Below are 230,686 nucleotides of genomic sequence, written 5' to 3' on the forward strand. Positions count from 1 at the left end.
CATCGACTGGTACAACACCACCCGTATCTCGACCACGCTCAAGGGCCTGAGCCCGGTCGAATACCGAGCCCAGGCCCTCGCGGCCTAACCTTCAGCTAGCCAGTCCAACTTCCGGGGACCAGTTCACAAACGTGACCGCCCTCCGCACAGCGCGTTGACTCAGCCTCCGACGCGGAACCGCGGATCCGTCGCCAGCTCGGCCAGTTGCTGCTCGGTGAAAACCGGCCCGTCGAGCGCCGGGTAGCCAGTGCCCGCGTACTTGTCGTCCTGCGCGATCGTCACCGTCGAACCGTCCTGGGCCTTGTAGCTCGCCCACTTGTCGAACTGGTCGCGACCGCTCGGGTTGTTCTGCACGACGCCGACCTTGAGACCCTTGACGTCGTACACCTTGCACTCACCACCCATGCCCCAGAACGACTTCGCCAGTGCGCACGGGTCGTCCGGCAGTCGGGGGTTGGGTGTGGACACCTCGGCGAGCAGCCAGCCCACCTTGCCGTCCTTGCGCACCGGTGTCTGGGCCATGTACTCCCAGACCTCGACCTCGTCGCCTTTGTTGGACGACACCTGGCCCTGGGTCCGCTGCATGTCACCGCTGTAGCCCTTGGGGTCGTCGGGGTCCCTGGAGTCCTCGTATCGGAGCTGCGGTGCGTCGTACCCGGCCGGCACGATCCCCTTGAGCTCGTCGAGCACCTTCTGCGCCCGGTCCGCCTGAGGGCCGTTGTGAGCCGTGCGGTCGGTCTGCCCGTCCGGCCATTTGCCCGTCCAGGGGCTGCTACTGCTGCTGCTCGGTCCGGCCCCCATCATGTACTCCTTCGCGCCTGTGGGGTTGAGCGCGAACGCCGAGCCGAGGCCGGCACCGACGACGAGCACCGCGACCAGTGCACCGACGATCGACGACCGCCGCTTCGACCTGGCCTTGCGCGCCACGTCGAGCGCGAGGACCGGATCCATCGACGGCGGCGGGCTGCTCGCCACCACGGCATTTTCGAAAACTCGTTTGAGGTCCTGTTCGTTCATCGAACCCTCTCCTGCTGTGAGAGCAGACCGCGCAGCGTCTGCAGCCCCCGCGCGGCCTGACTCTTTACCGTTCCTTCCGAACACTTGAGGACGACTGCCGTCTGTTCGACGGACATGTCCTCCCAGTACCGCAGGACGAGGCACGCACGTTGTTTGGGAGGCACCTTCGCCAGCGCCTCCAGCAACACCATTCGTTCCTCGGGGTAGGTGCCCGGTGGAGCTGCCGTGTCGGTGAGCTCGTCGCTCGCCGACTCGAACCGGAACCACCCGCGCCGTCGCTCGGAGAGGAACGTCCGCACCAGAATCTGCCTGGTGTAGGCGTCCAACGCCTCGTGCCGTTCGATCCGGCGCCACGCCAGGTAGAGCTTCGTGAACGCCTGTTGCACAAGATCCTCCGCGCGATGCCAGTCGCCGCACAGCAGGTAAGCCGTGCCACGCATGGCGTCGGAACGGGCCGCGAAGTACTCCTGGAACGCGGCGTCCCGATCACTCATCAGGTCTCCCCCTATCTGCGGTACCGGGTTACTCACGCCACCTGCGGCCCGGCGGGTTGCATGAACCTCGCGACGAATTCTTCGAGCCTCCGCAGGGGTGAGGGTCCCACCGCCGGTGACGGTCCACGTGCCGAAAGTGATCGGACGGCCTCGTGGGCACCTCCGACGATCACGCCCGGGAAGACGAAAAGCATACTGATGTCGTGATTTTCCTGTTGATCCTCGGAGTTCCGGTCGCGCTGGGCCATCTGTACCTGTGGCGCCGGCTGGTCGTGGACACCACCCGCCCGCGCACGCTCGGGCGCCGCATCGGAACGCTGGCCGTCGCCGGGGCGTTCTTGATGCTGATGAGCGCGCTGGTCGTGACGCGCAGGGTGCCGCCGGAGTACGGGAAGTTCTTCGCCTGGCCGGGGTTCGTGTGGCTCGCCGTGCTCTTCTACCTGGCCATCGCGCTGGGCATCGCGGAGATCCCCCGCCGGGTCCTGCTCAGGCGGGCGACCCTCGTGCCGGCCGCGGTGGGCGCGGGTCCTGATCCGGTCGAGCCGGTCGAGGTCGTGCCGGACCCGTCGCGGCGGCTGTTCATCTCGCGCTCGGTCGCGATCGGCTCGGGCATCGCGGCCGGCGGCGTGGTCGGGTACGGCATGACGCAGGCGCTGGGCGCGCCGCAGCTGCTGAACGTGCCGGTGACGCTGGACAAGCTCCAGGCGTCGTTGTCGGGCTTCCGGATCGCGGTCGTGAGCGACATCCACCTCGGGCCGCTGCTCGGCCGTTCGCACACCGAGCGGATCGTGCGGATGATCAACGAGCAGGAGGCCGACCTCGTCGCGATCGTCGGTGACCTGGTGGACGGCACCGTCGCCGAGCTGGGCGAGGCCGCGGCCCCGTTGCGGGACCTGGTGTCGAAGCACGGCAGCTTCTTCGTGACGGGCAACCACGAGTACTTCTCGGGTCACGAGCAGTGGCTAGCGGAGCTGGACCGGCTCGGCGTGAACCCGTTGCGCAACGAGGGTCTGACGGTCGCCGGTGGCATCGAGCTCGTGGGTGTGAACGACGTGATCGGCGAGTCTTACAACGACGGACCGGATTTCGAGCGCGCACTGGCAGGCCGTGACAAGAAGAACCCGCTCGTCCTGCTGGCACACCAGCCCGTGCAGGTCAGCGACGCGTCTTCACACGGCGTCGACCTCCAGTTGTCCGGCCATACGCACGGCGGACAGATGGTGCCGTTCAACTTCGTTGTGCCAGTGCAGCAACCCAGCGTGGCGGGGCTGTCGAAGGTGGACGACACGTGGCTGTACGTCAGTCGTGGCGCGGGTTTCTGGGGGCCACCGGTGCGCGTGGGCGCGCCTCCGGACATCACGATGATCGAGCTGAAGTCTGCCGGGTAGATCACACTCGGCCCTCGGGATTGCGCACTTGCGGCGTCCAGGCCGTAGAGTGGATGGCCGTGCCCGCGTACGGACCGCGAGGCGGATGAAGGGGGAACCCTGGGGAAATGACCGAGAGCTTCGCCGTCGACCGGCGTTACGAGGCAGAGGCTCGTATTCGGCGTTTCCTGGATCAGGAGAACCCGTCGACACCATGTCTGGTGATCGACCTCGAGACGATCCGTGCGCGCTACCAGGCAATTCACACCGCGATGCCGTCCATCGACATCTTCTACGCGGTCAAGTCGAATCCCGAGTCCGACGTGGTGGGCACGTTGGTCGCCGAGGGTTCGCAGTTCGACGTGGCCTCACCCGCGGAGATCGACCTGTGCCTGGCGCGCGGCGCCGCACCGTCGTCGATCTCCTACAGCAACCCGATCAAGAAGGCCGCTGACATCGCGTACGCCTACTCGCGTGGCGTGCGACTGTTCGTGTCGGACAGCGAGCAGGACGTGCGGTTCGTCGCCACGCACGCGCCCGGTTCGTCCGTCCTGGTGCGAATTCTTGTACACAGCAAGGGTTCCACGTACCCGTTCGGCAACAAGTTCGGTTGCGATCCGGAGATGGCAACGGATCTCTTGCGGCTCGCACACGAGTTGGGACTCGTTCCTCTTGGCGTCGCGTTCCACGCGGGCTCGCAACAGCTGTCCGTGCAGGGCTGGGACTCCGGCATCGCCGACGCCGCTCTGATCGCGTCGAAACTGCGTGTCGAAGGCATCGAGACCAGCACGGTGAACCTGGGCGGCGGCCTGCCCGCGGTGTACCAGGAAGACACGCCCACCCTGGAGGCTTTCGCCTCCGCCATCGAAGCTTCCATCGCACGACACTTCGGTGCCGTGCGACCTCGTGTGATGATCGAGCCCGGCCGCGCGATCTCCGCCGAGGCCGGCCTGATCCGCTCCTCCGTCGTGCTGGTGTCGCGGAAGTCCTATTCGGACGAACGCCGCTGGGTCTACGTCGACATCGGCCGCTACCAGGGACTCGCCGAGACCGAGGGCGAGGCGATCGCCTACCGGCTGCGGACTTCGCGCGACGGCGGGCCGGTGGGCCCGATCGTGCTGGCCGGTCCGACGTGCGACGCGGACGACGTGATCTACCAGCACACGCGCTACGACCTGCCGCTGGACCTCGAGGCGGGCGACCACGTGGACATCCTCCACTCCGGCGCCTACACCTCCTCATATTCGTCCGTGTGCTTCAACGGCTTCCCGCCGTTGGCCACGTACTGCATCTAAGTCCGTCGTAATTCACATAGTTTGGAGTGATTGATGTCCGAAGCGCCCTGTCAGACCGAGGAAACCGTCGGTTTGTTCGCGGGACAGCACGTACTTGCAGAGCTCTCGGGTGTGAGTGCCGTTCTGCTCGATGACGAGCAGTTCCTGAAGCACGCCCTTGGTGAGGTTCTCACGCAGGCCGACGCAACGGTGCTGGAGGTGATCTCCAAGAAGTTCGAGCCTCAAGGAGTCACCGTGCTGGCTCTGCTGTCGGAGTCCCATGCGTCGATCCACACTTATCCCGAAGTGGGTTCGGTGTTCGTCGACGTGTTCACCTGCGGTACTCGTGCGAAACCCGCGCTGGCCGTCCAGCTCCTCGCTGACGCCCTGGGCGCCGCTCACGTGAGCACGGACGTCGTCACTCGTGGCATCAAGGAGCACGCCGCGTGAACACCATCAACGAGCCGCTCGCCGAGGGCATGACCCGCCACTGGCGCGTGGACGAGGTGCTGGTCGACACCAAGACCGACTTCCAGCACCTGGTGATCGCCCGCACGGCCCAGGGCGTGTCGTTGTTCTGCGACAACGACCGTCAGTCGACGGAGTTCAGCCAGCTGACCTACCACGAGGCCCTGATGGTGCCGGCGCTGCTGCTGGCCGACACCGTCGAGCGCGTCCTGGTCATCGGCTCCTCCGAGGGCGTCGTGTGCCAGATGGCCGTTCAGCATGGTGCTGCGGTGGTCGACCACATCGACATCGACGAGCAGGCGGTTCGGCTGTGCGCCGAGCACCTGCCGTACGGCTACACGCTGGACGAGCTGGCCGCGGCCGAACGCGGTGACGGCCCGATCCGCGTGCAGTTCATCGACGGGTTCGAGTACATCCGCACGACGTCGGAGAAGTACGACATCGTGCTGGTCGACCTGCCCGACGAGCGCGAGGAGGAGGCGCAGCACAACCGCTTGTACGGCGCCGACTTCCTGCGCATGTGCAAGGCGCTGCTGCGTCCGGGCGGCGTCGTCGTCAACCAGTCCGGCTGCCAGACGATGTGGCGCAACACCACGCTGATCCGCTCCTGGCAGCGGTTCAACGAGGTGTTCGACACCGTCGCCTACTACGGCTCGGACGAGCACGAGTGGGCGTACCTGTTCGGCCGCGCGGACGTGGTCGAGGACCCGACCGCGCTCATGGTCGAGCGGCTCAAGACGGCGGGGTACCAGCCGGAGTCGATCGACGACCTGGCGCTGCTGGGCAACAGCATCCCGCCCTACCGGGTGCGGCAGTCGCTGGCCTGAGGTTCGCGGTGAGAGGGGCGCTTCCCGGTTCGGGAAGCGCCCCTCTTCCGTTTCTCAGGCTCGGGCGAGCGACTGCTTGAGGAAGTCGACCTGCAGGAGGAGCAGGTTCTCGGCGACCTGTTCCTGCGGGGTCATGTGGGTGACGCCGGAGAGCGGCAGCACGGTGTGCGGCCGACCGGCGGCGAGCAGGGCGTTGGACAGCCGCAGGGTGTGGGCGGCCACGACGTTGTCGTCGGCCAGGCCGTGGATGATCATCAGCGGACGGGAGAGCTTGTCCGCGTCGGCGATCAGGGAGTTCGAGTCGTAGACCTCGGGCTTGTCGTCCGGGTGGCCGAGGTAGCGCTCGGTGTAGTGGGTGTCGTACAGGCGCCAGTCGGTGACCGGGGCGCCGGCGATGCCCGCGTGGAAGACGTCCGGGCGGCGCAGGACGGCCAGGGCGCTGAGGTAGCCGCCGTAGGACCAGCCGCGGATCGCGACGCGGGTGAGGTCGAGGTCCGGTTCGACGGCCGCGGCCGCCTGCAGGGCGTCGACCTGGTCTTCCAGGGTGGCGCCGGCGAAGTCGAACGCGATCGCGCGCTCCCAGGCGAGGCCGCGCCCGGGGGTGCCGCGGCCGTCGGCGACGATGACCGCGAAGCCCTGGTCAGCCAGCCACTGGGAGGCGAGAAAGGCGTTCTGGGCCGAGACGACGCGCTGCGCGTGCGGACCGCCGTACGGGTCCATCAGCACGGGGAGCTTGGTTCCCGGGGTGTGGCCGGTCGGGAGCAGGATCGCGGCGCGGATGCCGCGTTCGCCCAGGGTCAGCAGCCTCGGGGACGCCTTGATCACCGGGGTCTCGGCCCACGACTCGATCACGTGGTCGCCGACGGTGACCTTCGTGCCGAACCTGTCCAAAGTGGCCGAGACGAACACCACCGTGTCGCCGCCCCGAATCGCGGCGTTCACACCGTCCTCAGTGGACAGCTTCTCGGTGGTCTTGCCGACCTCGTAGACGTGCGTCTGGGTGGGGTCGTCCGCCGACGCGGCGACCAGGATCGAGTCGTCGGCGATGTCGAGCACGCGACGCACCTGCAGGCCCGTGGTCAGGACGTCGTCGCCGACCTGCAGCGCGTACTCGTCGCCGTTGCCGACGATCCGGACGAGCCGGCCGTCCGGGGTCCACGCCGGAGCGCCGTCGGTGACTTCGAGCCACGTCGGGTCGGTCTCGACGGCGAGCTCGGAGACCGCGCCGGTTTCAGGGGTCAGCTCGTAGATCTTCCTGGTGCGCTGGTCACGGGTCTGCGTGGTGATCAGCGGGGCGCCACCCGACGACCAGTGCACGTCGTTGAGGTAGTCGAACTCGAGCAGCACCGGGACGAAGGTGCCGTCCAGCGACACCACGTGCAGCGACACCGCGGCGTTGGTCGTGCCCGCCGCCGGGTAGGCGATCTCGGTGGCCGTGGTCGCGGGGTTCGCCGGGTCGGCGATGTACCAGCGCTGCACCGACGCGTTGTTCACGCGCGCGGCGATGAGGCGGGTGCCGTTCGGCTCCCACCAGTAACCGCGATAACGCGACATCTCCTCGGCCGCGATGAACTCGGCCAGGCCGAACGTCACGTCCTCGCCGTCGGGCACGGCGACCGCGACGTCCTCGCCCGAGTCCAGCTCGACCACCCTGAGCGTGCCGCGCGTGACGTAGGCCACACGCTTGCCCGTCGGGTCGACGCGCGGGTCGATGACGCCGCCCTCCGTCGGCAGTTCGCGGACGGCACCGGTCGTCAGGTCGGCCACGAACAGCCGGCCCGACAGCGCGAACGAGGCCACACCCGCGTCCTTCGAGAGGGCGTACCCCACGATGCCCGCGCCGGACTCACGCGTGCGCTCGCGGCGCGCCTTCTCCTCGGCCGGTAGGTCCTCCGGGTCGGTCAGCAGCGTCGCCGGGTCGGCGAGCAGCTTTTCGACGCCGGTGGCCGTGTTCAGCTCCCAGAGCCCGTTCGCACGGCTCGTGGCCGTGGCCGGACGCAGGAAGAAGACACGTGCCCCGTCCGCCGACACCGCGAAGGTCCTCGGTGCGCCGACGGTGAACCGCTGGGTGCGCGCCTGTTGGCGCGGGAAGGAGATGTCGTTGCCCACCCGCCAACACTAACCCGCGCACGCGTGCGGCACGGGTGCTGTGACGTGCGCTGCGGCAAAGGAACGCTGCCTGGCGCGATGCAGACCCGATGCAGGTTGCGCACACCGCTTCAGCCAGCACGGCCCACGCGGCTCTTCGGAGGCAGCGGCACGAAGCCGCTGGTGCGCCGGACGTACACGGCGTACCCAGGGCGGCGCGACACGATGTCCTTCTCCAGCAACGGTTTGCCGGTGCCCTTCGCGAGCAGCAACGTCATGATCACCGGACTGGCGATCGTGAGCGCGGCCGACCACGAGTGCAGGGCGAACAGGTAGAGGCCCCACCACACGACAGCGTCGCCGAAGTAGTTCGGATGCCTTGTGCAGCGCCACAACCCGCGGTCCATCACGGCGCCCTTGTTCGCCGGGTCCGCACGGAACCTGGAGAGCTGCCAGTCACCCACGGCCTCGAACGCGAAGCCCCATCAGCATGGCCTGGATCAGGTAGACCCGGTAGATCCGCCAACGCGGGTTTCCCTTGGCACGCCTCAAAATGTCCTGGTATCGCGGATCTTCGTCCTTACCCGAGTTGCGCACGAGGATGTGGACTCCCAGGCGTACGCCCCAGATCACCGTGGGGGCGGTGACGAACCACTGCCGAGTTGGTTCGCCCTCCGCGAACAGCAGCGTGATCACCGCGATGAACGCGAAACCCGGCCACCAGCTCGCGGCGCACCCGAGGCATGCCGCTGCGGCCGTTCTCGCTCCTGCGCACCGCCAGGATCTGGTCCGCGCCCATCCGTCCTTCCTCGAACGGCTCGTCGCGGATCTCGCGGTAGTTCCGCAGCCGCACCTCGACGTCGAGCTCCCCACTCACGTAGGCGCGCGAGGCCGAGCTCGTTCGGACTCCAGACGAGCCGGCGCAGCGCGTCGCGCGACCCGATCACGAGGACGGTGCCGTCCTGCGGTCCGGCCACGCTGCCGTCCCACGCCCGAAATCCGATCGGCGAAGTTGTGCCCGGCATCCGTTCGGCCATTCCTGCCAGCTGACCAGCGACGACCACCCCGCACCTCCTGCGGAACCTGGCTCCGCCAGACGTTCGAGTCGGCAAGAGGTTCGGTTCGTTTCTGAACCGAGACGCAACCACGCCCGTATGGCCTCGATAGAGCGAACGGATGGACAAGGAGGACATGAGTGTGATCCGACGTAACCGCATTGCCATCGGGCTCGCCGCGGGACTGGCAGTTGTGCTGGGTCTGGGTGTCTGGAGCGCCACGGGAAGTGGCACGAACTCCAAGCCGGTGGCACAAACCGAAACCGACCTGGGCGTCCTCGGTGACTACGGCGACGTGGGTCAGCAGCCGGTACTCCAGGAGCCCGCCCAGGCGCCCGAGACCCCTGTTCAGCAGCAGGCTCCGGAAACGCCGGCCGCGCAGCCCCCGGCCGCGCAGCCCCCGGCGGCGCAGCCTCCCGCTGCGGCCCCGGCCACCAACTTGAAGCTCGTCGGCAAGGCAGTCGACAAGATGGGCATGGTCGTCCAGGACAGCGACGGCCGCACCCTCTACCGCTTCGACAAGGACACCCCGAAGCCCGAAGGCAAGTCGAACTGCAACGGCCAGTGCGCCCTCACGTGGCCGCCGGTCCTGTCGGACGCGATCCCGCAGGTCGAGGGCATCGACCCGAAGCTGGTCTCGCTGATCACCCGCGCTGACGGCAAGAAGCAGGTCGCGATCGACGGCTGGGCCCTGTACCAGTACTCGAAGGACCCGGGACCGGGCAAGTGGGCCGGCCAGGGCGTTGGTGGCACCTGGTTCGTGATCCAGCCCAATGGCGCGCGCAACGTCGAGTGCCTCCCGCCCGGTGTGGTGGCTCCTGCGGCGTAACCCCATAAACGTTCCGTTAGGACGGTCCATCTGAGACACACAACACCCTGACACGGTGTAACCCCGGCCCTGGGGAAGGGGCCGGGGTTCCCGTCGTTTCGCTCTCGGGTCACAAAACGAAGGGGCGCCACCGGAATTCCGGTGGCGCCCCTTCAGTTCCGAGAACGATCAGAGCGTCGAGTACAGCGGGTGCTTGGCCGCGAGCACCTCGACGCGGGCACGCAGCTCGTCGATCGCCGCACCCGGCTTCAGCGCCTCGGCGATCACGTCGGCGACCTCGATGAAGTCCACCTCGCCGAACCCGCGGGTGGCGAGCGCCGGCGTGCCGATCCGCAGACCCGACGTCACCATCGGCGGACGCGGGTCGTTCGGGACGGCGTTGCGGTTGACCGTGATGCCGATCTGGTGCAGCACGTCCTCGGCCTGCTTGCCGTCCAGTTCGGACGAAACCAGGTCGACGAGCACCAGGTGCACGTCGGTGCCACCGGTCAGCACCTTCACGCCCGCGGCGGCCACGTCCGGCTGGGACAGCCGGTCGGCCAGGATCCGCGACCCTTCGAGGGTGCGCCGCTGACGGTCGGCGAACTCCGGCGAAGCGGCGTGCTTGAACGCCACGGCCTTGGCCGCGATCACGTGCTCCAGCGGGCCGCCCTGCTGGCCGGGGAACACCGCCGAGTTGATCTTCTTCGCGATGTCCGCGTCGTTGGACAGGATCACGCCACCACGAGGCCCGCCCAGGGTCTTGTGGGTCGTGGTCGTCGTGACGTGCGCGTGCGGAACGGGCGACGGGTGCAGCCCCGCGGCCACCAGGCCGGCGAAGTGCGCCATGTCGACCATCAGGTAGGCCTCGACCGAGTCGGCGATGCGGCGGAACTCGGCGAAGTCCAGCTGGCGCGGGTAGGCCGACCAACCGGCGACGATCAGCTTGGGCCGGTGCTCGGCAGCCAGGCGCTCGACCTCGGCCATGTCGACCCGGCCGTCGTCGTCGGAGACGTGGTACGGCACGACGTTGTAGAGCTTGCCGGAGAAGTTGATGCGCATGCCGTGGGTCAGGTGGCCGCCGTGCGCGAGGTCCAGGCCCAGGATCGTGTCGCCGGGCTGCAGCAACGCGAACATCGCGGCCGCGTTGGCCTGCGCGCCCGAGTGCGGCTGGACGTTGGCGAAGCCGGCGCCGAAGAGCGACTTGATGCGCTCGATGGCCAGGCGCTCCACGACGTCCACGTGCTCGCAGCCGCCGTAGTAGCGGCGGCCGGGGTAGCCCTCGGCGTACTTGTTGGTCAGCACCGAACCCTGGGCCTGCAGCACGGAGACGGGCGTGAAGTTCTCCGAGGCGATCATCTCGAGCGTGCCCTGCTGGCGCGCCAGCTCGGCCGCGACGGCCTCGGCAACCTCGGGGTCGTACTCCGCGAGGGAAGCGTTGAACTGGTCGGACATCTGGAAGAACTCCCTACTTGGCGCGCTTGTAGAACGGAAGTGCGACGACCTCGACCGGCTGCTTCTTGCCGCGGACGTCCACCAGCAGTTGGGTGCCCGGCTCGGCGCTCGCCTTCGCGACGTAAGCCATGGCGACCGAGTAACCGAGCGTCGGGGACAGGGCGCCCGAGGTCACCTCGCCGACGACCTCCTCGCCGCTCAGCACCGCGTAACCGTGCCGCGGGGCACGACGTTCGGGGGTCTTCAGTCCGACCAGAACCGAGTCCACACCGGACTCCGCGACCTTCGCCAGCGCGTCGCGGCCCACGAAGTCGCCCGGCTTGTCGAGCTTCACGACCCGGCCGAGGTTCGCGTTGTACGGCGTGAGGGAGGTGGTGAGCTCGTTGCCGTACAACGGCATTCCGGCTTCAAGGCGCAACGTGTCCCGGCAGCCGAGACCGCACGGCTTGAGCTCGTGCGCCTCGCCCGCGGACAGCAGCGCCGCCCAGACCGCGGACGCGTCGGCCGGCGCGACGAAGAGCTCGAAGCCCTCCTCGCCCGTGTAACCGGTGCGTGCCAGCAGCGCGTCCACACCGGCGACCGTGGACGGGTACGAGGCGTAGTACTTGACCGTGGACAGGTCCGTGTCGGTCAGCCCGGACAGGATCTCGACGGACTTCGGCCCCTGGATCGCGATCAACGCGTAGTCGGTTGACTTGTCGGCGACGACCGTGTCGAACCCGGCGGCGCGCTCCACCAGTGCCTCGGCGACCACCAGTGCGTTCGAGGCGTTCGCGACGACCATGAACTCCTCGTCGCCCAGCCGGTACACGATCAGGTCGTCGATCACGCCGCCGTCGGCCTGGGTGATCATCGTGTAGCGCGCCTTGCCGACGGCCAGCGCCGAGATGTGGCCGACCAGCGCGTAGTCGAGCGCCTCACCTGCCTGCGGACCGGTCAGGACGATCTCACCCATGTGTGTGAGGTCGAACAGGCCCGCGGTGGTGCGCACCGCGTGGTGCTCGGCGAGCTCGCTGGAGTAGCGCAGCGGCATCCGCCAGCCCGCGAAGTCGGTGAACATCGCGCCGAGCTGCTCGTGCTCGGCGTTCAGAGGCGTGAGGCGGGACATCAGAACGCTCCTCCAGGGTGCGCCGAAGAGCCGGACCAGGCCGGCTGAGGCAACAGAAGAATGACACGGTCCATCGGAGACTCCTCACCAGAGCGAGCCTCCCCCTCTGTCATGAGCCTGAGAGCTTCGCCGCGCAAAGCGCGACTTGCACCGTGGGCGAGGCCGATGGGCCTGCTTTCCAGAGTTGCCTTCGTCGTGCGGTATCTGTGCCTGAGAGATTCCGGGGAGGAGTTGCTCCTTCGGCGCCCACACTCAAGTGGGCTCTCCCGCGCGACATCGACGGCCGTGTTCAGTTGGTAGCCCCAGACGCTAGCAGGCCGAACGTCACAGCGGCACGCCCTGCGCAGTCTTCTCGACCACCTTGCGCTCCGCCCAGAACGACAGGAACGGCACGGTGCCGGCGAGCAGCACGAGCGCGGTGCCCTTGATCGACCAGCGCAGCTTCAGCGCCAGGTCGACGGAAATCACCAGGTAGATGGCGTAGAGGAAGCCGTGAACAGGTCCGACGACCTTCATGAACCCGCCCATGTCCGCGGCGTACTTGAGCACCATGGCCACGACCAGGAGCAGCAGGAAGACTCCGACCACGTAAGCCATGACCCTGAACCGGGTCAACGCACCCTTCATCTGCCCGCCTTCGCTCAACGACCGTCCCGCGCGTTGAGGTCCGCGAGCATGCGGTTGTAGGCCGCGAGCTCCGCGTCTTCTTCGTCGTCGAAGTGCTCGACAGGCGCGGGTTTGACGGCGTCAACGGTAGTCACCGGCTTCGCGGCGGGCGCAACCGGCTCCGGTGCGGAGAGAGCCTCGTCACTGCGCTGACGCGACAGGCGACGGAAGCGCCACACCATGAAGAGGGGGAAGAGGCCGAAGAGCGGCCACTGGAGCACGTAACCCAGGTTCTGGAACGTGCCGCTGGCGGACTCGAAGCGCTGCCACTGCCACCACGCGAGTCCGCAACAAGCGATCAGTGCGACCAGGCAGCCGAGCCCGATCAACACTCGCTGGGGAGTAAGGAGGCCGCGCACGGCCTCCACACTACTTGGGTGAGGCCCCCAGTCAGGAGGCCGCCCGTCAGAGATGTGGATACGGGGCTGCCGCCTCCGACAGCCCGTTCCTCACTTACGCCACACCATCCCGGCGCTGCCTCTGCAGACGTGCAACACACCAGGCTGCGGCGGAACCGCGGCGAAGGTGCTGGAGAACCGTCATCGGTCCCAGGCGCCGCCCGAGGTCGGCAGGGGTCAGGCCCGCCGCGCGGTAGTCGAGCGCGCGCTGGTCCAACGGGCTGATGCCCGCGTCCCACCACTGCTCGGCTTCGGCGACGTCGCCCACCAGCTGCCAGTAGCTCGCCGCGGCGGCGAGCAGTGCCTCGGGTGCCTCCGGCGCCCGCTTGCGCATCGCGGCCACGTAGGCCGGATCCGCCGAGTCGACCTTGACCAAGCCACGCGACCCGCTCCTGCCTCCCCGCTGCACGGGGATGCCTGGCGCCGAGGGGGGAGCCTCCGCGAGCCACGCGTTCTTGATCCGGTTCACCTCCTGCATCTCTGCGTCATCAGACCGTTCAGCCGCCCACTGCTGCAACAGCTCGTGGACCCCGGAGTCCTCGACCATATGTGCCTCCTCGTCGGTCGGGGATCGGCCATTGCAGCGGAAGGTATTCGGTAGGTCTGACAATCGCCAGACCCTGAATCCCCAGAACACCCGTTACCAGTGCGTGATTGGCCTCATTCCACCCATCCGGCTCAACGTGGACGGCCGAAGATCACCCAGTGTCACTAGCTGATCGGGGTGGCCGTGCCGAAGAGGCTCCTGACGAAGGTGATGATCGACTCCGCGCCCTGCCTCAGCCACCCGAGCACCTGCTGGACCGCGGCCGCGGACTGCTCGGGCTGGGTGATCAGGAGGAACAGCACCAGCGCGACCGCCGCCAGCACTAGCACCTTCTTGAGGTTCACAGGTACCTCTCCGTCCATGTCGCTCACAGGTGAGGCGGCGGACCGCCCGTGTCACCCGACATGGTCCCTCATTCACCCTTGCGATGAACAACGACCACGCCCAACTGGTACCGGGATCCGCCAGCACCGCACGCCTACATGACGGGGAATGTCACCCGAATGGCGGCTAAAGAGGTCTCTGTCCAGCGCCGATGTCCTGGGCACGAGGTGAACACGGACTCCCTCGCATCCCACAGCTTGGACGGACACTGTTGCACCGGGCCTCACCCGGATGCCGAACGCCCAGCATCACGCTCTGTCACGTCGTCATGTCGTCATTAATACGCACGCGAGCATTCATCCAATTACTCCTGACCGCCGCAGTTCCATAATCCGGTCCTCCGCCACACCCATGTCGGCAAGCACTTCCCCGGTGTCCGCTCCGGTCGAAACCGGGGGTGTCGGAACCGCCGTCGGAGTCCGGTCGAAGCGGGGAGCCGGCGCCGGGTGCACCGCCCCGGAGACGTCCACGAACGAGGCACGCGCCGTGTTGTACGGGTGCCGCGCCGCCTCGGCAGGTGTCAGGACCGGTGCCAGGCAGGCGTCCGTGTCCTTCGCGAGGTCCGCCCACTCGTCCCTGGTCCGGGTCTTCAGCGCCGCCGCGATGCGTTCGCGCAGCTCAGGCCAGTTCGCCGGGTCGTTGCGGGACGGCGCGTCCTCCAGGCCCAGCACGCGCACCAGGTCGGCGTAGAACTTCTCCTCCAACGCGCCCACGGCCACGAACCTGCCGTCCGCGGCCTCGTAGACGTCGTAGAACGGCACGCCGCCGTCGAGCATGTTCTCGCCGCGTCCGCCCTGCCACATGCCCGCGTTGCGCATGCCGTGCAGGAACGTCGTCAGCAACGCCGCCCCGTCGACCATCGCCGCGTCGACGACCTGGCCACGTCCGGAACGCTCCCTTTCGTACAGCGCGGCGAGCACGCCGACGGCGAGCAGCAGCCCTCCCCCGCCGAAGTCGCCGAGCAGGTTGATCGGGAACGAAGGCGGCCCGCCGGCCCGTCCGAGGGGCTCCAACGCGCCCGCCACCGCGATGTAGTTGATGTCGTGCCCGGCCCGGTCGGCGAGCGGGCCGTCCTGGCCCCAGCCGGTCATGCGTCCGTAGACGAGGCGCGGGTTGCGGGCGAGGCACTGTGCCGGGCCGATGCCCAGCCGCTCGGTCACGCCCGGCCGGAAGCCCTCCACCAGCACGTCCGACTGCTCCACCAGCCGCAACACCAGTTCGGCGCCCTCGGGCTTGCGGGTGTCGATCGCGACCGAGCGCCGGTTGCGGGTCAGGAAGTCGCCGGGAACCGTCGAGCGGCTGCCCGGCTTGTGCACCTGGATCACGTCCGCGCCGAGGTCGGCGAGCACCATGCAGCCGAACGGCGCGGGCGCGAGGCCGGCGAGCTCGACGACGCGAAGTCCTGCCAGCGGGCCTGTTCTTGAAGTAGCGGTCACAGGGACCTCGCGATGATTTCCTTCATGATCTCGTTCGTGCCGCCGAAGATCCGCTGCACGCGGGCGTCGGACCAGGCACGTGCGATCGGGTACTCGTTCATGTAGCCGTAGCCGCCGAAGAGCTGCACGCACTCGTCGACGACCTTGCCCAGCCGGTCGCTGGCCCACCACTTCGCCATCGCCGCGGTCGGCACGTCGAGCTCACCGCGCAGGTGCTTCTCGATGCACTCGTCGATGAACGCCCTGGTCACGGCCGCCTCGGTGGCGCACTCGGCGAGCTTGAACCGCGTGTTCTGGAACTTCATCAGCTCCTTGCCGAACGCCGTGCGCTCCTTCACGTACTTCAGCGTCACGTCGACGGCCGCCTCGATGCCCGCGATGCAGCAGACACCGATGATCAGCCGTTCCTGCGGCAGCTGCTGCATGAGCTGGACGAACCCGAGACCCTCCTGGTCGCCCAGCAGGTTCGCGGCGGGCACCCGGACGTCGTCGAAGAACAGCTCGGCGGTGTCCTGCCCCTTCATCCCGACCTTGTCGAGCACGCGGCCGCGCCGGATGTCGTTCTCCACGACGATCAGCGAGATGCCGGTGGCGCCCTGGGCCGGGTCGGTCTTGGCCACGACGATCACCAGGTCGGCGTGCAGGCCGTTCGTGATGAACGTCTTCGAGCCGTTGATGACGTACTCGTCGCCGTCCCTGATGGCCTTCGTGCGGATGCCCTGCAGATCGGAGCCCGCGCCGGGTTCGGTCATCGCGATCGCGCCGACGTACTCGCCGGACGCGAGCTTGGGCAGCCAGCGCTGCTTCTGGTCCTCGGAGCCGTAGGAGTTGAGGTAGTGGGCGACGATGCCGCTGTGCACGCTGTTGCCCCACGCACTGTCGCCCGCGCGTGCCTGTTCCTCCAACAACACGGCCTCGTGTGCGAACGTGCCGCCGCCACCCCCGTACTCCTCGGGGATGCTCAGGCACAGCAGCCCGACGTCACCCGCGCGGCGCCACAGGTCGCGGTCGACCTGCTTCTGCTCGGCGAAGCGTTCCTGGTGCGGCGCGACCTCCTTCTCCATGAACGTGCGGGCGAGCTGGCGCAACTGGTCCAGGTCGCTGTCCATCCACCGCGATCGACGCTCTGCCATGCGGTCCACGAAACCACCGGGCGGTGGTCCACGCCATGACCGGCGCGCCAGGCCGTCACCCGAAAAACTGAGCGAAATTCCCACCCCTGTCGGACAGACTGGACGGCATGCAGATCCAGCAGGTCACGCCGGACGAGTGGCGGCTGTGGCGCGACATCCGGTTGGAAGCGCTGGCCAGCGACCCCGACGACTTCGGGTCGACGCTCGCCCGCGAGGAGGAGTACAGCGAGTCGGACTGGCGGGAGCGGCTGGTCGGGGGCGTGAAGCTGGTCGCCCTGGACGACGGGCCGGTCGGGCTCGTGGCGGGTGCGCCGGAGCCGCAGGGCCTCTACCTCTACTCGATGTGGGTGAGCTCGGCGCACCGCGGCCGCGGGGTCGGGGAGGCGCTGGTTCGCGAGGTGCTGGCGTGGGCGGCGGAGGAGGGCTGGAAGCTCGTCCGGCTGCGCGTCTACGACCACAACCTGCCTGCCCGGCGGCTCTACGAGCGACTCGGCTTCGTAGATGCCTTCGAACCGGAGCACATGGAGCTGAAGGTGAGCTAATCGGTCACCCTCCACGGTCATGGCCAGCTCCTTCGAGCGGGCTTAGCGTGGGTGCCATGAGCGAAGCCTTGATCTTCGACGCGGTGCGCACGCCGCGCGGCAAGGGGAAGCGCGGGTCGCTGCACAGCGTCAAGCCCGTCGCTCTCGCCGCCGGGGTGCTGCGCGCGCTGTCCGAACGCAACTCCCTCGACACCTCCGCGGTGGACGACGTCGTGTTCGGTGTCGTGTCACCGCTCGGCGAGCAGGGCGGTGACATCGCCCGCACCGCCGTTCTGGCCGCGGGCTGGGACCAGCGGCCTGCCGGGGTGCAGCTCAACCGGTTCTGCGCGTCCGGCCTGGAGTCGGTGAACCTCGCCGCGGCCAAGGTCGCGTCCGGGTTCGAGGACCTGGTGGTCGCCGGTGGCGTCGAGTCGATGTCGCGCGTGCCGATGGGCTCCGACGGTGGCGCGTGGGCGATCGACCCCGCGACGAACTTCGACCTGTCGTTCGTGCCGCAGGGCGTTTCGGCCGACCTGATCGCGACGCTGGAGGGCTTCTCGCGCACCGACGTCGACGCGTGGGCCGCCCGGTCGCACGCCCGCGCGTTCGAGGCGCAGAAGGACGGCCGGTTCGAGCGTTCCGTGGTGCCGGTGATCGACCAGAACGGCACGGTGGTGCTCAAGGAGGACGAGACGATCCGTCCCGAGTCCACTGTGGAGTCACTGGGCCGGCTGAAGCCGAGCTTCCAGTTCCACGGCGACCTCGGCTACGACACGGTGGCGATCGACCGCTACCCCACCGTCGAGCGCATCAACCACGTGCACACGCCGGGCAACTCGTCGCAGATCGTCGACGGCGCCGCAGCGATGCTGATCGGGTCGGAAGCCGCCGGTCGCGCGCTCGGACTGACCGCACGTGCCCGGATCGTCTCCGTCGCGGTGGTCGGCACCGAGCCGACGATCATGCTCACCGGACCGGCGCCGTCCGCGCGCAAGGCGTTGGACAAGGCGGGGCTCTCGGTCGAGGACATCGACCTGTTCGAGGTCAACGAGGCCTTCTCGTCGGTCGTGCTGAAGTTCCTGCGGGACATGGACATCCCCGAGGACAAGGTCAACGTCAACGGTGGCGCGATCGCCCTCGGCCACCCGCTGGGCGCGACCGGCTGCATGATCCTCGGCACGCTGCTGGACGAGCTGGAGCGCCGGGACCTGCGCCGCGGGCTGGCCACGTTGTGCGTGGGCGGCGGCATGGGTATCGCGACGATCATCGAGAGGGTCTGAGATGCCTTTCCACTACGACAAGGACTCAGACGGCATCGTCACGCTGACGATGGACATGTCCGGCTCCGCGAACGTCATGAACCTCGAGTACCGGGACCTGATGGGCGAAGCGGTCTCCCGCCTCGAAGGCGACGAGATCACCGGTGTGATCATCACGTCCGCCAAGAAGACGTTCTTCGCGGGCGGCGACCTGAACGTGCTGATCGCGATCACCCCGGAGAACGCCTCCCAGGCCCTGGAAGGCGTCGAGGAGCTCAAGTCCCAGCTGCGCCGCCTGGAGAAGCTCGGCAAGCCGGTCGTGGCCGCGATCAACGGGTCCGCGCTCGGTGGCGGGTTCGAGATCGCACTGGCCTCGCACCGCCGGATCGTGTTGAACGACAACAGCATCCGCGTCGGCCTGCCCGAGGCCACGCTGGGCCTGCTGCCCGGTGGTGGTGGCGTCACGCGCATGGTGCGGCTGCTCGGCGTGCAGAAGGCGTTGCCGTTGCTCATGGAGGGCAAGCAGCTGCGGCCCGAGCGGGCGCTGCAGGCCGGAGTCGTGCACCAGCTCGTGGAGACGCGCGAGGAGCTGATCTCCGAGGCCCGTGCGTGGATCCTGGCGAACCCGGCGCCCGTGCAGCCGTGGGACGTGCAGGGCGCGGGTGTGCCGGACCTGAAGTTCGGTGACCCCAACAGTTACGGCCTGCTGGGCGCGGCTCCTGCCGTGCTGCGCAAGAAGTCGCACGGCGCGTACCCGGCGCCGGAGAAGATCATGGCGACCGCGGTCGAGGGTGCCTACGTCGACTTCGACACGGCGCTGAAGATCGAGGGCCGCTACTTCCTGGAACTGGCCTCGGGTCAGGTTTCCAAGAACATGATCACCGCGTTCTGGTTCAACCTCAACGAGGTCAACGGCCGCGCGTCGTCGACGGGCAAGCGCGTGGCGAAGCTCGGCGTGCTGGGCGCGGGCATGATGGGCGCTGGTATCGCCGAGGTGTCAGCGAAAGCCGGGATCGAGGTCGTCCTGAAGGACGTGACGCTCGAAGCGGCCCAGAAGGGCGCTGGGGGCCTGGAAGGCGTCAAGCCGACCGACTCCGACGACGACCTCGCGGGCTGCGACCTGATCATCGAGGCGGTGTTCGAGAACCGCGAGCTGAAGAACAAGGTGCTGGGCGCGGCAGAAGCCCAGGCGCTGCCGGACGCGGTGATCGCGTCCAACACCTCGACGCTGCCGATCACCGGGCTCGCCACGGCGGTTCCGGACGCCGAGCGGTTCATCGGCCTGCACTTCTTCTCGCCCGTGCCGAAGATGCGGCTGGTGGAGATCATCCGCGGCGAGCGGACGTCCGAGGAGACGCTGCAGCGGGCGCTCGACTACGTGCGGCAGATCGGGAAGACGCCGATCGTGGTCAACGACTCGCGCGGCTTCTACACCTCGCGGACGTTCGGCACGTACGTGGTCGAGGCGATCTCGATGCTGGCCGAGGGCGTCGCACCGGCGTTGATCGAGAACGTCGCGCGCAAGGCGGGCATGGCCGTCGGGCCGTTGGCGGTGTCCGACGAGGTGACCCTGTCACTGCAGCTGAAGATCCACGACCAGACGGTCGCCGACGACCCGTCGCTGGTGTCGGACAGCGCGGCCTACGACCTGATCCGCGAGATGGTCGGCCTGGGGCGCGCCGGGAAGTCCACGGGCGCGGGCTTCTACGAGTACCCGTCCGACGGCTCGAAGAAGTTCCTGTGGCCGGAGCTCACGACCCGGTACGTGAAGGCCGACGCCGGTGTGTCCGAGCAGGACGTGCGGGACCGGCTGCTGTTCGTGCAGGCGCTGGAAAGCGTGCGGTGCCTGGACGAGGGCGTGCTGACGTCGGTGGCGGACGCGAACATCGGCTCGATCTTCGGGTTCGGCTTCGCGCCGTGGAGCGGCGGCACCTTGCAGTTCATCAACTCCTACGGCGTGCAGGCGTTCGTCGAGCGCGCGGACTACCTCGCCGACACGTACGGGGAGCGGTTCCGCCCGCCCGCCTCGCTGCGGGAGCGCGACAAGTTCTAGGCGCGGTAGGAGCCGGGTGAGGACCCGGTCCACCGCTTGAAAGCCCGGTGGAAGGCGCTCGCCTCGGAGAACCCGAGGCGCAGCGCCAACTCCTCCACCGACTCCCCGCCCCGCACCAGCGACGCCACCGCCTGGTCCCGCAGCAGCTGCTCGCGCACCTCGCGGAACGACGTCCCCTCCGCGGCGAGCCTCCTGCGCAACGTCGGCGCCGACACCCCCAACTGGCCCGCCACGGCCTCCAGCCCGGTCACCCCGCGCCCGAGCAACCGCCGCACGTGCCCCGCCGTGTCCGCACCGTGGTCCCGGCGCGACAACAACTCCGCCGGCGAGTGCCGCAAGAAGCGCTTGAGCGCCGCCTCGTCCTGCACGACCGGCATGCGCAGGAACTTCGGGTCGAACGCGATCGCGGTGGCGCGCGCGTCGAACTTCAGCGGACAGCCGAAGATCAGGTGGTACTCGGCGGCGTGAGCCGGTTCGGGATAAGCGAACTCGGCTTCCCGCAACGGAATGCGGCGACCGATGAGCCACGACGAGAACCGGTGCCACAGCACGAGAAGCGACTCGGTCAGGAAGTGGTCGGGATCGCCCGGCACTTCGAGCTCGAACCGGCCGGCGTCGAGCTGGAGGTGCAACGGTTCGTCGAAAAGCGAGTAGAAGGCGAGACCACGCCGGAGCGCCGACTCGAGGTCCGGACAATGAACCGCCAGCAGGCACATCATCGCGAACGTGCCGCGTTTCGACGGCCGCGGCCCGAACCCCATGAACTCGTCGTCGAGAACTTCCCAAAGCGTCTGAATGAGCTTGGTGTACTGCGCGGGCGTGACCCGCGCACGGTCGTCGGCGAGCAAACTGGCCGGAATGCCCGCACCGCCAAGCACGTCGGACGGCGCCGGGCACGCGCGGAGAGCCGCGCGCACGTAGTGAATCGCCACGGTCCGGGTGTGCACGAACCACAGTAAACGCCACCGGCGGTGACGCGGCTCCGGGGAGAGTTGGAGTCGCGTCACCGCCGATGAAGGCCCACCCCAGTGAGCCGTACTCCTCGCCAACGGGGCTTCCGCACGCCCATCGGCAAGGGACGATGTTGTGTCCGTGACAGATAACGCTATGTGGTCTAGACCAGGAAAGTCAATAGCGCGAAGAGAGCAAGCGCGCCGCGATGTTTCAGGCTTGTTCCAACGGTGCTACAGCGAAGCCCGCGGAGAACCGCTGACACCAGATCACCACACTCCGAATGGCGGACACGTCCACTCCGGCAGGAATTTCGTACACCTGGTCGCCACGATTTCCCTTCAACTTGCCAAGGCTGGTGAATCCTTGACCAAAGGTCTTCTCCGGCGAGCTGGAAGCGTGCGGCGAGAGGTAAACGTACAGGTCAGGGCCATCGCTCGTGTCCAGCGAGGCAAACTGGACCGAGTAGCCGTTGTTCGGCAGTTTGATGAGGCTCGCCTTACCGGTCGTGGCGTGCTCGAGTGAGCGCCACTCACCCGCGGCAACCTCTTTGGCCGTTTCGGCAACGGGCGCGGAAGCACTGGAAGTCTCCGACTGAGCCGTGGACGTCGGCACGAGCAGCGCTTCGTGCGTTTCGCGCACCGTGAGCAGCCGCCACGGCTGGAACAGGTACAACCCGACCCCGAGCGCAACGACCAGCACGGCTGCGACGGGAATCAGAAATCGGCGATGCGGCATACCGAAAATACTGGCCCAATCCAGACCAAAAAGAGCTTACGGAGTTGTTAGGGTCCCTGCCGTGGCGACACAGGCGAGGATCGGCCAGGCCGTGCTCGGAGTCCTGATGGTCGGCTGCGCGCTGACCGGTCTCTTCCCCAGACCGGTCCCCCTCCTCTTCGCCATCGCGGCAGTAGGCACAGCCAACGCCGCGTTCCCGCTCATGCGCACGTTCGGCTCCGCCCTGCTGGGCGGCGTGGCAGCCTCCTCGATCGCCCTCTCGTCCGTCCCGTTCGTCACCTGCTCCTCGCAACGCTTCACCGAAGTGTTCACCTGCACGGGTGACGCTCCGACGTGGCATCTGACCGGAACCGTGCTGGTAGCAGGCCTGTCCGGGGCCAGTTTGGTACTCGCCCGGATAACAGATCAGTGACGGCGATCACTCAACCGGGGCCATCAAGAAGCCGATAAGGCAAGCAGGCGAGCGTTCTCCTGCGACTGGTCCACCCGGTAATCTCAGCGTGATCGCCCGACTTCCAACCGTGAGCATGTGAGGAGTACTGCTGTGCGCGCACTGTGGGCCGCGGGTGGTTCCGCCGTGCTCGGGTCCGCGTTGCTCGGAGTGCTGGTGGGAATGGCGATCCACGGCATGGCCGACGACGATCCGTTGAGCAGAACACCCGAGTCCAGCTGGATCAGATCCACCTCCAGCACCCCGCCGAGCACAACCGAGAGCTCCACCCCGAACAGCAGTCCCCAGTCGAGCGCCTCCAGCAGCTCACCCCCGAGCACCCCACAAGCCCCGAAGAAAACCACCCCACCGCCGGCGATCACGAACCCGGCCCCGCCGCCCCCACCGCCAGCGGCCACCACCACGGCCCCGTCATCATCCGGCTGGCCCTGCAGCCCCCTGAACCCGCTGCCGCCGCCCACCTGCAAAAACCTGGAAAACGGCCAGTAGCCGAGGCAAAGGCGGAGCCGAACTGCTCTTCCCGTGCGGTCCGGGTGGGGCCGCAAGGCGACCACCCGCATGAGTCGCGACCACCCCGGCAATCAAGCAGACTCGCGCCGAACCAACACAGTAGGCAGCATCTGCTTCTTGCTCTTCACAGTCTCATCCCGAAGCAGCTTCATCAGGTGCTCGACCATGTGCTTGACCTGTTCATCGGAATCCTGCCGCACCGAAGTGAGCGGCGGCGAAGTGTGCTCGGCAATAGTCGCGTGATCGTCAAACCCGACCACCGCAACGTCCTCAGGCACCCGCCGCCCAGCCTCCTGCAACGTCTCCAACGCTCCAGCAGCCATCAAGTCCGAAGCCACGAAAACAGCATCCAGCGAAGGAATCCGAGACAACAACACGGACATGGCCTTGCGCCCACCCTCGCGAGTGAACCCACCGTCCTCAGTGACCCGAGCAGCCCCCTTGTCGTCCAACGACAAGGCCGACTTGAACCCGTTCAACCGATCAATGGCGGACAGCTCGTCCAGCGGCCCGGAAACGTGCACGATCTTCCGGCGCCCGAGCGACTTCAGGTGCTCGGTCGCCAACACCGCGCCACCCTCGTTGTCGTTGTCCACGAGGTGCATCCCCCGCAACGACCCCCACGGCTTACCGGCGTACACGACCGGCAGCGGGAGCTTCTTCACGATCGACACGAGTTCGTCGTTGCGGTGCGGCGCGAACACCAGGGCGCCGTCGACGTGTCCGCCGGCGAGGAACCGGTGTGCGCGCGCCTGGTCGTCCGGTGAGTGCACCAGCATCAGGACCATCTGCACGTCGGCGTCGGCCAGCGCGCGGGCGCCTGCTCGGATCAGGCGCGCGAAGTGCGGGTCGTCGAAGATCTTGGGTTCCGGCTCGGAGAACACCACCGCGACGGCGCCGGTGCGGCGTGTGACGAGGGCTCGAGCGGCGCGGTTCGGCTGGTAGCCAAGAGCGTGCACGGCGGCGTTGACGGCCTCCAGTGCCTCGGGGCTGACGCGCGGCGACGCGTTCAGCACTCGGGACGCCGTGGCGCGACTGACCCCAGCCCTCGCGGCAACGTCCTCCAGCGTCGGACGCGCGTGGTTGGACACGACCACCACCAACTCCTCGATGAAAACCTTTGAGTCGGCGGTCAGCTTAGCCGCAAGCGATCTCCGCGGAGGGTTTCCGCGCTGTTCATCGTGTTTTTTCAGCTACAACAGTTGCGATTGGCGTCTTCAGAGCACGCCCTCGGGGCGCGATCGACACCCGGAGCAGGCCGTCCTCCCGGCGTGTCGTGGTCTCCAGGCCCGCCCGCGCGGCCGTGCGGACCAGCGCGTCCTCCGACGGCAGGCACCACGCCACCAGCTCGGTGTACCCGGCGGCGCGGGCGTCGGAGGCGAGTGCGCCGAGCAGTGCCGCGCCCACGCCCCGGCGCTGCCACGCGTCCTCGACCAACAGCGAGACCTCGGCGCAGTCCGGTGTGCCGGTGTGGATGAGCTGGCCCAGCGCGACCACCTGGTCCGCGCACTGGACGAGGATCGTGGTGCCGCGCGGCGGGTTGAGCAACCGGTGCAGCCAGCGGCGCGGCACGGTGCGCATGCCGGAGTGGTAGCGGTTGAACAACGTCCTCATGGAACACCGGGTGTGCAGGCCGGCGACGGCGTCCTCGTCCTCACCGGTGCCGGGGCGCAGCACCAAGGCCACGCCGTCATCGCTGAGCATTCCCCGCACCGCCGGCGCCGGGGCCTCCACGAGGTCGAGCAACGCCTGCGCACGCGCGAGTTCCACCTGGGTGAACCTGGCCCAGCCGCGCCTGGCCACCATGTCTCCCAACTGGACCTGACCGTCCGCGGCCTCGCCGTGGGTCACGGAGTCGGCGGCCAGCACCTGTCGCAACGCCTCCGCGGTCTGGTCCGGGTCGGCGAGTGCCATCTTGGCCGCGCGCAACGCCGCCGTCGGCTGGTCGACGAGGTCCCGCACGTGGGCGCCGGTGATCCCGACGCGTTTGCCGCCCTCGCTGCGCACCGCCTCGACGAGGTCGGCGGGCAGCACGCCCTCTCCCGCCCGCACGACGATCTCGTCGAGCACTCCGCCGGGAACGGGGATCACCTGCAGCGCGAGCACGTTGCAGTCGGCGGCGGCCAGCCGGACCGTGACGCGGGCGAGCGCGCCGGGGCTGTCGCTGAGTTCGAAGCGCATGCGCCAGGTCGTCGTCATGCGTCAAGAGTTCACCGGGCTTGTTGCCGCGAGACGAACCACGGGTAAAACGATCGACATAGGGTTCGCTCATGAGGAGAACTCTGGCCGCAGGCCTCACCCTGCTCACCGTCACCGCGCTGGCCACGCCCACTGCCGCCGCCCCCGAAGCGGCTGGTCAGAAGACCCCTGGGCAGGCCACCCTGACGAACTTCGCCTTTCTCCCGGCGGAGACCTACCTTCCCGGCAGCGAACCGAGCGGCGCGGCACTGGGGACGGCCCCGATCAACGGGGTCACGCCGCCGTTCGCCGACCAGCCGATCCAGGGCTTCAGCGGGCTCGTCCGCAACAGCGACGGCACCTTCGACGCCATCTCCGACAACGGCTACGGCACCAAGGCCAACAGCGCGGACTTCCTGCTCCGCATCAACCGCATCGCGCCGAACTTCAAGACCGGCGTCGTCGACGTCGTCGGCGGCATCACGCTCACCGACCCGAACGGCCACATCCCGTTCCCGCTGACCAGGCCGGACCGGGTGATCACCGGCGCGGACATCGACATCGAGTCGGTCACCAGGGGCGCCGACGGCACCTACTGGATGGGTGACGAGTTCGGCCCCTACCTGCTGCACTTCGACCGGGCCGGCCGCCTGATGGCACCGCCGGTCCCGCTGCCGGGCGTGCGCGCTCCGGAGAACCCCGCAGGCAACCCGAACCTGGGCGGCAGCAAGGGGTTCGAGGGCATCACGCTGTCCCCCGACGGCAAGACGATCAACGCGCTGCTGGAGGGCACCGTCGCCGGTGACACGCCGGGCACGCTGCGCCTCAACGAGTTCGACATCGCCGGCAACGCGTTCACCGGCAAGACCTGGCAGTACCAGCTGGAGAGCCCGAACTTCGCGATCGGTGACGCCATCGCCGTCGACAACAACCGGCTGCTGATCGTCGAACGCGACAGCGCCCAGGGCGTCGACGCGATCGTCAAGCGCGTCTACCTCGCGGACAAGCGGGACAAGAACTCCGACGGCAAGCTCGACAAGACCATGGTCGCTGACCTGCTGAACCTCGCGAACCCTAAGCACGTCGGCGGGTTCGCGGACCCGTTCAAGTTCCCGTTCGTCACCATCGAGGACGTCACGATCCTCGACGACCGCACGCTCGCGGTGCTCAACGACAACAACTTCCCGTCGTCGTCTGGCCGCACCCCGGGCAAGCCGGACAACAACGAGTTCATCACCATCAGGCTCGCCGAGAACCTGCACGCCGACCCGAGGGTCCTGCGCAGGCGATAGTCAGGAGAGCGCTCTCACCCGCGGCACAGAAGTGTCCGCGGGTGAGAGCGCCAAGCCCCCCTCGGCCCGCCTGCTGGGCTAAACGGTGTAGCCGTGCGCGGGAAGCCCGTTCTGCCCGATGATCCGGGACAACGTGACCGCGCTTTCCTTCACCGTGCGCTGCTGGGTCTCGAAGTCGACGTGCACGATCCCGAACCGCTGCGAGTACCCGGCCGCCCACTCGAAGTTGTCGAGCAGCGACCACGCCAGATACCCGCGCACGTCGGCGCCTTCGGAGATCGCCCGGTGCACCGCGCGCACGTGGTCCACCAGATAGCGAGTCCGCTCGACGTCGACCACCCGGCCCATCGCGTCCACGACGTCGGGGAACGCGGACCCGTTCTCGGTGACCACCAGCGGCACCCCGCCGGCGTCACGCGACAACCGGACCAGCAACTCGGTGAACGCGTCGGCGTTCTGCTCCCACCCGAACCCGGTCAGCTCGCCCTGCGGCGGCTCGATGGACGCACCGCGCAGCCCCGCGTGCGGCCCGGCCGGCACGAACTCGGGGTGAGCGGGCGCGACGCGGGTCGGGTTGTAGTAGTTCACGCCGATCCAGTCGATCGGGGTCGCGATGATCTCCATGTCCCCGTCGCGGACCACGTTCGTCCAGTCACCCAGCCACGTCGTGTCCTGCAGGACGTCGAGCGGGTAGCCGCGGCCGCAGATCGGGTCGAACAGGATGCGGTTCTGCAGCCCGTCGACCTTCCTGACCGCTTCCGCGTCATCGCCCCAGACGGTGCTGAAGTTGAGCACGATCGACAACCGGTGCGAGTCCGGTGCCTGCGCGCGCAACGCCTGGGTGGCGAGTCCGTGGGCCAGCAGCAGGTGGTGCGCCGCCTCCAGGGACGCCACCGCGTCGGTGATGCCCGGCGCGTGGATTCCGTTGCCGTAGCCCAGGAACGCGGACACCCACGGCTCGTTCAGCGTGGTCCAGGCCTGCACCCGGTCCCCGAGCCGGTCGTGCACGACGGCGGCGTAGTCGGCGAACCGGTAGGCGGTGTCGCGGTTGCGCCAGCCGCCGAAGTCCTCCAGCACCTGCGGCAGGTCCCAGTGGTACAGCGTGACCAACGGCTGGATGTCCTTCTCCAGCAACGAGTCCACCAGCCGGTCGTAGAACGCGAGCCCGCGCTCCTCGACCGGACCGCTGCCGCTGGGCTGGATCCGGGGCCACGCGACGGAGAACCGGTAGGCCGCCATTCCCAGCGAGGCCATCAGGTCCACATCGGACTCATACCGGTTGTAGTGGTCGCAAGCCGGGTCACCCGTGTCGCCGGCCAGCACCTTGCCAGGCGTCGCCGCGAACGTGTCCCAGATAGAGGCGCCACGACCGTCCACTGTGGTCGAGCCCTCGATCTGGAACGCCGCGGTGGCTGCTCCCCACAGGAAGTCCGGTGGGAAGGTCAGCACCTCCCGCCCGACCTCGACGTCCGAGTCGGTCGTCATACATTCACATCCTCGTGGCTTGATCCCTGCTGTGTTTCACCCTTTTACGGCGCCCTGCATGATGCCGCCGACGATCTGGCGCGACAGCAGGACGAAGATCGCGATCACCGGCAGCACCGCGAGTGAGGCGCCGGCGAGCATCAACGAGTAGTCGGTGTAGTACCCGCTGGCCAGCGTCGACAGCGCCACCTGGACCGTCGGGCTGTCGTTGGGGTCCAATACGATCAACGGCCAGAAGAAGTCGTTCCACGCGGTCATGAACGTGAACATGCCGAGCACCGCCGCCTGGGGCCGCACCGCCGGGAAGCCGACATGCCAGAACGTCCGCAGCACCGAACACCCGTCGACGCGGGCCGCCTCGATCAGCTCGTGCGGCACCGTCTCCTCGCACGCCTGGCGCATCCAGAACACCGCGAACGACCCGATCAGCACCGGCACGATGACCGCCTGCAGCGTGCCGTACCAGTCGAGGTCGGACATCAGCATGTACAGCGGGATCACACCGAGCTGCGTCGGCACCATCGCGGTGCCGAGCACCACGAGGAACAGCGAGTCGCGGCCCCTGAACCGAAGGCGCGCGAACGCGAAGCCCGCGAGCGTGCCCAGCACGACGTTCGAGATCGCCACGGACGCCGCCACGATGAACGAGTTCTGCATGGCGAGCCAGAAGTCCACGCTGTCGAACACGCGGGTGACGTTCTCGACCAGGTTGCCGCCGGGAAACAGCGGCGGCACCTTCTCACCGAGGACCGAGTTGTCCTTCGACGCCACGATGAACGAGTAGTAGAGCGGGAACACCGAAGCCGCGAGCACGGCGACCAGGAACCCGTACAGCAGAGGACCTGCCTTGGCGTTCTTCATCGCTTGATCACCCCTTGCCCGCGATGCGCCGCGTCAGCGAGAAGTTGACGACCGCGACCAGCAGGACGACCAGGAACAGCATCCACGCGATGGTGGCCGAGTACCCGGCGTCGAACAACCGGAAGCCCTTCTCGTACATGTACATCACGAGCGTCTGGAACTGCCGGTCCGAGCCACCGCTCGCGTTGTTGGCGGCGAAACCGGGATCGAACAGCGCGGGCTCGGCGAACAGCTGCAGGCCGCCGATCGTGGACGTCACCACGGTGAACAGGATCGTCGGCCGGATCGACGGCACGGTGATCGACCAGAACATCCGCCAGCGCGACGCACCGTCCAAAGTGGCCGACTCGTACATGTCCTTGGGCACCGACTGCATCGCCGCCAGGTAGAGCAGCGCGTTGTACCCGGTCCAGCGCCACATGACCATTGTGGACACCGCGAGATGGGAGGCCCACGTCTCGGCGCGCCAGTCGATCGGGTCGATCCCGACGAAACCGAGCAGGAAGTTCACGATGCCGAAGTCGCGGCCGAAGAACTGCGCGAACACCAGCGCCACCGCGGCGACCGAGATGACGTTGGGCAGCAACACACCTGCGCGCCAGAACGCTCGTCCGCGCAGTCCCCGGTCGAGCAGGGCGGCCAGGCCGAGCGCGGCCAGCAGCTGCGGGACGGTGGAGAGGACGAACAGGCTGATCGTGTTGAACAGCGCGTTCCAGAACTTGGCGTCGGAGAACAGCTCGACGTAGTTGGCGAGCCCGACGAAGCCCTGGTTGCCGTCGATCAGCTGCCAGTCGTGCAGCGACACCCACGCCGTGTACACCAGCGGGTAGAGCCCGAAGATCCCGAACACCAGGAAGAACGGCGCGATGATCAGGTACGGCGTGTACTTGGCGTCCCAGTTGTTCAGCCGCAGGCGCTTCGGTTCCGGGGAAGAAGGAACCGAGGCGGCCGGAACCGCCTCGGTCTCCGTGCGCAGCGCCGTCACTTGACGGCGTCCTGCGCTTCCTTCAGCGCCTGCGTCCAGGCTTCAGCGGCGGACTGCTTGCCCTGCTCCACGCGCTGCAGCGCACTGTTGAAGACGGGCGTGACCTTCGAGTCCTTCGTGCCGCGGTAGGTCGGCTTCAGCGACTCGGCCGAGTTGCCGAAGATCTGCCCCACCGGCGCCTTGTTGAAGTACTCGTTGACCGTCGCCTGCACCTCGGCGTCCTTGTAGACGGCGGGCTGGCTCGGCAGGTTGCCGGTCTCTTTGAAGATCCGCTTCTGCTGCTCGGGGGCCGTCAGCCACTTGGCCAGCTCGTAGGCCTCCTTGGGGTGCTTGCCCTGCTTCGGGATCGCGAGGAACGAGCCACCCCAGTTGCCGCCGCCACCGGGCGCCGTCGTCACGTCCCACTTCCCGGCCGCCGCGTCGCCCGCACCCGCCTTGATCAGCGCGAGCGCCCAGGCCGGGCACGTGGTCGTGGCGAACGAACCCTGCTTCAGGGCGACGTTCCACTCCTGGCTGAACGGCTCGAGGGCACCGGTCTGCTGCTTGGTGCCGAGCGCCGCCGCCGTGTCGAACGCCGTCTTGACCTTGTCGTTCTTGTCCGCGATGTAGGAGTCGTCCTTCGCGAAGTAGCCCTCCTCGGTCTGGTCGAGGATGGCCTTGTAGGGGTTGCGGCCGGTGTCGACGAACTTCACGTTCGGCGTCTTGGCGGTGAACTGGTCCGCGACCTTCGCGTAGTCGGCCCAGGTCGGCCACAGCTTCGCGACGGCCTCGCGGTCCGTCGGCAGGCCCGCCGCCTCGAACAGGTCGCGGCGGTAGCAAAGACCGAGGCTGCCCATGTCCGTGCCCAGCCCCAGCACGAACTCACCGCCGTCCGCGGTGCCCTGGTTCCACTTCCAGCCGGCCCACTGGTCCTTGAGGTCCTTGGCGCCGTACTCCGCGAGGTTCACGAACTTGTCCTTGGAGGCGCGGAACTGCGAGACCACACCCTCCTCGAGCGCGACGATGTCCGCAGCGCCACGCCCACCCGCGAGCTGCGTCGCGAGCTGCGTGTTGTGCTGCTCCATCTTGACCTTGCGCTGCTCGACCTTGATGTTCGGATGCGAGGCCTGGTACTCCTCGATCAGCTTGTCGTAACCGAAGTCGGAGAACAGGCCCAGCGACAGCTCTACCTTGCCGTCGGCCTCGGAACTCCCGCCGCAGCCAGCGGCCAGAACCATCACGAGGGTCGCAGCGACGCTGCCGACCAGCCTTCTGTTCATCCGTCCTCCTCGACGGGCGGCGCCACCGGCGCTGCTGACAGGTTGTGAGAGCGCTCTCACACTCAACCGGAGAAGCTCGGGTGTCAAGCGGTCGACATCGTTCCGTAACTTTGTGGAGGTCGGCAACAAAAACCTGTGCCGGGATCTGAACGCGTCTCAGCCTGGTCGGCCGGAGGCCCCCGGAAACGACGAAGAGGGACGACCGGGCCCTCGCTCCGGTCGTCCCTCACCCCAGGTAGAGGGGGTTGCGGGCCAAAAGTGACGCGCGCTCCCGAACTTTTTTCGCCAACCCCCGCTCGCCCCCGCCGGCGCGGGAACGCGGGGCCCTCACGTTCCCCATGAGGTAACGCGGGGCCCCCGCGTTACTTTCAGGATGCGGAAAGACAGCGGAGGCCCGGTGCCCCGACAGCACCGGACCTCCACCGATCCCCCGGCAGTGCGGCCCCTGTTTCCGCACCACCGAACCCGCCTGGTTCGGCCCCCGACCGCCGCAGCCAGGCAGGGTGTCTCCTACGCCTCCGCCATCCCCGCGACCACGGAGTTCTTCGCCGCGCGCCGAGCAGGCAGGGCGGCGGCGATCACAGCCGCCACCACAGCGAGCCCGAGCATGATCCCGATCTGGCCGAACGGGACGGAGAAGCTGATCTGGAACTCCGCGTTGGAGATCGCCTCGACCAGCAGCCAGCCGAACCCGGCACCGAGCACGACACCCACGACCGCGCCGATCAGCGCCATCAGGATCGACTCGACCACCAGCATCTGCCGCAGCTGGCCCCTGGTCAGGCCCAGTGCCCGCAGCAGGGCCGACTCGCGGGTCCGCTCCAGCACCGACAGCGTCAGCGTGTTCGCGATGCCGAACAGGGCGATGATCAGCGCCAGGCCGACGAGGGCCCAGATGAACAGCAGGACCTGGTCGATCTGCGAGTTCAGCTCCGCCTTGGTCTCCGCCGCGGAGTTCAGCACCGCGACCGGCGAGGTGGCGATGGCGCGTTCCAGGTCGGCGCGGGCGGCCGTGATGTCGGTGCCCGGCGCGAGCTTGACCAGCAGTTTCTGGTAGCCCTTCGGGGCTTCCTTCAACACGCTCTGCGCCGAGGCCAGCGTCACGAGGCCGGCGCCGTAGCTGTTGTCCTTGATCAACGCGACGACCTTGAAGTCCTTGTCGTTGATCTTCAACGAAGACCCGATCGACAGGCCCGAGTCCTTCGCGTCCCGCTCACGCAGGGCGATCTCGCCGTCCTTGAGGCCGGTCAGCGTTCCGCTGGCCACCTCCGGGCGCACCAGCGAACCGATCGCGTCGGACGGGTAGCCGGTGACGTCGCCGTACTTGAGCTTGTCGGACTCGCCGAAGACCTGGAGCTCCGGCGCGACCTTGGCGACGTTGCGCACCTTCGTCAGCTCGTCGGCGAACTTCTGCGTGAGCGGCTGGCTGTAGACGTTCGAGCTGACCTCGTAGTCGGCCGGGAACCGCTTGTCGACCTGCTCGTTCATGGTCTGGCGGCCACTGCCGGCCACGACCGTCACCATCGCGACGATGGTCACGCCGATCATCAACGCCGCCGTCGTGGCGGCGGTGCGCTTCGGGTTGCGGCCCGCGTTGGCCGAGGCCAGCTTGGCCGGGACACCGCGCAGCGCCTTGCCGAACAGCCGGTTCACCAGCGGCACGTACAGCGGGCCGAGCAGCAGCACCGCCAGCAGCAACACCATCGTGGCGCCGCCGGTGATGAACATCGCCGGCTCTTCCTTCTCCTGCTGCAGTCCGAAGTAGACGGCCGTGCCGCCGATCAGCGCGATCAGCGTCGCGATGATGATCCGGACCTTGCCGGTGCGGGCGACGTCGTCGTGGCTGTCCGGCTGCGAACGCAGGGCGGCGACCGGGGCGACCTTCGTGGCGCGGCGGGCCGGCAGCACGGCCGACAGCACGGTCACGACGACACCGACGCCGAAGCCGGCGGCGATGGTCACCCACGAGATCGGCAAACGGATCTCGACGTCGTCACCGCTGGGGCCGCCGACCGAACCGACCAGTGCCTGCAGGCCGGCCGAGACGCCGAGACCGCCGAGGATGCCCAGCACCGATGCCGCGAGGCCCATGAAGACCGCCTCGGCGAGCACGCTGCGGAACACCTGCCCGCGTTCCGCACCGACGCAGCGCAGCAGTGCGAGTTCCTTCGTGCGCTGGGCGACGAGGATCGTGAAGGTGTTGTAGATGACCATGCCCGCGACGATGAGCGAGATCGCGGCGAACGCGAGCAGAAAGGTCCTGATCTCGCCGGCGGCGTCACCTACCTGGGCCAGCGTCTCCTGGGTCAGCTGCTCGCCGGTCTGCACCTTGTAGCCGGCACCGACGGCCTTGTTGATGTTGTCGACGAGCTGCTGCTGCGTCACGCCGTCCTTGGCGACGGCCACGATCTCGTAGATGCGCTGGTCCGGGATGACCGTGCGCAGCCCTTCCGGCGACACCACGACGTGGTCGCTGCCGGACATCGACATGCTGCTGGCGCCCTGCTGGTAGGTGCCGACGATGGTGAACGAGTGCTCGGCGTTGTTCTCGTCGAGCAGCTTGAGCTTGTCGCCGACCTTGAGCTTCGCCGTCTGCGCGGTCTTGACGTCGATCGCGGCCTCGTCGGCCTTGACCGGGAACTTGCCGTCCTTGAGGTTGAAGTCGCGCAGCTTCTCGGTGGTCGGCAGCGGCTGGACCGCCGCGTTGCGCGCCTTGCCGTCGCTGCCGAGCAGTGCGGCGCTGGCGAACTCGCGGGAGTCCGCACCGGCCACGCCCTGGGTGGAGCGGACCTTCTGCAGGACGTCCGCCGGGATGCCGTTCCTCATGACGGTGCTGTCGCTGTTGTCCGCGAGGTGCACGGCGGCGTCCACGTTGCGGGCGCTGCGGGCGAAGTTGTCCCTGGTCTGAGCCTCGACGGCGTCGCCGAGCACGAGCGTGCCCGTCACGAACGCGACGCCGAGCGCGATGGCGATGCTGGACAGCACCAGCCGCGCCGTGCGGGCGCGCAGGCCCGCGAGGATGGTCTTCAGCATCTACCTCACGCCCCCAGGTGCGTGAGAGCGTTGACGACGGACTCGGTGGTGGGCTGGAGGATCTCGCCGGCGAGGCGGCCGTCGGCCAGCAGCACCACGCGGTCCGCGTAGCTCGCGGCCACCGGGTCGTGCGTCACCATGATCACGGTCTGGCCCAGCTTGCGGACCGACATGCGCAGGAAGTCGAGGACCTCGGCACCGCTGCGGGAGTCCAGGTTGCCGGTCGGCTCGTCGGCGAAGATGACCTCGGGACGGGCGACGAGCGCACGGGCACACGCCACGCGCTGCTGCTGGCCACCGGACAGCTCGGTCGGACGGTGGGTGAGGCGGTCGCGCAGGCCGAGGACGTTGACGATCGTGTCGAACCACTGCTTGTCGGGCTTGCGGCCGGCGAGCTCCAGGCCCAGCAGGATGTTCTGCTCGGCGGTCAGCGTCGGCAGCAGGTTGAAGGCCTGGAACACGAAGCCGACGCGGTCGCGGCGCAGCTTGGTCAGGTCCTTGTCGTTGAGCTTGGTGATCTCGGTCTGTCCGATGTGGATCGCGCCGCTGTCCACCGTGTCCAGTCCCGCGAGGCAGTGCATCAGCGTGGACTTGCCGGAACCGGACGGGCCCATGATCGCGGTGAACCGGCCGGCCTCGAACGCCACGTTGATGCCGTCGAGCGCCCGCACCGCGGTGTCACCCTTGCCGTAGACCTTCACCAGCTGGTGAGCCGCCGCGGCGGTAGTGCCGACTGCGCCCACTTCGGACACCAGTGCAGACATGTCGCTTGCCTTTCCTCACAGGGGGTGTTCCTTGATGAGGAAGAAGCTATGAGTTCGCTGAGTACGCGGACATCAACTCGGCGACGCGTTGAGCATCAGCCTGAGGTATGACAACCGGGGCTATTCCAGCAGACCTCGGTCGTACGCGATGGCCACGGCCTCCGCGCGCCGGGACGCCCCCAGCTTGGCCATGATCCGGGAGAGGTGCACGGACACCGTCTTCTCGCTGATGTACAGCTCCTCGCCGACCTCGCGGTTCGTGCGTCCGGCGGCCACCAGCCCGAGCACGTCGCGTTCGCGCGGGGTGAAGAGGTCGATCTGCTCCCTCGCGGGTTCGTCCGCCCTCAGGGTGATGCGGGCCCGCTTCGCGCACGCCGCCACGGCCTCTGCCAGCGGCGTGGCCTTGAGCCTGGTCGCGACCTCGTCGGCGCGGCGGAGCTGCTCACCGGCCTCGTCGCGGCGATCGGCGCCCAGCAACGCCTCCGCGAGCCGCCACCGGCACAGCGCCTGCTCGAACACGAGCCCGTACCCGAACTCGTCGACCGCGGCCTGCCACAGTTCCGGGTCGCCCGAACCGTCCAGCCTGGACTCCTCGGCGAGCGCGCGAGCCAGCCACGCACGTCCTTCCGGACCGAGAACTCCGGCCCGCGGCTTGCCGTTCCGCGCGGTCAGCCGCACGTGCTCGGCGAGCTTGTGCCCGTCCTCCACCGCCTGCTTCTCGGCCTCGGCGTCCCGCTTGCGACGCGCCTTGGCGGCGATCTCCGCGTGCGCCGCGATGCCGATCGCACCGATCCGGATGCCGGCGAGCATCCACGGACCGCCGAGCTTGCGCGCCCACTCCAACGCGTCCGTGACCCGCTCCACGGCCAGTTCCGGACGGCCGCGCCACAACGCCAGCTCCGCGCCCGTACCGCCGTTGATCAGGGCGATCTGGATGTCGCGGTGCCAGTCGCTGCGCAGTTTGGTGATCATCCGCTCGGACTCGGCCAGGTCGCCGCGCGAGACGGTGAGGTGGGTGCTCGCCGACGCGAGCCGGGCCAGCACCGTCGACGACACGGACATGCCGGGTGGTTCACTGGCCCACGCCGCGTAGTCCCAGTCGCCGATGTAGTAGTGCACGAGCACCTGGAGGATGCGGATCTCCAGCCCGAACATGCTCCACGTCAGGCCGGTCTCCTTGGCCCGGTCGCCCGCCTCGTTGTAGACGCGCGCCGCCTCGGCCAGTTCGCCCCGGTCGTAGTGCATGAGGCCGTAGTAGTACCAAGCCCTCAGCTCGTTGTTGAACGCTCCGACCTCGCGCGCACTCCTGATCGCGCGCTCGAAGCTGACCTTCGCCTCCGCCGGCCGGCCCGCGTGGTCGTCGAGGATCGCCAGGGTGCCCAGTGCGTCCGCGACCGCCCCCGGCGCGTTCGCCGTCTGGCCGTCCGCGAGCGCCAGCTCGGCGGTCTCCCGCGCGGCGGCGTCCTCGCGTTGCTGGCGCAGGGACGACGCCTTGCCGGCCAGCACGCGGGCGCGGGTCGGGCTCGGGTCGCGCCCGTACACGAGGTCGAGCGCCTTCCCCAGGACCGCGGAGTGCTCCTCCTCGTTGCCGTCCAGGATCGCCAGCGCCTGGGAGAGCCGCAGCCACACCTCGGCGGCCTCTTCCGGCGACTGCTGGTCGGTGATCGCCTTGGTGGCGCTGCGGGCGAACGCCACGGCGCGTTCCGGCTGCCCGGCCGTGCCCGCGACCCAGGAGGCCCGGCGCAGCAGCACCGATTCGTCCACATCGGACGGACGGTCCCGCTCCGGGACCGCGTTCCACAGGTTGAGCGCCTTTTCCAGGTAGCGCAACGACTCCGCGGGCGCACCGGCGCGTTCGGCCTCCCTGGACGCCGCGATCGAGGCCTTGAGCGCCTGCGGGAGATCGTGGCTCTGGAAGGCGTGGTGGGCCAGCGCGGCGGCCGCGCCACGTTCGTCGAGGTGCTGGGCCAGGTGATGGGCGTACGAGGCGTGCAGCCGGACCCGTTCGCCCGGCAGGAGGTCGCCGTACACGGCTTCCCTGAGCAGCGCGTGGCGGAACGTGTAGACCTCGTCGTCGTTCACGACCAGCAGGTGGTGCTGCACCAGTTCCCTGAGCGTGGTGTCGAGCTCGACGTCCGACATGCCCGCGACCTCGCGCAGGCGGTCGTGCCGGACCCGGCGGCCGCGCACGGACGCGACGCGGACCACGTGCTGTGCCTCGGGGCTGAGCCGTTCGACGCGGCTGAGCAGCACGTCGGCCAGCGCGGACGGCAGCGACCGGTCGTCGCAGGTGGCCACCGCGATGAGTTCCTCGGCGAAGAACGCGTTGCCCTCACTTCGTTCCGCGACCTGCCGGACGACGTCCTCCGGGAGGTCGTCGGACAGCGCCTCGACGAACCTGCGGGCGTCCGCCGCGTTGAACGGCGAGAGGTCGAGACGTTCCACCGCGGGCAGCCGGACCAGCTCGGACAGCAAGGGGCGCAACGGATGGCTGCGATGCAGGTCGTCCGCGCGGTAGGTGCAGACGACGAGCAGGCGCTGGGAACGCAAGCGGGACAACAGGAACGACAACAGGTACCGCGTGGACGCATCGGCCCAGTGCAGGTCCTCGACGACCAGCAGCACCCGCTGCCGTTCGGAGAGATCACCGAGCAGCCCGAGCACGGCGTCGAACAACTGGAGCTGTCCGACGTCCTGCTCGGGCCTGCGGCCGGGGATCAAGCTAGGTGCGATCATGCCTTCGGTGCCGGGCTCGCGTTCGGCCGGCAACGCCAGCTGCGGCAGCAACATCGCGAGCGCGGGCCGGTTCGCGGTGTCCTTGAGCGCGCTGAGCGCCTCGGCGAACGGCAGGTAGGGCAGCCCTGTCTCGCCGGCGTCCAGACACCGTCCCACGAGGACGAGCGTGTCGTCGGCACCGGCGGCCAGTTCGTCCATCAGCCGCGTCTTGCCGACGCCCGCGTCACCGGCGAGCAACACCGCCCCCGCGGTGCCCTCACCCGCCTGCGCCAACATGGCGCGCAACCGGTCCAGCTCGCGGTCGCGCGCGACCAACGGAATTCCGGAACCGAGACGCGCCACGAGTGGCATGCTCGCACAGCTCATGCTTTGACGCCGCTGTGTTTCGCAGAGGTGCGGTGGATCACTCGCCTGATCCACGACGGCGCGCCGCCGTTCGACCGCTGCCAGTTGCACACGGCGTTGCCACGTCGGTAGTCGATTTCCGCCTTGATCGCCTCAGGGGTCCATTCGGTCATGGCCATGAGGTTCGTCCTGAGGCCGCACCTCAGGCATCGGACGATCACGCAGTCCTCGGCCGTGAACCCCTTACCCGACCGACACCGCGCGGGCCCGGGCCAGCCGGGCCCGGATGTCGTCCGCCTCAGACGCGCCGAGCTCGGTGAACAGGGCCAACGCCCGCTGCCAGTGCGCCGCCGCCCCCGCCGCCCCGAGCCGGTCGAACACCGCCGCCAGCCGGTCGTGCGCCAGCGCCTGGTGGTAAGGCGACACCGCGTCGCAGGCCACCGCCAGTGCAATGCGGGCCGCCGACAGCGCGCCCTCGGTGTCGCCGGTCTCCAGCAGCGCCGTGGAGACGTCCGTGTGGCACGCCGCCTCACCGCACTGCTCGCCGACCTCGTGGTACATCCGCAGCGCCACCCGCAGCCACGGCAACGCGTCGTCGAACCGTTGTGTGTGCAGGTAGAGCAGGCCCAGATGGTGGTGCGCGTTGGCCTCGGCCCACTTCGAGCCGGCGACCCGCGAGATCTCCATGGCCTCGCGGTAGTGGGCCTCGGCCTCCGCGGCGCGGCCCAGGTCCTGCAGCAGTCCCGCGACCGTGGTCAGCGCGCGGGCCTGCTGGTGCACGTCTCCCTTGCGGCGGGCCACTTCCAGGGCGCCGCGCTGGGCGTTCAGGGCCTCGTCGAAGCGTTCGAACTGCAGCAGGGCCACGCCGAGGTTGAACTGCATGACGAACCGGGCGTCGTCGTCGTTCAGGGCGATCGCGGCCTGCAAGGCGGCTTCGGTGAGACGCAAGGAGGTCTCGCGCTCGGTCCGCAGCCACAGGTAGCGCGACAACGTGTACGGCAGCTGCCAGGCGTGCACGTGCCAGCCGGACGCCGACGCGTGTTCGGTGGCGGCGATCAGGTTCGCGCGCTCGGCGTCGAACCAGGCCATCGCGTCCGCGGCACCGGACAACGCCGGCACGTGCACGGGACGGTGTTCGGGCGCCACCAGGACGCTGCCGCGGTTGATCGGCAGCATGCCGTCGGCCAGGTCGGAGCAGTGCAGGTAGTAGTCCAGCATGCGGCCCGTGGCGGCACGGCGTTCCGGCTCGGACAGTTCGCCCGCGAGGGTCTTGGTGTAGACGCGGACGATGTCGTGCGCGACGTGCCGGCCGGGTTCGCTGACGGACAGCAGGTTCGCGGCGGTCAACGCGTCCAGCGCACGCTGGGCCTCGACCAGAGACACGTCGCCCATCGCCGCGACCACGTGCGCGGTCAGGTCCGCGCCGGGGTGCAGGCCGACGATCGCCAGCAGGCGCGAAGGCACCGCGGGCAACGCACGGCGTGAGGCGTCCAAAGCGGCCCGTACGGTGCCCTCACCGTCCTCCAGACCGAGTGCGGCCAGCCGGCCCTGCTCGTCCTGCAGTTCCTCGACCAGTTCGGCCACACCGAGCTTCGGGGACACGGCGAGCCGGGCCGCAGCGATCCGCAACGCCAGCGGCAGGCCGTCGCACAGCTCGGCCAGCTCGCGCAGGGCGTGGGCCTCGATGTCCGACCGGCCGGCGATGCGGCCCAGCACGTCGACGGCGGCGTCCTGGTCGAGCATGTCCAGCTCGATCAGCTTCGCCTCGACCTGCGCGACAAGTCCGACCAACCGGCGCCGCGACGTCACCACGACGCACGACGGCGCGCCCGGCAGCAGCGGCAGCAGGTCCGCGGAGCTGCGGACGTTGTCGAGCATCACCAGCATGCGGCGATCGGCCAGCAGGGTCCGGAGCACGGCCGAGCGTTCGTCGACCGAGACGGGCGTGTCCCCGGCCGGGACGCCGAGGGCGCGCAGGAACCGGTTGAGCACCTCGCCGATCTCCAGCGGCTCCCGGTTCGGGTCGTAGCCGTGCACGTCGACGTAGAGCTGGCCGTCCGGGAACTCCTCGCGGACCCGATGCGACCAGTGCAGTGCCAGCGCGGTCTTGCCGACCCCCGCCGGGCCGGTCACCAGCAACACCGGTCCGTCGTGATCACGCAGCAGCACGTCCATCAACGCCAGCTCGGGGTCCCGGCCGACCAACGCGACGGGTGCGCGCGGAAGCTGCGCGGGGATCGTCATCGGCGGGGGTTCCGACGGGGAGGCCTGCGCGGGCAGGCGGACCGGCGCGCGTTCCGGCTCGGGGCTGTCCCCGGCCAGCACGGCCTGGTGCACGCGCCGCAGTTCCGGGCCCGGCTCGACGCCGAGCTCCTCGATCAGCACGCGCCGGGCTTCCCGGTACGCCGCCAGCGCCTCGGCCTGACGGCCCGCCTGGACCAGTGCCCGCATCAGCAGCCCGTGGCCGCGTTCGCGCAACGGGTGCTCGGCGACCATCGAGGTCAGCTGCGAGACCAGCGCGGGTCCCTGCCCGATCGCGAGCCCCAGCTCGGCCCGTTCCTCCAGCACCGCCAGCCGGCGTTCGACGAGCCGGCCGCGTTCGACGTCGCAGAAGAGCCCGGACACGCCACCGAGCGGTTCGGCGCGGAACAACGCCAGCGCGTCGTCCAGCTCGACCGCGGCCCCGGCGAGGTCACCGGCGGCGCGCATGCGGTTCGCGAGCAGGACCTGACGTTCGAACACGTCGAGGTCCAGCGCACCGGGCTCGACGCGCAGCAGGTATCCGTCGCCGACGGACGTCAGCAACTCGGCCGGAGCCCGCCGGGCACGGGTCGGTTCGAGCGCGCGTCTCAATCCGGCGACGTACGTCTGGACGAGGTTCACCGCACTCGAGGGCACGTTGTCGCCCCAGACGGCCTCGATGATCTGCCCCCGGCTGACCGGGGTGTTGCGCGCCAGCAGGAGCACCGCGAGAACGGCGCGCTGCTTCGCCGCCCCGAGATCAACCTCGTGACCTGCGCGAACGACCCGGAGAAGGCCGAGAACCTCGAACCGCAGGGGCTCCTCGCCGTTCGTCACCGACCTGTCCTTCGCCTGGTGGCCACCTGGAGCTTGAAGATCACTTCAGTCGGGCTCCAGTCGTGCTGTAGAAGGCATTCTTACGCTTAGCGTGTCCAACCAACCACAGACGGCAAGATCAACGGAAACGAGGATCGGGCAGTCGGGACAGGTTGGACCGGACAGCGGAACACCCGCTGCTCCCCATGATCGACGTGGGTCGGCCGGCGTGCAAGGGGCATCCAGCCCGCGGCGGCGGAACGCCGGCCGGCCCACGTCCCCCTTTGCGCACGAAGGCCCGGCTGGACCACCAGCCGGGCCTTCGTCGTAGGTGTACCTGTCAATCAGCTGACAAAAGAGCCGGTCTTCGCAGCGGCGAGGAAGGTCTCCCACCCGGCGTCGCCGAACCTCAACCGCGCTCCGTCCGCGTTCTTGCTGTCACGGACCGCGGCACCGGCCCGGACGAGCGCGATCTCCACGCACTCGGGCCCACCGGCCGACGATCGGCTGCTCTTGCGCCAACGCAAGCTTTCCACTGTCTGTTCACTCCCGGTCGCAGTCACGCGAGAGTGCGAGCGATCCCCGTGATCAGGGCGGCCGAATCCCTGGAGTTCAGGGCGGATTTCACAAGACGCTCGAACATCTCGGCGTACCAATGGACGTCTGATTGTTGCTCCAGGTAGACGCCACTTCTAGTGCTTTCGATGTACACAACCTCGGGGTCGAGCTGCTCGGGAAAGCTCAGGATGACGAACGGGCCGTCCATCGCAGCATGACCACCGGCGCTGAACGGCACGACCTGCATCGTGACGTTCGGCAGTGCACCGACCTCGAGCAGACGCGCCATCTGCGCGCGCATCACCTCGATGCCGCCGACGAGCCGGCGCAGGGCGGCTTCGTCGATCACGACGTGCAGGCGCAACGGGTCGTCTTCGCTCAGCAAGGCCTGCCGTGCCTTGCGCAACCGGACTCGCCGGTCGATCTCGGCGGTGCTCGAGTCCGGCAGCACCTGGGAGATCAACGCCCTCGTGTACGCCTCGCACTGCAGCAAGCCCGGGATCATCAGCCCCTGGTAGGTCCTGATCGAGTCCGCGTCGGCCTCGTAGCCCACGTAACGACCGGGCACGATGTCGCCGAACTCGTCCCACCACGCCTTGCGACGGGCTTCCCTGGCGAGCTGGACCAGTTCTTCGAGGGTGGCGTTGTCCGCACCGTAGGCCGCGAGCATGTCCCGCACGTCGCGTGGGCTCACCCCCACGCGTCCGGTCTCGATGCGGCTGATCTTGGAGGCCGAGCACTCCAGGCGCTCGCCCACCTCCTCGATCGTCAGCTCGGCCGCTTCGCGCAGGCGCCGGAGCTCGCTGACGAGCCGCCGCTTGCGCAGGGTCGGGCTGCTACCCCGTGGCATCCACACCTCCTGGTCACTCTCAGTTTGAGAGCAAAGGAGCAGTCCGCAAAGGGACGTCATCCATTCGTGTACTGCAACTTGCAGATCGCAGGGAGGGCAGGCCAGTCTGCATGGGTTGCTCACGTAGGGACTGGAGCTCTGAGCCTGATGGCCGTCACGGTGTTCAGCCAACTGGACAAGTCGCTGCACTCCCACCTGGCCACACTCTCCGAGCTCGCCCAGCGCGGCGACGACCAGACCGCCCTCGTGCTCGCCAGGGTTGAGCTGCCGAGGGTGGTCGCGGTGGTCAAGGCGTTGCTGGACGAACACCAGCCCGACGAACACGGCCGATGCGCCACCTGCAAGCGCGGCTGGTTCACCCGCAGGATGCCCGCACCGTGCCGCGCCTACCTGTCCGCGCAGCTGATCCTGACCGTGGTCGGCCAGGAGACTTCACACGGCAAGCACCTGCGCTCGGTAGGCTGAATTTCGAAACTCGATAGTTCTTCAGAACTGTCGTGACTTGGGCCGGCTCCGCACCCCCCGACCGGAGCCGGCCCATCTTTCTGCTCACCTCGCGTGACGGCGTCTAGTCAAGATCAACACGGTTGGCTGAAAGATCTGTCACAGCACCGTTTCCGGCCCCATCATTGGTGGCGACGCGGCCTGATCCCGCCCCACGATGCCTGTGCCGACACGGAGGTGTTCCCGTGCCGACCCCGCATGACCGCGCCGACGCGCTCGCTGCCGTCCGGCCGCGCCGCTTGCTGCCCTTAGAGCGCCTCTAGAGCGCTCCCTCTCAGCTCACTCCCCTCCCCGCCTTGTGCCCACGCCGCACAGGGCCATGCCGCCATTTCCAGGAAAGGGAACGTCTGTCGTGAACCATCCGCAGAAGTCCGACGCCGGCGACCACACCCCGCACGGTCCACCGCTGATCCTCAAGCACGACCTGCCCGCGAGCTTCGTGCTGTTCCTCATCTCGATCCCGCTGTCGCTGGGCATCGCGCACGCCACCGGCGCGCCGCTGATGGCCGGGATCATCTCCGCGGTCGTCGGCGGTGTGGTCGTCGGCGCGATCAGCGGGGCGCCGTTGCAGATCAGCGGGCCGGGAACCGGGCTCGTGGTGATCGTGGCCGGACTGGTGGCGCAGTTCGGATGGGCCGCCACCGCGGCGATCACGCTGGCCGCCGGGGTGTTGCAGCTGGCCTTGGGACTCACCGGCATCAGCCGCGTGGTGATGTCGCTGTCCCCGGCCGTGGTGCACGGAATGCTCGCCGGCATCGGGATTTCCATCGCCGCCGGGCAGCTCGTGGTGGTGCTGGGCGGCACAGCGGCGTCGTCCGTGCCCGCGAACCTCGCACTGCTTCCGGGACAACTGGCCGGCGTCGCGCTCGGGCCAGTGGTGGCAGGCGTGGTGGCGATCGCGGTCCTGCTGCTGTGGCCCAGGGTTCCGCGCGCCTCGCTGGTGCCCGCACCGCTGGTCGCCGTGGCCGCCGCGACCGCGCTGGCGTTCGCGCTGCGCCTCGACGTGGCCAAGGTCGACCTGCCGGACAGCCACGCGCTGGTGTTCCCCGAAATACCGCAGGGCAGCATCGGCGCGGTGGCCGCGGCCGTCGTCACGGTCGCGCTGGTGGCGAGCATGGAGTCGTTGCTGTCGGCCGTCGCCACGGACCGGCTGCACGACGGGCCGCGCGCCCGGCTGGACAAGGAGCTCATCGCGCAGGGCACCGGCAACGTGGTCGCGGGCGCGCTCGGAGGGTTTCCGATCAGCGGTGGCCTGGCGCGCAGCTCCACGAACGTCGCGGCGGGCGCGAAGACCCGTTACGCCGCCATCTTCCAGGGCGTGTGGATCGCGGTGGCGGTGCTGGCGTTCGCGCCCGCCCTGGAGCTGATCCCGTTGGCGGCGCTGGCCGGCGTGCTGTTCGTCGTCGGGCTCAAGCTCGTGTCGATCAGCCGGATGCGCAACCTGATGCGGCACCGGGAGTTCCTGGTCTACGCGGCGACCGCGCTGGGCGTCGTCCTGTTCGGACTGCTCGAAGGCGTGGTCGCGGGCCTGGCGATCGCGTTGCTGCGCGCGTTGTACCGGTTGACGCACTGCTCGGTGCGCGTCGAGGGCAACCGGGTGTGCGTGCGCGGATCGTTGGTGTTCCTCGGGATCGGACGGCTCGTGCGCGAGCTGCGCCGCCTGCCGCCGGCGCAGACCGTGGTGCTGGAACTGCACATCGACTACCTCGACCACGCGTCATACGAGGCGATCAACGACTGGCGCGAGAACTACGAACGGCTCGGCGGCCGGGTGCACGTCGACGAGGTGCACGACACCTGGTACGACCGCGCGAACCAGGGCAAACCGGGGCAGCGCAAAACGTTGCCCGGTCCGCTGCCCCGCTGGTTCGCGCCGTGGTCGCACTGGCAGGGCCCGGCGGACGCGGTGACGCTGCCCGCTCAGCGGTCGTCCGCGGAACAGTCCCCTTCGGCGAGCGATCCCATGATCCTGGGCATGCACGAGTTCGAACGGCGTTCGGCGCCGTTGGTGCGGCCGTTCCTGCACGAGCTGGCAGTGCGCGGGCAAAGTCCGCAGCAGTTGTTCATCACGTGCGCCGACTCCCGCGTGGTGCCGAACCTGATCACCACGTCCGGTCCGGGCGACCTGTTCTGCGTGCGCAACATCGGCAACCTGGTGCCGATGGCCTCCGCCGACGACAGGTCGGTCGGCGCGGCGATCGAGTTCGCCGTCGAGATCCTCAACGTCAGCACGATCGTCGTTTGTGGACACTCCGACTGCGGCGCGATGAAGGCACTGGTGAACGGATCTGCTTCGCGCGGCTCACACCTGCACTCGTGGCTGCGCAACGCCGAGCCGTCGTTGATCCGGTTCCACGCGCCGACGTCGCCCGGCTGCGCGGAACTGCCGGTGGCGGACCGGTTGGCGGTCGCGAACGTCGCCCAGCAGCTGGACAACCTGCTCGGCTACCCGAGCGTCCGCGAAGCCATCAACGCGGGCACATTGACGTTGAAGGGCATGTACTTCGACATCTCGAACGCCCGCGTCTACCTGGTCGACCCGGACCGCAACGGCCTGGAACCCGTGCCGGCGCCAGCCTGAGCACAGGCAAGGAGCCGCCCCGCGCTGTGGAGCGCGGGGCGGCTCCGGGATTCAGTTGTCGGCTAGCAGACGTCCCTGCCGGTGCAGCGACCGCCGAGCCCTAGTGGCACCGGAATACGGCCCGCGAAGTTGTTGACGCCCCGGCCGATGCCATCCAACAGGGTCTTCGTACCCCGCACCCCATACCAGATCACTGGTGTCCCAACCTCGTTGAGCGTCCACCGCATGCCCATCTTCGGGAAGTGCTGCAGGTGCTCCAGTACCGACTTGTCACCAACGTCCCACATGTCGGCCATCGCGGCGCCCGCGATGATCTGCGCGCTGCCCGGCCCCTGGAGGACAGTCGCTCCCGCGAACTCCCGCACGACCAGGTAGCTGCCCAGCGTGTCTCCGAACCAGTCGTTGATACCCTTCATCCTCTTCTTGAACTCTTTGTATTCCTCATCAGCTGTGAGCGGCTGCGGAGGCACCACCGGTGTGGGGATGGCTTCCGGGCGTTCCTCCTCACGCACCCGTTCCGCCGAGGACTTCCCGTTGTTCCTCGACCCACCCGATCCGAACGGGTTCGACCAATCGGTACCACCGTCGCCGAACGGGTTCGACCAGTCGGTACCACTGTCATCGGACAGGCCCCAGTCCCACTCGTCGTCGCTCCAGCCGCCACCGAGCCCGTCCTCGAAGAACAGCCCGGTGGGATCGGCGAGAGTGATCGGGCTGTTGTTGGCGTAGGCATACGCATTCATCTGCTGAGGCGTTTCCTTGTCCATCAACGGGTCGACCGACGTGAACCGCCCCGAATCGGCGTCGTACTGCCGCACACCGACGTTGGTCAGCCCACCCGGCTCCTCCGCTCCGAAGAGGAACCCGTGCTTGTTCGGCCACGCCGCCGACTGGCTGCGGACCTCACCGAAAGGCGTCTGCCGCCGTTGCGCCACAACCTGGTCGGACTCGGTGATCGCGAGGTTCGCGGTGCCCTGCTCATCTGCCACCAGCCAGGTCACGCCCTGGGACGTGCGCTGGGCAACGACCTTGTTCTGGTAGCTGTAGAACCGGGTGGTGTCCACCGCGCCGGAGGCCTTGTCCAGCCGGACCTGCATGTTAGACAGGAACAACGTGGTCCCGGAGGCGTCCGAGCGAACGAGCCGGTTGCCCTCCGCGTCGTCCACAAAGGACGACACGCCGCCACCGTCGGACGACGACGCGAGGTTGCCCTCCACGTCCCAGGTCAGCTTCTGCTCACCGGCGGAACCCGGCCGCGAGGTCGTGTTGCCGATTTCGTCATAGGTGTAGGACGTCGTACGGGTGCCGGAGTTGTCGGTGACAGTGGTGCCGGACAGCGCGTGCGGCTTGGGAGCGCGCGCTTCGGGATATGCGTACGTGGTGGTCACGTCCCCCTTGGGAGTCGCGTGCTGCACGCGTGACTTGCGGTTTCCGATGGCGTCGTAGCCGAACGACTGCCAGTACGCGGCCGGGCCGCCCAGTGCCCCGGCGTCGGGAGAACCGGCACAGTCACCCGAGGAAGGTGTCCACGCCTCGGTCAGCCGCTGGAGGTAGTCGTAACCGAAGCACTGCGTGTCGGTTCCGTCGGCCACCTTCACGACGTTGCCCGCCGTGTCGAAGTGATTGCGCACGTCGGCGACCGTGCGGGTGCCGGTCTCCTTCGTCGTCTTCGTGGCGAAGAGCTTGCCGTCGTCGAGGTAGCTGTAACCGGTCTCGAGGAGCTTGCCGGTGTTGCTGACAGCCAGTGACACCACACCCGGTTTGTTCAGGTTGGTGTACTGCGTGCCGGCCACGTAGGTGCCCTCGGGGGTGAGACCGACCTTGTGCTTCAGCACGCTCGGCCGGGCCTGGTCGTCGTAGCGGTACTCGATGACCTCGGTGGCCAGTGCGCCTGCCTTGGGGTAGGAGCTGGTGGCCAGGTCGCCGTTGGCTTTGTAGGTGTTCTTGAACTCGTAGGTGCCCGCGAGCTTGCCCGCCGGGGTGGCCGTGGTGTCCGGGACGGTGATCTTCGTGGCGGTCTGCTGGTACTGGCCGTCATAGCCGGTGACCTCGCTGACGAACGCCTTGCCGTCCTGGAACCGGGTGCTGGCGGCCGGGTACCCCTTCTCCACGAAGTCGTAGGTCCATGCCGCGCGCTTCACACCGGACTCACTTCCCTCGTACAGCCCCGTTTTGCGGCCGAGCACGTCGTAGGTGTAGACGAGCTTGCGATTCTTGGGGTCGGTGACCGAGGTCTTGTCGCCCGCGTTGTTGTACTCCGTCCTCGTGACTCCCGCGTCCGGGTCGGACTCGGAGACGCGCCGGCCACGCACGTCGTAGCCGTACGTCCACGTGTTGCCGGCCGGGTCGACGACCGTCTCCTCCTGGTTCTTCTTGGTGTAGGTGTACTTCGTGCTCTGGTGATCGCCGATCGGCTGGCCCGACCGGTACTCCCGCAGCTCGATCTTGCGGTCGCGGCCGTCCTTGATCGTCGTGCTGGCCGTGCCTCCGGGTGGCGGCGTCACGTCGACGCGGTCACCGCCGTACCGAGTGGTGGTGACCTCTTTGACCGTGTTGTAGGCCTTCACGGTCTCGGTCACCGGACGATCGGCCGCGTCGAACGTCGTCAGCTTCTGGTTCAGGATGCCGTTGTCGTTCAACGCCACGAACAAATTCGTGTTCGGGGCACCGCTGACCGGGTAGCCGGGGTTCTCCTTGGCCTTGCGCCCCACCGGGTCGTAGATGGTGTCGCTGATGACGCGCGCCCCGTTCGGAGCGGGCTTCTGCGTCTGCCGCACCCGCAGGAAACCGTCGTACAGCATGGTGCTCACGACGTACCGAACGTCGTCGGGGTGCAGTTCCTCCGTGGTCACCGTGGTCGGTGCGGTCGTGCGGAACTGATAGCTGTGTTTGATGTGCGGCTCGGATGCGCCCTTCGTGCGGCCGGGCTTCCAGACGCCCGTCAGCCTGCCCAGCGCGTCGTAGCCCCGGCCGGTCACCTTGCCGTTCGGGTCGGTGGCCGACAGGACCGCGTCCGCCCACGCCGGCTCCAGCGTGGTCGCGGTGCGGTGGTTGAGCGCGTTGGTGGACGTCTTGCCTGTGACCGGACCACCGGTGGCGGGCGTGTACGCGGTGGCCGTGCGGGCGTCGCGGCTGTCCCACTTCTCGATCTCACGGCCGTGCACGTCGTAGTTCTTGCGCTCGGTGACGGCATAGCTCGCCTTGCCGTCGAACCCGGAGATCTCCTCGACCCGCGTCACGTCGCCCTTCACCGGCGCGACACCGTTCGCCTTGCCGTCGTAGGAGGTCAGCCTGTCGCTGACGATTTCCTCCTGCCTGGTGGGCGTCTTGTCACAGGACAACGCGTAGACGTGCTCGCGCGACTCGAGCCCGATCAGCCACTTGCCGGTGTCCTGCACGTAGGACGTACGGGTGCACTGGTCGTCCTCGGCCGTCTTGATGTCGCCGAGGTCGTTCTTCACCAGCGGCTTGCCGGTCTTCTGGTCGAAGTCCGTGGTGATCTGGGTGCGCATGTGGCCGCGCCCGGCATCCAGTGCGATGCGATGTTTGGTGGTCCTGTCGTCCACGAACCGCGCCTGCACCACGGAGCCGGCCGCGTCGCGCGTGGAGGTCGGCTCGGACAGCCACGGCTCGATGATCTCGCCGGAGATCTCCGCGCCACCGGGGCCTGCGAACGTGCGCTTCTCCCGCTCCCTGCCTTCCAGACCCGGAGAGTCGGCGACCTTGCCGCCCTCGGAGTCGGGCACCTGAACCGACCGCTTGCCACCACCGGGCAGCCGATCGCCGTCCATGCCGCGGAAGTAGGTCGTCTCGCCGTAGCGGGTGCCCTCGCCCGTGCCCTCGGTCACGCGGACCTTCTGGTAGCCGCGCCACGAGTTCCAGGTCTTGACCTTGTCCAGGACGAGACCGTCGTCGTCCGCGAAGTGCCATGCGGCCCCGTCGACGTACTCGTAGCTCGACGTCTTCACCGGCGCGCCACCGGTGTGGTCCACTTCGGACACGGCGGTGACGACGTACTTGTGGAAGTAGTCGAGCGTCGGGTCTGTCGCACCTGTCCTGGTCCAGTACGCGGGATGACAACGCAACGTGTTCGCCTCAGGCGCGCCCGGCATCACCTTGCCCGCGACGCACTCCGGACCGGAGTAGGAGATGGCGATCTCGCCACCGGTCTCGTTGCGGATGCGTTCGACGCGGCGCCAGCTCATCGGCGGGGTGTCCGGTCCGAAGCCGTGCACGCGGTTGGGCTTCGAAACACCCGCGAACGTCACTTCTGGCAGGCTTGCGGTGCCACCGACGTGGCCGGTGTGGATGATGCCGTCGAGCCACAAGCCCGCCCTGGTGTTGTCACCGGGGTCCGGGTAGCTGTGCCGCAACGTCCACGAGTCGACCGCGCGGCCGCCGGTGCTCGTCGTGATCTTGGCCAGGCGCTTGGTGTTCCAGAACGTGGGCGAGCCCACCAGGCACGGCGTGCCAGTGCACTCGAGGTCCCACGGAACGTCCTTCCACGTGGTGGCGTTCTTGGTGCCGCAGTTGGCCTCACAGCGGTCGGCCTCGCCGAACACCACCTGCGCGGGCACACCCGCGTACTCGGCGTCCGTGCGGGTGCCGTAGTCGATCCGCGTGAGCCTGCCGCCGCGGACGTACTCGACCAGCTTTTGCGCGTCGAGGTTGAACGCGTACTTGTTCGTCTCTTTGGCGTACCACAGCGACATGGAGTTGCCGTGCGCATCGACCACGTAGTCGAGGCCCCATCGCCACGCCTGAGTGCAGGACGACGCCGCGTAGGTCGCGGCCTTGCACGGCTCGTTCGCGTGGTTGCCGAGCACCGGCGCGGTGAAGACCGACTGGGTTTCCCCCTTGCCCGCCGCCCAGCCGGGCAGGCGCTGCAGCCCGAACCAGTACTGGGTGCCCTTCTGGTCGGTCACGACCCAGTGCTCGCCGTCGTTGTCACCGTTGGCAGCGCCGGTCCGCTTCTCGATCCGCATGCCTGACTCGGTGCGGGCGCGGAACGTGCCGGAGGCGTCCCGGATCAGCTCGACGGTCTGACCACCCAATGACATCACCGCGTTGTCCGAGAACCAGCACAGATCGCCGGTCTTGGTGGTGTTCACCGCGCCGTTGCCCATGTCGTCGGAACAGCCGCGATAGCCGCGCTCGATGTAGCCGGGTGACAGCGAGAAGCCCTCACCTACCCACGACGGCTGGTTGTTGGTCGCGGCGGTCTGCCCGTCCACCGACTGCGAGGAGTAGTCCAGCGCGAGGTCGGGTGCCGGACCACCGATCGACGGCGGGAAGCGCAGCGGATAGTTCCAGAAGAAGCCGCCCGACGAGCCGCTGTGTTCCCAAGTGTTCGACGCTTTCAGGTCGGTCGCCTTGAAGTCGCCCGTGCTGCCTTCCGGAGCCGGTTCCACGGCGACCAGGCTTCCGGCGGGCGCGTCACCGGTGATCCGCGTGCCGTCGTTGGTGGAGGGAACCGGCTTGCCCGCGCACTCCGCCTTGCCGGGAGTGGACAGCGCGCACTCGGGCAGCACCACGAGCCGCAGCCGGTTGCCGTAGTCGGCGCCGAAGGCGGTGCGGAACTTCGAGTAGTCGACGGACACCTTCGCGGTCTTCTCCCGCGACTCCCCGACCTTGAGCACCATCGGCCGGGTTTCTTTGCGGCCGAGCACCTCGACGGGCACTGCCGCCGCGCCCGCGAGCGCCGTCGCGAAACCCGCCGTCTTGGCGGCCTGTGGCCACTCCGGTGCGGGCACCGGGCGCTTGGCCGCCTCGTCGTCGGCATCAGGCGCGAACGGCAATGCCACCGCGTCCTTGCCCTGTACGACCGGATGTTGTTGCGCTTGCTGTCTTTCGTAACCCGCCGCCCCGGCCACCGCGGTGCCCGCGAGCAGCCCGGCCACGACGATCGGCACCAGGCCGATCGTCAGGCCGGCTGTCGTCCTGCGCATCGAGTCCCCCATCTTCTCGGATTGCTACTGGTGGTAAAGGGCAACGACGTCGAGGTCCGTCGGCACACCGGCGAACACTTGGACGTTGTCGATGCCACCGCTCCAGAAGTCGAAATTCACGCCGTTCCACTTGCCGCGCCCGATGGTGAGCGGACCGCCCGTGGCCCACGTGGTGGGTGCGGTGACCGTGGCCTCGAGCTGACCGTTGACGTACAGGCGCACCTGGTTCGCGCCTGGGTCGTACACGCCGACCAGGTGGGTCCACTGTCCTGCGACCGCGTCCTTTTGAGACTGTGCGCGGAACTTGCCCGGCGCATCGGTGTCCGCGTCGGTCAGGCGCAGCGCCCACTTCTTGGTCTCGGCCACGTACTGCAACGCGAACGGGCTGTTCTTCTGGCCGTCCGCGGCCACCGCGGTCTGCACCATGTGGTCGGGCCGCTCGAGCCGCAGCCACGCCGAGATCGCGTACCCCGTCGTGCTGTTCACGACCGGCCCGGACGCGGTGCCGAAGTCGTCGTTCGCGGTCAGCGAGGTACCGTCGCCTCGAACGCCCAGGTCGCGTTTCCACACGCCGCCGGTGAACTTGACGTCACGGCGGAACTCCGAGGTGTCGGTCATGACGGCGCCGGACGGCTCGTCGAACTTCCATTCACCGACGAGCGTCATCTGGTTCGCGACCTCGGTGACCTCGCTGAGGTAGATCCGCCGGTCCCAGACCCGCACGTCGGCGACATCGCCCGTCCACGGCTCCGCTTCACCGCCGTTCACCTTGCCCCGGCCGATGACAAGTGGTCCGGTCGCCGCCCACGCGTCGGTGGGCGCGATCTTCTCCGCCGCCTTGCGGCCGTCCACGTACAGCGTGAGCCTGCGTGTCGCGGCGTCGTAGGTGCCGGCCAGGTGGGTCCACGTATTGCGCGCCGCGACTGGTGCCGTGGCGCTGTTGATGGAGGTGATGTGGGTGTCCATCGCGGGCATCCCGAACGACCACCTGTCCTGGTCGCCCAGGTACTGCAAGGCGAAGCCGCCGCGGCTGCGACCCTCCTGCGTGATCACCGTGCGGGTGGCGCCGCGCAGCATCGGACGAACCCAGGCGGCCACGCTGAAGCTCTGCGTCGTGTCGACGGCGGAGGTGGCTGTGGCAGCCCACTGGGACGCGTTCGAGTCGAGCAGGTTGAGCGCGGTGGGACCGGCGGGGATGCGGCCCGGCTGGCCGAGCTTGCCGCCCTGCAACGTAGCTGTGCGGCCGTTGCCGGAAGAATCGGCGAGTGCGGTACCTGACCTCTCGGCGAGACTCCACGCGCCGGTCGCGGGTTTGCCTGAGCCAACACGGAAGTCGTATTCGGCGATCGGGGACAGGTTCCCCGCGCGGTCGACCGAACTGACGTACAACTTGTTGCTGCCACGCCATTCCGGAGTCACGCCGGCAACCGCCTGGCCGCCGACCACAGTGGCGGCCACAAAGTCCGTCGGAGGTGTGGAAATGCCGTAGTAGTAGCCCGCGACATCGTTGACGTTGCCAGAGGTGAAGGTGAAGTCACCGCTGATGCCGACACCGCCGTGGATGTCTCCATCGGAGGGATACCGCCCGTCCGTGGTCTTGATGCCCGGCGCAGCGTGTGGCGGGGTGACGTCGACGACGAATTCGCAGTAGTTCGACTTGGCTCCGGCGTCGATGCCGTCGTTGGACTGGCTGTGGAATCCGTACAGCTTGCCGTCGCCCAGTTCCTGCGGCACCTTGTACTGCGCCACCGCGCCTTCGGGGATGTTGTCGACGTGCGTCGACTGCCAGTTGATGAACTCGCCACCGGAGCCACGTCGTTCCCCGTACGCGAACCAGACCTCGTGCATCTGACCGTCCGGGTCACGCGGCCGTGCGCGCAAGACGGGCTTCTTCGTGCCGACGTAGAGCGGACTTCCGTTGCACGCCTTGCCCTCGACGCTGAGCAGGTCGGGGGCGCCCGGGTAGGAGTTGTACTCAACGGACAGCGCTGTCCGGGTCTCGTCGAACTTCTTCCAGCCCTCGTTGATCACGTCCTCGTCGGCCGCTTTCAATCCGAGCGTGAGCGTGCCCCAGCCCGCGCCGTCCTGTGCGGCCTTGGTGACGGCGTCACCTGCCCATTCGCTGTAGACCCCGGCGTCCTTGCAGTCGTTGTTCGTGGCGCCGGCGAGGTACCTCGCCCAGGTGCCCGCGTGACCGGACCAGTCGGTCTCGGCGTTCACCGCGGGCACGACGAAGAGGTCGGTCCGGGTGTTCGAGCACGAGTAGCTGTGGTTGAGGTAGCTGCTGAACCAGGCGCGCAGCACGTGCTTGCCCGTCAACGCTCCCATCGGGATCGCGAAGATCGACCGGTACCGCTCCCAGCCGTCGCGCGCGTCCTCGACGTAGCCGACCTTGGCGCCCTGATCGCGGTCGTGGGACCAGTACGACTGGTCGGGGTGTCGTTGGTTGATCATGGTCCAGGCCGACCACGCGAACTTCGTCGTGATCGGGGCGACAGCCATCGGGAACACCGCGCCGTCCGGTGCGGGCACCTTCTCGGCACTGGTCGAGCGAAACTCGCCGCTGTCCGCCGGCTTGAGCGAAAAGTCGTGGGAGAGCAGTGCTTTCTCCGCTTCGCGGGACTTCACGACGAACGCGGTGGTGACGGCGTCGACGTCGAGCCGCACGGTCAGGTCGACGCCGGGCAGCACCTCCCGGTAGGTGGCGACGGCGTCGTCGAGCACTGGCTCGGGCAGCTTGCCCGGCCACTTCACCGACGCCGAACCGAGTGTGTACAGCGGCCCGTCGCCGCCGCCGGACAGCCGTGCGGGCAACGGGGATGAGGTAGCCTCGATCTCGCCGTCGGACCTTCTCCGCAACACGGTGTCAACTGGCTTCCAGCCACCGCCTGTCCGCACTCTCACCGGACGTGGGCTCATCGTGGCGGTCAGCGTGCCGGCTGGGTTCGCGACCACTGTGGTGGTCTCCGACCGCAGCCCGGCCACCTCGACAGGTTCGCCGAACCTCTTCGCCGCCGCCAAAGCCGCCGTCTCCGTCGGCAGTTCGTCCGGCGCCGCCTGCGCGGGCGACATCGGCGACACCACCCCAGTCAGCACGGCGAGCACCGTCACCGGCAGCCATCTCGATCTCGGCACGTCTCCCCCATTTCGACACGCAACAGCCGAATCGTGGGAGCGCGAGGCCGACAAAGCATCGCAAAAACGTTGATTCCGCTGGCCAAACCAGCTAGACAGCAATAACTGGGGGTTCGAATGCGAGTGAGTTTCGCAGTACTGGGGGAAGTCGTCGCACAGGTTGACGGCACCGTGATCGATCTCGGCCCGGCGCGGCAGCGGACCGCCCTGGCCGCGTTGCTGCTGGACGTGAACGAGGTGGTGCCGACCGCACAGCTGCGCTGGCGGATCTGGGGTGAGCGGCCGCCGCTGCGGGCGGCGAACACACTGCGGACCTACCTCGCACGGCTGCGCTCCGCGTTGCGGCACGCGGACGGCTGGGCTCTCGAGCACCGCGGCGGCGGGTACGTGCTGCGAACCGACCCGTCCGCGGTCGACCTGCACAGGTTTCGGCAGTTGGTGACCGCCGCCCGCACGGCGCCGGACGAGGAGGCGGCCCAACTCTTCGGAACGGCCCTGGCGCTCTGGCGGGGCGATCCACTGTCCACGCTGGACACGGAGTGGGGCGCGGACGTGCGAACCGTGTTGCGCGCCGAGCACCTGGCCGTCCGGCTCGACCACCACGACGTGCAGCTGCGCCGAGGCAGGCACACCGAGGTCGTCACGGCCACGACGTCATTGCTCGACGAACACCTGCTCGACGAACGGCTGGCCGGGCAACACGTGCTCGCGCTGTACCGGTGCGGCAGGCAGGCGGAGGCCTTGCGTGCCTACGAACGGATCCGGCGGATGCTCGCCGACGAGCTCGGCGTCGGTCCTGGGCCTGAACTGGCCGAGGTTTACCAGCGGATCCTGCGCACCGAGACCTCACCGGAGCCTCGCCATTCGGTGCCGCGGCAGCTGCCGCCCGCGCCGAACGGGTTCGTCGGCCGAGATCGCGAACTCGCCTCGGTGACCAAAGTGTTCGACCGGCACACAGGTGGCGTGTTCATCGGCGCGGTCATCGGTCCCGGCGGGGTGGGCAAAACGTGGCTGGCGTTGCAGTGGGCACACGTCAACCTGGCGCATTTCCCGGACGGGCAGCTCTACGCCAACCTGCGCGGCTACACAAAGGGCGAGCAGCCGGCCACTCCGTCGTCGGTGCTGCGCGCGCTCGTGCAGGGCCTCGGCGTCCCCGGCAGCGCGATCCCCTCCGACCTGGACGGGCTGGTGGCGTTGTACCGATCGACGATCGCCGACCGGCGGATGCTGCTCGTGCTCGACAACGCCCGTGACTCCGCGCAGGTGGCCGACCTGCTGCCAGGCACACCGTCGACGGCGGTGCTGATCACCAGCCGCGACCGGCTGACCGGACTCGTGACGACGCACCGGGCACGGCCGGTTCCGCTCGGGCTGCTCAACAGCGACGAGTCGAAAGCCCTGCTGACGGAGGCACTCGGCCGTGATCAGGTGGCGGCCGAACCCGAGGCGGCCGCCGTCGTGGCAACCCACGCGGCTGGGCTCCCGCTGGCGATGAGCATCCTCGCGGCCCGTGTGCTGACCGGTTCCTCCCACAGCCTCACCGAACTGGCCGGTGAGCTGCGGGACACCAGCACCCGGCTGGACGTCATGGAGACCGGGGACATGACAGCCGACCTGCGCACCGTGTTCGAATCCTCGTACCACGCGCTGTCCACCGAGGCGGCGTTCGTGTTCCGGCTGCTCGGCGTCTCACCAGGCCCTGATCTCGCACTCGACGCCGCCGCGAACCTCACCGGGCTGCCGTTGCGCGAGGTGCGTGCCCGGCTGCGAGTCGTGGAGTCGGCGCACCTGACCAGCCAAGAGGTGCAGGGACGCTACCGGCTGCACGACCTGATCCGGTTGTACTGCCGGGAAGCGGTGGACGGTCACGAGGCGGGCGAGGCATTGGGCCGCCTCGCCGACTTCTACCTGCACACGGCGTTGGGTGCGGACCACTTGCTCGACCCGCACCGGCCGAAGATCACCACCGCCGCGCCCCGAGCCGGCTGCGTGCCGACCGTGCTGAGCGACGAGGCGGCCGCGACGCGGTGGTTCACCGCGGAGCTGCCGAACCTGGTGGCGATCCAGCGCGCTGCCGCAGAGCACGGCCTGCACGAGCACGCCTGGCAGCTCGCGTGGGCCATGCACAACTTCCACCGCAAGAACGGCAACTTCCACGAGAACCACGACACCTGGCAGGTGGGACTGGCGGCCGCGACGGCGTCCGGCAGCTTGCCCGCGCGGTCGTTGGCGCACCGCTACCTCGGGCTGACGCTCGCCCAGCTGAGATCGCACCGGGAAGCCGTCGAACACCTGCACCGATCGCTCGCGCTCGCGACCGAAGCCGTGGACACGCTCGGTACCGCGCACTCGCACTACGCGCTGACTCAAAGCTATGAGCTGCTGGGCGACTCGGCCACGGCGCTGCGGCACGCTCGCGAGACCCACCGGATCTACCAGGACCTGGATCTGCCCGTGGAACGAGCGCACGCGACGAACGCGCTGGGCTGGTGTCTCGCGCGGACCGGCGACCTCGTGGCCGCACGCGCGCACTGCGAACAGGCGCTGGCCGAACACCGCACCATCGACTGTCAGTCCGGTATCGCGTCCGCTTGGGACAGTCTCGGGTACATCGCGATGAAGCAGGGCGACACCGCGGCCAGTGTGCGCTACTACGAAGAAGCCGTTGGGCAGTACGAAAAAATCGGTTCACCGGGATTGAGCACCGAGTCCCGGCGGCAGCTGGGCAACGCGTACGCCGCCGCCGGTGACCTGGACGCGGCACGGAAGGCGTGGCTGACGGCGTTGGAGCTGTATCGCTCACAGCGCCGCACAGCCGACGCCGACCGCGTCGAGGAACTGCTTAACAGGCGTTGATCCAGGAGCACTCCACGTCGAAACGTTCCTTCGTGGGCACCTGGGTGCGCTCCTCGGTCTGAGCAGTGCGTTGCTGCGGCACCGACTGGGTCCGCTGCGTCGCCACCTGCGTACCGCCGTCCGAGGCCAGGCGCACGGCGATCCTGTCCTCGATGTTCCTGGGGTTGTTGAACAACAGGACGTTGTTCTGCACCACCGAGAACACCAGCTCCCGGCCGGCCTGCGTGGTGACGTAACCGCTCAGGCCCGACACACCGCTGAACGATCCGGACTTGGCCCGCACGTTGTTCGCGGCCGGAGTGTTCTTCATGCGGTTGACCAGGGTGCCGTCGACACCGGCGATCGGCAGCGCGTCCCGCCACGTGGCGAACCACGGCTTCGTCTTGGCCTTGATCAGGATCGCCGCCAGGAAGTCCGGCGAGAACTGGTCCATCCGGGACATGCCGGAGCCGTCGAAGACCTCGACCCCGTTCGGGTCGACGCCCAGACCGCTCCACTTGGTGCTGAGCTGGTTGATGCCGTTGCCGAACGACTTGCCGGCGGACTTCACCAGCACCTCGGCCAGCATGTTGTTGCTGTCCTTGAGCAACGGCCTGATCAGCTGGCTCAGCGACATCGACTGGTCGGACGCGAGCACCGCGGCACCGGCGGGCGCAGCCGCCCGGCGGACGTCACCGGTGAACTCGATCCCGTTGTCCCGCAACGCGTTGCGGAACACGGACGTGACCACCCCGGTCGGGTCCTTCACCGAGGACAGGGCCGTCGTCTCGACGTTCGTCGAGCCGGTGACCCTGATGATGTTCGAGCCGTGGTCGCGTTGGATGCTGACACCACCGTTGCCGGTGGTCGCCGTGCTGATCACCTTCACGACGTCGTTCTCCGGCTCGACCGTGGCGACGACCGGGGCACCCGCCGCGGCGCCCGGCTTGACGCGCACGACCACCGTGCCGGCGCTGAACTTCGCGTCCGGCGACAGCGTCAACGCGGAGGTCTCCGCGTTGTAGGCGAACGGTTCGTCGTCCCAGGCCCAGCCGAGGCCGTACGGCTGCGCGTCGAACGCCGTGCCGTCGACGATCAGCGAACCGCTGATCTTCGTGACACCGCTGTTCTTCAGCGTCGTCGCCAGCGCCGCGTACCTGGTCCGGCTCATCGTCGGGTCACCGGTGCCGCGCAGGACGAGATCGCCCTGCAACGTCGACCCGTTGCGAGTACCGGAGGAGAGCAGCTCGGTCTTCCACTTGTAGTCCGGACCGAGCAGCTCGAGGGCGGCGGTCGTCGTGAGCACCTTCATGTTCGAGGCGATCTGCTGACGACGTGCACTTGTTCGCGTGTACACGACGTCACCTGTGTTCGCGTCCCGCACGACCAGGCCGACGTCGGCGCCGGTGAGCGCCGGGTCGGCCAGAATCGCGTCGAGATCGCGGGTCAGCGCCTCGTTGTCGACGGCCACCGCGCCGCCGCTCGACGTCAGGGTCAACCCTGCCGTCGCAGCGACGACCGCCCCCAGAATTCGAAATTTCACGCTTCCACCTCTGATCGATCACCCGACCACAACGTGTGGAAGCTACCCGGACGGTCGATGCGCCTGTACGTGTGTGCACCAAAAAAGTCCCGTTGTCCCTGAACGAGCGCGGCAGGCAACCTTTCGGAGCGAAGCGCGTCGTAGTAGGCCAAAGCGGACACGAAACCAGGCGTGGGCACGCCGGATTCCACCGCTCGCACCACAACCCTGCGCCAAGCGGCCTCAGCGTTCTGGACGGCGTCGCGGAAGTAGTTGTCCACCAACAGAGACGCAAGATCGGCGTTCGCGTCGTACGCCTCGCGGATGCGGTTGAGGAACTGCGCGCGGATGATGCAGCCACCACGCCAGATCGTCGCCATCGCACCGAGGTCGATGTTCCAGTCGAAGTTCTTCGACGCCTCGCGGATCATGTCGAAGCCCTGCGCGTACGCGACGACCTTCGACGCGTAGAGCGCCTGGCGCACGTCGTCGACCAGTTCGGCGTCCGGCTTCGCCACGACCTCGCTGGCACCGAACGCGTCGCGCACGGCCTTGCGCTGGTCGGTGTGCCCGCTCAGGCTGCGCGCGAACACGGCCTCGCCGATGCCGGTGACCGGGACGCCCAGTTCCAGCGCCTCCTGCACGGTCCAGCGGCCGGTGCCCTTCTGCTCGGCGGCGTCCTCGATGACCTGCACGAGCGGCGTGCCGTCCGCGTCGACGTGCTTGAGCACCTCGGCGGTGATCTCGACCAGGTACGACTCCAGGTCGCCCGAGTTCCACTGCGTGAAGACCTCGGAGATCTCCGCCGGCGTCTGCCCGCCGATGCGGCTCAGCAGGTCGTACGCCTCGGCGATCAGCTGCATGTCGGCGTATTCGATGCCGTTGTGCACCATCTTCACGAAATGTCCGGCGCCGTCCGGTCCGACGTGCACGCAGCACGGCTGACCGTCCACCTTGGCCGCGATCTCCTCGAAGACCGGCCCGACGTGCTTGTAGGACTCGGCGGGACCGCCCGGCATGATGCTCGGGCCGTTGAGCGCGCCCTCCTCGCCGCCGGAGATGCCGGCGCCGACGAACAGCAGCCCCTTCTCCTTCAACGCGGCCTCACGCCGGCGCGTGTCGGCGTAGTGGGCGTTGCCGCCGTCGATGACCATGTCGCCGGGCTCCAGCAGCCCGCTCAGCTCGTCGATGACGGCGTCGGTCGGGCCACCCGCCTTGACCATGATGATGATCTGGCGCGGCGTCTGCAGGCTGTCGACCAGGTCCTGCAACGTCTCGGCGCCGACGAAGTCACCCTCGTGGCCGTGCTCTTCGAGCAGGGCCTTCATCTTCGCGGGCGTCCGGTTGTGCACAGCGACTTTGAAGCCGTGCCGCGCGAGGTTGCGCGCGAGGTTGCTGCCCATGGTGGCGAGACCGGTGACCGCGATACGTGCTTTGCCTTCCGTCATAGCGGACAGCCTGCCGTGTTCCGGTTGTTTACGCGAGACGTCACAGGGTGTTCTCAGACTCCGTTTTGCCAGGTGAACCGCGTCACGTGCCGGTACGTATTGCTAGGCGTAAGTTGGCTTCATGACGGAATTCACGAGCGTGGGACGCTCGGCGACCGACCGTGCCTCCAGGTACGGCTCACAGCTGGTCAAGCACTTCACGCACAAGGACCTCGAAGGGTCCTGGGAGGACGGACGCGGTTTCGTCCGGTTCTCGCTCGGCCTGGCCGAGTTCGAGGCGCTGGACGACGCTCTGGTGATGCGCGTGGCGTCGTCGTCGTCGGAGGAGGACGTGGCCCGGCTGCGGGACGTCGTGGAACGGCACCTGGTCCGGTTCGGAAACCGGGACGAGCTGACCGTCACCTGGTCCTAGGCGGCCAGAACTGACGCCGCCATCCCGATGAGAGCGGTACCACAGACCCGCTCGAACGTGGTGCGGATCTTGGGCCTGCTCAGCAGCGAGCCCAGCTGACGCGCCAGCGGCACGACGATCACCCAGAACAGCGCGAAGACCCCGACCGTCACGGCGCTCAGCAGTGCGGCCTGCGGGAGCGGCTCGCCGTTCGGGTCCATCGCCTGCGGGATGAGGCTCAGGAACGTGAGCATCACCTTGGGGTTCAACAGATCGCACAGCAGGCCGCGCAGGAACACGCTCCCGCCGGCCCGCTGTTCGTTCACCGGCTTGTTCGCGGTCCGCAGGGTCATGAACCCGAGGTAGGCCAGGTACAGCGCGCCGATAACCTTGACCACGAGCAACGCCGTCGGCACCGCGGCCACGAGCGCGCTCAGCCCGATCGTCGCCAGCGTCGCATGGACCAGCAGCCCGGTCACGACGCCCAGCGCGGCCTCGGTGCCTCGCTTGAGGCTGCGCACCGCGTTCCCCATGATCAGCACGAAGTCCGGCCCCGGCACGATCATGATGATCAACAGGGCAACCAGGAACGACGTCCACGCGATGTGCATGCCGCTGATCGTCGGCCGCTTGTTCGTTCGAGTTCCACCTGGTCAGTACGATGTTCGCTTATGCGCGAACAAGCCGAATTGGATTCGGTCGACTGGCACATCCTGGAGGAGTTGCAGAACGACGCCACCCTGCCGAACCGCGCCTTGGCGGAGATCGTCGGCCTGGCGCCGTCGTCGTGCCTACAACGGGTGCGCCGGCTGCGCGAACTCGGCGTGATCACGGGCTGCCACGCCGTCGTCGACCCGGCCACCACCGGCCTGCCGCTGGAAGCCGTCGTGGCGGTGAACGTGCGGCCGCACACCCGGCCGGTGGTCGCCGCTTTCCGGGCGTTCGTGATGGCTCAGCCGGAGACCCGGTCGGTGTTCCACGTCTCCGGGCAGGCCGACTTCCTGATCCACATCGCCGTGGCCGACTCCACGCACCTGCAGGCGTTCCTGATGGACAAGATCGCGTCACGGACCGAGGTGCGGAACCTGACCAGCTCGGTGGTGCTGGAGCGGGTGGAGACGCGGGCGCTGACGCCGCCGGCGAACCTGCGACCGACTCACCGGCGGCGTCGCACGGACTAACGCCTGCGCAGCAAGGCGTCGAGGTCGAACGTCAGCGGTACCGGCCTGGTCAGTTCAACCGTGCCCGTACCACCCTCGACGTGCTTGTAGACGTCATCGACGAGTTCGAACGCAGTCAGACTGAACGGATCACCGAGCTCGACGAGCCAATAGTGTGCGATCCCGGCCCTCGCGTACTCCGCCGGTTTCACCACCCGATCCGTTCGCTCCGAACCTGGCGACACGACCTCGACCACGAGCAGAACGTCTGCAGCATCGAGATGACGGTCTCCGTCGCCGTAGTTCTCGACGGACAGAACCACGACATCCGGCCTGCGCACCGTCGCTCGCATGCCGGACTTGAGCGCGACGTCCACGTCGATCACCGCGGTCAGATGATCCGGCAGTTGCTCATCCAGACAGTAGGCGAGCTTCGTAGCGGCACGTTGATGCCGTGGGAAGGGTGAAGCGATCACTTGCAAGACTCCATCAACGAGTTCATGGCGACGACACATGTCCTCTGGCATTGCGTCCCACTCGTTCAGGCTCATCAGGTGATTTCGCCGCACTTCCGCGGTCATGTGACACCCTTCTTCCGCCTTGGAGTCTCTCGCCACCAGCTCTACCAGCATCGCGCTTGGAGGAACTCCACGCGATCACTCACAAGCGTGGTTCTTCGAACTGGCGTGCTAGGTATTGTCGGATTACGGCTTGAGCATCATTCCCACCGCATGCGGTCGACCTTCCACACCCCGCTCGGTGGCCGTTCCTGGAGCAGCGGCGTGATGAAGGCGTCAGCCAGGGGCAGGACACCGTCGAGAGTCCGATGTTCGGCGGACAGTTCCGTGGTCTTGCCCGCCGCCGCCCGATAACCGGCGGTCCAGGAAGCATCCGGCACGGCGAACTCCGCGGGGAGGAGCAGATGCGTCCCCGCCGAGGTCCGGCGGCGCACTTCGGCGTGCAGTGCCCGATGAGTGGTCGCACCGTCCAGTGTGGAGTGGCACGCGATCAGCACCAGGTCGACGAGATCCTTGAACCTCGTCGACGGCAGCAGTCGTTCGCGATGCCGCTCGTACATCGCCGCGATCTTGTCCGCGACGTGGTCCTCGAGCGGCCACATCCGGATCTCCGGCCACGGGCTCGAGTCGATGGCGAACGGCGCCGTGAGCTGCTCGACGGTGAGCCGCCCGACGGGGTGCAGTTCAGCCGCCACGACGTCGACGCTGACCGTGGCCAGCTGCCGGAGACCGAACATGACCTTGAACCGCACTTTGCGCGAGGGACGGTTGGCCGCCGTTTCGTGCGACGTGTCGTGATGGTCGAACCGGAGGTGATCGTCCAGCTCGATCGACGCCGCCGCGAGCAGCGCTTCGACCGCGCCGTCCACGGTGGCGTCCTCGCTCACCCGCAGAAGATCGACGTCGGTCGAGTACCTGGCTCTCGGCCAGCGAACCAGCAGCGCCTGACCTCCCTTGAGCACCCAGCCGTCGGAGTCGGAGTGGAACACCCGCGCCAGCAGCCGACGGTGGTAGTAGCGCTCGATGAGCTCGCCGGTGGGGACTCCGGTGAGCCGCGAACTGTTCGCCGCGCGACTCTTGAGCGAACTCATGAAGGCCTGCGGACTGGGAAGTCGTTCTGAGGTCATGTCTTTTCAGTTGGTTCCGCGTTGTCGGGAACGACCGTCCGCAGCAGGCGTCGCAGGGCCTCGGGAGACATCTCCGCGAGCTGCCCCCACGTGACGTTCATGTTCTTGAGCTGGCCCGGGGAGAGCCCTTGCAGCTGAGCCCGGGTGACCGCCGGTGCGGGCCGGTTGACCAGGTCCTGGACGGACTGACCGATCTGGGCGAGCAACAGGTCCAGCAGCGCCGCACCGGTCGCGGGTGCCGCGCCGTAAGCCCGCGCGTGCGGCTGGATCCGCTCTGCCAGCTCGTCGAGCCGAACCTGCCCCGCTTCGACCGCCTGACGCACGATGGTCGCGACGTGGCCGGCATCCGTGTGTTGCCCGAGCAGGTCGTAGATCGTGCGCGTGGGAGTGGTGACCGGCAGGCCGTTGAGCACCGCCACGTCGGCTTCGGTCAGCTCTCCTCTGCGCAGCCGCACCCCCGGATCGCGGGTGGTGCGCCTGCGGGGCGTGGTGATCTCCACCCGGTTGTTCACCAGATCGCCGAGGTTGTGCAGCCGCGCCGCGGATTCGTGGGAGACGACACCACCATCGGGGTCCAGCTTGGACCTCGTCCAACCCGCGACTTCGGGACGTAGCGCGAGCCAGGCCGCTTGTTCGGCCCGGGCATCGGACACCTCGGCGGATGTCACCGCGTAGACGCCACGACGCACGGACTCCAGGAGGCCCGCGGACTTCAGCCGATGCAGCGTGACGTCGTCGACCCCGCTGCGCAGGGCCTGCTGCGTCGTGACCATGCCCCACTGCCCAGCGGTGTACTCGCCGAGCAGCTCAAGAGCACGAATCGCCTCCATGCAGCAAATCCTACATCGGTGTGCAGCGTTTCCTACACTCTAGATGCAGGAAACGCTGCACACCTGACCTCTGCTCTGCTCACCGGCGACGCACCGGTCACTGCTCGTCCAGGTCGAACGGTTCGTCGTGCCACCGCCACCCGGCCGTGCCGTCTCCGTGGATGTGGAGCCAGAACTCGGCCACCGGTTCCCCGTCCGGGAACGTCATGGTCAACGACTTCCGGATCTGCTCGTAGCAGGCGTCGGACCGCTCGTGGTCCTCGTCGTCGATCGCCTGCTCTTGCTCGGCGAACACCGACCGGAACTCCTCGAAGCCGGGCAGGGTCTCGACGTCGGCGTGCATCCACGGGAAGTCCCCGCCGGTCACCGTCAGCCGGGCGATCTCCTGGCCCGCGTGGTGCAGCCGCCAGACCGCACCGTTCTCCATCTTCGGGTTGCTCATTGGTTGAGGACCCGGATCAGGCCCTCCTGCACGACCGTCGCCACCAGCTGCCCGTCCCGCGTGAAGAACTGGCCGGTGGCCAGCCCGCGATTCCCCGAGGCCGACGGCGAAGCGGTGTCGTACAACAGCCACTCGTCGGCCCGGAACGGCCGGTGGAACCACATCGCGTGGTCCAGCGAAGCCCCGAGAACCTTGTCCAGGCCCCAATAAACGCCGTGCTTCGCCAGCACACCGTCCAAAAGGGTCATGTCCGAGGCGTAGGTCATGATGCAGATGTGCAGCATCGGGTCGTCCGGCAGCTTGCCGTCCGCCTTCATCCACACCCGTGACGCGGCCTCGCCCGGACCGTCCTCACGCGACTCCCACGGCGGCTCGGTGACGTAACGCACGTCGATCGGGCGCGGGAACTTCGACGTGTGCAGCCCGTACCCCTCGGCCTGCTCGCTCCACGTCGGCAGCGACTCCGGGTCCGGCACGGCGGGCATCCCCGCCGCGTGCTCGACGCCCTGTTCCTCCAGCTGGAACGAAGCGGACAGGGCGAAGATCGCCTTGCCGTGCTGCACGGCGACGACGCGGCGGGTCGTGAACGAGCGGCCGTCGCGGATGCGGTCCACCTCGTACACGATCGGCACGCGCGGGTCGCCGGGCCGGATGAAGTACGAGTGCAGCGAGTGCACCCGCCGCTCGACCGGCACGGTCCTGCCGGCGGCGACCAGCGCCTGACCTGCGACCTGCCCACCGAACACGCGCACCGGCGACTCGGCGGGCGACACGCCTCGGAAGATGTTCTCCTCGATGCGTTCCAGGTCGAGCAACGCGACCAGGTCGTCCACTGCGGATTGTCCGCTCAAGCCCGACGGGCTCGTCGCAGCGGCACGGGCGGCCTCAGTCACGGCAGAACTCTCCCTAGCGGCACGGTCGTCTTCCAGGTCTCAGCAAGGCAGCGGCCCCGCTCCCCCACACGACCAGTATGAGGGGGCGGGGCCGCCACGACGGACCTGCGTGAGAGGCGGAACACGCTCTACGCGTGGTCGTCCTCCCCCAGCCGGTGCACCCGGATGAGGTTCGTCGACCCGATGGTGCCAGGAGGCGAACCGGCGACGACCACCATGAGGTCACCGGCCTGGTAGCGGCCGATCTCGATCATGGCCACGTCGACCTGGCGCACCATCTCGTCGGTGGACTCCACCTTCGGCACCAGGAACGTCTCGGTGCCCCACGTCAGCGACAGCTGCGAGCGCACGGACGGCTCCGGCGTGAAGGCCAGCAGCGGCAGGTGCGTGTGCAGACGGGCCAACCGGCGCACGGTGTCACCGGACTGCGTGAAGGCGACCAGGGCCTTGGCGTTGAGGCGCTCGCCGATGTCGCGGGCCGCGTAGGAGATCACGCCGCGCTTGGTGCGCGGGACGTGGGTCAGCGGTGGCACGACGACCGACTCGGTCTCGACGGCCTCGATGATGCGGCCCATGGTCTGCACGGACTCGATGGCGTAGCGGCCGACCGAGGTCTCACCGGACAGCATCAGGGCGTCCGCGCCGTCGAGCACCGCGTTCGCGACGTCGGACGTCTCGGCGCGGGTCGGACGGGAGTTGGTGATCATCGAGTCGAGCATCTGGGTCGCGACGATCACCGGCTTGGCGTTCTCGCGGGCGATCTGGATCGCGCGCTTCTGCACCAGCGGGACGTGCTCCAGCGGCAGCTCGACGCCCAGGTCACCGCGGGCGACCATGACGCCGTCGAAGGCAAGCACGATGGCCTCGAGGTTGTCGACGGCCTCCGGCTTCTCGATCTTCGCGATCACCGGGAGGCGGCGGCTGCCCGAGCGGTCCATGACCTGGTGGACCAGGTCGATGTCCGCGGGCGAGCGCACGAACGACAGAGCGATGAAGTCCACGCCCAGCGAGAGCGCGAACTCGAGGTCCTCGATGTCCTTCTCGGACAACGCGGGCACGGAGACGTCCATGCCGGGCAGCGAAAGGCCCTTGTTGTTGCTGACGGGTCCGCCCTCGGTGACCTCGCACACGACGTCGGAACCTTCGACGTCGACGACCACGAGGCCGACCTTGCCGTCGTCCACGAGCAGGCGGTCGCCGACCTTGGCGTCCTTCGCGAGCTCCTTGTACGTCGTCGACACGCGGTCGTGCGTGCCCTCGACGTCCTCGACGGTGACGCGGACCACGTCGCCGGTGTTCCAGTCGACCGGACCCGCGGCGAAACGGCCGAGGCGGATCTTGGGGCCCTGGAGGTCGGCGAGGATGCCCACGGCGCGGCCGGACTCGTCGGCTGCCGCCCGAACCATGTCGTAGACCTGCTTGTGGTCGGCATGGCTGCCGTGGCTGAAGTTCATCCTGGCCACGTCCATACCGGCCGCTACCAGGTCGCGGACCTTGTCCGGCGTGCCGGTGGCTGGTCCGAGCGTACAGACGATCTTTGCGCGTCGACTCACGTCAGTAGAGAGTAGTCCTCCTTCCTGGACCGATCCCGAACTACCACTCAGTAATGTTCTGACCATGGGTCGAGTACTCCCTTTTGTGATCGCGGCGTTGCTCAGCGTCGTCGTGTTGTTCACCCCGGAGTCAGGTGTGCCGACCGCACCACCCGGCACGGACAAGGTGATTCACACGCTGTTGTTCGCGCTGCTCGCGTTCACCGGCCTGTACGCGAATATTTCTCGCATTTTGCCGTTGCTCGTCGTCTACGCGGGCGTCTCGGAGGTTCTCCAGCAACTCATCACGCCACTTCACCGCAGCGGAGACGTGCTCGACGCGCTGGTGGACGTGCTGGGCATCGGCCTCGGCTGGGCTATCGCCTCGGCGATTCGCTCACGCCGACGTGGTCCTCGCACCACGCGTTGAAGTCCTTGAGCTGCCGCCACGACTTGCGCACCCGGTCGAGGCACGCCGGCTCGTGCAGCACGTCGTCCGGTTCCCAAACCTTGCGCACCCAGATCGACCGGTGCTTGAGCAGGTCGAGGTGCGGGTGGTCGTCGGCGAACCCGCGCGGCTTGGACTTCATCACGTCGCCGTGCAGGTCCCAGCCCTGCTTGAGCAGCTTGTCGATGATCTTGCGCAGCAGCACGCCGTGCGCGTCGACCGAGGCGCGGTAACGAGCGAGCTGGTCAGGGGCCATGTGGTACGAACCGCCGCCGGTCGCGAGGCCCTCCGAGCTGATCTGCGTGTAGTACGCACCGCCGCCGCGGCCCTTTTCGATGACGCCACCGCAGTGCGTCTTGTACGGCGTCTTGTCCTTGGCGAACCGCACGTCCCGGTACGGCCGGAAGACCTTGCCCGGCCCGAACTCCTTCTCCAGGTCGGCGAGCAGCGCCTCCATCGGCGCCTTCACGTCCCGCAGGTAGGTCTCCTTGTTGTCTTCCCAGTACGCCTTCGAGTTGTCCAGTTCGAGGCCGTCGTAGAAGTCGATGGCGTACTCGCCGAAACCGCTGAACGTCACCGGGACAGCCTAGGCTGATCGCCCAAGCGCGTGAAATTCGTTTGAGCGCACACAATCAAGGCCATAATCAGATGAATGGCCCGCCGTATCAACGCGCTCGCGACCTGGCTTCACCAACTCGAGGCGGACGAGGTGGCCGCGATCCTCGTGCACCGCCGCGACGTGGCGGACCGCTTCGTCCGCACGCTGAAGGACCTCGCGACACAGCTCACCGACTCCGACTCGGTCCACGCCTCCGAGGACACACTGGACCAGGGCGCGCTCGACCTGCTCGGCGCGATCGTGGCGCAGGGCAACGCGGGCACGATCGACACCGTGTGCAGCGAGCTGCGGTGTTCGATCGGCGACTTCGAACGGGCCTTCGGGCAGCTCAAGGAACGGGCGCTCGCGTGGCCCGCCGGACCGAAGCTGATCGCGGTGAACTCGGTGCGGACGAACGGCGCGGTGCGCGGCCAGTTGACGCCACGGCCGAAGACGCCGTTACGACGCAAGGCGTCGGCGATCTCGCCGATCGTCGCCGCAATGTCCACTGTGGACGGCGTGGCCCGGCTGCTGGCGCACTGCGAGCAGGACAGCTTCGACGCCCGTTACACCGGTGGCGTGGCGACGGTGGAGATCAGGCGGGTCGCGCGGGCTCTGCGGGTCGCGGACGGCGTGCTGCGGTTGTGGCTCGAACTCGCCGCCGAGGCCCAGCTGGTCGGGGTCGAACGCGCGCGGCTGCTGCCGACCAAGCAGTCCGACGACTGGCTCGACTCGCAGCCGGGGGTCAGGCTCGCGGCGCTGGTCAAGGCGTGGCAGCGGATGGACTGGCGGCCGGAACCGGACCAGGCGCGGGCGGCTTTGCGCGACTACACCGGCGCGGCCGGTCTCGCGCTCAGGCGCACGACCCTGGAGCGGTTCTCGGCCGAGCAGGCCTTCATGGACACGGACGATCTGGTCGCCGACCTCGTGTGGTCACGGCCGGCGGTGCACGACGAGCGGGCGACGGCGGCGGTGATCAGCGAGATGGAGTCGCTGGGACTGGTGGCGGGCGGCGCGCTCACGCCGTTGGGTGTGGCGGTGCGGGAGGACGGCGACATCGACGGTGCCGCCGCCGACCTGATGCCCCCGGCCGCGGAGAAGGCCGCGTTCCAGACGGACATGACCGCGGTAGTGAACGGGCTGCCGTCGCCCGCGCTGAGCTCGACGCTGAACCTGGTGGCGGACCTGGAGGACAACGACGCCGCACGGGTGTGGCGCTTGTCCGCCGGGTCGGTGCGGCGCGCGTTGGACACGGGGCTCTCCGCCGACGAGGTGCTCTGGCAGCTCGCCGCCGTGTCGGAGGCGCCGCTGCCGCAGGTCATCGAGTACCAGGTGCAGGACGTGGCACGACGGCACGGGCACCTGACGGTCAGCGAGGTGACGAGCTGCGTGCGAGCCGAGGATCCGGCGTTGCTGCAGGAGATCGCCAAGTCGAAGCGGCTGGCGTCGTTGCGGCTGCGGTTCCTGGCGCCGACCGTGCTGGCCTCCGCGCGGCCGATGACGGAGACGCTGGCGGCGTTGCGCCGGGCCGGGTACGCGCCGACCGGGGTGGACGCGGGCGAGAAGTCCATTGTGGAGCGAGTGGAACGGCAACGGGCGTCGGCACGCGGTGAGCGCCGGCCGGACAGGTGGTGGCGGACCGAACTGGACGACCTGGAGCTGACCCAGCTCGCGATCAGGCTGGTGGAGCAGGAACGGCCGACCGTCGGCCGGGGCACACCGCGGGCCAGCGCGGCGCGGTTGCTGCGCGACCAGAACGTCTTCCTGCGCGACGAGGAGGTGATGCTCCTGGCGTCGGCGCTGGTCTCCGGCGATCGCGTCGAGATCGGCTATGCGAGCGGTCCGCGCAAGATCGACACCTACGTGATCCTCCCGACCAAGCACCTCGAAGGCGTGCTGACCGCGGAGTGCGAGGACGGCTCGACCCGCGAGTTCGACATCGGGCACGTCCGCAAGGTCGCCATCCCCGCATGAACAGCCGGTGAAGTCCGGCCGACTCCGGTGATCACGTGCTGATACTGGAAGTGTGGCCGACCCGTTTTCCGCCGGACTGCTGATGGTGCTGGAGACCGTGCTGGAGCGCGTGCTGCTCGGTCTCTTCGACGTGGTGCACAAAGGTGCCCGGAACAAGAAGCGCCGGCGCGAGCTGACCAGACCGGGACCGCTGGTCGAACGGGTCAGCGCCGAGCTGGCCCGCGGTGAGCTGAGCACGGTCGAGCAGCACGAGTGGCAGGCCGCCGTGGACGCCGTGCGCGAGTCCATCGAGGCGTCGCTGCCGTTGCGCGACGACGAGGCACTGCGGGTGATGCTGACGCCCGAGTCGTTGCGGGCGTACGTGGTGTCCAGGTCGGAGAGGATCCGGCGGGCGGCGGGGTTGTCCGACCACGCGTCGGCGGTCTACGACGCGTTGCTGATGCGGGTGTGCGTCGCCGTCGTGGAACTGGTGTGGTCGCAACCGGAGTACGCGCGCAGGCTCGCCGTGGAGATGTTCCGGATCGGCCGGGCGACCGCGGACGCCGTGGCACGCCTCGCCGACCAGCAGCAACTGGCGCTGACCACGGCACACCGGGACTTCGAGGACCGGTACGCCGATCAGGTCGCGCATTCGCTGGGCGGACTGGAGCTGTTCGGTGTCTCACGCGGACGAGCACCGCGCAGACATTCGTTCGACACCTCGTACGTATCGCTGGCGGTGGCGAAGGTCGGTGACACGGACGAGCTGACCGGTGCCGGTCTGCCGGTGGCGGCTGCGCTGGCGGACACACCGCGGGTGTTGATCAGGGGTGGCGCGGGGGCGGGCAAGACCACGTTCCTGCGCTGGCTCGCGATGAACGCGCTGGGCGAGACGCGAACCTCGGGCAACGAGTGGCTAGGGCTGGTGCCGTTCTTCGTGCCGCTGCGGCAGTACCCGACGCTGCCGAAGCCGGAGGAGCTCATCTCCTCGACCGCCGCGATGATCGAGGAGGAGAAACCCGCCGGGTGGGTCACCGCGCGGCTCAAGGAGGGTCGCGCGCTCGTTCTGATCGACGGCGTGGACGAACTGGTGTGGGAGCGGCGGGAGGAAGCGCGCCAGTGGCTCTGCCGGCTGGTGAACGCCTACCCGGAGGCGCGGTACGCGATCACGACCCGCCCGGCGGCCGTGCCGGAGAACTGGCTGGAGGAGTGCGGCTTCGCGGCGTTCGACCTGTTGCCGTTGAGCGACAAGGGTGTGCGCGACTTCGTGGAGGCCTGGCACACCGCCGCCCGTGACGAACCGGGGCTGACGCGGGACGCGCGGGTGTGGCTGACCGAGTGCGAGGCACGGCTGGTGGGAACGCTGGCGAAACGTCCCGACCTGCGGCGGCTGGCGTCGAGTCCGTTGCTGGCCGGGTTGTTGTGCGCGTTGCACCAGGACCGGAACATGCACCTGCCGCGCGATCGGAGGTCGCTGTACGAGGCGGCGCTGGACCTGTTGCTGGTGCGGTGGGACGAGGACCGCGGCCTCGCGCTGCCGTCGTTCTCGAAGGAGGAGCAGCTCGTTCTGCTGCAGCGGTTCGCGTACTCGTTGGTGCGCAACCGGGAGCTGATGGTGCCGCGCTCCGAAGCGGTGCACCGGCTCGGCAACGCGATGCGCGGGTTGCGGTCGCACGACATCGACGCGGATGACGCGATGCAGCGGTTGCTCGAACGGGCGGGGCTGCTGCGGGAGGTGTCGTCCGAACGCGTGCAGTTCGTGCATCGGACGTTCCGGGACTACCTGGCAGCCAAGGAGGTCGTCGACGCCGGTGACCTGAACCTGCTGGTGGACAGGGCACATCTGGACGAGTGGCACGACGTCGTGGTGATGGCCGTCGCGCACGCCCGGCCCCGCGAACGCGCTCGCGTGTTGATGGAACTGCTGGCGGGCAACGATGACACGCGCAAGGACGAACGCGGGCGGGACAAGCTGCGGTTGCTCGCGCTGGCCTGCCTCGACCAGGCCGACGTGATCGAACCGGAGACGGCACGGGCGCAGGTCACCCAGGCCGCCGCCGCGCTGATCCCGCCGAAGAGCTTCGCGCACGCGGATGCCTTGTCCGAGGCCGGTTCGTTCGTGGTCGACCTGCTGCCGGGTCCGGAAGCCGCCGACGAGGCCGCGTACGTCGTGCGGACGCTGGCCAACATCGGCGGGGAGGCCGCCTGGGAACGGATCGCGGAGTTCGTGGCGGTGGATCACGCGATGGTCATCGACGAGCTGCTGCGGGCGTGGCGGAACACTCCCGACGCGGAGAAGTACGCCAAGACCGTGCTGTCCAAGGTGGATTTCGGCGACCGGCGGGTCGACGTGCGGGGCTGGCACCGGATCCAGTTCATCATGCACCTGGAGAAGCTGCGGTACGTGCGGTGCATCGGCAACATCAACCCGCTCGACCCGCTGGGCGTCATGCCGTCGCTGCACCGGCTGGAGCTGTGGCAGAACGAGGTCCTGCGCGACCTCGCACCGCTGGCCGGTTCGAGGTCGTTGCGGGAGCTGCACCTGAGCCGGTGCCGTCCGCTCGGGCGGATCGACCTCACGCCGGTGAAGGACCTCGACGAGCTGCACCTGCACTTCAGCCGGGTCGACCTGGCGTCACTGGCCGGCGGTCTGGTGCGGCGGCTGCAGATTCGCGACTCCGCGCTCGACGACGGGCTGGCCGCGTTGCCGCAGCTGCCCGCGTTGCGCGAGCTGGCGATCGACCACCGCCCGCCCCACTCGCTTGCGGGGCTCGAGCGGTGGCCGACCATCGTCGCTCTGGAGGTGTTCGGTGTGCCGGTCGCGGACGACCTGCGGGCGTTGCCGAAGCTGGAGCACCTCGTCGTGCACCAGCCGGAATCACTTGCCCGGCTGGAGGAACTGCGTCAGGAACTCCCTGCGATCCGCGTCACCACCTGATGTCGGACAGGCTGCCCAACGGCTTGCGCTCGGACTCGTCGAGCAGCTGGACGGCAGCCGTGTCGGCGGCGTGCAGCTCGGCCGGGAAGGTGAAGTTCACCCGCTTCTCCAGCTCGGCCACCGACACCTGGAACACGCGGAACTCGTCCAGGTCGAGCGCCTCGGCCAGGACGAGGTTCTGCGTGAGCAGGAACGCGCTGCAGCGCAGCTCGCCGTTCACCACGAACGCGATCGCCTTGTAGAACTCGCGCGGGATCGCGACGCTGCGGAACACCCGGTCGTCGGCGTTGAAGACGGGCCCGCCGTAGACGCTGACCTTGAGGTTGTCGACGTCGACGTCCGCGAGCACCGCGTCCTCGAGCCGCCCCCAGAGCCCTTCCTTCGTGCTCTGGTTGAAGTCGTCCATCTGCGGCGTGATGTTCGTGAAGAAGAACGAGTCCCTGTTCGCCTTCTGCGCCTCGGCCTTCGGGCCCCAGCACAGGTCGGCGCGGCGCGCGAGGTGGCCGCGGTCGAGCCTGTTGTCGCGGTAGAGCTCGTCACCGGTCTGGAACTGCGCCGGGAGCCGAGGGTCCTTGATGAACGGGATGTTGCTGCGGCTCAAGGCCTTCATCTCGCCACCGTCGATGTTCCACGCCACCCAGATCGCGAACTTGCGCGACTTGCTCAACGCGAGCGAGAAGTGCGTGTAGTCGATCGTCGTCGAGCCGTCGAGCTCGACCGCGTCGTCGGCTCCCGACTCGGTCAGCACCGGGATCCCAGCGGTGGTGCCGAGGAACTTCGCGTCAAAACCTGCGCTGGTCATGTGTCTCCCCCTACTGGTTCACCTGCAGGGTCGACACATCCCACAGAGCCGTTAGCCGGATACACCCGAACGGCCCAGTGTTCATCAGTTCTTCTTGACCAGTTTGCCGTCCGGGGCGATCGCGAACCACTCGTCGTCGACGCCCTGACCGTTCAGGTCGCCGGCCACCTGGTCTCCCACGTAGTAGTACAGCGGCCACTTTCCGTACACGGCCTGTGAGCTCTCGTCGATCTGCGAGACCAGGTTCGTGTCGGCGCCGTCCTTCGCCTCCACTGTGGACTGTGCGGTGAGTGCGGGCCAGACGGCGATGCAGTCGGCGTCACACGCGCTGGACTTGTTCTCGTCCTTGGTGAACGCGTAGAGCGTCCGTCCCGTTTGGTCTACCAGGATCGGGCCGAGGTCGGACTGCGCGATCTTCACTTCGGCCTTCGCCGGCACCTCCTGTTGCGGAGTTGCTTGCGGCGCCCCGTTTCCGCAGGCAGCGAGGCCCGCCAGCAGTGTCGGCAGCAGGAGAATTCCCATACGTGCGCGCATCTTCGTCTCCAAAGTGGTCGTTCCTGTTCCGCCACCAACACGTATTGAGACGTCGTTCGGTTCACTAACGAACTTCTTTGAACCGGATCTGGGCCGCGTCCGTGTTGGTGGCGTCGGGTCCGCCAGACCCCCCGACTCCCACCGCGGAGCCTTGGAGTAAACCCCATGTATGTCAACAAAACTGTCGCTGCCGCATGCCTTCTGGGCACCACGGCGGCACTGGGTGTCGTGACACCCGCGTCCGCTGCCCAGGACGCCGTCACGGTGAAGATCACGAACCAGGCCGGTTACGAGGCCACCTTCTGCGCCGCCGACGTTCTCGAGGGCCGTTGTCTGGACGGCGCCAAGAAGGGCGAGTCGCGCACCTTCACCGTGAAGCCGGGCAGCGGCCCGATCGAGGTCCGGGTCGTCGTCAAGAACGGCGGCTCGGTCTTCCAGAACTTCACCGCGGACGGCCCCGCGCTGAACATCGACGCCGGCGGCTCGGCGCAGAACCCGACCGCGACCAAAGCCGGCGGTCACGGTGAGCACGGCGGTCAGGCCCCGGCGCCGACCACCCCGGCACCTGCCCCGGTCAAGGGCAAGCCGATGTTCTTCTCCGCCGACCTGGACGGCGAGCAGGAGGTTCCCACCCCTGGTGGCCCGGCCGTGGGCGACGCGGACGGGTCAGCGAAGGCGCTGGTCGAGGTCCGCGGCGACCGCGTGACGTTCGCGGTCGAGTGGAAGAAGACGGCCCAGCTCACCCTCGGCCACATCCACCAGGGCGTGGCCGGCCAGAACGGCCCGGTGAAGGTCAACCTCTTCACCACCCCGATGCCGGAGACGCTGTCCGCGGCCGCGGGCCAGACCGTGATCGCCCCGTTGCTCGCCGACGACATCCGGAAGAACCCGGCGGGCTTCTACGTGAACCTGCACAGCACCGACCGGCCAGGCGGCGCCGTCCGCGCCCAGCTCAAGCCGCTCGGCAAGCAGGTCAACCCGCTCGACATCATCAAGGGCGGCAAGCTCCGCGCGTTCTCCAACGGCGCGCAGGAGGTGCCCGTCGCGGGCGGTCCGAAGGTCGGCGACCCGGACGGCCAGGCCGTCACCTTCGTGCAGCCCAACGGCACCGGCGTCGACTTCTCGCTGGCCTGGGTGAACATCGACGCGCCGACCCTCGGCCACGTGCACCAGGGCGCCAAGGGCACCAACGGCCCGGTGAAGATCACGTTCTTCGGCACGGCCGTCCCGAACGGCGTCTTCGCGGTGTCCGGCACGGCCGGCGCTGACAAGACGACCCTGGACGCGCTGAAGAAGTCGCCGAAGGACTTCTACTCGAACCTCCACACGGGACCGTTCCCCGGCGGCGCGGTGCGCGGCCAGTTCACCACCCACCAGTGACCACCTGAATAGAGGCGCCGCGGCCGCGACCCCCACGGCCGCGGCGCCGTCCCGCACGAGGAGTAGGTTGCTCCGAATGGACGCTGCGGACGAGGCCCGTCTCCTCGAAGAGGAGCTCGAGGAGAACCCGAACGACCGGGAGGCCCTGCTGCTGGGGGTCGCGAAGGCGTGGCGCGAGGCCGGAGACCACGGCCGGGCGATCGAGCTGCTGACCGAGGCGGTCGAGCTCGACGTCGAGGACGGCGACTGCCCGAGGGTCCTGCTGGCCGAGGTGCTGTTCGACGCCGGCCGGGACGACGAGGCACGGGCCCAGCTGCACGCCCTGAGGCTGAGCCGGCCGGACTCCCCGGAGCCGTACCACCAGGCCGCCGACCTGATGCGCAAACGCGGCGAGTTCGCCGAAGCGCTGACCTGGTTCGACCTCGCGGTCGCCCGGCTGGACCCCGACGAACGGGCTCGCAGCTACCTCACCGTGGGCCGGCTCCAGGTGCGCCGGAGGCTCGGCCTGCCTCCGGACGACCTGGACACGTCGGTCGAACATCTGGACCGGCACCTGGACGAGGTCGTGCGGAAGCTGCGCTCGTAGCCGGCCGCCCCGGTGACGTTCCTATCTCCCGACCAGTTCGACGGTCCTGCCTGCCCGGCGCGACTCGTCCACCCACTGGTCGATGGCCTGCCCGCAGGCCTGGTCGAGGTGCCGGACCCCGCTCAGATCCATCCGGACGTGCTCCCGGTCGACCCGGTCCAGCGCGTCCAGCAACCGGGGCAGCCGCAGGAAGGTCGCGTTGCCCTTGAGCGCGACTCCCTCCGGCGTCTCGACCACCGACAACCTGGACACGTCCCAGGCGGTCTTGATCACGGCGGCCAGCAGGCCGACCACCGTGCCGGTCAGCAGGTCGGTGGCGACGATCAGCCCGGCGGTCAGGACGAGGACGAAACCCTCCGCCTTGTCGGTGCGCCACAACCTGGCCACCTCGCGCAGGCCGAGCAGCTTCCACCCCGCGTGCACCAGCACGGCGGCCAGCACCGCGACCGGGATCAACGTCAGCAACCCCGGCAGCAGCACCACGAACAACAGCAACCAGACACCGTGCAACACCCGTGAAGCCCGAGTGCGCGCGCCGGCTGACACGTTGGCCGCGCTGCGCACGATCACCGCCGTCATCGGCAGAGCGCCGAGCAGACCGCAGATCGTGTTGCCCACGCCCTGCGCGACCAGTTCGCGGTTGTAGCGCGTGCGCGGGCCGTCGTGCATGCGGTCGACGGCGGCGGCGCTGAACATGCTCTCCGCGGACGCGACCAGTGCGAACACGATCGCCGTGCCGACGACTCCGGTGTCCAGCAACGAGAAGTCCGGCAGGTGGACGTCGGTGGACAGCGTGCCGACGGAGATCCGGTCGACCGGTGAGGCGAACACCGCGGCCAGCGCGGTGCACACGACCACGCCGACCAGCACGCCCGGCACGACGCGCAGCGGAGTTCGTTGCCACAACAGCATGATCACGACGGTGAGCAGGCCGAGCGCCAACGCGACCGGTGCCACGACCAGATGCTTGAGCTGCCCGAACACCAGCACCAGCCCGATGCCGGCCAGCATGCCCTGCACCACGGACGGCGAGATCGCCCGGAACCACCGCCCGCACCTCGTTAAGCCCAGCAGGACCTGCAACAACCCGGCGCCCAGGACGATCACGCCGAGTGCCTCGATCCCGTGCTTGCCAACGGCATCCGCCACCAGCACCGTCAGCCCGGCGGCCGGCCCGCTCACCTGCATCGTGCTGCCCGGCAGGAGGCCGACGACGATGCCGCCGACCACACCGGTCACGATCCCGAGCTCGGCCGGCACCCCGGACGCCACCGCCACACCCACGCACAGCGGCAGCGCCACGAGGAAGACCACGACCGATGCGCCGAGATCGGCCCAATACCTCTTCATCACGTCGAAACCCTTACAGCGGAAGGAAAGCGTGCTCGGCACACGCGGAGACCTCGCCGGTCTCGATGTCGTAGAACCAGCCGTGCACGCGCAAGCTGCCCTCCGCCACGCGCTGGGCGATGAACGGGTAGTCCAGCAGGACCTGCAGCTGCGCCCGGACGTGCTCCTGCCCCTCCGCGCGCATCGCCGGATCGGACAGCTCGCCTGGTGGCTTGGGCCGCAGCCAGCCGCGCATCGCGGGCAGGTGGTCGATGCCGCCGCCGTTCAGTGCGCCCACCGCACCGCAATGGGAATGGCCGCAGACGACGATCTCGCTGACCCCGAGGTGCAGCACCGCGAACTCGATGGTGGCCATCTCGCTGGACGGTGCGGTCAGCGAGTAGGGCGGGATGACGTTTCCGGCCGTGCGGAGTTCGAACAACGAACCCGGCTCGGCACCGGTGATCTGCGCCGTCACGATCCGCGAATCAGCGCACGTGATGAACATCGTGCTGGGCTGCTGACCTTGGGCCAGCTTCTTGCCGATGGCTCGGGAACGCGACTTGGCGTGTGCGCGGGCATGCTGAACAAAGCGATGGAAGTCCATGGGAATCCCTCACTGCTAAGGAAAAAGTGTTCGATTTGATCGGGTAGTGGGGACCGCGATCAGTTCCGGAACACCTGCAGCGCAGGGGGTGTGCGCCAAACCACTATCGGTTCGGCGGAAGACACGAGCACCAGGTTCGGCGCGGCATGTGGTTCGAACACCGTCACGAACGACGGCCTGACCACAGTGGACACTCGCTCGACGGACGTCACGAGCCCGCGCAGCCGGCTCGTCTCGCGCTCCTCGCGGGGCGCTTCCTCCTTGGGCACCGAAGTCTTGGACTTCGGCGGTGGCGCGCCGATCGACACGGGCGTGACGGCCGGTGCCAGCACAGCGCACAGGGCGACCACGACAGCCAGCAGAACGCTGCGCATGCTCCACCCCCCAACCGAGTTGATCTACGACTATCAGTTTCGCCCGAACAGGACAACCCGCGCGATGTGCGGAACTCGCTTCGCCCGTATCCAGTGTGAGATTCACCCGAAAGAGTTTCTGTTTTTACGGAGACGTATGTATGCAGCGAGTGACCTTCGTGCGTTGGAGATGTGCCAAAAGAGGACAACCGGGACCCGTCCCCTGCGTGCTTTGCACAATCGGTGACCGACTGTCGAAGGAGGCCGTCGTGGCGAGGGTTTTCATCAGCCACGCGACGCCGGATGTGGCGATCGCGACACTGATCCGTGACTGGCTCGGCACCGACCACGAAACTTTCCTGGAAGTTCATCCCGAGGACGGAATCCAGGTCGGCGAGGCCTGGCGGGAGCGCCTGCACGACGAGCTGCGCAAGGCGGACGCGGTGGTCTGCGTCGTCAGCGAGGCGTCGATCGCGTCGAGCTGGTGCACGGCCGAGGTCGCCATCGCGGACGCGTTGGGCTGCCTGCTGCTCCCCGTGCAGCTCGAAGGCGTCATCCACCCGTTGATCAGGCACCTGAACCACATCCCGCACACCACCGCGCGCGAGCACCTGGAGAAGGCGCTGCGGCAGTTCGACGCCGGTGGCCGCAAGCTCGCGAAGGACCAGGAACCGTTCCCCGGCCTGGACGCGTTCACCACGTCCCTGAGCGCCGTGTTCTTCGGCCGTGACCAGGAAACCCGCGCGCTGGCCCGCAAGGTGCGCCGCGGCCCCGGCCTGCTCACCGTCGTCGGACCGTCGGGCTGTGGCAAGTCGTCGCTGGTCAAGGCCGGTCTGCTGGCCCAGCTGGCGGACGACCCGCGCTGGCTCGTCATGCCGCCGTGGCTGCCCGGCAACGACCCGCTGGACGCGCTGTCCCGTGCGGTGCGCAAGACCGCCGAACGCGTCGGTCACGACTGGTCGCTGCAGGAGGCGCGGGACCGGCTCGTGCTCGACGGGCTGCACGGCGTCGCGCAGGAGCTCGTCGACGAGGACCGCAGGCTGCTGATCACCATCGACCAGGCCGAGGAGCTCTTCACGCGCGCCGACGAGAAGGACCGCCAGGTGCTGGCGAACCTGCTCCGGGAGGGCCTCGGTGACCGAGTGCGCGTGATCGCGACGCTGCGGTCGGAGTTCCTCGACGACCTGCGGACGTTGCCCGAACTGGCCGGTGTGCACATCGGCAGCTACGTGCTGGCGCCGCTCGCGCGCGAGGTGCTGAACATCGTGATCACCGGTCCCGCGAAGGTGGCCGGCCTCAAAGTCCACCCGGAGCTGGTCGCGCAGCTCGTCGAGGACACCGCGAGCGGCGAAGCGTTGCCGTTGCTGGCGTTCACGTTGCAGCACCTGGCGATGAACGTGCCTCGCGGCGGCACGTTGTCCAGCGAACGGTACGAGCACCTCGGCGGCGTGCACGGCGCACTCGCCCAGCACGCCGACGACGTGCTCGACGGCGCGGTCTCGGAAACCGGTCTGGGCAAGGAGGAACTCCTCTCCCGGCTCGCGATGCTGGCCGCGCTCGACCACACCGGCCTCCCGACCCGCAAACGCGTCAACCTGGCCCAGCTGGACGAAACCGCGCAGAAGGCGTTGGAGGTGTTCGTCCGGCACCGCCTGCTCACCGCGAACGGCGACAAGCAGGGCCGCTGGATCGGCGTGGCGCACGAGGCGTTGTTCACCGAGTGGCGGCCGCTGCGCAACGCGATCGACGAGCGCCAGATCGGCCTGCGCGCGGCCCAGTCGGTCGAGCTGGACGCCTCGCAGTGGATCGAGGGTGCACGGGCGGACCACCTGCTGCTCAACGAGGACACGTTCGCCGCGATCGAACCGCTGGTGTCCGACGACGACCTCAGCCCGGACGCCCGCCGCTACCTCGCCACCAGCCGCGTGCGAATCCATGCCCTGCAACGACAACGTCGTCATGAACGCCGCCGCACGACGAGCTGGCTGGCGGTGTTCCTCGTCGCCGCTGTTGGCGCGGCAGGACTCGCTGCCTTCCAGTGGCACACGGCCAGCGCCCAACGTGACGCGGCGACGGCGCGTGCGCTAGTCGCGCAGGCACAGGTGGTGCGCAACTCCGCGCCACAGCTCGCCTTACGCCTCCGCATAGCCGCACACGCACTGGCGCCGAGCCCGGACACCGAACTGGCCGACGCGGCACGCGCCTGTGCTGTCGCCAGCGGCGGCCTCAGTCGGCACGAGTGGCAGCAACACCTCCCGGGCCTGGCCTACCGCGACACCTGCGCCCGTCAGGAGAACTAGCGCTTGATGCCGAACTTCTCCTCGACCATCCGCCAGAACGCGGGCACGGCCTCGGTGACCGGGTGCTGCTGGATCTCCCGCCGTCCCTGCCGGCGCTTCTTGCGGCCCAGAAAGGTCAACGCGAAACAGCCGTCGTCGACCGGCGCCCCCGTCGACGGTGAGATCACCTTGATCGTCTCGTAGTGCCCGTTCGCCGGGGCCAGCGACACCACGACGAGATCGTGCATCGAGGTGGTCACCCCCAAGCGGTCCGCCACGCCGCTGTCCAGCACGCTCGCGACGATGTCCCGCAGGTATTGGTGCGACTCGAAGCCCTGGTGGTCCCGACGCAGTTCGTCGAACCACTCGGCCACGTCCTCCCACGTCCGGCCTCTGAACTCACCGCGGATCGACGCGAACGCGAGCTGGAAGGGCTCCATGACCGCGACACTAGAGAAAGGCGAACGCCCCGCGCGACTTCATTGTCGCGCGGGGCGTCATGCTGCTCTCCGCTGATCAGACGCCGTTGTCAGACCACAGCGAGCGGAAGCTGGTTCGGAATCACCGGCGACGGCAGGTTCGAGGAACCCGTGAGGAAGTTGTCCACGGCGTTGGCCACGGACCGCCCCTCCGCGATCGCCCACACCACGAGCGAAGCACCGCGGTGTGCGTCGCCGCAGACGAAGACGCCGGGCGCCGAAGTCTGCCAGTCGGAGCCGCACGAGATGGTGCCGCGGGTCGTCAGCGAAATCCCGAGGTCGTCCAGGAGCCGCATGTGCTCGACGCCCTCGAACCCGATCGCCAGCAGCACCATGTCCGCGGGCAGCAGCTCGACCTCGTCGGACAGCGGCACCACGGAACGGCGGCCGGACGAGTCCTTCTCGACACGCACCTGCTGCAGTTCGATGAAGCGCACGTGGCCGTCGTCGTCACCCACGAAGCGACGCACGGCGACGGTGAAGCGGCGCTCGCCGGCTTCCTCGTGTGCCGGGTAGGTGCGCAGGATGTGCGGCCACACCGGCCACGGCGAGCGGTCGTCGTCGCGCACGGTGGGGGGCATCGGGTACTGGTCGAGCTGCGTCACGGACAGCGCGCCCTGGCGGGTCGCGGTGCCGTAGCAGTCGGCACCGGTGTCGCCGCCACCGATCACGATGACGTGCTTGCCCTCAGCCGAGATCGGGGACGGGCCGTCGCCCTCGACGGCGCGGTTCGCGGGGACCAGGTGGTCCATCGCCAGGTGGATGCCCGTCAGCTCACGGCCGGGAGTCGACTTGTCGTCGCGGCCGCGCAGTGCGCCCACGGCCAGCACGACCGCGTCGAACTCGGCCCGCAGCTGCTCGACCGTGACGTCGACACCGACCTCGCAGCCGGTGACGAACTTGGTGCCCTCCCGGCGAAGCTGAGCGAGCCGGCGGTCGAGGACCTTCTTCTCCATCTTGAACTCGGGGATGCCGTACCGCAGCAACCCACCGAGCCGGTCGTCCCGTTCGTACACGACGACTTCGTGGCCCGCACGGGTCAGCTGCTGTGCGGCGGCCAGGCCGGCGGGGCCGGAACCCACGACCGCGACGCGCTTGCCCGAGGACACGGCCGCCTGGGACGGCTGGACGTAGCCGTTCTCCCACGACATGTCCGCGATGGTCTCCTCGACCCGCTTGATCGCGACGGCACCGCCGGCGTCGTGCGAGATCGCCAGCACGCAGGCGGCCTCACACGGTGCCGGGCACAGACGACCCGTGAACTCCGGGAAGTTGTTGGTGGCGTGCAGGCGGTCCGAGGCGAGCTCCCAGTCGCCGCGGCGCACCAGGTCGTTCCACTCGGGGATCAGGTTCCCGAGCGGGCAACCCGCGGTTCCGCTGTGGCAGAAGGGAATGCCGCAGTCCATGCACCGCGTCGCCTGCGTGCGGACGGCCTTGTTCCGCTCGGCGGGATCCTCGGCGAGGTAGACCTCGTTCCAGTCCTGCAAGCGTTCCGGCTTCGGACGCTTCGGCGCGTCGGACCGGGTGTACTTCATGAAACCCTGTGGATCAGCCACGAGACGCCTCCATGACAGCCGCGTCAACGTCCCGGCCCTCGGCGCGGGCGAGGCGCATGGCCTCGAGAACGCGCTGGTAGTCGCCGGGCATGACCTTCGTGAACGCACCGGCTCGCCGAGTCCAGTCACCGAGCAGCGAAGCAGCAACGGCAGAGCCGGTGTGCTCGTGGTGCTTGGTGACGGCGTCCTTGAGCCAACGCAGGTCCTCGGCGCTGAGGCGCTGCAGTTGCACCATCTCCTGGTTCACCGACAACGGGTCCAGGTCGAGCACGTACGCGATGCCGCCGGACATGCCGGCCGCGACGTTGCGACCGGTCGGCCCGAGCACCACGGCCCGGCCACCGGTCATGTATTCGAACGCGTGGTCGCCCACGCCTTCCGCCACCAGCAGGGCACCGGAGTTGCGCACGCAGAACCGCTCACCCACGCGGCCGCGCAGGAACACCTCGCCGGACGTGGCGCCGTAGCCGATCACGTTGCCCGCGATCACCTGGTCCTCGGCGCGGAACGGCGCGTCGTCGTGCGGCCGGACGATGATCCGCCCGCCGGACAGGCCCTTGCCGACGTAGTCGTTCGCGTCGCCGACCATCTCCAGCGTGATGCCGCGCGGCAGGAACGCGCCGAGCGACTGGCCGGCGGACCCGGTGAGCTTCACCCGGATCGTGTCGTCCTCCAGGCCCTCGCCGCCGTAGCGACGGGTGACCTCGGCGCCGAGCAGCGTGCCGACCGTGCGGTTGACGTTGCGGACCGGCAGCTCCAGGTTGACCTGGTGCGCGTCCTCCAGCGCCGCCTCGGCGAGCTGGATCAGCGTGCGGTCCAGGGCCTTGTCCAGGCCGTGGTCCTGGTCGCGGACCTTGCGCTTCGCCGTCGGGTACGGGGTTTCCGGCACCTCGAACACCGGGGAGAGGTTCAGGCCCTCGGTCTTCCAGTGCTCGATCGCGTCGTCCTTGTCGAGCAGCTCCGCGTGCCCGACGGCCTCGTCGATCGTGCGGAAACCGAGCTCCGCCAGCAGTTCCCTGGCCTCCTGCGCGATGAACTCGAAGAAGTTCACGACGTGGTCGGCCTGGCCGGTGTAGCGGGCGCGCAGGTCGGGGTTCTGCGTGGCGACGCCGACCGGGCACGTGTCCAGGTGGCAGACGCGCATCATCACGCAGCCCGCGACGATCAGCGGTGCCGTGGCGAAGCCGAACTCCTCCGCGCCCAGCAAGGCGGCGACGACGACGTCCCGGCCGGTGCGCATCGCGCCGTCCACCTGGACGGTGATGCGGTCGCGCAAACCGTTGAGCAGCAACGTCTGCTGGGTCTCGGCGAGGCCGATCTCCCACGGCGTTCCCGCGTGCTTCAGCGAGTTCATCGGCGAGGCACCGGTGCCGCCGTCGTAGCCGGAGATCAGCACGACGTCCGCGTGGGCCTTGGCGACACCCGCCGCGACCGTGCCGACGCCGATCGACGAGACCAGCTTCACGTGAACGCGCGCCTGCTCGTTCGCGTTCTTCAGATCGTGGATGAGCTGCGCCAGGTCCTCGATCGAGTAGATGTCGTGGTGCGGCGGCGGCGAGATGAGACCGACGCCCGGCGTGGAGTGCCGGGTGCGCGCGACCCACGGGTAGACCTTGAAGCCGGGCAGCTGGCCGCCCTCGCCGGGCTTCGCGCCCTGCGCCATCTTGATCTGGATGTCCGTGGAGTTCACCAGGTACTCGCTGGTGACGCCGAACCGTCCACTCGCGACCTGCTTGACCGCGGAGCGCCGCTCCGGGTCGTACAGACGCTCGCGGTCCTCGCCGCCCTCACCGCTGTTCGACCGGCCGCCGAGGCGGTTCATCGCGATGGCGAGGGTTTCGTGCGCCTCGGCCGAGATCGAGCCGTACGACATGGCGCCGGTGTTGAAGCGCTTGACGATCGAGCTGACCGGCTCGACCTCGTCGATCGGGATCGGCGTGCGGCCCTCGGTGCGGAACTTGAACAGGCCGCGCAACGTGCCGCCCTGCCGCGAGATGCGCTCGACCTCCGCCGTGTACTGGCGGAAGACGTCCTCCTTGCGCGTCTTCGTGGCGTGCTGCAACAGGAACACCGTCTCCGGCGTGAACAGGTGCAGCTCGCCCTCGCGGCGGTACTGGTACTCGCCACCGACCTCGAGCCGGCGGTGCACGCGGTCCGTCGGGTTGTCCGGGTGCGCACGGCGGTGGCGCAGGGCCACCTCCTCGGCCAGCACGTCCAGGTGAACGCCGCCGAGCTTGGACTGCGTACCGGTGAAGTACTCGTCGAGCAGGTCGTTCGACAGGCCGACCGCCTCGAAGACCTGCGCCGCGGTGTAGGCGCCGACCGTCGAGATGCCCATCTTCGACATGATCTTCAGGACGCCCTTGACGAGCGCCTTGACGTAGTTGCGGATCGCCTTGTGCGCCGGGACACCGGTGATGGCGCCCTGGCTGATCAGGTCCTCGATCGTCTCGAACGCGAGGTACGGGTTCACCGCGGCGGCGCCGTAGCTCAGCAGCGCGGCGACGTGGTGGACCTCGCGGCAGTCACCGGACTCGACGACGAGAGCGACGCGCAGACGTTCCTTGGTGCGCACCAAATGGTGGTGCACCGCGGAAACCAGCAGCAGCGACGGGATCGGCGCCATGCGGTGGTCGGAGTCGCGGTCGCTCAGCACCAGCGTCCGGGCACCGTTCGCGATGGCCTCCGACGCCTCGCGACGCACGCGCTCGATCGCGGCGGCCAGTGCCGCGCCGCCACCGTCCACTTCGTACAGTCCGGACAGGACGGTGCAGGCGAAGCCCGGCAGGTCGCCGTCGTCGTTGATGTGGATGAGCTTGGCGAGCTCGTCGTTGTCGATCACCGGGTAGTCGAGCGTCACGTGGCGGCACGAGACGGGGCCGGGGTCGAGCAGGTTCTGCTCGGGGCCCATCACGCGCTTGACGGACGTGACGATCTCCTCGCGGATCGCGTCCAGCGGCGGGTTCGTGACCTGAGCGAAGTTCTGCACGAAGTAGTCGTAGAGCAGCCGGGAACGCTGGCTGAGCGCGGCGACCGGGGTGTCCGTGCCCATGGACGCCAGCGGCTCGGCACCCATGATCGACATGGGCGTGAGCAGGATCCGCAGCTCCTCCTCCGTGTAACCGAAGGTCAGCTGGCGGCGCACGACCGACTCGTGGCTCTGCACCACGTGCTCGCGGTCCTGCAGGTCGGCGAGGTCGAGCAGACCGGCGTGCAGCCACTCGTCGTAGGGCTGCTCGGTGGCGAGCCCCGACTTGAACTCCTCGTCGTCGACGATGCGGCCCTGCTTGGTGTCCACCAGGAACAGACGGCCCGGCTGCAGACGACCCTTCGCGACCACCTGGTCGGACGGCACGTCGAGCACACCCGTCTCGGACGCCAGCACGACGCGGCCGTCGGCGGTCTGCCACCAGCGGGCGGGACGCAGGCCGTTGCGGTCGAGCACCGCGCCGACGAGCTCGCCGTCGGTGAACGTGACACAGGCCGGGCCGTCCCACGGCTCCATCAGCGAGGCGTGGAACTGGTAGAACGCGCGGCGCTTCGGGTCCATCGTGGCGTGGTTCTCCCACGCCTCGGGGATCATCATCAGCACCGCGTGCGGCAGGCTGCGGCCGCCGAGGTGCAGCAGCTCCAGCACCTCGTCGAACGACGCCGAGTCCGACCCGTCGGGGTCGCAGATCGGGAACAGCCGGGCGAGGTCACCGGGAATGAGATCGCTGTCCAGCAACGCCTCGCGGGCGCGCATGCGGTTGCGGTTGCCGCGAACGGTGTTGATCTCACCGTTGTGCGCGACGAACCGGAACGGGTGCGCGAGCGGCCACGAGGGGAAGGTGTTCGTGGAGAAACGGCTGTGCACCAACGCGATCGCCGTGTAGAGGCGCTCGTCGTGCAGGTCCGGGAAGAACGCCGGCAGCTGCTCGGTCGTCAGCATTCCCTTGTAGACGATCGTGCGCGCGGACAGCGACGGGAAGTACACGCTGCCTTCGTGTTCGACCCGCTTGCGCAGGCAGAAGGCCAGCCGGTCCAGCGCGATGCCGGACTCGTCGCGCGTGCCCTTCACGAACAGCTGCGCGAAGTGCGGTGCCACGGAAAGCGCCGTCGGTCCGACGTTCGCCTTCTCCGGGTCGACCGGAACGTCGCGCCAGCCGAGAACGACGAGGTTCTCCTCTTCGGCGATGCATTCGATCTGCTGCATTGCCGCGACGCGTTCTTCGGATTCAAACGGAAGGAAAGCGATTCCCGCCGCGTACTGCCCGCGTTCCGGGAGCTCGAACTCGGCGACCGCGCGCAGGAACTCGTCCGGCAGCTGCAGGAGGATGCCAGCACCGTCGCCCGAGGTGGGCTCGGCGCCGGCGGCGCCGCGGTGCTCCAGGTTGGCCAGCGCTGTCAACGCATCGACGACGATGCCGTGAGAACGCCTGCCCTGGATGTCGGCCACCATGGCGACACCACAGGCGTCGCGCTCATCAGCGGGGTCGTAAAGACCCTGGGGGCCGGGGATGGCGGAGAAGATCACTGCGCAGACCTCCTTCGTCGTCCTCGCGTAAAGAACTAAAGTCCTCGTGCTCAGACCTCGTACCAACAGGTGGGAGCACGGGACGACGATGGCCCGCGTGTTGACGCGACTTTAACAGCCGCGAAACCCAGGGACACCCGCCAATGGGTGATCTAGGTCATGGAAGCGTAACGATTTCCCAGCGCTGAGCGACATTGCAGCGAACGTCGAGCTTCGTTACGGCCGCGTAAGCGTAACCGAGAGTTCAACGTCATCCAGGTTGATGAGAGCTGCGCGACAATCACGGTTTAACACTGGATCCAGCGGGTAACTGAGCGTTTTGCCTGCTCCGCGCTGTGTCATCTCAGTTAGCGGACGCTCACCGGCTTTCGTTCACGTGCAAAAGACCGAGGTCCCGTTCACCCCGCGCCGCATGCGGGGAGAGCGGGACCTCGGCATTCAGGAGGCCTTGCCTGGTCACGTGACCGGAGGCGGGAAGAGACGCCTCCGGTCACGGACGTCCTCAGTGGGCAGCCGCCACCTTGTCCGACTCGGCGTGCTGCTTCTCCAGCAGGTCGTCCACGTCGACCAGGTTCGGGTTGTCCAGCACCTCGTTCAGGCGCTCCTTGTCGAGGCCCTTCTGCCACGCGGCGACGACCAGGGAGCCGACGCCGTTGCCGATCACGTTCGTGATGGCGCGGGCCTCCGACATGAAGCGGTCGATGCCGACGATCAGCGCGATGCCGACCGCGGGGATGGCCGAGTGGGCCTCGAAGGCCTGCAGCGAGGCGGCCAGGGTGACGAGACCGGCGCCGGTGACGCCCGCCGCGCCCTTCGACGCGATCAGCATGAACAGCAGCAGGCCGATCTGGACGCCGATCGAGACGTCGTGACCCGTGGCCTGGGCGATGAAGATCGCGCCCATGGTCAGGTAGATGCAGGTGCCGTCGAGGTTGAACGAGTAGCCGGTCGGGATGGTGAGGCCGACGACCGACTTCTGCGCGCCTGCCGCCTCCAGCTTGACCATCATGCGCGGCAGCACCGACTCGCTGGACGACGTGCCGAGCACGATCAGGATCTCGTCCTTGATGTAGCGCAGGAACTTCAGCAGGCTGAAGCCCGCGATCCGCGCCACGATGCCGAGCACGACGACGATGAACAGCAAACAGGTGGCGTAGAAGGAACCCATCAGCCACAGCAGCTTGCCGAGGATGCCGCCACCGAACTTGCCGACCGTGTAAGCGATACCGCCAAAGGCACCGATCGGCGCCGCGTACATGACGATCTTGATGATGCCGAACATGACCTTGGACAGCGTCTCCATCGCGGAGACGACCTTGGCACCGCGCTCGCCCATGCCCGCCACGGCGACGGCCACGAGGATCGCGATGACAAGGACCTGGATCAGCTGCCCGTCGGTGAACGCGCTGACGAACGACTTCGGGATCAGGCTCAGGATGAAGCCGGTGACGCCGGTCTCCGCGCTCGACGCCGACTTCAGCGTGGCGTCGGCCGCGCTCGCGTTGAGCGCGATCTCACCGCCGTGGTGACCCGGCTGCACGATGTTCACGACGATGAGACCGATGGCGAGCGCCACCGTGGTCATCGCGGTGAAGTAGAGGATCGTCCGCAGTGCGAGACCGCCCGCCTTGGCGAGGTTGCCGAGGCCCGCGATGCCGACGATGATCGTCGCGAAGATGGTCGGCGCGATGACGACCTTGACGAGGTTGACGAACAGATCCGCGAGCCACTTCATCTCGGACGCCTGTTTCGGGAACAGGAAGCCGACGGCCGCGCCCAGCACGATGGAGACGAGCACCCAGAAGTAGAGGTGCTTGTAGATCGGTTTGCGGCCTGCGGTGGTGGTCGCCACGGTTCCTCCTTGAACTTCGCGTTGGGTAGGAGAGTGAGCCGCGCCACCGACGGCAACAAGCCGACAGAAGGAAACTTCAGACAGCCCTGACGTAACAGCTAGGCTTCGTCCGTGTCACTCAGCCGTCGCACACTCCTGCTGGGTGCAGGTCTGGCTCTCGCCGGGTGTACCTCGCGCAGGGTCGACGCACCCGCCGAGCTGGTGCTCGCCACCGGTCCGGAAGGCGCGGTCTTCCGCGAGGTCGGCGGAGCGCTCGCGGCCGCGCTGGCCGAGCAGCTGCCCGGCACGAAGGTGACCGCCATCCCGACCGCGGCGTCGGTGGAGAACCTGGCCCTGCTGCGCTCCGGTGAGGCACAGCTCGCGCTGTCCTCTTTGGACCCCATCGACGACCCGCAGAGCGTCCGCGCGGTCGGCCGGCTCTACGACAGCTTCATGCAGATCGCGGTGCCCACCGCGTCCCCGATCCGCACCTTCTCAGACCTCGCGGGCAAGCGCATCTCGCTGGGCCCCAAGGGTTCTGGCACGGAGTTCACGTCGATGCGGATGCTGAGCACGTTCAACGTGTCCGCACTGGGCGAACGCATGGCCCACTCGGACGCCTCCCGCCGGGTCGCGGACGGATCGCTGGACGCGATGCTGGCGCTGACCGGAATACCGACGCCCGCGATCACCGACCTGAAGGGGAAGGTGCGGATGATCGACATCGCGGTGGAGGCCGTCGAGCTCGCCGACGCGTACAAGGGGCCGTACATCCCGGCGACCATTCCCAGCACCACCTACGAGGGCGTGGCGGCGAACCACACGTTCGCCGTGCCGAACCTGCTGCTCGCGCGCGACACGCTGAGCGCGGACGTGGTGGAGGTCGTCACGCGCACGGTGTTCACCGAGACGGCGCGGATCGTGGAAGGGCACCCGGAGGCATCGCGGATAAACGTCCGCACCGGCATCGCGACCGGTCTCGTGCCGCTGCACGACGGCGCTATGCGCTGGTTCCGTTCCGTGAAGCGCTGAGGGAGATCCGGACGTCCAGTCCTGGGTCGGCGTCGTGCAGGGTGAGCGTGCCGCCGGCCGACTCGATCAGCTCGGCGCAGATCGCGAGGCCCATTCCGGTGCCCGCGATGTTCTGGTGCTTGGTGGCACGCCAGAACCGCTGCAGCGCGTGCTCGCGTTCCTCGTCGTTCAGGCCGTCGCCGTTGTCGATGACGTGCAGCTCACCCTGTTCGCCGGTGACCCGCACCTCGGTGGCGTTGGCGAGCCGCAGGGCGTTGCTGACCAGCTCGTCCAGCACGCTGCCGAGCCCGCCGGGCGGCTCCTGCATGGTGAGGCCGGCCGGTACGTCGATCTTGAGGTCGACCCCGGACTTCGCCGCGAGCGCCTGCCAGGCCGGTCGGTGGGTGACGAGCAGCTGGTCGATCTCGACGGGTTCGGTCGTGCGGGCGCTGTCGAGGCGGGTGGCGGCGAGCAGCGTGTCGAGCACCCGTCCCATCTCCTCGGCCTCCTCGACCGCGATCTGGTGCGCCTCCCGGCCGTACTCGCCCTGCACGTGCGGTTCGAGGTTGTCGACGGCGAGCCGGAGGCTGGCCAACGGGTTGCGCAACTGGTGCGACGCGTCAGCGACGAACGCCTTTTGCCTGTTCAGAGCTCTGCCGACGACGTCGACCATGGTGTTGAAGCTCTTCGCGAGCCTTCTGAGTTCTGGCGGGCCGCCGACCTCGTCCGCCCGCACGTCGAGGTTGCCCGCCGCCACCGCCGCGGTGGCCTCGTCGAGCCTGCTCACGGGCCTGAGCACCCACCGCGACATCGGCCACGCGGCGGCGACCACGGCGAGCATCGGCGCGAGACCGGCCAGCGCCATCAGGCCCCACTGGCGCAGGACCTCGGTCCGGAGGCTCGTCGTCTGCGAGATGGTGACGACCGCGGCCACGACCTCGCTGTCCCGCCCGACCGGTTCGACGACGACCATCGACCCGGTGCGCCACGGCCAGCCCGTGTAGTCGGGTTCGGGGCGGATGCCGCCGTTCAACGCCGTGTTCAGGGCCTTGGTGACCTCGGGATCGTCGGTGGGGTTGAACCCCAGCCGGGAGGCCAGCAGGATCCGCTGGTCCGCGCTGACGAGGGCGACCGGGACGTCGTAGAGGGCGTCGTAGCGCTGGATCTCCTGGCTGAGCGCCTCCAGCCGGTCCGACTGCAACGCGCTCTCGGCCAGTGAGGCGAACCGGCTCGCGTCACCGAGGCGGTCGAGATAGGTGGTCTGCGTTTCGCGCTGCACCACCGCGGACGCGAGCGGGATGCCGAGCGCCGCGACCAGGGCGACGAGCAGCGGGACGGTGATGGCGAGCAGTCGGCGGAGCATCAGTTGAGATTGTTCCGCAACTGTTTGCCGCTGTCTCTCGGAGACTCGTCACGTGGCGAGGCGGTAGCCCACGCCTCGGACCGTCTCGATCTTGACGTGCCCGCCGAGCTTTCCGCGCAGGGCCGCGATGTGCGTGTCCAGCGTCCGCGACGGCGCCTCCCAGTGCGCCTGCCACACCTGGTCCACGATGAAGTCCCGGCTCACCACCTCGCCCTTGCGGGTGGCGAGGAGGGCCAGCAGGTCGAACTCCTTGCGGGTCAACGTCAGCGGCTCGCCGTCCAGCGTGACCTCGCGCGTCGACGTGGAGAGCTGCAGCGCGCCGACCTGGACCGGCAGGTCGCTCTCCGGCCCGGCGCGGTGCGTGCGGGTTCGTCGCAGGACCGCCTCGATCCGGGCGAGGAGCTCCGACGTGCCGAACGGTTTCACCACGTAGTCGTCGGCACCCGCACGCAGCCCGAGCACGCGTTCGCGTTCCTCACCGCGTGCGGTGACCGTGATGACGGCGGTGCCCGGACGGTGCCGCAACTCGCGCAGCACGTCCAGGCCGTCGCCGTCGGGCAGGCCGAGGTCGAGCAGCACCACGTCGGCGGGAGCGGCACGCAGCGCGTCGGCGGCCGTGGCCACCCGATGCACCTCGTAGCCGGCGTGCCGCAGCGCGGTCAGCAGGCCTCGTGCCACCCGGTCGTCATCCTCGACGACGAGCACGCGCACAGATCACTCCGGTTTGACGGACTCCGGGGAGTTGACGGACTCCGCGGAGTTCTTCTTGTCCTTCGCGGCGTCGTCGTCCTGCTCCTCGACGACTTCGACCTCATCGGCTGCTGCGGGTTCTGCGTCCGCCACGGGTCCGGTGCCACGCAACGCGGCGACGTCCTCACGGTCGCCGCGAGACCTGGCGATGATGAAGTAGGCGACCGCACCGAGGAACACGAGCACCGACACGAACACGTTGACGCGCGTGCCGAAGATCAGCGTCGCCTCGTCGGTGCGCATCAGCTCGATCCAGAACCGCCCGGCCGTGTAGCCCGCGACGTACAGCGCGAACACCCGCCCGTGACCCAGCCGGAACTTGCGGTCGGCCCACACGATCAGCAGCGCGACACCGAGGTTCCACAACAGCTCGTAGAGGAACGTCGGGTGCACGACCTGGATCGGCGTGTGATCGATCGCCACACCGGCCAGCGCGTCCTCACGCCCCTCCGGCGTGACGCGGCGGTAGATCTCCAGGCCCCACGGCAACGTCGTGTCGCCGCCGTAGAGCTCCTGGTTGAAGTAGTTGCCGAGCCGCCCGATGGCCTGCGCCACCACGATGCCGGGCGCCAGCGCGTCCGCCATCGCCGGCAGCGGGATGCCCTTGCGCCGGCACCCGATCCAGGCACCGACCGCGCCGAGCGCGATGGCACCCCAGATGCCGAGGCCGCCGTTCCAGATCTCCAGCGCCGCGAGCGGGTTCTTGCCCGGCCCGAAGTACTTCTGGTTGTCGGTGATGACGTGGTAGAGCCGGCCGCCGACGAGGCCGAACGGCACCGCCCACACGGCGATGTCGGTCACCTCGCCCTTGATGCCACCGCGTTCGACCCAACGGCGCTCACCCCACCAGATGGCGACGATGATGCCGGCGATGATGCACAGCGCGTAGGCCCTAAGGGGGATCGGACCGAGGTACCAGACACCGCGGTCTGGGCTCGGGATCGTGGCCAGGACGGCGCTCAACCCGTTCAACACGTCGCCCACCGTACCGGTGGGCTTGTGAACCTCTCGTGCGCGTCTCGTTCGGAGGCTCGATCGTTACCGAGCCAGTGCGCGACACGTGCCGCTAGGAGGGCAGTTCGATCGTGACCGGGAACGGCCGCTCGAAGGTCAGCACCCCGTCGGCGCTGCGCGCGATCTCGACGTACTTCCCGTCTTCTGCCAGCTCGAACAACGTGGCCACGGGAACGTCCTTGGCCGGATCGATGATCAAGTAGTAGGACACACCGGCTTCGGCGTACACCTGGCGCTTGACGACCAGGTCCTTCAGCTTGGTGCTCCGGGAGATCACCTCGCCGATGAGGAGCACGTCCTCGACCGGCACGGTCAGCCCCTTCGCGCCCCTCTTCTTGAGCACGGTGAAGTCGGGGATGAACAGCCGGCGATCGTCGAACTCGACGTTCAACTCGATCGTGGCCTCGAACTCCTTCGGACACGCTCCACGCAACGCGTACGACGCCTCGAACACCAGTCGTTGGTGCGCGGCGGTCCCCAGCGGGCTCACGTAAAGCATCCCGTCAACGAGTTCGATGCGCTGACTGTTGTCCTCGGGCAAGGCGAGGACGTCCTCGATCGTCCAGGGGCCCTCGTGGTTGGGCAGGAGGAAATCGACCTTGGCTTCGGCTGGCGCCGCCACTGGGCATCACCTCCGTTGACCGCCTGCGCACCACCAGTGTGGCACGCGGTGCGGATGGCCGGCTTGTGCATAGCGCCACGATCGCAGGTCAGACCGACAGGAAAACGGGGTTTTGACTCCAATCGACCCAGATTCACTCGATCAGGTGTTCGAATCCGTGTCATGCTCTTGGAGGAACATCAAGGGCTCCGAAAGGAGGCAAGACCACCACAACTGAATACCCGCCATCCCGACAACCACTCGATGGCGAGCACAGTGTTCAACCGTTCGAAGCTGTACACCGCGCCACCCGAACAACCTCAGGTGAAGCCGCCGCTGCAGAGTCGGCTTCACCAGCGGGCAAAGGAAAACCGCCCAGCCCTGTGGGGCCGAGCGGTTCATCCGAGGACAACGTCAGACGGTCGCGGCAGCCGATCGCACGCCCTTGGCCAGGTCGGCGGTCAGCGCGCGCACCGCACCGTCGCCCTCGGCCACAGCGGACACGAACGCCGAACCCACGATCACGCCGTCCGCGAACCCGGCGATCTCGGCGGCCTGCGAGCCGGAGCGCACGCCGAGACCGACGCCGACCGGGATCGAGGTGTGCTCGCGGACCCGCCCGACCAGCTCAGGAGCAGCAGACGACACCACATCACGCGCACCCGTGACGCCCATGACCGCGGTGGCGTAGAGGAAACCGGAGGACGCACGCGCGGTCATCGCGATGCGCTCCTCGGTGGACGACGGCGCCACCAGGAAGATGCGGTCCAGCCCGTGGGCCTCGGAAGCCGCCATCCAGTCGTCGGCCTCGTCCGGCACGAGGTCCGGTGTGATCATCCCGAGTCCGCCCGCGGCCGCGAGGTCGCGTGAGAACGCGTCCACGCCGTACCGCAGAACGGGGTTCCAGTACGTCATCACGACCGCGCGCCCACCGGCATCCGCGACGGCGGCCACCACGTCGAACAGGTCGCGCACCCGGAAGCCGGCGGCCAGCGCCTGCTCGGCGGCGGCCTGGATCGTCGGGCCGTCCATGACGGGGTCGGAGAACGGCAGGCCGACCTCGACCAGATCGCAGCCCGACTCGACCATCGAACGGAGGTAGTCCTTGGAGCCCTCGACCGTCGGGAAACCCGCGGGCAGGTAGCCGATCAGCGCGGCGCGCGACTCGGCTCGCGCGGCGGCGAACACGTCAGACAACGACATCAGGCCTGTCCCCCGTCAGCGAGGCCGAAGTACTCCACGGCCGTGTCCATGTCCTTGTCCCCGCGACCAGAGAGGTTGACGACCAGCAGACCGTCCGGCCCGAACGACGGCCCGATCTTCAGTGCGCCCGCGAGCGCGTGCGAGGACTCGATCGCCGGGATGATGCCCTCGGTGCGGGACAGCAGCGCGAACGCCTCCATCGCCTCGGCGTCGGTCACCGCGAAGTACTCGGCGCGGCCGATGTCCTTGAGGTGCGAGTGCTCGGGGCCCACGCCGGGGTAGTCGAGTCCGGCGGAGATCGAGTGCGCCTCGGTGATCTGGCCGTCCTCGTCCTGCATCACGTACGACATCGCGCCGTGCAGCGAACCGGGCGTGCCGACGGTCAGCGTCGCGCCGTGGCGGCCGCTGTCCAGACCGGAGCCGCCGGGCTCGACGCCGACCAGCCGCACGTCGGCGTCGTCGATGAAGCCGTGGAAGATGCCGATCGCGTTCGAGCCGCCACCCACGCAGGCGACGACCGCGTCAGGCAGCCGGCCCGCCTTCTCCAGGATCTGCTCGCGCGCCTCGATGCCGATGACCCGGTGGAAGTCGCGGACCAGCAGCGGGAACGGGTGCGGGCCCGCCGCCGTGCCGAGCAGGTAGTGCGTCTCGTCGACGTTGGTGACCCAGTCGCGCAACGCCTCGTTGATCGCGTCCTTGAGCGTGCGCGAACCGGACTTCACCGGGATGACCTCGGCGCCCAGCAACCGCATGCGGGCGACGTTCAGCGCCTGGCGTTCGGTGTCGACCTCGCCCATGTAGACGACGCAGTCCAGGCCGAGCAGCGCGCACGCGGTGGCGGTCGCGACGCCATGCTGGCCCGCGCCCGTCTCGGCGATCACGCGCTTCTTGCCCATGCGCTTGGTCAGCAGCGCCTGGCCGAGCACGTTGTTGATCTTGTGCGAGCCCGTGTGGTTGAGGTCCTCGCGCTTGAGGAACACGCGCGTGCCGGCGTGCTCGGAGAACTTCGGGGCCTCGGTCAGCAGCGACGGACGGCCCGCGAAGTCCTTCAGGAGTCGCTTGAACTCGTTCACGAAGTCCGGGTCGATGCGGGCCTTGTCGTACTCGGCGGCCAGCTCGTCCACCGCCGCGATCAGGGCCTCCGGGACGAACCGGCCACCCCACGGGCCGAAGTGGCCACGTGCGTCGGGATCGTGCGGCGTGGGCGTGAACTGGCCCATCGGCAACTCCTCAAACAGGCATGACTAACGGCTGGGCCTCGGGCACGCCGGGTGTGAACCGGCGGTCACGAGCTTGTTCACGGCGGCCTTGGGGTCGCCGCTGGTCACCAGGCTTTCGCCGACGAGCACCGCGTCGGCGCCCGCACCGGCGTACGACATCAGGTCGCCGGGCCCGGTCACGCCCGACTCGGCGATCTTGATCGTCTCGAAGGGTAGTCCCGGAGCGATCCTGCCGAAAACGTCTTTATCGACCTCCAGCGTGTGGAGGTTGCGCGCGTTCACCCCGATGACCGACGAACCCGCCTCGAGCGCACGGTCGGCCTCCTCGGCCGTGTGCACCTCGACGAGCGCCGTCATGCCGAGCGACTCGACCCGGTCGAGCAGCGACACCAGCGCGTTCTGCTCCAGCGCCGCCACGATCAGCAGCACCAGGTCCGCGCCGTGCATGCGCGCCTCGTGCACCTGGTACGGCGACACGATGAAGTCCTTGCGCAGCAGTGGGATCTTCACCGTCCGGCGCACCGCGTCGAAGTCCGCCAGCGACCCGCCGAAGCGGCGCTGCTCGGTCAGCACGCTGATCACCGACGCGCCGCCCGCCTCGTACGCGGACGCGAGCTCGGCAGGCTCCGGGATCTCCGCCAGCGCGCCCTTCGAAGGGCTGCGGCGCTTGACCTCGGCGATGACACCCACGTTCGGCCCGCGCAGCACAGACATGACGTCGAGCGGCGGGGCTGCCTTGGCCGCGCGCTCCTTGACGACGTCGAAGGACAACTGAGCCTCGCGAGCGGCGAGATCCTCACGCACACCTTCGAGGATCGACTCGAGAACCGTCACAGTCTTGCTCCCCTTCCCGCTATGGGGATGCTAACCCCGGCGGAGTAATGCCCCAGCCACCGGGGGTTCAGTGTCCACGCAGCTAGCCGTGGTTGTGCGCGTGTCACATGCGCGAACGCGGATGAATGATCTTCACTCGTTCGAGGAAGGCCCGCCGGGGGTCTTATCGTCGGTTGGATCATCTCCACGCTCCAGCGCGCGCCACATGTCCGCCTCGGGGTCGTGCGAGCGGGCCTTCTGCCCACCCACCCCGATCTTCGGCATCCGGGCCCCGAGCGCTACCTGAAGGGCGCCGGAGCCTGCCACGAGCACGCCTCCGGCGATCGCCAGCCAGTGGCCGGAGAACGCGGCGGCGATGCCCACGACGATCAGCAACGCGCCCAGGATCCGGCGCGCCGTCCCGCTCAGCGCGACGACCGCCGCGACGGCCGCGAGGCTCAGCAGCGCGATCGGCACCGAGCCCGCGCCCCAGAAGGCACCCGCCGCACCCACGAGCAGGAGTGCGGCGATCCACAGTGGACGGCGTCCCACCGAGCGGCTAGCGGTCAACAGCCGGCGCCATCGTCTGTGCGGTGGCGATCGCGGCCAGCACCGCGCCCGCCTTGTTCAGGCACTCGTTGTCCTCGGCCAGCGGGTCCGAGTCGGCCACGATGCCGCCACCGGCCTGCACGTACGCCACCCCTTCGCGCACCAGGGCGGTCCGGATGGCGATGGCGGTGTCCGCATCCCCGGCGAAGTCGAAGTAGCCCACAACGCCGCCGTAGAGGCCACGACGGGTGGGTTCCAGCTCCTCGATGAGCTCCATCGCGCGCGGCTTGGGCGCACCGGACAGCGTGCCGGCCGGGAAACACGCGGCGACCGCGTCGTAGGCCGTCTTCCCGTCGGCGAGCTCACCGGTCACGGTCGACACGATGTGCATGACGTGGCTGTACCGCTCGACCTTGAAGAAGTCGACGACGTGCACGGAACCCGGCTTGCAGACGCGGCCCAGGTCGTTGCGGCCGAGGTCGACGAGCATCAGGTGCTCGGCGCGTTCCTTGTGGTCGGCGAGCAGGTCCTTCTCGAGCAGCGCGTCCTCTTCGGGGTCCTCCGCACGCCACCGGGTGCCCGCGATGGGGTGGGTGGTGGCCTTGCCGTCGCGCACGGTCACGAGCGACTCGGGGCTGGAGCCCACGATGTCGAACCCCTCGAGGCGCAGCAGGTACATGTACGGGCTGGGGTTCGTCGCGCGCAGCACCCGGTAGATGTCGAGCGCGTCGGCGTCCGTGTCGATCTCGAACCGCTGCGACACCACGATCTGGAACGCCTCACCCGCCCGGATGGCCTCCTTGGCCTTCTCGACGGCCGCGAAGTGCTCGGCCTGCGAGCGCCGGCGCCGGAACTCGGGCTTCGGCCGCGCGAACACGGCGGCGGTCGGCGGCGCGGGCGTGTGCAGCTGCGTCGTCATCTCGTCGAGCCGCCGCACCGCGTCGTCGTACGCCGCGTCGACGCGCTCGGCCGAGTCGTCCCAGTTGATCGCGTTCGCGATGAGGGTGACCGTGCCCTCGTGGTGGTCGAGCGCCGCGAGGTCGGTCGCGAGCAGCATGACCAGCTCGGGGATCTTCAGGTCGTCCTCGGCGATGTTCGGCAGCCGCTCCAGCCGCCGCACCGCGTCGTAGCCGATGTAGCCGACCATGCCGCCGGTCAGCGGGGGCATGCCGGGCAACGGGTCCGTGCGCAGCACCTCGACGGTCTCGCGCAGCGCCTGCAGCGGGTCGCCGCCGTCCGGCAGCCCCACGGGCCGCGTGCCCGTCCAGAACGCCTCACCGCCGGTGGCCGTCAGCGCCGCCGAGGACTGCACGCCGATGAACGACCACCGCGACCAGGAGCGCCCGTTCTCCGCCGACTCGAAGAGGAACGTGCCGGGCCGATCGGCCCCGAGCTTGCGGTACAGCCCGACAGGGGTCTCCGCGTCGGCCAGCAGCCTGCGCACCACCGGGATGACCCGGCGGTTGACCGCCAGCTCCCGGAACTCCTCGCGCGTTGGGCTCACGGCCCCCAGACCAGCGGCGGCCACAGCCCCGATGACGCTCACCATGCCGGTAATTGTTGCATAAATTCAACATCTGTTGAACTATGGCCCATGTGGAGCAAGTGAACCAGAAACGCCGAGGCCGCCGCGCCGCGGGCGAGGACACGCGGGCCGCCCTGATCGCCGCGGCCCGCGAGGTGTTCGTCGAAAAGGGCTACGACGGCGCGACGGTCCGCGCGATCGCCGCCAAAGCGGGCGTGGACGCCGCCATGGTCAACCACTGGTTCGGCGGCAAGGAGGGCCTGTTCGCCCAGTCCGTGCTGCAACTCCCGTTCGACCCGGCCGAGATCCTCAAACGCCTGCTGGACGGCCCCGTCGAGCAGGCGGGCGAACGCATCATCCGCACCTTCGTCACGGTCTGGGACGCGACCGGCGGCGGCACCTTCGCCGCGCTGATCCGCAGCGTCACGAGCCACCAGGAGGTGGCGAACGCGCTGCGGTCGTTCTTCATCAACGCGATCTTCAAGAACCTCCTGGCGGAGATCGAGGTGGAACAACGCGACCTGCGCGCCACCCTGTGCGCGACGCAGATGGTCGGGCTCGGCATGGTCCGGTACGTCGTGCACTTCGAACCACTGGCATCGGCGGACCTGGACACGGTGGTCAAGGCCATCGCCCCGAACATGCAGCGCTACCTGACCGGCGACCTGGACTAGGCCTCGGGGGCGAGCAGCACCGTGGCGTCGAAGCAGGTGCGGTCGCCCGTGTGGCAGGCGGCGCCGACCTGGTCGACGAGCAGCAGCAGGGTGTCGCCGTCGCAGTCGAGCCGCACCTCGTGCACGTACTGGGTGTGGCCGGAGGTCTCGCCCTTCACCCACAGCTGCTGGCGGCTGCGCGAGTAGTAGGTCGCGCGGCGGGTGGCGAGGGTGCGGCGCAGTGCCTCGTCGTCCATCCACGCCACCATGAGCACCTCACGGGTGTCGCGCTGCTGGGCCACCGCGCAGATCAGGCCGTCGGGGGTGCGCTTGAGCCGCGCGGAGATTGCGGGATCGAGCGGGCTGCTCAACGGGGTCCTCCCAGGTGTTCACGAGCGGGTCCGGTGTTGAGCAGGACCACGCCGTAGATGTGCACAGCGGACAGCACGCCGGACGCGACGCGGGTCCACACCGGACCGTCGGCCAGCACGATCACGAGATGCAGCAAGGCGACGAGGACGAACACCACCATCGCCGGGTAGTGCATGAACCGCAGCCGCAACAACAGCGACGCCGCGACGAGCAGTTCGAAGAGCGCCACGAACGACGGCAGCTTCAGCACGTCGGCGTCGCCGGTCGACCTCCACAGGACCAGGCCGACCACGAAGAACACCAGCGCGCCGCCGAACGCGACCGCCGAAGCCACCCGCACCTCGACCGGCTTCATCGCACTACCGTCATCGCACTACGACGCCCGCCTGGCGCAGGCCGTCCTTGACCTCGCCGATGCGGAGCTGTCCGAAGTGGAACACGCTCGCGGCCAGCACGGCGTCCGCGCCTGCGGCGACCGCCGGCGGGAAGTGGTCGATCGCGCCCGCGCCGCCGCTGGCGATCAGCGGGACGTCGACCTCGCGGCGGACCAGTTCGATCAGTTCGAGGTCGAACCCGGCCTTGGTGCCGTCGGCGTCCATCGAGTTCAGCAGGATCTCGCCGACGCCCAGCTCCTGACCCTGCGCGGCCCACCGCACGGCGTCGATGCCGGTGCCGTTGCGGCCGCCGTGCGTGGTGACCTCGAAGCCGGTGCCGCCGGGCACGCGCCGCGCGTCGACCGACAGCACGATGCACTGCGCCCCGTACCGCTCCGAGCACTCCTTGAGCAGCTCGGGCCGCGCGATCGCCGCGGTGTTGAGGCTGACCTTGTCCGCGCCCGCGCGCAGCAGCTTGTTCACGTCTTCGGGGCTGCGCACGCCACCGCCGACCGTGAGCGGGATGAACACCTGCTCGGCCGTGCGGCGGACCACGTCGAACGTCGTCTCGCGGTCTCCGCTGCTGGCCGTCACGTCGAGGAACGTCAGCTCGTCGGCGCCTTCGGCGTCGTACGCCCTGGCGAGCTCCACGGGATCGCCCGCGTCGACGAGGTTGGTGAAGTTGACTCCCTTCACCACCCGGCCCCGGTCGACGTCGAGACAGGGGATGACACGGACCGCGACTGACATGCGCAGAAGCCTACAAGGGGCCGCTGGGCCCACCTTGGGGACTAGGCTGCGGCGCCATGATCACCGAGTTGGGCGAGGGCCAGTACCTGCTGCTGACGACCTTCCGCAAGGACGGCACCGCGGTGCCCACACCGGTCTGGGTCGCTCCCGGCCCGTCCGACGGCGTGATCTACGCCTGGAGCGCCAAGGAAACCGGCAAGGTCAAGCGGATCCGGCGCAGCGGGGACGTCGAGATCGGGCCGTGCGACCTGCGCGGCAACCCCAAGGGCGACTCGATCAAGGCACGCGCCCGGCTGCTGGACGACGACGCCAGCGACGACGTCCGCGCCCGCATCGTGAAGAAGTACGGCTTCATGGGGTGGCTGACGATGACCGGCAGCAAGCTGCGCCGAGGGCGGACGGGCACGGTCGGCATCGAGATCACGCTGCCGAGCTGAACTCTCAACGTTGACGAGCGCAGTCAACATTGACGAGTGCAGTCAACGTTGATTCGGCCGATCAATGTTGACTGCGCCGATGCACATTGAGGCCGATCAACATTGACGCGATGTTGACACATTGACGCGGACATTGACTCAACATTGATCGAGTGGCCATGACAACGTTGTCACCATCCATGTTGATCAAGCGCGTCAATGTTGATTGCGAGCGTCAATGTTGAGTCAACGTGGACTGGACGCCTCAATGTTGAGTCGACGTTGAGCGTCAACCCGAGGTTGACCGAGCGCTTGGCGTCAACCTAGAGTTGACGCATGATCCAGTTGACCGACCTCATCGTCACGGTCGCCCAGGAGACTGACGACGCCCTCGTGCGCCTCGCGAAGGCCGTCGAGATGAGCGGTCAGCTCAACGAGCTCGGCGACCACCTGATCGGCCACTTCGTCGACGAGGCCCGGCGCGGCGGCGCAAGCTGGGCCGAGATCGGCGAGAGCCTCGGCGTCACCAAACAGGCCGCGCAGAAGCGGTTCGTGCCCAAGGAGTCACCGGAGCTCACCAAGCCGTCGACGGAGCGCTACACCCAGCGCTCCCGCAGGGTCATCGCGCTGGCCAGGCACCACGCGCGGTTCAGCGAACGGATCGGCACCGAGCACCTGCTGCTGGGGCTGCTCGACGACTCCGGCGGGCTCGCGGCCAAGACCATCGCGAAGCTGGAGTCCGGCGACGGCAGCACCCGCATCGCCGTGCTGCACCGGCTGGAGAAGGAACCCGCGCGGCGGCCCGAGAAGCAGCCGTACTCGACGCACTGCAAGAAGGCGCTCGAACTGGCTGTCCGCGAGGCGCTGCGGATGGGTCACATGTTCATCGGCACCGAGCACATCCTGCTCGGGGTGCTGCTCGAAGAAGGAGGGACCGCGGCCGACGTGCTGCACACCACCGGTGTCACGCACGCGGCCGCGGCCGCTCACATCGAAAAGGTCGTCAACGGACCGCAGCAAGTGCTTCCGGGAGCGTGAAGGCACCGGCGTACAAGGCCTTGCCGATGATGGAGCCCTCCACGCCGTCGCGCGACAGCTTCGACAGCGCGACCAGGTCGTCCACAGTGGACACGCCGCCGGACGCGATGACCGGGGCGTCGGTGCGGGCGCAGACCTCGCTGAGCAGGTCCAGGTTCGGGCCCGTCAGCGTGCCGTCCTTCGACACGTCCGTCACGACGTAACGCGCGCAGCCGTCGCGGTCGAGCCGGTCGAGGACCTCCCAGAGGTCGCCGCCGTCCGACGTCCAGCCGCGGCCCTTGACCCGGTGGCCCTGCTCGGTGATGCGGACGTCCAGGCCCACCGCGATCTTCTCGCCGTACGCCGCGATCGCCTTCGCGCACCACTCCGGGTCTTCCAGCGCCGCGGTGCCCAGGTTGACCCGCGCACAGCCGGTGGCCAGCGCGGCCTCCAGCGACGCGTCGTCGCGGATGCCGCCGGACAGCTCCACCTTCACGTCGAGCTCGCCGACCACGCGGGCGATCAGCTCGCGGTTCGAGCCACGCCCGAACGCCGCGTCGAGGTCGACGAGATGGATCCACTCCGCTCCGTCGCGCTGCCACTGCAGAGCCGCGTCGAGCGGCTCGCCGTAGTTCGTCTCGGTACCGGCTTCGCCCTGCACGAGGCGAACGGCACGACCGTCGGCCACGTCAACAGCGGGGAGGAGTGTGAACGTCACCCGCTCAGCCTAGCGTCCCCCAGCACCAGCGCGGCCACGCGCTCCTGGGCGTCCGCGGTGCGCGCGAACGTCGCCGGCACCGGCGTGACCAGGAACCCGACGAAGCTCGGGTACTGCTGGGCCAGCGCGAGGTGCAGGTACTGCGTGCTCTCAAGATCGGCATCCGTGCGGTCCGCGCACGGTGCCTGCGGCGACCCCTCCGGCATGAGGAACAGCTCCTTGCCGGGTGCGCGTTCCTCGAGCTTGGCCATCCGCGCCTCGAGGTCCGCGTAGCCGGCGCAGTAGTCGTGGAAGCCGACCGCGTCGACCTCCGCCGGCACCTGGAACGCGTCGTCGATCTGCGAGCCGGCCACCACGAACACGACCTTCTTGCCGGGGAAGTGCTTCTTGATCAGGCGCGCGGTGTCGCCGTCCCGGACGACGAAGCCGTCCACCTGGTGCGCGGCCGCCGCTTCTGAGCCCACCTCGACGAGGTTGAGATTGCTGTGACCGCGCACCTCGTGGCCGCGCGCCCCGAGGTAGCCGTAGTAGCGCAGCGCCGAGCCGGGCCGCTTGCGCAGGGCGTCGGAGTTCAGCGCCTCGATCTTCAGGTCGTCGACGAGGCCCGCCGTCGTCGGGCTGCCCGCACCGAGGTACACCCACAGCCTGGCGGTCGGGACCTCGGTGCCGAGCGCGATCTTCCGGCGCTCGCCGTTGACGGTGAGGTCGAGCGCGGCACCGGAGAGCTTCAGCGTCACGTCGTACGAGCCGCGAGCCTTGACCGACGACGCGACCGGCGGTTTGCCGGGCTGCGAGATCTCCAGGCTCCCGTTGGCGCGCAACACGAGCCCGAGATCGATGTCCTGATTGGACGCGTGGCCGGTGCTGTTCGCCGAACGAGCGAGCACGATCGACGACCACCCGTCCGCCGCCGGCGTGAGCTTCGCCGAGATCGTCGAACCAGTGGAAGGCGCGTCGAGACGTACCGCCGTCGTGTCACCGCGCAGCGACAGCGTTCCGGGTCGCCGCGGGTCGTTGACGTGCACGGACCCGCCCGCGACCCGGCTGTACGTGACGGCGCCGGTGCCTTGGCGGTGTTTGAGGTTGTCGTTCAGTCCCGACGTCAGCGACGTGTGCACGGCACCGTCGAAGTTGTCGTGGAACGGTGCCGGTGCGGCGAGTGCGCCCCCAGGCACAGCAACGGAGGCAGCCGCGAGCGCGGCTACCGTCAGCAGTCGTGTGATCACGACAAGGTAGTCAACCAGTTCCGCAACAGCTGTGCGCCGGCATCACCGGACTTCTCCGGGTGGAACTGCGTCGCCCACAGCGGCCCGTTCTCGACGGCGGCGACGAACTCGTCCCCCGAGTGGTCCGCCCACGTCACCAACGGCGGCCTGATGTGCTCGGCCGGCTCCAGCTCCCACCTGCGCACGCCGTAGGAGTGCACGAAGTAGAAGCGGGTGTCCTTGTCGAGACCCGCGAACAGCTGCGAACCCTCGGGCGCGCGAACCGTGTTCCAGCCCATGTGCGGCACGATCGGCGCTTCGAGCCGCTCGACCGTGCCGGGCCACTCGCCGCAGCCCTCGGTCAGCACGCCGTGCTCGATGCCGCGCTCGAACAGGATCTGCATGCCCACGCAGATGCCGAGCACCGGACGGCCACCCGCGAGGCGCTCGCCGATGATCCGGGCGCCGCGCACCGAGTTCAGGCCCTCCATGCACGCCGCGTACGCCCCGACGCCGGGCACGACCAGACCGTCGGCGTCGCGCGCGGCCTTGGGGTCCGAGGTCACCTCGACATGGGCGCCGACCCGCTGAAGCGCGCGCTCGGCCGAGCGCAGGTTGCCTGAGCCATAGTCAAGTACGACGACACGTGCCACGCCCACCAGGTTAGTCGGTCGGCGCGGCACCCTGTGTCACCGGTATGACCGGCAACACGGCGTTGATCGGTTTCCGGCGCACGAGCCGACGCCTGAGCGTGACCATGATCGCGGCCATCCCCACGAGCAAGAGCGCGCCGATGAGGTAGTAGACGAGCATCGGGATCTGGAACAGCATCGTCACCAACGCCGTCAGCACGATCAACGGCAAGACGAGCGCCAACGGCCACATCTGCGCGCGCGGCGCTTCCAACGTCTGCAGCATGACGTCCGCACGGCCTTGTTCGGTGAGCTCGGCGACCTGTGCGACCTCACGCAGGCCCGCCGCGCGGAAGAAGTCGGGGATCGCGCCGACGCCGTTCTCGAAGTCGCGGATGCGTTCGAGCGGGCCCTTGCGGCTGGCCGGCGGGTACAGCGCGGTGAGCTTGTCGATGGCGTCGAGTTGCCACTTCTCCTTCTCGCGCAGGTTCACGAGGCCCGCGGTCGACCGGTCGAAGAGCAGCCCGACCGGACCGGACTGCTTCGCCTGCGCCGACAACCGCAGGACGGCTTCGCGCGAGCCCCACATGGACGCGCGGCCGATCGTGGTGGTGAAGAGGTAGAGCAGGGCGGCGTCGTCGTTCCAGACGGCGAGAGCGGCGCCGCTGCCGATCTTGCGCACCCTGTTCGCCATGTAGGCGGCCTCGTTGAGCTTGGTCGCCGGCGGAGGCAGCAACACCGTGCCGGACTGCACCGGGACGAGCGCCGCGGGTCCCACGTTGCCGCTGTGCATGGCCTTCTGCAGCTCGGCGGCGCCCAACGGGGTCCAGATCAGCATTCTCACGCACAACATCATTCCGTACCGGGGTGTGGTCCCGTCCACACCAGACCGGCGTGTACGGATCCGGGCCGGGCACGAACGTGCCGTCCGTGCCGACTCCGGATCCGACGTGGTCCTGACGACCACTTCCCCCTAAACGGCGCGTGAAGGCGCGCCGGTCCAGTCATCCCCCATGACTGCGAACATGCTTCTTCACCCCCTGAAGAAACTGCGCACAGCGCTCCCCAGCCCCACCACGTCGAGGTCGTGCGCGGCGTCATGGTCCTCAGCCGTGCCGTAGTTGCGGAGCTCTGCGTGTCGTTTGACGCCTATACAACGCACGCGGTGCGGAATCAGTTGCAGTGAATCCGAAATTAGATGAGAAGAAGTTCCCTCGAGGTACGGCTCCACCACCATGACGTCGGCGTGGTCCGTGTCCTGCACCGCCTTGCGCAGTCCGTCCGAGTCGAACGGTCGCACCGTCGCGGCGTACAGCACGGTGACATCGGCGTTCTCGGAGTCGACCGCCTTCAGCACGCGGTCGAGCATCGGTCCGACAGCGAGCACGACACCGCGTTTTCCGTGACGCAGCGCGGTGAATCCCTCACCGACCGGATACGCCTGCGTGTTCTCGTGCAGCGAAAGCCTGACGTAGACCCGGTTGTCGTCCTTCAACGCCTGCCGCAGCAGTGGCGTGACCTCGTCCGCGTGCCCAGGCACGTGAACGGTCCAGCCGGGCAGCGTGTCGAACAACGCGACGTCACCAGGTGACTGATGCGTGCGGCCCCACACCGGGTCGTCGTAGGAAGCGCCGATGCTCACGAACACCGCACCCACGTCCTGATGGCCGATGTCCAGCTTGATCTGCTCGTACGGCCGTTCGACGAGAAACGGCGCGTAGCTGTGCACGACCGGCCGCAGCCCCGCCAACGCCAGACCGCCGGCCACGCCCACCATGGTCTGCTCGCGGATCCCGACGTCCACGACGCGCTCGTTCTCCTGCGGGAACTCGTTGCTGGAGATCACCGCGGTCACCACGGCGATCCGCGGGTCGTTGTCGATCTGCTCGTTGACGGCCCGGACGAAGGCCTGGCGCATCGTGGTCATCAGTAGCCCTTCTCGATCTTGGCGACCACCGCGTACGGGCGGTCGTGCGGCGCGGTCAGTGCGGTGAAGAGGGCTCCGTGGTCGCGGCCGTCGACCTCGGTGGTCTGCCAGCCCTCGACGGCGAACCGCCGGGCGATGCCGCCGGGCCAGCCGTGCATGGCGGACTGGTTGTCGATCACGATCGCGGTGAGGTTCGCGACGCCCAGCCTCGCCGCCACGGCGATCGCCTCGTGGTTGCTGCCCTCGTCCAGCTCACCGTCGCCGACCAGCACGAACGTGCGCCCGCGGCTCTTGCCGATCCGCTGCCCGATGGCGGTCCCCACCGCGATCGGCAGGCCGTGGCCGAGCGAGCCGCTGCTGATCTCGACGCCGGGGACGAGCATCCGGTCGGGGTGCTGGCCGAGCGGGCTGTCCCAGGACGTCCAGCTGTCCAAAATGGACTCTTCGATGAACCCCTTCTCGGCCAGCACGGCGTAGTACGCCATCGGCCCGTGCCCCTTGGAGAGCAGGAACCGGTCGCGATCGGGATCGTCGACGGTGGCGGGCGTGACGTTGAGCACCTGGTCGTAGAGGACCCAGAGCACGTCGATCGTGGAAGCCGCAGCCCACTCGTGCTTCTCGTCCCCGGTCATCCTCGCGAAGAGCTCCGGTATCCGTTGCATGGCACCAACTGTTCAACCTCGACCATGCTGGAGGTCAAGCGGTTACCATGATCGGGTGAGCAAGTTGCCGGAAATGCTGACCATCGGCCAGGTCGCCGAGCGCAGCGGCGTCCCCCACACCGCCCTGCGCTTCTACGAGGACCGCGGCCTGATCGCCTCCGTCCGCACCGCGGGTAACCAGCGGCGCTACCAACGTTCGGTGCTGCGGCGCCTGGCCTTCATCCGCACCGCCCAACGCGTGGGCCTCACCCTGGAGGACGTCCACGGCGCCCTCGCCCAGTTGCCGGACAACCGGACGCCCACGAAGTCGGACTGGGAACGCCTCTCCCGCTCGTGGAAGACCGAACTCGACGCCCGGATCGACGCGCTGTACCGGCTGCGCGACCGGCTCACCGGCTGCATCGGGTGCGGCTGCCTGTCGTTGCGCAGCTGCGCGCTGCAGAACATCGACGACGAGCAGGCGTCACACGGGCCGGGCGCGCCCAAGCTCAAGCCCGTCATGGAGGGCGGCACCGCCTAGGAACTCGCGCAGGGCGCGGAGGTAGCCCTCCGGGTCGTCGACGTGCAGCATGTGGCCCGCCTCCAGCACGACGGCACGCGCCCGCGGGATCAGGTCGAGCGTCGGCTCGACCAGGTCGACGGGGAACGTCATGTCGTAGCGGCCGTGCAACAGGAGCACCGGGAGGTCCAGCTCCGCGATTCGTTGCGCGGCATCGGGAAGCCGCGGCGTGACGAGGGTTCCCGCCTGCAGCTGCCGCACCCACTCGACGCCGAACCGGACGTCCTCCAGCCGCCGCAGGTAACCGGGCATCGCCTCGGCGCGCCAGATGTTGACGGGTGCCGCCGCGACCGCCTCGGCCTGCACGTCCGCCGGCGTCAGACCTCCGCGCTGCCACGGGTCCTCCCGGCCGGCGAGCAGCGCGTCCCGCTCCGTCCAGCCCTCGAAGGCGTCCGGCGGCACCGGCAGCACGCTGGAACCCGACACGACCAGGCTGCGCACGCGGGACGGGTGGGTGATCGCGAACCGCTGCGCGACCATGCCGCCGAACGAGTGCCCCAGCACGTCCGCGCGCTCGACGCCGAACGCGTCCAGCACGCGCACGAGGTCGTCCATCACGCCGTCCGGGTGGTACTCGGGCGCCCGGCCCGAACGGCCACAACCGCGCAGGTCAGGCAGGAGGAGCCGGCAGTCGAGGCGTTCCAGCGGGTCGCGCAGGTAGCTGTGGTCCCAGTCGGGGCCGCCGTGGATCGCGAGCAGCGTCCGGTCGCCGGTTCCCTCCTGCCACGCCACGAAGATGTCGGTCTCGCCAGGAACCCGCCGCTCATGCCACACCCGGCCCATGAAACCGCAAAACGACTGGACGTGCTGTGGTTTCCTGAGTGCGAAATGGAAGAACAACGAATGATCCGCCTCTCGAAGCGGATGTCCAAGGCGCTGCGGCACCAGCCCGAGCGCGTCGGCCTCACCCTCGACCCGGCCGGCTGGGTCCCGGTGGCCGACCTGTTGAACGCGCTCGGCATCTCCGCCGCCGAGCTGCACGAGGTCGTGGCGCAGAACGACAAGAAGCGCTTCACGATCGACGGCGACCGCATCCGCGCGAACCAGGGTCACAGCGTCGAGGTCGCCCTCGGCCTGCCCACCGCGGTCCCGCCGGACCAGCTGTTCCACGGCACGGTCGCGCAGTACCTCGACGACATCATGCGCGACGGACTGCGCCCGATGTCACGGCACGACGTGCACCTGTCCCCCGACGTCGAGACCGCGCGCAGGGTCGGTGCGCGCCGCGGCAGGCCGTTGATCCTCACCGTCGACGCCAAGGCGATGCACGAGAACGGGCACGAGTTCCAGCTCAGTGCCAACGGCGTGTGGCTCACCCAACACGTCCCGGCCCGCTACTTGTACCCGTACACGCCGTCCTGAGTTCCCATGTAGGGCGCGGTCGACCGCTCCATCCGGTCCAGCCACCCGAGCAGGTCGCCGTCGCGGAGCAGTTCGTCGCGCTGGATCGGCACGTTGCACTTGGACGTCATGGCCTTCACGAACGGAGGCTGGTCCGGGTACTCGAACACCCACTGGTACTCCCCGCCTGAGGTGTAGCACAGCCCAGGCGCCGGCATGGCGTTCACCTTCCGCTCGATCGAGCCGTCGCCCGCCTGCTGCCGCGCCCCGACCAACTGCCAGTTGTTGACCAGTTCGGGGTCGCGACCGTCCGGTCCCTGATCGGTGCTGGGACGGCTCGTCCCGAGGTACAGGTAGACGCACAGGGTCACCTTCGAGGCGCCGACGGGAACGTCCCCGCGGGACCTGTCCAGCCGGATGTAAGGCCGTCCGTCCCTCTGCTGACACGCATCGGTCGCGGCAGCCGCGGGCGCGGGCTCCGGCGGTGCCGGTCGTGACACCGCCACCGCCGCACCGGCCGCGACCACCAGCACGGCCGCGGCGGCACCTGTCACCAGCCGCCGGTCCCGCCGCGCGCGCATCTTCGCGCGCACCCGGTCCAACCTGTCCGGCACCGGCTCGAACTCGGGCATCGACCGCTCCAACAGTTCCTTCACAGTCCCGCCTCCAGGCGTAGCAACTCATCGGCGCGCAGTACCGCCAGGGCACGTGCGGTGTGGGTCTTCACGGAACCGGCCGAGCAGCCGAGCACGGTCGCCGTGTCCTCGACGGACAGGTCCTCCCAGTAGCGCAACGCGAGCACGGCGCGCTGCATCCGGCTCAACGACGCGAGCCGCCCGAGCAAGGTGAGCCGCAGCTCCACGTCCGGCCCGGCCGACGACGCGTCCGGCAACTCCGAGGTGGGCACCTCGTGCCGCCAGCGACGCCGCCACCAGGTGAGATACGTCGAATAGAGCATCTTGCGCGCGTACGGCCACGGATCGCTGACTCTGGCCCAGCGCTGCCAGAGCCGCGCCAGCACGGTCTGCAGCAGGTCCTCCGCCTTGTGCGGATCGCCGGTCAGCAGCCAGGCCTGGCGCAACAGGGAGTCGGACGCCGTCTCGGCGAAACTCTCGAAGTCACCCACACCCAGTTAGACAATCCGGCGCGGCAACCGGGTTGACGTGGTTTGCTCGATCTCGTGAAAAAGATCGTGGAGACCGGCTACGACGCCATCGCGGAGCACTACCTCACGTGGTCGGCGCAGATCACGGACGACCCGCGCGCCCACTACCTGAACGAGCTCGACCACCGGCTCGACGACAACGCGAAGGTCCTCGAACTCGGCTGCGGCGCGGGCGTGCCGAGCACCCGCAAGCTCGCCGAACGCCACGACGTGCTCGGCGTCGACCTGTCACAGCAGCAACTCGACCTCGCCCGCACCAACGTGCCGGGCGCGCGGTTCGAGAAGGCCGACATGACCGCGCTCGACTTCCCGGACGGCCAGTTCGACGCCGTTGCGGCGTTCTACTCGATCCTGCACGTGCCGCGCGCCGAACAGCCCGCGCTCATCGCCAACATCGCGCGGTGGCTCAAGCCCGGCGGCCTGTTCCTGGCCTCGCTCGGCGTCGGCACCCCGGACGCCACGGAGGACTGGCTCGGCGTCGAGATGTTCTTCGGCAGCAACACGCCCGCGAGGAACCGTGAGCTGCTCGCCCAGCACTTGGAGATCGTCATCGACGATCTGGTGACCATGCACGAGCCGGACCCGGCGACGTTCCACTGGGTCCTCGCCCGTAAGCACTAAAGCAGCCAGAGCACCGCGCCGCTGACCGCGATCACGGTCAGCACCAGCAGGATGACCGCCAGGAACTTGGCGGTCTTCCACGTCGCGTAGACGCCACCGCCCAGGAAGCCCGCGAGGGCCAGCAGGCCGATGACGACGACTTCCTTCGGCATCTACAGCACGCCCTTGGTCGACGGGATGCCGCCGACGCGCGGGTCGGGCTCCACGGCCGCACGCAGGGCGCGCGCGATCGCCTTGTACTCGGCTTCCGCGATGTGGTGCGGGTCGCGGCCGTACTCGACGCGCACGTGCAGCGCGATCTGGGCGTGGAAGGCCAGCGACTCGAACACGTGGCGGTTCAGCACGAACGGGTAGTTGCCGCCGATCACGAAGCTGTTGAACTGCTCCGGCTCGCCGCGGTGCACGGTGTACGGGCGGCCCGAGACGTCGACCGACGCGTGCGCGAGGGTCTCGTCCATCGGGATCCAGCAGTCGCCGAAGCGGCGAATGCCCTTCTTGTCCCCCAACGCTTCCCGCAGCGCCTGGCCCAGCACGATCGCGATGTCCTCGACCGAGTGGTGCGCGTCGATCTCGACGTCACCGGTGGCGCGGACGATCAGGTCGAAGCAGCCGTGCACGCCGAACGCGGTGAGCATGTGGTCGTAGAACGGCACGCCGGTGCTGATCTCGACCTGGCCGGTGCCGTCCAGGTCGATCTCCACGTAGACCGACGACTCCTTGGTGGTGCGCTCCACCTTGCCCACACGGCTCACCGGCTGACCTCCTTGCTGGCCGCGAGGAAAGCGTCGTTCTCCTCGGGCGTTCCGATGGTCACCCGCAGGTGACCCGCGATTCCGACGTCCCTGATGAGCACGCCGTGGTCCAAATAGGACTTCCAGACCTCACGTGCGTTCTCGAACCAGCCGAACAGCACGAAGTTCGCGTCCGAGGGCACGACCTGGAAACCCAGCGCCGCCAGCTCGGTGACCACCCGATCGCGTTCCGCGGCGAGCAGCGCCACCGAGCCCAGCGTCTCCGCGGCGTGCCGCAACGAGGCCCGCGCGGCAGCCTGCGTCAGAGCGGACAGGTGGTACGGCAGGCGCACCAGCTGCAGAGCGTCGACGACAGCGGGAGCGGCCGCCAGATAGCCCAGGCGCCCGCCCGCGAAGGCGAAGGCCTTCGACATCGTGCGCGAGACGATCAGTCGCGAGCCGTACTCGTCGAGCAGCTTGATCGCGCTCTCCTGCGGAGAGAACTCCGCGTACGCCTCGTCCACGACGATCATGCCCGTCGTGGACGCGATCAGCAGGCGCAGGTCGTCGAGCGGGATCGACTGGCCCGTCGGGTTGTTCGGCGACGTCACGAACACGACGTCCGGCTGGGTCTCGGCGATGAGAGCGGCGGCCTTCTCCACGTCCAGCGAGAAGTCCGGACGGCGGGGCGTCGGCGACCACTCGGTGCGCGTGCCGGCCGCGATGATCGGGTGCATCGAGTACGACGGCTCGAAGCCCAGGGCCACCCGGCCCGGCCCGCCGAACGCCTGCAGGATCTGCTGGAGGATCTCGTTCGACCCGTTGGCGGCCCACACGTTCTCGGCGGTCAACGTCACCGACGTGGCCGACGCCAGATAAGCCGCCAGGTCCTCGCGCAACGCCACCGCGTCGCGGTCCGGGTACCGGTGCAGCTCGCCCGCGATCTCCGCGACCGCCGCGACGACGTCCGCCGCGAGGGCATCGGTCGGCGCGTACGGGTTCTCGTTGGTGTTCAAGCGGTACGGGACGTCGAGCTGCGGTGCGCCGTAGGGCGTGCGGCCGCGCAGGTCCTCACGCAGAGGCAGATCGGAAAGCTCCACCCGTGCGCCGACAACAGGCTTCATCGGGAGAACCTCGCTGTGACAGCCTGCCCGTGTGCGGGCAGGTCCTCCGCTCCTGCCAGCACGACGACCTTGTCCGCGACCTCGCGCAGTGCTTCCTCGGAGTAGTCGATCACGTGGATGCCGCGCAGGAACGTCTGCACGGACAACCCGGACGAGTGCCGCGCGCAGCCACCCGTCGGCAGCACGTGGTTCGAGCCGGCGCAGTAGTCGCCGAGCGACACCGGCGAGTACGCGCCCACGAAGATCGCGCCGGCGGACCGGATCCGCGCCGCCACCTCACGCGCGTCGCGCGTCTGGATCTCCAGGTGCTCGGCGGCGTACGCGTTGACGACCCGCACACCTTCGTCCACAGAGGACACCAGCACCACGCCGGACTGCTTGCCGCCCAGCGCCGTGCGGATCCGCTCGACGTGCTTGGTGGCACCGATCTGGCGCTCCAGCTCGACGTCCACGGCGTCGGCCAGTTCGACGGAGTCGGTCACCAGCACCGACGCGGCGAGCGGGTCGTGCTCGGCCTGGCTGATCAGATCGGCGGCCACGTGCACCGGGTCGGCGGTCGAGTCGGCGAGGATCGCGATCTCGGTCGGCCCCGCCTCCGCGTCGATGCCGATCAGACCGCGCAGCAGCCGCTTGGCCGCGGCCACGTAGATGTTGCCGGGACCGGTGACGACGTCGACCGGAGCCAGTTCACCGCCGTCGGTGTCCACGCCGCCGTACGCCATCAGCGCCTGCGCCTGCGCGCCACCCGCGGCCCACACCTCGTCGACGCCGAGCAGTGCGGCGGCGGCCAGGATCGCCGGGTGCGGCAGGCCGCCGAACTCCGCCTGCGGCGGCGAGCACACCACCAGCGACTCGACACCGGCGACCTGCGCGGGCACGACGTTCATGACCACGGTCGACGGGTACATGGCCAGACCGCCGGGCGCGTAGAGGCCGACGCGCGCGACCGGCACCCACTTCTCCGTGACGGTGCCGCCGGGCACGACCTGCGTCGTCGTGTCGGTGCGGCGCTGGTCGGCGTGCACGCGGCGGGTGCGCGTGATCACCTCTTCCAACGCCTCGCGCACGGCCGGGTCCAGCGAGGACAAAGCGGACGAGATCGCCGAAGCGGGCACCCGAACAGAAGCGGGACGAACGCCGTCGAACTTCTCCGTGTACTCGAGAACCGCCTCGACGCCACGAGCCGCGACCGCGTCCACGATCGGACGCACCTGATGCAGCGCCACGTCCACGTCCATCTCGGCGCGCGGCACGGCGGCGCGCAGCTGAGCGGGAGTCGTGGTGCGACCTCGCAGGTCGATGCGGCTGAGCATGCCTTACAGGGTAGTTCCTGCCGAATTCTGTCAACGGTCAGCCCGCTATCGGCGCTATCTCACCCTGTGACCCCCCGCCACGCTCGGTTGGGCACCACTCCGTCGCAAACCCCTGCTGATGATGGAGGACCGATGTTCAGCAAGAGCCGCGGCAAGATCGCCGCAGTGCTCGCAATATGCCTGCCCGTACTGGTCGCGGGCATGGCGACGCCCAGTACCGCCGACTCCGGCCGTTATCTGCTGGAAGTCACCGCGAACACCTCCGCCGAACGCACGCAGATCGCCGAGATCGGCGTGGACGTGCTCGGCGCGACCAAACTCACCACGGTCTCGGTGGTCGCGGACAAGTCCCAGTACCAGGCCCTGCGGGCGACCGGTCTGCCGATCAAGTACGTCGGCGACTTCGAGCAGGAGCTCAAGAGCCTGGGCAAGGTCCAGTTCGCCGACCCGCAGCCAGGCCAGATCGGCACCCAGGACTTCCCGTCCGGCTACACCGGCTACCACAACTTCGCGGAGATGACCGCCGAGCTGCAGCAGACGGTCCGCGACCACCCGACCCTCACGAGCATGCGCAGCATCGGCAAGAGCTTCCAGAACCGGGACATCTGGGCGCTCAAGCTCAGTGACAACGTGGCCTCCGACGAGAGCGAGCCGGAGGTGCTGTTCGTCTGCGGCCAGCACGCCCGCGAGCACCTGACCGTCGAGCAGTGTCTGCAGATCATCAAGCGCTACACCGACAACTACGCGACCCCGGCGATCAAGAACCTGGTCGACAGCCGCGAGGTCTGGATCGTCCCGATGATGAACCCGGACGGCGCCGAGTACGACATCGCCACCGGTTCGTTCCGCGGCTGGCGCAAGAACCGCCAGGGCAACGGCACCGACCTCAACCGCAACTGGGGTTACAAGTGGGGCTGCTGCGGCGGTTCCAGCGGCACCTCGACGTCGGACACCTACCGCGGCACCGCGGCGTTCTCCGCGCCGGAGACCGCGCGCATCCGCGACTTCGTGAACTCGCGCGTGGTCGGTGGCGCCCAGCAGATCAAGACGTTCATCGACTTCCACTCGTTCTCGGAGCTCGTGCTGTGGCCGTACGGCTACACCAAGGCGGACACCGACACCGGTCTCAACGCGGACGAGGCGCGCGCGTTCCAGACGCTCGGCCGGCAGATGGCCGCCACCAACGGCTACACGCCGGAACAGGCGAGCGACCTGTACATCACCGACGGCACCAGCGACGACTGGATGTGGGGCCAGCACAAGATCTGGGCCTACACCTTCGAGCTGTACCCGAGCAGCGGCGGCCTCAACGGCTTCTACCCGCGCGACACGGTGATCGCGGCGCAGACCGCTCGCAACGACCGCGCCGTCGACATGTTCCTCGGCTACTCGGACTGCGTGAAGCGGGTCATCGGACAGACCTGCTGACCCGTTCCAGCGCCTGATCGATCTCTTCCGGAGTGACGAAGTAGTGCGGGGACGCCCGCACTACTTCGTCCAGGCCCCGCCTGGTCATGTCGATCAACGTCGACCCGCTCTGCGACACCGTCACCGCGACCTCCAGGTCCCAGAGCCGGTCCTTCAGCTCCATCGCCGGCACGTCCCGCGAGGTGAACGTGACGATGCCGGACTGCCGTTCGCCGAGATCCCGCACGGTGATGCCGGGGATGCTGGCGAGACCCTCGCGCAAACGCTTGGCCCGGTCCGCGACCTCCGCCTCGATCACGTCGAGCCCCCTGTCCAGCGCGTAGCGAGCGGCCGCGATCATGCCGAGCCGGTCGGCGACGTTGCACTCCCACAGCTCGAACACCCGCGCGTCGTCGCGCAGCCGGTACTCGTTCAGCCCGGTCCACACGCCGCTGTGCAGGTCCACCAGACGTGGGTGGAGCCTTTCCCGCACCTCGTCGCGCACGACCAGCGCACCGGTGCCGCGCGGTCCGCGCAGCCACTTACGACCTGTACACGCCAACATGTCGTAGTCGAGGCCACGCAGATCGAGCTGCCCGGTCGACTGGCAGGCGTCGAGCAACACCAGCGCGCCGACCTCACGAGCCGCAGCCGTGACGTCGTTGACCGGGTTGACCAAACCGCCGTTCGTCGGCACGTGCACGAGCGAGATCAGCTTGACTCTGTTGTCAAGGTTCAGAGCGTCGAGATCGACCTGTCCGCGGATGTCGGAAGGGATGACCTCGACGACCGCCCCGGTCTCCGCCGCACGACGCAGAACCGGGATCGCATTGCCACCGTATTCGACCTCTGTGACAAGAATTCGGTCCCCGGCTTCCAGGGGTACCGCGTCGAAGGCCGCCAACCATGATCGAGTTGCACTGTCCGTGAAAGCGACCTCGGTCGGGCGACACCCGAAGAGGTCAGCGAGGACGCTGTAGCCCGCCTCCAGGTCATCCCGGCGTTCGGCGGCGGCGCGATAGCCGCCGATCTCGGTTTCCCGCTTCAGATGACCGATCACCTCGTCGACGACGGGAGCGGGAGGGATCGAGGAACCAGCGCTGTCCAAGAAGATCAGGTCACTCACCAGCTCAACTGTGCCACCATCGAGTACATGGGGGGTCGCTCGTTCGGGTACAGCGCTCAGATCAAGCCGTTCTTGTGGGTGTTCCTCGTGCTGACACCCGTGGAGGTCCTGCTCGTCGACCTGCTCGTGCCGTGGTTCTGGTTGCGGGCCGTGCTGCTCGCGTTCGGGTTGCTGAGCGCGCTGCTGCTGGGGTGGCTGCTGTGGATGCTGCACAAGTTCAAACACGAGATCGACGACGAGTACCTGTGGCTGCGGTACGCGCGCGAGTTCGAGTACCGGATTCCGCTGTCGGCCATCGAGACCGTGACGCACGGCATGACCAGCCGGTCGCTGAACAAGACGCGGTCCGTTGTGGACGGAACGCTCGTGCTGGAAGTCGCCAACTCCACCAACGTCCTCGTGCTGCTCAACGAACCGCAGGAGGTCGACCTCGGGCGCCGCGGAGCGCACGAGGTGACGAAGATCGAGTTCTGGGCCGACAACCCCGACGAGATGGTGCGCGCTCTGCGGAAATAGGCTCGGCCACATGGTGGAGATCCCCTACGGCAAGCGCATGCGACCGAGGTACCTGCGGTTCCTGATCATCACGGCCGTCGGGGTCGCGCTGGTCGCGCTCGGCCTGGACATCCCGTGGCTGCTGATCACGTTGATCGTCCTGGGCGCGCTGAACACCGTCGTGTGCGTGGGCGCTCTCTACGTGCTGTACCGCCAGCCGCACACCGTCTCCGCGGACGAACTGCGGTTGCGCCAGCTCGGGTTCTTCGACTGGCGCATCCCGGCCGGGGACCTGGGCGCGGCGAAGGTCGCCGAGCGCGCCCACAAGGGGCAGCGCAGCGTCGAGGTGATCGGGGACGCGCTCGTCATCCAGTCGTTGACCAGGACGAACGTCTCGGTGCCGTTCCACGAGCCGCAGCTCGTCAACCTCGGCAAGACCGGCGTGCAACGGGTCGAGCGCGTCGAGTTCTGGGCGGACGACCCCGAACGTGCCGTCCGCGAGATCAACCGCGTGACTACTTAGGCTCCCACTTGTCGAGGTTCCACCACGGACCCCAGGCCAGCGCGCCGTAGGAGTTCGGGTCGACCACGGGCTGGTAGCCGTTCCACGAGTCGCGCATCACATACGCGTGCTCGGGGAAGACCAGCACCGCCATCGACGGCGCCGCGACGTACGCCTGCTGGAACAGCTTGTACGCCACCGCACGTTGCGCCGGGTCGATGAGCTTGCGGCCGTTCTCCAGCGCCGCGTCGGCGGCCGGGCTGCCCTGACCGCGCAGGTCGTAGAGCATCAGGTCGGGGTCGAACGGCGAACCCTCGCCGTAGAGCAGCGCGTCCTGGGCCATCCGCGGGCGGATCGCCTCCCAGGACAGGCCGGCGAGCTGCACGTCCACGCCGACGGCCTTGGCGTCGGCCGCGAACGCCGTGGCGAGGTCGGCCCGCAGGTCGTCGCCGAGCGGGTACATCAGCGTGAACCGGGCGGGCACGCCCTCGCGGACCCGGATGCCGTCCGCGCCGGGCACCCAGCCGCCCGCGTCGAGCTGACGGATGGCCTCGGTCTTGTCGAAGCGGAACTTCGCGGTCGGGTCGAACTCCTCGGCCAACGCGTCCGGCACCGGCGTGTAGGCGATGGTGCCCTTGCCCTCCAGCAGGGTGTCGATCATGCCCTGGCGGTTCGCGGCGAAGTTCAGCGCGAGCCGGATCGCGGGGTTGCCGGTGACCGGGTGCGCCGCGGGCAGCCGCACGGCCCGGTAGTCGGCGCTGCGGTGGTACTGGACGGTCAGGCCGGACTTGCCGGCGAACTGCGTCGCGATCTTGGGCGGCAGCACCGTGCCGTCGAACTCGCCGGCCTGCATGCGGCTGGCGCGCTGGTTGTCGTCGGTGACGAACACGACGGTGAGCTTCTTGACCTTGGGCGCGCCGTCGAAGTAGCCGTCGTTGGCGTCCAGCAGCAGCCGGTCGCCCTTCTTCCACTCGGTGACCTTGTACGGACCGGTGCCGATCGGCTGGCCGTTCGGGTTCGCCTGCTCGCTGGGCAGGATGCCGAGCACGAGCAGGTGCGGGAACGCCGCCTGCGTCTGCGTGAGGGTGAAGCGGACCGTGGACGGGTCGACCTGCTCGACGCCCTTGAGCGTGCCGAACCGCTCCTTGACCGGGTTCTGCAGCGCCGCGGTGTAGGTCGCGACGACGTCCTCCGCACCGAACGTGCTGCCGTCGGTGAACTTCACGTCGCCGCGCAGCTTCACCGTCCAGCTCAGCCCGTCCGCGGCCGGTTCCGGCAGGTCGGCGGCGAGCTGCGGCTTGAGCGAGCCGTCCTGGCGGTGCTCGACCAGCCCGTCGTAGATCTTCGACACGCCCTGTGCGCCGTAGCCGAGCAGCGGGTTCAGCGTGGTCGGTTCGTCGCGGTCGGCGAGCACGATCGACGTGCCGTTCGAGCCACCGTCCGGGCGGGGTGCGGCGGTCTCAGTACAGCCCGCGACGGCCAGCAACACGACTAGGAACAGTGGGGAACGCACAATGCCGGACCCTACAGTGATCCCCATGCGCATCGCTGTGAGTCAGATCAGCTCCACGACAGACCCCAGGTCGAACCTGGAGCTCGTCCGCGACGCGGTGCGCAGAGCAGACGGCGCGCGGGTCGTGCTGCTGCCCGAGGCGACGATGTGCCGCTTCGGCGTGCCGCTCGGGCCGGTCGCGGAGCCGTTGGACGGGCCGTGGGCGTCCGCGGTGCACGAGATCGCCGCCCAGCACGACGTCGTGGTGGTGGCGGGCATGTTCACGCCTTCCGGTGACCGCGTGACGAACACGCTGCTGGTGACCGGGCCGGACATCCACCTCGGCTACGACAAGATCCACCTGTTCGACGCGTTCGGGTTCCAGGAGTCGCGCACGGTCGCGCCCGGCTCGGAGATCGTGACCTTCGAGGTCGACGGCGTCACGCTGGGCGTGGCCACCTGTTACGACATCCGCTTCCCCGAGCTGTTCCGCGCGCTGGCGGACAAGGGTGCGTCGGCGGTGCTGGTCGGGGCGTCGTGGGGCGCCGGTCCGGGCAAGAAGGAGCAGTGGGAGCTGCTGGTGCGGGCGCGGGCGTTGGACTGCACGTCGTTCGTCGTGGCGTGCGGGCAGGCGTACCCCGGTGAGCTGGGTTCTTCCGCGCCGACCGGCATCGGTTGCTCGACGGTCGCGGACCCGTTCGGCAACGTGGCCCTGCAGCTCTCCGACCAGCCGGAGGTCTCGGTCGTCGACATCGACCTCGCCGCGGTGGAACAAGCTCGACAGGTCCTGCCCGTGCTGGCGAACCGACGGCTACGTTGACCTTCATGCGCATCGTTTCGGCCGTGGTGGCCGCTTTGCTGTTGTTCTCCGGGGTTGCCTCGGCAACGCCTTCGCGCGGGGTGACGGGCAAGATCCTCGCCCAGTGGACCGTCGGCGACCGCGACTACGTCGTCCGCGAGATCACCATCAACCCCGGCGGCAGCACCGGCTGGCACCACCACGACGGCACCCTGTACGCGCTCGTCAAGAAGGGCGTGCTGACGCGAACCGAGTCCGACTGCACCACGACGTTCGTGAACCGCCGCGGTGACACGCTGATCGAGCAGCCGCACCAGGTGCACATCGGGCGCAACCTCGGCACTTCGCCGATGGTGCTCGAAGTGCTGTACGTGAACCCCGCCGGTGCGCCGTTGTCGCGGGACGAGCCGAACCCCGGTTGTTCCTTCGACTGAGGCTTGACCTCCAGATAGGTCGAGCTCACAGGATCGAGGCATGACTCTTCCCGCACTGCCCTCGTTCTTCCGCGGTCGCACCGACCTCGACGGCTTCAAGCTCTACCGGGCGAGCAACCCGCGCGGTGACCGCGACGTCGGCTGCGTCGTGCTGGTGACGGTCGACACCGACAGCGAGGCCACCGCACGGGCGTGGGTCGACTCGGTGTTCGTCGCGCTGGCGAGCGAGCCGAACCCGCACCCCGGTGGCCTTTCCGCGGCGTTCCACATCCGCGACGACGGCAAGCGCGTCGTCAACGTCGCGGAGTGGGTCAGCGCCGCGGACCACGTCGACGCGGTGTCCGGCGGCAACGGCGTCGGCTCACGCACCGCGGACTGGCGCCGGGTGCAGAACTTCCCCGGCGTCCAGCACGTCAGCGTGGAGCGGTACGAACCGCTAGCGAAGGTCCAGGCCGAGGTCGAGTGACGGACTGGAGTGCGTGAGACCGCCGACCGCGAGGTAGTCCACGCCCGTTTCGGCGTACCGGCGGGCCACGTCCAGCGTGAGCCCGCCGGACGCCTCCAGCTTCACGTTCGCCGGCCTCCTGGCCACCGCCCGCGCGCACTGCTCGGGCGTGAAGTTGTCCAGCAGCACCAGTTCCGCGCCCTCGGAGATCGCCTCGTCGAGCTGTTCCAGGCTGTCGACCTCGACCTCCATCAGCAAGTCCGGCGCGTGTGCGCGAGCCGCGCGGATCGCCGCGCCCACCGAACCGGCCGCGGCGACGTGGTTGTCCTTGATCAGGATCGCGTCGCCGAGCCCCATCCGGTGGTTCACGCCGCCACCGCAGCGGACCGCGTACTTCTGCAGCAAACGCAAGCCCGGCAACGTCTTCCGCGAGTCACGGACAGAAGCACCGGTGCCTTCGATCGCGCTCACCCAGCGGGCGGTCTGCGTGGCGATTCCGGACAGGTGGCAGACCAGGTTCAACGCCGTGCGCTCGACCGTGAGCAGGCCGCGGGTCGGACCGGTCAGCACCAGCGCGGGCTCACCGGGCACGGCCTTGTCACCGTCGGCGGCTTCGGACACGACCTCGATCTCGGGCAGGTAGCGCTCAAAAGCCGCTCGTGCAACGGAAACACCGCACAGCACACCGGCCGACCGCGGCGTGATCTCCGCAGTGGCGACGGCCTTCTCCGGCACGGTCGCCAGCGTCGTCGCGTCCAGGCCGTAGCGGAGGTCCTCCTCCAGAGCGAGCTGGATGACCCGGTTCGCGTCATCCCAGTCGATGGTCATGCGACACCCTCCACCAGAACGGGATCGGCCAGCACGGGCTGACCGGTCGGGGTGAGCCGGACGAGCTGACTGCGTTGCCACGCCTCGGAACGCTCGGTGAAGTCGGTGCGGACGTGACAACCGCGCGACTCGGTGCGTTCCTGAGCCGCCGCGATCAGGGCGCGGGCGGCCATGGTCAGGGCCGCGTCCTCGACCAGTTCGCGCGACTCCAGCTGCTTGTCCACAGTGGACACGTCCAGCACCGAACCGACGACGGCGAGGCCTTCCGCGTCCCGGCCGATCGCGGCGTAGCGGGACATCACGCGCTGGAGCAGGTCCCGGTCCGCGACCGGGGCCGTGGGCAGCACGGGGTCGACGACGCGGGCGGGTGCGATGAACCCGACCGCCAGATCGGCGGCCACGGCCTCGGCTGCGCGCGTGCCGCAGACCAGGCCTTCGAGCAAGCTGTTGGAGGCCAGGCGGTTCGCGCCGTGCAGGCCGGTGCGCGCGACCTCGCCGACCGCGTACAGGCCGGTCACGCCGGTGCGTCCGTCGACCGTGGAAACCACGCCACCGCAGGCGAAATGTGCCGCCGGAGCAACGGGAATCGGGTCCACGGCCGGATCGACGCCGACCGAGACGCAGGCCGCGTACACGGTCGGGAAGCGGCTCGCCATGTCGTGCAACGAGGTCGCGTCCAGGAACACGTGGTCGTCGACACCACCGGGCTCAAGAGCCATGTGCCGGGTGATCGCCGCCGCCACGACGTCGCGCGGAGCGAGGTCCTCCAGCGGGTGCACGCCCTTCATCACGCGGGCGCCGGTCGCGTCGACCAGCACGGCACCCTCGCCGCGCACGGCTTCCGTGACGAGCGGGCAACGGCCTCGCGCACCTCGACCCGTGTACAGCACGGTCGGGTGGAACTGGATGAACTCGACGTCCGCGGCCAGTGCACCGGCCCGCAACGCCAGCGCCAGCCCGTCCCCCGTCGCGACGGACGGGTTCGAGGTCGCCTGGTACATCTGGCCGAGGCCACCGGTCGCGAGCAGCACGGCGGGCGCGGTCAGCACGCCGGGGACGCCGAAGCTGTCGAGCACCAGCAGTCCGGCGACGGCGCCGAGCGGCGTCTTCACCGCGTCGACCGCGACGTGGTTCTCCAGCAGGGGAACCCGTCCGTCCACAGTGGCCTTGAGCAACGCGCGTTCGACCTCGGCACCGGTCGCGTCACCGCCGGCGTGCACGACGCGGAACGCGCTGTGGCCGCCTTCGCGGGTCCGTTCCAGCAGCCCGTCGGGCCGGGCGTCGAACGTCGCGCCGCGCTCGCGCAGCCGTGCGACGGCCTGAGGCCCGTCGGTGATGATCGCCGTGACCGCCGCGTCGTCACAGAGGCCCGCGCCCGCCGTCAGCGTGTCCTCGATGTGCTTCTGCACGGTGTCGCCGGGGTCGTGCTGGTCCTCCATGACCACCGCGACACCGCCCTGGGCCCAGCGCGTGTTGCCGTCGTCGCCCGCCGCCTTGGTGACGACGAGGACGCGCAGCCCCAGCTCACGGGCCCGGAGCGCGGCGGTCAGACCCGCCACGCCCGTGCCGACCACGATCAGGTCGGCCCGCGCCTCCCAGCGCGCGGCCATCACTCACCGCCGCCGGGCTGACCGATCTCGATCATGCGCTGCACGGCTCCCTGGGCGCGCCTGGCGGTCTCCAGGTCCACGTGCACCTCGTCCAGGCCGTCGCGCACGCACCGCAGCAGCGCGGCCGGCGTGATCATCTTCATGTAGGTGCAGGACGCGCGGTCGTTGACGGCGCGGAAGTCGATCTCCGGGGCGGCCTTGCGCAGCTGGTGCAGCATGCCGACCTCGGTCGCGACGAGCACCTTGCGGGCGTTCGTCGAGCGCGCGGCGGTGATCATGTCGCCGGTCGAGAGGATCTTGACCTTCTCCGCCGGGACGATGCCCTCGCCGCTCAGGTACAGCGCGCTGGTCGCGCACCCGCACTCCGGGTGGATGAACAGGTCGGCGTCCGGGTTCGCGGCGGCGCGTTCGGCCAGCTCGGGACCGTTGATGCCGGCGTGGACGTGGCACTCGCCGGCCCAGATGTGCAGGTTCTCGCGGCCGGTCTCGCGCTTGACGTGCGCGCCCAGGAACTGGTCCGGGCAGAACAGCACCTCGCGGTCGGCCGGGATCGAGCGCACCACGTCGACGGCGTTGGACGACGTGCAGCAGATGTCCGTCTCGGCCTTCACCTCGGCCGTGGTGTTCACATAGGACACGACGACCGCGCCGGGGTGCTGCGCCTTCCACTCGCGCAGCTGGGCGCCGGTGATCGAGTCGGCGAGCGAGCAGCCCGCGCGCTCGTCCGGGATGAGCACGGTCTTCTCCGGCGCGAGGATCTTCGCGGTCTCGGCCATGAAGTGCACGCCGCAGAAGATGATGGTCTGCGCGTCGGACTGCGCGGCGATCCGGCTCAGCGCGAGCGAGTCGCCGGTGTGGTGGGCTATGTCCTGGATCTCGGGCAGCTGGTAGTTGTGCGCCAGGATGACGGCGTCCCGCTCCTTCGCGAGCCGCAACACCTCGTCCCGCCACGCCGCGTCCGGCTCGACTCCGCCGAACACACCTGACGCGGTTCGCTCCACGGTTGCGGTAGCGACCATCGCTGCCTCCTCGGTTCCAGGTTTTCGCCTACTGGTCGAAAACGTGGCCGATAGTATCAGCCGAGTGGCGGGCGTGGGACACGAAGTTCTGGCAGCTGTGCTGCGGGTGAGAGGTGCGTCACTCCAGGTCATGCTGTGGGAGCGCGCACGGGAGCCACACGCTCACCGCTGGTCGTTGCCGGGTGGCGGCCTGCGGGTGGACGAGGACGTGGAGAGTTCCATCCGCCGTCAGCTGGCGGAAAAAGTCGATGTGCGACAACTGTCACACGTCGAGCAGCTGGCCGTTTTCAGCGCCCCCGACCGCGTCCCCGGACCCCGCGTCGTCGCGACGGCGTTTCTCGGGCTGGTCCCCTCGGACGTCGATCCCGAGGTGCCGGCGGACACGTCGTGGCACTGCGTCGACAAGCTCCCGTCGATGGCGTTCGACCATTCCTCGATCGTGCATCGAGCGCGGCACAGGCTGGGCTCGAAGCTGTCGTACACGAACCTCGGCTTCGCGCTGGCGCCACCGGAGTTCACGATCTCCCTGCTGCGCGACCACTATTCCGCGGCGCTGGGCTACCGCGTCTCCGCCACGAACCTGCAACGTGTGCTCTCCCGCCGGTTGCTGCTGGAACCGACCGGTGGTACCGCTCCCCCCGGCCCGTCCGGCGGCCGTCCCGCCGCGTTGTTCCGGTTCAGCGCCAAGGGAATCAAGGTGACCGATCCGTTCGCCGTGCTGAGGCCCCCGGGATCCGGCCGTCCGGCGGGCGGGAGTGGCAGCCCGTAACGTGGACGCGTGGCCGAGACGCTTCCGCTGTTCCCTTTGGGCACCGTCCTCCTGCCTGGGGCGTCTTTGCCGTTGCACATCTTCGAGCCGCGCTACCGCCAGCTCGTCGTCGACCTGATGACCGGCTCGCTGTTCGGCCGCACGTTCGGCGTCGTGTGCATCAAGGAGGGCTGGGAGGTGGGCGCCGACAACGTCGGTTCCCTGCAGGACATCGGCTGCTCCGCCGACCTGCTGGACGCCCGCCCGCTGCCCGAGGGCCGCTTCGACATCGTGACGCGCGGCGTGCGCCGCTTCCGGCTGCTGGACGTCGACACGACGACCGCGCCGTACCTGTTGGGGCACATCGACTACATCGACGACTCCCCGGTGCCCCAGGCCGCCCTGGAGGTCGTGCCGATCCTCGAACGCGGGGCGCGCGCGGCCCACGAGCGGTACTGCGGCGCGGCCTGGCACCGCGAGGACTGGTCGTCGCCTTCGGACGACGTCTCGCTGGGTGCCCTGTCGTACCTGCTGGCGGCCGACTGCCTGCTGCCCGTCGACGACCGGCAGCGGTTGCTGGAGGAACGGTCGCCGGCGCGGCGGTTGCGGCTGGTGCGGCGGATGCTGCACCGGGAGACCGGGATTCTCAGCGCGCTGAAGGCGGTTCCGGTGCCGTTGACCGAGTTCGGGCACGTGCCGAACCCGAACTGAGGAAGTCCTCGAGCGGCTTTGAGCACTGTGAACCGCTCCAGGTTCGCGCTGCCTTCCACGGGCGTGGCAGCAGACGCAGCCACCACGGCCCGGCCTCCAGTCCCTTGAGGATCGTCCCCATCGCGCCGGCCACGTTCCCCTCCGCGATCTCGTTGTCGAACCTCGCCTCCGCAACGGTTTTTGACGTCCTCGACCTCGGTTCCGCGAACTTCTGGTAGCCGATGGTGGTGTCGTGGGATGTGACTTGAGTGACCTTAAGATTAGGGTAACCCCAATCAAGGAGCGACTGTGGCGGGATTGCGAGAACGCAAGAAGGCGCGGACTCGGGCGGCGATCGCAGCCAGTGCGGCGGAGCTGTTCGCGCGCAACGGGTTCCGCGCGGTGACGATGATCGAGGTCGCCGAGGCGGCGGAGGTGTCGGAGCAGACCGTCTACAACCACTTCCCCACCAAGGAGAGCCTGGTGTTCGACCGCGCGGGCGAACTGCGTGCGGCCCTGCTGGAACTCGACCGCTACTCCGGCGTGGTCGCCAACTACGGGAACTGGCTGTCGGCCGCCGTCCTCGGTGCCTCGGCGCAGCGGGCGATCCGCAACCCTGGCGACATGCCCCGTCTCGTGGCCTCCGACGCGGGACTGCGCAGATACCTGCTGGAACTCGCCGACGACTGGTCGAGCGCGCTCGCCGAGGTCTGGGTCGCGCGCTCCGGCGAGCGGTTCGATCCCGTGGTCGCACGGACGCTCACCGATGCGTTGCTGCACGTGTTCGTGCGAGCGGTGGACCGGCTGGGCATCATCGAGACCGAGGAGGAGATCGAGGCTCTGGAAGCCGACATCCGCACGGCGGTCAACGTGTTCCGGCCCGCGTTCGCCGCTCTTCCCTGAGGCCATCAAGCCCAAGCCTCGCGCACCGATCGTCGGATCGTTGAATTGTGGCCTTGTGGGATTGTTGAACAATCCATACTCTGAGTGCCACGTCACACACGACCACTCCTCCACCACGCTGCGAGGTGTCGCATGAGCACGACCACGACCGAGGACACAGGCCGTTTCGCCTGGTTCCGCAGTCTCGGCCAGAAGGGCAAACGCGCGTTCATCGGCGCGTTCGGCGGCTATGGACTGGACTCCTACGACTACTGGGTCCTGCCGCTGAGCCTGGTCGCGATCACCGGCTACTTCGGCCTCACCAAGGCCGAGGCCGGTCTGCTGGGCACGAGCACGCTGCTCATGAGCGCCATCGGCGGCGCGGTGGCGGGCATCATGGCCGACCGGTTCGGCCGGTCGAAGACGCTGATCATCACGGTCGCGGCCTACGCGTTCTTCACCGTGCTGTGCGGGTTCGCGACCAACTACGAGACCCTGCTGATCTTCCGCGCGCTGCAGGGCCTGGGCTTCGGCGGCGAGTGGGCGGCCGGGGCGATCCTCGTGGCCGAGTACTGCAAGCCGAAGTACCGCGGCCGCACGGTGGCGTTCATCCAGAGCGCGTGGGCGGTCGGCTGGGGTCTCGCCGTCCTCATCAACACCCTGGTCGCGTCGTTCGCCGACCCGGCGTGGTCGTGGCGCATCATGTTCTGGACCGGCGCGCTCCCGGCGATCCTCATCTTCTACGTGCGCCGCAACGTCGACGACGCCCCGGAAACCAAGGCACAGCCCAAGGAACGCGGCACGTTCCCCAAGATCTTCCAGGGCCCGATCCTCAAGACCACCCTGTTCGCGGCGCTGCTCGCCACCGGCGTCCAGGGCGGTTACTACACGCTCGCGCAGTGGCTGCCGTTGTTCCTGCAGACCGGTCGCGGGCTGACGATCATCGGCACCGGCGGCTACCTCGCGTTCCTCATCAGCGGCGCGTGGATCGGGTACGTCTGCGGCGGCTATCTCACGGACTACCTGGGGCGCAAGAAGACCTTCACGTTGTTCGCGATCGCCAGCGCATTGCTGATCGTCGCCTACACGCAGATTCCCAACGGTGCCAACACGTTGGTCATGTTCCTCGGCTTCCCGCTCGGATTCTGCATGTCCGCGATCTTCAGCGGGTTCGGCAGCTATCTCAGCGAGCTCTACCCGACGCAACTGCGAGGAACCGGGCAGGGCTTCACCTACAACCTCGGGCGTGCGTTCGGCGCGGTGTTCCCCGGCGTCGTCGGGTTCATGGCCGACCGGATGGGCATCGGCGGTGCCATGCTGTTCGGGGCGGCGGCGTACGGGATCGCGGTCGTCGCGTTGATCTGGCTGCCGGAGACGGTCAACAAGGAGCTCGAATGACAACCGCGGGCAAGGCACCGGGACAGGCGCAGGCCAACCTCATCGCCATCCCCAAGGACTGGGCGTACGACTTCCTCCTCTTCACCCACCGCAACCCCAAACCCTGCCCGGTGCTCGACGTGCTGGACGCCGGCGAGACGGTCAGCGCGCTCAAGCAGGACGCGGACGTGCGCACCCACGCGCCGCAGTACCGCATCTGGGAAGACGGCGAGCTGAAGGCGGAACCCGAGAACGCCACGGAGTACTGGCGCGACGACCTGGTGACGTTCCTGATCGGCTGCAGCTTCACGTTCGAGACGGCGCTGGAAAGCGCCGGAGTGCCGCTGCGGCACGTCGATCAGCAGAAGAACGTCTCCATGTTCGTCACGGACATCCAGTGCCGGCCGGCGGGACGACTGCACGGGCCGATGGTCGTGTCGATGCGCTGGATTCCGGAGTCCCTTGTGGACATAGCGCACAAGGTCACCGCGCTCATGCCCTCGGTGCACGGGGCTCCGGTCGGCGCGGGGGATCCGCGGATGCTCGGCATCGACGACGTCCACGCACCCGACTTCGGCGACGCCATCGAGCCGGAACCCGGTGACGTACCGGTGTTCTGGGCGTGCGGCGTGACTCCGCAGGCGGTGCTGATGAAGTCCAAGCCGCCGTTCGCGATCACGCACGCGCCGGGTCAGATGTTCGTGACCGACATGCCGGACTTCGCCTACCGCGTCGGCTAGAACCATGGGGGGCACATTCATGGACCTGAGGTCCATGAATGTGCCCCCCATGGTTTTCAGCCGAGGCGGCGGCCCAGGTCGTCCAGGCCGTTCCAGGCCGCACAGCAGCCGTAGGCCAGCGCGGCCGCCAGCGGCCACGCCAGAACTCCCCACCACGTCTCCAAAGAAGGCGCCACGAGCAGGGTGTCGTTCGGCTTGATCGACGACGGCATCGGGTACGCGCCCGCGGCGAGCGATCCGCCCAGCCACTGCGCGAACCACGCCGCCGCGAACGAGCCCGCCGTCATGCCGAGCATCACGATCGGGCCGCGCCGCTGCCGCAGCAGCCAGGTCGCGATGCCGGTGACCGTGCCCGCGCCGAGACCGATCAGCACGAACACCATCAGCGCGTCGAGCCGGTGGTAGCTCTCCACCCCGATCGGGTAGAACTTGTTGTCCTGCGGCGAGACGATCTTGAGCTGAGCCGGGGCGAGCCGCGACCACACGTACGCGGCGGGCAGCCCGGCCGCGAACGTCGTCAGCAGCACCACCAGGCCCGGCAGCAGATCCCGCTTGACCACGACCTTCGGCCGGGGCCGGACGTAGATGTAGACGTACGGCGGCTCCGGCACGGGTTCGATGCGCACCGGCGCTGCTTTCTCGTCCATTCGCGAAAGGCTACTACCGGGCGGAAGTGATCTCGCCATGGCGGCTGCAGCGCGCCGCCCAGCCGTCCGGGGTCACCTGGACGACCATGCGGCGCGCGCACTCCGAGCAGTACCGCGGCGGGTCGATCAGCGAGAGGCGCTGACGGCAGAACGCGTGGTCGCCGCCAGCTTCCTCTTTGCCGCAGAAGGAGCAGTACGTCATCAGATCGGTCACAGGGTCTGGCTCAGCGCCTTGATGGGCATCGACAGCTCTTCCAGCATGTCGAGGTCCTGCTGCGCCGGGCGGCCGAGGTTCGTCAGGTAGTTGCCGACGATGATCGCGTTGATGCCGCCGAGCATGCCCTGCTTCGCGCCCAGGTCGCCGAACGTCAGCTCACGACCGCCGGCGAACCGCAGGATCGTGCGCGGCAGGGCCAGCCGGAACGCGCCGACCGTGCGCAGCGCCTCGGCGCCCTCCACGACCGGGTAGTTCTCGTACGGCGTGCCGGGGTTCGGGATGAGGAAGTTGAGCGGCACCTCGTCGGGCTCCAGCTCGGCCAGCTGCACGGCGAACTCCGCGCGCTGCGCCAGCGTCTCCCCCATGCCGATGATGCCGCCGCAGCAGACCTCCATGCCGGCGTCGCGGATCATCTTCAGCGTATCCCAGCGCTCCTCCCAGGAGTGCGTGGTCACGACCTGCGGGAAGTGCGAGCGAGCCGTCTCGAGGTTGTGGTTGTAACGGTGCACGCCCATCGCCACCAGCTCGTCGACCTGCTCCTGCGTGAGCATGCCGAGCGAGCAGGCGATCTGGATGTCGTTGCCGTCCTCGCGGATGGCCTTGATGCCGTCGCGCACCTGCGAGAGCAGCCGCTTGTCCGGGCCGCGCACGGCCGCCACGATGCAGAACTCGGTCGCGCCGGTGTCGCGGGTCTGCCGCGCCGCGCGGACCAGGCCGGGGATGTCCAGCCACGCCGACCGCACGGGCGACGGGAACTGGCCGGACTGCGAGCAGAAGTGGCAGTCCTCGGGGCAGCCACCGGTCTTCAGCGAGACGATGCCCTCGACCTCGACCTCGGGCCCGCACCAGCGCTCACGCACCTCGTGCGCCAGCGCCAGGAGCTCGGGGATCCGGTCCTCAGGCAGTTCGAGCACCTTGAGCACCTGGGCTTCGGACAGTCCGACTCCTCGTTCGAGCACCTGCTCACGAGCCTCGTCGAGCACGTCGATCTGTTCCGGAGCTGCGGTCACGGTCTCTCCTCCTCCTGTGGCCTGGCGAGCACTATGCCTCACTGAATCCTTCATCGTGCAGCGATGTAGGTCACTGGACCGCGAACTGAGCCGCGAACGTCTCCGGGTCGAACTCGCCGCCGAACCAGGGTGAAAACGATCTCTTGGCGACCGCCAGGAAGTCCACGGAACCGAGCTTCGTCACACCTTGGGACAGCGCGCCGAGCAACGGGCCACCCGCCGCGTCGGGCAGATCGGCCAGGTTCGTCAGGGAGGCGAGGTCCGGGTGCAACGGCCAGCTGCCGACCACCACGCCGAGCGACTCGATGCCGCGCCGCTGCAGTGCTTCAGCCGTCAAAGCCGTGGTGTTGAGAGTGCCGAGCCCGGCCTGGGCCACGATCAGCACGGGCGCGTTCACCGCCCACGCGATGTCGGCCAGCGTGGATCCGCTCTCGTCGAACCGCACGAGCAGCCCGCCCGCGCCCTCGACCAGCACCAGGTCGTGGGTCTCGTCGAGCTCGGTCACGGCTTTGGCGACGTCCGCGGGGTGCACGGTGGCCATCCCCGACCGTCTCGCCGCGGTGTCCGGGGCCAGCGGGTCGGGGTATCTGGCCAGCTCACGGGTCGTCACGTCGCCCGCGAGCCGCGCCACCTCCGCCACGTCACCCGGCTCGCCGGGCAGCAGGCCGGTCTGCGCGGGCTTCAGCACCGCGACCCGTCTGCCTTCTGCCCTGGCCAACGCCGCGATGCCCGCGGTGACGGCGGTCTTCCCGACCTCGGTCCCGGTTCCGGTGATCACCAGCACGCTCACAGGGCCTCACCTTAGGACCTGACCTGCCACACGGTCGCGCCGGTCGCCCGCGAAGCGCACGCGGGGAGCTTTCGTGCACTCACACCGCACGCAACGTCCCCGCGTGCAACCAGTCACCGGGCGAGCGCTGACATAGGGTCATCACATGAGTGAGCAACCGATCGTGATGTACGGCGCCGAATGGTGTGGTGACTGCCGCCGCGCGAAGTCGTGGCTGACCCGCAACAACGTGCCGTTCACCTACGTCGACGTCGAACACGACGACGCGGCGCGGGACAGGGCGATCGAGATCTCCGGCCGCAGGCAGATCCCCGTCGTCGTGCTCCCGAACGGTGAGTTCCTGGTCGAGCCGACCGACACTCAGCTCGCCGCCGCGATCACGGCCTGACAGATCGCCGCGACGTCGTCGTCCGTGCTGATGAACGGCGGCATCGTGTAGATCAGGTCGCGGAACGGCCGTAGCCACACACCGGCGTCCACGGCCGCCTTGGTGGCTCGTGCCATGTCCACGGGCTCATGCAGCTGCACGACACCGATAGCGCCCAGCACGCGCACGTCCCGGACACCGGGCAACGCGCGTGCGGGCGCGAGACCTTCCTTCAACCCGTTCTCGATCCGCGCGACCTCACGCTTCCAGTCCTGGGACAACAGCAGGTCGATCGAGGCCAGCGACACCGCCGACGCCAGCGGGTTGCCCATGAACGTCGGCCCGTGCGCGAGCACCGGCACCTCGCCCTTGCTGATCCCGTCCGCCACCCGGGACGTGCACATAGTGGCGGCCATCGACAGATAACCGCCGGTCAGCGACTTGCCGAGGCACATGACGTCCGGGCTGACGTTCGCGTGATCGGCACCGAACAGCTCGCCGGTACGCCCGAAACCGGTAGCGATCTCGTCGAACACCAACAGCACGTCGTGTGTGTACGCGAGCTCACGCAACACGTGCAGATAACGCGGGTCGTGGAACCTCATCCCGCCGGCCCCCTGCACGACCGGCTCGACGATGATCGCCGCCAGTTCGCCCGCGTGTTCCTCGATCAGGTCCGCCAGGTGCTGGACGTACGCGGTGTCCAGCTCGGCCGGCGGCGCGTCCGCGAACACCTGCTGCGGCAGAATTCCACGCCACAGCGAATGCATCCCGCCGTCCGGATCGCACACGGACATCGGGTTGAACGTGTCGCCGTGGTAACCGCCGCGCCACGTCAGCAGCCGGTGCTTCTCCGGCCGGTTCTGCGAGCGCCAGTACTGCAGGCACATCTTGACCGCGACCTCGACGGACACCGAGCCGGAGTCGCACAGGAAGACGTGCTGCAACGGCTCCGGGGTGATCTCCACGAGCTTCGCGGACAACCGGATGGCGGGCTCGTGCGTGAGCCCGCCGAACATCACGTGGCTCATCCGGCCGAGCTGCGCCGTGACGGCCGCGTCCAGCACCGGGTGCCGGTAGCCGTGGATCGCCGCCCACCAGGACGACATGCCGTCCACGAGCTCGCGGCCGTCCGCCAGCGTCAGCCGGACACCCGAGGCCTCCGAGACGAGCAACGGCTCCTGGGTGCCCGGCATCGGGCCGTACGGGTGCCAGACGTGCGCCTGGTCGAGCTTCAGCAGGTCGTCCACCCGCCGAACACTAGTGCCGCGGCCGGCAGCCTTTGCCCCGTCTTCGGCGGCGAAGGTTGCCGGTCGCGGCACTAAGCGAGACGGACAGGCAGCGTGTGCAGGCCGCGGATCAGCGTGCTGTCCCGCCACACCAACGTCTCCGGTTCCGCGGCCAGCTGCAGGTTCGGGAACCGCGCCAGCAGCTGCGTCAACGCCACGTCGAACTCAAGACGGGCCAGCGGCGCGCCCAGGCAGAAGTGGATGCCGTGCCCGAACGCCAGGTGCCCCTGCGCGGACCGGGTCACGTCGAGCCGGTCTGCGTTCTCGTAGCGCTCCGGGTCCCGGTTCGCGGCGATCAGCGACACCATGACGAGCTCGTTCTCGGGGACCGTGACGCCGCCGAGCTCGACGGGTTCCTTGGTGTAGCGGAAGGTCGCGATGTTGACCGGTCCCTCCAGCCGCAGGAACTCCTCGCCGCTGGCCGGGATCAGCTCGGGGCGGTCCTTGAGGATCTGCAGCTGGTCAGGGTTGTTCAGCAACGAGAGGACCGCGTTGCCGATGAGGTTGACCGTCGTCTCGTGCCCGGCGACGAGCAGCAGGAACGCCATCGACACGAGTTCCTGGGTGTTCAGCCGGTCACCGGAGTCGTCGGCGTGCACCAGAGCGGAGAAGAACGTGTCGTCCGGCTCCTGCGCCGCGACCTTCTCGACGTGACCGAAGAGGAACGCCGCCATCGCGCCCGACGCGTGCACGATGTCCTCGTTCGAGCCGAACGACAGCAGCGTGTTCGACCACTCGCGGAACTCGTCGCGGTTGTCGATCGGGATGCCGAGCAGCTCGCAGATGACCGTGATCGGCAGCGGGAACGCGAACTCCTCCAGCAGGTCGATCTCGTCGCCGTCGTTCAGCTTCGCGATCAGCTCCGCGGCGATCTCGTTGACGCGCGGCCGCATCAGCTCGATCCGGCGTGCGGTGAACGCCTTGGTCACGAGCTTGCGCAGCCGGGTGTGGCCGGGCGCGTCCATGTTGAGCATGTGGACCGACAGCGCCTGGTTGAAGTCGCGGCGCACCGCGTCGGCCGGCGCGTGCACCTCGAAGAGGTGGCCGCCCTCCTGGACGTTCTTGCTGATCCGCGGGTCGGTGAGCGCGATCTTCGCCTCGTCGTACCGCGTCACGAGCCAGACCTTGAGTCCACGCGGCATGTGGACCTCTCGCACGGGCCCCTCGGCACGCAACAGGTCGTGCACCTCGTGCGGGTTCTGGGCGTAGTCAGCAGGTAACTGGGTGAGTGTTGTCACCCCACCCAGTTAACCCCGTTAACTCACAGCTCGCCACCAACTCCGCGAGGAATCCGCGCCTCGCTACCGCTGGATCGTGATGCCGCGGATCGTCTTGAGGTCACCGAAGAGCGACGGCGTCGGGTGGACCCGGTAGTTGTCCACCACCAGCATCTCCTTCGACTTGTCGCGCTTCTGGACCTCCAGGTGCACCGCGACGTGGCCCTCGTGCGACTTGAACGTGACCTTCAGTTCCTCGATCAGCTCGGGCGTCAGCGTCTTGGTGTGCAACCCGAGGACGAGCGGCGGTTCGGCGTCGGGGTTCATCTCCGCGTCGCTGATGTCGAGCGGGACGACACCGTCACCGAAGATCGCCATCTTGTCCTCGCGCCAGTTCACCCGCCCCTTCACGCACACGGCGGAGTCGAGCTCCAGGTCGTCGCGCAGGAGCTCGTACGACTTCGGGAAGAACAGCACCTCGATGGACGCGTCCAGGTCCTCGATCACGGTGATCGCCCACGGCAGGCCGTTCTTGTTCACCCGGCGCTCGATCGACGAGATCATGCCCGAGACGATCAGCTCGCCTTCCTTGGGCGGATCGTCGAGCACGACCGCGATCGGCCGGGGCGCGAACTTCCGCAGGATCCGCTCGGCGCCGTCGAGCGGGTGCGACGACACGTACAGCCCGAGCATTTCCTTTTCCAGGCTGAGCATCTGCTTGCGCTGGTACTCGTCGGTGCCGAACTTGAGGTGGGCGAGCGGGGACGTGCTGTCGTCCGGTTCGTCGCCGCTGTCGGCGCCGAACAGGTCGAACTGGCCCTCGGCTTCCTTGCGCTTGATCGGGACGACGGCGTCGACCGCGTCCTCGTGCACCTGGATCAGCGACAGGCGGGTGTGGCCGAACGAGTCGAACGCGCCCGCCTTGATCAGCGACTCGATCACGCGCTTGTTGCACGCGACGAGCTCGGACTTGTCCATGAAGTCCGTGAAGGACGTGTAGGCGCCCTTCTCCTTGCGGGTCTTGATGATCGACTCGACGACGTTCGCGCCGACGTTGCGGACCGCGCCCAGACCGAAGCGGATGTCGGTGCCGACCGCACCGAAGCGCAGCGCCGACTCGTTGACGTCCGGCGGGAGGACCTTGATGCCCAGGCGGCGGCACTCGGCGAGGTAGACCGCGGACTTGTCCTTGTTGTCACCGACCGAGGTCAACAGGGCGGCCATGTACTCGGCGCGGAAGTTCGCCTTGAGGTAGGCCGTCCAGTACGAGATCAGGCCGTACGCGGCCGCGTGCGACTTGTTGAACGCGTAGCCGGCGAACGGGAGAATCGTGTCCCACAGCGCCTTGATCGCCTCGTCGGAGAAGCCGCGCGGGTCGTTGCGCATGCCCTCCTGGAAGCCCTCGAACTCCTTCGCGAGGACCTCGGCCTTCTTCTTGCCCATGGCCTTGCGGAGCACGTCCGCTCGACCCATCGAGTAGCCCGCGACCTCCTGGGCGATGAACATGATCTGCTCTTGGTAGACGATCAGACCGTGCGTCTCGCCGAGGATCTCCTTGAGCGGTTCCTCGAGCTGCGGGTGGATCGGCTTGACTTCCTGACGGCCGTTCTTGCGGTCCGCGTAGTCGTTGTGCGCGTTCACACCCATCGGACCGGGGCGGTACAGCGCGCCGACCGCGACGATGTCCTCGAACGACGTCGGCTGCATGCGGCGCAGCAGGTCGCGCATCGGCCCACCGTCCAGCTGGAACACGCCGAGCGTGTCACCGCGGCCGAGCAGCGCATAGGTCTCCGGGTCGTCCATCGGGAGCGTGTCGAAGTCCGGGACCGCGTCCTTGCCGCGGTTGGCCTCGATGTTCTCGATCGCGTCGCCCATCACCGTGAGGTTGCGCAGCCCGAGGAAGTCCATCTTCAGCAGGCCGATGTTCTCGCAAGACGGGTAGTCCCAGCCGGTGATGAACGAGCCGTCGTCGCGGTACCAGAGCGGGATGGAGTCCGACAGCGGGTCCTTCGACATGATCACCGCGCAGGCGTGCACGCCGGCGTTGCGGATCAGGCCCTCCAGACCGAGCGCGGTGTCGAAGATCTCCTTCACCTGCGCGTCGGTCTCGAGCAGCGAGCGCACCTCGGCCGCCTCGCCGTAGCGCGGGTGGCTCTTGTTGATGATGCCGTTGAGCGGGATGTCCTTCGCCATGATCGGCGGCGGCAGCGCCTTCGAGATCTTGTCGGCGATCGCGAAGCCCGGCTGTCCGTGGTGGACACGCGCCGAGTCCTTCAGCGCGGCCTTGGTCTTAATGGTGCCGAACGTGATCACCTGGGCGACCTTGTCCGCGCCGTACTTCTCGCTGGCATAGCGGATCATCTCGCCGCGACGGCGGTCGTCGAAGTCGATGTCGATGTCGGGCATGGCGGTGCGCTCGGGGTTGAGGAACCGCTCGAACAGCAGACCGTGCGGGATCGGGTCGATGTTCGTGATGCCCATCGCCCACGACACCGCGGCACCCGCGGCCGAACCACGGCCGGGGCCGACCCGGATGCCGACGCTGCGGGCGTAGTTGATCAGGTCGGCGACGATCAGGAAGTACGCCGGGAAGCCCTTGTCGATGATGACCTGGGCCTCGAAGTCACAGCGCTTGATGTACTCGGCCGGCACCTCGGACCCGCGGAACCGCCACTCGAGCCCGCGCTGGATCTCCTTGCGGAACCAGGAGGCCTGGGTCTCGCCCTCGGGGACCTCGAAGTTCGGGATGCGGTCCTTGATGCTCCAGATGTCGTCGTAGGACTCGACCATCGACGCGACGAGCAGCGTGTTGTCGCACGCCTCCGGCAGGTCCTTCCAGATCTGCCGCATCTCCTCGGACGACTTCAGGTAGTAACCGTCGCCGTCGAACTTGAACCGGTTCGGGTCGGTGAGCATCTTGCCGGACTGCACGCAGAGCAACGCCGAGTGCGTGTCCGCCTGGTCCTTGGTGACGTAGTGGCTGTCGTTGGTCGCGAGCGGCGGGATGCCGAGCTTCTTGCTGATCTCCAGCAGACCGTCGCGGACCCGGCGCTCGATGTCGAGGCCGTGGTCCATCAGCTCCAGGAAGAAGTTGTCCTTGCCGAAGATGTCCTGGTAGTCGGCGGCGGCCTTGACCGCCTCCTCGACCTGCCCGAGCCGCAGCCGGGTCTGCACCTCGCCGGACGGGCAGCCGGTGGTGGCGATGATGCCGTCGGCGTGCTGCGCGACGAGCTCGCGGTCCATCCGGGGCTTGTAGTAGTAGCCCGTCTTGCTGGCCTCGGTGTGCAGCCTGAAGAGGTTGCGCAGGCCGTCCGCGTTGCGCGCCCACATGGTCATGTGGGTGTACGCGCCGGCACCGGAGATGTCGTCGCCGCGCTGGCCGGGATCGCCCCAGAAGACCGGCTTCTTGTGCAGGCGGTTGTGCGGGGCGAGGTACGCCTCGATGCCGATGATCGGCTTGATGCCGGTCTTGGACGCCGTTTGGTAGAACTCGTCGGACCCGTACATGTTGCCGTGGTCGCTCATGCCGACAGCGGTCATGCCGAGCCGCTCGGCTTCCTCGAAGAGCGGCGCCACTTTGGCCGCGCCGTCGAGCATCGAGTACTCGGTGTGCACGTGCAGGTGCACAAACGAGTCCGCCACGGTACCTCCAGGAGATCGAACGGACGCGTGGGAAGGACGCGAAATCCGGATCCGCCAACCCTATCCCGCCTCGAAGATCACCTCACGGAGGCTCGGGGGTTTCTCGGCCGTGATCTCCAACCGGCCAGGCGGTGACGCGGAGATCGACTGCGGCGGGTAGCGTTCAATTCGTGGTGGCCCCCGATCCCGTAGACGCTCGCCTGCTCGCCGTCCTGGCCGAGTCGGGCCGCGCAGCCGTGCACGAGATCGCCCAGCGTCTGGGCATGGACCCCCGCGAAGCCGCGATGCGCCTGATCACTTTGTCGGGCAGCGGCCTGCCCCTGCTCGTCGGCGTCGAAGGCGACCCGAACGGCCTGCGGCGCGCTCTCGCGAACGCTGCCGCCTACGGCAACTACCTGGGTCCGCCGCCATCCGGTTCGTACGCCGTGCACCAGAGCGGTCCCCACCAGGTGCAGCAGCCGTACGGACCGCAGGCCCCGATCAGCCAGCCGTTCCCGGCCCAACCACAGCCGCAGGCCCAGCAACAGGCTCAGCCGCAGGCCACGTGGGGTCCGCCACAGTCGGCCGGGTGGGTGCGCGCGGACCAGCCGCAGCCCAGGCCGATCTCCCGCACCGGCAAGATCGGCTCGACGCTGGAAGCCGACAGCCTCGAGGGCGCCCACCTGTCCATCCAGCTGGTCGAGGTCGTCGACCCGGCGGACTTCCTGTTCACCGCGGCGGGTTACAAGCTCGCCGAGGGCGAACGCGCCGTGGTCGTGCACACCGAGGTGACGAACGCCTCGCAGGTGCCGTACACCTCACTGCCGGACATGTACCTGGTCCTGGTCACCAAGACCGGCGAGACCGTCACGAAGGCACCGGTGTCGTTGTCCTCACGCCCGGCGCACAAACTCGGTGTGCAGCAGGGCGAAACGGCCGGCGGCCACACCGTGTTCGTGCTGCCGGAGACGACCGAGGTCATCCAGGTCCGCTGGAGCGTGCGTCCCGAGGTGGACCTCAACACGCTGGTGTGGACCGTAGAGGACTGAGCACGTCCAGCGCCGCGGCGTGCACGCCCGGTGCGGCGGCGAGGTACTCGCTGGTGGTCAGCTCCCACGGCTTGCCGTCGAGATCGGTGACGACACCGCCCGCTTCCTGAACGAGCAGCACACCGGACGCGTGCGCGCGCACGTTGTCGTGCTGCCAGTGCAGGTCCATCCGTCCCGCGGCGACCTGGGCGAGTTGATGGGTCACCGGCACGGAGATCCGGACGTAGAGAGCTTCCTTCGCCATCGCGCTGTAGGACGCCCCCACCCGGTCCGCCATCTCCGGCCCCTGCCCCGGCTGGGCCTGACCGGTGCCCGCCAGCGCGCCGTCCAGTGAGGTCTTGTCCGAGACTTGGAGGCGGACGCCGTTCAGGAACGCGCCGCCGCCCTCGGTGGCCGTGAACATCTCGTCGAACAGCGGGAAGTACACGACGGCCAGCACCGGGCGGCCGTCGCGGACCAGGCTCACGCCGATGTTCCAGTCGGGCATGCCGTGGACCGCGTTCATGTTGCCGCCGACCGGGTCGACGAGCCACCACTCGCCCGGTTCCAGCGGACCCGAGCCGTGCTCGTCGTCGAGCCACCGCGCACTCGGGCGGATCTCGGCCAGTGCGGGCTTCAGCAGGTCCACGACGGCGGCGTCGTTGGCGCGGACGGCCGCGACGAGCTCATCGAGGCCGGACGTCCGCGACTGTGTCGAGTAGCGCGACGACATCCGCGCTCCGGCACGGCGAACGGCGGCGGTGGTGGCTGCGATCACGGCTTCCTCCAAGATTGACTGTCATGCAAGCGGATCTGAATCTGCTGACCGTGCTGGACGCCCTGCTCGAAGAGGGCAGCGTGATGGGTGCGGCCGAGCGGCTGCACCTGTCGTCACCCGCGGTGAGCCGCACCCTCGGGCGGATCAGGAAGGTGACCGGCGACGACATCCTGGTGCGCACCGGCCACTCGATGACGCCGACGCCCTACGCGCTCTCGATCTCCGAGGAGGTGCATCGGCTGGTGCGGCAGGCCAACGCCGTGCTGTCGCCGAGCCGTGAACTGGATCTGGACCGGCTGGACCGCACCTTCACGGTCCAGTGCCACGACGCCCTCGCCTCGTCGGTGGTGCCGTCGCTGATCGGCAGGATCACGGCGCAGGCACCCGGCGTGCGGCTGCGGGTGCTCGCCGAGCACTCCACCGACACCGACGACCTGCGGCACGGCCGGGTGGACCTGGAACTCGGCGGCGGCACACCGGACCTGCCCGAGTTCCGCTCCGAATCCCTCGGCACCGACCCGCTGGCCGTGGTCCTGCGCGCCGGTCACCCGTGCGCCGAGGCCTTCGACCTGCCCGCCTACGCGGCCCACCCGCACGTGGTGGTCTCCCGGCGCGGCCGGCTCACCGCCCCGATCGACGACGTGCTGGCGTCGGCTGGACTGCACCGCAGGGTGATCGCGACCGTGGCGACCGTCCACTCGGCCCTGCAGATCGTGGCCGCGAGCGACGCCCTGGTCACCACCACGGCGGTGCTCTGCCGCCCGTTGATCGAGGCGTTCGGGTTGGTCACCCGTCCGCTGCCGGCCGAGTCCCCGGAGGCGTCGATCAACTGCAACTGGCACCAGCGCTACGACTCCGACCTGGCCCACGCGTGGCTGCGCGACCAGGTGCGGGCGACCCTCGCCGAGGTGCTAGGCGAGGGGTAGGGCGACGGCTCCGGGAAAGCGCGGTTCCTCGGCCTCGTCGAGCATCGCGGCGGCAACGGTGTCGCGGCTGACCTTCGCACCGAGGTCGAACGGCGGCGCGTCGTCCAGCCCGACCGTGCGCCGGCCCGGGCTCGCGGGTTCGTCGCTGAGCACCCCGGCGTGGAAGACCGTCCCACCGGCGGCGAGCACGGCGTTGTCGGCCACGATCTTGTCCGGGATCCGGTCGCCCATGAACTTCCAGAGCACCCCGGCACCCTCGCCCGCCGCGTCGGCGGACGCACCCGTGCCGTACGCACCCAGCCAGATGATCCGCCGCGGACCGGCGGCGACGACCGCCTTGGCGCCGTCGGACAGCACCCCGGCGACGTCCGTGCCGAGACCGGACAACACGACGGAGTCCGCGTCGACTGCCGCGGCGATGCTCGCCGGGTCGCTCACGTCGCCGGCGACCTTGCGCAGGTTCGGGTGGTCGAGGCCGATGCTCTGCGGATCGCGGGCGATCGCGGTGACGGTGTGGCCGCGCTCCAGTGCCTGACGGGTGAGGGCGTGACCGGTCCGTCCGGAGGCGGCGAGAACAGTGAGGTTCATGCCGACAACGCTAGGTACGCCACCGATTAACATCAAATGAAAGCTCGTCAACCGATGATTTACCCAGACGCAATCAGCCCTCGTCGCGCAGCTTCTCCAACGCCGACGCCAGGTCGTCCGGGTACTCCGACGTGAACGTGACCCACTGCCCGTCCGCCGGGTGGTGGAACCCGAGCTGCCGCGCGTGCAGCCACTGCCGGGACACCCCGAGCCGCTTGGACAGCGTCGGGTCGGCGCCGTACGTCAGGTCGCCGACGCACGGGTGGTGCAGCGCGGAGAAGTGCACGCGAATCTGGTGCGTACGCCCGGTTTCGAGGTGCACCTCGACCAACGAGGCGGCGCGGAACGCCTCCATAACCTCGTAGTGCGTGATGGAGGGCTTGCCGGAGTTCATCACGGCGAACTTGTAGTCGTGCTTGGGATGCCGGTCGATCGGCGCGTCGATGGTGCCCTTGATCGGGTCCGGGTGCCCCTGGACGATCGCGTGGTAGACCTTGTCGACGGTCCGTTCCTTGAAGGCGTGCTTCAACGCCGAGTATGCGGACTCGGACTTCGCCACCACCATCACGCCGGTCGTGCCGACGTCCAGGCGGTGCACGACGCCCTGGCGTTCGGCCGCACCCGAGGTGGCGACCCGGTGGCCGGCGCCGGCGAGCCCTCCCACCACGGTCGGACCGGTCCAGCCCGGCGACGGGTGCACAGCGACGCCCACCGGCTTGTCGACGACGATGATGTCGTCGTCCTCGTGCAGGATGATCAACCCTTCGACCGGGATGGCCTGCACGGTCACGGGTTGCGGCGGCGCGGGCAGCGTGATCTCCAGCATCGCCCCGGCCGTGAGCCGGTCGGACTTGCCGACGATCCGGCCGTCGATCAGCACGTCGTCGGCGTCGGCGATGGCCGCGACCGCGGTGCGGGACAGGCCGAGCAACTTCGCGAGGCCGGCGTCGACGCGCATGCCGTCCAAACCGTCGGGAATCGGCAGCGTTCGGTAACCGCTCACGCGGGGGGCCTCGACCTTCTTCTCCTGGCAGAACCTGCTGAATCTACCAAGAACGGCTACTTCGACTCCTTCAGCCCGGATTCCTTCAGCCCGGATTCCTTCAGGCCGGACTCCTGCGGCTCGGCCGGCGTCACGGGAGCGGGAGCGTCCTTGTGCACCGTGCCGTCGTAGTCGTGCTGCATGAGCGCCAGCACGATGATCGTCGCGCCACCGCAGACGATCGCCATGTCGGCGACGTTGAACACCGGCCACACCCGGCCGTACGGGTCGAACAGCGACAGGAAGTCCACCACGTGGCCACGCATCGGGCCCGGCTCGCGGAAGAGGCGGTCGGCGAGGTTGCCGACGGCACCTCCGAGCACCAGGCCCAGGCCGACGGCCCAGCCCTGGGAGCGGAGGTTGCGCGAGATCCAGAAGATGAACCCGGCGACGCCCATCGCGATCAGCGCGAGGATCCACGTCATGCCCTCGGCCAGGCCGAACGCGGCGCCGGGGTTGCGGACGAACGTCAGGTACAGCGCGCCGCCGAAGATCTTGATCGGCTCGGAGTCCTCGAGAAACGCCACGGACAGGACCTTGGTGAGCACGTCGAACGCGAGCACCCCGGCCGCCAGGATCGCGAGGGTCTTCGTCCTCGGTTCCGGCAGCGACCCGGTGACCGAGAACTCCGGCTCGACGACGTCCTCCTCGGAGACGACCCGCTCGGCGGGCTTCTCCCCGGCTTCGTCCTCGGGCGCGACCGCCTTCGGTTGCTCGGTTGTCTCCGGCTCTCTGACCTGGCCCTCGACCGAGGACTCGGCGACCTCCGCGGCTGCAGGGTCGGCGGCCTTCGACTCGTCACTCACCAGGTCATTGTCCACACCAGGGACTACGCGAGGAACGGCGGCAGGGTTCGGTTGTCGTCCTCCGGCACCCAGCGGCCGTCACGCTGCGTGTACGCGCACTTCGGACCCTCGGTGACGAGAGTGCGCAGCGCGGCCACCAGACGATCGACGTGTTCAGCCGTGGTGCCGAGGCCGATCGACGCGCGCACGGCGCGTTCCTCGTGCGAACCGAGCTGCTTGACCAGGCGGCCCACGATGACGTGTGCGCAGAACGCTCCGTCACGAACGCCGATGCCGTACTCGGCGGACAGCGCGGCCGCGAGGAAGCCCGCGTCGAAGCCGGAGATCGTGAAGCTCACGACGCCCACCTTGTCGGCGTCGGTGAGGATCGACAGCTCGCGGAAGCCGGGGATCGTGCACAGGCCGTCCCGCAAGCGCGTGAGCAGCTCCTGCTCGTGCGCGACCGTCTGCTCCCAGTGCCGCGACAGGATCTCGCAGGCGGCGGCGAGCGCGTGCACGCCGACGACGTTCGGGCTGCCGGCCTCGTGCCGTTCGGGCACCGCGGACCAGGCCACGCCGAGCCGGTCGCCGTGGTCGGTGACCTTGGAGGTCGCGCCACCGCCGACCAGGTAGGGCTGGGCCTGCTGCAGCCAGTCCGCGCGGCCCACCAGGACACCGGCACCGAACGGCGCGTAGATCTTGTGGCCGGAGAACGCGATGTAGTCGACGCCCAGCTCGCGGACGTTGATCGGGCGGTGCGGCGCGAGCTGCGCGGCGTCGAGCGCGATCCGCGCACCGTGCCGGCGGGCGACCTTCGCGAGCTCCGCGACCGGCCACAGCTCACCCGTGACGTTGGACGCCCCGGTGACGATCACGAGTCGAGGGCCCACCGGGGCGGCGGCCAACGCCCGGTCCAATGCGACAAGAGCAGCACCGGACGAAGACGGAGCGGGAACACGCTGAACGTTCGGACCACGCCACGGCAGCAGCGCCGCGTGGTGCTCGCTGTCGAACAGCACCACAGCGGTGTTCTTGGGAACGCTGCGCGCCAACAGGTTCAGCGAATCCGTGGTGTTGCGGGTGAAGACGACGGCGTCGGAGGCGTGTGCCCCGACGAACTTGCGGATGCGGTCGCGGGCTTGCTCGTAGACGCGGGTCGAGACCTGCGAGGCGAACCCGGCACCGCGGTGCACGCTGGCGTACCAGGGCAGCAGCTCGTCGACGGCGTCGCGCACCTCCTGCAGACAGGGCGCCGAAGCCGCGTGATCGAGGTTGGCGTAGGTGACGCGCTCTCCGGTGACCAGAGGAACCCGCAGATCAGCGCCTACGACAGCCGGAACCGCAGTGCTGGTGGTCTTGGTGATCGCGAGCGTCATCGAGCTGCCTCCGAGGCCAGGGGCCCCGTGCGAAGGCCCGCGCTTGACCGGCGCCCAACGCGCCGGACCAGGTCCTCACCAAGGGCACCCCACCGCGGTTGGAGGGTTGCCGGCCAGCAAGCTTGGGCTTGACGCTGGCTCTCATGACCTGCCGACGACGTTAGCGGAGGCTCGCGGCGTCCGTCGAGCGTGGATCACATGCTGGGAAGCCTCGGAGACCGAACTAATCGCCGGTCTCGCCCTTCCACCGTGCGTAGCGACCCGCCCGATCGACCGCGCGTATGCGCCGCTCAGCCGCGTCACGGGCTTCCTCGGTGGTGACGATGAGCAACTGGTCGTCGGTGTTGAGCCGGGTCGTCGGTTGTGGCGTGAAACTCTTCCCGCCGCGCACCACGAGGCTGACCGTGGCGCCGCTCGGCAGCCTCAGTTCGGACATGTAGACGCCGTGCAGCTTCGACCCGCGCTGGATGTGCACCTGCAGCAGTTCGGCACTCAGCTCGTCCAACGGCGAGGCGTCGACCTGGACCTCCTGCGCCTCCCCCGTGCGCACCAGCCCGAGGCGCCGCGCGAGGAACGGCAACGTCGTGCCCTGCACCACGGTGAGCACGACGACCAGCACGAACACCGCGTCGACCAGCTCGCGAGCACCCTCGACACCCTGGATCAACGGGATCAGCGCGAACACGATCGGCACCGCACCGCGCAGGCCCGACCACGAGAGGAACGCCTGTTCCCGCCACGGCACCTTGAACGGCAGCGAGGCGAGCACGACGGACAACGGCCGTGCGACGAACGTCAGCACCACGCCCGCGATCAGCGCGGGGAACAGCACGTCGAGCAACCGCGACGGCGAGGAGTAGAGGCCGAGCAAGACGAACAGCCCGATCTGCGCGAGCCAGCCGAGGCCTTCCGCGAACGACAGAGTGTCGGCGCGGTGCGGCAGCCGGGCGTTGCCGAGCACGAGCGCGGCCACGTAGGTGGCGAGGAACCCGGACGCGTGCACGAGGTCGCCGGCCGTGTAGGCCATCACGCACACCGCCACGGTGGCGAGCGGGTACAGACCGGTGGCGGGCAGTGCCGCGCGTCTCAGCCCGGCCCCGCCGAGGAAGCCCAGCGCGACGCCGATGAGCGCACCCGCCGCCAGTTCGTAGATCACCAGCAGTGGCGCGGTCCACGAGATCCGGTCGGAGGACGCCAGCAGCACCACGGCGAGGTAGACCGGCGCGTCGTTGAGGCCGGACTCCAGTTCGAGAGCACCGGTCAGCCGCGCCCCGACGCCTAATGACCGCAGCACGCTGAAAACGGCCGCCGCGTCGGTGGACGACAGCACCGCGCCCCACAGCAACGCCATCCGCCAGTCGAGGTCGAGCAGGTAGTGCAACGCGGTTCCGGTCACCGCGACGCTCACCACCACGGCCACTGTGGACAGTGCGATGCCCAGCCGCAGCGAGGACTTCACCGCCTGCCAACGGGTCGTGAGCCCGCCCTCGGTCAGGATCAGCACGAGCGCCGCGATGCCGAGGGACTGCGTCAGGTCCGCGTCGTCGAACTTGATGCCGAACACGGACTCGCCGAGAACCACGCCGATGCCGAGGTACAGCAACAACGAGGGCAGCCCGAGTCGAGTCGACACCCGCACCGCGATCACCGAGATCAGCAGTACGGCCGCGCCGATGCCCAGAACGACCGTGACGTCACCCACCTGGACCATTCTGGTTGATCACCACCGTGTTGGACGAATCAGACGCGTTAACAACTCCAGCCGTTCGCCCCTATCCAGCTCATGCGCATCAGAGCATGTTGATCAGTGGCTCAATCCCTAACCCTGCAAGGAGTTGAACCATGAGGATCCTGATCGCGCTGGCGGCCGCCTTGATGGTGGCCGGAGCAACCACGGCGCAAGCGGCCGCACCGGCGGTCATGGCGGCACCGAACATCAACGGCGCCAACGTGAAAGCCCACCTCACGCAGTTGCAGTCGATCGCGAGCGCGAACGGCGGCAACCGCGCCCACGGACGTCCGGGGTACCTGGCCTCGGTGAACTGGGTGAAGAGCAAGCTCGACGCGGCCGGCTTCACCACGCGCGTGCAGTCGTTCACCTACGGCGGCGCCACCGGCTACAACCTGATCGCCGACTACCCCGGCGGCGACGCGAACAACGTCGTCATGCTGGGCGGCCACCTCGACAGCGTCACCTCGGGCCCCGGCATCAACGACAACGGCACGGGCTCCGCGTCGATCCTGGAGGTCGCCCTCCAGATGAAGGCCACCAATTTCAAGCCGACCAAGCACGTGCGGTTCGGCTGGTGGGGCGCGGAGGAACTCGGCCTGCGCGGCTCACGGGCGTACGTGAACTCGCTGTCCTCCACGGAGAAGTCGAGGATCAAGGCGTACCTGAACTTCGACATGACGGGCTCGCCGAACCCCGGCTACTTCGTCTACGACGGCACCGAGCACAAGCCGGTGATTCCCGGTTCGGTGGACCTGCAGAAGCGCCTGGAGGCGGGCTTCGCGTCGTTCGGCGTCCCGACCGAGCTGACCTTGGTCAACGGCCGCTCCGACCACGCGGCGTTCACGGCGGCGGGCATCGCGACCGGTGGCACGTTCACCGGCGCCGAGAAGATCAAGACCACGGCCCAGGCCCAGAAGTGGGGCGGCACGGCCGGCCAGGCCTTCGACCGCTGCTACCACCGCTCCTGCGACACCATGTCGAACATCAACGACACGGCACTCGACCGCAACGCGGACGTGATCGCCTGGACGTTGTGGGCGACCGCGGCCTGATCAGCTGCCTTGATCATCTCGCGGTGAGCACCTGCACGGCCTCGTCGACCACCGGTTCGACGAGGCCGGGCAGGGTCGCCCACATCTGCGCCTGACCCAGGTAGAGGCTGAACGCGATCAGCGCCCGCTTCGTCGCGTGCTCGTGGTCGAACCCGAGCTGCTCGAACAGCTCGGTCAGGTAGCCCAGCCTCCTCTCGGTGACGCGCCGCAGCACCGGCGCGATGACCTCGTTCTCGGCGCCCGCCTGCAACGCCATCTCCACCGAGCCCTTGCGGGTCTGGTCGAGCACCGTGCCGAACAACGTCCTGAGCTTGTCGTGCGGGGTCTTCTCGGCCTCGACCAGTTCGATGACCTTCTCGGTGTGCTCCCGCTCCCACCGCTCCACAGTGGCCTTGAGCAAGGCTTCCCGGTTCGGGAAGTGGTGGTAGACGCTGCCTTTCGTGGCTCCGGCCCGCGCCGCGAGCGGTTCGATCGCGACCGCGCCCAGCCCGCCTTCGGCGAGAGCTCTCAGCGCTATCTCAGTCCAGTCGTCCCGATTTCTCCGCACCACGCTTCCATACGCTACCGTACGGTTCAGGAACATACGGCAGCGTATGGAAGGGGAGAACATGATCAAGAACATCCACACCCGAGAGCTCGGCGTGCCCGCCGGCCCGTTCGTCGAGCGCATCCAGGAGCTCTGGCCACCCGCGTGGGGCAAGCAGGAGTTCGACCGGCCGCTGGGTGTCGGCGCCGACGGCGGCCACGGCCCGATCCGCTACCACTGCACCGAGTTCGTCCCCGGCGAGTCGATCACCTTCGCCTTCCGCGACGGCGACGGCACGCACACCCTGTCGGCGTCGGGCACCGTCGTGCGGCACGAGCTGATCGGTGACTTCCCCCTCGGCAAGCGGGTGCAGTGGGCGCTGGTGATCCGCTGGCTGCACGACGCGTGCCTGGAGGACCTGTTCGACAACTTCGAGCGCGCGGCAGGCCGTGAGCCCGCCGCACCAGCGCGGTGGTCACCGTGGGTCCGGCTGGTGCGGCGGGTGTTCGGACTGATCAGCCGTCAGCCGCAGCGCGCGTGACGCTAGGTGCCGTGACCGCCAGCCTTTGCCCCGTATTCGGCGTTCAGACGGGTGCATCGTGGTGCCGGCCCCACGTCCTCATCCTGGTTGGCTGTGTTGGTTGCTGGGCGTGGGGAGGTGCCACGAGGCGCCCTGCTGAGCGTCGAAGACGCGGTGAAGGTTGGCGGTCACGGCACTAGGTCACGCGCAGTCGAGCACGACCGGGTAGCTGTTCCACTCGTCGAGCACACGCGCGCCGTAGAGGTCGCCCTCGTCGGTGAGGACTCCTAATCGCGCACCGCTGTTCACCCACACCGGCCGCTGCTCGGTGTCAGGCCAGAACGCGGTCGCACCGGTCGTCGTGCCGTTGTCCGTGACACCCAGCATCTGGCCGTGGAAGTTCACGGCCAGCGCGTCCACCACGCCGGTGAACGTGCCAGTGACCTGGCCTTGCCGGTCCCAGCGCACGTACTCCTCACCGGCCCGGCCCACGACGTAGGAGCCGCTCATCGCCCTGACCTCCGTGGCGCCGCTGAGCTCCACGGAGCCGGACGCGCCGATCCAGTGGACGCCCGTGCTCGACGAGGCCAGAACCGTGCCGTCGTCCGCGATGCCGATCGCCGACCAGGACGCGTCGGTGCCGGGCACGAGCTGGGCGTCAGCGGAGCCGGCCGGCCACACCACCGGCTTGCCGTCCGACTCCCCGAGCACGTCACCGCGCTCGTTCACGTCGATCGCCGTGACCCCGTACTCGCCCTGCCAGCCTCGCAGGGTCGTGTACACGCCGGCCTGCCAGCGAGACGCCGCCGGAAAGCCGATGGATCCGGTCAGGGCGACCACACCGGACGAGTTGACGTCGGCGGCGTAGGCGGCGCGCCTGAAGAACGACAGCTGGTCGACCAGCTGCCTGTCCTTCCAGATCAGGACCGTCGAGCCGGACGTCCAGCGGAACGAGCCGGTGCCGACGGCGAACGCTCCGGCGGCACCGACCACACCGCTCGCCGCCACGCCGTCCGGCACCGGCAGCTCACTCTCGGTCCACGTGTCGCAGGCGACCGGATCAGCCGATGCGGTGGCGGGCGCCAGCACACCGGCGGAAAGGACCAGCGCGCCCGCCAAGACGCGCCCTCCCCCAGAGAAGACCATCGCAGTTCCCCCTTGCTAGTTGGCCTGAGAACAACCGTAGCGAGGGGGTCTGACAGTTTTTTCGGCCTCGAACGTGACACGGGGCCGCCGTCCGAAGACAGCGGCCCCGTGCACCACGTTCACGCCTTGGCGACGGCCACCTTGACCTTGACGCCGTCGCCGACGGTGCCCTCGGCAGCACCCTCGCCGAACACCACCGACGACGTCAGCGTCTCCGACCGCACGAACTCCAGGTGCGGCTCGACCGCGGACCGCACCGCGTCCGGCAGCTCCAGCGTCAACGTGATCCGGTCGGACACGTCGAGCTGAGCGTCCTTGCGCGCCTGCTGCACCACGCGCACCAGGTCACGCGCGACACCCTCGGCCTCCAGCACCGGCGTCACCACCGTGTCGAGCACGACGACGCCCGCACCACCCGGCAGCGCCGCCGTGGCAGCCGGATCCGTTGCCACCAACCGCTGTTCGTACTCGCCCTCGAACAGCTCGACACCGGCGGCGACCACGCGTCCGTCCACTTCGGACCAGTCGCCGGACTTGACCGCCTTGATGACCTTCTGCACGTTCGGCCCGAGCCGCGGGCCGGCCGCGCGTGCGTTCACCACGAGCTGGAACTGTCCGTAGGCGTCGACGTCCGTGGACAACGACACCTCCTTGACGTTGACCTCGTCGCGCACGATCTCGGCGAAGTCCTCCAGCGTTCCAGCCACCGGCGACGCGACCGTCAAGCGCGCCAACGGAAGCCGCACGCGCAGCTTGTTGGCCTTGCGCAGCGACAACGCCGTCGAGCACACGTCGCGCACCTCGTCCATCGCCGCCACGAGAGCGTCGTCGGCGGGCAGGTCCGAGACCGACGGGAAGTCCGTCAGGTGCACCGAACGCCCACCGGTGAGCCCGCGCCACACGACCTCGGTCGTGTAAGGCAGCAACGGCGCCGTCACGCGCGTGACGACCTCCAGCACGGTGTGCAGGGTGTCGATCGCGTCCTGGTCGCCGTCCCAGAACCGCTGCCGCGACCGCCGCACGTACCAGTTCGTCAGCACCTCCAGGTACTCGCGCACCAGCTGGCACGCACCGGAGATGTCGTAGACGTCCATCGCCGCCTGGACGTCGCGCACCAGGTCGTGCGTCTTCGCCAGCGCGTACCGGTCCAGCACGTGCGCCGAGTCGGTCCGCCAGGTGCCCTCACGCCCGGAAGCGTTGGAGTACAAGGCGAGGAAGTACCAGGAGTTCCACAACGGCAGCACCGCCTGGCGCACCGCGTCCCTGATGCCGCGCTCGGTCACCACCAAGTCGCCACCGCGCAGGATCGGCGACGCCATGAGGAACCACCTCATCGCGTCCGAGCCGTCGCGGTCGAAGACCTCGTTGACGTCCGGGTAGTTCTTCAGCGACTTCGACATCTTCTGGCCGTCGTCACCGAGCACGATCCCGTGCGCCACGCAGTCGCGGAACGCGGGCCGGTCGAACAACGCCGTCGCGAGCACGTGCAGCGTGTAGAACCAGCCGCGCGTCTGCCCGTTGTACTCGACGATGAAGTCGCCGGGGTAGTGGTTCTCGAACCACTCCGCGTTCTCGAACGGGTAGTGCACCTGCGCGAACGACATCGAGCCCGACTCGAACCAGCAGTCGAGCACGTCCGGGATGCGCCGCATCGTCGAGCGGCCGCTCGGGTCGTCCGGGTTCGGCCGCGTCAGCTCGTCGATGAACGGCCGGTGCAGGTTGTCCGGGCGCACGCCGAAGTCGCGCTCCAGCTCGTCCAGCGACCCGTACACGTCCGTGCGCGGGAACTCCGGGTTGTCCGACGTCCACACGGGCAGCGGCGAACCCCAGTACCGGTTGCGCGAGATGTTCCAGTCGCGCGCGTTCTCGAGCCACTTGCCGAACTGGCCGTCCTTGATGTGGCCGGGCACCCAGTTGATCTGCTGGTTGAGCTCGACCATCCGGTCCTTGAACTGCGTGACCGCGACGAACCACGCCGACAGCGCGCGCTGGATCAGCGGGTTGTTGCACCGCCAGCAGTGCGGGTACGGGTGGTCGTAGGTCTCATGCCTCAGCAGCAGACCGGCTTCGCGCAGGTCACGGATGATCTGCTTGTTCGCCTCGAACACGTGCACGCCCGCGTACGGGCCGGCCTCGGCGGTGAACTTGCCGTCCGGCCCGACCGGCACGACGACCTCGATGCCCGCCGCGTCCGTCACGACCTTGTCGTCCTCACCGAACGCCGGTGCGATGTGGACGATGCCCGTGCCGTCGTCGGTGGTCACGTAGTCCGCGGTCAGCACCTGGTGCGCGTTCTCGCGGCCCACGAAGAAGTCGAACGGCGGCAGGTACTTCTTGCCGACCAGGTCCGAGCCCTTGTAGCGGGCGACGACCTCGGGCTCCTCACCGAGCTCACGTGCGTACGCCGCGACACGAGCCTCCGCGAGCAGGTACTGGTCACCGTCGGCGCCGACCACGGTCACGTAGTCGACGTCCGGGTGCACCGCGGCGGCCAGGTTGCTCGGCAGCGTCCACGGCGTGGTCGTCCAGACCAGGGCCTTCTCGCCGGACTCCAGGCGCAGCGCGACCGTGACGGCCGGGTCCTGCCGGTCGCGGTAGGCGTCGTCCATCTTGGTCTCGGTGTTGGACAGCGGCGTCTGGCAGCGCCAGCAGTACCAGAGCACCCGGAAGCCCTCGTAGATCAAGCCCTTGTCCCACAAGGCCTTGAACGCCCACATGACGCTTTCCATGTAGTCGAGGTCGAGCGTCTTGTAGTCGTTGTCGAAGTCGACCCAACGAGCCTGCCGCGTCACGTACTCGCGCCACTGGTCCGTGTACTGCAACACGGACGTGCGGCACGCCTCGTTGAACTTCTCGATGCCGAGCTCGTCGATCTCGTGCTTCTGCGTGATGCCCAGCTGCTTCTCGGCCTCGTACTCGGCCGGCATGCCGTGCGTGTCCCAGCCGAACCGGCGCTCGACGTGCTTGCCGCGCATCGTCTGGTAGCGCGGCACGACGTCCTTGACGTAGCCGGTCAGCAGGTGCCCGTAGTGCGGCAGACCGTTCGCGAACGGCGGGCCGTCGTAGAAGACGAACTCGTTCGCTCCGTCGTCGCCCACCGGGTTGCGGTCGATGCTCGCCTGGAAGGTCTCGTCGTCCTTCCAGTACCCGAGCACGTCCTGCTCGAGGTTCGGAAAGGACGGCTGCGCCGGGACCTCGTTCGCTCCGGCCCTGGGGTAGGCCATCTCCACTGCTCCTCGCGGTCAGATACGACACGCGAGGACGACACGCCGATGTGGCTCGGCGGGCCGCGGTACCACCCCGCTTGCTCGTCCCCCTGCTTGGCGAACACAGGGACGAGCCTCTCGTTCTTCGGCTGTGACGGGCCGGTCCCGTCCGGTTCTACTGAGGCTCGCGCCCGTTCTTCCGGAGGCTCCCCGGTGATGGCCGGATCGGTGCCTGTAGCTACAGGGTACGGGGGCGCGCAAACCGTATGCTGCCCGGATGTCGTTGACCATCGCGTTGTCGATCGTGCTGGCCCTGCTCTTCGTCGCGACAGGCGCCGGCAAGCTCTTCGGGGCGAAGGCGTCACTGGAAGCTCGCGACCACTTCCGGATGAACCCGGCGCTCTGGCGGACCATCGGCGCGCTGGAGTGGGCGGGCGCCGCCGGACTGGTCGTCGGCCTGGTCACCTGGCAATGGGTCGCGCACGCGGCCACCGTCGGGCTCGGGCTGCTGATGGTCGGCGCCACGATCACCCGGCTGCGCTACGACTCGAAGCCGTCCGGCGTGGTCGTGGACCTGGTGCTGCTGGCGTTGCTGATCACCCTGCTGTTCCTGGACCGGTGACGCACTCCTTCCACGTCCTCGGCACGCCAGAGGTCCGGCGCGGTGATGTCGTCGTCGAGGTGGGTCACGCCCGTCAGTTGAGTGTGCTGGCCGTGCTGCTCGTGGACGTCAATCAGGTCGTCAGCGTCGACAAGCTGCTCTCACGCGTGTGGGGCGACACGCCGCCACGCCAGGCCAAGGCCGCGCTCTACAGCTACGTGTCCCGGCTGCGGACCGCGCTGGACGTCATCCCGATCGTGCGCCGCTCCGGCGGCTACGTGCTGCAAACCGACCCGTTGTCCATCGATCTGCACCGCTTCCGCTCTCTCGCGGCCAACGGACAGCCCGGTGAGGCCATATCGCTCGTGCGCGGCGAACCGTTCGAGGGACTGCACGGCGCGTGGTTCGACGGACTGCGCGAAACGCTCGCCGGCGAGATCACCGCCGCCGAACTGGCCCACACCGACTCCCGGCTGGCCGCGGGCGAACACGCGGACCTGATCCCCGAGCTCACCGCACGCACGACCGAACACCCGCTCGACGAACGCCTCGCGGGCCAGCTGATGCGCGCGTTGATCGGCGCAGACCGACGCTCCGACGCGCTGGCCCACTACTCGCGACTGCGCGACCGGCTCGCGGACGAACTGGGCCTGGACCCCGGCCCCGCGCTGCGAGACCTGCGCGCGTCCCTGCTGCACCGTCCACAGTGGAGTCCGCGCCAGCTCCCCGCCGCACCTGCTTTCACCGGCACGGCGGCCCAGCTGGCCGCACTCGACGACGGCCCGATCGTCACGATCACCGGCCCGCCGGGAACGGGCAAGACGACGCTCGCCCTGCACTGGGCGCACGAGCACGCCGCCGACTACCCGGACGGCCAGCTGTTCGTGGACCTGAACGGCTCAGACCCGACCGACGTCGTCCGCGAGTTCCTCACCGCACTGGGCACCAGCCCGGACGGCATCCCGCCCGAACCGCACGCGCAGACAGCGCTCTACCGCACGTTGCTGGCAGACCGGCGAATGCTGATCGTGCTCGACGACGCCGCCGACACCGCACAGGTCGTGCCGCTGCTACCGGGCACTCCGCGCTGCCGCGTCGTCGTCACCAGCCGCGAGCGCCTGCCCGGACTCGTCACCGCTCACGGCGCGCGCCCTGTTGTTCTTCAGCCGGAACACCGACAACGCCCCCAGTAGGCCGATCACCAGGACGGCCAACTTCGCTTCACAGCCGAGACAGAAGCCGTTCGAGCACTACTTGACCGAACTGTGCGCTCGCCTGCGCAACACGACCACAACGGCAACCACGAACAGCAGGAGCAGCACCACACCGCCGACGATCAGCATCAGCCAGCGTTCGAGAAAGGTGGGCGGCGGCGAGGTCTCGCGGACGAACGCCCGCACCTTCTCGCTCAGCGCCGCATCGTCGATGAGCTCGGCGAAATGCGCCTTGCCCGGCACGATCTCAAGTTTGGCGTTCGAGGCAGCGCCCGCCACGGCCCGCGCGTGGTCGGCGAGCCGCGTGTCCTCAACGTAGGAGGTATCCCCGCTCTCGATCACGTCGTCCTGCGCCGCGACGACCAGCGACGGCACCTCGACCGCGCCGATGCCGCCCACCGCGTCCAGGTCGGAGCTGCTCGTCTGGAAGGCCTTGAACGGGGTGAGCAGGAACATCCCCTTCAAGCCGGGGATCTTGCCCGCCGCCGTGGCGATCGCGGTGGCACCGGTGCCACCGCCGCCGGCGACGATCGAAGAAGCGCCTCGGCTGTCGAGTTCCGCGGCGGCGGCCAGCACGTCGAGGTCGTACCGGTTCCTGTTCTCCCGCAGGAGCAGGGTGCGCATCTCGTAGACGAGCACCTGGTGCCCGTCCTCCGCGAGCTGCCGGGCCAACGGCAACCAGTCGCAGATGAACTCGGTCTGGGTGTGCGCGAGAAGCACGCCGCTGGACCCGCTGCCGAACACCAGACCGGGCAGCTCGACGCCGTCCTCGGTCTTGAAGGTGATCGCGTCCTCGCGCAGGTCGGCGGGTACGCACTTGTGCAACTCGGTCTTCGGCTGGGCGACCACAGGCACAACGCTCACCAAGGTGAACGCGGCAACGACGACGGCCCCCAGCACGGATCTCAGCGCCATGAAGGTTTCCTAGCGCGCCGAGGCATCGATCGTTCACGAAACAGGCACAGAGCGCCCGTTCGGACCTCACGCAGAACGGCTCTTGCGCACCAGCACCGCGTCAGGGGTGCACACAGCGCAAGGCGTGAACTGCAGCTGTCGTGCTTCCTGCGCCGGGAGGCCCAGCGAGGGCCTCCCGGCGAGCCAGGAGCACGAACTCAGGTGGTACCGGGGCCGCTCGTCGAGCACCCGCACCTCATCCACCAGATCGGCCACGACGAGCAGATCCGCCGCGTCGGTGTCCTCTTCCGGTGGTTCCTCGTCAGCGGGCGGCGTGTCGGCTACCGCCGAAACCACTACCCGTTGATCATCAGCTACAGCTAGTTGATCTACACTCTGCGCGTCGGCAGCGGGGTCCCCCGGTCGCCGTCGCCACCAGTCCCAAGCAAGGACCAGGGCGGCGAGCACGCTCGCGCCCACGGACGACCACGCCCAGATCGTGTTGGACGTGGTCAGCGCAGGCACGAGCAACCCGAGGGCTGCCAGCACCAGAAGTAGAACTACGAAGAGCACCTAGCGAACAGTAGTTCAGCCCGCTTCAGCGCGTGCGCCGAACGAGTAGCCCTGGGAACGCCCCTCGGACGGAGCGGCCGGGCCGCGGTCCTGGAGGTCGCGCAGGGACGACTCGAGCATGGTCTTCAGTCGCGTGCGGTACTCGCGCTCGAACGTCTGCAGCTTGTCGATCTGCTTCTCGAGCGTGTTCTTCTCCTGGGTGATGTTGCCCATCACCTCAGCGTGCTTGCGCTGCGCGTCGCGGTCGAGCGCGGTGGCCTTCTCACGGGCCTGCCGCTCGAGCGTCTCGGAGCGCGTGCGCGCGTCGTTCAGCATGGTCTCGGCACGCGTACGTGCCTCGTTGACCATCGTGTCGGCCTTGGCACGCGCCTCGGAGAGCAACTGCTCCGACTTGGTGCGCGCCTCGGACAGCATGCCGTCCGCCTCGGCCTTGGCCTCGCCGGTCAGCCGGTCCGCCATCTCCTGGGCGAGGCCCAGGACCTTCGCGGCCTGCACGTGGTGGTCTCCACCACCACCGGGGGACGTCTGCTCCATCACCGAAGGCGGCGGGACCGGCGCCAGGCGGCGCGGCTCCTCGACCGGCATCCGGGTCGTCATGGGGCTGGCGGAAGCCTTCGCCCGCGCGTCGTCGAGGTCTGCGCGCGACGTCTCGAGCTGCTGGTCGAGCTGCTCGACCTGCTGGCGGAGATCGTTGTTCTCCTCGATCAAGCGGGCCAACTCGCCCTCAACCAGGTCGAGGAACGCGTCCACCTCGTCCTCGTTGTAGCCCCGCTTGCCAATCGGCGGCTTGCTGAATGCAACGTTGTGCACGTCAGCGGGGGTCAACGGCATCGGATCACCTCTCGCACTCCTGGGCTGCGGTCATCCCACGGTTCCCCGTCACCTGGGATCTGCAACTTGCATCAAAATGATAACGAGCAGCCACAGCACAATAATCGATAGGTCCAGCCCGACGCCCCCGATCCGCACAGTCGGGATCACCCGACGCAGTGCGCGGACCGGTGGGTCGGTCACGGTGTAAACGGTCTCCAGCGTCACGGCTACGCCGCCCGCGGGGCGCCACTCCCTCGCGAAGGTCCTCACCAGCTCGACCACCACACGTGCGGTCAGGAACAGGGAGAACGCGAACAGGACGTAGAAGATGACGAGACGGATCGGGTCCACGGGTCAACTCTAACCGTGGTTCCCGAACCCACTCTCCGCCAGCTTCCTGCGGTCCTCCGCCGTGACGTCAACGTTCGGCGGTGAGAGAAGGAACACCCTGCTCGTGATCTTGTCCATGGACCCGCGCAGAGCGAACGCGAGACCGGCCGAGAAGTCGACGAGACGCTTCGCGTCCGCGTCGTCCATGTCGGTCAGGTTCAAGATCACTGGAGTGCCGTCGCGGTAGTGCTCCCCGATCGTGCGCGCCTCGCTGTAGTTACGGGGGTGAAGCGTGGTGATGCGCGCCAACGGGTTGCCTGCCGGCTCGGCGACCGGGCGCAACCTGCTCACGGGCTCGCGCTGCGGCTCGACGGCGAGCGCACCGTGCACAGGTGCGTCAGCAGACCAGCGCCGCGTGCTCGAGGGGCTGCCCCCGCGCCGCGACTCAGGCTCGTAGTCGTCCGACTCGTCGATCTCGGTCCGGTACCCGGAGCCCGGAAGCTCCGACCGTCCCGGTGTGAACACGCGGTTGCGCCGCGGGTAAGGGTCGTAGTCGTCGGCCTCGGCCGCGTACTCGGACCGGTAGTCGCCGTAGCGACCGCGGTCGTCGTCGTAGCCGGGGTCGTCTGCGTACTCGGCGGGGACCATCCCGAAGTAGGCCTTCAGCTTGTGCAAAGCGCTCATCCCAAGCCCCTCCTCCGCGAGTTCCCCACCTAGGGACGGTGCGGACGGCCCCGAGGTTCCCGACAACCTATGGCGAGGTTAGTCGCCGACTGCCGAGCAACGCGGTTCCGACACGCACACAGGTCGATCCGTGCGAGATGGCATCTTCCAGGTCCGCGCTCATTCCCGCTGACACCCTGGTGGCAGTGGGATGATCATCACGTAGGCCTGATACCACTGACGCCAACGCTTCAAACGCCTGCGAAGGCTTCATCGTCAGAGGCGCGACAGTCATCGCACCTCGGAGAATAAGATCACCCGAACGAGTGATCACGCCAGCCAGTTCCGCCACATCAGCCACAGGACACCCACCGCGAGACGTGTCGCCGTCGATGCTGACCTGCAACAACACGTCCAGCTTCGTGCCCTTCGCGTGCGCCGCCCTCGCCAACGCCTCGGCGAGCCGGACGCTGTCCACCGAGTCGACCTGATCGGCCCACTCGACGACGGACTTCGCCTTGTTCCGCTGCAATCGCCCGACCATGTGCCAACGGGCTTCTTCGAGATGTCTCAATTGGCCGGCCTTGGCGGAGGCCTCCTGATCCCGATTCTCCGCGAAGTTGCGGAGACCGAGCTCATAAAGGATCTCCACATCGCTCGCCGGCCAGGTTTTCGTCACCGCGAGCAACATCACTTCCGACCGCTCACGCCCCGCGCTTTCACACGCTTTCGCGATGCGTTCCTCGACCTCGGCGAGGTTCTCCGCGAGCTCTTCCGCCCGGCTCACGGCTCGATCCAGACGACCGACGCGAGCCTCCCGGTGGGCGCCTCCCTGCGGTGACTGAAGAGATCCCGCTCCTCGAACGTGCACCGCGGGTCGACCCCGATCTTGCCTACCCCCGCACTGGCGAGCTGGTTCCACAGCCCTGCCCGCAGATCCAGCGCGGGAGTCCCCTTCCGCGACTTGGACGCACTCCCCGGCAGGTGCTTCTCCACGTCCTTCTGCATGTCCGCGGGCACCTCGTAGCACTCGCCGCACACGGCGGGCCCCAGCAACACCTCGATGTGCTCCAGCTCGGCCCCCTGGGCCATCATCGCCTTGAGCGCCTCGACGACCACCCCGACCCGCGCGCCGACACGTCCGGCGTGGACCGCGCCGATCACACCCGCCCGCTCGTCGCCGAGCAGCACCGGCACGCAGTCCGCCGTCAGCACCACCAGCCCGAGACCAGGCTGTTTCGTCACGACGGCGTCAGTCGCCTCCAGCGGCTCGGCCCGCGGACCGTCGACCACCCCGACCGTTCGGCCGTGCACCTGTTCCATCCACACCAGACGATCCGGCGCGAGGCCGATGCCCTCGGCGAGACGGGCGCGGTTGGCCTCGACCGCCTTCTCGTCGTCCCCCACGTGGTCGCCGAGGTTGAACGAGTCGTACGGAGCCTTGGACACGCCACCGGCTCGGGTGGTGACAACACGACGAATACGCACACCCACACCCTAAAACGACGAAGGGCTCCTTCCTCCACGTGAGGTGGAGGAAGGAGCCCTTCATCGAGCACTCAGCGCCGCATGAACGGCGGCACGTCCACCTCGTCGTCCGGGTCCTCGGTGACCGGGACCGGACGCGACGGCAGCGAGCCGTTCTGCGACAGCGACCGCGGCACCGACGGCACGTACCCGTTGCCGTGCACGGGCGAGGGCTGCGGCGGCACCGTGGTGGGCGGCGGCGTCACGGGCGGAGCCTGCCGCACCTCGGGCTGCGGAACCGGCGGAGGCGTCTGCACCACGGGCGGCGGTGGCGTCTGCGCGACCGGCTGAGGCGCCGGTGCGTGCGTGGGTGCCGCCGTCGCGGTGGCGATCGGCCCGGAAGCGGTCCGAGGCGCCGAGGACAACGCCGTCGGCTCCAGCTTCTTGTGCGTCGGACCCCCGCTGTCGAACCCGGCGGCGATCACCGTGACCCGAACCTCGTCACCGAGCGAGTCGTCGATCACCGTACCGAAGATGATGTTCGCGTCCGGGTGCGCGGCCTCCTGCACCAGCGACGCGGACTCGTTGATCTCGAACAGACCCAGATCGGACCCACCGGCGATCGACAGCAGCACGCCGTGCGCACCCTCCATCGACGCCTCCAGCAGCGGCGAGTTGATCGCCTTCTGCGCGGCCTGGACCGCTCTGCCCTCGCCACGGGCCGAGCCGATGCCCATCAACGCCGAGCCCGCGCCGGACATGACCGACTTGACGTCGGCGAAGTCCAGGTTGATCAGACCGGGGGTCGTGATCAGGTCCGTGATGCCCTGGACACCGGACAGCAGCACCTCGTCGGCGGAGCGGAACGCGTCCATCAGGCTGACACCGATGTCACCCAGCTGGAGCAGCCGGTCGTTGGGGATGACGATCAGCGTGTCGCACTCGTTGCGCAGGGCCTGGATGCCGTCCTCGGCCTGCTTGGCGCGGCGCTTGCCCTCGAAGGAGAACGGGCGCGTCACGACGCCGATGGTGAGTGCGCCGAGCTTGCGGGCGATCGAGGCCACCACCGGCGCACCGCCGGTGCCCGTGCCGCCACCCTCGCCGGCGGTCACGAAGACCATGTCGGCCCCCTTGAGGACCTCCTCGATCTCCTCGCGGTGGTCTTCGGCGGCCTTGTGCCCGACCTCGGGGTTCGCGCCCGCGCCGAGGCCACGCGTCAACTCGCGGCCGATGTCGAGCTTGACGTCGGCATCAGACATCAGCAAGGCCTGTGCGTCGGTGTTCACCGCGATGAACTCGACGCCCTTGAGCCCGACCTCGATCATGCGGTTGACGGCGTTGACGCCGCCACCACCGATGCCGACGACCTTGATCACCGCGAGGTAGTTGTGCGGGGGCGTCATCGGATCCGCCTTCCTGATCGTGGTCCGTGCTGTGGTGCTGGGTGGTGATGCACCCGGATTGAAACTCTCAACCTCTCGTCGAGGTCCAGAGTTATGTCAACCCCATATGTTCCTGCTGGACGGTAAGCACCGGCGGTGCGTCGGTCCAGCAGCCACGCCGTAGGGTCCCAACACTGTGCGCTACTACTCCCCGGTCGTGCCGTCAAGTAGTGCGCACGGCCCTGAGGACGACGCACCACAAGCGTAGTCGGACCTCGAATCAGAGATCGTCTCGCCCGCCCTATCGACGATTTTCTGTCGGTGCTGCTCGCTAGCGTGGCCTCATGGGGATGAAGAAACTGTGCGTCGCCCTCGCGGTGGTCGCACTGGGGGCAGTGACGGTCGCACCCGCGAGTGCGGCACCGGAAGGCAACAGAATCGTCGAGATCCGGAACGTGGGTCACGGCCTCTGCATCGACAACACGCCGCAGGACAGGTACCGGCCCAGCGTCGCCACCTGCACGGGAAGCGCCGCGCAGCGGTACGAGGTCGTCCCGGCGACGGCCGGCGGGGTGTTCCTGCGCAGCATCGAGGACGGGACCTGCCTCGACCGGTTGGGTCAGTCGATCTCCCTGCACCCGATGGCCTGCAACGTCGAGACCGCCACGCAGCGCGCCGAGCTGCTGCCCGACGCGTCCGGCTTCGTCAAACTGCGGTTCCAGGACAGGTTCGCTCAAGTGCTCTACGAAGACATGGGAGTGATCTTCCTGGACGAGGACATGGGGAACTACGAGCAGTGGGAGATCCGCGAGGTCGGCGTGGTGCCGCCACCCACGCCCGCAGCAGTCGTGCGGCTGCGCAACGCCGATGACAAGACCTGCCTGACCGTCGCCGGCGTCAAACCGGCGATGGCGGCGTGCACCACCGCGCCGGACCAGGCGTTCGAACGCGTCGACCTCGGCGGAGGCGAGGTCGCGCTGCGCGCCAAAGCGAGTGGGAGGTGCCTGGCCAACCAGAGCTTCGCGGAGGTCACCGCGGCGACCTGCGTGGCCACCGCGAGCGCCCAGCGGTGGACGATCGACGTCGACGAGCTCGGCCACTTCAAGATCACGAACGCGTCGACCGCCCGCGTGCTGACGGTCACCAGCGGTGGTGCGGTGGAGACCTATCCGCACTGGGGCTTCACGCTCGCTCAGAAGTGGCTGCTGCCGGCTGCCTAGTCGCCGACCGAGCCGTCCAACAGTTCCCTGACCACGTCCAGCTGACCGGCGTGCCGGGCGGTCTCCTCGATGACGTGCGCGAGCACCCATCGGGCCGAGACCGTCCGGTCGCCCCGGAACGGCACCTCGCGGTCCAGCTCAAGCCCGGCGAGGATCTCCCGGCTGACCGCGCACTGCCGCCGGTAGTCCGCCAGGAACCCGGCGAGCGTCTCGCCCTCCTCGACGCGCCAGTCCGCGTCGGGGTCCTCCATCGTGTACGGCGCGCGCGACTCGCGGCCGGCCAGCACCACCTCGAACCAGTGGTGCTCCATCCACCGCACGTGCTTCACCACACCGGCGGCCGTCGTCAGCTTCGACGGCAGCACCGCGCGCGACGCGTCGTCGTCGGACAATCCGTCGACCTTCAGCTCGATCGTGGCGCGCAAGTAGTCCAACAGGGCCGTGTACGTCGCACGCTCATCGGCGACGAGAGGTGGTGCAGTCCGTGTCATGCGGCGCAGCCTGCAGGAGCGCTCAGGTCACCGCACCGCATTTATCCGCTGGGCCGCGAGCCGTCCGGAGATCAGCACCGGCGGCACGCCCACCCCCGGCGTGGTCCCGGCACCCGCCAACGCCACGTTGTCGGCGCCGCGCACGACGTTGCGCGGCCGGAACGGTCCCGTCTGCGCGAAGGTGTGCGCGAGCCCGAACGGCGTCCCCGCCGCGTTGCCCCAGTCCAGCGGCGTCACGAGCACCTCGTCCCGAACCGCGTCGCCGAACCCCGGCAAACCGCGCGCCTCCAACGTCCGCACCAGCTCGTCGCGGTACCGCGGCCCGACGCGCCGCCAGTCGATCGGCCCGGTCCTGAGGTTCGGACACGGCGCCAGCACGTAGTGCAGCCCGTCCTGCGCGTGCGTGACGAGCAACGACGGATCCGACATCAACCGTCCCTTGTGGACGATCTCGTCGAACGTGCCCCGCCACGCCTTGCCGAACAGGATGTTGTGGTGCCCGATGTCCCACGTGCGGTCCGTCGCGGCGTGCAACACCACGGCAGAAGGCGACCAACGGTGCCCGAGTGGCCGCTGCGGACTCTTGCCGAGCAACCGATATGCGTCCGGCAACTCACACGCCAGAACAACCGCATCACACTCGATGCGTTCCTCCTGCGTGTGCACCGCCCTCACGCTGGATCCGCGCCACTCCAGCCGCATGACCGTTGCCCCGTAACGGAACTCCGCACCGTGCTTCTCAGCAGCCTTGCTCAACGCCTGAGGCACCGCATGCATCCCACCGCGCGGGTAGTACACACCCGCGATGGTGTCCATGTACGCGATAACCCCATACGCCGCGAGCGCGCGCTGCGGCGGCACCCCCGCGTACAACGCCTGGAACGAAAACACCCTGATGAGCCGCTCGTCCCTGATGAACCGCCGCAGCTGCGACTCCAGCCGCCCGAACCCTCCGAGCCGCGCCAGCCGCACGAGCTCGGGCCGGACCAGATCGAACGGCGAGTCGAAGTTCGCCCCGATGAAGTGCTCGCGCTGAACGGAGTACAACTCGCCCAGCCACCGCCGCAGCTCCCGGTACCCGGCCGCTTCCCTTGCGCCGCAAACGTTGCGCACCTCGGCCTCCATGGCCTCGGCGTCAGCGTGCACCGCGATCCGCGACCCGTCCGCGAACCGCGCGTGGTAGGCCGGATCGACCCGGTCGAGCGTGAGCCAGTCCGCCAGCCGTTCCCCCACCGCGCCGAACGCGTCGTCCAGGTACTCCGGCATCGTGAGCACCGTCGGCCCGCTGTCCGCCGTGAACCCGCCCACCCGGACAGTCCCGGCGCGACCGCCTGGCACATCAGCCTTTTCGAGCACGGTGACCCGCCACCCGGTGGCCCGCAGGTGCAACGCGGCCGACAGTCCGGCAAGACCAGCGCCCACAACCACGACGTGGCGAGCCATTGAGTACTTCCTTCGGGTGACAACGAAAAATCTGGCTAATGCCCTGCGAAGCAGTCCGATGAGCACGGTAGTCGTTCATCACCAGGAGGCACGCCTTGGCACCCGCACCCGCGTCCGTGCGTTCGCTCGTCATCGAGGCGATCGTGTTGGAACTCGTGACGAGCAGGCTGGGCAGCCTGTTCGTGCGGGTCGCGACAGCGCTCAGGCCGAACGGCTGACCGGCGGGCAGAAGGAGATCTCCGTGTGCTCGCAGCCGACTCCCCGATCCCCGCACCGGCGCCCGCGCCGATTCCCCACTCCGTCCCGGCCGCCCACACCGCGGCCGTGATCCTCCAGCACCACAAGGACTTCTGTGGAACCTCTTCCGCCAGTCGTGGCCGTAGGACCCGAGTCACCGCCACAACGCAGGCCGCCGTGGCTGGCGATCGGGTTCACGCTGGTGGCTCTGGTAGCAGGCGGGATCGGATTCGGGCTGGGCAGAGCCACCGGTCCCGACCTGCTGCGTTCCGCCGGCACGACGTCGGTGTCGCCCACGCCCTCGTCCTCGTCCTCGCCCAACGTGTTCACGGTCAGCGGGACGATGACGGTGAATGGCCTGTGCGGTTCCGGCGGCTACAGCGACATCAGGCGCGGCGGCCAAGTCGAGATCGTCAACCAGGACAACGAGGTGCTCGGCGTCGGCACGTTGGAAACCGGCGTCGGCTCGTGCTCCTTCGAGTTCTCCGTGAGCGGCATCCCGGAGGGCGAGCGTCTCTACGGAGCCAAGATCGGCAACGCGAACCGCGGCGTCATCTGGCACTCCGAGCAGGACGCGAAGTACCAGGGCTTCCACCTGACGCTCGGTTGAGCTCTAGGAAACCGTGGCCAGGTCCGGCGACGACACGTCGTAAGTCGTCCCGGTCCGCGTCAACAGCACCAGCAACACGGCCGCCTTGCGCGGGGTGTCCTCGACGCTGCCCCACTTCACCACGCGGTTCCCGGTCAGCGTCAGCTTCACGTCGGCACCGGACGTCGCCGCCACGGCGAGGACCTCGGGCCGCAGCTTCTCCGGCAGTTCGTTCACGACCCCGACCACGGCGCGAGTGGCCGGGTCCGCGGACGACGGAGCGGCCAGCACCAGTTCGGGCACGCCTGGCGCCGCCGCCGGCAGGACCGCGTAGTCCTTGCCGGTGGCGTCGACCAGGTGGAAGCCGTCGGGCATCTTCACCGAGCCGACCGGGACGCGTTCGGTGATCAGCAGCCGGACCGTGCCGGGCAGCTGGCGTTCTACCTCGACCGCGGCGACGCGCGGCATCGCGGCCACACGGTCGTGGATGCCGGCAAGGTCCAGGCGCACCAACGGGGAACCGGGTTCGATCGCGGCGACAGCGCGGACCTCGTCGTCGGTCAGCACCACGGAACCACGGACGTCTACTTGGTGGACGCCGAGCAACGGCGTGAAGAGCACGCAGTAGGTCAGCCCCACCACGGTGAGCAACGTCAGCAAGGCGACCAGGCGGCGGCGCAGGATGATCCTGCGCCGCGCCCGGTACTCGGCGCTCTTCGGTCTCCGGTTCGCAGCGGGACGAACTCGCGTGGACCTGCCGCGAACCGGAGCACTCATGCCTGCACTTTTTCTGACAGCGCGCTGACGATCTCGGGACCGAGCATCGTGACGTCACCGGCGCCCATGGTCACCACGAGGTCGCCCTCGCGGACGAGCGACGCCACCAGCGCGGGCACGCGGTCGAACGACGGCTCGTAGTGCACGGAAGTCGTTACCTGGTCCGCGATCAGCGCGCCGGTGACACCGGGCTCCGGTTCCTCGCGGGCGCCGTACACGTCCAGCACGACCACCTCGTCGGCCAGGGACAAAGCCGCGGCGAACTCAGTGGCGAACGTGCGCGTGCGTGAGTACAGGTGCGGTTGGAACACCACGACAACACGGCCCGCCGCCGCGACCGGACGCGCCGCACGCAGCTGTGCGTCGACCTCGGTCGGGTGGTGCGCGTAGTCGTCGTAGACGGACACGCCACCGGCACGGCCCTTGAACTCGAACCGCCGGCGCACGCCACCGAAAGCAGCCAGGCCTTCGAGCAACCCGGCCTGATCCGCACCCAGCTCCAAGCCGGCCAGCAGAGCGGCAACGGCGTTCAACGCCATGTGCTCACCCGGCACCGCGACACGAACCTCGACAGCCACACCGTCGATCTCGACCGACGCCAGGCCACCGGACTCGAACGGCTTGTAGTCGACGATCCGCGCGTCGGACGCAGTGCGCCCGTACTCGCGCACCCGAATCCCGCGCGCGCGAGCCTCGGCGATCAGCCGTGCGGCACCAGGATCGTCCACACAGGACACGAGCACACCGCCCGGCACGATCCGTTCCAGGAACGAGTCGAACACGGCCGTGTACGCCTCAACGGTGCCGTGGTGGTCGAGGTGGTCCGCCTCGACGTTGGTCACGACGGCGACCGACGGCGAGAAGAACAGGAACGAGCCGTCGGACTCGTCGGCCTCGGCCACGAACACCCCACCGGTGCCCTGGTGGGCGTTGGCACCGGACTCGTTCAGGTCGCCACCGATGGCGAACGACGGGTCCAACCGGCAGTGCTGCAGTGCGACGGTCAGCATCGACGTGGTCGACGTCTTGCCGTGCGTGCCGGCGACACACACGACCCGGTGGTCTTCCATCAGCGCGGCAAGGGCCTCGGCGCGCCGCAGCACGGTGATGCCACGCTCGCGGGCAGCGGCGTACTCCGGGTTCGACTCCCGGATCGCGGTCGACACCACGACCTCGGTCGCACCGCCGACCAGCTGGTCCAGGTTGGCGGCGTCGTGTCCGACGGCGATCCGCGCGCCCTGGGCGCGCAGTGCCAGCACGGTCCGCGAGTCCTTGGCGTCCGAACCGGACACCTGCACGCCGCGCGCGAGCAGGATGCGGGCGATGCCGCTCATGCCGGCACCACCGATGCCGACGAGATGTACGCGCTCGAGGCTCACTTCTTGATCACATCCAACACGGTGCGGGCCAGGATCTCGTCGGCCTCGCGACGGCCGGTGCCGAGCGTCGCCGCGGACATCTGCGCCAGCCGGTGGCGGTCCGCCATCAGCGGCACGACCAGCGACGCGACCTTCTGCGGCGTCAGCTCCTCGTCCGGCACCAGCACGCCACCGCCGGCGGAGACGACGGGTCCGGCGTTCAGGGCCTGTTCGCCGTTGCCGTGCGGCAGCGGCACGAACACTGCGGGCAGGCCGACGGCCGACACCTCGGCGACGGTCATCGCGCCCGAGCGGCACAGCACGGCGTCCGCGGCGGCGTACGCCAGGTCCATGCGCTCCAGGTACGGCACCGGCACGTACGCCGGTGCGCCCGGAACCTGCTGCACGGCAATGTTGTTCTTCGGGCCGTACGCGTGCAGCACGCCAACGCCCGCGCGGGCGAACTCGGCCGCGACGGGCGCCACCGCCTCGTTGATCGAGCGCGCACCCTGCGAGCCACCGAACACGAGCAGGACCGGCGCGTTCGGGTCTAGGCCGAAGAACCGGCGGGCCTCGGCGCGCAGCGCGGCGCGGTTCAGGGTCGTGATCGAGTGGCGCAGCGGGATGCCGATGATCTGCGCGTCCGTCAGGCCGGAGTCCGGCACGGCCGCCGCGACGTGCTCGGCGAACTTGGCGCCGACCTTGTTCGCGAGACCGGCCTTGGCGTTCGCCTCGTGCACCACGATCGGCACGCGGCCACGCGCGGCGAGGTACGCGGGCAGCGCCACGTAACCGCCGAAGCCGACGACGACGTCCGCGCCCACCCGCTCCAGCACCTCACGGGTCTGCTTCACGGCGCCGCGCACGTTCAGCGGCAGCTTCAGCAGGTCCAAAGTCGGCTTGCGCGGCATCGGCACCGGCGGGATCAGCTCCAGCTGGTAGCCGCGGGCCGGCACGATCTTGGTCTCCAGGCCGCGTTCGGTGCCGAGCGCGACGACGCGTGCGTCCGGTCGCAGCCGCATGACCGCGTCGGCCAGCGCCAGTGCCGGCTCGATGTGTCCCGCAGTGCCACCGCCTGCGACCACGACGCACGGACCACTGGGGGCAGGGTGCCCGGTCAAGACTTGCCTCCGGAGATTGGTTTCGACTTCGAACTTCTCAGTTGTATCGCCCGCGACCGCGGGTCGACCGGCCTTGTTCTGAACGGCTCTGGTTCACCCGCCGCGTTTCGCGGCGACGGTACTCCGACGGCGGTGCGGACCTGCCAGCCATACGACGTTCGTCGACGACCGGAAGTTGCGCGGTGCGTCTGCCCGGTGCGCGCGGAGGTGTGGACGGGCGGACCGGCTTGCGCTTGGGCGGCGGCCGGTACGCCTCGGGTGCGGGCAGCTTGAGCAGCCCGCCGACCCGGCCGGGGCCGAGCGACCGCAGCGCCGCCACGGCCTCGGGTTCGTGCCGGGCGCAGTTCGCGAGGATGCCGAACACGATCATGGTCATGACGACCGAGGTGCCGCCGGAGGAGATCATCGGCAGCGTGATGCCGGTGACCGGCAGCAGCCGCACGACGTAGCCGATGTTGATCGCGGCCTGCGCGACCAGCCACACCGTCAGCGTCGCGGACACGATTCGGATCCACGGGTCGGTGTTGCGCGAGGCGACCCGCAGGCCGACCCACGCGAGCCCGCCGAACAGCGCCAGCACCAGCGCGCACCCGACGAACCCGAGCTCCTCGCCGATCACCGCGAAGATGAAGTCCGACTCGACGTTGGGCAGGTACCGCCACTGCGAACTGCCCTGCGCGAGCCCCTTGCCGAACAGGCCGCCCTCGGCGAGCGCGAACATCGCCTGCCGGGCCTGCAGACCCGCTCCCTGCGGGTCGGCGTTCGGGTCGAGGAACGACGTCACGCGCTGCAGCCGGTACGTCGCGCCGATCGCGAGCACGACAGCACCCGCCACCGCGCCACCGGCGATCACGCCGAACAACCGCATCGGCGCGCCCACGAACCACAGCAGGCTGATCAGCACCACGCCGAGCGTGATCGTGCCGCCGAGATCGGGCTGCAGCATGACCAGCGCGAACACCAGCATCGCGACCGGCACGACCGGCACCAGCAGATGCCGGTACTGCGACAGCAACGCGCGTTTGGTGACCAGGACGTGCGCGCCCCACAACGCCAATGCGAGTTTCACGGCCTCGATCGGCTGGAACGAGATCGGCCCGACGGTGAACCACGACTTGGCACCACCGCGGACGTCGCCCAGCGGAGACAGCACCAGGGCCAGCAGCAGCACGCCGATGCCCATCGCGGCCGTGGACATGTGCCGCAGCCGGCGCAGCGGGAACCGCAGCACCAGCCAGAACAGCACCGCGCCGACGCAGACGTAGATCAGCTGTTTCTGGAACACGCTGTAGGCGGACACACCCGACGCGACCTGTCCCGGCGCCGATGCCGACAGCACCATCACCAGGCCGAGCACGGTGAGCATGCCGAAGATCGCGAGCAGCAGGTGGAAGTCGGCAAGCGGCCGGCTCAGCCACGCGGTCAGACCGCCGCGCAACGACGTGATGCGACCCGCGGGCCGCACCTTGCGCTTCGACCTCGTCTTCTCCGCGACGACGCTCATCGGCCGATGAGCTCCTGCACCGCGGCCGTGAAGGCCTGCCCGCGATGGGCGTAGTCGGTGAACATGTCCATGGAGGCCGCCGCCGGCGCGAGCAGCACGGTGTCCCCCGGCCTCGCAAGTTCCTGAGCAGCCCGTACCGCGACGGTCATGGGTTCATCGTCCCCTGTGTCAAGCACACGAACGGGGACATTCGGCGCGTGTCGCGCCAGCGCGTCCGCGATGACCTGCCGATCCTGGCCGATCAGCACCGCGCCACGCAGCCGGTGCGCCTCGGCCCGGACCATCGCCTCGACCGACGCGCCCTTCAACAGTCCACCGGCGATCCAGACGACGCTGTCGAACGCCCGCAGCGACGCCACCGCGGCGTGCGGATTCGTCGCCTTCGAGTCGTTGATATATTGGATATCAGCGCCATCCACCGCGACGAGCACCGCACGGTGCGCCGCCGGTTCGAACCTCTCCAAGCCCTCCCGCACCGCCTCGGACGGCACGCCGTACGCGCGCGCCAGTGCCGTTGCGGCGAGTGCGTCCGCGATGCCGGGCGGACCGGCCGGGCGGATCTTCGAGACCTCGATCAGCGGCTCGTCGTCGGCGAACGCCCGGTCGACCAGCCAGCCGTCCCGCACGCCGAGCTGGCCCGCCGCGGGCTCCTCCAGCGTGAACCCGACGCGATCACGGGCCGGGGACTCCCGCAGCAGATCGACGACGAGATCGTCGTCGAGCCAGCCGATCGCCACCTCACCGGTGAGGATCCGGGCCTTGGCCTGCGCGTACGGCTTCATGCCGCCGTGCCAGTCGAGGTGGTCCTCGGCGAGGTTGAGCAGCGCGCCCGCCTGCGGCCGCACCGACGGTGCCCAGTGCAGCTGGAAGCTCGACAGCTCCACCGCGAGCACCCGGCGCCCCGCCAGCAGCGCGTCCACCACCGGCAGCCCGACGTTTCCGCAGGCCACGGCGTCCGCACCGGCGGCGTGCAGGATCGACTCCAGCATGCCGACCGTCGTGGTCTTGCCGTTCGTGCCGGTCACCGCGAGCCACACCGGCGGGTCGGCCAGTTCGGCGGCCATCCGCCAGGCCAGCTCGACCTCGCCGATCACCTCGATGCCCGCCGACGCGGCGGCCGCGAGCAGCGGGCTCGACGGCTGCCAGCCGGGGCTCGTGACGACCAGCGACGTGCCGGCCGGCGGCTCGATGAGCCCCGGCACCAGTTCGACGCCTTCGAGCAGGGTCTCCAGCGCGGCCAGCCGTTCCGGCGACGAGTCCGTCACCACGACCTCAGCGCCCGCCGCGAGCAACGCCTCCGCGGCGGACCGACCGGTCACTCCAGCACCGGCGACCAGCACTTTTGTTCCGGCCAGTTTGGTCATAGTCCTAGAATCCGCCCGTCAGCCACTCGCTGTAGAACACGCCGAGCCCGAACATGCAGCAGATACCGCCCATCAACCAGAACCGGATGATGACCGTGGTTTCCGCCCAGCCCGCGAGCTCGAAGTGGTGGTGGAACGGTGCCATTCGGAAAAGACGCCGTCGTGAGGTGCGGAAGACCGCGACTTGCAACGCCACCGACAGGGCCTCGACCACGAACAGACCACCGATGACGATCATCAGCAGCTCGGTGCGGGTGGCGATCGCGAGGCCGGCGACGAGGCCGCCGAGCGCGAGCGACCCGGTGTCACCCATGAAGATCTTCGCGGGAGCGGCGTTCCACCAGAGGAAGCCGATGCAGCCCGCCATCGCCGCCGAGGCGATCACCGCCAGGTCCAGCGGGTCGCGCACGTCGTAGCAGCCCACGACGGAGTAGGTGGCACAGCTCCAGCGCCACTGCCAGAACGAGATCACCACGTACGTGCCGAACACCATCGCCGACGAGCCGCCAGCGAGGCCGTCGAGGCCGTCGGTCAGGTTCACGGCGTTCGACCAGGCCGCGACCATGCCGTAGCAGAAGACGACGAACCCGACGACGCCGAACGAGACCACGGTGATGTCGCGGACGAACGACAGGTTGACCGACGCGGGCGTCAGGCCTTCCTTGTTCGGGAACTGCATCACCAGGATCGCGAACGTGATCGTCGCGAGGAACTGGCCGACCAGCTTCGCGGTCTTGTTCAGGCCCAGGTTGCGCGACTTGCGGATCTTGATGAAGTCGTCGAGGAAGCCGACGAGCCCCAGCGACGTCGTCAGCATCAGCACGAGCAGGCCGGACGCGGTCGGGGTCTGCCCGGACGCCGAGGCCGACATGGAGTTCACCAGGTGCGTGCCGAGATAACCGGCCCAGATCGCGATCAGGATGGCGAGGCCACCCATGGTCGGCGTGCCGCGCTTGGTCTTGTGGTGCTGCGGACCGTCCTCGCGGATCTCCTGGCCGAAGCCCTGCCGCGAGAAGACCTTGATCAGGTAGGGCGTCAGCAGGATCGACACGGCGAGTGCGATCGCTGCCGCGATCAGGATGCTCTTCACTTGGTTCCTGCCTCCAGCAGGGCCTCGGCGATGCGCCACAGGCGGTAGGCGTTGGATGCCTTGACCAGCACGACGTCACCGGGCCGGAGTTCCGCGCGCAGCAACGTGATCGCCGCGTCCGCGTCCGGCACCAGGACGGACTCTTCCCCCCAAGATCCTTCCAGGTGCGCACCCTGGTGCATCGCGCGGGCCGCGTCTCCGATGACGACCAGCTTGCTGATGTCCAACCGCACCACGAGGCGGCCGATCTCGTCGTGCTCACGCACCGCGTCGTCACCGAGCTCCGCCATCGGGCCGAGCACGGCCCAGCTGCGGCGGGCGGGCGTGGTGGCGCGCGAGATCGTCGCGAGCGCCTTCAACGCCGCCCGCACCGAGTCCGGGTTCGCGTTGTAGGCGTCGTCGACGATCGTCACGCCGTCGGCCCGGTCGGTGATCACCATGCGGTGCGCGGAAACCCGTTCCGCGGCGCCCAGTCGTTCGGCGACCTCGGCGGGCGTGGCGCCCAGTTCGAGTGCGATGGCGGCGGCCACCAGCGCGTTGCCGACCTGGTGCAGGCCGTTGAGCGCGAGCTTGACCTGCGCGTCGCCCTGGGCGGTCTTCAGCGTGAAGCTCGCGCGGGCCTGCTCGTCCAGTTCGATGTTCTCGGCGCGGACGTCCGCGTTCTTGTTCTCCCCGACCAGGACGACCTTGGCCTTCGTGCGGCTCGCCATGCCCGCGACCAGCGGGTCGTCGGCGTTGAGGATCGCGACGCCGTCTTCCGGCAGCGCCTCGATCAGCTCGCCCTTGCCCTGCGCGATGCCCTCACGCGAACCGAACTCGGAGAGGTGCGCGGTGCCGACGTTCAGCACGGCACCGAACTTCGGCGGCGCGATCTCGCAGAGGTTCGCGATGTGGCCGATGCCGCGGGCGGACAGCTCCAGCACGAGGAACTTGGTGTCGTCGGTGGCGCGCAGTGCGGTCCACGGGTGGCCGAGCTCGTTGTTGAACGACTCCGGCGGCGCGATCACGTCCCCGACCGGCCGCAGCACCTGCGCGATCAGGTCCTTCGTGGACGTCTTCCCGGCCGAACCGGTGACGCCGACGATCGTGAGGCCCTCGATCTGGTCCGTGACGTACCGGGCGAGCTTGGCCAGCGCCGCCAGCACCGCCGCGCCCTCGCCGGTCTTGTCGCCGGCGAGCACGTAAGCGTTGGCGTGCTTGGTCTCCACCGGCGGCGCGATCACCGCGGGGGCGTCGACCTCGCGGCCGGCCAGCACCCCGGCGGCGCCCTGCGCCACGGCCTGGGCGGCGAAGTCGTGGCCGTCCACGCGCTCACCGGGCAGCGCCAGGAAGAGGCCGCCCTCGGTGACCTTGCGGGTGTCGAACTCGATGGAACCCGTGACGACCGGGGTGCCATCGGTTGCGTGCAGCCGTCCGCCGACGATCTTGGCGATCTCGGCGAGCGTGAGTGCGATCAACGGTGAGCCTTTCTGATCGCGGCGGTCAGCGTCTCGACGTCCGAGAACGGGTGGATCACGCCGGCGATCTCCTGTCCCGTCTCGTGCCCCTTGCCTGCCACCACGACGACATCGCCCGGACGTGCGAGCTCGACGGCTTTCTCGATCGCGAGCCTCCGGTCGCCGATCTCCAGCACCTCGCCCCGGTTCTCGGTGGCGAGGGCGCCTTCGCGCATGGCGGCCCGAATGGAGGACGCGTCTTCGCTCCTCGGGTTGTCATCGGTGATGATCAACACCTCGGCGCGTTGCGCGGCGGCTTCCCCCATCAGCGGGCGCTTGGCCCGGTCGCGGTCACCGCCGCAGCCCAGCACGATGATCACCCGGCCGTCGGTCTTGGCCCTGACCGCGTCCAGCGCGAGCGCGACGGCGGCGGGCTTGTGCGAGTAGTCGACGACGGCGGTGAAGTCCTGGCCCTCGTCGACGCGCTGCATGCGGCCGGGGACCTGGACGCTGCTCAGACCTGCGGCGATGGCATCGCTGGAGATGCCCTCCGCGTGCAGGCAGGCGATCGCGAGCAGGGCGTTCGCGACGTTGAAGCTGCCGGCGAGCGGCAGGTGGATCTCGATGTCGCCCACGGGCCCGTGCGCGGTGAACGTCTGCTCACCGGTCGCGCTCACCTCGACGTTGCTCGCGGTCCAGGTGGCGGGCTTGGTCGTGGCGACGGTGATCGTCGAGTCCTTGACCAGCCGCTCGCCCCACTCGCCGTCGACGCAGACGACCTCCTTGCGCGCGCGGCCGTCGAACAGCTGCGCCTTGACCTCGAAGTACTCCTCCATCGAGGCGTGGAAGTCGAGGTGGTCCTGGCTGAGGTTCGTGAACGCGCCGATCTCGAACTCGGTGGCGGCGACGCGGCCCAGTTCGAGCGCGTGGCTCGACACCTCCATCGCGACGTCGGTGATACCGCGCTCGGCCATGACCGCGAACAACGCCTGCAGGTCAGGCGCCTCGGGCGTGGTGTGCGAGCTGTCGAGCCGCACGTCGCCGATGCGCGTGCCGACCGTGCCGATCAGGCCGGTGTTCTTCCCGGCGGCCTTGAGCACGGACTCGATCATGTAGGTGGTGGTGGTCTTGCCGGACGTGCCGGTGACCCCCCAGAGCTTGATCTTCGTCGACGGCTGGCCGTAGACGTGCGCGGCGAGCAGCCCCACGACCTCACGCGGGCGCGGGTGGATCAGCACGGGCACGTCCTTGAGGGCCTCGCGCGCGGCACCGGCCTCGTCCGTGAGCACCGCGACAGCACCGTTGGCCAACGCCGTCTCGGCGAAGTCGGCACCGTGCACGCGCGCGCCGGGCAGCGCGGCGTAGAGGTCTCCGGGGACCACGTGCTGTGCACGCAGCGTCACCCCCGTCACCTGGACGTCGGCATGCGCCGGCCGGGTCAGGTGCACGTCGGCGACCGCAGCCAGGGCAGCCACGGAAGCAGGGCGAACGGTGTTGGGGCGGGGCGGGGCGGTCGCGACCTTGCCCTCGAGCTTGGCAGGCACGGGCAAGAGGCTACCGGCGTACACAGAGTGGTCGAGCGGCGCGTTGGCAATCGGGTGATGATCTGCACCGATGGGCCGTTCGAGTGGACGTCTTCGCTGGTCTTCACGAGCGAGCCCGTCCGGCCGAACAAGTTCCTGCGTGCTTTGTGACTTTGGGCCCTGTGGTCAGTTGTGCGGGCGCGGTGAGGTAGAGGGCGGCAGGAGGCGGCGATGAAAACGAGCACGGCGGTGGAACCCAGGAGGTTTTCCTTCTGGGCACCGGATTTCAGTCGTTCCGTGACGGTCGGGGTCGACACTTCCGAATCCGCGTATCACGCTTTCGAGTGGGCCGCGCGCCACGCGTGGTCACTCCGGACGGACCTCCAGGTGTACCTCGCGGACCCCGGCGACACGACGGTCCAGCGAGTCCTGGAACGACTCCCCATGCTCACCGCCCACTTCCGCCCGAGCGGTGACGACCCGGTGGCCGCACTGGTGAGGGCGTCGGACTCCAGCGCGACCTTGGTCTTGGGGTGCAAGGGCGAACAGCACCGCAGCCTGGGTCTGGGTTCCCTCGTCCTCCCGGTGTTGCGCCGCGCGCGGTGCGGCGTCGTAGTGGTGCGCGGACGACCCCCGGCCATCCGCGGCGAGTACGGCTGGATCACCGCTGCCGTCGGCGGGTGCGAGGACCCGGTCGTGCTGCGGCGCGCGGTCGAACTCTGCCGCACCCGCCGAGCGCACCTGCGCCTGCTGCACGTCCACCCGCCGGCCCAGCACGGCGTGTCGGTGCCGCGCGACGAGGCAGCCGTCCGGCGTGCCGTGCTGTTCCTGCGCACCACGGCTCCGGAGCTGACTCCCGAGGTTCTGGTCGAGTCCCGGCATCCGCACGAGGCGTTGGCCGCTTTGGACTCCGATCTCGTGGTGGTGGGGCGGGGTGGGCAGCACGACGGGGTTGGGCTGATCACTCGTGCCGCGCTTTATCACGCTTCTTGTCCGGTGCTGGTGGCTCGGCCTGAGCCGATGCACGACGACCGGGTGAAGCCCTGAGCAAGCGTCGTTCGGGCGCGTACGCCGTTCTCTAGCATGGCGTGATGCCGCTGCATGCCGCGACCACACTCCGGGGTGCCTTGTACACCTTGGGCCGCGACGACGAAACGTGGTTGAGGACCGTTGACGCGCTGCTGGGGCAGGTGCTTTCCGGCACCTCGATCCAGCAGTCGATGCACGGCCTGTACGGCTGGATCGAGGGTGGCGAGCTTTCGGAACTGCTACGGGAGGCCATGGCACGCACAACCCAGCAGTTACCGTCTCTGCGCGGGCTGGTGCGCCTTGAGACGGTTGCCGCCGTTCACACGGTGCTGGTGGCGAGGGCGTTCTTCGAGTCGATCCGCGAAACCCTGGCCGACGTCGATGATCTGTGCGCTCCTGACGGCGAAGTTTGGCATCAGGAAGACCACTCGTTCGTCTCACACCTGTATTCCGACGATGTGCCCGCACCTTCGGCACGGGACTTCGCCGACAGCCTCCAGAACATCGTGAGATGGGCGGCAGACCGGGCCGAGCGGGTTCATCGGGCGCTGAAGAGGTCGAATCCCGTCAACACGAGCAAGGCGCTGCTGGAGGTCCGATTCCCTTGGACGGTGGCGACCCGGTATGAGGCGGACTACCGGTCATGCGCGACGCGGATACCTGAATTCGCGGTGTGGGCGGACCCGTCGCAGGAGTCGCTCGACCAGCTCGAATCGACATTCGGGCACGATGCCCAGGCTGACTTCCACCGGGATGCCCGCACAACGTTGACCAGGCTCAACAACGCTTTGCTCGAGGAGCACCTGCTCGGCGACGCGGATCTTCCCACGTTCGAAGACGTTTTCGTCCAGCTGTGCTACCGCATGATCACGGCAGGTCCGTTGGCACTCCTCGCCAGCGACAGCTGGTGGTCATCCGAGGTCCCCCGGCAGTCCGGCCTGCACACCCTGCTCACCCGTCATTTCACGAGCAGCGAGTCCTCCCGGGCTCCTCTGCTGATGATCGGCGGACCTGGTTCAGGCAAGTCGATGCTGACGAAGGTGATCGCCGCCCGCATTCCGGACAGCGGGTTCACCGTGGTCACCGTTCCGTTGCGGTCGACCGCCATCGGTCTCCGTGGTCGAGCAGGTCGAACTGGCCCTGCAGGACCACACCGAAGGACGAGTCGGGTGGAGCGATCTCGGTGAGGATCGCATCCGTGTGGTCGTGCTGGACGGCTTGGACGAGATGCCGACGACCTCCGGGCGACCCAGCACCTACCTCGACGAGGTCGTCCGGTTCCAGCAAGCCGAGCTTCAGCGCGGCCGTCCGGTGGCGGTGGTGGTCTCCTGCCGGACCTCGTTCGTGGACCAGGTGCTCATCCCGGACGGCACGCCGGTGGTGCAGCTCGCGGAACTCGACGACACCCAAATCGCCCAGTGGGTCGAGAGGTGGAACCGGGCCGACAGCGACACGAGGCGACGCCCGCTGAGGCTCGACGACGTGCTCGCGCGAGTGGAGCTGGCCCGAAGCCCGTTGTCGCTGGCAATGCTCGCGGTGCTGCTGACCAACCCGGCGGTGCCACTCCAGACGAAAGCCTTGACCGTCGCGGACCTCTACCTCGGTATCTCGGCACAGTCAGCTGACAAGGCGTCGCACCTCGCTATCGCCGCGTTGGGCAAGCTCAACCGCGGCTGGCGACCGATGTCCGAAGCCGATCTCCGTGCCGATCTCGACGCTCTCGGCCACCGAGCCTCCGGCCCGCCCGCAGACGTGCTTCGGGATCTCGAGACGGGGCCGGCGACGTTCGCCGAGTACCGGATCGCCGCCTTCGTCGTGGAGAAGCTGGATGTCACGGCGGCCTCGGCGCGACGCACCAGTCCGCCGGAAGACGACCTGCTGTTCGCGCTGCTGTCCCACCATCCTCTGGCACTGCGCCCGTCGACGTTGACGTTCGTGTCGCAGCTGACGGAGAGGATGCCGGCCGGGAAACGTGACGAGCTGACGCAGGTCCTGCACGAATTGCTCCGCGAGTACCGCACGCGACAGAGCACGTACCTCTACTCGGACTACCAGCCCACCGCGCCGGACCACATCCGTTCCCTGGCAGCGTATTCCGCGAACCTGGTGCTGTTGCGACTGTTCATCCAGCCGGCGGACGAGGTGATGCGAGTCAGTCCCGCGGTGTCGAAGAGTCTGACCGACCTGTGGTCGGTAGGGCTCGACGACACAGGTCTGCGTTCGATGCGGTCCTCGGTCCTGATCGAGGGCGAGGTGATGAGTCGGCGTGCACATCGCGCCTCGGCGGGACGAGAAGTCCTCCTCGATCCGGACATGGAGCCGATGGGCGTCGAGGTCGTCCACCGAGCGCTCGTCTCGGGTGAGAAAGCAATCGGCCAGGTCACCTGGTCGTCCGACGGCGGGTTGCTGACGGCCAACTCCGGCGGAGTCCTCGCGTGTTGGCAGCTCGCCGCCGAGTCACCGGCGAAGCACGTCCTCGACTTCCCGCGGGCCTCGGACGTCGCGTGGCATCCGACCCGTCCGATAGCCGCGATCGTGCAGCGGAAGAAGCTCCTCGACGCGAAGAAGAACAGCCCGGTCCACCACGTGTTGCTCGCAAGTTTCGGAAGCGGGTACACGACGCGGGTGCTGTGCCGCGTCGAAAGCGGCACAAGAATCTGCTGGTCTCCCGATGGCGCCACACTCGCCCTGCTCGACGATGGAGCGTTGTGGACCATCGATGTCGCGACGGGACACCAGCGAGAAGTCTTCCTCTTCTCCGCCCAACGCCCAGGGCGGACGCCCTATCAGCTGAAACCGCGGTGGTCGAAGGACGGGGAGCACATCTGGACCGGGGATGCCCGCGGTGTGCACCGATTCGCCGTGACGACGCCTCAGCGCGAGACCCACCACTTCGGTACCGACACGCTGGACTTCCATCTGCCGGACGGACTGGCAGCGGTGGCATCGCGGGACGGCACGGACGTCGAGATCCACGTTCTCGGCGCCGACAAGGCTTCTGCCGTGCTGGAGGGGCACACGAAGCGCGTCGTCTGTGCCAGGTTCTCTCCAGACGGCCGCTATCTCGCATCGATGTCGACGGACAACACGGTCCGGATCTGGCGCAGCCGTGACTGGCAGTGCGTCGCGGTGTTGCCGCGAGAGGACATCAGCCGCAGAGGCGGACTTGCCTTCCACCCCGCGGAACCACTGCTGGCGGTGAAGAACGGCAATGGTGTCGACATCGTCCGCCTTGATCACCGCGTGCTCGGCACGATCGGAGCGGCCGCAAACGCACGCCGGTACTCGAACGCGAAGATCGTGCTCGTCGGTGACACCGGAGTGGGCAAGTCCGGGCTCGGCCTCGTGCTGAGCGGTCAGCCGTTCGAACCGACCGAGTCGACGCACGGCCGCAACGTGTGGACGTTCGACAAGTCGTACGCCACCACGCTGTCCGGCGAAACGGAGACGAGAGAATCCCTGATCTGGGACCTGGCGGGGCAGCCCGGCTACCGGATGGTCCACCAACTGCACCTCAACGAGGTGGCGGTGGCACTGGTGGTGTTCGACGCCCGCAGCGAGACCGACCCGTTCGCAGGCGTGCGGTACTGGAGCCGGGCGTTGGCACAAGCCAGGAAGCTGGACGGAGCGGCGGCGGTGAGGTTGCGCACCTACCTGGTCGCGGCCAGGGCAGACCGCGGCACGCCAGGCGTGAACAAGACGAGGATCGAGCAGACCGTCCAAGAGCTGGGCTTCGACGGATATCTGGAGACCAGCGCGAAGGAGGGCTGGGGCGTAGGCGATCTGATCACCACGGTCCGAAACGCGATCGACTGGGACGCGGTGCCGGCGATCAGTTCGACCGCGTTGTTCCAGGAGATCAAGGACTTCTTGCTGGAGGAGAAGAAGCAGGGTCGCATTCTGACCACTGTGGACGATCTGCTGCACACCTTCAGAAGGGTGCGGCAGGACGAAACACGGCCGGAAGACCTCGCGGACGGGTTCTCGGCATGCCTCGGCCGGCTGGAAGGCGTCGGTGTGGTGCGGCGGATGGCGTTCGGCGACTACGTGCTGCTGCGCCCTGAACTCCTCGACGCCTACGCGTCATCATTGGTGCAGGCCGCGAAGGACGAGCCGGACGGCCTCGGCTTCGTGTCGGAGTCGAACGTGCTCGAAGGCAGATTCCGAATGCCCGAGTCCGACAGACTCACGAACAAGCAACAGGAACGGATCCTGCTGATCACGGTCGTGGAGGAACTGCTTCGGCGCGAGATCGCGCTGAAGGAAGTCACCGACAAGGAAGTCGACCTGATCTTCCCGTCCCAGTTCACCAGGGAACGGCCGGACGTTCCGCTGACGCTGGGACTGGACGTGGTGTTCACCTTCGACGGCGACCTGTCCTCGATCTACGCGACCCTCGCGGTGCGGTTGTCGCACTCGAGGCTGTTTCAGCGCGGCCCGATGTACCGCAACTCGGCCTCCTACCGCGCGAGCGCGGGAGGAATGTGCGGAATGGCGATCCACGAGATCGCAGAAGGCAGGGCTGAGCTGGCGCTGTTCTACGAAGACGCTCAGCCGATCGTGCGCAGGCAGTTCGAGGCCTACGTCGTGGAACATCTGGACCAGCGCGCGGCCGCCGACACCGTCTTCATGCGCCGGGTTCGCCGGTGCGAGCCCTGCAACTACGCGATCGACGACGAGGTCGTGCAGCGCCGGCTCGGACGCGGAATGACGACGGTGACCTGCCAGATCTGCGACGCGGTCATCCCGATCCTCGACGAGGAGCAGCCCGACGTTCGGCCGGCTGTCGCCGAGATGAACTCCAACGCCAACGCGCAGCGCGACCAGGACGTCGCCGCGACCACCCTGAAGGGCAAGCGGGAGGCCGAGGACTACGACGTGTTCCTGTGCCACAACACCAAGGACAAGCCGCTGGTGCTGGAGATCGCGAGGCGGCTGGAGGCGCGCGGAATCCTGCCTTGGCTGGACGTCCGCGCGATCCAGCCCGGATCGCGGTGGCAGCAGGAGATGGCGAACGGCATCGCGAAGAGCCGGTCGGCGGCGGTGCTGATCGGGCCCTCCGGGCCTGGGCCGTGGCACGAAGCCGAAATGGAGCTCATCAACGACTGGTCCGCGCGCAACCGCAACCGGCGGGTCATCCCGGTGATCCTCGACGGCATAGACGGCGATCCCGAACTCCCCGGCTTTCTACGGGTGTGGTCCACCATCGACATGCGGATGGCGGACCCCGACCCGCTCGAGCAGTTGATCTGGGGCATCACCGGCGAGCAGCCCCGGTGGGCCTAGCAGGGCTTGCGGAGGATCGTGCCGGTCGTGCCCTTCAGGGAGACCGCGCGGACTGAGGCGCCCTTCTCGTTGAGCTGGGTGGTGGCGAGGCGGACGGTGACCGCGGCGCTGCCCGTGCGGTTGGCGTTGACGATGACGGTGCCGCATTCGAAGTCGCGCTCGTGCACGTTGGGGGCCACCTCGTGGTGCTCGCCCAGCGGGGCGCCGAGGTTCCAGTCGTATTCGGGGCGCCACTCGGAGGCGTTGCCGTAGCGGTCGGTCTCCTGGATCTCGGAGATCGCCGCGTGGGAGCCGGCGGCCAGCAGGTAGCTCGCGTAGGCGTAGCGGAAGGGTTGGTCGGCGCCGCTGTGGTGCGGTTGGACCAGGGTGATCTTGCCCTTGGCCTCGTTGGCGGCGATCTCGGCGACCTGGCGGCCCCAGCCCTGCTCGTACTCGGACAGCAGGTCGTTGTCGCCGAAGGTCAGCCACCACTCGTCGAATCCGCCGTCCAGGTGCTCGACGTAGCTGTCCCAGGCGCCGTCGTAGAGGCGGGCGTTGGACAGGTTCGCGATGGTTTTGAGGTTCGCGTCGACGAACTTCTGCCTGGTGTTGGCCAGCATGGCGCGGTAGGCGTCGCGCATCGACTCGTCCGTCGGGTACTTCGAGGGGCAGACGCCCTCGTGGTAGGTGTCGCAGGCGAACAGGGCGTTGTCCATGAAGACGCCGTCGAACGCTTTGCTCGACGCGATCACGTCGTCGGCCCAGGCGTTCTGGTAGTCGGTGTTGCCGACGTCCATCTGCCAGTGGCCCTCATATCCGTCGTACTCGAATCGCTGACCGTTCGGGTCCTGAAGAAACCACTCGGAGTGATTGTTCGAGGCCTCGCAGTAACCGACGCCTGTGGGGAGATCGGCGTCGTCGACACCGTTCGAACACGCATAGCTGCGGGTCGAGGAGAGGTCTTTGTAGACGAACGTCTGGATCTTCGGGTTGGCCGCCTTGAGCTTCGCGGCAAGATCGGCTTCCCAGGCGTTGAGCACCACGTACGAGCGCCGGGAAGCTTCGGCGGTGATCATTTCATCGGTCGTCGGCGTGCTGTTCATGTGCAGCCAGAACGACTTTGCGGTCGAGTCAACTTCTTCTGCCTGAGCTGCGGGAACCACCGTCACCGCCAGCAGGCAGACCAAGATCAAAGCACGCCAGAAACGCACGACAAACCCCATCTCGTCTTGCACACCGATTTCGGAGTATTAGACGGGATGAAATGTGTCTCATTTCGGGCGATCTATATGACGATTTTCACTGTTAATCAGAACAATGGGGAATCGTCTCACACTTCACGCCTGGGCGTGTCTCAAATCACTTGCAAAAAATGCGAGCATCACCAACAATGCTCATCCGCACAAATGATCTACATCTGCAGTTGCACGAACGGCGTCTGCTCGGCCGACATCGGCACCTGGAACCGCTGGGTCAGGTAGGCCGCGATGTCGTGGAACAACGGCGCCGCCGACGCGCTGAACTGAGTGCCGTGCGGCCCGTCGAGCATGATGCCGACGACGTAGCGCGGATTGTCGGCGGGCAGGATGCCGGCGAACGTGATCCAGTACTCGGACTGCGAGTAGCACTTGCAGACCGGGTCGATCTGCTGGGCCGTGCCGGTCTTGCCCGCGATCTGGTAGCCGGGCAGGGCGGCCGCCTTGCCGGTCCCGTTCTGGTTCGCGTCCCGCGGGTCGGACTGCGTGACCGAGCGGAACATGTCGCGCACGGTCTTCGCGGTCTCCGGCGACACCACGCGGACGCCTTCCGGGCGCTGCTTCTCGGAACGGGCGCCCTCCTCGCCGATCTCGGCGCGGATCAGGCGCGGCGGGATGCGGAGGCCGTCGTTCGCGATGGCCTGGTACATGCCGGTCATCTGCAGCAACGTCATCGAGAGGCCCTGGCCGATCGGCAGGTTGCCGAAGGTCGAGCCGGACCACTGGTTCAGCGGCGGCACGACACCGGCCTCTTCGGCGGGCACACCGGACTGGGTGCGCTTGCCCAGGCCGAACTTCTGCAGCATCTCGGCGTAGCGCTCCTTGCCGACCTCCTGGGCGGCGAGCAGCGTGCCGACGTTCGAGGACTTCGCGAACACACCGGTGAACGACATGGGCACGGTGCTGTGGGTCCAGGCGTCCCTGATCGTGCGGTCGGCGACCTTCAACGAACCGGGCACCTGCAGCACGTCGTCCGGCTTGAACAGGCCGTACTCGACGGCCGCGGCAGCCGTGACGATCTTGTTCACCGAGCCCGGCTCGAAGCTGGAGGACACCGCCGCGTTGCGCTTCTGGTCCTCGGAGGCCTTGCCGAAGTCGGTGGGGTCGTAGGTCTTGTCGTTGGCCATGGCGATGATCTCGCCGGTGCGGCTGTCCAGCACGACGGCGGAGGCGGTCTTGGCGCCCGACTTCTTGGCGTAGTCGGTGACCATGCGCTGCACGGCGTACTGGGTGTCGATGTCGATCGTCAGCTCGAGGCTCTTGCCGGGCTGCGGCTTCACGAGCTCGCGCTCGGTGTTCGGGATGACGAGGGTGTCGTCGCCGGACATCGTGTCGACCACCCGGCGGCCCGTGCGGCCGGCGAGGGTGTTGTCCGCCGCGTTCTCCAGCCCGAGGATGCCCTGGGTGGTCGGCGGTTTCTCGTCCTGGCGCCAGTTCGCGGCGCCGATGATGTTCGACGCCAGGTCGCCGTTGGGGTAGATGCGCTTCGAGCGGTACTCGGAGCCGATCTCCGCCGGGAACTTCGCGACGATCGTCGCGGCTTTGGCCGGCTCGGCCTCCTGCACCAGGACCTCGTAGCTGATGTCCTCCACGAGCTGCCGGTAGATCGACTCCTCGTCGGTCTTCTCGCCGTTGACCTCGGGGCCCAGCGTCGACGAGATGAACTTCGCGACCTCGCGCGCGTGGTCGTCGTAGGACAGCGGGTACTGCTCGGGGTCCTTCGCGCGGGCTTCGTCCCAGGTCTTGCGGGCGCGCTGCGGCAGCACGTAGAGCGCGCGCACCTCGATCGAGAACGCGAGCTGGTTGCCGTTGCGATCGAGGATCGAACCGCGTTCGGCGGGAATGTCGAGGCGCGTCGTGCGCTGCTTCTGCGCCTGCAACGAGAGTTCGCTCGCCTCCAGACCCTGCACCTGCACGAGTTTCACGCCCGCGATCAGCAGCGCGCCGATCAGCAGGACGCGGCCGATCGCGATGCGCAGCTTGCTGTTGCCGCCGGTGCGCGCGGCCGGGCGAGAGCCGCGCACCGACAACGGGCGGCGCGGCGCTCGCTGCTGCGGACCGGGCATCAGCCACCCGCCGGAGGCGTCTGGCCGGAAGGCGGCGTGGACGTCTGGGAAGGAGGCGGAGGTGGCGTCGACTTGGTCGGCGCGCTCGGCTTGCCGAACTCCTCGACCGTGCCGTCCGGGTTCTGCCGCAGTCGTGCCGGGTTCGACGGCTCGACCAGGCCCATCTCGCCTGCCCGGCGGGCGAGATCGGTCGGCGACTCGAGCAGCGCCACCTCACGGCGCAGCTGCTCCATCTGCAACGTCAGCCTCTCCGCCTCGGCCCGCGCCTCCTGCAGGCGGTAGGTGTCGGCGGCGGCCTGGGTCGAGAAGTACATGATCCCGGCGACGCCCGCGCCCAGCACGAGCATCACCAGCACGACGAACGGAGCCTTCGACACCTGCTTCTGCTGCGGCGCTGGGGTGCCGCCCCGCAGGTTCTGGGCGCGCTGCGCACGGCGGGCGTAGGCGCGCTCGGCACCCGCGGTCCGCCGCCGCGCCTTGTCGTTCTCCTCGGCCTTCGCCTGCGACTTGCGCTGGGAGGGATCGCGGGGCGACGGCCCACCGACCCTCGCGGGTGCCGCCGTCATCTCGGTTCTCCGATCCGTTCCGCCGCCCGCAGCCGCACCGGCGCCGCGCGCGGGTTGTCCTCGATTTCCTGCTCCGACGCGAGTTCCGCGCCCTTCGTGAGCAACTTGATCTCGGGCCCGTGGCCCGGCAGTTCGACCGGCAGGCCCGGCGGGGTCTTCGACTTCGCCAGCTCCGCGAGCGCCTGCTTCACCATCCGGTCCTCGAGGGACTGGTACGACTCCACGACGATCCGCCCGCCGATGCCCAGCACGCCGAGGGCGGCGGGAAGGGCCAGCCGCAACGACTCCAGCTCGCCGTTGACCTCGATCCGCAACGCCTGGAACGTGCGCTTCGCCGGATGCCCGCCCGTGCGCCGCGACGCCGCGGGGACAACGTTGTACAGCAGCTCGACGAGCCGGCCGGAGTTCGTGAACGGCTCCTTCTCGCGCTCCCTGAGCACCGCGGAGGCGATCTTGCCCGCGAACCGCTCCTCGCCGTAGGTGGAGAGGATCCGCGCGAGGTCTCCGTGCGAGTAGGTGTTGAGCACGTCCGCCGCCGTCATGCCGGTGCCCTTGGACATCCGCATGTCGAGCGGGGCGTCCTTCGAGTACGCGAACCCGCGCTCTTCCTCGTCCAGCTGCAACGAGGACACGCCGAGGTCCATCAGCACACCGTCCACATGCGAGTAGCCGAGGTCCTCCACGGCTTCGTCGATGTGGTCGTAGGTGACGTTGACGAGCTTGACGCGATCACCGTGGCGCGCCAGGCGCTTCCCTGCCATCTCGATGGCCTGCGGGTCGCGGTCGAGCCCGATGAGGGTCAGTTCGGGGTGGGCGCTCAACAACGCGTCGGAGTGGCCGCCCATGCCGAGCGTCGTGTCGACGACGACGGCGGGCTTGCCGGAGAGCGCTGGAGCGAAGAGTTCCAGGACGCGGTCCAGCAGCACCGGAACGTGCCGCGGCTGATCCATCGTCCCTCTACTCCCCTGATGCGCGTTCGGGTGACGTCAGGTCCCCGCCCGCCCGTCGAACCTGGCGCCGGGGAAGGTGCGCCAGGGCCGATAGTCGAGCGGACCGAGGCCTCACGGCACCCGAATCGCGTGTGGAACATCCGGCCTGTTGCTCGGCTGACCGCCATCAGAAGACGCCCGGTATGACCTCCTCGCGAGCCTCGGCGTAGCCGTCCTCGTGCTCTTCGAGATAGGTCTGCCAGGCGGTCGCGTCCCAGATCTCCATCCTGGTGAACGCGCCGACGACCACGCACTCCTTGGTCAACCCGGCATACCGGCGCAGTTCCGGTGCGATCAGAACGCGGCCCTGACCGTCCGGACGCTGCTCGTCCGTACCCGCGAACAGATACCGCTGATAGGCGCGTACGGCGTCGTTGGTGAACGGCGCCTCGGCGACTTTCCTCGCCATCTGCTCGAACTCAGCCCGGGGAAACACGTACAGGCAGTGGTCCTGGCCTTTGGTGACCATGAGACCTCCCGCCAGTTCGTCCCGGAACTTCGCAGGCAGTGTCAACCGACCCTTGTCGTCCAGGCGCGGGTAGTGAGTGCCGAGGAACACGGCAGCCACCTCCCTTGCCGGGCGACGGACCGGCAGTGGAGCCCCCGTCTGCCCCACCGGCCGCCACAGTACCCCACTTTTCACCACAGTCAACGCTGAAACAGGTGTTTACACACCAACTCGTGACCCGTTTTCCCTGGTAGACGCAGTGGGAAGGCGTGGGGGGATGGTGGGGGAGCTGGTCAGCCACCACCTTGCCGAGTGAGGGTTCAGCCCCGATTAAGCACTCGAACGGCCTAGAAATTTCGGCCAAAACGTGGGGTTGAGGCGCGTTGGTGGGGGAAGGTGGAAAGTGGTGGAGCGAACCCGATGTAGCCCGCAGGTGTAGGGCACTTAGCCGTGGTTTGACACACTGCGTGAAACGCTCACACGTCCGTGTTCCGGACACGGCTGCTGGAGGTTTAGTGACACCGGGAAGCCCAAGCGCGAACAGTCACGCGCCGGTCGATCAGATCCTGGGAGAGTTGCACGGCGCCGTTCAGCGGATCGCCGCCAACGTCGAACGGGTGCTCGTCGGCAAACCCGACGTGGTCCGGCTCGCTCTCGTGGCGCTGCTCGCCGAGGGGCACCTGCTCGTGGAGGATGTGCCGGGCGTCGGCAAGACCTCACTTGCGAAAGCGCTTGCCCGCTCGATCGACTGCACCGTGAGCCGCGTGCAGTTCACGCCCGACCTGTTGCCCAGCGACATCACGGGCTCGTCGATCTACAACCGGCAGGAGAACGACTTCGAGTTTCGGCCGGGACCGATCTTCGCGAACATCGTCGTCGGCGACGAGATCAACCGCGCCTCCCCCAAGACGCAGTCCGCGCTCTTGGAGTGCATGGAGGAGCACCAGGTCACCGTCGACGCGAACACCTACCCGCTGGGCTCGCCCTTCATGGTGATCGCGACGCAGAACCCGATCGAGATGGAGGGCACCTACGCCCTTCCGGAAGCACAGCGCGACAGGTTCACCGCGCGCGTGTCGATCGGCTACCCGGACCCGGCGGCCGAGCTCGCCATGGTCGACGAGCACGCCGGCCACAACCCGCTCGACGACCTGCGGCCCGTCTCGGACGCGGCCCAGGTGCTGCGACTGATCGAGGCCGTGCGCCGGGTGCACCTCTCCCCCGAGGTGCGCCGGTACGCCGTCGAGCTGGTGTCGGCCACGCGCCGTCTGCCGGAGCTGCGGCTCGGTGCGTCACCGCGGTCCACGCTGCATCTCGTCCGCGCCGCACGTGCACAGGCCGCGCTGGCGGGCCGTGACTTCGTGGTGCCGGACGACATCCACGCGATCGCGATCCCGGTGCTCGCGCACCGGCTCGTGATGACCGCGGAGGCGCAGGCCGCCCGCCGGTCGCCGGCGGAACTGATCAGGGCCCTGCTGCAGCGGGTGCCGGTACCCACGGCGGCGCTGGATCCGAGCGCCGCGTTCGTCCGCAGCATGAACAACAACGCAGGGACGCCACGCTAACGATGCGCACCGCACTCTCCGGTCTCACCACGCGCGGAAGATGCTTGCTGGCCGCGGGGTTCGCCGCCGGAGTGTGCGCCGCGGTGCTGAACGAACGCGACCTGCTCCGGGTCGCGGCGTTCGTCATCGCGTTGCCACTGCTGGCCGCGTGGCTCGCGACGAGGGCTCGGGTGGGGTTGCACGCCGCCCGGTTCCTCGCGCCGAGCCGGGTGCCCGTCGGGGCGGCGTCCGAGGTCAAGCTCGACCTGCGCAGCACGGGCCGGCTGCCCACGGGCGGCCTGATGCTGGAGGACACCGTCCCGTACGCGCTGGGTGCGCGGCCGCGGTTCCTGGTGGAACGGCTGCCGCGCCACACGCCCACGACGTTGCGCTACCCGCTCAAGCCGGTCATGCGCGGCATCCAGCAGGTCGGCCCGCTGATGGCGCGGATCACCGACCCGTTCGGGCTGGCCGAGTTCGACCGCGAGCTCGCCGGCAGGTCACGGCTGGTCGTGGTCCCGCGCGTGGTGCGGCTGTCGGGCCTGCCCGGCGGTTCCGGCATGGGCGCGGGCGACGACGGCTCGGTGCGGCTGCGGGCCGGGCAGGGCGAGGACGACGCCGTGGTGCGGCCGTACCGGCAGGGCGATGACCTGCGCAAGGTGCACTGGCGCTCCACCGCGCGGCGGGACGAGCTGATGGTGCGAGTCGAGGAACGCCCGTGGCGTGGCGGCACGACCGTGTTGCTCGACCACCGGGTGCACGCCCATCGCGGCAGCGGGCCGACGGCCTCGCTGGAGTGGGCGATCTCGTTCGTGGCCTCGGTCTGCCTGCACCTGCACCACTTCGGTCACCAGGTCCGCCTGGTCTCCGAGGACGGCAGGGTGCTCGCGGGCGGGGCGTCCGACGGCGGGCACAGCGACCACGTCGTGCTGGACTCGCTGGCGGCGTTGCAGGGCTCGCACCGGCGTGAGCTCAGCGCGGGCATCGACCCCGGCGCGGGCCAGGAGGTCATCGCGGTGCTCGGCGGGGTGTCTCCGGCGTCGGTCGAGGAGCTGATCCGGTACCGGCCGCGGGGCATGCGCAGCCTCGCGGTGTTGCTGGACGTGAACGCCTGGGCAGGTGGCACGGACGCTTCGGCGCCGGAACCGGAGGACGCGCGGCGGTTGCTGACCGGCGCGGGCTGGGGTGTGGCGATCGCGCGGCCGTCGGCCTCGATGCAACAGGTGTGGCAGGAGCTGTGCGCCTCGGCCGGCAACCGCGGGCCGTCCGTTCGCTCGGAGGTGGGCTGAGATGGGGTCCCGTTCCGCTCCCTCGAAGGGCGCCGAGCCCGAGTGGTTCACGTCGGCGACGCCGTGGATCGCCGCGCTGGCCGTGCTGTGCGCCTCGACCGCGCTTTCGGGTGTGATCGAGGGCGACCTGTGGCTGGTGCGCATCGGCGTGGTGATCGTCGCGATCACCGTGACCGGCGCGTTCCTGCGGGCGACCCGGCTGACCCCGCCACTGGTCGCCGTCGCCCAGGTGTTCGTGCTGTTGTGCCTGCTCACGGCGTTGCACACGCGGTCGGGCATTTTCCTGTTCATCCCCGGCCCCGACGCGTTGGGCGAGCTCGGCGACGTGCTCGCGGAGTCTGTGGCGCAGGTGCAGACCGGGGTGCCGCCGGTGCACGCGACGCCGGCGATCCAGGCCCTCGTGGTGCTGGCGATCGGCCTGGTCGCGGTGCTGGTGGACACGCTGGCCGTCGCGGCCGCGGCGCCGGCGGCGTCCGGGCTGGTGCTGCTGTGCGTGTTCGCGGTGCCCGCGTCGCTGGCCGACGAGATGCTGCCGTTCTGGACGTTCATCCTGGGCGCGGCGGCGTTCGCGATGCTGCTCGCGGTCGACGGTCAGCACCGGCACCAGGCGTGGCGGGGCAGGCTCGGGTCCGGGTCGGCCAGTGGCTCCGGCAGTTCCGCGACCTCGGTGGCCAGCATCGCGATGGTGATCGCGCTGGTCGTCGGCGCCGGTTTCACGTTCGTCGGCACCGTCGGCAGGCTGCCGGGCGGGAGCGGCGGTGGCGGCGGCAAGGGCGGCATCGGCCTGAGCGAGATGACCTCGTTGCGCGGCATGCTCAACCGCGGCCGGGAGGTCGAGGTCTTCACCGTGCGCGGCCTGCCGGAGTCGATGTACATGCGCGCGACCACGCTCGCCAAGTACGTGCCGAACAAGGGCTGGGAACGCGGTCTCAACCCCGGCGGGGACCCCGCGCGCGGGGAGTTGCCGCTGCAGCCGGGCGACCGCGGTGAAGGCTCGATCACCAAGATCAAGATCGAACCGCGGGACTGGAAGAGCTACTGGCTGCCGACCTACGGCGCCGTCCGCCGCATCGACACTCCGGACGACGACTACAGCTTCGACCCGGACAAGGGCGTGATCTTCACGCGGGCGGAGCGGGAGCCGGAGCCGTACGAGATCGAGACGGTGCTCTCGGCGCCGTCCAAGGAAGCCCTGCGCCTCGCTCCTCCCGGCGGGAAGAACATCATCAAGCGGGACTACCTCGACTACGACGGTGTCGAGCAGCCGGTGATCGACGCCGCGAAGAAGGCCGTCGAGGGCGCGACGAACGACTTCGACAAGGCGGCCAAGCTCACCGAGTTCTTCAACAAGCCGGGCAGCGGGTTCAAGTACGAACTCAAGACCCAGGGCGACATCACCACCGACGCGCTGACCGACTTCGTGACGAAGTCCAAGGTCGGCTACTGCGAGCAGTACGCCTCCGCGATGGCCGTGATGGCCCGCGTGGTGGGGCTGGCGTCCCGCGTGGCGATCGGCTTCACGGGCGGTATCCCCCAGGGGGAGGGGACCAACGTCTACCGCACGATCAGCACCAACGACGCGCACGCGTGGGTCGAGATCTTCTTCCCCAACTACGGCTGGATGACCTTCGACCCGACCCCGATCGACGACGGCCGCGGGGTCGTGCCGCCGTACCTGCGGGAGACCCAGTCGGGCGAGGACGAGCTGCCGACCGGCGAGAACAACTCCGAGTCGGTGGCGCCGTCCGCGACCGGGTCGGCCCAGCCGTCCACCGCCACCGACGGCACCGAGGACAACCAGAGCCTCCAGGAAGCCGCTTCCTCCGGTCCGCCGACGTGGCTGCTGTGGACGGTCGGCGCGGTGCTGGCCCTGGCCGTCCTGCTGACGCTGTTCCTGGTGCTCGCCCTGCTCGGTGCGGTCGGCGCGGGCCTGATGGGCGCGAGGTGGGCACGCAAGCTGCTGATACCGGCCGCGGGCGGGTTGTGGCTGATGGGCGCCGGCCTGGCCGCCGCCTTGATCTCGTGGTGGCTCGCCGCGGTGCTGGTGCTCGCAGGGCTCGCCCTGACGCCCTTGCTGGTTCGCGCCGTGCGTCGGCGCAACCGCCTGCACGAGGTCGCGAAGCTCGGTCCCGGGGCGGCCTCGGCGGCCTGGAGCGAGCTCCTGGCGGAGTCGATCGACCGCGGCGCGCCCGTGCCGGCGGCCGAGACCATCCGGGCCGCCGCGCGCCGGTTGGCCCGCGAGCACAACCTGGACGACGCCGGCAAGAACGGGCTGCGGACGGTGATCGGGGCGATCGAGCGGTCCTGGTACAGCGCGAACCCCGGCGCTGACCCGGCGCTGCCCGGTGCGCTGGCGGCGGTGCGACAGTCGTTGCGACAGAACGCCCCGCTGTCGTTGCGGGCGAAGCTGTTCCCGAAGTCCGTGCTGAAGCCGGCGCCCGCGCCGGTGGTCGCCGAGGCGCCCGAGCGCGAGCCGGTTCCGGTCTAGGGCCTGGAACGGCAAAGCGATGGGCCCGCTCCCCGTTCGGGGGCGGGCCCATCGCTTTGTTCGGTCGGTTACTGCTCTTCGTCGAAACGGCGGCGGAAGCGCTCTTCCATCCGTTCGGAGAACGAGCTGCGGCTGCGCGTCGGCTTGCCGTCCTCCTGCGCGCCTTCGGCCACCTGGTCACCGCGACGAAGTGTCGTCAGGGTGATGAGCGCACCGAAGAACATGAGCAGGAAGCCGAAGACGCTCACCACGGGGATGCTGGCGATCGAGAGCTGCGGGAGCGTCACTCCGATGATGAGTGCGGCCACGCCGACCACGAACAACACGATGCCTTGCACGCGGCGTCGCTTCGACGGCCGCCGCAACTTGGCGCCTCGTACGGTGGATGCGAACTTCGGGTCCTCGGCGTAGAGCGCGCGCTCGATCTGGTCGAGCAGTCGCTGCTCGTGCTCGGAGAGTGGCATCGTTCCTCCTCCGGCACAGCGGTCGCGGGCGCCGGGTGTTTTCGGTTTCCGCCGAACCCGGCGGACGACCCACCCTGGGGACGTCACCCTCCAGGATACGATCCGCGCGCCCCGGCGACTACCCAGTGGGCCTTCTCATACGGTCGGTTCTGTCACCATCATCCTCCTGGGGCAGTGGTGAGGCCCTCGTGAGGCCTCCTCACGGCCCTGGTGGCCTTCCGTTCACACCCGTCGAGCAGGGCCTGAGCGGCTGGCCCACCGCGTCGGGTTCCCCCGCCGCGGTGGGCCACAGAGCGTGACGGTGCCGCTCGCACGTCTCGGTTCGTCGTGTTCGCTCTGGATCGCGCGGCTCGATCAGCTCGCGATCCGGTAGGCGCGGATGATCGTCACCTCGCCCGTGTTGCCTGCCGCGTCCGTGGTTTTGGCGCGCAGCGAAGCGAACTTCGCGTCCTTCGGGTGGTGCACGATCGCCTTGTCACCGGCCACCGGCACCTGCTTCCAGGTCTTGCCGTCGTCGAACGACACCTCGACGGCGACGCGCTTGACCCTCGGCGTGTTCTGCGCCTGCTCGACCTTCAGCGGGACGGGCAGCACACGGCCGTGTGCGGTGTCCTTGTCGTCGAGCTCGGGCTGGAAGCGGACGATCGAGAGCGGCATGCGCGTGATGTCGGTCGTGTGCTTGGCCTTGAAGGTCCAGGCGCCGCTGACCTTCGTCGACAGTTCGGCGTCGCGGCTTTGTTCCATCTCTGCCCGGTACGCGCCTTCTGCGGCCGGGACGTCGAAGACCCCGGACAAGCCGTTCGACTCGCCGAGCTTCGTGTTGTTGTGGAAAAGGGTGACCTTCGCGGGTCCGGTGAAGTCCCTGCCCTCGCCGCCGTTGCTGTCGGTGAAGAGCGGGACCCTCACGGCGATCTGGTCTTCGAGCCGCGCGATGCCGAAGCTGGGCGCCGCCGGGACGGACGGGCCGAAGATCGCGGCGCCGAACGTCTGCGCGTACTTCTTGCCGCCCTTGAAGGAACGCGAGGGCGTCTCGGTCGCGTACTCGCCCTTGTCGTCCGGACCGACGCGGTCGTAGATCCAGCTCCACTTGCCGGTCGCGGTGCTGACGAGGTCGACGGCGCGGCCGCCCTCGGGCACCGGCGTGGTCCAGCCGAAGCCGCCGGTGTCGTCGATCGGGTGCGGCATCGCGGTGACACCGTGCTTGCGGCCCTCGCCCGCCGGCCGGAAGCCGGTGGTCATCTCGGCCAGTTCGCTCGTCTTGGTGGTGCGCTCGTAGCCGGTCGGCATGCCCTTCTCGGTGTACATCAGGCGGTAGCTGACCGGGGTTTTCTCATCGCGTGGCGTCCCCTTGAACTGCTCGGCGAACGTCGTCAGGAAGCCCGGCGCGTCCGGTCCGATCTGAGCGGTGAACGCCTGACCCGCCAGGCCGTCGAAGAACGCCCAGCCGTGGCTGAACAGGTCGCCCGCCACCTGCGTGCTGAACGAGACGGTGCCGATCACGCCCTTGGCCGCCGGGTCGGGGGTCTTGAGGGCCACCGGCTTGGCGTTGCGCGCGTCGAGCGTGATCGAGGCCTTGCCGGTCACCTGGAACTTCGGCTGCACCATGAACGCGACCTTGAAGTCCGGGCCGATGACGCCGCTGTCCACGAGGTACTCGCCCTTGGGCAGCCGGATGTTCTTGGCGCCGCCCGGATGTCCCTTGCCGGTCTTGGTGTTGATGAACACCGTGCCGTGGTTGTCCGCCGGGTTGCCGTCGAAGCCGAGCACCGAGACGCCGACGTCGTAGCTCTCGACCTCGCGGTTGACGCTGACCAGCGTTCGCAGGCCGTTCGACGCGACGATCGCGCCGCTGTAGGCGCCGTCGGCGGCGTTCACCTTGGTGTCAGCGGTGATCGTTGCCTTGGCCTCGCCGCCGGCGGGGACGGTGATCTTCGACGGTGACAAGGTGACCAGACCGGCGGGCGAGGGCTTGCCGTCCGGTCCGGTGACGTCGGCGCTCAGGTCGAGCGTCACGGGCTCCTTGCCCGGGTTGCGGTAGGTGACCTCGCGGACGACCTTCTGGTCGTCGTCGTGCGGCCACTGCTGGACGCCGAAGTTGATGTTGCTCGGCTCCGCGGTCACCTGCTGCGCCAGCATCTTCGGCACGTCGACGCGGCCGGTGCCCTGGTCGAACGGCTTGAGCCCCGGATTGGCCCTGGCCGACGCCATGACCGTCGCCTTGAGCCGCGTGCCGGTCCAGTCCGGGTGCTGCTGCTTGAGCAACGCGACGACACCCGCGACGTGCGGCGTCGCCATCGACGTGCCGGACATCGCGACGTGGCCCTGCGTGCCGGCCTCGGCCGCCACGATGTCGACGCCGGGCGCGGTGACGTCCGGCTTGACCGCACCGTCCGCGGCGGGGCCACGGCTGGAGAACGGCGCGATGCCGTCGTTGCGGTCCACGGCACCGACGGTCAGCGCGGACTCCGCGCTACCCGGCGAGCCGATCGTCTCCGGTCGTCCCGAGTTGCCCGCCGCGATCACGAACAGTGCGCCGGTCTGAGCGGAGATGCGGTTGACGGCCTCCTCGATCGGGTCGATGTCCGGGGTGTCGCCACCACCCAGGCTCATGTTGACGACGTGCGCGCCCTGCTCGGCCGCCCACTGCATGCCGCCGAGGATCGCCGACTCGGTGCAGCCGCCCGGCTGGCACACCTTGCCGTCGAGGATCTCCGCGTCCGGCGCGACACCGCGGTACTTCTCGCCCCTGCTGGCGATCGTCGACGCGACGTGCGTGCCGTGCCCGACCTCGTCGGTGTTGTCCGGCGAGTCGGTGAAGTTCTTCTCGGCGACCTGCTTTCCCTGCAGGTCCGGGTGTTTCTCGTCGACGCCCGTGTCGAGCACGGCGACCTTCACGCCCTTGCCGGTGACACCTGCCTGCCACGCCTCGGGCGCGCCGATCTGCTTGGTGCTGCGGTCGAGCGTCACCTTGCGGACGCCGTCGAGCCACACCTTCTCGACCGCGCCACCACGCAGTGATTCCCAGGCACGGCCCGACTTCTCGACCGAACCGGTCACCAGATCGGCCACGGACTCCTTGGCACTCAACGCGGTGATGCCCGATCGTGCGCCCGCCGCCGGCCGCACGATCACGGGCACCGAGTCGCGACGCGCGTCGTCGTAGCCGAACTCGGCCAGCGACGTCACGTCGAACAACCTCGGGTCGAGCTTTCCGCCTGCCACCAACGCAACCGCGTCCGCGGGCACGACGTGCTGGTGCCCGTCCCGCGTGTAGGTGCGCACGGGAAGCTTCTCCCGTCCCGGACCCGGCACGTACCGCACAACGCGGTTGCCGGCCAGGTCCACCCGGTCGCCGGTGATCAGCGTGACGCTCTGGTCGCGCTGTCCCGGTGCCGGTTCCGCCTGCGCGACAGCCGCCGTTGCCGTGGTGACAAGGCCTGCCGACAGCGCGAGCGCGGTGATCCCCCGACGGGCACCTCGCTGTCCTGCTCTCACTGGTTACCTCCAGTGTTCGATGAGGTGTTGCGTCAGTGACCGTAGGGACACCGAGCGTCACCTCACCTCCTTCTGAAGGTCGGAGGTGGCGGCAGCGATCTCATCCCGCAGAGGTACGCGGGACTGGCCGATCGACCGGTTGACACACTCGCAGCGGGTTTGGCGTTGAGTCGTGACCGTCCTTTCGTGCACACTTCGTGCGGCCGCCATCTGCGTGCGGCACTGGGGGCTTGGGGGAAGGTCGCTTTACTCATGCGTGTTTCATTGCGTGCTGCCATCGCTGTCGCGCTTCTCGTCGGTTTCTACGTCCTCGCTTTCGGGCTCATCGGCGGGCTCCTCGCGCTGGAGACGTACGCCCTGATCAACCGGCCGTTCGTCGGCCTGAAACTGGCGTTCTTCGTCGTGCCGGTGGTGTACGCGCTCGTCAAGGGCCTGATCTCGCTGGAACGCCGCGGGCAGGTCGAGGTGCCCGGCTCCCTCGTCACGCCCGCGGAGCAGCCCGCGCTCTGGGACCTCGTCCGCCGCCTGGCCGCCGACGTCGGCACCCGCCCGCCGGACGAGATCCGGATCCTCGCCGCGGTGAACGCCGGCGTCACCGAGGACACCCGCCTGCTGGGTCTGCGCGTGCTGAAGCGCAGGATGTTCATCGGTGCTCCCCTGCTCACCTCCTTGACCGAGAAGCAGCTCATCGCCGTGCTCGCGCACGAGCTCGGGCACTACGCCAACAAGGACACTCGCCTGGGCGGCGTCGTGGTCTCCGGCCGCAACGCCATGCTGCGCGCCGGTTCCCACATGAACGCCGAGCGCTGGTTCCAGCGCATGATCGCCAAGCTGTTCCGGGGTTACGCCAAGCTCTACCTCCGTGTCTCCCAAGCGATCAGCAGGCGCCAGGAGTTCGCCGCCGACCGCTTCTCCGCCTCACTGGCCGGCTCGTCCGCCGCCGCCTCGGCCCTGCGCGAACTGCCGGTGATCGACGCCGCGTGGGACCTCTTCACCAACCGCCACCTGACCGTCGCGTGGGAGCTCGGCTACCTCCCCACAACGTTCTTCGACGGCTTCACCCGCCTGCGCACCTCCCCCGAACTCCACGAGAAGCTGGAGGAGATCCGCCAGGACCCGACCGACCCCGACCGCGGCCCGTACGACTCGCACCCGCCGTTGCAGGACCGCATCGCCGCCATCGAGGCCATGGGCCTGGAACCCGAATCGGGCTGGGGCGACCGCCCGGCGATCGAACTGCTCGCCGACCCGATGCCGTTGCTGGACGCCGCCGTGCTGAACTCGCTGGTGTCCGACGCCGACCAGAAGGAACGCGTCGACTGGGCCACGCTCGGCCACATCGGCGCCCGCGCCCGCGTGGTGCGCGGCACTGAGCGCCTGCTGCAGTCCGCCGCCACCGCGATGAACCAGTCGCCGTCACTCACGACCGTGCTCGACGCGCTGGACGCGGGCCGCCTGGCCGACCTCGGCTCGTACGAACCGGGCAGCCGTGACGCCGGCGCACGAGCCCGCCGCGAGATGGCCAGGGGCGAGGTCCTGCCGGAGCTGTCCGCGTTGGTGGCGCTGGCGTTCTCCGACGCGGGCCTGGCGCACTGGGAGCTGGACTGGCTGGGACGGACCACGTTCGTCACCTCCTCTCACGACTTCGACATGGCCGACCACCTCGACACCGCGGTAGCCGACCACGGCAGCACCGAGGGCCTGCGCGGCGCGCTGGCCGTGGCCGGTGTGGCCCTCGACTACCGCCCTGCGAACTGACTTCTGGAGAACCCCGTGGTGCTCTCACTTCTCTTCAAGCCCAAGGAACTCATCACCGTCATCCGCCTGATGCGCGAAGCCAAGCGCCTGGGCGTCGAGATCGACGACCTCCCCTCCGAAGTCGTGGCCGCCCACGTCCTCCCCAAAACCCACCCCGAGCGCTACGGCCTGGTCCCCGACGCCGACGTGACCTGCACGGCACCGATCGAGGACCTGGCCCTGGCCGCCGTGAAGGACGACGTCCGCGCCGGCAACTGGGAGAACGCCGCCGACCTGGTCACCGCCACGCACGGCGACTGGGACCGCCGCCAGCGCGTGGTGTGGGCCTTGGCCGACCTGGCCGCCAAGGACGACGCCTGGATGAAGTCCTGGCAGGACGCCCGCCCGGGTGACCCCCACTGGCTGGTGGTGCACGCGATGTCACTCGTGTCCCTGGCCTGGGACATCCGCGGCAGCGCCAGGGCTTCCGAGACCACGCGCGAACAGTTCGACGGCTTCCACCGAGTCCTCTTCGAAGCCCGCGAAGCCGCAGGCGTGGCGGCCGCCGTGCTGCCGGACGACCCGACGCCGCTGAACACCCTGCTGACCCTCGCCCGCGGTCTGCAGCTGGACCACGACGAGTTCCGCGCGATCTGGACCGAACTCGTGTCCCGCGACCCCTTGCACCACAACGGACACCAGCAGGCCCTGCAGTACTGGTGCGCCAAGTGGCACGGCTCCGACGAACTAGCGCTGGAGTTCGCGCTGGAGGCCGCAGCCAAGTCGCCGAAGTTCTTGGCGTTGCCACTGCACGCCGCCTACGAGGCAGACAGCACGCCGGACATGTGGAAGGCACCGTCGGTCGTGGCCTCCTTGGATGCGTTGCTGGGTCGGCTTGCCGACGAGGGTGCGGACACCTACGCCCTGCGGGATGACCGCGGGTACGCGGCTTTCGCGCTGATCCGGTTGGAACGGTTCGAGGAAGCGGTGGGGCAGTTCCGGGCATTGGGAGAGCTGGCGGATGCCGGGCCCTGGAGCTACTTCGAGGACCCGAGGCTGACGTTCTTGAGCTTGCGGGGGGTGGCGGTCAAGGCGATGTCCAAGGGCAAGGGGGTCAAGGCTCCAGTCCGATGAGGACCGGGGTTGGCGACTCCTTTCGTTGGGGCCGTGGACAAACGGGGCACCGGGCCTGACGGTCAGGTGCGCGCCGCAGGCAGTGGCGTGTGCGACGCGGGGGCGCGCCCCGGCATGGCGCCGCGATGCGAGTCGTACGGCCAGGTTGCCGCGCCGGGGTGAGACGCGGAGGGGTCGGCAAGAGCGCATGCCGCGCAGGGCGACACACGGACGGGTTGGCAAGAGCGCCTGCCCCGCTGGGTGAGAAGCGGCTGGGTTGGCAGGAGCGCATGCCCCGCTGGGTGAGAAGCGGCTGGGTAGCGGTAGGCGCCCACGCGTCGCGATTGGGCTTTACCTTGAGGGGGCGGGATGCTTCGCCGTTCGGGTTCGGCCGGGGCGCTTTTCACCCCGGCTTTTGGAGGCCGTCCAGCATCCCGCTAGAGGCTCAAGGTCAAGCCCCGATCGCAATCGTCGCGAAGCGGCGATGAACTCCCACGCCCTCGGTAAGGCCCGCGCAACCACCCGAGCAAGGTGACCGCCCGCACGCCAGGCGACCCCTCCGCTGGAACCCGCCCCACGCGGCCAAGGCAATGCGGGCCGCGCAAGCCCGCACCGCGCGGCCCGCACCCACAAACCGTTGAAGCTCAACCGATTGCCAGCGGCACACGGGCCTGCGGGACCGCCGGCGGGCGACGTTCCATCACCGCGAGCTCCAGCTGGCGGGCCGGCGATTCACCCAGCAGTTTGCGGGCCAGGGTGGTGCCCTTGCGCGGGGCGAGGGCCAGTTCGGCTCGTAGGGCTTGGACGCCGACGTAGTGGGCTACCTCGTCGAGGATGGCTTTGGTGTCGGCGATCGAGCGGGTGCGGCGGATCGCGTCCACGGCCGCGCGTTCCAGGGGCGCTACGTGGAAGCCTCGGCGGATTGCCGGTTTGGGGAGGCGGTCTGTGCGTTCCAGGCGCAGGGTGCCGTGGCCCCAGGCTCGGCTGTGGCGCGGGGCCAGGACGTGGATGGCGTCGGCGGTGGGCAGGACGGATCTCATGCCGTGCAGGTAGAGGGCGTCGAAGGCGGTGAGCATGGAGCGCTCGCCTGCGTAGAGGAGGGCCGCCTGCACCAGCTGTTCGCGGGACGGGCCTGCTCGGGACAGCAGGAAGATGCTCGGGAACAGGCGTTGCCAGGGGCCGCCCGGGCGGGCTCGCTGGTCGATCAGGGACGAGGACAGTCCTATGTGGATCAGGGCTGCCACCGGGGCTACTCGGTGGACGAAGAGGGAGCCGAGGGCTTCCAGGTCGATGGGGTGGCGCATGGGTTGATGGTGCGCGATCGCAAGCCCGGGGGACCGGGGGTGGTGGGAAGTTGTGGACAAGTCGGTGCCTGTGGACAGGTTGCGATCACTCGGGCTTCGGCTGGGGCTCTGCTGTCCTGTTCGGACTGTCGCGCAGCAGGGAGGCTGGGCGGACGGCTAGCGAGCCGAAGCGCGAACGGGCCTGGTCGGCGGCTTGATCGGCTTCGCGCCAGCCGCGTTCTGGGGCGTCGAAGATCAGTTGCTGGGCGGAGTCGGCGTTGTCAAGACCCTCTATTCGGACGCCGATCAGACGGACCGCGCCGGGTGGGACCTGGGTGTCGAGCAGCTCCACGGCGGTGCGGTAGACCTCCTGGGTCACGTCGGTCGCCATGGGCAGGGTGCGCGAGCGGGTGATCGTGGAGAAGTCGGAGAAGCGGACCTTGATGGAGACGGTTCGGCCGCGCAAACCCTTTGCGCGCAGGGATCCTGTCGAGCGCTCGGACAGCCGCAGCAGTTCGCGGCGCAGCACCGCGCGGTCGAGGTGGTCCACCTCGAAGGTCTCCTCGGCGCCGATCGACTTCTCCCGCGACTCGGGCACCACCGCGCGGTCGTCGACACCGGCGGCCAGGGCGAAGAGGTGTTCCGCCAGCGCGACGCCGATCAAGCGGCGCAGGCGGGGCAACGGGGTCGCGGCCACGTCGGCGACGGTGGCCAGGCCCAGTTCTTCAAGGCGCGCGGCGGTTTTCGCGCCTACGCCCCACAGTGAGGACACCGGCAGTGGGTGCAGGAACTCCAGCACATCAGAAGAAGGCACGACCATCATGCCGTCGGGCTTGCACATGCCCGAGGCGAGCTTGGCGAGAAACTTCGTTGGTGCCACACCGACAGAACAAGTCACACCGTGGTCAGCGAACACACGAGACCTGACGAGCTCGCCGATGCCACCGGGCGTGAGACCCAAACGGCGAAGTGCTCCACCGACGTCCAGGAACGCCTCGTCCAACGACAGAGGCTCCACGAGAGGCGTGATGTCGCGGAAGATCGCCATCACGCCACGCGAGACCTCCTGGTAGAGGTCGAACTGCGGCGGCAGGTACACGGCATCAGGGATCAACCGGCGCGCGTGAGCGGTCGGCATCGCGGAACGCACGCCGTACTCGCGGGCGATGTAGTTCGCCGAACACACGACGCCACGCCCGCTGACACCGCCGACGACCACAGGGACGGATGCGAGTTCGGGACGTTCGCGAATCTCCACCGACGCGTAGAAGGCGTCCATGTCGACGTGCAGCATCCGGCAGCCCGTGTCGTCAGGCCACACACCGTCACGCGCACGGAACCGATCGCGCAGGCCGCGTGGCAGGTTCGCACTGCGACCCATGAACACCCCTCTCGAACGTGAGTTCGAGAGGAATCCTACAGTTTGTACACACGCGCCGCGTTCTCCGACGCGATCAGCCGTGCGATCCGATGCGCGTCCTCCTCCAGGAACGCGTCACGCCGCAGTCCGTCGGACAAGAAGTCCGACAATGCACGCCGGAACAGCAACGCGCCGAGGTAGTACAACTCGGGCAGACCGAACGCGTCGGAGGAGAACAGGAACTTGCCGTACGGCACGATCTCCAACGCCTCGGCGAACACTCGCGACGCCTGGTGCCCCAGCCCGTGCGTCGCCAGCCCGAGATCGCAGAACACGTGCGGGAACACCTGAGCCAGATATCCGGCCTGACGGTGGAACGGGTAGTTGTGCAGCAACAGCACGGGCACGCCCAAACCAGCCGTCGCGCGCAAGAACGGCGTCAACAACGACGGATCGCAACGGTGCAGATCGATGTCCGAGTCGCCGTAGCCCACGTGGAACTGCAACGGCAGACCAGCGTCCAACGCCTCCCACGCCAGCCAAGTGATCACCACCGGTGAGACCAGCCGTCCGGACGACCACTCCGAAACCGCCCGCACGACGTCCGAGTCAGCGGGACGCTCAGCCGGCAACGCGAGCCCCGTCCGGTAAGCCGCGACCGACTTCGCACCGACAGCCGACGTGGCAGCCAACCGCGAACGCACAGCCGACATGAACGAGGACGGCGACTCCGAAGATCGCACCGTTTCAGCCAGGTGCTCCAACCGCACGATGTCGTGCGGCACCGCCCCGGCCAGCGACCCGAGCTCCGCGGCCGACAACAGCCGATCGGGCTGGAACCCACCGTCCACGAGGAACGTGTGGATCCCGGACGCCATCAGGAAAGTCCGCGACACCTCGGTGATGTGCAGCGAGTTCCGCCGTTCGAGGTACGCCTCAGCCGAAGCGTGCCGAGGCAGGTCCAAGAGCGGCGCGCACCAGCGTCGCACCGCGAACCCGACCGCCGAGTCGAAGAAAGACCCACCCAACGGAGAGACCGCATCGGCCTCCAACAACAACGACTCGAACTCCGAGCGCGTGCTGTCAGTGCGCAACACACCGTGGCAGTGGTGATCTATCAGCCCGAGTTCGGCGACGAACGGCAGGATGCCCATAACCTTAGGATCGTGGACTCTGCGGAACGGGACCAGCGGTTCGACCGGGCGACGGAACTCTTCGACGGGCTCAACGCCAGGAACGTGAGCGTCGTGGCGCTCACCTGGGTCGACAACAGCGGCATCACACGCACCAAGTCGGTGCCTCTGCGCAGACTGGCCCACGCGGCAGCACACGGTGTGGGCGCGTCACCGGTGTTCGACGTGTTCCTGTTCGACGACTGGATCATCCAGGGCCGGTTCGCCGGCGGCCCCGTCGGCGACCTGCGGCTGCACCCCGACCTCGACCGCCTCACCGTGCTCGCGGGCCAGCCCGGCTGGGCCTGGGCACCCGCTGACCGCTTCTTCCAGAGCGGCGTCCCCTACCCGATGGACCAGCGCCTGCAGGCGCGCAAGGCCGAGCAGAAACTCCACGACCTGGGCCTGACCGCCAAAGCTGGCTTCGAGATCGAGTGGTGCGTCGGCAAGCCGGACACCGACGACTGGGTGCCCGCGACGACCGGTGCCGCCTACGGGCACGCCCGCCAGGTCGAGCTGTCCGACTACTGCGTCGACGTCCTCAACGCCCTCGACCAGCAGGACGTCGAGGTCCTCCAGTTCCACCCCGAGTACGCCGCGGGCCAGTTCGAGGTCTCCACCGCGCCCGAGGACCCGGTCGCGGCAGCGGACACCGCCGTACTGGTCAAAGAGACCATCCGTGCCGTCACGATCCGGCACGGCATGCGCCCGTCGTTCTCCCCCAAAGTCATCAACGGCGGCGTCGGCAACGGCGGCCACCTGCATTTCAGCATCTGGCGCGACGGTACGAACCTCTTCAGCGGCTTCCAGGACGAGGCCAAGCAGTTCAGCGCGGGCGTGCTCAACCACATCCGCGCGTTGTGCGCCATCGGCTGTCCCTCTCTCGCGAGCTACCTCAGGCTCGTCCCACACACGTGGTCAGCACCGTTCGTGGCGTGGGGCGAGGAGAACCGCGAAACGGCGCTGCGCCTCATCCAGGACAACCTCGAGATCAAGTGCTTCGACCTGACCGCGAACCCGTATCTCCTCGTCGCTGGCGTCATCGCGACGGGAATCGACGGCATCGCCACGCAGGCGAGCCTTCCCGAGGGCCTCAACGTCGACCCGGCGCTGCTCGACGGCATCCCGCGGCTGCCCACGTCCCTGAAAGAGGCCGTCGAGGAGTTCGAGAAGGACGCGGTGCTCACCGAGGCGTTCGGTCAGGAACTGGCGGGCACGATCGTCGACGTGCGGCGCGGTGAGATGGAGCGGTACAAGGACGCCAGCCCGCAGGGGATCGCCAACATCACCCGCTGGCGCCACTGATCTCCTTGCGCAGGCGCAGCAACGCCCGGTGCTGAGCCACCCGCACCGCACCGGGCGTGGAACCGACCGCCTCGGCCGTCTCCTCCGCGGAAAGGCCCACCACCACACGCAGCACCACGATCTCGCGCTGCTTCTCGGGCAACACGCGCAGAAGCGTGGCCATCTGATCGGACAGTTCCCCCTGCATCGCCCGCTGTTCAGGTCCGGCCGCCGTGTCCATCGACTCCGGCACCTCGGGCACGGCCTCGGCGCGGTTGCGGGAGAAGTTCCGGAACGAATCGGCGACCTTGTGCGCCGCGATGCCGTAGACGAAGGCCAGGAACGGCCTGCCCTGGTCGCGGTACGAGGGCAGCGACGTCAGCACGGCCAGGCAGACCTCCTGTGCAACGTCGTCCGCCGACGCGAACGACCCGACGCGCGCGCGGCAGTACCGCACGACCAACGGCCGGATGGTGCCGAGGAGCCGTTCGATGGCCACGCGGTCACCAGCCACAGCGCGCGCGACGTGGTCGTCAGCGGCCTCCGGGCGGCTCGAGTAGTAGGTGGGCGGAGGCGGGTCAACGGGCGCCTTGGGAGCGTCAGCGGTCCGCTCGACCAACGAGTCGAGGGCGTGCGGCGTGACGTCGATCGAACCTCCGACCGAGGAGCCCTGAACGGCTTCCGCGGGAACCTTGCGGTGCAGACCGGGTGTGAACTCCACGCAGATCACCGTTCCTCGTCTGGAGGCCGGCGCACCGCAAGGCGCGCGCGCCGGATCCGTCCTTCGACCGCGCGCGGGGAGAGGCGCAACAACTCACCGATCTCCGCATGCGAATAGCCCTGGTCATGGAGGAAGAGCAACCGCCTGTTGTCCTCGCTCAACGCGGCGAAGGCCGCGTTGGCCGCCGCCTGCTCGATCACCGCGTCCTCGGGAGTCCCCTCGGTCACGACGTTCTCGAGCGAGGCGAGGCTGTCCACGAGCCGCACGTCCTGCCAGCCGTGCGCATGCCTCTGCCAGCGCCGGTAGACATTCGGGAACGCGAGCACGCAGGCGTTGACGAAGTACTCCTTCAACGGCTGACCGCGCTCGACGGACCACTCCTTGCCGAGCAGTCCCCGGTCCCGGAAGTAGACGAAGCCCTCGAACACCGCGTCGCTCGCCAGTTCTTCGGCTTCTTGCCTCGTGATGTCCTGCTGATGCAGGTAACGGCCGTGCCGCCCGCACCGCGAGAACATCGCACCGGACCTCACGAGTTTGGTAACGATTGCGAGACCGTGTCCGAGAAGCTGACGGTGGAACTGGTCCCAGCGTGGCCCGGAGAGCCCTGACTCACGGAAGTGCTGCACGAGCACCCCGTCCATGCGCAGCCGATCGGCGGCGAGCGCTGAGTCCGAACTTCCCATGCCCCCTGGTCCCTATGTCGGCGTCTTCCTGCCTCTAGGTATGTCGTTTGGGTGCGCCTACCCCACGCCCCCGCCCCCACTCGTCACGAATGCAAACGAACATCACCCGATCGGGACAGCAAGAGTGACGATTTCCTTCCGCAGGCGCCCAAGCGCGCGGTGCTGGGCCACCCGAACCGCACCCGGCGTCGACCCGACGGCCTCCGCGGTCTCCTCCGCCGACAGACCCACCACCACGCGCAGCACGAGAATCTCGCGCTGCTTCTCCGGCAGAAGGCGCAGCAGGTCTCCCAAGGCGCCGTTCAACTCGCCCTGAAGGGCGAAATCCTCGGGCCCGAACCCACGCGAAGGCTGATCGGGCACATCCGCCGTTGGCTCCGCACGGTTACGAGCGAGCGCACGGTGCGCGTCGGCAACCTTGTGCGCAGCGATGCCGTAGACGAATGCCAGGAAGGGCCTGCCTTGCTCCCGGTAGTTCGGCAGCGCAGTCAGCACGGCGAGGCACACGTCCTGCGCAACATCGTCCGCGGTTGTCGCCGAACGCCCCACACGTGCGCGACAGTACTTGACCACCAGCGGTCGCAGGTAGCGAAGTACCTGGTCAGTGGCCCTGGCATCGCCGTGCACGGCCAGACTGACCAGTTCCGCGGATAAAGCCGAACTCTCCATCCGAAGTGTCCCCTCGTCGACGTCCCAGAGAGGAGACGTGCGACGCGTCACTCCTTATGCAGAAAGTAGGAAGAAAGTTCAACGTCACCCGTTTGCAGCAACCATCAGCGGTTGGTAATAGGCATGAGGCAACCACTCCACGTAACCGAAACCCGCGCGTTCCACCAATTCGGTGATTTCCTGACGGGTAATCGCCCAATACCGTGCTTTCCCCACGAGCACGCGCCACGCATCGGCTTCATGCAGGCGGAACATCTCCAGTTCGTACTGGTCGCCGTCCCAATGCCAGAGCTGGAACCACACGACCCGACCCGGCCCCACCAACGGAGGGGTCGACAACGGTCGTTCGCGCCGGATCTCGTCGTAGTCGCGCGTCGAGAGCATGAGCCGGCCGCCAGGACGCAGCACACGACGCATCTCACGCAACGCCGCCAGCATGTCGTCAGAGGTCAACAGGTGCGGCAGCGCGTTGTCAGCAGCCAGCACGACGTCGAACGAGGCATCAGCGAACGGCAGCGCACGCATGTCTGAGGCCAACGAGGGCAATGAGACCCCACGCGCAGAAGCCTCCACACGAGCCCGAGAAGCTGCCTTGGGACTCAGGTCAGCACCCACGACCTCATAGCCGCGCAGCGCCAGCCCGATCGCTTGAGTGCCGATGCCACACGCACAGTCCAGAACGCGCGCGCCAGGTGGAATGAACTCGGCGAGCTGTGCGGCCTGCCGGGCCATCGACGCGTCCCAGTCCGAAAACATCAGGTCGTACGTCCCGGCCAACTCGTCGTAGAAGGCGCCGGTCAAATCAGCTCCTCAACCCCCACGGACGACCGCAGCTTCGCCAGCGCGCGGTGCTGAGCCACCCGGACGGCGCCCGGCGTCGACCCGACGGCCTCGGCCGTCTCCTCCGCCGACAGCCCGACCACGACGCGCAGCAACAGGATCTCGCGCTGCTTGTCCGGCAGCACCAGGAGCAACTGACCCAACCGCGCCGAGAGCGACCCGAGCAGCGCGTTCTCCTCCGGATCGATGGCCTGCGACGGCCCGTCCGGCACCTCGGCGACCGGCTCGGAACGGTTGCGCGCCGACACCCGGTGCGCGTCCGCCACCTTGTGCGCGGCGATGCCGTACACGAACGCGAGGAACGGTCGTCCCTGCTCGCGGTAGCTGGGCAACGCCGTGAGGACCGCCAGGCAGACTTCCTGCGCCACGTCGTCCGCCGACGCGTACGCCCGTTCGTTGCGACCGACGCGCGCACGGCAGTAACGCGACACGAGTGGTCGGACGGACGCCAGCAGCCGATCGACGGCACGCCGGTCACCCGCAACAGCCTCGTTCACGAGCGAGGCGAGCAGGTCCGAACTTTCCATGGCGTTGGTCCCTACGTCGGCAGCGGAGACTCTCATCTTTCGCCGCAAAGTCGTTTGGGACCACTCATCAGGGACATGAAAGACCCGAATGCGAACGCTTTCAGACTGTGCGGCGGGCGAGCACGTGCAGGCGGGCGGCGACGTCTCGGAGCGGGGACCGCGTGGCGGCGGCCAGTTCCAGCTCGGCGAGCGCGTCGGCAGCGCCCGGATTCGTGTCCAGCACGACGCCGGGCACGAGATCGGAAACAATGCCATGTCCTTGCAGGAGCTCGACAGAAAGCCCCGCCTCGAGAACCAGCTTCTCGAGACCCGGGACGTCGAACCGGCGCTGCAACGGGTCTCGCGTGCCCGCCAGCTGACCGGCGTCGTCGTCCAGCAACCTCCGGGCGTCGACGATACGGCCGGCGATCGCGCGGTGCAGGATCGCGGCGAACCTGTTGGCGACCAGGACCGACACCGCACCGCCCGGCGCGACGGCGGTGGCCAGCGAGGACAGCGCGGCCGGGGCGTCGTCGACGACCTCCAGCAGCCCGTGCGCCAGCACCAGATCCGCCTCACCAGCGGGAACGCCCAACGAGTCGGTGTCGCCCTGGACCGCGTTGATGGTCACGCCGGCCTCACGCGCACGGGTGTGCAGCGTGGCCAGTGCGTTCGGTGATGGCTCAACGACCGTGACCGCGCACCCCGCCGCAGCGAGAGGCACGGCCCAGACGCCGCTGCCACCACCAACGTCGAGCACGCGCGGTGGTTCTCCACCTCTGCGCTCTCTCGCGGCGGCCAATTCGGCGTCGAGCACCCTGTGTACGGCGTCCGGTCGCATGGCACTAAGAGTAGGAGACCCTAGAGTAGGTCTGTGCATACGGTGTCCGTGCTCAGCCTCAAGGGAGGCGTCGGCAAGACGACGGTGGTGCTCGGCCTCGCCTCGGCCGCTCTCCGTCGTGGCGTTCGCACGCTGGTGATCGATCTTGATCCGCAGTGCAACGCCACGTCGACGCTGGAGCCCGAGGAGTCCAAGGCGAGCATCTACGACGTTCTGCAGGACCCGTCCGAGGAGAACCTCGAGCAGGCGATCCGCCCCAGCAGGTGGGGTGACGGCATCGACGTGCTGTCCGGGTCCGAGGACGCCGAGCTGCTCAACCACCCGGATCCGAACGAGTCGCGGCTGCACCGGCTGAAAGACGCGTTGCGCACGTTGCGGGACATGTACGACGAGTTCCCGTACCACCTGGTGCTGCTCGACTGCCCGCCGTCGCTGGGCCAGCTGACCCGCTCGGCGCTGGTGGCAGCCGACCGCGCGTTACTGGTCACCGAACCGACGATGTTCGCCGTGGCAGGCGTGCAGCGGGCGTTCGAGGCGGTGCAGAACGAGCGTGAGAGCAACAACGCCGATTTGCAGCCGTTGGGTGTCGTGGTGAACCGCGTGCGGCCGCGCTCGCACGAACACCAGTTCCGCATTGAGGAGCTGCGCGACATCTTCGGTCCGTTGGTGATGCCGGTGGCGTTGCCGGACCGTCTCGCCGTGCAGCAGGCTCAGGGCGCGTGCATGCCGATCCACGAGTGGGGCACGCCGGGCGCACGTGAGGTGGCGCTGGCGTTCAACCTGCTGCTCGCCCGCATCCAGCGCATCTCCCGCAGCCGCCGTCGCGCGGTGCACCAGGACTTCGACGACGACGAGATCCAGGAAGCGGTGGATGCCTGAGGGCGACACCGTCTTCCTCGCCGGCCAGCGGATGCACGAGGCGCTGACCGGGAAGACGCTGCGCCGCGGCGAGCTGCGGCACCCTCGACTGTCGACACTGGATCTGGCGGGCCTGGACGTGCTCGGCGTGCGCACGTACGGCAAGCACATGTTCACCCGCTTCTCCGACGGCAACAGTCTGCGCAGCCACTTCCGGATGGACGGCGCGTGGCACCTCTACCGGCCCGGCGAGCGCTGGCGGCGACCCGCCCACCAGGCCCGCGCCGTGTTCGAGGTGGACGACCGGCAGGCCATCGGATTCGCGTTGCACGACATGGAGTTCGTACCGACCTCCCGAGAAGATGAGTTGATTTCGCATCTCGGGCCGGACCTGCTTTCCGCGGAGTTCGACGCCGCTGAGGCCGTTCGGCGGTTGACCGCGGATCCCTCACGACCGGTCGGTCTCGCATTGTTGGACCAACGGGTGATGGCCGGCGTCGGCAATCTCTACCGTGCGGAAGTTTGTTTCCTGTTAGGCGTTCTGCCGACGGCACCTGTGTCATCTGTGGATGCCTCACGTGCAGTTGCGTTGTCACGCAAGCTGTTGCAGGCGAACCAGTGGCGGCCAGAACAGATCACGACCGGTGACCGGCGCGTCCAGCACTACGTTTTCGAGCGCACCGGCAAACCCTGTTTGCGTTGCGGCACAAGAGTCCGATCGGGCGAGTTCGAGACCAGATTTGTGTACTTCTGCCCAAAATGCCAATCCGGTTGAACCGAGACGGTCTCCCGCCCGTGTCCCTCGACATGGCGGTAAATCTGGATGCGCTGCGCCCGGGCTTCACCGACGACCCGTACTCGGTGCTGAAGAGCCTGCGCGAGTCAGGTCCCGTGCACCGGGTCGAGACCCTCGGTGTGCCCATGTGGCTTGTGACTCGCTATCCCGACGTGCGCGCGGCGCTGGACAACCCGCTGTTGTCCTCGCACGGCTCCGCGCTCGCCGAGCCCCTGCGCGGCCATCCGCACTTCGCCTCCTGGTGGTTCGGCGATCTGTCGGACCACATGATGAACAGCGACGAGCCCGACCACACCCGCCTGCGACGCGCGGTGTCGAGCGAGCTCACGCCGCGCCGCATCGCCGCCCTGCGTCCCCGCGTCGAGCAGCTGGCGGCCTCACTGGCCGACTCCTTCGTCGAGGCCGGGAGCTGCGACCTGATCGCGGACTTCGCGGCGCCGCTGCCGATCACCGTGATCATGGAACTGCTCGGCGTGCCGGCCGTCGACCAGGAGAACTTCCGGTACTGGGCCGACGTCGTCACGGGCCTGGCCGACGGCGACGCGGCCTCGGCCCGCGAGGAGACCTCCGGCTACCTGCACGACCTCGTGACGCACAAACGGACGTCCGGTGACGACGACCTGATCGGCGCCTTGGCTCGCGCGACCGGCGATGCCGCGTTGTCCGACCGGGAGCTGGCCTCGCTGTCGTTCCTGCTGCTCGTGGCGGGCTACACGACCGCCGTCGACCTGGTCGGCAACGGCGCGCTGGCGTTGCTGCGCCACCCCGAGCAGCTCGAACTGCTGCAACGCTCGTCGTCGCTGCTGCCCGGCGCCATCGAGGAGTTCCTGCGGTTCGACGGCCCCACCTCGCACCTGCTGCGGTTCGCCGCGCAGCCGCTGACGATCGGCGGCGTGCAGATCCCGGCCGGCGACGTCGTGCTGCTGTCGCTGGCCTCGGCCGAGCACGACGGCAACCGGTACCCGCGGGCGGACCAGCTCAACATCGAACGGGCAGACCGCCAGCACCTGGCGTTCGGCCACGGCATCCACTTCTGCCTCGGCGCACCGCTGGCCCGGCTGCAGGGCGAGGTGGCGTTCCGGACGCTGCTGGACCGCTGCGCCGGGTTGGCCCTGGACCCCGCGCAGCCGCTGGGGTGGCGGGTGTCGCTGGGCAGCCGCGGGTTGCGGACCCTGCCGGTGACGTTCCGGACCAAGCCGACGATGCCGCTCGACGAGCAGGCGACGATCAAGGTGCCCAAGCCGATGTAACGGCATTGCTGGAAGTCGGCAACCATCAGCGTGAGTCAGCCGATGACAGTTCCAGTTCCAGTCCATCCGCCGCCGGTGACACCCGCGGCAGTCGCGTTCGAGGCCATCTACCAGGCCGAATTCGACGTCGTGATGGCGTACTTCGCCCGGCGCACCGCCGACCCGCAGACCGCGGCCGACCTGACCGCGGACACTTTCGTCGCGGCTATCACGTCGTTCAGCACGTTCAACCGCTCGAAGGGCACCGCCCGATCCTGGCTGCTGGGCATCGGCCGCCGGGTCTTCGCGCAGCACTGCGAGGCCGTCACCCGCGGCCGGGACGTGGTCGTGCGCATGCACGGCCGCCGCGTGCTGTCCGGTCACGACATCGACGACCTGGTCGGCCGCATCGACGCCGAACGCAAAGGCCGCGAACTGATCAAGGAAGCCGCGGCCGCGCTGGGCGTCTCGTCCGGCGCGTTGCGGATCAGGCTCTTCCGCGCACACGGCAAGTTGAGGGGGCAGGCATGACTTTCAAGGACGACCTTCTGGACAACCTGATGCGCGAGCACGGGCCGACGGTGGCCGAACCCGAGGCGTCGAAGCGTTCGACCAGGCCGGTGCTCGTGGCGGCCGGTGCGCTGGCGGTCGCGGGCGCGGCCACCGTGGCGATCACCATGACCGGCAACTCCCCGGAGGCGTACGCGGTCACCAAGAACGCCGACGGCAGTGTCACGGTGACCGTCAGGGACATCAAAGGGATCGCGCCGGCCAACGCCAAGCTGCGCGAGTACGGGATCGGCGCGAAAGCGGTGCCGATGTCACGTGAGTGCGCTCCGCTCGACGAGAGCAAGCTGGACCTCCTCGGCGGCTACCAGGTGCCCCGCACCGCGGAAGGCTCGGTGACGATGAGCCCTGGCGACATCCCGCCTGGCTACACGGTGCTGCTGGGCGTCTCGAACCTGCCGGGCCGCGGCAGCGGGTTCTCCATCACCGGTCCGCACCGCGACCCGGCGCCAGACTGCCTCGCCGAGGTCGGCAGCTGAGGGCCGCGCGCCCACCCTGAACTGGCGTTATAGGGTGGGCGCGTGGTTTACAAGCAGGTGGTTCGCAGGGCGTTGTTCGGAATGCACGGCGGCGACGCGGAGCGGGTCCACGAGACCACGCTCAACGTCATGGCGCGCTTGAGCCCGTTGGCGAGGTTCGCGCGCAACCAGAACAACCCGCGCACCGTCTTCGGCATCAGGTTCCCCAACCCGGTGGGTCTCGCGGCCGGGCTGGACAAGGACGGACGGGCGCTGCCGGCGTGGGCCGCGCTGGGGTTCGGGTTCGTCGAGGTCGGCACCGTCACCTGGCACGCACAGCCGGGCAACCCGAAGCCGCGGCTGTTCCGGCTCCGCGAGGACGAGGCGATCATCAACCGGATGGGCTTCAACAACGCGGGGGCGCAAGCGCTTGCCGCCAAGCTCGACCGCACCGCCCTGAAGGCTCCGCTGGGCATCAGCCTCGGCAAGTCCAAGATCACGCCGGTCGAGGACGCGGTGCAGGACTACCTGAACTCGCTGAACGCTCTCAAGGACCACGGCGACTACTACGCGATCAACGTCAGTTCGCCGAACACGCCCGGTCTGCGCAGCCTCCAGGACAAGGGCGCGCTCACCGAGCTCGTGCAGGCGCTGACGCGGGCCACGGACAAGCCGATGCTGGTCAAGATCGCGCCGGACCTCACCGACGACGCCATCGAAGAGGTCATCCAGGTGTGCCTCGACAACGGCATCAAGGGCCTCATCGCCACGAACACCACACTCAGCCGTGAGGGCCTCACGAGCGCCCACAAAAGCGAGACGGGCGGCCTCAGCGGCAAGCCCCTCACCCAGCGCGCGAACGACGTGGTCCGGTTCATCACCAAGAACTCGGAGCTGCCCGTCATCGGTGTCGGCGGCATCGCGACGGCGGACGACGCCAAGCGCATGATCGACGCCGGCGCCAGCCTCGTGCAGATCTACACCGGGTTCATCTACGGAGGCCCTGGGCTCGTCAGCAGGATCAACCGGGCACTGAGGTGAGCGTGCGCTCGACGTGCTCCCAACGGCCGACCGGACGGTAGCCGCGCAGCACGGTGAGCATCGAACGCAGCACAGCGACGAAGTCCACGAACACGATCACCATCAACAGCGGGTAGGCCAACGGCGCCAAGGCGAGCAACGGCGCCTTGGCCCGCCACGGCTCGGTGAGGTCGCCGATGATGGTGAAGAACGCAACGCCCGTGTAGACGGCACACAGCAGCAGAACACCGGTGAACCAGCCCGTGTGGAACGTCGCGCTGACGACGACGTACACGAACAACGGCTCGAACAGCACGAGCACCTCCCCCGCCGCCGTGTACGGCAGGTGCACCCACGAGAGAAGGCGCGAGCAGGACGTGCCGAAGAAGAGCGAGCGGTGCTTGTAGAACGCCTGCAGACGCCCCAACTTCCACCGGAACCGTTGCCGCAGCAGACCTCGTAGTGACGGCACGGCCTGGGTGTACGCGATCGCGTCGGCCGCGAAAATGATTCGCCAGTCGAAGTTGCCGCGCACGGACAGGATCTTCATGGAGAAGTCGATGTCCTCGGTCATCGTGTCCGTGTCGAAGTAGCCGCACGCGCGCACGATCGACGTTCGGAACATCGAGCCGACACCGCCGATGACGTACTCGCAGTTGAACACCGTGTAGCCCTGCTTCAGGCGGTGCACCACCGCGTACTCCAACCGCTGCACCCAACCCATCACACCGTGCGGTGCAGCGATCTTCACGTTCGCCGCGGCCGCGAGCACGAGCGGGTCGGCGAAGTGCGCGACCATCCGCGATATGGCGGAGCGGGACAACGTCGAGTCGGCGTCCAGCACCATCACGAGGCCGTCACCGACCAGGTGCATGCCGGTGTTGATCGCCGCCGCCTTGCCCTGGTTCGGTTGCGAGACAACGTGAACACGCGAACCGAAACGCTGCAACGCGGCCAGCGTGCCGTCCGTGGAACCGTCGTCGACCACGATCACCGACACGCCTGGGTAACAACTGTCCAAAACGGACTGAACAGCGCGGGCGACGCAGAGTTCCTCGTTGTACGCCGGAATCACGACCCAAACCGCTGGCGCATAAGGCGATGGACGCGAGCGACGCAAAGACAGGTCGTAGAGGTCAGCCGCCACCAGAACGACGCACACGCGCACGATGCCGATCATCGCCAGCGGCACCATGAGCCACGCCAGCGACGTCATCGGCGGTAGCGCAGCAGGCGGATGCGGGACGCGGCAAGGCTGCCCGCGATGATCGCGCAGGCCAGGAACAGCACCACGTAGTACGCGGCGACCATGGTGAAACTCCCTCCAGTGGACCGGAACTGGGATCGGTCCGGAGTGGAGGGACGAAAACCACACAAACGGGTAACGACTAGTTACGCCGTGCAGCCCGCAGCCAGCGCATCACGGGGTGCAGGATCACGACGAGCAGCGAGCCCCACACCATGCCGCCCATCTGCAACTCGCCGATCTCGATCGTCAGGTCGCCGACGCCGGCCACCAGCGCCGCGCCGCCGACCATCGCGTTCGCCGGGTTCGCGAGGTCGACCCCGCGGTCCATCCAGATGCGCACGCCGATGAGCACGATCAGGCCGTAGAGCACCAACGTGCACCCGCCCAGCACTCCCGGCGGGATGGTGCCGAACAGCGCGATGACCTTCGGGGAGAACGCCAGCACCGTGGCGAACACACCGGCGAACGCGAACGCCGCCGTCGTGTAGATGCGCGTCACGGCCATCACGCCGATGTTCTCGGAGTACGTCGTCGTCCCGACGCCACCGCCCAGACCGGACAAGGCGGTCGACAGGCCGTTCGCGATGATCGCGTCGCCCACGCTGCCGTCGAGGTTGCGGCCGGTCAGCGCCGCGACCGCCTTCACGTGCCCGACGACCTCGGCCACCAGCACGATCACCACGGGCAGCACCAGCACCACCACGGACGGCCGGAGCTCAGGCTGGGACAGCTGCGGCAGGCCCACCCACGCCGCGTCCCGCAGCGCGTCGAACTTCGACGACGGCACGGCACCGAACAGCAGGCCGCCGATCCACACCCCGAGGAAGCCGATCAGGATCGAGAACCGGAACAGCAGGCCGCGGCCCAGCACGCCGGCCAGCAGGATCACCACGGTCGTGATGGCGGCCAGCAGGGGCTGCTCGGCGAAGTTCGAGGTGGCCTGGTGCGAGAGGTTCAGGCCGATGATGATCACGACCGCACCGGTGACGACCGGCGGCATGACCGACTCGAGCAGCCGCACGCCGAGCGCCTTGACCGCGATGCCGACGACGATCACCAGCAGTCCGGCGGCGACGACCCCGCCCAGCTGGGCCGCGACCCCCTGTTCGCGCGCGGCCACCAGTGGCGCCACGAAGGCGAACGACGAGCCCAGGTAGCTCGGGACGCGGTTCTTGGTGATCACCAGGAACAGCAGCGTGCCCAGGCCGGAGAACAGCAGCGTGGTCGCGACAGGGAGGCCGGTGGCGGTGGGCACGAGCACCGTCGCGCCGAACATGGCGACCAGGTGCTGCACTCCGAACCCGATGGTGAGCGGCCAGCTCACCCGTTCCTGGGGTGCGACGGTTTCACTGTCGGTGATCCGACCGTCCCCGTGCACGGTCCACAACGCCAACGCACTGCCTCCCGGCAATTCAGCCGGACTTCCCGCAGACCGGCCCCGGAATCCTGCCACGCCATGTAGTGGCTACGGCTAGATAACGGTCTGATAATCACACGATTGCCCTAAGGATCTCCAGAGAGACTCGCCGAATAGGCGCAGGTGATTACCGAGGGTCACGCTCAGTACGCTGAATAGCCTGACACGTCTCGCATCGCGGACGCGAGACCTGCCATGTGGTCGGTGGCGTCGTCCAGGACCGCGCGCGGGTCCTGGAACTGCGTGCTCGCGGCCAGCGCCTGTCCGGCCGCGGCCACCAACGCACAGTAGCGGTCCACGCCGTCCGCCAGTTGGATCCTGAGCACCCGGACACCCTCGACCAACGGCGCGCGCTCCAGCGGCGGTGCCGTGTCCCGAGCGCGCTCCACGGCCTGCAGCTGCGCGGACACCGCGCGGATGGCCGTCGAGGCCTCCTGGGCGGTCTGCCGGGCGTGCTGGACGGACTCGGTGGGCATCGTCGTGAGCGCGGGCGAGTCGAGCTGCACGAGCAGCTGGTTCATCGTGTCCTCGGCGCTGTGCAGCTTCTCCATCGGCACCCGCGCCGACGAGATGTGCGCGGGCAGCGGCGGCCGGGGCGGTGGCGGCGGCGACAACGCCAGCCGCTGCCGGGCGGCACTGAGCTCACGCAGCTTGAACCCGCTGCGCACGGCGAGCAGACCGGGCACGGCGGCGCCGATCGTGCCGCCTACCGCGGCCCACGTGCCGAGCACGCCGGTGAAGCCGAAGACGGCGAGCGTGCCGAAGATCGTGATCAGGGCCAGCCAGAACGTCAGCACGGCGTTGGTGCGCTTGCGCTTGCGTTCCAGCTTGGCGACCGGGTCGTTCCACTTCTGCAGGCGGTACCGCGCCTGCTCGGCCAGCGGGTGGCCCTGGAGCGACGCACCCAACTCGTTGACGACCTTGCGGACGATCTCGTTGTTGGGACGGTTTCTCCAGGGCTCCATGATCACCTGCTGACTCCTCCTGCTCCGCTGCCCGTCAGTTCTGGGCGGGCGGAACCTGCTGCTGCGTGGTCTTCTGCTCCTGCTGGACGCGCTGCGCGATCTCGGCCTGGATCTGCGCGGCGGCACTGTTGCCCGCGGTCACCTGCGGAGGCGTGTTCGCCGCACCGCCGTGCATGGACGCGCGGATCTGCTCGAGACGCGACGAGCCGGCCATCTGCGTGGTCGAGGCCTGCACCTCGAGCATGCGGCCCTGCACCGAGTTCTGGGCGAGCTCGGCGGACCCGATGGCGGTCGCGTAGCGCTTCTCGATCTTGTCGCGAACCTCTTCCAGCGACGGCACGTTGCCCGGCGCGGCGAGTTCGCTCATCTGGGTCAGCGACGCGGAGACCTGCTCCTGCATCTTGGCCTGCTCCAGCTGGCTGAGGAGCTTGGTGCGCTCCGCCAGCTTCTGCTGCAGCATCATCGAGTTGCGCTCGACGGCCTGCTTGGCCTGCGCGGCGGCCTGCAGCGACTGGTCGTGCAGCGTCTTGAGGTCCTCGATGCCCTGCTCGGCGGTGACGAGCTGGGTGGCGAAGCTCTGCGCGGCGTTCTCGAACTCCGTCGCCTTCTGCTCGTTGCCCTTCGCGCGCGCCTCGTCGGCGAGCACGAGAGCCTGACGCGCGGAGGCCTGCAGCTTCTCCACTTCGCCCAGCTGGCGGTTCAGCTTCATCTCCAGCTGACGCTGGTTGCCGATGACGGCCGCAGCCTGCTGAGAGAGGGCCTGGTGCTGCCGCTGCGCCTCCTCGATGGCCTGCTGGATCTGCACCTTGGGGTCAGCGTGCTCGTCGATCTTCGACGAGAACGACGCCATCAGGTACTTCCAGAACTTCGCGAACGGACTGGCCATCTCCTACGCCTGCCTTCTCGGTGCCGGTGTTGGATCCATCGTCTCAATTGTGCGTCGGCGTATCCACCGACACGGGGAGATATCCGGGAACACCCTGACCCACCCCGGGACTTAGGAGTACACGCCTGACGACGTGCCAATCCTGCCCGCACCCGCGTCCCGGGACGCGGTGACCCAACGTGCTGTGGCCAAGCCGTTGCCTGCCGTTCAGCGTGCTGGCGTCGTTGCATGGTGAACGTACGAAGGGGCCATCTTGTTGCAGACCGTCACGTGGCGGGGGCCACAGCCGATGACGTGTCACCCGCATGCAGGCGACCCCGCTCGCCGATGGGCGAACGGGGTCGTGGGATGACATGGGATCAAGCCGCGACGACTGCCTTGGGCGTCTCGCCGATCTTGCTGGTGAGCCGGTGACTGAGCATCGGCTGCAGGCGCAGGTCGGACAGGTCGTCCGACAGCGTGGTCGGCAGCACGCGGCCACCTTCCAGCTTGCCGCGATCCGCTCGTCCGTCCGGGACGGTGTCCGGCACCGTGTCCGGCGTCTGCTGGACGGCGCCGATGTCGGAGGCGACGTGGTGCAGCAGTTCGGACAGCGGCAGCTCTAACGCGTCACAGATGGCCGCGAGGAGTTCGCTGGACGCCTCTTTGCGGCCGCGCTCCACCTCGGACAGGTACCCCAGGCTCACGCGGGCGGTCCGAGAGACCTCGCGCAGCGTGCGGCGTTGGTTGGTGCGGGCATGGCGAAGTCGATCACCGATCGCCTCGCGTAGCAGCACGGTCATCGCGCGCCTCCTTCCGGCCGGCCGTGTCCCTACGTTACCGATCGACACCGACAACGGGCAGTGACTTCCGAACACGTCCGCCAAGGGCGAACGAACACGGAGTCATCGTTTGTTCCCGTCTTCGGTCATCAGCAGGTACTCCGACAGCAGGACCAGCGCTTTTTCCACGGCTGTGAAACGCACCGCTTTCCTGTCACCACTCACCGTGATTGTCCGCACTGTGGACACTCCGGGCCCGCTCAAGCCGATGTGGACCGTGCCTGGAGCAACTCCGTCTTGCGGATCAGGTCCGGCGACACCCGTGAGCCCGATTCCCCAGTCCGATTTGCACCGTTTCCGGGCTCCGTCGGCCAGTTGAACCGCCACGTCGGGGTGCACGGCGCCGTGCTCGTCGAGCAACTGCTGATCCACGCCCGCGAGCTCGTGTTTGAGCTCGGTCGCGTAGACGATCAACCCACCGCGGACCACGGCACTCGCCCCCGGTGTGTCGACGATCGTCGCGCACAGCAGACCCGCGGTCAGCGACTCGGCGGTGGCGACGGTGTGATGCCTCGCTTTGAGCAGCTCGACCACGTTCGTCATGCGACGGCTCGACCTGCCCTTGCCTTCAACTTGAACGCCCGGATGACGTAGTCAATTCCCGTGACGACGGTGAGCACCAGCGCGACGGCCATGATCACCCAGGCGATGAGCTCCAGCACGTCGTTCTGCGGCAGCACGAACAGCCCGATCGCGATGACCTGCGCCAGCGTCTTGGCCTTGCCGCCGCGGCTGGCCGGGATGACGCCGTAGCGGATCACCCAGAACCGCAGCAGCGTCACGCCGACCTCGCGCACGGCGATGGTGATCGTGATCCACCACGGCAGCACGTCGAGCATGCTGAGGCCCACCAGCGCGGACCCGGTCAGCGCCTTGTCCGCGATCGGGTCGGCGATCTTGCCGAAGTCGGTGATCAGCCCGTGCTTGCGGGCGAGTGTGCCGTCGATGTGGTCGGTGAAGCTCGCGACGGCGAAGATGCCGAACGCGATCAGCCGCCACGTGGTGTCGAAGCCGCCGGCTTCGAAGAGGGAGAACAGGAAGACCGGAACGAGCGCCAGCCGCGCCATCGTGAGGATGTTCGCGACGTTGAGCAGCGGGACCTTCCGGGCCTCTGTCATGTCCCGAGCACCTCGACGATCAGATCCACACCCTCGGAGTCGACCACGCGGCACCGCACGAAGTCGCCGCGCTTGAGACCCTCGGCTTCGAGCACGATGCACTCGCCGTCGACCTCGGGCGCCTGGTGCTCGGCGCGCCCGACGCAGTCGTTCTCCTCGTCCTCCTCGTGCTCGATCAGCACGAGGACCTCGGACCCGACGCGGTCCTCGGCGCGCTGGCTGGTCAGCTCCTCGACGAGGTTGCCGATCCGCTGCACGCGCTCCGCGATGGTGTCGGCGTCGAGCTTGCCGTCGAGCTCCTCGGCCTCGGTGCCGTCCTCGTCCGAGTACCCGAAGATGCCGACCGCGTCGAGCCGCGCCTCGGTGAGGAACCGCTCCAGCTCCTGCAGGTCCGCCTCGGTCTCGCCGGGGAAGCCGACGATGAAGTTGCTGCGGATGCCGGCCTCGGGCGCGTGCTCGCGGATCTGCCACACGAGCTTGAGGAAGCTGTCGGTGTCACCGAACCGGCGCATGCGGCGCAGCACGTTCTCGCTGGAGTGCTGGAACGACATGTCGAAGTAGTTCGCGACCTTGTCGGTCTTCGCGATGGCGGCGACGAGGCTCGGCTTGGTCTCGGCCGGCTGCAGGTAGCTGACCCGCACGCGCTCGACGCCCGGGATGGACGCGAGACGTGGCAGCAGCTGCTCCAGGGCGCCCTGCTCGCGCGGCAGGTCCTTGCCGTAGCTCGTCGAGTTCTCGCTGACGAGGAACAGCTCTTTGACGCCGTTCTCGGCCAGCCACATGGCCTCGGCCACGACCTCGTCCGGGTGCCGCGACACGAACGCGCCGCGGAAGCTGGGGATCGCGCAGAAGCTGCACCGCCGGTCGCACCCGGACGCGATCTTCAACGGCGCCACCGGGGCGTCGTCGAGCCGCTTGCGGGGCGTCTTGGTGGGACCCCAGCCGTGGCCCGGCACCTGAACCGCGTCCTTGGCTTCCTGGCGCTTGACCGGCGTGATCGGCAGCAGCGTGCGGCGGTCCACCGGCACGTGCGACTCGACCGGCTTGCCGTGCAGCACGTCGTTGAGGCGCTCGGCGAGGTCGTTGTACTGGTCGAACCCGAGGACCGCGGCCGCCTCCGGGAGGCTGTCCGCGAGCTCCTTGCCGTACCGCTCGGCCATGCACCCGACCGCGACGACCTTGGCGCCGGTGTCGGACGCGGCGAGCAGCGTGTCGACGGAGTCCTTCTTGGCCTGCTCGACGAAGCCGCACGTGTTGACGACGACGACGTCCGCGTCCTCGTCCACCAGCTCCCAGCCGCCTTCGCCGAGGCGTCCGGCGAGTTCCTCGGAGTCGACCTCGTTGCGGGCGCAGCCCAGGGTCAGCAGCGACACGCGTCGCGGAGTGGTGGGAGAAGACACGGTGCTCAGGGTAACCGGCCGAGGTGTCAGACCTTGAATTCAGTGCTTCCGAACGACCTCGACCAGCCGCCACATGTCACTCGACGGGTTACCGGCGCCCAGCGCCTTGGCCCGCTCGACCGCCTTGTCGACGAGTTCTGCGAGCCGAGCGAAGTCGAGCGCTCCCTTCGCGTAGCCGGGCAGGTGTTTGCGCAGTTTGTCCGAAGCGGCCTTCGGACTGGCAAGCCCTGCGGTGCAGTCCGCGAAGTGCAAGATCAGCCATACCTCGAAGCACGGGTTGGACACAGCCAACGAGATGCCCGACGACGCTGCCTCCGCGATCGCCTCGTCGATGTCGAACTCGTCGACATCGACGACACACCAGTGCTCGTCATTCTCACGCAACTTCACGGCATGCCTGACGAGCTGTGCCGGCGATCCGACCTTGACCACTGGTTTCAGGGTCACTGGTTTCGAAAGGCGCTTCAACCCGTCGAGGTATGCCTGCTCGGTCTGCCCACAACACACAGCGAGCACACGACTGGCGGACGTCCTGGACGGAGTTCGGTGGCGGCGAGCCGAGTTCTCACGCCGCGCCATCAACACCTCGCATCATGGCGGCGACGAGCGCTTCGACCTGCACATCTGGGACAGCTCCGTAGCTGCCGCCCAGGTAGCGGCGCTCCAAGTTCTCGCCCTCCTTGCGCGGTTTGAAGTCCGTCAACGCGTAGAGCTCCGAAGCGCCGTCGACTCTCTTGTCCACGAACCACACGTCTTCACGAGTGAGCACCTCGTCTCCCAGCACCGGACTGAGAAGACTCGCGTCGTGCGTGGTGAAGAGCAACTGGGCGTTGCGGGGATTGGCTCCGGAATCGCGGAACAGCCCCACGAGAGCCGCGGTCAAACGGGGATGCAAGCTCTCGTCGATCTCATCGATCACCAACGTGCCGCCCGCGCGCAACACGGTCAGCACAGTTGGCAGCAGGCTCAACCACGACCGGGTTCCCGCTGACTCGTCCGACAGCGGCAGCACCACCTCCGCGTCGCCATGTGCGAGGAAGAGTTCGTGTCGGGCCGAGCCGTCGTGTCGTTTCAGATCCAGCAGGACCAGATCTGAGATCCCCAGGTCGGCCACGCGGATCAGGTCGACGATCCCGTCGCGGTCCGCCCGGTTGGCGACCAGGAACTCGGTGATGGCGTCCACGCGGACGGGGGCGCTCGTCCCGCCGCGGAAGCTGAGATTCTCCGTGAACCAGTTCCACACCGGCAGCACGTGTGTCACCGCCGACTGCGCGACCAGGCTGAGGAACAACGCGTTCGGCCTGAGCAGGCCACCCAACAACTCCAGTTTCGGCCGGTCATCTACTTTGGTGCCGAATCGGAGTCCGTCCGCATCACGTTCGAACAGAACGCGCTTGCGCGACTCCGGGTACGAGTACAGCCACTCCTCACGGACGTTCCAGTCGTCGACCTCGAAGCCGTAGGTGTAGCGGACCTGGTCGAGCACGAGCTCGACGACGAAGACCGACGGCCTGTCTTCAGCGCTGAACGCGAAAGGCCGGCGCGGCACTCCAGCATCCGGCTTCCACACGGCGAAGGAGTCACGCACAGCGCGTTGCATGAACCCGAGCCCGTCGAGGAGGTTCGACTTGCCCGACGCGTTGGCGCCGTAGATCGCGGCCACCGACAGAACCTCGCGGTCCTTGGAGTAGACGGGCATGAGCAACAACTCCTGCTCGTCACGGAACGAGCGATGGTTACCCAGCCGAAAGCTGCGAAGCACGTGACACCTCCTACAGGCTACTTCATGCAAGTAAACCGCATGGGATGGCCCCTAGCTTCTCAGACTGGCCGTTTTCACGACAGCGGCCACCTCAAGACACCCAGCCAGCGGCGCGGCTCATACTTGACGATCGTGACCAGTGGGGTAGTCGTGCGGCGCGCCCGCACCAGCGATGTGCGCGCCATGAAGGCGTTGATCGACGGTTATGCGGGCAAGGTCCTGTTGGCCAAACCGCTGGTCACGCTGTACGAGGCGGTCCAGGAGTTCTGGGTGGCCGAGGAGGACGGCGAGCTGCTCGGCTGCGGCGCCCTGCACGTGATGTGGGAGGACCTGGCCGAGATCCGGTCCGTGGCGGTGTCCCCCGTGGCGCTCGGCCGGGGGGTGGGGCACCGGATCGTGGCGCAGCTCATCGCCACGGCCAAGGAGCTGCAGCTCGCGCGCATCTTCGTGCTGACGTTCGAGACCAAGTTCTTCACCAAGCACGGCTTCGTCGAGATCGAGGGCACACCGGTGAGCCCCGAGGTCTACGAAGAGATCATGCGCAGTGTCGACGAGGGTGTCGCCGAGTTCCTCGACCTCAGCTACGTGAAGCCGAACACGCTCGGCAACAGCCGGATGCTGCTGGAGCTGTAACTATTCGAGTAAATACTCGAATAGTCTTGACTCGACGAACCTGGGCACGCCAGGATCACATCCGTGCCCGAATCGCTGACCATCGACGAGCTCGCTGCCCGGATCGGCCTGCCCAGCAGCACCATTCGCATGTACCAGACGAAGGGTGTGCTGCACGCGCCGAGACGGCAGGGACGCGTGGCGTACTACGACGCCTCGCACGTCGAGCGGTTGACGTTGGTGCAGCGGTTGCAGCAGCGGGGGTTCTCGCTGCCGGCGATCGCCGAGCTCATCACGGCACGTGAAAAGGGCGAGTCGGTCGCCGCGGTGCTCGGCATGGGCGAGACCGAGGGGCCCGACGACTGGGTTCGGATCAAGGTGCGCGACATCAAGCACCTGATTCCGATGGGAGACGTCCAACCGCGACTCCTCCTCCGGGCTATGCGGTTGGGCTTGGTGCGGTGGAAGTACGGCTGGCCGCACGCGCGTCGCTGGGCACTCGAAGCGGGCGGCAGGCTTGCCGGCCTCAGGGTGCCCAGCGATGACGTCATGGACAGCTTCACGCGCCTGCGCACGGCGACCGACGCGGTGGCGGCGGACTTCGTGCGGTTGTTCGAGCGGCAGTTCTGGCCGGAGCTGGCCCGCAAGGCCGGGGACGAGAACCAGCTGGAGAACGTGCGGGCGTTGCTGGTCGAGCTGACCTACACGGCGGAGACCGCGGTGGTGGGGACGCTGCGCGAGTCGATCCGGGACGCGGCCGAGGAGTTCGCGTCACGGCACGGGTTGCTGCCCAGCGACGACTTCCAGCCCGCGTGGGCCGAGCAGCCGTTGCCGCCGATCGCGGAGAACCTGATGGATCCGGCGGGTGATCTGCCGAGCGAGCAGGAGATCGAGAACTTCCTGAAACGGGGGGACGAGGATGAGCCTGGTCGCTGATCCCGCGTGGCACGCGCAGATGAGAGACGAAGGCCTGGTCGTGTACGCGGGAGCTGATCTCGCGTACCTGATTCCGGACCTGCCCAGGGCGGTGGCCGTGGCGCTGGCGGGACTGTTCGAGCCAGTTTTGAGGGGAGTGGCTCGAACGGTCGACGAAAGCCGGTTGGGGAAACCGGTGCGCCGGCACGTGGCCCAGCTGAGGACCCTGGGCGCTCTCCGCCCGGCCGGGTTGCCATCCGGCGAACGCGAGCCGATGGGGGTCGGCACGCGGTTCGTCGGACAGGCGCCCGCCGGGCTGGTGGAGCGGTTGCCGCACAACGAGAATCCGGATCTTCTGCTCGTCGTGCGGACCACCGGCACGCTGCTCGACCTGGTCGAGGTGGCGCGCGAGACGAAGGTTCCGCACCTGTTGCTGGACCTCGCGTACCACCACACCGCCGCGATCGGGCCCTTCGTGGTGCCCGGCGCCGGCGCGTGTCTGGCGTGCCTCGCGGTGCGGGCGGGGCGGCGGTGGGGAGATCCGCCGCCTCCTCCACACCCGGCGGCGATGTCGTTCGACTTCCCGATTTCACTTGCGCTGCAAGCGGTTCAGAACATCCGCAACGGCTCGCTGGCGCTGCTCGACGCGGTCGTGACCGTCAACCTCGACGAGTTCACCACGACCCGCGAGAGCGTGCTGCCCGCGGCGGACTGCGAGATCTGCCCGAAGGTCGAGTTCGGGCGCGTGACACTTCCTTGGGGGACACATGAACGGGACGGCAGTCCGGTTACCTGACCAGTTCTCGCCGGGTGCGGCCGCCGCCAACGCCGCGACGCCCACCTGTTGCTGCTGTTGTTGCTGTTGCGCGATTTCCTCGGTCGGTGCGGCCGTGCACATCCCCATGGCGCTGCGCGAGGAGACGAAAGAGCTGCCTCGACCTCGCAGCGTGCTCGTACTGCCCGCCGCGATCTTCCCGCTGCTGGTGGTCGTGCTGCCGTTCGTCACGATGGGCGCGGTCTTCGACATCCACTGGGCCTGGTGGCTCGGCGGCTTCGGAGCGGCGCTGGCGTGGGCCGTCGCCGCCGGGTTCATCGCCCGGTCGCCGAATCCGGTGGGAAGCGTGGTCCGGCTGCTCGTCTGGGCCGCGCTGTGGTGTGTGGAGCCGTTCGTGGTGCTGTTCGTGCTGGGGCCGATCGCCAGTGTCGGCGAGGGCGTCGCGTGGGTGGCCGGCGGGCTCTACGTCGGTGCGGCGCTGACGCTGGGGTACTGGATCTTCCGGCGCTACCGGGGTGAGAAGTGAAGACCGTCGCGGAGGCGCTGATCGAGCGCGCGGTCGGCTGGCGACAGGGTGTGGTGTCCCAACTGCACCCGGTGCCGCACAGTCTGTCCGATGTGGACGTCGAGGGCTGGGCCGCGGTGCCGGAGCCGTTCGCCACCGGCGGCACGTCCGGTGGCACCACCAAGACCGCCGCGATCGCCGAGGCGCTGGAACGGCACGCCGCCGCGCGAGCGCCACTGGAGATCGTCACCGACGGCGAGTGCTGGCCGTTGGAACACTTCAGCCTGCACACCATCGAGCAACGTGTCCGCGGCGACTACCGCTACCGCAAGGGTTACGTCGACACGAAGTACACACGGGCGTGGACGTTGCCCGCCAACGAACCCATCCGCGTACCGGCCGGGCTGGTCGGCCTCGACGCCGGGCACGGACTGCCCGCGACCTCGTCCGGGCTCGCCGCCGGACCGTCGACGACCAGCGCGTTGCTGAGGGCCACCCAGGAACTGGTCGAGCGCGACGCGTTCACCACGACCTGGCTGCATTCCATTGCACCTCAACGCTTCTCAGCCGAGCTCCCGCACGGCGCCCAAGCCTTCGACCTCACGCCCGCCTACAGCCCGCACCCGGTGATCGCCGTGGCCGGCTCGCTGCCGATCGCCGGCAAACCACGCCCGACCCTCGGCCTCGCCTGCCGCGCAACGGTCGCGGACGCGCTGCGAAAGGCCTACGAGGAGTGGGTGCAGGGCACGGTGTTCATCGAGGTGTGGCTGGCGCGCAACGGAGCCGAGCCCGTCGAGGACGTCACCGACTTCGACAAGCACGCCGTCTACTACGCGACGCATCCGGAGAAGTGGGACGCGCTGCCGTGGTTCGCGGGCATCGAGACGGATCCACCTCAGGATGCCAAGAACATCGGCACCGAAGCAGAGCTGACCGAACTGGTGCACGCCCTGGACGGCGCGGACATCCGGCTCGCCTACCGCGAGCTGACCACGCCGGAGCTGTCCGCCGTCGGACTGCACTGCGTCCGCGTCCTCTCCCCCGACCTCGCACCGCTGCACGCCGACCACCGCTGGCCTCATCTGGGCGGACGGACGAGCGAACTGCACTGGCGCTACCCGCACGCCTCACCGGGCGTGTTCCCCAATCCCGCACCGCATCCACTGGGGTGACTTGAGGTGTTCGACGACTTCTGGGCCGCCAGCCGGTTCTCCCCGCTGCACCAACGCCGGCTCGGCGAACGGTTGCGCGACTTCCGCCCGCGGCCGCCGTTGATCGACCCGCTGGAGCTGCCCACCGCGCCCCGGCCGCTGCCGAAGCCCAAGGACCGGCTGCAGAAGCTGTTCCAGGCGCGGAGGAGCACGAGGGAGTTCGCTGGAAAACCCTTGACCGACAAGCAGCTCGGCACCGTCCTCGGCGCGCTGGGCGACAACAGCTTCCCGTCCGCCGGCGGCCTGAACCCGGTGCACTGCTACGCCTTCCACCACGGCCGCGCGGTTCGCTACGACATCCGCAGACACGCCCTCCAGGACATCGGCGCGGCCCCGGAGAACCTCGCCGAGATCCTCGGCACGCCGGAAGTGCCACCGCTCACGATCGTGCTGGTGTTAAAAGACAACGAGGCGTTCGAGAAATACGGAGAGCGAGCAGGACGGTTCGGCCTGATCGAGGTCGGCGCGGCCGCACAGAGCATCTGCCTCCGTTTGGCGGAGCAGAAACTCGGCGGCTATCTGCTCGGCGGAGTAGCGGACCACGAGATGCTTCACTCACTCGGCTTACCGCGCGAACTTCGCGTGGCCACAGCGATCGCATGCGGTCACACGATCACCTGACGTTCATCAGATCGTGTCTACCGAGGACAGACGATCACCCGCTACAACTGGCGAGACCCTGCTCACACTCTCCGAGGAGCTCGCCATGTCGAAGACCCTGCGTTCGGCATTCGTGGGTGCCGCCGCGACCCTGTCCCTGATCTTCACCGGCGCTCCGGCTCAGGCCGTGAACATCGTCGCGGTGACCGACGACTACCTCTTCACGAAGACACTCAGCCAGTTCAAGACACTCCGCGCTCAACAGCCCCACGCGGGCCAGCTCGACTGGTCGTCCGACGGCTGCTCGTACTCGCCGGACAACCCCTTCGGCTTCAAGTTCCTGCCCGCCTGCCACCGGCACGACTTCGGCTACCGCAACTACAAGCGCCAGTCCCGGTTCAACGAGACCACGCGGCTGAGCATCGACAAGAACTTCAAGTCCGACATGTACAAGCAGTGCGACGGCAACTGGGCGTGCAAGCGCACCGCCGACATCTACTACAAGGCCGTGCGCGAGTTCGGCGCGAGCGCGGCGTCCACCGCGAGCAGCATCGAGCAGGCGAGCATCCAGCAGGCCGGCCTGAAGTAGAACTCAGCAGTAGAACTCAGTCCTCGTCGTCGCCGGCGGGGCCGCCTCCACGCATCAGGTAGATCACGGACTCGAGCTCGTCCGGCTTGATCAGCACCTCACGTGCCTTCGAGCCCTCGGACGGACCGACCACGCCGCGGGTCTCCAGCAGGTCCATGAGGCGCCCCGCCTTCGCGAACCCGACGCGGAGCTTGCGCTGCAGCATCGACGTCGAACCGAACTGCGACGTGACGATCAGTTCGGTCGCCTGCACCAGCAGCTCCAGGTCGTCGCCGATGTCGGCGTCGATCTCCTTCTTCTCGCCGGCCTTCTGCGCCGTGACGCCGTCGGTGTACTCGGGCTGGGCCTGGTTCTTGGTGAACTCGACGATCGAGGAGATCTCCTCGTCGCCGACGAACGCGCCCTGGATGCGCACCGGCTTCGAGGCGCCCATCGGCAGGTACAGGGCGTCGCCCATGCCGATCAGCTTCTCCGCGCCCGGCTGGTCCAGGATGACCCGCGAGTCCGTCAACGACGACGTCGCGAACGCCAGCCGCGACGGCACGTTGGTCTTGATCAGGCCGGTGACGACGTCGACGGACGGTCGCTGCGTGGCCAGCACCAGGTGGATGCCCGCCGCACGCGCCTTCTGCGTGATGCGCACGATCGCGTCTTCCACGTCGCGCGGCGCGGTCATCATCAGGTCGGCGAGCTCGTCGACGATCGCCATGATGTACGGGTACGGGCGGTAGACGCGTTCGGATCCCGGCGGCGCGGTGATCTCGCCGGACTTCACCTTGCGGTTGAAGTCGTCGACGTGGCGCACCCGGTTGACCTGCATGTCCTGGTAGCGCTGTTCCATCTCCTCGACGAGCCACGCCAGCGCCGCCGCGGCCTTCTTCGGCTGCGTGATGATCGGCGTGATCAGGTGCGGGATGCCCTCGTACGGCGTCAGTTCGACCATCTTCGGGTCGATGAGGATCATCCGGACCTCGTCCGGCGTCGCGCGGGCCAGCAGCGACACCAGCATCGAGTTCACGAACGACGACTTGCCGGAACCCGTGGAGCCCGCGACCAGCAGGTGCGGCATCTTCGTCAGGTTCGCGGTGACCATGTGGCCCTCGATGTCCTTGCCGAGGCCGATCACCATCGGGTGCGTGTCCTTGACCGTGGACGGCGCGCGCAGCACGTCGCCGAGGCGCACCATCTCGCGGTCGCTGTTCGGCACCTCGATGCCGACCGCCGACTTGCCCGGGATCGGGGCCAGCAGGCGCACGTTGTCCGTCGCCACGGCGTACGCGATGTTCTTGGTCAGCGCGGTGATCTTCTCGACCTTCACGCCGGGGCCGAGCTCGACCTCGTACCGGGTGACCGTCGGGCCGCGGGTGAAGCCGGTGACCTGGGCGTCGATCGAGAACTGGTCCAGCACGCCGGAGATCGCCTCGATCATGAGGTCGTTCGCCTTGCTGCGGGTCTTCGGCGCGTCGCCGTCCTTGAGCACGTCCGGCGGCGGCAGCTGGTACTCGCCGTCGACCGCGCGCACGACCATCGCCGGAGCGGCGGCCTTCTCCTTCTTCGCCGCGGGCTTCGGCGCGGGTTCGGGCTCCTCCAACGGGAGTTCGGCCTGCGGCTCTTCCTCGTCCGGTACCTGAGCCTGGCGACGGCGCGACGGACGGCGCAGGCGAACCGGCTTCGGCTCCTCTTCCTGCTCCTCGTCCGCGGCAGGCTCTTCGTCCTTCGTGCCGGGGTGCAGCAGCGAGCGAATGCGTTCGGGTGCCTGGCGGATCGGCGTGTGCGTCACGACCAGCAGGCCGTATCCGAAGATCAGGAACAGCAACGGCCCGGCGACCCACGGCGTGAGGCCCTGCGCGAGGAACCCACCGGCGAGATAGCCGAGGGCGCCACCGGCGGAGCGGCGTTCGAGCGGGTCCATCGGCAGGCCGCCGATGAGGTGGAACATGCCGAGCACGCCGATCATCATCAGCAACGAGCCGATGATCAGCCGCGGCCGCGCGTCGGGCTTCGGGTCGGTGCGCATCAACGTCACGCCGATGCCGAGCAGCACGACCGGCACGATCACCGCGGGGAACCCGACGGAGCTGCGCACGGCGACGTCGACCCACTGCCCGACCGGTCCGCCGGCCTGCCACCACACGCCGGCGCCGGTGATGAACGCGAGCGCGATCAGCAACAGCCCGAGACCG

At 68.6% G+C, this 230,686-nt stretch carries 213 protein-coding genes and 3 riboswitches (1 of these 216 cut by a window edge); of the genes, 72 read left to right on the forward strand and 141 right to left on the reverse strand.

Features of this window, described 5'->3' with window-relative positions:
- Window position 1: 1 nt before the first annotated feature.
- Window positions 2–88, forward strand: coding sequence for an IS3 family transposase (locus G7043_RS00005; protein ID WP_390827098.1), 87 nt, complete (start codon window positions 2–4; stop codon window positions 86–88).
- A gap of 71 nt (window positions 89–159) precedes the next feature.
- Here G7043_RS00005 and G7043_RS00010 read toward each other — a convergent pair whose 3' ends face one another.
- Both G7043_RS00010 and G7043_RS00015 read right to left on the reverse strand, forming a co-directional pair.
- Window positions 160–1,017: a hypothetical protein gene (locus G7043_RS00010; protein WP_166042685.1), complete on the reverse strand. Its 858-nt coding sequence runs from the start codon at window positions 1,015–1,017 to the stop codon at window positions 160–162.
- Window positions 1,014–1,511 (reverse strand): SigE family RNA polymerase sigma factor, encoded by a 498-nt coding sequence (locus G7043_RS00015; protein ID WP_166042686.1) that lies wholly within the window; start codon window positions 1,509–1,511, stop codon window positions 1,014–1,016. The genes G7043_RS00010 and G7043_RS00015 overlap by 4 nt, the downstream gene beginning before the upstream one ends.
- Before the next feature lie 203 nt (window positions 1,512–1,714).
- Between G7043_RS00015 and G7043_RS00020 the strand changes: the two genes are divergently transcribed.
- The 4 genes from G7043_RS00020 (at window position 1,715) to G7043_RS00035 (ending at window position 5,447) form a co-directional block, all read left to right on the forward strand.
- Window positions 1,715–2,899 (forward strand): metallophosphoesterase, encoded by a 1,185-nt coding sequence (locus G7043_RS00020; protein WP_313887637.1) that lies wholly within the window; start codon window positions 1,715–1,717, stop codon window positions 2,897–2,899.
- A 107-nt stretch (window positions 2,900–3,006) separates the two neighbouring features.
- On the forward strand, window positions 3,007–4,173 hold the full coding sequence (locus G7043_RS00025) for a type III PLP-dependent enzyme (protein ID WP_166042687.1): 1,167 nt from the start codon (window positions 3,007–3,009) through the stop codon (window positions 4,171–4,173).
- Window positions 4,174–4,206: 33 nt separating this feature from the next.
- Window positions 4,207–4,602, forward strand: coding sequence for an adenosylmethionine decarboxylase (gene speD / locus G7043_RS00030; protein ID WP_166042688.1), 396 nt, complete (start codon window positions 4,207–4,209; stop codon window positions 4,600–4,602).
- 29 nt (window positions 4,603–4,631) lie between these two features.
- Window positions 4,632–5,447, forward strand: coding sequence for a spermidine synthase (locus tag G7043_RS00035; protein ID WP_166044849.1), 816 nt, complete (start codon window positions 4,632–4,634; stop codon window positions 5,445–5,447).
- A gap of 54 nt (window positions 5,448–5,501) precedes the next feature.
- Here G7043_RS00035 and G7043_RS00040 read toward each other — a convergent pair whose 3' ends face one another.
- The 3 genes from G7043_RS00040 to G7043_RS50305 form a co-directional block, all read right to left on the reverse strand.
- Window positions 5,502–7,556, reverse strand: coding sequence for a S9 family peptidase (locus G7043_RS00040; protein ID WP_166042689.1), 2,055 nt, complete (start codon window positions 7,554–7,556; stop codon window positions 5,502–5,504).
- Between the two features lie 110 nt (window positions 7,557–7,666).
- The gene (locus G7043_RS50300) at window positions 7,667–7,999 is read right to left on the reverse strand and encodes a DUF1295 domain-containing protein (protein ID WP_390826805.1); all 333 of its coding nucleotides are present in this window, start codon (window positions 7,997–7,999) and stop codon (window positions 7,667–7,669) included.
- The gene (locus tag G7043_RS50305; RefSeq protein ID WP_390826807.1) at window positions 7,992–8,231 is read right to left on the reverse strand and encodes a DUF1295 domain-containing protein; all 240 of its coding nucleotides are present in this window, start codon (window positions 8,229–8,231) and stop codon (window positions 7,992–7,994) included. Before G7043_RS50305 ends, G7043_RS50300 begins: the two co-directional genes overlap by 8 nt.
- Window positions 8,232–8,726: 495 nt before the next feature.
- On the opposite strand from G7043_RS50305, the gene G7043_RS00050 reads away from it, so the two are divergent.
- Window positions 8,727–9,419 carry a COG4315 family predicted lipoprotein gene (locus tag G7043_RS00050; RefSeq protein WP_166042690.1) on the forward strand — a complete coding sequence of 231 codons (693 nt, stop codon included), beginning with the start codon at window positions 8,727–8,729 and terminating at the stop codon, window positions 9,417–9,419.
- 168 nt (window positions 9,420–9,587) lie between these two features.
- Here the strand turns inward: G7043_RS00050 and glyA are convergent, their stop codons facing one another.
- The 8 genes from glyA to G7043_RS00090 all read right to left on the reverse strand — a co-directional run bounded on the left by glyA (window position 9,588) and on the right by G7043_RS00090 (window position 16,525).
- Window positions 9,588–10,853, reverse strand: coding sequence for a serine hydroxymethyltransferase (gene glyA / locus G7043_RS00055; protein ID WP_166042691.1), 1,266 nt, complete (start codon window positions 10,851–10,853; stop codon window positions 9,588–9,590).
- A gap of 13 nt (window positions 10,854–10,866) precedes the next feature.
- The gene (gene gcvT, locus G7043_RS00060; RefSeq protein WP_166042692.1) at window positions 10,867–11,961 is read right to left on the reverse strand and encodes a glycine cleavage system aminomethyltransferase GcvT; all 1,095 of its coding nucleotides are present in this window, start codon (window positions 11,959–11,961) and stop codon (window positions 10,867–10,869) included.
- A 99-nt stretch (window positions 11,962–12,060) separates the two neighbouring features.
- A riboswitch (glycine riboswitch) is annotated at window positions 12,061–12,148 on the reverse strand.
- 1 nt (window position 12,149) lies between these two features.
- A riboswitch (glycine riboswitch) is annotated at window positions 12,150–12,240 on the reverse strand.
- A gap of 45 nt (window positions 12,241–12,285) precedes the next feature.
- Window positions 12,286–12,588, reverse strand: coding sequence for a DUF3817 domain-containing protein (locus G7043_RS00065; protein ID WP_166042693.1), 303 nt, complete (start codon window positions 12,586–12,588; stop codon window positions 12,286–12,288).
- A 14-nt stretch (window positions 12,589–12,602) separates the two neighbouring features.
- A complete protein-coding gene (locus tag G7043_RS00070) occupies window positions 12,603–12,986 on the reverse strand; it encodes a hypothetical protein (RefSeq protein WP_166042694.1) in 384 nt (127 codons plus the stop codon).
- 94 nt (window positions 12,987–13,080) lie between these two features.
- The gene (locus G7043_RS00075; RefSeq protein WP_089917100.1) at window positions 13,081–13,572 is read right to left on the reverse strand and encodes a transcriptional regulator; all 492 of its coding nucleotides are present in this window, start codon (window positions 13,570–13,572) and stop codon (window positions 13,081–13,083) included.
- Between the two features lie 164 nt (window positions 13,573–13,736).
- A complete protein-coding gene (locus G7043_RS00080) occupies window positions 13,737–13,916 on the reverse strand; it encodes a hypothetical protein (protein WP_390826811.1) in 180 nt (59 codons plus the stop codon).
- Between the two features lie 336 nt (window positions 13,917–14,252).
- Window positions 14,253–15,392: a CaiB/BaiF CoA transferase family protein gene (locus G7043_RS00085; protein ID WP_166042696.1), complete on the reverse strand. Its 1,140-nt coding sequence runs from the start codon at window positions 15,390–15,392 to the stop codon at window positions 14,253–14,255.
- Window positions 15,389–16,525 (reverse strand): acyl-CoA dehydrogenase family protein, encoded by a 1,137-nt coding sequence (locus G7043_RS00090; RefSeq protein ID WP_166042697.1) that lies wholly within the window; start codon window positions 16,523–16,525, stop codon window positions 15,389–15,391. The genes G7043_RS00085 and G7043_RS00090 overlap by 4 nt, the downstream gene beginning before the upstream one ends.
- A 107-nt stretch (window positions 16,526–16,632) precedes the next feature.
- On the opposite strand from G7043_RS00090, the gene G7043_RS00095 reads away from it, so the two are divergent.
- The 3 genes from G7043_RS00095 to G7043_RS00105 are packed head-to-tail and all read left to right on the forward strand — an operon-like array spanning window position 16,633 to window position 20,358.
- Window positions 16,633–17,067, forward strand: a complete 435-nt coding sequence (locus tag G7043_RS00095; protein WP_166042698.1) for a GNAT family N-acetyltransferase — start codon at window positions 16,633–16,635, stop codon at window positions 17,065–17,067.
- Between the two features lie 56 nt (window positions 17,068–17,123).
- On the forward strand, window positions 17,124–18,326 hold the full coding sequence (locus G7043_RS00100) for an acetyl-CoA C-acetyltransferase (RefSeq protein ID WP_086665291.1): 1,203 nt from the start codon (window positions 17,124–17,126) through the stop codon (window positions 18,324–18,326).
- A 1-nt stretch (window position 18,327) separates the two neighbouring features.
- Complete coding sequence (locus G7043_RS00105) at window positions 18,328–20,358, forward strand: 3-hydroxyacyl-CoA dehydrogenase NAD-binding domain-containing protein (RefSeq protein WP_166042699.1); 2,031 nt, start codon at window positions 18,328–18,330, stop codon at window positions 20,356–20,358.
- On the opposite strand, the gene G7043_RS00110 is transcribed toward G7043_RS00105, so the two are convergent.
- Together G7043_RS00110 and G7043_RS00115 are read right to left on the reverse strand one after the other, a co-directional pair.
- The gene (locus G7043_RS00110) at window positions 20,355–21,305 is read right to left on the reverse strand and encodes an AraC family transcriptional regulator (RefSeq protein WP_166042700.1); all 951 of its coding nucleotides are present in this window, start codon (window positions 21,303–21,305) and stop codon (window positions 20,355–20,357) included. The two genes, G7043_RS00105 and G7043_RS00110, sit on opposite strands and share 4 nt — an antisense overlap.
- 217 nt (window positions 21,306–21,522) lie before the next feature.
- Window positions 21,523–22,047, reverse strand: a complete 525-nt coding sequence (locus G7043_RS00115; protein ID WP_166042701.1) for a DM13 domain-containing protein — start codon at window positions 22,045–22,047, stop codon at window positions 21,523–21,525.
- Between the two features lie 61 nt (window positions 22,048–22,108).
- On the opposite strand from G7043_RS00115, the gene G7043_RS00120 reads away from it, so the two are divergent.
- Entirely contained in the window at window positions 22,109–22,459 is a 351-nt protein-coding gene (locus G7043_RS00120; protein ID WP_112272931.1) for a hypothetical protein, read from the forward strand.
- Window positions 22,460–22,542: 83 nt separating this feature from the next.
- On the opposite strand, the gene G7043_RS00125 is transcribed toward G7043_RS00120, so the two are convergent.
- From G7043_RS00125 to G7043_RS00135, 3 genes are all read right to left on the reverse strand, one after another.
- On the reverse strand, window positions 22,543–22,959 hold the full coding sequence (locus G7043_RS00125) for a hypothetical protein (protein ID WP_166042702.1): 417 nt from the start codon (window positions 22,957–22,959) through the stop codon (window positions 22,543–22,545).
- 120 nt (window positions 22,960–23,079) lie between these two features.
- Entirely contained in the window at window positions 23,080–24,105 is a 1,026-nt protein-coding gene (locus G7043_RS00130; RefSeq protein WP_166042703.1) for a LacI family DNA-binding transcriptional regulator, read from the reverse strand.
- Window positions 24,106–24,184: 79 nt separating this feature from the next.
- The gene (locus G7043_RS00135) at window positions 24,185–25,207 is read right to left on the reverse strand and encodes a GNAT family N-acetyltransferase (protein WP_166042704.1); all 1,023 of its coding nucleotides are present in this window, start codon (window positions 25,205–25,207) and stop codon (window positions 24,185–24,187) included.
- Window positions 25,208–25,278: 71 nt separating this feature from the next.
- Between G7043_RS00135 and G7043_RS00140 the strand changes: the two genes are divergently transcribed.
- Window positions 25,279–26,478, forward strand: a complete 1,200-nt coding sequence (locus G7043_RS00140; protein ID WP_166042705.1) for an esterase-like activity of phytase family protein — start codon at window positions 25,279–25,281, stop codon at window positions 26,476–26,478.
- A 78-nt stretch (window positions 26,479–26,556) separates the two neighbouring features.
- On the opposite strand, the gene G7043_RS00145 is transcribed toward G7043_RS00140, so the two are convergent.
- The 11 genes from G7043_RS00145 to G7043_RS00195 all read right to left on the reverse strand — a co-directional run bounded on the left by G7043_RS00145 (window position 26,557) and on the right by G7043_RS00195 (window position 42,411).
- Window positions 26,557–27,963: a GH1 family beta-glucosidase gene (locus G7043_RS00145; RefSeq protein WP_166042706.1), complete on the reverse strand. Its 1,407-nt coding sequence runs from the start codon at window positions 27,961–27,963 to the stop codon at window positions 26,557–26,559.
- A gap of 36 nt (window positions 27,964–27,999) precedes the next feature.
- Entirely contained in the window at window positions 28,000–28,824 is an 825-nt protein-coding gene (locus G7043_RS00150; RefSeq protein ID WP_166042707.1) for a carbohydrate ABC transporter permease, read from the reverse strand.
- A gap of 7 nt (window positions 28,825–28,831) precedes the next feature.
- Window positions 28,832–29,737 (reverse strand): carbohydrate ABC transporter permease, encoded by a 906-nt coding sequence (locus tag G7043_RS00155; protein ID WP_390827099.1) that lies wholly within the window; start codon window positions 29,735–29,737, stop codon window positions 28,832–28,834.
- Window positions 29,738–29,805: 68 nt separating this feature from the next.
- Complete coding sequence (locus tag G7043_RS00160; RefSeq protein WP_166042708.1) at window positions 29,806–31,068, reverse strand: ABC transporter substrate-binding protein; 1,263 nt, start codon at window positions 31,066–31,068, stop codon at window positions 29,806–29,808.
- 510 nt (window positions 31,069–31,578) lie between these two features.
- On the reverse strand, window positions 31,579–34,101 hold the full coding sequence (locus tag G7043_RS00165; RefSeq protein ID WP_166042709.1) for an ABC transporter permease: 2,523 nt from the start codon (window positions 34,099–34,101) through the stop codon (window positions 31,579–31,581).
- 5 nt (window positions 34,102–34,106) lie between these two features.
- Entirely contained in the window at window positions 34,107–34,865 is a 759-nt protein-coding gene (locus G7043_RS00170) for an ABC transporter ATP-binding protein (protein WP_166042710.1), read from the reverse strand.
- A gap of 120 nt (window positions 34,866–34,985) precedes the next feature.
- Complete coding sequence (locus G7043_RS00175; protein WP_166042711.1) at window positions 34,986–37,952, reverse strand: helix-turn-helix transcriptional regulator; 2,967 nt, start codon at window positions 37,950–37,952, stop codon at window positions 34,986–34,988.
- A gap of 11 nt (window positions 37,953–37,963) precedes the next feature.
- On the reverse strand, window positions 37,964–38,119 hold the full coding sequence (locus G7043_RS00180) for a hypothetical protein (RefSeq protein ID WP_166042712.1): 156 nt from the start codon (window positions 38,117–38,119) through the stop codon (window positions 37,964–37,966).
- 70 nt (window positions 38,120–38,189) lie between these two features.
- The gene (locus G7043_RS00185; RefSeq protein WP_166042713.1) at window positions 38,190–41,024 is read right to left on the reverse strand and encodes an AfsR/SARP family transcriptional regulator; all 2,835 of its coding nucleotides are present in this window, start codon (window positions 41,022–41,024) and stop codon (window positions 38,190–38,192) included.
- Between the two features lie 323 nt (window positions 41,025–41,347).
- Window positions 41,348–41,530, reverse strand: coding sequence for a DUF397 domain-containing protein (locus G7043_RS00190; protein ID WP_207310494.1), 183 nt, complete (start codon window positions 41,528–41,530; stop codon window positions 41,348–41,350).
- Between the two features lie 32 nt (window positions 41,531–41,562).
- Window positions 41,563–42,411, reverse strand: coding sequence for a helix-turn-helix domain-containing protein (locus G7043_RS00195; protein WP_166042715.1), 849 nt, complete (start codon window positions 42,409–42,411; stop codon window positions 41,563–41,565).
- A gap of 147 nt (window positions 42,412–42,558) precedes the next feature.
- Between G7043_RS00195 and G7043_RS00200 the strand changes: the two genes are divergently transcribed.
- Both G7043_RS00200 and G7043_RS00205 read left to right on the forward strand, forming a co-directional pair.
- Complete coding sequence (locus tag G7043_RS00200) at window positions 42,559–42,876, forward strand: hypothetical protein (protein WP_166042716.1); 318 nt, start codon at window positions 42,559–42,561, stop codon at window positions 42,874–42,876.
- A 391-nt stretch (window positions 42,877–43,267) separates the two neighbouring features.
- On the forward strand, window positions 43,268–45,496 hold the full coding sequence (locus G7043_RS00205) for a SulP family inorganic anion transporter (protein WP_166042717.1): 2,229 nt from the start codon (window positions 43,268–43,270) through the stop codon (window positions 45,494–45,496).
- Window positions 45,497–45,558: 62 nt separating this feature from the next.
- Here the strand turns inward: G7043_RS00205 and G7043_RS00210 are convergent, their stop codons facing one another.
- Both G7043_RS00210 and G7043_RS49730 read right to left on the reverse strand, forming a co-directional pair.
- Window positions 45,559–51,444: an RHS repeat-associated core domain-containing protein gene (locus tag G7043_RS00210; protein ID WP_166042718.1), complete on the reverse strand. Its 5,886-nt coding sequence runs from the start codon at window positions 51,442–51,444 to the stop codon at window positions 45,559–45,561.
- A 24-nt stretch (window positions 51,445–51,468) separates the two neighbouring features.
- Window positions 51,469–54,579: a LamG domain-containing protein gene (locus tag G7043_RS49730; RefSeq protein ID WP_166042719.1), complete on the reverse strand. Its 3,111-nt coding sequence runs from the start codon at window positions 54,577–54,579 to the stop codon at window positions 51,469–51,471.
- Window positions 54,580–54,702: 123 nt separating this feature from the next.
- Between G7043_RS49730 and G7043_RS00220 the strand changes: the two genes are divergently transcribed.
- Window positions 54,703–57,435: an AfsR/SARP family transcriptional regulator gene (locus tag G7043_RS00220; RefSeq protein WP_166042720.1), complete on the forward strand. Its 2,733-nt coding sequence runs from the start codon at window positions 54,703–54,705 to the stop codon at window positions 57,433–57,435.
- On the opposite strand, the gene dacB is transcribed toward G7043_RS00220, so the two are convergent.
- Together dacB and gndA are read right to left on the reverse strand one after the other, a co-directional pair.
- Window positions 57,422–58,957 carry a D-alanyl-D-alanine carboxypeptidase/D-alanyl-D-alanine endopeptidase gene (gene dacB, locus G7043_RS00225; protein WP_166042721.1) on the reverse strand — a complete coding sequence of 512 codons (1,536 nt, stop codon included), beginning with the start codon at window positions 58,955–58,957 and terminating at the stop codon, window positions 57,422–57,424. The genes G7043_RS00220 and dacB overlap by 14 nt on opposite strands.
- The gene (gene gndA / locus G7043_RS00230) at window positions 58,954–60,384 is read right to left on the reverse strand and encodes an NADP-dependent phosphogluconate dehydrogenase (RefSeq protein ID WP_166042722.1); all 1,431 of its coding nucleotides are present in this window, start codon (window positions 60,382–60,384) and stop codon (window positions 58,954–58,956) included. The genes dacB and gndA overlap by 4 nt, the downstream gene beginning before the upstream one ends.
- 121 nt (window positions 60,385–60,505) lie before the next feature.
- On the opposite strand from gndA, the gene G7043_RS00235 reads away from it, so the two are divergent.
- Window positions 60,506–60,796, forward strand: coding sequence for a DUF2218 domain-containing protein (locus G7043_RS00235; RefSeq protein ID WP_166042723.1), 291 nt, complete (start codon window positions 60,506–60,508; stop codon window positions 60,794–60,796).
- On the opposite strand, the gene G7043_RS00240 is transcribed toward G7043_RS00235, so the two are convergent.
- Entirely contained in the window at window positions 60,793–61,386 is a 594-nt protein-coding gene (locus G7043_RS00240) for a LysE family translocator (RefSeq protein ID WP_166042724.1), read from the reverse strand. The genes G7043_RS00235 and G7043_RS00240 overlap by 4 nt on opposite strands.
- Window positions 61,387–61,446: 60 nt before the next feature.
- Here G7043_RS00240 and G7043_RS00245 point away from each other — a divergent pair, with 60 nt between their 5' ends.
- On the forward strand, window positions 61,447–61,956 hold the full coding sequence (locus G7043_RS00245; protein ID WP_086668259.1) for an Lrp/AsnC family transcriptional regulator: 510 nt from the start codon (window positions 61,447–61,449) through the stop codon (window positions 61,954–61,956).
- On the opposite strand, the gene G7043_RS00250 is transcribed toward G7043_RS00245, so the two are convergent.
- The 6 genes from G7043_RS00250 to pyk form a co-directional block, all read right to left on the reverse strand.
- The gene (locus tag G7043_RS00250; protein ID WP_166042725.1) at window positions 61,953–62,516 is read right to left on the reverse strand and encodes a Uma2 family endonuclease; all 564 of its coding nucleotides are present in this window, start codon (window positions 62,514–62,516) and stop codon (window positions 61,953–61,955) included. The genes G7043_RS00245 and G7043_RS00250 overlap by 4 nt on opposite strands.
- Before the next feature lie 137 nt (window positions 62,517–62,653).
- Complete coding sequence (locus G7043_RS00255) at window positions 62,654–63,544, reverse strand: nucleotidyl transferase AbiEii/AbiGii toxin family protein (protein ID WP_242641812.1); 891 nt, start codon at window positions 63,542–63,544, stop codon at window positions 62,654–62,656.
- A gap of 32 nt (window positions 63,545–63,576) precedes the next feature.
- Window positions 63,577–64,410 carry a type IV toxin-antitoxin system AbiEi family antitoxin domain-containing protein gene (locus G7043_RS00260; RefSeq protein ID WP_166042727.1) on the reverse strand — a complete coding sequence of 278 codons (834 nt, stop codon included), beginning with the start codon at window positions 64,408–64,410 and terminating at the stop codon, window positions 63,577–63,579.
- Window positions 64,411–64,507: 97 nt separating this feature from the next.
- Window positions 64,508–64,852: a hypothetical protein gene (locus G7043_RS00265; protein ID WP_166042728.1), complete on the reverse strand. Its 345-nt coding sequence runs from the start codon at window positions 64,850–64,852 to the stop codon at window positions 64,508–64,510.
- Window positions 64,849–65,745: an acyl-CoA thioesterase II gene (gene tesB, locus G7043_RS00270; RefSeq protein ID WP_166042729.1), complete on the reverse strand. Its 897-nt coding sequence runs from the start codon at window positions 65,743–65,745 to the stop codon at window positions 64,849–64,851. The genes G7043_RS00265 and tesB overlap by 4 nt, the downstream gene beginning before the upstream one ends.
- 128 nt (window positions 65,746–65,873) lie before the next feature.
- The gene (gene pyk / locus G7043_RS00275; RefSeq protein ID WP_166042730.1) at window positions 65,874–67,298 is read right to left on the reverse strand and encodes a pyruvate kinase; all 1,425 of its coding nucleotides are present in this window, start codon (window positions 67,296–67,298) and stop codon (window positions 65,874–65,876) included.
- A 64-nt stretch (window positions 67,299–67,362) separates the two neighbouring features.
- Here pyk and G7043_RS00280 point away from each other — a divergent pair, with 64 nt between their 5' ends.
- Window positions 67,363–67,707: a VanZ family protein gene (locus G7043_RS00280; RefSeq protein WP_166042731.1), complete on the forward strand. Its 345-nt coding sequence runs from the start codon at window positions 67,363–67,365 to the stop codon at window positions 67,705–67,707.
- Here G7043_RS00280 and G7043_RS00285 read toward each other — a convergent pair.
- Complete coding sequence (locus G7043_RS00285) at window positions 67,655–68,302, reverse strand: DUF2461 domain-containing protein (protein WP_166042732.1); 648 nt, start codon at window positions 68,300–68,302, stop codon at window positions 67,655–67,657. The genes G7043_RS00280 and G7043_RS00285 overlap by 53 nt on opposite strands.
- 75 nt (window positions 68,303–68,377) lie before the next feature.
- On the opposite strand from G7043_RS00285, the gene G7043_RS00290 reads away from it, so the two are divergent.
- Together G7043_RS00290 and G7043_RS00295 are read left to right on the forward strand one after the other, a co-directional pair.
- A complete protein-coding gene (locus G7043_RS00290; RefSeq protein ID WP_166042733.1) occupies window positions 68,378–70,297 on the forward strand; it encodes a helicase-associated domain-containing protein in 1,920 nt (639 codons plus the stop codon).
- Window positions 70,298–70,349: 52 nt separating this feature from the next.
- Window positions 70,350–73,214, forward strand: a complete 2,865-nt coding sequence (locus G7043_RS00295) for an NACHT domain-containing protein (RefSeq protein WP_166042734.1) — start codon at window positions 70,350–70,352, stop codon at window positions 73,212–73,214.
- On the opposite strand, the gene G7043_RS00300 is transcribed toward G7043_RS00295, so the two are convergent.
- A complete protein-coding gene (locus G7043_RS00300) occupies window positions 73,204–74,016 on the reverse strand; it encodes a DNA/RNA non-specific endonuclease (protein ID WP_166042735.1) in 813 nt (270 codons plus the stop codon). The genes G7043_RS00295 and G7043_RS00300 overlap by 11 nt on opposite strands.
- 84 nt (window positions 74,017–74,100) lie before the next feature.
- Complete coding sequence (locus tag G7043_RS00305) at window positions 74,101–74,550, reverse strand: COG4315 family predicted lipoprotein (RefSeq protein ID WP_166042736.1); 450 nt, start codon at window positions 74,548–74,550, stop codon at window positions 74,101–74,103.
- A gap of 165 nt (window positions 74,551–74,715) precedes the next feature.
- On the opposite strand from G7043_RS00305, the gene G7043_RS00310 reads away from it, so the two are divergent.
- Window positions 74,716–75,930, forward strand: a complete 1,215-nt coding sequence (locus G7043_RS00310; protein WP_166042737.1) for a CHRD domain-containing protein — start codon at window positions 74,716–74,718, stop codon at window positions 75,928–75,930.
- Window positions 75,931–76,006: 76 nt separating this feature from the next.
- A complete protein-coding gene (locus tag G7043_RS00315) occupies window positions 76,007–76,516 on the forward strand; it encodes a tetratricopeptide repeat protein (RefSeq protein ID WP_166042738.1) in 510 nt (169 codons plus the stop codon).
- A 21-nt stretch (window positions 76,517–76,537) separates the two neighbouring features.
- On the opposite strand, the gene G7043_RS00320 is transcribed toward G7043_RS00315, so the two are convergent.
- From G7043_RS00320 to G7043_RS00330, 3 genes are read right to left on the reverse strand one after another with little or no spacing between them, the layout of a single operon-like run.
- The gene (locus tag G7043_RS00320) at window positions 76,538–77,866 is read right to left on the reverse strand and encodes a SulP family inorganic anion transporter (protein WP_166042739.1); all 1,329 of its coding nucleotides are present in this window, start codon (window positions 77,864–77,866) and stop codon (window positions 76,538–76,540) included.
- 13 nt (window positions 77,867–77,879) lie between these two features.
- Complete coding sequence (locus tag G7043_RS00325) at window positions 77,880–78,452, reverse strand: carbonic anhydrase (RefSeq protein WP_166042740.1); 573 nt, start codon at window positions 78,450–78,452, stop codon at window positions 77,880–77,882.
- A 59-nt stretch (window positions 78,453–78,511) separates the two neighbouring features.
- A complete protein-coding gene (locus G7043_RS00330; RefSeq protein ID WP_166042741.1) occupies window positions 78,512–78,826 on the reverse strand; it encodes a hypothetical protein in 315 nt (104 codons plus the stop codon).
- 248 nt (window positions 78,827–79,074) lie between these two features.
- On the opposite strand from G7043_RS00330, the gene G7043_RS00335 reads away from it, so the two are divergent.
- Window positions 79,075–81,105 (forward strand): toll/interleukin-1 receptor domain-containing protein, encoded by a 2,031-nt coding sequence (locus tag G7043_RS00335; RefSeq protein ID WP_166042742.1) that lies wholly within the window; start codon window positions 79,075–79,077, stop codon window positions 81,103–81,105.
- Here the strand turns inward: G7043_RS00335 and G7043_RS00340 are convergent.
- From G7043_RS00340 to dctA, 4 genes are all read right to left on the reverse strand, one after another.
- Window positions 81,102–81,524 carry a hypothetical protein gene (locus G7043_RS00340; protein ID WP_166042743.1) on the reverse strand — a complete coding sequence of 141 codons (423 nt, stop codon included), beginning with the start codon at window positions 81,522–81,524 and terminating at the stop codon, window positions 81,102–81,104. The genes G7043_RS00335 and G7043_RS00340 overlap by 4 nt on opposite strands.
- A gap of 89 nt (window positions 81,525–81,613) precedes the next feature.
- Window positions 81,614–83,119 (reverse strand): glutamate synthase subunit beta, encoded by a 1,506-nt coding sequence (locus G7043_RS00345; RefSeq protein WP_166042744.1) that lies wholly within the window; start codon window positions 83,117–83,119, stop codon window positions 81,614–81,616.
- Window positions 83,112–87,635 (reverse strand): glutamate synthase large subunit, encoded by a 4,524-nt coding sequence (gltB, locus tag G7043_RS00350; RefSeq protein ID WP_166042745.1) that lies wholly within the window; start codon window positions 87,633–87,635, stop codon window positions 83,112–83,114. Before gltB ends, G7043_RS00345 begins: the two co-directional genes overlap by 8 nt.
- 502 nt (window positions 87,636–88,137) lie before the next feature.
- Complete coding sequence (gene dctA, locus G7043_RS00355; RefSeq protein WP_166042746.1) at window positions 88,138–89,487, reverse strand: C4-dicarboxylate transporter DctA; 1,350 nt, start codon at window positions 89,485–89,487, stop codon at window positions 88,138–88,140.
- Between the two features lie 111 nt (window positions 89,488–89,598).
- Here dctA and G7043_RS00360 point away from each other — a divergent pair, with 111 nt between their 5' ends.
- On the forward strand, window positions 89,599–90,498 hold the full coding sequence (locus G7043_RS00360; protein ID WP_166042747.1) for a TAXI family TRAP transporter solute-binding subunit: 900 nt from the start codon (window positions 89,599–89,601) through the stop codon (window positions 90,496–90,498).
- Here G7043_RS00360 and G7043_RS00365 read toward each other — a convergent pair.
- From G7043_RS00365 to G7043_RS00405, 9 genes are all read right to left on the reverse strand, one after another.
- Window positions 90,467–91,840, reverse strand: coding sequence for a sensor histidine kinase (locus G7043_RS00365; RefSeq protein WP_166042748.1), 1,374 nt, complete (start codon window positions 91,838–91,840; stop codon window positions 90,467–90,469). The genes G7043_RS00360 and G7043_RS00365 overlap by 32 nt on opposite strands.
- A gap of 48 nt (window positions 91,841–91,888) precedes the next feature.
- The gene (locus G7043_RS00370; protein ID WP_166042749.1) at window positions 91,889–92,551 is read right to left on the reverse strand and encodes a response regulator transcription factor; all 663 of its coding nucleotides are present in this window, start codon (window positions 92,549–92,551) and stop codon (window positions 91,889–91,891) included.
- A gap of 3 nt (window positions 92,552–92,554) precedes the next feature.
- Window positions 92,555–93,574, reverse strand: coding sequence for a prolipoprotein diacylglyceryl transferase (gene lgt, locus G7043_RS00375; RefSeq protein ID WP_390826834.1), 1,020 nt, complete (start codon window positions 93,572–93,574; stop codon window positions 92,555–92,557).
- Between the two features lie 82 nt (window positions 93,575–93,656).
- Window positions 93,657–94,226: a Uma2 family endonuclease gene (locus G7043_RS00380; protein ID WP_166042750.1), complete on the reverse strand. Its 570-nt coding sequence runs from the start codon at window positions 94,224–94,226 to the stop codon at window positions 93,657–93,659.
- Between the two features lie 393 nt (window positions 94,227–94,619).
- The gene (gene trpA, locus G7043_RS00385) at window positions 94,620–95,408 is read right to left on the reverse strand and encodes a tryptophan synthase subunit alpha (protein WP_390826837.1); all 789 of its coding nucleotides are present in this window, start codon (window positions 95,406–95,408) and stop codon (window positions 94,620–94,622) included.
- Window positions 95,408–96,628, reverse strand: coding sequence for a tryptophan synthase subunit beta (gene trpB, locus G7043_RS00390; RefSeq protein ID WP_166042751.1), 1,221 nt, complete (start codon window positions 96,626–96,628; stop codon window positions 95,408–95,410). Before trpB ends, trpA begins: the two co-directional genes overlap by 1 nt.
- A gap of 24 nt (window positions 96,629–96,652) precedes the next feature.
- Window positions 96,653–97,462 carry an indole-3-glycerol phosphate synthase TrpC gene (trpC, locus tag G7043_RS00395; RefSeq protein WP_086666704.1) on the reverse strand — a complete coding sequence of 270 codons (810 nt, stop codon included), beginning with the start codon at window positions 97,460–97,462 and terminating at the stop codon, window positions 96,653–96,655.
- A gap of 132 nt (window positions 97,463–97,594) precedes the next feature.
- Window positions 97,595–98,011 (reverse strand): hypothetical protein, encoded by a 417-nt coding sequence (locus tag G7043_RS00400; RefSeq protein WP_207310496.1) that lies wholly within the window; start codon window positions 98,009–98,011, stop codon window positions 97,595–97,597.
- The gene (locus tag G7043_RS00405; RefSeq protein WP_166042752.1) at window positions 98,001–99,539 is read right to left on the reverse strand and encodes an anthranilate synthase component I; all 1,539 of its coding nucleotides are present in this window, start codon (window positions 99,537–99,539) and stop codon (window positions 98,001–98,003) included. The genes G7043_RS00400 and G7043_RS00405 overlap by 11 nt, the downstream gene beginning before the upstream one ends.
- Before the next feature lie 38 nt (window positions 99,540–99,577).
- Here G7043_RS00405 and G7043_RS00410 point away from each other — a divergent pair, with 38 nt between their 5' ends.
- Entirely contained in the window at window positions 99,578–100,189 is a 612-nt protein-coding gene (locus G7043_RS00410; RefSeq protein ID WP_166042753.1) for a TetR/AcrR family transcriptional regulator, read from the forward strand.
- Here G7043_RS00410 and hisI read toward each other — a convergent pair.
- From hisI to hisF, 3 genes are read right to left on the reverse strand one after another with little or no spacing between them, the layout of a single operon-like run.
- The gene (gene hisI, locus G7043_RS00415; protein ID WP_166042754.1) at window positions 100,186–100,539 is read right to left on the reverse strand and encodes a phosphoribosyl-AMP cyclohydrolase; all 354 of its coding nucleotides are present in this window, start codon (window positions 100,537–100,539) and stop codon (window positions 100,186–100,188) included. The two genes, G7043_RS00410 and hisI, sit on opposite strands and share 4 nt — an antisense overlap.
- On the reverse strand, window positions 100,536–100,895 hold the full coding sequence (locus G7043_RS00420) for a hypothetical protein (RefSeq protein WP_086666699.1): 360 nt from the start codon (window positions 100,893–100,895) through the stop codon (window positions 100,536–100,538). Before G7043_RS00420 ends, hisI begins: the two co-directional genes overlap by 4 nt.
- A 10-nt stretch (window positions 100,896–100,905) precedes the next feature.
- Window positions 100,906–101,664 carry an imidazole glycerol phosphate synthase subunit HisF gene (gene hisF, locus G7043_RS00425; RefSeq protein ID WP_166042755.1) on the reverse strand — a complete coding sequence of 253 codons (759 nt, stop codon included), beginning with the start codon at window positions 101,662–101,664 and terminating at the stop codon, window positions 100,906–100,908.
- A 56-nt stretch (window positions 101,665–101,720) separates the two neighbouring features.
- On the opposite strand from hisF, the gene G7043_RS00430 reads away from it, so the two are divergent.
- Entirely contained in the window at window positions 101,721–102,101 is a 381-nt protein-coding gene (locus tag G7043_RS00430; protein ID WP_166042756.1) for a PPOX class F420-dependent oxidoreductase, read from the forward strand.
- Between the two features lie 315 nt (window positions 102,102–102,416).
- Window positions 102,417–103,118: a Clp protease N-terminal domain-containing protein gene (locus G7043_RS00435; protein ID WP_166042757.1), complete on the forward strand. Its 702-nt coding sequence runs from the start codon at window positions 102,417–102,419 to the stop codon at window positions 103,116–103,118.
- Here G7043_RS00435 and priA read toward each other — a convergent pair.
- The 6 genes from priA to G7043_RS00465 all read right to left on the reverse strand — a co-directional run bounded on the left by priA (window position 103,084) and on the right by G7043_RS00465 (window position 108,241).
- A complete protein-coding gene (gene priA, locus G7043_RS00440; RefSeq protein WP_166042758.1) occupies window positions 103,084–103,815 on the reverse strand; it encodes a bifunctional 1-(5-phosphoribosyl)-5-((5-phosphoribosylamino)methylideneamino)imidazole-4-carboxamide isomerase/phosphoribosylanthranilate isomerase PriA in 732 nt (243 codons plus the stop codon). The genes G7043_RS00435 and priA overlap by 35 nt on opposite strands.
- Window positions 103,812–105,041: a hypothetical protein gene (locus tag G7043_RS00445; protein ID WP_166042759.1), complete on the reverse strand. Its 1,230-nt coding sequence runs from the start codon at window positions 105,039–105,041 to the stop codon at window positions 103,812–103,814. The genes priA and G7043_RS00445 overlap by 4 nt, the downstream gene beginning before the upstream one ends.
- Window positions 105,038–105,673, reverse strand: a complete 636-nt coding sequence (hisH, locus tag G7043_RS00450) for an imidazole glycerol phosphate synthase subunit HisH (RefSeq protein ID WP_313887638.1) — start codon at window positions 105,671–105,673, stop codon at window positions 105,038–105,040. The genes G7043_RS00445 and hisH overlap by 4 nt, the downstream gene beginning before the upstream one ends.
- Window positions 105,674–105,683: 10 nt before the next feature.
- Window positions 105,684–106,496, reverse strand: coding sequence for a hypothetical protein (locus G7043_RS00455; protein WP_166042761.1), 813 nt, complete (start codon window positions 106,494–106,496; stop codon window positions 105,684–105,686).
- Between the two features lie 189 nt (window positions 106,497–106,685).
- Window positions 106,686–107,579: a transketolase family protein gene (locus tag G7043_RS00460; protein ID WP_166042762.1), complete on the reverse strand. Its 894-nt coding sequence runs from the start codon at window positions 107,577–107,579 to the stop codon at window positions 106,686–106,688.
- Window positions 107,579–108,241, reverse strand: a complete 663-nt coding sequence (locus tag G7043_RS00465; protein ID WP_242641814.1) for a thiamine pyrophosphate-dependent enzyme — start codon at window positions 108,239–108,241, stop codon at window positions 107,579–107,581. Before G7043_RS00465 ends, G7043_RS00460 begins: the two co-directional genes overlap by 1 nt.
- 55 nt (window positions 108,242–108,296) lie before the next feature.
- Between G7043_RS00465 and soxR the strand changes: the two genes are divergently transcribed.
- Window positions 108,297–108,761, forward strand: a complete 465-nt coding sequence (gene soxR, locus G7043_RS00470; protein WP_166042763.1) for a redox-sensitive transcriptional activator SoxR — start codon at window positions 108,297–108,299, stop codon at window positions 108,759–108,761.
- Here the strand turns inward: soxR and G7043_RS00475 are convergent.
- Entirely contained in the window at window positions 108,705–109,574 is an 870-nt protein-coding gene (locus tag G7043_RS00475) for an alpha/beta fold hydrolase (protein ID WP_207310498.1), read from the reverse strand. The genes soxR and G7043_RS00475 overlap by 57 nt on opposite strands.
- Before the next feature lie 54 nt (window positions 109,575–109,628).
- Here G7043_RS00475 and G7043_RS00480 point away from each other — a divergent pair, with 54 nt between their 5' ends.
- Window positions 109,629–110,162, forward strand: a complete 534-nt coding sequence (locus G7043_RS00480) for an RNA 2'-phosphotransferase (protein WP_166042765.1) — start codon at window positions 109,629–109,631, stop codon at window positions 110,160–110,162.
- Here the strand turns inward: G7043_RS00480 and G7043_RS00485 are convergent.
- Complete coding sequence (locus G7043_RS00485; protein WP_166042766.1) at window positions 110,135–110,797, reverse strand: hypothetical protein; 663 nt, start codon at window positions 110,795–110,797, stop codon at window positions 110,135–110,137. The two genes, G7043_RS00480 and G7043_RS00485, sit on opposite strands and share 28 nt — an antisense overlap.
- On the reverse strand, window positions 110,794–111,267 hold the full coding sequence (locus tag G7043_RS00490) for a SigE family RNA polymerase sigma factor (RefSeq protein WP_207310499.1): 474 nt from the start codon (window positions 111,265–111,267) through the stop codon (window positions 110,794–110,796). The genes G7043_RS00485 and G7043_RS00490 overlap by 4 nt, the downstream gene beginning before the upstream one ends.
- A gap of 54 nt (window positions 111,268–111,321) precedes the next feature.
- Here G7043_RS00490 and G7043_RS00495 point away from each other — a divergent pair, with 54 nt between their 5' ends.
- Entirely contained in the window at window positions 111,322–111,927 is a 606-nt protein-coding gene (locus G7043_RS00495; RefSeq protein ID WP_313887639.1) for a class I SAM-dependent methyltransferase, read from the forward strand.
- Here G7043_RS00495 and G7043_RS00500 read toward each other — a convergent pair.
- From G7043_RS00500 to hisD, 4 genes are read right to left on the reverse strand one after another with little or no spacing between them, the layout of a single operon-like run.
- Complete coding sequence (locus G7043_RS00500; RefSeq protein WP_166042768.1) at window positions 111,924–112,079, reverse strand: hypothetical protein; 156 nt, start codon at window positions 112,077–112,079, stop codon at window positions 111,924–111,926. The genes G7043_RS00495 and G7043_RS00500 overlap by 4 nt on opposite strands.
- Window positions 112,080–112,679 (reverse strand): imidazoleglycerol-phosphate dehydratase HisB, encoded by a 600-nt coding sequence (gene hisB / locus G7043_RS00505; protein WP_086666686.1) that lies wholly within the window; start codon window positions 112,677–112,679, stop codon window positions 112,080–112,082.
- Window positions 112,676–113,782 carry a histidinol-phosphate transaminase gene (locus tag G7043_RS47945; protein WP_166042769.1) on the reverse strand — a complete coding sequence of 369 codons (1,107 nt, stop codon included), beginning with the start codon at window positions 113,780–113,782 and terminating at the stop codon, window positions 112,676–112,678. Before G7043_RS47945 ends, hisB begins: the two co-directional genes overlap by 4 nt.
- Entirely contained in the window at window positions 113,779–115,095 is a 1,317-nt protein-coding gene (gene hisD / locus G7043_RS00515; RefSeq protein WP_166042770.1) for a histidinol dehydrogenase, read from the reverse strand. The genes G7043_RS47945 and hisD overlap by 4 nt, the downstream gene beginning before the upstream one ends.
- Before the next feature lie 132 nt (window positions 115,096–115,227).
- Between hisD and G7043_RS00520 the strand changes: the two genes are divergently transcribed.
- Complete coding sequence (locus G7043_RS00520) at window positions 115,228–116,523, forward strand: M14 family metallopeptidase (protein ID WP_166042771.1); 1,296 nt, start codon at window positions 115,228–115,230, stop codon at window positions 116,521–116,523.
- Here the strand turns inward: G7043_RS00520 and G7043_RS00525 are convergent.
- Entirely contained in the window at window positions 116,504–117,628 is a 1,125-nt protein-coding gene (locus G7043_RS00525; RefSeq protein WP_313887640.1) for an aminotransferase class V-fold PLP-dependent enzyme, read from the reverse strand. The two genes, G7043_RS00520 and G7043_RS00525, sit on opposite strands and share 20 nt — an antisense overlap.
- A gap of 27 nt (window positions 117,629–117,655) precedes the next feature.
- Between G7043_RS00525 and G7043_RS47950 the strand changes: the two genes are divergently transcribed.
- Both G7043_RS47950 and G7043_RS00530 read left to right on the forward strand, forming a co-directional pair.
- Window positions 117,656–118,144: a hypothetical protein gene (locus tag G7043_RS47950; protein ID WP_242641815.1), complete on the forward strand. Its 489-nt coding sequence runs from the start codon at window positions 117,656–117,658 to the stop codon at window positions 118,142–118,144.
- 10 nt (window positions 118,145–118,154) lie between these two features.
- Entirely contained in the window at window positions 118,155–118,646 is a 492-nt protein-coding gene (locus G7043_RS00530; RefSeq protein WP_166042773.1) for a hypothetical protein, read from the forward strand.
- Here the strand turns inward: G7043_RS00530 and G7043_RS00535 are convergent.
- Entirely contained in the window at window positions 118,639–120,138 is a 1,500-nt protein-coding gene (locus G7043_RS00535; RefSeq protein ID WP_313887641.1) for an ABC transporter substrate-binding protein, read from the reverse strand. The genes G7043_RS00530 and G7043_RS00535 overlap by 8 nt on opposite strands.
- Before the next feature lie 25 nt (window positions 120,139–120,163).
- On the opposite strand from G7043_RS00535, the gene G7043_RS00540 reads away from it, so the two are divergent.
- The 3 genes from G7043_RS00540 to G7043_RS00550 are packed head-to-tail and all read left to right on the forward strand — an operon-like array spanning window position 120,164 to window position 121,816.
- Complete coding sequence (locus G7043_RS00540; RefSeq protein WP_166042775.1) at window positions 120,164–120,937, forward strand: carbon-nitrogen hydrolase family protein; 774 nt, start codon at window positions 120,164–120,166, stop codon at window positions 120,935–120,937.
- A gap of 5 nt (window positions 120,938–120,942) precedes the next feature.
- Window positions 120,943–121,350: a cupin domain-containing protein gene (locus tag G7043_RS00545; RefSeq protein ID WP_166042776.1), complete on the forward strand. Its 408-nt coding sequence runs from the start codon at window positions 120,943–120,945 to the stop codon at window positions 121,348–121,350.
- Between the two features lie 40 nt (window positions 121,351–121,390).
- Complete coding sequence (locus tag G7043_RS00550; protein WP_166042777.1) at window positions 121,391–121,816, forward strand: antibiotic biosynthesis monooxygenase; 426 nt, start codon at window positions 121,391–121,393, stop codon at window positions 121,814–121,816.
- On the opposite strand, the gene nadC is transcribed toward G7043_RS00550, so the two are convergent.
- From nadC to nadA, 3 genes are read right to left on the reverse strand one after another with little or no spacing between them, the layout of a single operon-like run.
- Window positions 121,787–122,623: a carboxylating nicotinate-nucleotide diphosphorylase gene (gene nadC, locus G7043_RS00555; RefSeq protein ID WP_166042778.1), complete on the reverse strand. Its 837-nt coding sequence runs from the start codon at window positions 122,621–122,623 to the stop codon at window positions 121,787–121,789. The two genes, G7043_RS00550 and nadC, sit on opposite strands and share 30 nt — an antisense overlap.
- Window positions 122,620–124,233, reverse strand: a complete 1,614-nt coding sequence (locus tag G7043_RS00560; protein ID WP_166042779.1) for an L-aspartate oxidase — start codon at window positions 124,231–124,233, stop codon at window positions 122,620–122,622. The genes nadC and G7043_RS00560 overlap by 4 nt, the downstream gene beginning before the upstream one ends.
- On the reverse strand, window positions 124,233–125,252 hold the full coding sequence (gene nadA, locus G7043_RS00565; protein ID WP_166042780.1) for a quinolinate synthase NadA: 1,020 nt from the start codon (window positions 125,250–125,252) through the stop codon (window positions 124,233–124,235). Before nadA ends, G7043_RS00560 begins: the two co-directional genes overlap by 1 nt.
- Before the next feature lie 100 nt (window positions 125,253–125,352).
- Here nadA and G7043_RS00570 point away from each other — a divergent pair, with 100 nt between their 5' ends.
- The 5 genes from G7043_RS00570 (at window position 125,353) to G7043_RS00590 (ending at window position 129,689) form a co-directional block, all read left to right on the forward strand.
- A complete protein-coding gene (locus G7043_RS00570) occupies window positions 125,353–126,021 on the forward strand; it encodes an NUDIX hydrolase (protein WP_166044856.1) in 669 nt (222 codons plus the stop codon).
- 9 nt (window positions 126,022–126,030) lie between these two features.
- Window positions 126,031–126,711, forward strand: coding sequence for an LON peptidase substrate-binding domain-containing protein (locus G7043_RS00575; protein ID WP_166042781.1), 681 nt, complete (start codon window positions 126,031–126,033; stop codon window positions 126,709–126,711).
- A gap of 288 nt (window positions 126,712–126,999) precedes the next feature.
- A complete protein-coding gene (locus G7043_RS00580; protein ID WP_166042782.1) occupies window positions 127,000–127,593 on the forward strand; it encodes a TetR/AcrR family transcriptional regulator in 594 nt (197 codons plus the stop codon).
- Window positions 127,594–127,725: 132 nt separating this feature from the next.
- Window positions 127,726–128,970: an MFS transporter gene (locus tag G7043_RS00585; protein ID WP_166042783.1), complete on the forward strand. Its 1,245-nt coding sequence runs from the start codon at window positions 127,726–127,728 to the stop codon at window positions 128,968–128,970.
- The gene (locus G7043_RS00590; protein WP_166042784.1) at window positions 128,967–129,689 is read left to right on the forward strand and encodes a putative hydro-lyase; all 723 of its coding nucleotides are present in this window, start codon (window positions 128,967–128,969) and stop codon (window positions 129,687–129,689) included. The genes G7043_RS00585 and G7043_RS00590 overlap by 4 nt, the downstream gene beginning before the upstream one ends.
- Window positions 129,690–129,745: 56 nt before the next feature.
- Here the strand turns inward: G7043_RS00590 and G7043_RS00595 are convergent, their stop codons facing one another.
- The 4 genes from G7043_RS00595 to bioD form a co-directional block, all read right to left on the reverse strand.
- Entirely contained in the window at window positions 129,746–130,336 is a 591-nt protein-coding gene (locus tag G7043_RS00595) for a DUF2567 domain-containing protein (protein WP_166042785.1), read from the reverse strand.
- 13 nt (window positions 130,337–130,349) lie between these two features.
- Window positions 130,350–130,538 carry a biotin synthase auxiliary protein BsaP gene (bsaP, locus tag G7043_RS00600; RefSeq protein WP_166044857.1) on the reverse strand — a complete coding sequence of 63 codons (189 nt, stop codon included), beginning with the start codon at window positions 130,536–130,538 and terminating at the stop codon, window positions 130,350–130,352.
- An 8-nt stretch (window positions 130,539–130,546) separates the two neighbouring features.
- Window positions 130,547–131,563: a biotin synthase BioB gene (gene bioB / locus G7043_RS00605; protein WP_166042786.1), complete on the reverse strand. Its 1,017-nt coding sequence runs from the start codon at window positions 131,561–131,563 to the stop codon at window positions 130,547–130,549.
- A 70-nt stretch (window positions 131,564–131,633) separates the two neighbouring features.
- Window positions 131,634–132,353 (reverse strand): dethiobiotin synthase, encoded by a 720-nt coding sequence (gene bioD, locus G7043_RS00610; protein WP_166042787.1) that lies wholly within the window; start codon window positions 132,351–132,353, stop codon window positions 131,634–131,636.
- A gap of 145 nt (window positions 132,354–132,498) precedes the next feature.
- Here bioD and G7043_RS00615 point away from each other — a divergent pair, with 145 nt between their 5' ends.
- Window positions 132,499–132,741 carry a glutaredoxin family protein gene (locus G7043_RS00615; protein ID WP_166042788.1) on the forward strand — a complete coding sequence of 81 codons (243 nt, stop codon included), beginning with the start codon at window positions 132,499–132,501 and terminating at the stop codon, window positions 132,739–132,741.
- Here G7043_RS00615 and G7043_RS00620 read toward each other — a convergent pair.
- From G7043_RS00620 to dnaE, 3 genes are all read right to left on the reverse strand, one after another.
- Window positions 132,714–133,916: an adenosylmethionine--8-amino-7-oxononanoate transaminase gene (locus tag G7043_RS00620; RefSeq protein ID WP_242641866.1), complete on the reverse strand. Its 1,203-nt coding sequence runs from the start codon at window positions 133,914–133,916 to the stop codon at window positions 132,714–132,716. The genes G7043_RS00615 and G7043_RS00620 overlap by 28 nt on opposite strands.
- 125 nt (window positions 133,917–134,041) lie before the next feature.
- The gene (locus G7043_RS00625; protein WP_166042790.1) at window positions 134,042–135,247 is read right to left on the reverse strand and encodes a cytochrome P450 family protein; all 1,206 of its coding nucleotides are present in this window, start codon (window positions 135,245–135,247) and stop codon (window positions 134,042–134,044) included.
- A gap of 63 nt (window positions 135,248–135,310) precedes the next feature.
- A complete protein-coding gene (gene dnaE / locus G7043_RS00630; RefSeq protein WP_166044858.1) occupies window positions 135,311–138,823 on the reverse strand; it encodes a DNA polymerase III subunit alpha in 3,513 nt (1,170 codons plus the stop codon).
- Between the two features lie 215 nt (window positions 138,824–139,038).
- Between dnaE and G7043_RS00635 the strand changes: the two genes are divergently transcribed.
- Window positions 139,039–139,896, forward strand: a complete 858-nt coding sequence (locus G7043_RS00635; RefSeq protein WP_166042791.1) for an AsnC family protein — start codon at window positions 139,039–139,041, stop codon at window positions 139,894–139,896.
- On the opposite strand, the gene G7043_RS00640 is transcribed toward G7043_RS00635, so the two are convergent.
- Window positions 139,865–140,653, reverse strand: coding sequence for an inositol monophosphatase family protein (locus G7043_RS00640; RefSeq protein ID WP_313887643.1), 789 nt, complete (start codon window positions 140,651–140,653; stop codon window positions 139,865–139,867). The two genes, G7043_RS00635 and G7043_RS00640, sit on opposite strands and share 32 nt — an antisense overlap.
- A gap of 23 nt (window positions 140,654–140,676) precedes the next feature.
- Here G7043_RS00640 and G7043_RS00645 point away from each other — a divergent pair, with 23 nt between their 5' ends.
- On the forward strand, window positions 140,677–141,579 hold the full coding sequence (locus tag G7043_RS00645; protein WP_166042793.1) for a LysR family transcriptional regulator: 903 nt from the start codon (window positions 140,677–140,679) through the stop codon (window positions 141,577–141,579).
- Here G7043_RS00645 and G7043_RS00650 read toward each other — a convergent pair.
- The 5 genes from G7043_RS00650 to G7043_RS00670 all read right to left on the reverse strand — a co-directional run bounded on the left by G7043_RS00650 (window position 141,565) and on the right by G7043_RS00670 (window position 147,072).
- Entirely contained in the window at window positions 141,565–142,167 is a 603-nt protein-coding gene (locus tag G7043_RS00650) for an NAD(P)-dependent oxidoreductase (RefSeq protein ID WP_166042794.1), read from the reverse strand. The genes G7043_RS00645 and G7043_RS00650 overlap by 15 nt on opposite strands.
- 73 nt (window positions 142,168–142,240) lie before the next feature.
- Entirely contained in the window at window positions 142,241–143,125 is an 885-nt protein-coding gene (locus G7043_RS00655) for an RluA family pseudouridine synthase (protein WP_166044859.1), read from the reverse strand.
- 101 nt (window positions 143,126–143,226) lie between these two features.
- Window positions 143,227–144,015, reverse strand: coding sequence for a signal peptidase II (lspA, locus tag G7043_RS00660; protein WP_313887644.1), 789 nt, complete (start codon window positions 144,013–144,015; stop codon window positions 143,227–143,229).
- Window positions 144,016–144,038: 23 nt separating this feature from the next.
- Complete coding sequence (locus G7043_RS00665) at window positions 144,039–145,370, reverse strand: aminotransferase class V-fold PLP-dependent enzyme (protein ID WP_166042796.1); 1,332 nt, start codon at window positions 145,368–145,370, stop codon at window positions 144,039–144,041.
- Between the two features lie 34 nt (window positions 145,371–145,404).
- Window positions 145,405–145,519, reverse strand: a riboswitch (SAM riboswitch).
- A 74-nt stretch (window positions 145,520–145,593) separates the two neighbouring features.
- Window positions 145,594–147,072, reverse strand: a complete 1,479-nt coding sequence (locus tag G7043_RS00670; RefSeq protein ID WP_166042797.1) for a potassium/proton antiporter — start codon at window positions 147,070–147,072, stop codon at window positions 145,594–145,596.
- A 140-nt stretch (window positions 147,073–147,212) separates the two neighbouring features.
- Here G7043_RS00670 and G7043_RS00675 point away from each other — a divergent pair, with 140 nt between their 5' ends.
- Entirely contained in the window at window positions 147,213–148,154 is a 942-nt protein-coding gene (locus G7043_RS00675; RefSeq protein ID WP_166042798.1) for a M28 family metallopeptidase, read from the forward strand.
- Window positions 148,155–148,167: 13 nt separating this feature from the next.
- Here the strand turns inward: G7043_RS00675 and G7043_RS00680 are convergent, their stop codons facing one another.
- Window positions 148,168–148,704 carry a TetR/AcrR family transcriptional regulator gene (locus tag G7043_RS00680; protein ID WP_313887645.1) on the reverse strand — a complete coding sequence of 179 codons (537 nt, stop codon included), beginning with the start codon at window positions 148,702–148,704 and terminating at the stop codon, window positions 148,168–148,170.
- A 58-nt stretch (window positions 148,705–148,762) separates the two neighbouring features.
- On the opposite strand from G7043_RS00680, the gene G7043_RS00685 reads away from it, so the two are divergent.
- Window positions 148,763–149,221, forward strand: coding sequence for an SRPBCC family protein (locus G7043_RS00685; protein WP_166042800.1), 459 nt, complete (start codon window positions 148,763–148,765; stop codon window positions 149,219–149,221).
- Between the two features lie 180 nt (window positions 149,222–149,401).
- On the opposite strand, the gene G7043_RS00690 is transcribed toward G7043_RS00685, so the two are convergent.
- Window positions 149,402–150,319 (reverse strand): hypothetical protein, encoded by a 918-nt coding sequence (locus G7043_RS00690; RefSeq protein ID WP_166042801.1) that lies wholly within the window; start codon window positions 150,317–150,319, stop codon window positions 149,402–149,404.
- Between the two features lie 146 nt (window positions 150,320–150,465).
- Window positions 150,466–153,570, reverse strand: a complete 3,105-nt coding sequence (gene ileS, locus G7043_RS00695; RefSeq protein WP_166042802.1) for an isoleucine--tRNA ligase — start codon at window positions 153,568–153,570, stop codon at window positions 150,466–150,468.
- 259 nt (window positions 153,571–153,829) lie between these two features.
- Between ileS and G7043_RS00700 the strand changes: the two genes are divergently transcribed.
- Complete coding sequence (locus tag G7043_RS00700) at window positions 153,830–154,174, forward strand: DoxX family protein (RefSeq protein WP_166042803.1); 345 nt, start codon at window positions 153,830–153,832, stop codon at window positions 154,172–154,174.
- Window positions 154,171–155,346 carry an AfsR/SARP family transcriptional regulator gene (locus G7043_RS00705; protein ID WP_166042804.1) on the forward strand — a complete coding sequence of 392 codons (1,176 nt, stop codon included), beginning with the start codon at window positions 154,171–154,173 and terminating at the stop codon, window positions 155,344–155,346. The genes G7043_RS00700 and G7043_RS00705 overlap by 4 nt, the downstream gene beginning before the upstream one ends.
- 57 nt (window positions 155,347–155,403) lie before the next feature.
- Here G7043_RS00705 and G7043_RS00710 read toward each other — a convergent pair whose 3' ends face one another.
- The 8 genes from G7043_RS00710 to ftsZ all read right to left on the reverse strand — a co-directional run bounded on the left by G7043_RS00710 (window position 155,404) and on the right by ftsZ (window position 161,510).
- A complete protein-coding gene (locus tag G7043_RS00710) occupies window positions 155,404–156,282 on the reverse strand; it encodes a hypothetical protein (protein ID WP_166042805.1) in 879 nt (292 codons plus the stop codon).
- Between the two features lie 66 nt (window positions 156,283–156,348).
- The gene (locus G7043_RS00715) at window positions 156,349–156,834 is read right to left on the reverse strand and encodes a hypothetical protein (protein ID WP_166042806.1); all 486 of its coding nucleotides are present in this window, start codon (window positions 156,832–156,834) and stop codon (window positions 156,349–156,351) included.
- Between the two features lie 15 nt (window positions 156,835–156,849).
- Window positions 156,850–157,665 carry a DivIVA-like cell division protein Wag31 gene (gene wag31, locus G7043_RS00720; protein ID WP_086669281.1) on the reverse strand — a complete coding sequence of 272 codons (816 nt, stop codon included), beginning with the start codon at window positions 157,663–157,665 and terminating at the stop codon, window positions 156,850–156,852.
- A gap of 48 nt (window positions 157,666–157,713) precedes the next feature.
- A complete protein-coding gene (locus G7043_RS00725) occupies window positions 157,714–157,989 on the reverse strand; it encodes a YggT family protein (protein ID WP_086669288.1) in 276 nt (91 codons plus the stop codon).
- Window positions 157,990–158,007: 18 nt separating this feature from the next.
- Entirely contained in the window at window positions 158,008–158,661 is a 654-nt protein-coding gene (locus G7043_RS00730) for a cell division protein SepF (protein WP_166042807.1), read from the reverse strand.
- Between the two features lie 67 nt (window positions 158,662–158,728).
- Complete coding sequence (locus G7043_RS00735; protein ID WP_166042808.1) at window positions 158,729–159,427, reverse strand: YggS family pyridoxal phosphate-dependent enzyme; 699 nt, start codon at window positions 159,425–159,427, stop codon at window positions 158,729–158,731.
- Window positions 159,424–160,128: a peptidoglycan editing factor PgeF gene (gene pgeF, locus G7043_RS00740; protein WP_166042809.1), complete on the reverse strand. Its 705-nt coding sequence runs from the start codon at window positions 160,126–160,128 to the stop codon at window positions 159,424–159,426. The genes G7043_RS00735 and pgeF overlap by 4 nt, the downstream gene beginning before the upstream one ends.
- A 71-nt stretch (window positions 160,129–160,199) precedes the next feature.
- Complete coding sequence (gene ftsZ, locus G7043_RS00745) at window positions 160,200–161,510, reverse strand: cell division protein FtsZ (protein ID WP_166042810.1); 1,311 nt, start codon at window positions 161,508–161,510, stop codon at window positions 160,200–160,202.
- A gap of 323 nt (window positions 161,511–161,833) precedes the next feature.
- Here ftsZ and G7043_RS00750 point away from each other — a divergent pair, with 323 nt between their 5' ends.
- Window positions 161,834–162,709, forward strand: coding sequence for an RICIN domain-containing protein (locus G7043_RS00750; protein WP_166042811.1), 876 nt, complete (start codon window positions 161,834–161,836; stop codon window positions 162,707–162,709).
- On the opposite strand, the gene G7043_RS00755 is transcribed toward G7043_RS00750, so the two are convergent.
- Together G7043_RS00755 and crtI are read right to left on the reverse strand one after the other, a co-directional pair.
- Window positions 162,706–163,200: a DinB family protein gene (locus tag G7043_RS00755; protein ID WP_166042812.1), complete on the reverse strand. Its 495-nt coding sequence runs from the start codon at window positions 163,198–163,200 to the stop codon at window positions 162,706–162,708. The genes G7043_RS00750 and G7043_RS00755 overlap by 4 nt on opposite strands.
- Window positions 163,201–163,227: 27 nt before the next feature.
- Window positions 163,228–164,643 carry a phytoene desaturase family protein gene (gene crtI, locus G7043_RS00760; protein ID WP_166042813.1) on the reverse strand — a complete coding sequence of 472 codons (1,416 nt, stop codon included), beginning with the start codon at window positions 164,641–164,643 and terminating at the stop codon, window positions 163,228–163,230.
- 95 nt (window positions 164,644–164,738) lie between these two features.
- On the opposite strand from crtI, the gene G7043_RS49205 reads away from it, so the two are divergent.
- Window positions 164,739–164,861, forward strand: a complete 123-nt coding sequence (locus tag G7043_RS49205; RefSeq protein WP_278185664.1) for a hypothetical protein — start codon at window positions 164,739–164,741, stop codon at window positions 164,859–164,861.
- Window positions 164,862–164,995: 134 nt separating this feature from the next.
- Window positions 164,996–165,490, forward strand: coding sequence for a hypothetical protein (locus G7043_RS00765; RefSeq protein WP_207310502.1), 495 nt, complete (start codon window positions 164,996–164,998; stop codon window positions 165,488–165,490).
- 3 nt (window positions 165,491–165,493) lie between these two features.
- On the opposite strand, the gene G7043_RS00770 is transcribed toward G7043_RS00765, so the two are convergent.
- From G7043_RS00770 to G7043_RS00805, 8 genes are read right to left on the reverse strand one after another with little or no spacing between them, the layout of a single operon-like run.
- Window positions 165,494–166,246 (reverse strand): cell division protein FtsQ/DivIB, encoded by a 753-nt coding sequence (locus G7043_RS00770; protein WP_166042815.1) that lies wholly within the window; start codon window positions 166,244–166,246, stop codon window positions 165,494–165,496.
- Window positions 166,243–167,625: a UDP-N-acetylmuramate--L-alanine ligase gene (murC, locus tag G7043_RS00775; protein WP_313887646.1), complete on the reverse strand. Its 1,383-nt coding sequence runs from the start codon at window positions 167,623–167,625 to the stop codon at window positions 166,243–166,245. The genes G7043_RS00770 and murC overlap by 4 nt, the downstream gene beginning before the upstream one ends.
- On the reverse strand, window positions 167,622–168,725 hold the full coding sequence (murG, locus tag G7043_RS00780) for an undecaprenyldiphospho-muramoylpentapeptide beta-N-acetylglucosaminyltransferase (RefSeq protein ID WP_166042816.1): 1,104 nt from the start codon (window positions 168,723–168,725) through the stop codon (window positions 167,622–167,624). Before murG ends, murC begins: the two co-directional genes overlap by 4 nt.
- A 37-nt stretch (window positions 168,726–168,762) precedes the next feature.
- Window positions 168,763–170,229 (reverse strand): putative lipid II flippase FtsW, encoded by a 1,467-nt coding sequence (ftsW, locus tag G7043_RS00785; protein ID WP_166042817.1) that lies wholly within the window; start codon window positions 170,227–170,229, stop codon window positions 168,763–168,765.
- Entirely contained in the window at window positions 170,226–171,593 is a 1,368-nt protein-coding gene (murD, locus tag G7043_RS00790) for a UDP-N-acetylmuramoyl-L-alanine--D-glutamate ligase (RefSeq protein ID WP_166042818.1), read from the reverse strand. Before murD ends, ftsW begins: the two co-directional genes overlap by 4 nt.
- Window positions 171,594–171,597: 4 nt before the next feature.
- Window positions 171,598–172,683, reverse strand: coding sequence for a phospho-N-acetylmuramoyl-pentapeptide-transferase (mraY, locus tag G7043_RS00795; RefSeq protein ID WP_166042819.1), 1,086 nt, complete (start codon window positions 172,681–172,683; stop codon window positions 171,598–171,600).
- Window positions 172,680–174,140, reverse strand: coding sequence for a UDP-N-acetylmuramoyl-tripeptide--D-alanyl-D-alanine ligase (locus G7043_RS00800; RefSeq protein ID WP_166042820.1), 1,461 nt, complete (start codon window positions 174,138–174,140; stop codon window positions 172,680–172,682). Before G7043_RS00800 ends, mraY begins: the two co-directional genes overlap by 4 nt.
- A complete protein-coding gene (locus G7043_RS00805; protein ID WP_166042821.1) occupies window positions 174,137–175,663 on the reverse strand; it encodes a UDP-N-acetylmuramoyl-L-alanyl-D-glutamate--2,6-diaminopimelate ligase in 1,527 nt (508 codons plus the stop codon). The genes G7043_RS00800 and G7043_RS00805 overlap by 4 nt, the downstream gene beginning before the upstream one ends.
- A 276-nt stretch (window positions 175,664–175,939) precedes the next feature.
- Between G7043_RS00805 and G7043_RS00810 the strand changes: the two genes are divergently transcribed.
- From G7043_RS00810 to G7043_RS00820, 3 genes are read left to right on the forward strand one after another with little or no spacing between them, the layout of a single operon-like run.
- On the forward strand, window positions 175,940–176,689 hold the full coding sequence (locus tag G7043_RS00810) for a universal stress protein (RefSeq protein ID WP_166042822.1): 750 nt from the start codon (window positions 175,940–175,942) through the stop codon (window positions 176,687–176,689).
- Between the two features lie 44 nt (window positions 176,690–176,733).
- Entirely contained in the window at window positions 176,734–177,858 is a 1,125-nt protein-coding gene (locus tag G7043_RS00815) for an ATP-binding protein (RefSeq protein WP_166042823.1), read from the forward strand.
- Window positions 177,788–181,957 (forward strand): TIR domain-containing protein, encoded by a 4,170-nt coding sequence (locus tag G7043_RS00820; RefSeq protein WP_166042824.1) that lies wholly within the window; start codon window positions 177,788–177,790, stop codon window positions 181,955–181,957. The genes G7043_RS00815 and G7043_RS00820 overlap by 71 nt, the downstream gene beginning before the upstream one ends.
- Here G7043_RS00820 and G7043_RS00825 read toward each other — a convergent pair.
- The 5 genes from G7043_RS00825 to mraZ form a co-directional block, all read right to left on the reverse strand.
- Window positions 181,954–183,147: a putative glycoside hydrolase gene (locus tag G7043_RS00825; protein ID WP_166042825.1), complete on the reverse strand. Its 1,194-nt coding sequence runs from the start codon at window positions 183,145–183,147 to the stop codon at window positions 181,954–181,956. The genes G7043_RS00820 and G7043_RS00825 overlap by 4 nt on opposite strands.
- 200 nt (window positions 183,148–183,347) lie before the next feature.
- Complete coding sequence (locus G7043_RS00830; RefSeq protein WP_166042826.1) at window positions 183,348–185,258, reverse strand: peptidoglycan D,D-transpeptidase FtsI family protein; 1,911 nt, start codon at window positions 185,256–185,258, stop codon at window positions 183,348–183,350.
- Window positions 185,258–185,824 (reverse strand): hypothetical protein, encoded by a 567-nt coding sequence (locus G7043_RS00835; protein ID WP_166042827.1) that lies wholly within the window; start codon window positions 185,822–185,824, stop codon window positions 185,258–185,260. Before G7043_RS00835 ends, G7043_RS00830 begins: the two co-directional genes overlap by 1 nt.
- Window positions 185,821–186,774 (reverse strand): 16S rRNA (cytosine(1402)-N(4))-methyltransferase RsmH, encoded by a 954-nt coding sequence (gene rsmH / locus G7043_RS00840; RefSeq protein ID WP_166042828.1) that lies wholly within the window; start codon window positions 186,772–186,774, stop codon window positions 185,821–185,823. The genes G7043_RS00835 and rsmH overlap by 4 nt, the downstream gene beginning before the upstream one ends.
- 166 nt (window positions 186,775–186,940) lie before the next feature.
- Window positions 186,941–187,372 (reverse strand): division/cell wall cluster transcriptional repressor MraZ, encoded by a 432-nt coding sequence (gene mraZ / locus G7043_RS00845; protein WP_086664612.1) that lies wholly within the window; start codon window positions 187,370–187,372, stop codon window positions 186,941–186,943.
- Between the two features lie 404 nt (window positions 187,373–187,776).
- Here mraZ and G7043_RS00850 point away from each other — a divergent pair, with 404 nt between their 5' ends.
- From G7043_RS00850 to G7043_RS00860, 3 genes are read left to right on the forward strand one after another with little or no spacing between them, the layout of a single operon-like run.
- Complete coding sequence (locus G7043_RS00850; protein WP_390826872.1) at window positions 187,777–188,826, forward strand: AAA family ATPase; 1,050 nt, start codon at window positions 187,777–187,779, stop codon at window positions 188,824–188,826.
- Window positions 188,827–188,828: 2 nt separating this feature from the next.
- Window positions 188,829–190,094, forward strand: a complete 1,266-nt coding sequence (locus G7043_RS00855) for a DUF58 domain-containing protein (RefSeq protein WP_166042829.1) — start codon at window positions 188,829–188,831, stop codon at window positions 190,092–190,094.
- Between the two features lies 1 nt (window position 190,095).
- A complete protein-coding gene (locus tag G7043_RS00860; protein ID WP_166042830.1) occupies window positions 190,096–192,582 on the forward strand; it encodes a transglutaminase family protein in 2,487 nt (828 codons plus the stop codon).
- A 68-nt stretch (window positions 192,583–192,650) separates the two neighbouring features.
- Here the strand turns inward: G7043_RS00860 and G7043_RS00865 are convergent, their stop codons facing one another.
- Both G7043_RS00865 and G7043_RS00870 read right to left on the reverse strand, forming a co-directional pair.
- Window positions 192,651–193,046, reverse strand: coding sequence for a DUF3040 domain-containing protein (locus tag G7043_RS00865; RefSeq protein WP_086664609.1), 396 nt, complete (start codon window positions 193,044–193,046; stop codon window positions 192,651–192,653).
- A gap of 354 nt (window positions 193,047–193,400) precedes the next feature.
- The gene (locus tag G7043_RS00870) at window positions 193,401–196,541 is read right to left on the reverse strand and encodes a S8 family peptidase (protein ID WP_166042831.1); all 3,141 of its coding nucleotides are present in this window, start codon (window positions 196,539–196,541) and stop codon (window positions 193,401–193,403) included.
- A gap of 252 nt (window positions 196,542–196,793) precedes the next feature.
- Between G7043_RS00870 and G7043_RS00875 the strand changes: the two genes are divergently transcribed.
- Together G7043_RS00875 and G7043_RS00880 are read left to right on the forward strand one after the other, a co-directional pair.
- Window positions 196,794–198,299: a M48 family metalloprotease gene (locus G7043_RS00875; RefSeq protein WP_166042832.1), complete on the forward strand. Its 1,506-nt coding sequence runs from the start codon at window positions 196,794–196,796 to the stop codon at window positions 198,297–198,299.
- Window positions 198,300–198,314: 15 nt separating this feature from the next.
- Window positions 198,315–199,412, forward strand: a complete 1,098-nt coding sequence (locus G7043_RS00880) for a DUF4034 domain-containing protein (RefSeq protein WP_166042833.1) — start codon at window positions 198,315–198,317, stop codon at window positions 199,410–199,412.
- Between the two features lie 623 nt (window positions 199,413–200,035).
- Here the strand turns inward: G7043_RS00880 and G7043_RS00885 are convergent.
- The 3 genes from G7043_RS00885 to G7043_RS00895 form a co-directional block, all read right to left on the reverse strand.
- Window positions 200,036–200,695, reverse strand: a complete 660-nt coding sequence (locus G7043_RS00885) for a hypothetical protein (protein WP_166042834.1) — start codon at window positions 200,693–200,695, stop codon at window positions 200,036–200,038.
- A gap of 85 nt (window positions 200,696–200,780) precedes the next feature.
- Window positions 200,781–202,055: a DNA polymerase IV gene (locus tag G7043_RS00890; protein ID WP_166042835.1), complete on the reverse strand. Its 1,275-nt coding sequence runs from the start codon at window positions 202,053–202,055 to the stop codon at window positions 200,781–200,783.
- Window positions 202,056–202,090: 35 nt separating this feature from the next.
- Window positions 202,091–203,188 (reverse strand): amidohydrolase family protein, encoded by a 1,098-nt coding sequence (locus G7043_RS00895; RefSeq protein ID WP_166042840.1) that lies wholly within the window; start codon window positions 203,186–203,188, stop codon window positions 202,091–202,093.
- Between the two features lie 12 nt (window positions 203,189–203,200).
- Here G7043_RS00895 and G7043_RS00900 point away from each other — a divergent pair, with 12 nt between their 5' ends.
- Window positions 203,201–204,511, forward strand: coding sequence for a glutamine synthetase family protein (locus G7043_RS00900; protein ID WP_166042841.1), 1,311 nt, complete (start codon window positions 203,201–203,203; stop codon window positions 204,509–204,511).
- Here the strand turns inward: G7043_RS00900 and G7043_RS00905 are convergent.
- The 6 genes from G7043_RS00905 to G7043_RS00930 form a co-directional block, all read right to left on the reverse strand.
- Entirely contained in the window at window positions 204,492–205,004 is a 513-nt protein-coding gene (locus tag G7043_RS00905) for a sigma-70 family RNA polymerase sigma factor (protein WP_313887749.1), read from the reverse strand. The two genes, G7043_RS00900 and G7043_RS00905, sit on opposite strands and share 20 nt — an antisense overlap.
- A gap of 212 nt (window positions 205,005–205,216) precedes the next feature.
- Window positions 205,217–205,894, reverse strand: a complete 678-nt coding sequence (locus G7043_RS00910) for an RNA polymerase sigma factor (RefSeq protein ID WP_166042842.1) — start codon at window positions 205,892–205,894, stop codon at window positions 205,217–205,219.
- 102 nt (window positions 205,895–205,996) lie between these two features.
- Entirely contained in the window at window positions 205,997–206,563 is a 567-nt protein-coding gene (locus G7043_RS00915; protein WP_166042844.1) for a sigma-70 family RNA polymerase sigma factor, read from the reverse strand.
- Window positions 206,564–206,647: 84 nt separating this feature from the next.
- A complete protein-coding gene (locus tag G7043_RS00920) occupies window positions 206,648–207,364 on the reverse strand; it encodes a class I SAM-dependent methyltransferase (protein WP_207310505.1) in 717 nt (238 codons plus the stop codon).
- Window positions 207,361–207,930: a sigma-70 family RNA polymerase sigma factor gene (locus tag G7043_RS00925; RefSeq protein WP_086665781.1), complete on the reverse strand. Its 570-nt coding sequence runs from the start codon at window positions 207,928–207,930 to the stop codon at window positions 207,361–207,363. The genes G7043_RS00920 and G7043_RS00925 overlap by 4 nt, the downstream gene beginning before the upstream one ends.
- A gap of 100 nt (window positions 207,931–208,030) precedes the next feature.
- Window positions 208,031–208,750: a class I SAM-dependent methyltransferase gene (locus G7043_RS00930; protein WP_166042846.1), complete on the reverse strand. Its 720-nt coding sequence runs from the start codon at window positions 208,748–208,750 to the stop codon at window positions 208,031–208,033.
- A gap of 33 nt (window positions 208,751–208,783) precedes the next feature.
- Between G7043_RS00930 and G7043_RS00935 the strand changes: the two genes are divergently transcribed.
- From G7043_RS00935 to G7043_RS00960, 6 genes are all read left to right on the forward strand, one after another.
- A complete protein-coding gene (locus G7043_RS00935; protein ID WP_086665779.1) occupies window positions 208,784–209,629 on the forward strand; it encodes a ParA family protein in 846 nt (281 codons plus the stop codon).
- Entirely contained in the window at window positions 209,622–210,383 is a 762-nt protein-coding gene (locus G7043_RS00940) for an Fpg/Nei family DNA glycosylase (RefSeq protein ID WP_166042848.1), read from the forward strand. Before G7043_RS00935 ends, G7043_RS00940 begins: the two co-directional genes overlap by 8 nt.
- A 20-nt stretch (window positions 210,384–210,403) precedes the next feature.
- The gene (locus G7043_RS49735; RefSeq protein WP_207310506.1) at window positions 210,404–211,654 is read left to right on the forward strand and encodes a cytochrome P450 family protein; all 1,251 of its coding nucleotides are present in this window, start codon (window positions 210,404–210,406) and stop codon (window positions 211,652–211,654) included.
- 75 nt (window positions 211,655–211,729) lie between these two features.
- Window positions 211,730–212,164: an RNA polymerase sigma factor gene (locus G7043_RS00950; RefSeq protein WP_166042850.1), complete on the forward strand. Its 435-nt coding sequence runs from the start codon at window positions 211,730–211,732 to the stop codon at window positions 212,162–212,164.
- Entirely contained in the window at window positions 212,161–212,679 is a 519-nt protein-coding gene (locus G7043_RS00955) for a hypothetical protein (RefSeq protein WP_166042852.1), read from the forward strand. Before G7043_RS00950 ends, G7043_RS00955 begins: the two co-directional genes overlap by 4 nt.
- Before the next feature lie 42 nt (window positions 212,680–212,721).
- Window positions 212,722–213,699 carry a quinone-dependent dihydroorotate dehydrogenase gene (locus G7043_RS00960; protein ID WP_166042854.1) on the forward strand — a complete coding sequence of 326 codons (978 nt, stop codon included), beginning with the start codon at window positions 212,722–212,724 and terminating at the stop codon, window positions 213,697–213,699.
- On the opposite strand, the gene G7043_RS00965 is transcribed toward G7043_RS00960, so the two are convergent.
- The 10 genes from G7043_RS00965 to G7043_RS01010 all read right to left on the reverse strand — a co-directional run bounded on the left by G7043_RS00965 (window position 213,680) and on the right by G7043_RS01010 (window position 223,296).
- Window positions 213,680–214,894, reverse strand: a complete 1,215-nt coding sequence (locus G7043_RS00965) for a glycosyltransferase (RefSeq protein WP_166042856.1) — start codon at window positions 214,892–214,894, stop codon at window positions 213,680–213,682. The two genes, G7043_RS00960 and G7043_RS00965, sit on opposite strands and share 20 nt — an antisense overlap.
- A 172-nt stretch (window positions 214,895–215,066) precedes the next feature.
- On the reverse strand, window positions 215,067–216,320 hold the full coding sequence (locus G7043_RS00970) for a uracil-xanthine permease family protein (RefSeq protein WP_166042858.1): 1,254 nt from the start codon (window positions 216,318–216,320) through the stop codon (window positions 215,067–215,069).
- A gap of 167 nt (window positions 216,321–216,487) precedes the next feature.
- Window positions 216,488–217,309 (reverse strand): phage shock envelope stress response protein PspM, encoded by an 822-nt coding sequence (gene pspM / locus G7043_RS00975; protein ID WP_166042860.1) that lies wholly within the window; start codon window positions 217,307–217,309, stop codon window positions 216,488–216,490.
- 34 nt (window positions 217,310–217,343) lie between these two features.
- The gene (locus G7043_RS00980; RefSeq protein WP_166042862.1) at window positions 217,344–218,195 is read right to left on the reverse strand and encodes a PspA/IM30 family protein; all 852 of its coding nucleotides are present in this window, start codon (window positions 218,193–218,195) and stop codon (window positions 217,344–217,346) included.
- A 359-nt stretch (window positions 218,196–218,554) separates the two neighbouring features.
- Window positions 218,555–218,977: a helix-turn-helix domain-containing protein gene (locus tag G7043_RS00985; protein ID WP_166042864.1), complete on the reverse strand. Its 423-nt coding sequence runs from the start codon at window positions 218,975–218,977 to the stop codon at window positions 218,555–218,557.
- A 102-nt stretch (window positions 218,978–219,079) separates the two neighbouring features.
- The gene (locus G7043_RS00990; protein ID WP_166042867.1) at window positions 219,080–219,559 is read right to left on the reverse strand and encodes a CinA family protein; all 480 of its coding nucleotides are present in this window, start codon (window positions 219,557–219,559) and stop codon (window positions 219,080–219,082) included.
- A complete protein-coding gene (gene pgsA, locus G7043_RS00995; protein WP_166042870.1) occupies window positions 219,556–220,134 on the reverse strand; it encodes a CDP-diacylglycerol--glycerol-3-phosphate 3-phosphatidyltransferase in 579 nt (192 codons plus the stop codon). Before pgsA ends, G7043_RS00990 begins: the two co-directional genes overlap by 4 nt.
- Window positions 220,131–221,534 carry a 30S ribosomal protein S12 methylthiotransferase RimO gene (gene rimO / locus G7043_RS01000; protein ID WP_166042879.1) on the reverse strand — a complete coding sequence of 468 codons (1,404 nt, stop codon included), beginning with the start codon at window positions 221,532–221,534 and terminating at the stop codon, window positions 220,131–220,133. The genes pgsA and rimO overlap by 4 nt, the downstream gene beginning before the upstream one ends.
- A gap of 39 nt (window positions 221,535–221,573) precedes the next feature.
- Entirely contained in the window at window positions 221,574–222,050 is a 477-nt protein-coding gene (locus G7043_RS01005; protein WP_390827100.1) for an RloB family protein, read from the reverse strand.
- 49 nt (window positions 222,051–222,099) lie between these two features.
- Window positions 222,100–223,296 carry an AAA family ATPase gene (locus tag G7043_RS01010; RefSeq protein ID WP_166042883.1) on the reverse strand — a complete coding sequence of 399 codons (1,197 nt, stop codon included), beginning with the start codon at window positions 223,294–223,296 and terminating at the stop codon, window positions 222,100–222,102.
- 132 nt (window positions 223,297–223,428) lie between these two features.
- On the opposite strand from G7043_RS01010, the gene G7043_RS01015 reads away from it, so the two are divergent.
- From G7043_RS01015 to G7043_RS01045, 7 genes are all read left to right on the forward strand, one after another.
- Entirely contained in the window at window positions 223,429–223,929 is a 501-nt protein-coding gene (locus G7043_RS01015; RefSeq protein ID WP_313887648.1) for an amino-acid N-acetyltransferase, read from the forward strand.
- A 63-nt stretch (window positions 223,930–223,992) separates the two neighbouring features.
- Window positions 223,993–224,844, forward strand: a complete 852-nt coding sequence (locus G7043_RS01020) for a MerR family transcriptional regulator (RefSeq protein WP_313887649.1) — start codon at window positions 223,993–223,995, stop codon at window positions 224,842–224,844.
- Window positions 224,828–225,619, forward strand: coding sequence for a hypothetical protein (locus tag G7043_RS01025; RefSeq protein WP_166042889.1), 792 nt, complete (start codon window positions 224,828–224,830; stop codon window positions 225,617–225,619). Before G7043_RS01020 ends, G7043_RS01025 begins: the two co-directional genes overlap by 17 nt.
- Window positions 225,620–225,713: 94 nt before the next feature.
- Window positions 225,714–226,124 (forward strand): hypothetical protein, encoded by a 411-nt coding sequence (locus tag G7043_RS01030; protein ID WP_166042891.1) that lies wholly within the window; start codon window positions 225,714–225,716, stop codon window positions 226,122–226,124.
- Window positions 226,121–227,275, forward strand: a complete 1,155-nt coding sequence (locus G7043_RS01035) for a YcaO-like family protein (RefSeq protein ID WP_166042892.1) — start codon at window positions 226,121–226,123, stop codon at window positions 227,273–227,275. The genes G7043_RS01030 and G7043_RS01035 overlap by 4 nt, the downstream gene beginning before the upstream one ends.
- Window positions 227,276–227,281: 6 nt before the next feature.
- The gene (locus G7043_RS01040) at window positions 227,282–227,935 is read left to right on the forward strand and encodes a nitroreductase family protein (RefSeq protein ID WP_166042894.1); all 654 of its coding nucleotides are present in this window, start codon (window positions 227,282–227,284) and stop codon (window positions 227,933–227,935) included.
- Window positions 227,936–228,020: 85 nt separating this feature from the next.
- Window positions 228,021–228,503 (forward strand): phospholipase, encoded by a 483-nt coding sequence (locus G7043_RS01045; protein ID WP_166042896.1) that lies wholly within the window; start codon window positions 228,021–228,023, stop codon window positions 228,501–228,503.
- Between the two features lie 16 nt (window positions 228,504–228,519).
- Here G7043_RS01045 and G7043_RS01050 read toward each other — a convergent pair whose 3' ends face one another.
- A protein-coding gene (locus G7043_RS01050) for an FtsK/SpoIIIE family DNA translocase (RefSeq protein WP_166042898.1) crosses the window boundary here: on the reverse strand, window positions 228,520–230,686 show its 3' portion. The gene runs 212 nt beyond the window's last position; only the last 2,167 of its 2,379 coding nucleotides appear in the window; its start codon lies beyond the right edge, outside the window; its stop codon occupies window positions 228,520–228,522.

The organism is Lentzea alba (assembly GCF_011067745.1).
GTDB classification, from domain to species: Bacteria; Actinomycetota; Actinomycetes; order Mycobacteriales; family Pseudonocardiaceae; genus Lentzea; species Lentzea alba.

Coding starts and splice junctions, on each gene's coding strand:
- G7043_RS00175 (WP_166042711.1), bottom strand. CDS start 37,952: ATGCCACTCGTGGCGCGTCTCGGTTCCGGAATTCCGTTGGTCGCGCGC.
- murD (WP_166042818.1), bottom strand. CDS start 171,593: ATGACCAAACTGGCCGGAACAAAAGTGCTGGTCGCCGGTGCTGGAGTG.
- G7043_RS00620 (WP_242641866.1), bottom strand. CDS start 133,916: ATGCCGGGCACCCAGGAGCCGTTGCTCGTCTCGGAGGCCTCGGGTGTC.
- rsmH (WP_166042828.1), bottom strand. CDS start 186,774: ATGGATCAGCCGCGGCACGTTCCGGTGCTGCTGGACCGCGTCCTGGAA.
- G7043_RS00240 (WP_166042724.1), bottom strand. CDS start 61,386: ATGCACATCGCGTGGACGTCGTTCCTGGTTGCCCTGTTGATCATCATG.
- speD (WP_166042688.1), top strand. CDS start 4,207: ATGTCCGAAGCGCCCTGTCAGACCGAGGAAACCGTCGGTTTGTTCGCG.
- G7043_RS00520 (WP_166042771.1), top strand. CDS start 115,228: ATGTTCAGCAAGAGCCGCGGCAAGATCGCCGCAGTGCTCGCAATATGC.
- G7043_RS47950 (WP_242641815.1), top strand. CDS start 117,656: ATGGGGGGTCGCTCGTTCGGGTACAGCGCTCAGATCAAGCCGTTCTTG.
- G7043_RS00895 (WP_166042840.1), bottom strand. CDS start 203,188: ATGGGCATCCTGCCGTTCGTCGCCGAACTCGGGCTGATAGATCACCAC.
- G7043_RS00865 (WP_086664609.1), bottom strand. CDS start 193,046: ATGCCACTCTCCGAGCACGAGCAGCGACTGCTCGACCAGATCGAGCGC.
- G7043_RS00925 (WP_086665781.1), bottom strand. CDS start 207,930: ATGGAAAGTTCGGACCTGCTCGCCTCGCTCGTGAACGAGGCTGTTGCG.
- G7043_RS00025 (WP_166042687.1), top strand. CDS start 3,007: ATGACCGAGAGCTTCGCCGTCGACCGGCGTTACGAGGCAGAGGCTCGT.
- G7043_RS00830 (WP_166042826.1), bottom strand. CDS start 185,258: ATGCCCGGTCCGCAGCAGCGAGCGCCGCGCCGCCCGTTGTCGGTGCGC.
- G7043_RS00250 (WP_166042725.1), bottom strand. CDS start 62,516: ATGACCGCGGAAGTGCGGCGAAATCACCTGATGAGCCTGAACGAGTGG.
- G7043_RS00310 (WP_166042737.1), top strand. CDS start 74,716: ATGTATGTCAACAAAACTGTCGCTGCCGCATGCCTTCTGGGCACCACG.
- G7043_RS00645 (WP_166042793.1), top strand. CDS start 140,677: ATGCAAGCGGATCTGAATCTGCTGACCGTGCTGGACGCCCTGCTCGAA.
- G7043_RS00245 (WP_086668259.1), top strand. CDS start 61,447: ATGCGCGAACAAGCCGAATTGGATTCGGTCGACTGGCACATCCTGGAG.
- G7043_RS00050 (WP_166042690.1), top strand. CDS start 8,727: ATGAGTGTGATCCGACGTAACCGCATTGCCATCGGGCTCGCCGCGGGA.
- G7043_RS00180 (WP_166042712.1), bottom strand. CDS start 38,119: ATGACCGAATGGACCCCTGAGGCGATCAAGGCGGAAATCGACTACCGA.
- G7043_RS00035 (WP_166044849.1), top strand. CDS start 4,632: ATGACCCGCCACTGGCGCGTGGACGAGGTGCTGGTCGACACCAAGACC.
- G7043_RS00255 (WP_242641812.1), bottom strand. CDS start 63,544: ATGAGTTCGCTCAAGAGTCGCGCGGCGAACAGTTCGCGGCTCACCGGA.
- G7043_RS00195 (WP_166042715.1), bottom strand. CDS start 42,411: ATGCCACGGGGTAGCAGCCCGACCCTGCGCAAGCGGCGGCTCGTCAGC.
- G7043_RS00210 (WP_166042718.1), bottom strand. CDS start 51,444: ATGCGCAGGACGACAGCCGGCCTGACGATCGGCCTGGTGCCGATCGTC.
- G7043_RS00560 (WP_166042779.1), bottom strand. CDS start 124,233: ATGGCCGCGCGCTGGGAGGCGCGGGCCGACCTGATCGTGGTCGGCACG.
- G7043_RS00260 (WP_166042727.1), bottom strand. CDS start 64,410: ATGGAGGCGATTCGTGCTCTTGAGCTGCTCGGCGAGTACACCGCTGGG.
- G7043_RS00980 (WP_166042862.1), bottom strand. CDS start 218,195: ATGGCCAGTCCGTTCGCGAAGTTCTGGAAGTACCTGATGGCGTCGTTC.
- bsaP (WP_166044857.1), bottom strand. CDS start 130,538: ATGACGTACTGCTCCTTCTGCGGCAAAGAGGAAGCTGGCGGCGACCAC.
- glyA (WP_166042691.1), bottom strand. CDS start 10,853: ATGTCCGACCAGTTCAACGCTTCCCTCGCGGAGTACGACCCCGAGGTT.
- G7043_RS00235 (WP_166042723.1), top strand. CDS start 60,506: ATGACGGAATTCACGAGCGTGGGACGCTCGGCGACCGACCGTGCCTCC.
- G7043_RS00965 (WP_166042856.1), bottom strand. CDS start 214,894: ATGACGTCGCTGGCGTGGCTCATGGTGCCGCTGGCGATGATCGGCATC.
- G7043_RS00985 (WP_166042864.1), bottom strand. CDS start 218,977: ATGACCGTGCTGCTACGCGAGGCGATCGGTGATCGACTTCGCCATGCC.
- ileS (WP_166042802.1), bottom strand. CDS start 153,570: ATGGCCTACCCCAGGGCCGGAGCGAACGAGGTCCCGGCGCAGCCGTCC.
- G7043_RS00145 (WP_166042706.1), bottom strand. CDS start 27,963: ATGACGACCGACTCGGACGTCGAGGTCGGGCGGGAGGTGCTGACCTTC.
- G7043_RS00465 (WP_242641814.1), bottom strand. CDS start 108,241: ATGCAACGGATACCGGAGCTCTTCGCGAGGATGACCGGGGACGAGAAG.
- G7043_RS00955 (WP_166042852.1), top strand. CDS start 212,161: ATGACTTTCAAGGACGACCTTCTGGACAACCTGATGCGCGAGCACGGG.
- G7043_RS00855 (WP_166042829.1), top strand. CDS start 188,829: ATGCGCACCGCACTCTCCGGTCTCACCACGCGCGGAAGATGCTTGCTG.
- trpA (WP_390826837.1), bottom strand. CDS start 95,408: ATGTCGTTGTCTGACGTGTTCGCCGCCGCGCGAGCCGAGTCGCGCGCC.
- G7043_RS00550 (WP_166042777.1), top strand. CDS start 121,391: ATGACTCTTCCCGCACTGCCCTCGTTCTTCCGCGGTCGCACCGACCTC.
- nadC (WP_166042778.1), bottom strand. CDS start 122,623: ATGACCATCGACTGGGATGACGCGAACCGGGTCATCCAGCTCGCTCTG.
- G7043_RS00115 (WP_166042701.1), bottom strand. CDS start 22,047: ATGCCGCATCGCCGATTTCTGATTCCCGTCGCAGCCGTGCTGGTCGTT.
- G7043_RS00365 (WP_166042748.1), bottom strand. CDS start 91,840: ATGCTCCGCCGACTGCTCGCCATCACCGTCCCGCTGCTCGTCGCCCTG.
- G7043_RS00170 (WP_166042710.1), bottom strand. CDS start 34,865: ATGTCTGCACTGGTGTCCGAAGTGGGCGCAGTCGGCACTACCGCCGCG.
- G7043_RS00930 (WP_166042846.1), bottom strand. CDS start 208,750: ATGCGACCGGACGCCGTACACAGGGTGCTCGACGCCGAATTGGCCGCC.
- G7043_RS00750 (WP_166042811.1), top strand. CDS start 161,834: ATGGGGATGAAGAAACTGTGCGTCGCCCTCGCGGTGGTCGCACTGGGG.
- G7043_RS00675 (WP_166042798.1), top strand. CDS start 147,213: ATGAGGATCCTGATCGCGCTGGCGGCCGCCTTGATGGTGGCCGGAGCA.
- G7043_RS00885 (WP_166042834.1), bottom strand. CDS start 200,695: ATGCGCCACCCCATCGACCTGGAAGCCCTCGGCTCCCTCTTCGTCCAC.
- G7043_RS00265 (WP_166042728.1), bottom strand. CDS start 64,852: ATGAGCAACCCGAAGATGGAGAACGGTGCGGTCTGGCGGCTGCACCAC.
- G7043_RS00685 (WP_166042800.1), top strand. CDS start 148,763: ATGATCAAGAACATCCACACCCGAGAGCTCGGCGTGCCCGCCGGCCCG.
- G7043_RS00540 (WP_166042775.1), top strand. CDS start 120,164: ATGCGCATCGCTGTGAGTCAGATCAGCTCCACGACAGACCCCAGGTCG.
- G7043_RS00140 (WP_166042705.1), top strand. CDS start 25,279: ATGAGGAGAACTCTGGCCGCAGGCCTCACCCTGCTCACCGTCACCGCG.
- G7043_RS00165 (WP_166042709.1), bottom strand. CDS start 34,101: ATGCTGAAGACCATCCTCGCGGGCCTGCGCGCCCGCACGGCGCGGCTG.
- G7043_RS00405 (WP_166042752.1), bottom strand. CDS start 99,539: ATGGTGAGCGTCATCGGGGCTGTGGCCGCCGCTGGTCTGGGGGCCGTG.
- G7043_RS00755 (WP_166042812.1), bottom strand. CDS start 163,200: ATGACACGGACTGCACCACCTCTCGTCGCCGATGAGCGTGCGACGTAC.
- G7043_RS00305 (WP_166042736.1), bottom strand. CDS start 74,550: ATGCGCGCACGTATGGGAATTCTCCTGCTGCCGACACTGCTGGCGGGC.
- G7043_RS00860 (WP_166042830.1), top strand. CDS start 190,096: ATGGGGTCCCGTTCCGCTCCCTCGAAGGGCGCCGAGCCCGAGTGGTTC.
- G7043_RS00075 (WP_089917100.1), bottom strand. CDS start 13,572: ATGGTCGAGGACTCCGGGGTCCACGAGCTGTTGCAGCAGTGGGCGGCT.
- G7043_RS00545 (WP_166042776.1), top strand. CDS start 120,943: ATGCGCATCGTTTCGGCCGTGGTGGCCGCTTTGCTGTTGTTCTCCGGG.
- G7043_RS00530 (WP_166042773.1), top strand. CDS start 118,155: ATGGTGGAGATCCCCTACGGCAAGCGCATGCGACCGAGGTACCTGCGG.
- G7043_RS00290 (WP_166042733.1), top strand. CDS start 68,378: ATGGCCCGCCGTATCAACGCGCTCGCGACCTGGCTTCACCAACTCGAG.
- G7043_RS00315 (WP_166042738.1), top strand. CDS start 76,007: ATGGACGCTGCGGACGAGGCCCGTCTCCTCGAAGAGGAGCTCGAGGAG.
- G7043_RS00430 (WP_166042756.1), top strand. CDS start 101,721: ATGATCACCGAGTTGGGCGAGGGCCAGTACCTGCTGCTGACGACCTTC.
- G7043_RS00665 (WP_166042796.1), bottom strand. CDS start 145,370: ATGACGCTCGCGATCACCAAGACCACCAGCACTGCGGTTCCGGCTGTC.
- G7043_RS00100 (WP_086665291.1), top strand. CDS start 17,124: ATGAGCGAAGCCTTGATCTTCGACGCGGTGCGCACGCCGCGCGGCAAG.
- G7043_RS00590 (WP_166042784.1), top strand. CDS start 128,967: ATGACAACCGCGGGCAAGGCACCGGGACAGGCGCAGGCCAACCTCATC.
- pspM (WP_166042860.1), bottom strand. CDS start 217,309: ATGGAGCCCTGGAGAAACCGTCCCAACAACGAGATCGTCCGCAAGGTC.
- G7043_RS00010 (WP_166042685.1), bottom strand. CDS start 1,017: ATGAACGAACAGGACCTCAAACGAGTTTTCGAAAATGCCGTGGTGGCG.
- G7043_RS00420 (WP_086666699.1), bottom strand. CDS start 100,895: ATGAAGCCGGTCGAGGTGCGGGTGGCTTCGGCGGTCGCGTTCGGCGGC.
- G7043_RS00280 (WP_166042731.1), top strand. CDS start 67,363: ATGGGTCGAGTACTCCCTTTTGTGATCGCGGCGTTGCTCAGCGTCGTC.
- G7043_RS00585 (WP_166042783.1), top strand. CDS start 127,726: ATGAGCACGACCACGACCGAGGACACAGGCCGTTTCGCCTGGTTCCGC.
- G7043_RS00650 (WP_166042794.1), bottom strand. CDS start 142,167: ATGAACCTCACTGTTCTCGCCGCCTCCGGACGGACCGGTCACGCCCTC.
- G7043_RS00435 (WP_166042757.1), top strand. CDS start 102,417: ATGATCCAGTTGACCGACCTCATCGTCACGGTCGCCCAGGAGACTGAC.
- hisF (WP_166042755.1), bottom strand. CDS start 101,664: ATGTCAGTCGCGGTCCGTGTCATCCCCTGTCTCGACGTCGACCGGGGC.
- G7043_RS00340 (WP_166042743.1), bottom strand. CDS start 81,524: ATGGAGCCCTTCCAGCTCGCGTTCGCGTCGATCCGCGGTGAGTTCAGA.
- G7043_RS00500 (WP_166042768.1), bottom strand. CDS start 112,079: ATGCCGAAGGAAGTCGTCGTCATCGGCCTGCTGGCCCTCGCGGGCTTC.
- G7043_RS00460 (WP_166042762.1), bottom strand. CDS start 107,579: ATGACCACGATGCGCCAGGCCTTCGTCCGGGCCGTCAACGAGCAGATC.
- G7043_RS00940 (WP_166042848.1), top strand. CDS start 209,622: ATGCCTGAGGGCGACACCGTCTTCCTCGCCGGCCAGCGGATGCACGAG.
- G7043_RS00325 (WP_166042740.1), bottom strand. CDS start 78,452: ATGGACTTCCATCGCTTTGTTCAGCATGCCCGCGCACACGCCAAGTCG.
- G7043_RS01045 (WP_166042896.1), top strand. CDS start 228,021: ATGTCGAAGACCCTGCGTTCGGCATTCGTGGGTGCCGCCGCGACCCTG.
- G7043_RS00150 (WP_166042707.1), bottom strand. CDS start 28,824: ATGAAGAACGCCAAGGCAGGTCCTCTGCTGTACGGGTTCCTGGTCGCC.
- G7043_RS00655 (WP_166044859.1), bottom strand. CDS start 143,125: ATGCGCGTCGACGCCGGCCTCGCGAAGTTGCTCGGCCTGTCCCGCACC.
- nadA (WP_166042780.1), bottom strand. CDS start 125,252: ATGGTCGCTACCGCAACCGTGGAGCGAACCGCGTCAGGTGTGTTCGGC.
- pgsA (WP_166042870.1), bottom strand. CDS start 220,134: ATGACAGAGGCCCGGAAGGTCCCGCTGCTCAACGTCGCGAACATCCTC.
- G7043_RS00330 (WP_166042741.1), bottom strand. CDS start 78,826: ATGCGCAGCGTTCTGCTGGCTGTCGTGGTCGCCCTGTGCGCTGTGCTG.
- G7043_RS00300 (WP_166042735.1), bottom strand. CDS start 74,016: ATGACCAGCGCAGGTTTTGACGCGAAGTTCCTCGGCACCACCGCTGGG.
- wag31 (WP_086669281.1), bottom strand. CDS start 157,665: ATGCCGTTGACCCCCGCTGACGTGCACAACGTTGCATTCAGCAAGCCG.
- G7043_RS00615 (WP_166042788.1), top strand. CDS start 132,499: ATGAGTGAGCAACCGATCGTGATGTACGGCGCCGAATGGTGTGGTGAC.
- G7043_RS00730 (WP_166042807.1), bottom strand. CDS start 158,661: ATGAGCGCTTTGCACAAGCTGAAGGCCTACTTCGGGATGGTCCCCGCC.
- G7043_RS00105 (WP_166042699.1), top strand. CDS start 18,328: ATGCCTTTCCACTACGACAAGGACTCAGACGGCATCGTCACGCTGACG.
- G7043_RS00160 (WP_166042708.1), bottom strand. CDS start 31,068: ATGAACAGAAGGCTGGTCGGCAGCGTCGCTGCGACCCTCGTGATGGTT.
- G7043_RS47945 (WP_166042769.1), bottom strand. CDS start 113,782: ATGAAGCCTGTTGTCGGCGCACGGGTGGAGCTTTCCGATCTGCCTCTG.
- dnaE (WP_166044858.1), bottom strand. CDS start 138,823: ATGCTCGACGGCGCGGCCAAAGTGGCGCCGCTCTTCGAGGAAGCCGAG.
- G7043_RS00015 (WP_166042686.1), bottom strand. CDS start 1,511: ATGAGTGATCGGGACGCCGCGTTCCAGGAGTACTTCGCGGCCCGTTCC.
- G7043_RS00410 (WP_166042753.1), top strand. CDS start 99,578: ATGGCCCATGTGGAGCAAGTGAACCAGAAACGCCGAGGCCGCCGCGCC.
- ftsZ (WP_166042810.1), bottom strand. CDS start 161,510: ATGACGCCCCCGCACAACTACCTCGCGGTGATCAAGGTCGTCGGCATC.
- trpB (WP_166042751.1), bottom strand. CDS start 96,628: ATGGGCCAGTTCACGCCCACGCCGCACGATCCCGACGCACGTGGCCAC.
- G7043_RS00135 (WP_166042704.1), bottom strand. CDS start 25,207: ATGACGACGACCTGGCGCATGCGCTTCGAACTCAGCGACAGCCCCGGC.
- G7043_RS00875 (WP_166042832.1), top strand. CDS start 196,794: ATGCGTGTTTCATTGCGTGCTGCCATCGCTGTCGCGCTTCTCGTCGGT.
- G7043_RS00200 (WP_166042716.1), top strand. CDS start 42,559: ATGGCCGTCACGGTGTTCAGCCAACTGGACAAGTCGCTGCACTCCCAC.
- hisD (WP_166042770.1), bottom strand. CDS start 115,095: ATGCTCAGCCGCATCGACCTGCGAGGTCGCACCACGACTCCCGCTCAG.
- G7043_RS00815 (WP_166042823.1), top strand. CDS start 176,734: ATGCCGCTGCATGCCGCGACCACACTCCGGGGTGCCTTGTACACCTTG.
- G7043_RS00710 (WP_166042805.1), bottom strand. CDS start 156,282: ATGGCGCTGAGATCCGTGCTGGGGGCCGTCGTCGTTGCCGCGTTCACC.
- G7043_RS00910 (WP_166042842.1), bottom strand. CDS start 205,894: ATGGGAAGTTCGGACTCAGCGCTCGCCGCCGATCGGCTGCGCATGGAC.
- G7043_RS00990 (WP_166042867.1), bottom strand. CDS start 219,559: ATGACGAACGTGGTCGAGCTGCTCAAAGCGAGGCATCACACCGTCGCC.
- G7043_RS00320 (WP_166042739.1), bottom strand. CDS start 77,866: ATGAAGAGGTATTGGGCCGATCTCGGCGCATCGGTCGTGGTCTTCCTC.
- G7043_RS00770 (WP_166042815.1), bottom strand. CDS start 166,246: ATGAGTGCTCCGGTTCGCGGCAGGTCCACGCGAGTTCGTCCCGCTGCG.
- G7043_RS00090 (WP_166042697.1), bottom strand. CDS start 16,525: ATGGCAGAGCGTCGATCGCGGTGGATGGACAGCGACCTGGACCAGTTG.
- G7043_RS00065 (WP_166042693.1), bottom strand. CDS start 12,588: ATGAAGGGTGCGTTGACCCGGTTCAGGGTCATGGCTTACGTGGTCGGA.
- G7043_RS00890 (WP_166042835.1), bottom strand. CDS start 202,055: ATGGGTCGCAGTGCGAACCTGCCACGCGGCCTGCGCGATCGGTTCCGT.
- G7043_RS00480 (WP_166042765.1), top strand. CDS start 109,629: ATGGAAGAACAACGAATGATCCGCCTCTCGAAGCGGATGTCCAAGGCG.
- crtI (WP_166042813.1), bottom strand. CDS start 164,643: ATGGCTCGCCACGTCGTGGTTGTGGGCGCTGGTCTTGCCGGACTGTCG.
- G7043_RS00595 (WP_166042785.1), bottom strand. CDS start 130,336: ATGGACGAGAAAGCAGCGCCGGTGCGCATCGAACCCGTGCCGGAGCCG.
- G7043_RS00700 (WP_166042803.1), top strand. CDS start 153,830: ATGTCGTTGACCATCGCGTTGTCGATCGTGCTGGCCCTGCTCTTCGTC.
- gcvT (WP_166042692.1), bottom strand. CDS start 11,961: ATGTCCCGCCTCACGCCTCTGAACGCCGAGCACGAGCAGCTCGGCGCG.
- G7043_RS00915 (WP_166042844.1), bottom strand. CDS start 206,563: ATGGAGAGTTCGGCTTTATCCGCGGAACTGGTCAGTCTGGCCGTGCAC.
- G7043_RS01025 (WP_166042889.1), top strand. CDS start 224,828: ATGAGCCTGGTCGCTGATCCCGCGTGGCACGCGCAGATGAGAGACGAA.
- G7043_RS00095 (WP_166042698.1), top strand. CDS start 16,633: ATGCAGATCCAGCAGGTCACGCCGGACGAGTGGCGGCTGTGGCGCGAC.
- gndA (WP_166042722.1), bottom strand. CDS start 60,384: ATGACGGAAGGCAAAGCACGTATCGCGGTCACCGGTCTCGCCACCATG.
- G7043_RS00835 (WP_166042827.1), bottom strand. CDS start 185,824: ATGACGGCGGCACCCGCGAGGGTCGGTGGGCCGTCGCCCCGCGATCCC.
- ftsW (WP_166042817.1), bottom strand. CDS start 170,229: ATGAGCGTCGTCGCGGAGAAGACGAGGTCGAAGCGCAAGGTGCGGCCC.